The organism is Streptomyces sp. NBC_00005, assembly GCF_045160215.1.
Classification (GTDB): domain Bacteria; phylum Actinomycetota; class Actinomycetes; order Streptomycetales; family Streptomycetaceae; genus Streptomyces.
On record NZ_CP108316.1, the window covers coordinates 844472 to 1072857 of the forward strand.

Annotated in this window: 204 protein-coding genes, 8 pseudogenes and 1 riboswitch (2 of these 213 running past the window's edge); of the genes and pseudogenes, 110 read left to right on the forward strand and 102 right to left on the reverse strand. The window is 70.6% G+C overall.

What is annotated here, in order from left to right; genetic code table 11:
- From OG303_RS04290 to OG303_RS04300, 3 genes are all read left to right on the forward strand, one after another.
- Nucleotides 1-1519, forward strand: the 3' portion of a protein-coding gene (locus OG303_RS04290; protein WP_405864869.1) for a sugar ABC transporter ATP-binding protein. It extends 32 nt beyond the left edge of the window; only the last 1519 of its 1551 coding nucleotides appear in the window; its start codon lies beyond the left edge, outside the window; the stop codon is at nucleotides 1517-1519.
- A complete protein-coding gene (locus tag OG303_RS04295) occupies nucleotides 1516-2631 on the forward strand; it encodes an ABC transporter permease (protein WP_405864871.1) in 1116 nt (371 codons plus the stop codon). The genes OG303_RS04290 and OG303_RS04295 overlap by 4 nt, the downstream gene beginning before the upstream one ends.
- 133 nt (nucleotides 2632-2764) lie before the next feature.
- A complete protein-coding gene (locus tag OG303_RS04300; protein ID WP_405864873.1) occupies nucleotides 2765-3460 on the forward strand; it encodes an alpha/beta fold hydrolase in 696 nt (231 codons plus the stop codon).
- 189 nt (nucleotides 3461-3649) lie between these two features.
- Here the strand turns inward: OG303_RS04300 and OG303_RS04305 are convergent, their stop codons facing one another.
- Nucleotides 3650-5566, reverse strand: coding sequence for a glycoside hydrolase family 97 catalytic domain-containing protein (locus OG303_RS04305; protein WP_405864875.1), 1917 nt, complete (start codon nucleotides 5564-5566; stop codon nucleotides 3650-3652).
- Nucleotides 5567-5782: 216 nt separating this feature from the next.
- Here OG303_RS04305 and OG303_RS04310 point away from each other — a divergent pair, with 216 nt between their 5' ends.
- Nucleotides 5783-6463 carry a polysaccharide lyase family 7 protein gene (locus OG303_RS04310; RefSeq protein WP_405864877.1) on the forward strand — a complete coding sequence of 227 codons (681 nt, stop codon included), beginning with the start codon at nucleotides 5783-5785 and terminating at the stop codon, nucleotides 6461-6463.
- 36 nt (nucleotides 6464-6499) lie between these two features.
- Here OG303_RS04310 and OG303_RS04315 read toward each other — a convergent pair whose 3' ends face one another.
- Nucleotides 6500-7354, reverse strand: a complete 855-nt coding sequence (locus OG303_RS04315) for a lysozyme (protein WP_405864879.1) — start codon at nucleotides 7352-7354, stop codon at nucleotides 6500-6502.
- Nucleotides 7355-7546: 192 nt separating this feature from the next.
- Here OG303_RS04315 and OG303_RS04320 point away from each other — a divergent pair, with 192 nt between their 5' ends.
- On the forward strand, nucleotides 7547-8464 hold the full coding sequence (locus OG303_RS04320; protein ID WP_405864881.1) for a PfkB family carbohydrate kinase: 918 nt from the start codon (nucleotides 7547-7549) through the stop codon (nucleotides 8462-8464).
- Between the two features lie 407 nt (nucleotides 8465-8871).
- Here OG303_RS04320 and OG303_RS04325 read toward each other — a convergent pair whose 3' ends face one another.
- A complete protein-coding gene (locus OG303_RS04325) occupies nucleotides 8872-10158 on the reverse strand; it encodes a glycosyltransferase 87 family protein (RefSeq protein ID WP_405864883.1) in 1287 nt (428 codons plus the stop codon).
- Nucleotides 10159-10697: 539 nt separating this feature from the next.
- Here OG303_RS04325 and OG303_RS04330 point away from each other — a divergent pair.
- Entirely contained in the window at nucleotides 10698-11702 is a 1005-nt protein-coding gene (locus OG303_RS04330; RefSeq protein ID WP_405864885.1) for a sugar ABC transporter substrate-binding protein, read from the forward strand.
- 52 nt (nucleotides 11703-11754) lie between these two features.
- Here OG303_RS04330 and OG303_RS04335 read toward each other — a convergent pair whose 3' ends face one another.
- The gene (locus OG303_RS04335) at nucleotides 11755-12756 is read right to left on the reverse strand and encodes a LacI family DNA-binding transcriptional regulator (RefSeq protein WP_405864887.1); all 1002 of its coding nucleotides are present in this window, start codon (nucleotides 12754-12756) and stop codon (nucleotides 11755-11757) included.
- 204 nt (nucleotides 12757-12960) lie between these two features.
- Between OG303_RS04335 and OG303_RS04340 the strand changes: the two genes are divergently transcribed.
- The 4 genes from OG303_RS04340 to OG303_RS04355 are packed head-to-tail and all read left to right on the forward strand — an operon-like array spanning nucleotide 12961 to nucleotide 17290.
- On the forward strand, nucleotides 12961-13911 hold the full coding sequence (locus OG303_RS04340) for a TIM barrel protein (protein ID WP_405864889.1): 951 nt from the start codon (nucleotides 12961-12963) through the stop codon (nucleotides 13909-13911).
- 10 nt (nucleotides 13912-13921) lie between these two features.
- Nucleotides 13922-15355, forward strand: coding sequence for a sugar porter family MFS transporter (locus tag OG303_RS04345; RefSeq protein ID WP_405864891.1), 1434 nt, complete (start codon nucleotides 13922-13924; stop codon nucleotides 15353-15355).
- A 55-nt stretch (nucleotides 15356-15410) separates the two neighbouring features.
- Nucleotides 15411-16427: a Gfo/Idh/MocA family oxidoreductase gene (locus tag OG303_RS04350; RefSeq protein ID WP_405864893.1), complete on the forward strand. Its 1017-nt coding sequence runs from the start codon at nucleotides 15411-15413 to the stop codon at nucleotides 16425-16427.
- The gene (locus OG303_RS04355) at nucleotides 16424-17290 is read left to right on the forward strand and encodes a sugar phosphate isomerase/epimerase family protein (protein WP_405864895.1); all 867 of its coding nucleotides are present in this window, start codon (nucleotides 16424-16426) and stop codon (nucleotides 17288-17290) included. The genes OG303_RS04350 and OG303_RS04355 overlap by 4 nt, the downstream gene beginning before the upstream one ends.
- Nucleotides 17291-17452: 162 nt before the next feature.
- On the opposite strand, the gene OG303_RS04360 is transcribed toward OG303_RS04355, so the two are convergent.
- The 3 genes from OG303_RS04360 to OG303_RS04370 all read right to left on the reverse strand — a co-directional run bounded on the left by OG303_RS04360 (nucleotide 17453) and on the right by OG303_RS04370 (nucleotide 19885).
- A complete protein-coding gene (locus OG303_RS04360; protein WP_405864897.1) occupies nucleotides 17453-18265 on the reverse strand; it encodes an inositol monophosphatase family protein in 813 nt (270 codons plus the stop codon).
- Nucleotides 18266-18268: 3 nt separating this feature from the next.
- On the reverse strand, nucleotides 18269-18709 hold the full coding sequence (locus OG303_RS04365; protein ID WP_405864899.1) for an OsmC family protein: 441 nt from the start codon (nucleotides 18707-18709) through the stop codon (nucleotides 18269-18271).
- 87 nt (nucleotides 18710-18796) lie between these two features.
- Complete coding sequence (locus OG303_RS04370; RefSeq protein ID WP_405864901.1) at nucleotides 18797-19885, reverse strand: PP2C family protein-serine/threonine phosphatase; 1089 nt, start codon at nucleotides 19883-19885, stop codon at nucleotides 18797-18799.
- A gap of 331 nt (nucleotides 19886-20216) precedes the next feature.
- Between OG303_RS04370 and OG303_RS04375 the strand changes: the two genes are divergently transcribed.
- Nucleotides 20217-20609 (forward strand): ATP-binding protein, encoded by a 393-nt coding sequence (locus tag OG303_RS04375; protein WP_405864902.1) that lies wholly within the window; start codon nucleotides 20217-20219, stop codon nucleotides 20607-20609.
- 90 nt (nucleotides 20610-20699) lie between these two features.
- Here OG303_RS04375 and OG303_RS04380 read toward each other — a convergent pair whose 3' ends face one another.
- Nucleotides 20700-21200, reverse strand: a complete 501-nt coding sequence (locus OG303_RS04380; protein WP_405864904.1) for a cysteine dioxygenase — start codon at nucleotides 21198-21200, stop codon at nucleotides 20700-20702.
- 40 nt (nucleotides 21201-21240) lie between these two features.
- Nucleotides 21241-22131, reverse strand: coding sequence for an amidohydrolase (locus OG303_RS04385; protein WP_405864906.1), 891 nt, complete (start codon nucleotides 22129-22131; stop codon nucleotides 21241-21243).
- Between the two features lie 253 nt (nucleotides 22132-22384).
- Between OG303_RS04385 and OG303_RS04390 the strand changes: the two genes are divergently transcribed.
- Together OG303_RS04390 and OG303_RS04395 are read left to right on the forward strand one after the other, a co-directional pair.
- The gene (locus OG303_RS04390; protein ID WP_405864908.1) at nucleotides 22385-23389 is read left to right on the forward strand and encodes a LacI family DNA-binding transcriptional regulator; all 1005 of its coding nucleotides are present in this window, start codon (nucleotides 22385-22387) and stop codon (nucleotides 23387-23389) included.
- A 54-nt stretch (nucleotides 23390-23443) separates the two neighbouring features.
- Complete coding sequence (locus OG303_RS04395) at nucleotides 23444-24235, forward strand: SGNH/GDSL hydrolase family protein (RefSeq protein WP_405864910.1); 792 nt, start codon at nucleotides 23444-23446, stop codon at nucleotides 24233-24235.
- 100 nt (nucleotides 24236-24335) lie between these two features.
- Here the strand turns inward: OG303_RS04395 and OG303_RS04400 are convergent, their stop codons facing one another.
- Nucleotides 24336-25220: a hypothetical protein gene (locus OG303_RS04400; RefSeq protein ID WP_405877073.1), complete on the reverse strand. Its 885-nt coding sequence runs from the start codon at nucleotides 25218-25220 to the stop codon at nucleotides 24336-24338.
- A 51-nt stretch (nucleotides 25221-25271) separates the two neighbouring features.
- Nucleotides 25272-25697, reverse strand: a pseudogene (locus OG303_RS04405) (cellulose binding domain-containing protein); the annotation flags it as partial.
- A gap of 349 nt (nucleotides 25698-26046) precedes the next feature.
- Here OG303_RS04405 and OG303_RS04410 point away from each other — a divergent pair.
- Nucleotides 26047-26409 carry a hypothetical protein gene (locus tag OG303_RS04410; protein WP_405864912.1) on the forward strand — a complete coding sequence of 121 codons (363 nt, stop codon included), beginning with the start codon at nucleotides 26047-26049 and terminating at the stop codon, nucleotides 26407-26409.
- 139 nt (nucleotides 26410-26548) lie between these two features.
- Here the strand turns inward: OG303_RS04410 and OG303_RS04415 are convergent, their stop codons facing one another.
- The 8 genes from OG303_RS04415 to OG303_RS04450 form a co-directional block, all read right to left on the reverse strand.
- On the reverse strand, nucleotides 26549-27811 hold the full coding sequence (locus OG303_RS04415) for a PP2C family protein-serine/threonine phosphatase (protein ID WP_405864914.1): 1263 nt from the start codon (nucleotides 27809-27811) through the stop codon (nucleotides 26549-26551).
- An 85-nt stretch (nucleotides 27812-27896) separates the two neighbouring features.
- Complete coding sequence (locus OG303_RS04420; protein WP_405864915.1) at nucleotides 27897-28625, reverse strand: alpha/beta fold hydrolase; 729 nt, start codon at nucleotides 28623-28625, stop codon at nucleotides 27897-27899.
- A 34-nt stretch (nucleotides 28626-28659) separates the two neighbouring features.
- Entirely contained in the window at nucleotides 28660-29370 is a 711-nt protein-coding gene (locus OG303_RS04425; RefSeq protein ID WP_405864917.1) for a maleylpyruvate isomerase family mycothiol-dependent enzyme, read from the reverse strand.
- Nucleotides 29367-30200 carry a fumarylacetoacetate hydrolase family protein gene (locus tag OG303_RS04430; protein ID WP_405864919.1) on the reverse strand — a complete coding sequence of 278 codons (834 nt, stop codon included), beginning with the start codon at nucleotides 30198-30200 and terminating at the stop codon, nucleotides 29367-29369. Before OG303_RS04430 ends, OG303_RS04425 begins: the two co-directional genes overlap by 4 nt.
- Nucleotides 30197-31303, reverse strand: a complete 1107-nt coding sequence (locus tag OG303_RS04435) for a cupin domain-containing protein (protein ID WP_405864921.1) — start codon at nucleotides 31301-31303, stop codon at nucleotides 30197-30199. The genes OG303_RS04430 and OG303_RS04435 overlap by 4 nt, the downstream gene beginning before the upstream one ends.
- Nucleotides 31293-32966, reverse strand: a complete 1674-nt coding sequence (locus tag OG303_RS04440; protein WP_405864923.1) for a (2,3-dihydroxybenzoyl)adenylate synthase — start codon at nucleotides 32964-32966, stop codon at nucleotides 31293-31295. Before OG303_RS04440 ends, OG303_RS04435 begins: the two co-directional genes overlap by 11 nt.
- A gap of 11 nt (nucleotides 32967-32977) precedes the next feature.
- On the reverse strand, nucleotides 32978-35020 hold the full coding sequence (locus OG303_RS04445) for an acetate--CoA ligase family protein (RefSeq protein WP_405864925.1): 2043 nt from the start codon (nucleotides 35018-35020) through the stop codon (nucleotides 32978-32980).
- A complete protein-coding gene (locus tag OG303_RS04450; RefSeq protein ID WP_405864927.1) occupies nucleotides 35017-36534 on the reverse strand; it encodes an FAD-dependent monooxygenase in 1518 nt (505 codons plus the stop codon). The genes OG303_RS04445 and OG303_RS04450 overlap by 4 nt, the downstream gene beginning before the upstream one ends.
- Before the next feature lie 183 nt (nucleotides 36535-36717).
- On the opposite strand from OG303_RS04450, the gene OG303_RS04455 reads away from it, so the two are divergent.
- Nucleotides 36718-37527, forward strand: coding sequence for a PaaX family transcriptional regulator C-terminal domain-containing protein (locus OG303_RS04455; protein ID WP_405864929.1), 810 nt, complete (start codon nucleotides 36718-36720; stop codon nucleotides 37525-37527).
- A gap of 4 nt (nucleotides 37528-37531) precedes the next feature.
- On the opposite strand, the gene OG303_RS04460 is transcribed toward OG303_RS04455, so the two are convergent.
- Nucleotides 37532-38314, reverse strand: coding sequence for an IclR family transcriptional regulator (locus tag OG303_RS04460; protein WP_405864931.1), 783 nt, complete (start codon nucleotides 38312-38314; stop codon nucleotides 37532-37534).
- 328 nt (nucleotides 38315-38642) lie between these two features.
- On the opposite strand from OG303_RS04460, the gene OG303_RS04465 reads away from it, so the two are divergent.
- From OG303_RS04465 to OG303_RS04485, 5 genes are read left to right on the forward strand one after another with little or no spacing between them, the layout of a single operon-like run.
- Nucleotides 38643-39629: an amidohydrolase family protein gene (locus OG303_RS04465; RefSeq protein WP_405864933.1), complete on the forward strand. Its 987-nt coding sequence runs from the start codon at nucleotides 38643-38645 to the stop codon at nucleotides 39627-39629.
- 16 nt (nucleotides 39630-39645) lie between these two features.
- The gene (locus OG303_RS04470) at nucleotides 39646-41196 is read left to right on the forward strand and encodes a bifunctional 3-(3-hydroxy-phenyl)propionate/3-hydroxycinnamic acid hydroxylase (protein ID WP_405864935.1); all 1551 of its coding nucleotides are present in this window, start codon (nucleotides 39646-39648) and stop codon (nucleotides 41194-41196) included.
- Nucleotides 41193-42512 (forward strand): MFS transporter, encoded by a 1320-nt coding sequence (locus OG303_RS04475; RefSeq protein ID WP_405864937.1) that lies wholly within the window; start codon nucleotides 41193-41195, stop codon nucleotides 42510-42512. The genes OG303_RS04470 and OG303_RS04475 overlap by 4 nt, the downstream gene beginning before the upstream one ends.
- A complete protein-coding gene (locus OG303_RS04480; protein ID WP_405864939.1) occupies nucleotides 42509-43606 on the forward strand; it encodes a maleylacetate reductase in 1098 nt (365 codons plus the stop codon). The genes OG303_RS04475 and OG303_RS04480 overlap by 4 nt, the downstream gene beginning before the upstream one ends.
- Nucleotides 43599-44456 carry a dioxygenase gene (locus tag OG303_RS04485; protein ID WP_405864941.1) on the forward strand — a complete coding sequence of 286 codons (858 nt, stop codon included), beginning with the start codon at nucleotides 43599-43601 and terminating at the stop codon, nucleotides 44454-44456. Before OG303_RS04480 ends, OG303_RS04485 begins: the two co-directional genes overlap by 8 nt.
- Before the next feature lie 133 nt (nucleotides 44457-44589).
- On the opposite strand, the gene OG303_RS04490 is transcribed toward OG303_RS04485, so the two are convergent.
- The gene (locus tag OG303_RS04490; protein ID WP_405864943.1) at nucleotides 44590-46284 is read right to left on the reverse strand and encodes a hypothetical protein; all 1695 of its coding nucleotides are present in this window, start codon (nucleotides 46282-46284) and stop codon (nucleotides 44590-44592) included.
- 185 nt (nucleotides 46285-46469) lie between these two features.
- On the opposite strand from OG303_RS04490, the gene OG303_RS04495 reads away from it, so the two are divergent.
- The 3 genes from OG303_RS04495 to OG303_RS04505 all read left to right on the forward strand — a co-directional run bounded on the left by OG303_RS04495 (nucleotide 46470) and on the right by OG303_RS04505 (nucleotide 49393).
- Nucleotides 46470-47690 (forward strand): carbohydrate-binding protein, encoded by a 1221-nt coding sequence (locus OG303_RS04495; RefSeq protein WP_405864945.1) that lies wholly within the window; start codon nucleotides 46470-46472, stop codon nucleotides 47688-47690.
- A 248-nt stretch (nucleotides 47691-47938) separates the two neighbouring features.
- Nucleotides 47939-48481, forward strand: a complete 543-nt coding sequence (locus tag OG303_RS04500) for a hypothetical protein (protein ID WP_405864947.1) — start codon at nucleotides 47939-47941, stop codon at nucleotides 48479-48481.
- 135 nt (nucleotides 48482-48616) lie between these two features.
- Nucleotides 48617-49393, forward strand: a complete 777-nt coding sequence (locus tag OG303_RS04505) for a polysaccharide lyase family 7 protein (RefSeq protein WP_405864949.1) — start codon at nucleotides 48617-48619, stop codon at nucleotides 49391-49393.
- Between the two features lie 52 nt (nucleotides 49394-49445).
- Here OG303_RS04505 and OG303_RS04510 read toward each other — a convergent pair whose 3' ends face one another.
- Together OG303_RS04510 and OG303_RS04515 are read right to left on the reverse strand one after the other, a co-directional pair.
- Complete coding sequence (locus OG303_RS04510) at nucleotides 49446-50123, reverse strand: DUF4389 domain-containing protein (protein ID WP_405864951.1); 678 nt, start codon at nucleotides 50121-50123, stop codon at nucleotides 49446-49448.
- A 161-nt stretch (nucleotides 50124-50284) separates the two neighbouring features.
- Complete coding sequence (locus tag OG303_RS04515) at nucleotides 50285-50965, reverse strand: alpha/beta family hydrolase (protein WP_405864953.1); 681 nt, start codon at nucleotides 50963-50965, stop codon at nucleotides 50285-50287.
- 219 nt (nucleotides 50966-51184) lie between these two features.
- Between OG303_RS04515 and OG303_RS04520 the strand changes: the two genes are divergently transcribed.
- A complete protein-coding gene (locus tag OG303_RS04520) occupies nucleotides 51185-51913 on the forward strand; it encodes an FAD binding domain-containing protein (RefSeq protein ID WP_405864955.1) in 729 nt (242 codons plus the stop codon).
- Nucleotides 51914-51957: 44 nt separating this feature from the next.
- Here OG303_RS04520 and OG303_RS04525 read toward each other — a convergent pair whose 3' ends face one another.
- Entirely contained in the window at nucleotides 51958-52893 is a 936-nt protein-coding gene (locus tag OG303_RS04525; RefSeq protein WP_405864957.1) for an alpha/beta fold hydrolase, read from the reverse strand.
- 134 nt (nucleotides 52894-53027) lie between these two features.
- Between OG303_RS04525 and OG303_RS04530 the strand changes: the two genes are divergently transcribed.
- Nucleotides 53028-53639, forward strand: coding sequence for a TetR/AcrR family transcriptional regulator (locus OG303_RS04530; RefSeq protein ID WP_405864959.1), 612 nt, complete (start codon nucleotides 53028-53030; stop codon nucleotides 53637-53639).
- Nucleotides 53640-53732: 93 nt separating this feature from the next.
- On the opposite strand, the gene OG303_RS04535 is transcribed toward OG303_RS04530, so the two are convergent.
- Nucleotides 53733-54656 carry an SDR family NAD(P)-dependent oxidoreductase gene (locus OG303_RS04535; protein ID WP_405864961.1) on the reverse strand — a complete coding sequence of 308 codons (924 nt, stop codon included), beginning with the start codon at nucleotides 54654-54656 and terminating at the stop codon, nucleotides 53733-53735.
- Nucleotides 54657-54805: 149 nt separating this feature from the next.
- Here OG303_RS04535 and OG303_RS04540 point away from each other — a divergent pair, with 149 nt between their 5' ends.
- Nucleotides 54806-55669 carry a helix-turn-helix transcriptional regulator gene (locus OG303_RS04540; RefSeq protein WP_405864963.1) on the forward strand — a complete coding sequence of 288 codons (864 nt, stop codon included), beginning with the start codon at nucleotides 54806-54808 and terminating at the stop codon, nucleotides 55667-55669.
- Between the two features lie 4 nt (nucleotides 55670-55673).
- Here OG303_RS04540 and OG303_RS04545 read toward each other — a convergent pair whose 3' ends face one another.
- Nucleotides 55674-56414, reverse strand: coding sequence for a GntR family transcriptional regulator (locus OG303_RS04545; RefSeq protein WP_405864965.1), 741 nt, complete (start codon nucleotides 56412-56414; stop codon nucleotides 55674-55676).
- A 216-nt stretch (nucleotides 56415-56630) separates the two neighbouring features.
- Here OG303_RS04545 and OG303_RS04550 point away from each other — a divergent pair, with 216 nt between their 5' ends.
- The 6 genes from OG303_RS04550 to OG303_RS04575 all read left to right on the forward strand — a co-directional run bounded on the left by OG303_RS04550 (nucleotide 56631) and on the right by OG303_RS04575 (nucleotide 62675).
- Nucleotides 56631-57776, forward strand: a complete 1146-nt coding sequence (locus OG303_RS04550) for an ABC transporter substrate-binding protein (RefSeq protein WP_405877075.1) — start codon at nucleotides 56631-56633, stop codon at nucleotides 57774-57776.
- Nucleotides 57773-58675 carry an ABC transporter permease gene (locus tag OG303_RS04555; RefSeq protein ID WP_405864967.1) on the forward strand — a complete coding sequence of 301 codons (903 nt, stop codon included), beginning with the start codon at nucleotides 57773-57775 and terminating at the stop codon, nucleotides 58673-58675. The genes OG303_RS04550 and OG303_RS04555 overlap by 4 nt, the downstream gene beginning before the upstream one ends.
- Entirely contained in the window at nucleotides 58660-59478 is an 819-nt protein-coding gene (locus OG303_RS04560; RefSeq protein WP_405864969.1) for an ABC transporter permease, read from the forward strand. Before OG303_RS04555 ends, OG303_RS04560 begins: the two co-directional genes overlap by 16 nt.
- A 3-nt stretch (nucleotides 59479-59481) precedes the next feature.
- Nucleotides 59482-60558, forward strand: coding sequence for an ABC transporter ATP-binding protein (locus tag OG303_RS04565; protein WP_405864971.1), 1077 nt, complete (start codon nucleotides 59482-59484; stop codon nucleotides 60556-60558).
- Nucleotides 60559-60607: 49 nt separating this feature from the next.
- The gene (locus OG303_RS04570) at nucleotides 60608-62080 is read left to right on the forward strand and encodes an HAD-IA family hydrolase (protein WP_405864973.1); all 1473 of its coding nucleotides are present in this window, start codon (nucleotides 60608-60610) and stop codon (nucleotides 62078-62080) included.
- A gap of 181 nt (nucleotides 62081-62261) precedes the next feature.
- Nucleotides 62262-62675, forward strand: a complete 414-nt coding sequence (locus OG303_RS04575) for a DUF1003 domain-containing protein (protein ID WP_405864975.1) — start codon at nucleotides 62262-62264, stop codon at nucleotides 62673-62675.
- A gap of 93 nt (nucleotides 62676-62768) precedes the next feature.
- Here the strand turns inward: OG303_RS04575 and OG303_RS04580 are convergent, their stop codons facing one another.
- The gene (locus OG303_RS04580) at nucleotides 62769-63056 is read right to left on the reverse strand and encodes a hypothetical protein (RefSeq protein WP_405864977.1); all 288 of its coding nucleotides are present in this window, start codon (nucleotides 63054-63056) and stop codon (nucleotides 62769-62771) included.
- A 52-nt stretch (nucleotides 63057-63108) separates the two neighbouring features.
- Nucleotides 63109-63915 carry a SigB/SigF/SigG family RNA polymerase sigma factor gene (locus tag OG303_RS04585; RefSeq protein WP_405864979.1) on the reverse strand — a complete coding sequence of 269 codons (807 nt, stop codon included), beginning with the start codon at nucleotides 63913-63915 and terminating at the stop codon, nucleotides 63109-63111.
- Between the two features lie 347 nt (nucleotides 63916-64262).
- Between OG303_RS04585 and OG303_RS04590 the strand changes: the two genes are divergently transcribed.
- Nucleotides 64263-65642: a diacylglycerol/lipid kinase family protein gene (locus OG303_RS04590; protein WP_405864981.1), complete on the forward strand. Its 1380-nt coding sequence runs from the start codon at nucleotides 64263-64265 to the stop codon at nucleotides 65640-65642.
- Nucleotides 65643-65841: 199 nt separating this feature from the next.
- On the opposite strand, the gene OG303_RS04595 is transcribed toward OG303_RS04590, so the two are convergent.
- The 4 genes from OG303_RS04595 to OG303_RS04610 all read right to left on the reverse strand — a co-directional run bounded on the left by OG303_RS04595 (nucleotide 65842) and on the right by OG303_RS04610 (nucleotide 67358).
- Nucleotides 65842-66201, reverse strand: a complete 360-nt coding sequence (locus OG303_RS04595) for an ANTAR domain-containing protein (protein ID WP_405864983.1) — start codon at nucleotides 66199-66201, stop codon at nucleotides 65842-65844.
- A 40-nt stretch (nucleotides 66202-66241) separates the two neighbouring features.
- Entirely contained in the window at nucleotides 66242-66598 is a 357-nt protein-coding gene (locus tag OG303_RS04600) for a PRC-barrel domain-containing protein (protein WP_405864985.1), read from the reverse strand.
- Nucleotides 66595-66996 (reverse strand): ANTAR domain-containing protein, encoded by a 402-nt coding sequence (locus OG303_RS04605; RefSeq protein WP_405864987.1) that lies wholly within the window; start codon nucleotides 66994-66996, stop codon nucleotides 66595-66597. The genes OG303_RS04600 and OG303_RS04605 overlap by 4 nt, the downstream gene beginning before the upstream one ends.
- Before the next feature lie 83 nt (nucleotides 66997-67079).
- A complete protein-coding gene (locus OG303_RS04610) occupies nucleotides 67080-67358 on the reverse strand; it encodes a hypothetical protein (RefSeq protein WP_405864989.1) in 279 nt (92 codons plus the stop codon).
- Between the two features lie 357 nt (nucleotides 67359-67715).
- Here OG303_RS04610 and OG303_RS04615 point away from each other — a divergent pair, with 357 nt between their 5' ends.
- The 5 genes from OG303_RS04615 to OG303_RS04635 all read left to right on the forward strand — a co-directional run bounded on the left by OG303_RS04615 (nucleotide 67716) and on the right by OG303_RS04635 (nucleotide 69886).
- Nucleotides 67716-67880, forward strand: a complete 165-nt coding sequence (locus tag OG303_RS04615; RefSeq protein ID WP_405864991.1) for a hydrophobic protein — start codon at nucleotides 67716-67718, stop codon at nucleotides 67878-67880.
- 89 nt (nucleotides 67881-67969) lie between these two features.
- Nucleotides 67970-68143, forward strand: a complete 174-nt coding sequence (locus tag OG303_RS04620) for a CsbD family protein (protein ID WP_405864993.1) — start codon at nucleotides 67970-67972, stop codon at nucleotides 68141-68143.
- 130 nt (nucleotides 68144-68273) lie between these two features.
- A complete protein-coding gene (locus OG303_RS04625) occupies nucleotides 68274-68897 on the forward strand; it encodes a hypothetical protein (protein ID WP_405864994.1) in 624 nt (207 codons plus the stop codon).
- Nucleotides 68897-69178 carry a hypothetical protein gene (locus OG303_RS04630; protein ID WP_405864996.1) on the forward strand — a complete coding sequence of 94 codons (282 nt, stop codon included), beginning with the start codon at nucleotides 68897-68899 and terminating at the stop codon, nucleotides 69176-69178. The genes OG303_RS04625 and OG303_RS04630 overlap by 1 nt, the downstream gene beginning before the upstream one ends.
- 252 nt (nucleotides 69179-69430) lie before the next feature.
- Nucleotides 69431-69886 carry a hypothetical protein gene (locus OG303_RS04635; protein WP_405864997.1) on the forward strand — a complete coding sequence of 152 codons (456 nt, stop codon included), beginning with the start codon at nucleotides 69431-69433 and terminating at the stop codon, nucleotides 69884-69886.
- Between the two features lie 44 nt (nucleotides 69887-69930).
- On the opposite strand, the gene OG303_RS04640 is transcribed toward OG303_RS04635, so the two are convergent.
- The 8 genes from OG303_RS04640 to OG303_RS04675 form a co-directional block, all read right to left on the reverse strand.
- Complete coding sequence (locus OG303_RS04640; protein ID WP_405864999.1) at nucleotides 69931-70248, reverse strand: hypothetical protein; 318 nt, start codon at nucleotides 70246-70248, stop codon at nucleotides 69931-69933.
- 47 nt (nucleotides 70249-70295) lie between these two features.
- Complete coding sequence (locus OG303_RS04645; RefSeq protein WP_405865001.1) at nucleotides 70296-71291, reverse strand: MASE1 domain-containing protein; 996 nt, start codon at nucleotides 71289-71291, stop codon at nucleotides 70296-70298.
- A gap of 50 nt (nucleotides 71292-71341) precedes the next feature.
- Nucleotides 71342-72172 (reverse strand): PP2C family protein-serine/threonine phosphatase, encoded by an 831-nt coding sequence (locus tag OG303_RS04650; RefSeq protein WP_405865003.1) that lies wholly within the window; start codon nucleotides 72170-72172, stop codon nucleotides 71342-71344.
- Between the two features lie 161 nt (nucleotides 72173-72333).
- Nucleotides 72334-73974: a phosphoglucomutase (alpha-D-glucose-1,6-bisphosphate-dependent) gene (pgm, locus tag OG303_RS04655; protein WP_405865005.1), complete on the reverse strand. Its 1641-nt coding sequence runs from the start codon at nucleotides 73972-73974 to the stop codon at nucleotides 72334-72336.
- Between the two features lie 279 nt (nucleotides 73975-74253).
- Nucleotides 74254-75444 (reverse strand): serine hydrolase domain-containing protein, encoded by a 1191-nt coding sequence (locus OG303_RS04660; protein ID WP_405865007.1) that lies wholly within the window; start codon nucleotides 75442-75444, stop codon nucleotides 74254-74256.
- 91 nt (nucleotides 75445-75535) lie between these two features.
- Nucleotides 75536-77176 carry a protein kinase domain-containing protein gene (locus OG303_RS04665; protein ID WP_405865009.1) on the reverse strand — a complete coding sequence of 547 codons (1641 nt, stop codon included), beginning with the start codon at nucleotides 77174-77176 and terminating at the stop codon, nucleotides 75536-75538.
- Nucleotides 77177-77229: 53 nt separating this feature from the next.
- Nucleotides 77230-78819 carry a cation acetate symporter gene (locus OG303_RS04670; protein WP_405865011.1) on the reverse strand — a complete coding sequence of 530 codons (1590 nt, stop codon included), beginning with the start codon at nucleotides 78817-78819 and terminating at the stop codon, nucleotides 77230-77232.
- Nucleotides 78813-79196, reverse strand: coding sequence for a DUF485 domain-containing protein (locus OG303_RS04675; RefSeq protein WP_405865013.1), 384 nt, complete (start codon nucleotides 79194-79196; stop codon nucleotides 78813-78815). Before OG303_RS04675 ends, OG303_RS04670 begins: the two co-directional genes overlap by 7 nt.
- A gap of 524 nt (nucleotides 79197-79720) precedes the next feature.
- Between OG303_RS04675 and OG303_RS04680 the strand changes: the two genes are divergently transcribed.
- From OG303_RS04680 to OG303_RS04710, 7 genes are read left to right on the forward strand one after another with little or no spacing between them, the layout of a single operon-like run.
- The gene (locus tag OG303_RS04680) at nucleotides 79721-80599 is read left to right on the forward strand and encodes an FAD binding domain-containing protein (RefSeq protein ID WP_405865015.1); all 879 of its coding nucleotides are present in this window, start codon (nucleotides 79721-79723) and stop codon (nucleotides 80597-80599) included.
- A gap of 2 nt (nucleotides 80600-80601) precedes the next feature.
- Nucleotides 80602-81111, forward strand: a complete 510-nt coding sequence (locus OG303_RS04685; protein ID WP_405877077.1) for a (2Fe-2S)-binding protein — start codon at nucleotides 80602-80604, stop codon at nucleotides 81109-81111.
- The gene (locus OG303_RS04690) at nucleotides 81108-83504 is read left to right on the forward strand and encodes an aerobic carbon-monoxide dehydrogenase large subunit (protein ID WP_405865017.1); all 2397 of its coding nucleotides are present in this window, start codon (nucleotides 81108-81110) and stop codon (nucleotides 83502-83504) included. Before OG303_RS04685 ends, OG303_RS04690 begins: the two co-directional genes overlap by 4 nt.
- A gap of 11 nt (nucleotides 83505-83515) precedes the next feature.
- On the forward strand, nucleotides 83516-84403 hold the full coding sequence (locus OG303_RS04695) for an XdhC family protein (RefSeq protein ID WP_405865019.1): 888 nt from the start codon (nucleotides 83516-83518) through the stop codon (nucleotides 84401-84403).
- 3 nt (nucleotides 84404-84406) lie between these two features.
- Complete coding sequence (locus OG303_RS04700; protein WP_405865021.1) at nucleotides 84407-85294, forward strand: AAA family ATPase; 888 nt, start codon at nucleotides 84407-84409, stop codon at nucleotides 85292-85294.
- Nucleotides 85295-85296: 2 nt separating this feature from the next.
- A complete protein-coding gene (locus tag OG303_RS04705) occupies nucleotides 85297-85950 on the forward strand; it encodes an SRPBCC family protein (RefSeq protein WP_405865023.1) in 654 nt (217 codons plus the stop codon).
- Entirely contained in the window at nucleotides 85947-87167 is a 1221-nt protein-coding gene (locus tag OG303_RS04710; protein ID WP_405865025.1) for a vWA domain-containing protein, read from the forward strand. Before OG303_RS04705 ends, OG303_RS04710 begins: the two co-directional genes overlap by 4 nt.
- A gap of 59 nt (nucleotides 87168-87226) precedes the next feature.
- Here OG303_RS04710 and OG303_RS04715 read toward each other — a convergent pair whose 3' ends face one another.
- The 3 genes from OG303_RS04715 to OG303_RS04725 all read right to left on the reverse strand — a co-directional run bounded on the left by OG303_RS04715 (nucleotide 87227) and on the right by OG303_RS04725 (nucleotide 89355).
- On the reverse strand, nucleotides 87227-87700 hold the full coding sequence (locus tag OG303_RS04715; protein ID WP_405865027.1) for a carboxymuconolactone decarboxylase family protein: 474 nt from the start codon (nucleotides 87698-87700) through the stop codon (nucleotides 87227-87229).
- Nucleotides 87701-87809: 109 nt separating this feature from the next.
- Nucleotides 87810-88766, reverse strand: a complete 957-nt coding sequence (locus tag OG303_RS04720; protein ID WP_405865029.1) for a LysR family transcriptional regulator — start codon at nucleotides 88764-88766, stop codon at nucleotides 87810-87812.
- A 136-nt stretch (nucleotides 88767-88902) separates the two neighbouring features.
- Nucleotides 88903-89355 (reverse strand): flavodoxin family protein, encoded by a 453-nt coding sequence (locus tag OG303_RS04725; protein ID WP_405865031.1) that lies wholly within the window; start codon nucleotides 89353-89355, stop codon nucleotides 88903-88905.
- A 111-nt stretch (nucleotides 89356-89466) separates the two neighbouring features.
- Between OG303_RS04725 and mgrA the strand changes: the two genes are divergently transcribed.
- Nucleotides 89467-90510 carry an L-glyceraldehyde 3-phosphate reductase gene (mgrA, locus tag OG303_RS04730; RefSeq protein ID WP_405865033.1) on the forward strand — a complete coding sequence of 348 codons (1044 nt, stop codon included), beginning with the start codon at nucleotides 89467-89469 and terminating at the stop codon, nucleotides 90508-90510.
- A gap of 9 nt (nucleotides 90511-90519) precedes the next feature.
- On the opposite strand, the gene OG303_RS04735 is transcribed toward mgrA, so the two are convergent.
- On the reverse strand, nucleotides 90520-91401 hold the full coding sequence (locus OG303_RS04735) for a YegS/Rv2252/BmrU family lipid kinase (protein WP_405865035.1): 882 nt from the start codon (nucleotides 91399-91401) through the stop codon (nucleotides 90520-90522).
- A 245-nt stretch (nucleotides 91402-91646) separates the two neighbouring features.
- A complete protein-coding gene (locus OG303_RS04740) occupies nucleotides 91647-93248 on the reverse strand; it encodes an FAD-binding oxidoreductase (protein WP_405877079.1) in 1602 nt (533 codons plus the stop codon).
- 82 nt (nucleotides 93249-93330) lie between these two features.
- Here OG303_RS04740 and OG303_RS04745 point away from each other — a divergent pair, with 82 nt between their 5' ends.
- The 3 genes from OG303_RS04745 (at nucleotide 93331) to OG303_RS04755 (ending at nucleotide 95848) form a co-directional block, all read left to right on the forward strand.
- On the forward strand, nucleotides 93331-93930 hold the full coding sequence (locus OG303_RS04745) for a TetR/AcrR family transcriptional regulator (protein ID WP_405865037.1): 600 nt from the start codon (nucleotides 93331-93333) through the stop codon (nucleotides 93928-93930).
- On the forward strand, nucleotides 93927-95504 hold the full coding sequence (locus tag OG303_RS04750) for a glycerol-3-phosphate dehydrogenase/oxidase (protein WP_405865039.1): 1578 nt from the start codon (nucleotides 93927-93929) through the stop codon (nucleotides 95502-95504). The genes OG303_RS04745 and OG303_RS04750 overlap by 4 nt, the downstream gene beginning before the upstream one ends.
- Before the next feature lie 68 nt (nucleotides 95505-95572).
- Entirely contained in the window at nucleotides 95573-95848 is a 276-nt protein-coding gene (locus OG303_RS04755) for a hypothetical protein (RefSeq protein ID WP_405865041.1), read from the forward strand.
- On the opposite strand, the gene OG303_RS04760 is transcribed toward OG303_RS04755, so the two are convergent.
- Nucleotides 95829-96590, reverse strand: a complete 762-nt coding sequence (locus OG303_RS04760) for a GNAT family N-acetyltransferase (protein WP_405865043.1) — start codon at nucleotides 96588-96590, stop codon at nucleotides 95829-95831. The genes OG303_RS04755 and OG303_RS04760 overlap by 20 nt on opposite strands.
- Before the next feature lie 112 nt (nucleotides 96591-96702).
- A complete protein-coding gene (locus tag OG303_RS04765; protein ID WP_405865045.1) occupies nucleotides 96703-98787 on the reverse strand; it encodes a DUF1996 domain-containing protein in 2085 nt (694 codons plus the stop codon).
- A gap of 178 nt (nucleotides 98788-98965) precedes the next feature.
- On the opposite strand from OG303_RS04765, the gene OG303_RS04770 reads away from it, so the two are divergent.
- On the forward strand, nucleotides 98966-99781 hold the full coding sequence (locus tag OG303_RS04770; RefSeq protein ID WP_405865047.1) for a class I SAM-dependent methyltransferase: 816 nt from the start codon (nucleotides 98966-98968) through the stop codon (nucleotides 99779-99781).
- A 297-nt stretch (nucleotides 99782-100078) separates the two neighbouring features.
- Here the strand turns inward: OG303_RS04770 and OG303_RS04775 are convergent, their stop codons facing one another.
- Entirely contained in the window at nucleotides 100079-100858 is a 780-nt protein-coding gene (locus tag OG303_RS04775; protein ID WP_405865049.1) for a maleylpyruvate isomerase family mycothiol-dependent enzyme, read from the reverse strand.
- A gap of 75 nt (nucleotides 100859-100933) precedes the next feature.
- Here OG303_RS04775 and OG303_RS04780 point away from each other — a divergent pair, with 75 nt between their 5' ends.
- The 4 genes and pseudogenes from OG303_RS04780 to OG303_RS04795 all read left to right on the forward strand — a co-directional run.
- Nucleotides 100934-101635, forward strand: coding sequence for a lipoprotein (locus tag OG303_RS04780; protein ID WP_405865051.1), 702 nt, complete (start codon nucleotides 100934-100936; stop codon nucleotides 101633-101635).
- A gap of 558 nt (nucleotides 101636-102193) precedes the next feature.
- A pseudogene (locus OG303_RS04785) lies at nucleotides 102194-103072 on the forward strand (chitinase); the annotation flags it as partial.
- Between the two features lie 66 nt (nucleotides 103073-103138).
- Complete coding sequence (locus tag OG303_RS04790) at nucleotides 103139-105352, forward strand: RICIN domain-containing protein (protein WP_405865053.1); 2214 nt, start codon at nucleotides 103139-103141, stop codon at nucleotides 105350-105352.
- 20 nt (nucleotides 105353-105372) lie between these two features.
- Nucleotides 105373-106038, forward strand: a pseudogene (locus OG303_RS04795) (ThuA domain-containing protein); the annotation flags it as partial.
- A 16-nt stretch (nucleotides 106039-106054) separates the two neighbouring features.
- Here OG303_RS04795 and OG303_RS04800 read toward each other — a convergent pair.
- Complete coding sequence (locus OG303_RS04800) at nucleotides 106055-107353, reverse strand: RNA-guided endonuclease InsQ/TnpB family protein (protein WP_405865055.1); 1299 nt, start codon at nucleotides 107351-107353, stop codon at nucleotides 106055-106057.
- A 274-nt stretch (nucleotides 107354-107627) separates the two neighbouring features.
- Between OG303_RS04800 and OG303_RS04805 the strand changes: the two are divergent.
- The 3 genes and pseudogenes from OG303_RS04805 to OG303_RS04815 form a co-directional block, all read left to right on the forward strand.
- Nucleotides 107628-107828 (forward strand): annotated as a pseudogene (locus OG303_RS04805) (hypothetical protein); the annotation flags it as partial.
- Nucleotides 107829-108017: 189 nt separating this feature from the next.
- Entirely contained in the window at nucleotides 108018-110435 is a 2418-nt protein-coding gene (locus OG303_RS04810) for a GH92 family glycosyl hydrolase (RefSeq protein WP_405865057.1), read from the forward strand.
- A gap of 94 nt (nucleotides 110436-110529) precedes the next feature.
- Nucleotides 110530-112260, forward strand: a complete 1731-nt coding sequence (locus OG303_RS04815; protein ID WP_405865059.1) for a dolichyl-phosphate-mannose--protein mannosyltransferase — start codon at nucleotides 110530-110532, stop codon at nucleotides 112258-112260.
- A 33-nt stretch (nucleotides 112261-112293) separates the two neighbouring features.
- Here the strand turns inward: OG303_RS04815 and OG303_RS04820 are convergent, their stop codons facing one another.
- The 3 genes from OG303_RS04820 to OG303_RS04830 form a co-directional block, all read right to left on the reverse strand.
- Complete coding sequence (locus tag OG303_RS04820; protein WP_405865061.1) at nucleotides 112294-112926, reverse strand: GNAT family N-acetyltransferase; 633 nt, start codon at nucleotides 112924-112926, stop codon at nucleotides 112294-112296.
- Between the two features lie 83 nt (nucleotides 112927-113009).
- Nucleotides 113010-114437 carry an alkaline phosphatase family protein gene (locus OG303_RS04825; RefSeq protein ID WP_405865063.1) on the reverse strand — a complete coding sequence of 476 codons (1428 nt, stop codon included), beginning with the start codon at nucleotides 114435-114437 and terminating at the stop codon, nucleotides 113010-113012.
- A gap of 321 nt (nucleotides 114438-114758) precedes the next feature.
- Nucleotides 114759-116171 carry a cytochrome P450 gene (locus tag OG303_RS04830; RefSeq protein ID WP_405865065.1) on the reverse strand — a complete coding sequence of 471 codons (1413 nt, stop codon included), beginning with the start codon at nucleotides 116169-116171 and terminating at the stop codon, nucleotides 114759-114761.
- Between the two features lie 202 nt (nucleotides 116172-116373).
- On the opposite strand from OG303_RS04830, the gene OG303_RS04835 reads away from it, so the two are divergent.
- The 3 genes from OG303_RS04835 (at nucleotide 116374) to OG303_RS04845 (ending at nucleotide 122824) form a co-directional block, all read left to right on the forward strand.
- Nucleotides 116374-118917: a SpoIIE family protein phosphatase gene (locus OG303_RS04835; RefSeq protein ID WP_405865067.1), complete on the forward strand. Its 2544-nt coding sequence runs from the start codon at nucleotides 116374-116376 to the stop codon at nucleotides 118915-118917.
- A gap of 101 nt (nucleotides 118918-119018) precedes the next feature.
- Nucleotides 119019-121820 (forward strand): SpoIIE family protein phosphatase, encoded by a 2802-nt coding sequence (locus OG303_RS04840; RefSeq protein ID WP_405865069.1) that lies wholly within the window; start codon nucleotides 119019-119021, stop codon nucleotides 121818-121820.
- A 155-nt stretch (nucleotides 121821-121975) separates the two neighbouring features.
- Nucleotides 121976-122824 carry a chitosanase gene (locus OG303_RS04845; RefSeq protein ID WP_405865071.1) on the forward strand — a complete coding sequence of 283 codons (849 nt, stop codon included), beginning with the start codon at nucleotides 121976-121978 and terminating at the stop codon, nucleotides 122822-122824.
- A 70-nt stretch (nucleotides 122825-122894) separates the two neighbouring features.
- Here OG303_RS04845 and OG303_RS04850 read toward each other — a convergent pair whose 3' ends face one another.
- Nucleotides 122895-123827, reverse strand: a complete 933-nt coding sequence (locus tag OG303_RS04850; protein ID WP_405865073.1) for a CU044_5270 family protein — start codon at nucleotides 123825-123827, stop codon at nucleotides 122895-122897.
- Nucleotides 123820-124464 (reverse strand): RNA polymerase sigma factor, encoded by a 645-nt coding sequence (locus OG303_RS04855; protein ID WP_405865075.1) that lies wholly within the window; start codon nucleotides 124462-124464, stop codon nucleotides 123820-123822. The genes OG303_RS04850 and OG303_RS04855 overlap by 8 nt, the downstream gene beginning before the upstream one ends.
- 204 nt (nucleotides 124465-124668) lie before the next feature.
- Here OG303_RS04855 and OG303_RS04860 point away from each other — a divergent pair, with 204 nt between their 5' ends.
- On the forward strand, nucleotides 124669-126033 hold the full coding sequence (locus OG303_RS04860; protein WP_405865077.1) for an FAD-dependent oxidoreductase: 1365 nt from the start codon (nucleotides 124669-124671) through the stop codon (nucleotides 126031-126033).
- 57 nt (nucleotides 126034-126090) lie between these two features.
- Here OG303_RS04860 and OG303_RS04865 read toward each other — a convergent pair whose 3' ends face one another.
- On the reverse strand, nucleotides 126091-127071 hold the full coding sequence (locus OG303_RS04865) for a D-cysteine desulfhydrase family protein (RefSeq protein ID WP_405865079.1): 981 nt from the start codon (nucleotides 127069-127071) through the stop codon (nucleotides 126091-126093).
- 47 nt (nucleotides 127072-127118) lie between these two features.
- Nucleotides 127119-127682, reverse strand: coding sequence for a CGNR zinc finger domain-containing protein (locus OG303_RS04870; RefSeq protein ID WP_405865081.1), 564 nt, complete (start codon nucleotides 127680-127682; stop codon nucleotides 127119-127121).
- A gap of 132 nt (nucleotides 127683-127814) precedes the next feature.
- Between OG303_RS04870 and OG303_RS04875 the strand changes: the two genes are divergently transcribed.
- Together OG303_RS04875 and OG303_RS04880 are read left to right on the forward strand one after the other, a co-directional pair.
- Nucleotides 127815-128987, forward strand: a complete 1173-nt coding sequence (locus OG303_RS04875) for an FAD-dependent oxidoreductase (protein ID WP_405865083.1) — start codon at nucleotides 127815-127817, stop codon at nucleotides 128985-128987.
- Between the two features lie 213 nt (nucleotides 128988-129200).
- Nucleotides 129201-129695, forward strand: a complete 495-nt coding sequence (locus OG303_RS04880; RefSeq protein WP_405865085.1) for a lamin tail domain-containing protein — start codon at nucleotides 129201-129203, stop codon at nucleotides 129693-129695.
- Here the strand turns inward: OG303_RS04880 and OG303_RS04885 are convergent.
- From OG303_RS04885 to OG303_RS04895, 3 genes are all read right to left on the reverse strand, one after another.
- A complete protein-coding gene (locus tag OG303_RS04885; RefSeq protein WP_405865087.1) occupies nucleotides 129679-129954 on the reverse strand; it encodes a hypothetical protein in 276 nt (91 codons plus the stop codon). The two genes, OG303_RS04880 and OG303_RS04885, sit on opposite strands and share 17 nt — an antisense overlap.
- 105 nt (nucleotides 129955-130059) lie before the next feature.
- Nucleotides 130060-131061 (reverse strand): hypothetical protein, encoded by a 1002-nt coding sequence (locus tag OG303_RS04890; RefSeq protein WP_405865089.1) that lies wholly within the window; start codon nucleotides 131059-131061, stop codon nucleotides 130060-130062.
- Nucleotides 131058-131438, reverse strand: a complete 381-nt coding sequence (locus tag OG303_RS04895; RefSeq protein ID WP_405877081.1) for a PadR family transcriptional regulator — start codon at nucleotides 131436-131438, stop codon at nucleotides 131058-131060. Before OG303_RS04895 ends, OG303_RS04890 begins: the two co-directional genes overlap by 4 nt.
- A 362-nt stretch (nucleotides 131439-131800) precedes the next feature.
- Between OG303_RS04895 and OG303_RS04900 the strand changes: the two genes are divergently transcribed.
- Nucleotides 131801-132994 (forward strand): hypothetical protein, encoded by a 1194-nt coding sequence (locus OG303_RS04900; protein ID WP_405865091.1) that lies wholly within the window; start codon nucleotides 131801-131803, stop codon nucleotides 132992-132994.
- Nucleotides 132995-133416: 422 nt separating this feature from the next.
- Here the strand turns inward: OG303_RS04900 and OG303_RS04905 are convergent, their stop codons facing one another.
- Nucleotides 133417-134445: a hypothetical protein gene (locus OG303_RS04905; RefSeq protein ID WP_405865093.1), complete on the reverse strand. Its 1029-nt coding sequence runs from the start codon at nucleotides 134443-134445 to the stop codon at nucleotides 133417-133419.
- A 265-nt stretch (nucleotides 134446-134710) separates the two neighbouring features.
- On the opposite strand from OG303_RS04905, the gene OG303_RS04910 reads away from it, so the two are divergent.
- The 3 genes from OG303_RS04910 (at nucleotide 134711) to tgmB (ending at nucleotide 136335) form a co-directional block, all read left to right on the forward strand.
- Nucleotides 134711-135001, forward strand: coding sequence for a YkvA family protein (locus OG303_RS04910; protein ID WP_405865095.1), 291 nt, complete (start codon nucleotides 134711-134713; stop codon nucleotides 134999-135001).
- Between the two features lie 132 nt (nucleotides 135002-135133).
- Nucleotides 135134-135325, forward strand: coding sequence for a putative ATP-grasp-modified RiPP (gene tgmA / locus OG303_RS04915; RefSeq protein ID WP_405865097.1), 192 nt, complete (start codon nucleotides 135134-135136; stop codon nucleotides 135323-135325).
- 17 nt (nucleotides 135326-135342) lie between these two features.
- The gene (gene tgmB, locus OG303_RS04920) at nucleotides 135343-136335 is read left to right on the forward strand and encodes an ATP-grasp ribosomal peptide maturase (RefSeq protein ID WP_405865099.1); all 993 of its coding nucleotides are present in this window, start codon (nucleotides 135343-135345) and stop codon (nucleotides 136333-136335) included.
- 9 nt (nucleotides 136336-136344) lie between these two features.
- Here the strand turns inward: tgmB and OG303_RS04925 are convergent, their stop codons facing one another.
- Nucleotides 136345-136560: a hypothetical protein gene (locus OG303_RS04925; protein ID WP_405877083.1), complete on the reverse strand. Its 216-nt coding sequence runs from the start codon at nucleotides 136558-136560 to the stop codon at nucleotides 136345-136347.
- Nucleotides 136561-136706: 146 nt separating this feature from the next.
- On the reverse strand, nucleotides 136707-137162 hold the full coding sequence (locus OG303_RS04930) for a DUF2269 family protein (protein WP_405865101.1): 456 nt from the start codon (nucleotides 137160-137162) through the stop codon (nucleotides 136707-136709).
- A 176-nt stretch (nucleotides 137163-137338) separates the two neighbouring features.
- Between OG303_RS04930 and OG303_RS04935 the strand changes: the two genes are divergently transcribed.
- Nucleotides 137339-138307, forward strand: coding sequence for a GlxA family transcriptional regulator (locus OG303_RS04935; protein WP_405865103.1), 969 nt, complete (start codon nucleotides 137339-137341; stop codon nucleotides 138305-138307).
- A 48-nt stretch (nucleotides 138308-138355) separates the two neighbouring features.
- On the opposite strand, the gene OG303_RS04940 is transcribed toward OG303_RS04935, so the two are convergent.
- A complete protein-coding gene (locus OG303_RS04940; RefSeq protein ID WP_405865105.1) occupies nucleotides 138356-138595 on the reverse strand; it encodes a DUF5133 domain-containing protein in 240 nt (79 codons plus the stop codon).
- A gap of 169 nt (nucleotides 138596-138764) precedes the next feature.
- Here OG303_RS04940 and OG303_RS04945 point away from each other — a divergent pair, with 169 nt between their 5' ends.
- Nucleotides 138765-139100, forward strand: coding sequence for a hypothetical protein (locus tag OG303_RS04945; RefSeq protein WP_405865107.1), 336 nt, complete (start codon nucleotides 138765-138767; stop codon nucleotides 139098-139100).
- Nucleotides 139101-139127: 27 nt separating this feature from the next.
- Here the strand turns inward: OG303_RS04945 and OG303_RS04950 are convergent, their stop codons facing one another.
- On the reverse strand, nucleotides 139128-140897 hold the full coding sequence (locus OG303_RS04950; RefSeq protein ID WP_405865109.1) for an ABC transporter ATP-binding protein: 1770 nt from the start codon (nucleotides 140895-140897) through the stop codon (nucleotides 139128-139130).
- Between the two features lie 44 nt (nucleotides 140898-140941).
- Nucleotides 140942-141799 (reverse strand): aldo/keto reductase, encoded by an 858-nt coding sequence (locus tag OG303_RS04955; protein ID WP_405865111.1) that lies wholly within the window; start codon nucleotides 141797-141799, stop codon nucleotides 140942-140944.
- A 271-nt stretch (nucleotides 141800-142070) separates the two neighbouring features.
- Here OG303_RS04955 and OG303_RS04960 point away from each other — a divergent pair, with 271 nt between their 5' ends.
- On the forward strand, nucleotides 142071-142961 hold the full coding sequence (locus OG303_RS04960) for a Gfo/Idh/MocA family protein (RefSeq protein ID WP_405865113.1): 891 nt from the start codon (nucleotides 142071-142073) through the stop codon (nucleotides 142959-142961).
- A 7-nt stretch (nucleotides 142962-142968) separates the two neighbouring features.
- Here the strand turns inward: OG303_RS04960 and OG303_RS04965 are convergent, their stop codons facing one another.
- The 3 genes from OG303_RS04965 to OG303_RS04975 all read right to left on the reverse strand — a co-directional run bounded on the left by OG303_RS04965 (nucleotide 142969) and on the right by OG303_RS04975 (nucleotide 144893).
- Nucleotides 142969-143595, reverse strand: a complete 627-nt coding sequence (locus tag OG303_RS04965) for an AAA family ATPase (protein WP_405865115.1) — start codon at nucleotides 143593-143595, stop codon at nucleotides 142969-142971.
- Between the two features lie 10 nt (nucleotides 143596-143605).
- Entirely contained in the window at nucleotides 143606-143929 is a 324-nt protein-coding gene (locus tag OG303_RS04970; RefSeq protein ID WP_405877085.1) for a hypothetical protein, read from the reverse strand.
- A gap of 67 nt (nucleotides 143930-143996) precedes the next feature.
- Complete coding sequence (locus OG303_RS04975) at nucleotides 143997-144893, reverse strand: GNAT family N-acetyltransferase (RefSeq protein WP_405865116.1); 897 nt, start codon at nucleotides 144891-144893, stop codon at nucleotides 143997-143999.
- 240 nt (nucleotides 144894-145133) lie between these two features.
- Here OG303_RS04975 and OG303_RS04980 point away from each other — a divergent pair, with 240 nt between their 5' ends.
- Nucleotides 145134-146243 carry a PP2C family protein-serine/threonine phosphatase gene (locus tag OG303_RS04980; RefSeq protein WP_405865118.1) on the forward strand — a complete coding sequence of 370 codons (1110 nt, stop codon included), beginning with the start codon at nucleotides 145134-145136 and terminating at the stop codon, nucleotides 146241-146243.
- On the opposite strand, the gene OG303_RS04985 is transcribed toward OG303_RS04980, so the two are convergent.
- Nucleotides 146215-148476 carry an MMPL family transporter gene (locus OG303_RS04985; RefSeq protein WP_405865120.1) on the reverse strand — a complete coding sequence of 754 codons (2262 nt, stop codon included), beginning with the start codon at nucleotides 148474-148476 and terminating at the stop codon, nucleotides 146215-146217. The genes OG303_RS04980 and OG303_RS04985 overlap by 29 nt on opposite strands.
- 173 nt (nucleotides 148477-148649) lie before the next feature.
- Here OG303_RS04985 and OG303_RS04990 point away from each other — a divergent pair, with 173 nt between their 5' ends.
- Nucleotides 148650-148856: a hypothetical protein gene (locus tag OG303_RS04990; protein WP_405877087.1), complete on the forward strand. Its 207-nt coding sequence runs from the start codon at nucleotides 148650-148652 to the stop codon at nucleotides 148854-148856.
- A 37-nt stretch (nucleotides 148857-148893) separates the two neighbouring features.
- Here the strand turns inward: OG303_RS04990 and OG303_RS04995 are convergent, their stop codons facing one another.
- Entirely contained in the window at nucleotides 148894-150024 is a 1131-nt protein-coding gene (locus OG303_RS04995) for a sulfite oxidase (RefSeq protein WP_405865122.1), read from the reverse strand.
- A gap of 165 nt (nucleotides 150025-150189) precedes the next feature.
- Here OG303_RS04995 and sthA point away from each other — a divergent pair, with 165 nt between their 5' ends.
- The 3 genes from sthA (at nucleotide 150190) to OG303_RS05010 (ending at nucleotide 154569) form a co-directional block, all read left to right on the forward strand.
- Nucleotides 150190-151593, forward strand: a complete 1404-nt coding sequence (gene sthA, locus OG303_RS05000; RefSeq protein WP_405865124.1) for a Si-specific NAD(P)(+) transhydrogenase — start codon at nucleotides 150190-150192, stop codon at nucleotides 151591-151593.
- A 532-nt stretch (nucleotides 151594-152125) separates the two neighbouring features.
- Nucleotides 152126-153598, forward strand: a complete 1473-nt coding sequence (locus tag OG303_RS05005; RefSeq protein ID WP_405865126.1) for an APC family permease — start codon at nucleotides 152126-152128, stop codon at nucleotides 153596-153598.
- Between the two features lie 11 nt (nucleotides 153599-153609).
- Nucleotides 153610-154569, forward strand: a complete 960-nt coding sequence (locus tag OG303_RS05010) for a hypothetical protein (protein WP_405865128.1) — start codon at nucleotides 153610-153612, stop codon at nucleotides 154567-154569.
- Between the two features lie 12 nt (nucleotides 154570-154581).
- Here OG303_RS05010 and OG303_RS05015 read toward each other — a convergent pair whose 3' ends face one another.
- The 4 genes and pseudogenes from OG303_RS05015 to OG303_RS05030 form a co-directional block, all read right to left on the reverse strand.
- The gene (locus OG303_RS05015; protein WP_405865130.1) at nucleotides 154582-155736 is read right to left on the reverse strand and encodes a HoxN/HupN/NixA family nickel/cobalt transporter; all 1155 of its coding nucleotides are present in this window, start codon (nucleotides 155734-155736) and stop codon (nucleotides 154582-154584) included.
- Nucleotides 155737-155879: 143 nt separating this feature from the next.
- On the reverse strand, nucleotides 155880-156734 hold the full coding sequence (gene prcB / locus OG303_RS05020; protein WP_405865132.1) for a proteasome subunit beta: 855 nt from the start codon (nucleotides 156732-156734) through the stop codon (nucleotides 155880-155882).
- A gap of 77 nt (nucleotides 156735-156811) precedes the next feature.
- Nucleotides 156812-157048, reverse strand: a pseudogene (locus OG303_RS05025) (hypothetical protein); the annotation flags it as partial.
- Nucleotides 157049-157138: 90 nt separating this feature from the next.
- Complete coding sequence (locus OG303_RS05030; protein WP_405865134.1) at nucleotides 157139-157534, reverse strand: YybH family protein; 396 nt, start codon at nucleotides 157532-157534, stop codon at nucleotides 157139-157141.
- Nucleotides 157535-157637: 103 nt separating this feature from the next.
- On the opposite strand from OG303_RS05030, the gene OG303_RS05035 reads away from it, so the two are divergent.
- Complete coding sequence (locus OG303_RS05035; protein ID WP_405865136.1) at nucleotides 157638-158303, forward strand: nucleoside/nucleotide kinase family protein; 666 nt, start codon at nucleotides 157638-157640, stop codon at nucleotides 158301-158303.
- Nucleotides 158304-158309: 6 nt separating this feature from the next.
- Here OG303_RS05035 and OG303_RS05040 read toward each other — a convergent pair whose 3' ends face one another.
- The 6 genes from OG303_RS05040 to OG303_RS05065 all read right to left on the reverse strand — a co-directional run bounded on the left by OG303_RS05040 (nucleotide 158310) and on the right by OG303_RS05065 (nucleotide 166602).
- The gene (locus tag OG303_RS05040; protein ID WP_405877089.1) at nucleotides 158310-160142 is read right to left on the reverse strand and encodes a hypothetical protein; all 1833 of its coding nucleotides are present in this window, start codon (nucleotides 160140-160142) and stop codon (nucleotides 158310-158312) included.
- Nucleotides 160143-160214: 72 nt separating this feature from the next.
- A complete protein-coding gene (locus OG303_RS05045; RefSeq protein WP_405865138.1) occupies nucleotides 160215-161933 on the reverse strand; it encodes a hypothetical protein in 1719 nt (572 codons plus the stop codon).
- 2 nt (nucleotides 161934-161935) lie between these two features.
- Nucleotides 161936-162838 carry a carbohydrate ABC transporter permease gene (locus tag OG303_RS05050; protein ID WP_405865140.1) on the reverse strand — a complete coding sequence of 301 codons (903 nt, stop codon included), beginning with the start codon at nucleotides 162836-162838 and terminating at the stop codon, nucleotides 161936-161938.
- Complete coding sequence (locus OG303_RS05055; protein WP_405865142.1) at nucleotides 162835-163746, reverse strand: carbohydrate ABC transporter permease; 912 nt, start codon at nucleotides 163744-163746, stop codon at nucleotides 162835-162837. Before OG303_RS05055 ends, OG303_RS05050 begins: the two co-directional genes overlap by 4 nt.
- A 124-nt stretch (nucleotides 163747-163870) precedes the next feature.
- Nucleotides 163871-165193, reverse strand: a complete 1323-nt coding sequence (locus tag OG303_RS05060; protein ID WP_405865144.1) for an ABC transporter substrate-binding protein — start codon at nucleotides 165191-165193, stop codon at nucleotides 163871-163873.
- A 275-nt stretch (nucleotides 165194-165468) separates the two neighbouring features.
- Nucleotides 165469-166602, reverse strand: coding sequence for an ROK family transcriptional regulator (locus OG303_RS05065; RefSeq protein WP_405865146.1), 1134 nt, complete (start codon nucleotides 166600-166602; stop codon nucleotides 165469-165471).
- A gap of 227 nt (nucleotides 166603-166829) precedes the next feature.
- Here OG303_RS05065 and OG303_RS05070 point away from each other — a divergent pair, with 227 nt between their 5' ends.
- From OG303_RS05070 to OG303_RS05095, 6 genes are all read left to right on the forward strand, one after another.
- On the forward strand, nucleotides 166830-167729 hold the full coding sequence (locus OG303_RS05070) for an N-acetylglucosamine kinase (RefSeq protein WP_405865148.1): 900 nt from the start codon (nucleotides 166830-166832) through the stop codon (nucleotides 167727-167729).
- A gap of 200 nt (nucleotides 167730-167929) precedes the next feature.
- Nucleotides 167930-169864 (forward strand): phosphatase PAP2 family protein, encoded by a 1935-nt coding sequence (locus tag OG303_RS05075; protein WP_405865150.1) that lies wholly within the window; start codon nucleotides 167930-167932, stop codon nucleotides 169862-169864.
- A 92-nt stretch (nucleotides 169865-169956) separates the two neighbouring features.
- Nucleotides 169957-171651, forward strand: coding sequence for a phospholipid carrier-dependent glycosyltransferase (locus tag OG303_RS05080; protein WP_405865152.1), 1695 nt, complete (start codon nucleotides 169957-169959; stop codon nucleotides 171649-171651).
- Between the two features lie 124 nt (nucleotides 171652-171775).
- Complete coding sequence (locus tag OG303_RS05085; protein ID WP_405865154.1) at nucleotides 171776-172699, forward strand: MurR/RpiR family transcriptional regulator; 924 nt, start codon at nucleotides 171776-171778, stop codon at nucleotides 172697-172699.
- Nucleotides 172700-173138: 439 nt separating this feature from the next.
- Entirely contained in the window at nucleotides 173139-173513 is a 375-nt protein-coding gene (locus OG303_RS05090; protein WP_405865156.1) for a hypothetical protein, read from the forward strand.
- Nucleotides 173514-173769: 256 nt separating this feature from the next.
- The gene (locus OG303_RS05095) at nucleotides 173770-176067 is read left to right on the forward strand and encodes a SpoIIE family protein phosphatase (protein WP_405877091.1); all 2298 of its coding nucleotides are present in this window, start codon (nucleotides 173770-173772) and stop codon (nucleotides 176065-176067) included.
- Nucleotides 176068-176130: 63 nt separating this feature from the next.
- On the opposite strand, the gene OG303_RS05100 is transcribed toward OG303_RS05095, so the two are convergent.
- Nucleotides 176131-176331 carry a hypothetical protein gene (locus OG303_RS05100; RefSeq protein ID WP_405865158.1) on the reverse strand — a complete coding sequence of 67 codons (201 nt, stop codon included), beginning with the start codon at nucleotides 176329-176331 and terminating at the stop codon, nucleotides 176131-176133.
- Nucleotides 176332-176369: 38 nt separating this feature from the next.
- The gene (locus tag OG303_RS05105; protein WP_405865160.1) at nucleotides 176370-177032 is read right to left on the reverse strand and encodes a peptidoglycan-binding protein; all 663 of its coding nucleotides are present in this window, start codon (nucleotides 177030-177032) and stop codon (nucleotides 176370-176372) included.
- Between the two features lie 217 nt (nucleotides 177033-177249).
- Here OG303_RS05105 and OG303_RS05110 point away from each other — a divergent pair, with 217 nt between their 5' ends.
- Together OG303_RS05110 and OG303_RS05115 are read left to right on the forward strand one after the other, a co-directional pair.
- Nucleotides 177250-177918: a TetR family transcriptional regulator gene (locus OG303_RS05110; RefSeq protein ID WP_405877093.1), complete on the forward strand. Its 669-nt coding sequence runs from the start codon at nucleotides 177250-177252 to the stop codon at nucleotides 177916-177918.
- A gap of 197 nt (nucleotides 177919-178115) precedes the next feature.
- Nucleotides 178116-178529, forward strand: coding sequence for a Zn-ribbon domain-containing OB-fold protein (locus tag OG303_RS05115; RefSeq protein ID WP_405865162.1), 414 nt, complete (start codon nucleotides 178116-178118; stop codon nucleotides 178527-178529).
- Between the two features lie 6 nt (nucleotides 178530-178535).
- Here the strand turns inward: OG303_RS05115 and OG303_RS05120 are convergent, their stop codons facing one another.
- Entirely contained in the window at nucleotides 178536-179879 is a 1344-nt protein-coding gene (locus OG303_RS05120; protein WP_405865164.1) for a Gfo/Idh/MocA family protein, read from the reverse strand.
- A gap of 187 nt (nucleotides 179880-180066) precedes the next feature.
- On the opposite strand from OG303_RS05120, the gene OG303_RS05125 reads away from it, so the two are divergent.
- A complete protein-coding gene (locus OG303_RS05125; RefSeq protein ID WP_405865166.1) occupies nucleotides 180067-182844 on the forward strand; it encodes an alpha/beta hydrolase family protein in 2778 nt (925 codons plus the stop codon).
- Nucleotides 182845-182907: 63 nt separating this feature from the next.
- Here OG303_RS05125 and OG303_RS05130 read toward each other — a convergent pair whose 3' ends face one another.
- From OG303_RS05130 to OG303_RS05140, 3 genes are read right to left on the reverse strand one after another with little or no spacing between them, the layout of a single operon-like run.
- Entirely contained in the window at nucleotides 182908-183294 is a 387-nt protein-coding gene (locus OG303_RS05130; protein WP_405865168.1) for a PPOX class F420-dependent oxidoreductase, read from the reverse strand.
- A 10-nt stretch (nucleotides 183295-183304) separates the two neighbouring features.
- Nucleotides 183305-184063 (reverse strand): type 1 glutamine amidotransferase domain-containing protein, encoded by a 759-nt coding sequence (locus tag OG303_RS05135; RefSeq protein WP_405865170.1) that lies wholly within the window; start codon nucleotides 184061-184063, stop codon nucleotides 183305-183307.
- Between the two features lie 54 nt (nucleotides 184064-184117).
- On the reverse strand, nucleotides 184118-185296 hold the full coding sequence (locus OG303_RS05140; protein WP_405865172.1) for a MalY/PatB family protein: 1179 nt from the start codon (nucleotides 185294-185296) through the stop codon (nucleotides 184118-184120).
- Between OG303_RS05140 and OG303_RS05145 the strand changes: the two are divergent.
- The 3 genes and pseudogenes from OG303_RS05145 to OG303_RS05155 all read left to right on the forward strand — a co-directional run.
- Nucleotides 185295-185597: pseudogene (locus OG303_RS05145) on the forward strand (hypothetical protein); the annotation flags it as partial. The gene OG303_RS05140 and the pseudogene OG303_RS05145 sit on opposite strands and share 2 nt — an antisense overlap.
- A gap of 136 nt (nucleotides 185598-185733) precedes the next feature.
- Entirely contained in the window at nucleotides 185734-186564 is an 831-nt protein-coding gene (locus OG303_RS05150; protein ID WP_405865174.1) for an SAM-dependent methyltransferase, read from the forward strand.
- A 115-nt stretch (nucleotides 186565-186679) separates the two neighbouring features.
- Complete coding sequence (locus OG303_RS05155) at nucleotides 186680-188062, forward strand: S1 family peptidase (protein ID WP_405865176.1); 1383 nt, start codon at nucleotides 186680-186682, stop codon at nucleotides 188060-188062.
- Nucleotides 188063-188280: 218 nt separating this feature from the next.
- Here the strand turns inward: OG303_RS05155 and OG303_RS05160 are convergent, their stop codons facing one another.
- Nucleotides 188281-188466: a hypothetical protein gene (locus tag OG303_RS05160; protein ID WP_405865178.1), complete on the reverse strand. Its 186-nt coding sequence runs from the start codon at nucleotides 188464-188466 to the stop codon at nucleotides 188281-188283.
- 100 nt (nucleotides 188467-188566) lie between these two features.
- Nucleotides 188567-189727 carry an ROK family protein gene (locus OG303_RS05165; RefSeq protein ID WP_405865180.1) on the reverse strand — a complete coding sequence of 387 codons (1161 nt, stop codon included), beginning with the start codon at nucleotides 189725-189727 and terminating at the stop codon, nucleotides 188567-188569.
- A gap of 169 nt (nucleotides 189728-189896) precedes the next feature.
- Here OG303_RS05165 and OG303_RS05170 point away from each other — a divergent pair, with 169 nt between their 5' ends.
- The 4 genes from OG303_RS05170 to OG303_RS05185 are packed head-to-tail and all read left to right on the forward strand — an operon-like array spanning nucleotide 189897 to nucleotide 194381.
- The gene (locus OG303_RS05170; RefSeq protein WP_405865182.1) at nucleotides 189897-190862 is read left to right on the forward strand and encodes a carbohydrate ABC transporter permease; all 966 of its coding nucleotides are present in this window, start codon (nucleotides 189897-189899) and stop codon (nucleotides 190860-190862) included.
- A gap of 15 nt (nucleotides 190863-190877) precedes the next feature.
- Nucleotides 190878-191804: a carbohydrate ABC transporter permease gene (locus OG303_RS05175; RefSeq protein WP_405865184.1), complete on the forward strand. Its 927-nt coding sequence runs from the start codon at nucleotides 190878-190880 to the stop codon at nucleotides 191802-191804.
- A 10-nt stretch (nucleotides 191805-191814) separates the two neighbouring features.
- Nucleotides 191815-193164: an extracellular solute-binding protein gene (locus tag OG303_RS05180; protein WP_405865185.1), complete on the forward strand. Its 1350-nt coding sequence runs from the start codon at nucleotides 191815-191817 to the stop codon at nucleotides 193162-193164.
- A gap of 14 nt (nucleotides 193165-193178) precedes the next feature.
- Complete coding sequence (locus OG303_RS05185) at nucleotides 193179-194381, forward strand: Gfo/Idh/MocA family protein (protein ID WP_405865187.1); 1203 nt, start codon at nucleotides 193179-193181, stop codon at nucleotides 194379-194381.
- A 31-nt stretch (nucleotides 194382-194412) separates the two neighbouring features.
- Here OG303_RS05185 and OG303_RS05190 read toward each other — a convergent pair whose 3' ends face one another.
- Together OG303_RS05190 and OG303_RS05195 are read right to left on the reverse strand one after the other, a co-directional pair.
- Nucleotides 194413-195111 (reverse strand): L,D-transpeptidase family protein, encoded by a 699-nt coding sequence (locus OG303_RS05190; protein ID WP_405865189.1) that lies wholly within the window; start codon nucleotides 195109-195111, stop codon nucleotides 194413-194415.
- Nucleotides 195112-195292: 181 nt separating this feature from the next.
- On the reverse strand, nucleotides 195293-196090 hold the full coding sequence (locus OG303_RS05195) for an SDR family NAD(P)-dependent oxidoreductase (protein WP_405865191.1): 798 nt from the start codon (nucleotides 196088-196090) through the stop codon (nucleotides 195293-195295).
- Between the two features lie 49 nt (nucleotides 196091-196139).
- Between OG303_RS05195 and OG303_RS05200 the strand changes: the two genes are divergently transcribed.
- Nucleotides 196140-196676 carry a hypothetical protein gene (locus OG303_RS05200; RefSeq protein WP_405865193.1) on the forward strand — a complete coding sequence of 179 codons (537 nt, stop codon included), beginning with the start codon at nucleotides 196140-196142 and terminating at the stop codon, nucleotides 196674-196676.
- Between the two features lie 2 nt (nucleotides 196677-196678).
- Here the strand turns inward: OG303_RS05200 and OG303_RS05205 are convergent, their stop codons facing one another.
- The 5 genes from OG303_RS05205 to OG303_RS05225 form a co-directional block, all read right to left on the reverse strand.
- Nucleotides 196679-197593, reverse strand: coding sequence for an SDR family oxidoreductase (locus OG303_RS05205; RefSeq protein WP_405865195.1), 915 nt, complete (start codon nucleotides 197591-197593; stop codon nucleotides 196679-196681).
- A gap of 111 nt (nucleotides 197594-197704) precedes the next feature.
- The gene (locus OG303_RS05210; RefSeq protein WP_405865197.1) at nucleotides 197705-198079 is read right to left on the reverse strand and encodes a DUF4180 domain-containing protein; all 375 of its coding nucleotides are present in this window, start codon (nucleotides 198077-198079) and stop codon (nucleotides 197705-197707) included.
- Nucleotides 198080-198100: 21 nt separating this feature from the next.
- Entirely contained in the window at nucleotides 198101-198730 is a 630-nt protein-coding gene (locus tag OG303_RS05215; RefSeq protein WP_405865199.1) for an MBL fold metallo-hydrolase, read from the reverse strand.
- On the reverse strand, nucleotides 198730-199818 hold the full coding sequence (locus OG303_RS05220; RefSeq protein ID WP_405865201.1) for an S-(hydroxymethyl)mycothiol dehydrogenase: 1089 nt from the start codon (nucleotides 199816-199818) through the stop codon (nucleotides 198730-198732). Before OG303_RS05220 ends, OG303_RS05215 begins: the two co-directional genes overlap by 1 nt.
- Nucleotides 199819-199907: 89 nt before the next feature.
- Entirely contained in the window at nucleotides 199908-200159 is a 252-nt protein-coding gene (locus tag OG303_RS05225; protein ID WP_405865203.1) for a hypothetical protein, read from the reverse strand.
- 27 nt (nucleotides 200160-200186) lie between these two features.
- Here OG303_RS05225 and OG303_RS05230 point away from each other — a divergent pair, with 27 nt between their 5' ends.
- The gene (locus OG303_RS05230) at nucleotides 200187-200447 is read left to right on the forward strand and encodes a hypothetical protein (RefSeq protein ID WP_405865205.1); all 261 of its coding nucleotides are present in this window, start codon (nucleotides 200187-200189) and stop codon (nucleotides 200445-200447) included.
- A gap of 28 nt (nucleotides 200448-200475) precedes the next feature.
- Entirely contained in the window at nucleotides 200476-202230 is a 1755-nt protein-coding gene (locus tag OG303_RS05235; protein WP_405865207.1) for an ABC transporter ATP-binding protein, read from the forward strand.
- A 9-nt stretch (nucleotides 202231-202239) separates the two neighbouring features.
- Here the strand turns inward: OG303_RS05235 and OG303_RS05240 are convergent, their stop codons facing one another.
- Nucleotides 202240-203085, reverse strand: coding sequence for a (2Fe-2S)-binding protein (locus tag OG303_RS05240; protein ID WP_405865209.1), 846 nt, complete (start codon nucleotides 203083-203085; stop codon nucleotides 202240-202242).
- Between the two features lie 174 nt (nucleotides 203086-203259).
- On the opposite strand from OG303_RS05240, the gene OG303_RS05245 reads away from it, so the two are divergent.
- From OG303_RS05245 to OG303_RS05285, 9 genes are all read left to right on the forward strand, one after another.
- A complete protein-coding gene (locus tag OG303_RS05245; RefSeq protein ID WP_405865211.1) occupies nucleotides 203260-204285 on the forward strand; it encodes a FecCD family ABC transporter permease in 1026 nt (341 codons plus the stop codon).
- A complete protein-coding gene (locus OG303_RS05250; protein WP_405865213.1) occupies nucleotides 204282-205331 on the forward strand; it encodes a FecCD family ABC transporter permease in 1050 nt (349 codons plus the stop codon). Before OG303_RS05245 ends, OG303_RS05250 begins: the two co-directional genes overlap by 4 nt.
- A gap of 41 nt (nucleotides 205332-205372) precedes the next feature.
- Nucleotides 205373-206188, forward strand: coding sequence for an ABC transporter ATP-binding protein (locus tag OG303_RS05255; protein ID WP_405865215.1), 816 nt, complete (start codon nucleotides 205373-205375; stop codon nucleotides 206186-206188).
- Nucleotides 206189-206240: 52 nt separating this feature from the next.
- Nucleotides 206241-207257: an ABC transporter substrate-binding protein gene (locus OG303_RS05260; protein ID WP_405865217.1), complete on the forward strand. Its 1017-nt coding sequence runs from the start codon at nucleotides 206241-206243 to the stop codon at nucleotides 207255-207257.
- Nucleotides 207258-207340: 83 nt separating this feature from the next.
- Entirely contained in the window at nucleotides 207341-208516 is a 1176-nt protein-coding gene (locus OG303_RS05265; protein WP_405865219.1) for an acetyl-CoA carboxylase biotin carboxylase subunit family protein, read from the forward strand.
- Nucleotides 208513-210219: an IucA/IucC family protein gene (locus tag OG303_RS05270; RefSeq protein WP_405865221.1), complete on the forward strand. Its 1707-nt coding sequence runs from the start codon at nucleotides 208513-208515 to the stop codon at nucleotides 210217-210219. The genes OG303_RS05265 and OG303_RS05270 overlap by 4 nt, the downstream gene beginning before the upstream one ends.
- Nucleotides 210216-211430, forward strand: a complete 1215-nt coding sequence (locus OG303_RS05275) for an MFS transporter (RefSeq protein WP_405865223.1) — start codon at nucleotides 210216-210218, stop codon at nucleotides 211428-211430. Before OG303_RS05270 ends, OG303_RS05275 begins: the two co-directional genes overlap by 4 nt.
- On the forward strand, nucleotides 211430-213202 hold the full coding sequence (locus tag OG303_RS05280) for an IucA/IucC family protein (RefSeq protein ID WP_405865225.1): 1773 nt from the start codon (nucleotides 211430-211432) through the stop codon (nucleotides 213200-213202). The genes OG303_RS05275 and OG303_RS05280 overlap by 1 nt, the downstream gene beginning before the upstream one ends.
- Entirely contained in the window at nucleotides 213199-214461 is a 1263-nt protein-coding gene (locus tag OG303_RS05285) for a type III PLP-dependent enzyme (protein ID WP_405865227.1), read from the forward strand. The genes OG303_RS05280 and OG303_RS05285 overlap by 4 nt, the downstream gene beginning before the upstream one ends.
- A 139-nt stretch (nucleotides 214462-214600) precedes the next feature.
- Here OG303_RS05285 and OG303_RS05290 read toward each other — a convergent pair whose 3' ends face one another.
- Nucleotides 214601-214888 (reverse strand): hypothetical protein, encoded by a 288-nt coding sequence (locus OG303_RS05290; RefSeq protein ID WP_405865229.1) that lies wholly within the window; start codon nucleotides 214886-214888, stop codon nucleotides 214601-214603.
- A gap of 171 nt (nucleotides 214889-215059) precedes the next feature.
- On the opposite strand from OG303_RS05290, the gene OG303_RS05295 reads away from it, so the two are divergent.
- Nucleotides 215060-215425, forward strand: a complete 366-nt coding sequence (locus OG303_RS05295) for a nuclear transport factor 2 family protein (RefSeq protein ID WP_405865231.1) — start codon at nucleotides 215060-215062, stop codon at nucleotides 215423-215425.
- Nucleotides 215426-215737: 312 nt separating this feature from the next.
- Nucleotides 215738-215821, forward strand: a riboswitch (ZMP/ZTP riboswitch).
- 23 nt (nucleotides 215822-215844) lie between these two features.
- Nucleotides 215845-216702, forward strand: a complete 858-nt coding sequence (locus OG303_RS05300; protein ID WP_405865233.1) for a bifunctional 5,10-methylenetetrahydrofolate dehydrogenase/5,10-methenyltetrahydrofolate cyclohydrolase — start codon at nucleotides 215845-215847, stop codon at nucleotides 216700-216702.
- Here the strand turns inward: OG303_RS05300 and OG303_RS05305 are convergent.
- Nucleotides 216703-217188: pseudogene (locus OG303_RS05305) on the reverse strand (hypothetical protein); the annotation flags it as partial. It lies immediately after the preceding gene.
- Between OG303_RS05305 and OG303_RS05310 the strand changes: the two are divergent.
- A pseudogene (locus tag OG303_RS05310) lies at nucleotides 217188-217577 on the forward strand (hypothetical protein); the annotation flags it as partial. The pseudogenes OG303_RS05305 and OG303_RS05310 sit on opposite strands and share 1 nt — an antisense overlap.
- 5 nt (nucleotides 217578-217582) lie before the next feature.
- On the opposite strand, the gene OG303_RS05315 reads toward OG303_RS05310, so the two are convergent.
- Complete coding sequence (locus tag OG303_RS05315) at nucleotides 217583-219550, reverse strand: RICIN domain-containing protein (RefSeq protein ID WP_405865235.1); 1968 nt, start codon at nucleotides 219548-219550, stop codon at nucleotides 217583-217585.
- 254 nt (nucleotides 219551-219804) lie between these two features.
- Here OG303_RS05315 and OG303_RS05320 point away from each other — a divergent pair, with 254 nt between their 5' ends.
- Nucleotides 219805-221034, forward strand: a complete 1230-nt coding sequence (locus OG303_RS05320) for a glycosyltransferase (RefSeq protein WP_405877095.1) — start codon at nucleotides 219805-219807, stop codon at nucleotides 221032-221034.
- Nucleotides 221035-221245: 211 nt separating this feature from the next.
- Here OG303_RS05320 and OG303_RS05325 read toward each other — a convergent pair whose 3' ends face one another.
- Nucleotides 221246-221908, reverse strand: a complete 663-nt coding sequence (locus tag OG303_RS05325) for a TetR/AcrR family transcriptional regulator (RefSeq protein ID WP_405865237.1) — start codon at nucleotides 221906-221908, stop codon at nucleotides 221246-221248.
- A 180-nt stretch (nucleotides 221909-222088) separates the two neighbouring features.
- Here OG303_RS05325 and OG303_RS05330 point away from each other — a divergent pair, with 180 nt between their 5' ends.
- Nucleotides 222089-223348: a YncE family protein gene (locus tag OG303_RS05330; protein ID WP_405865239.1), complete on the forward strand. Its 1260-nt coding sequence runs from the start codon at nucleotides 222089-222091 to the stop codon at nucleotides 223346-223348.
- 434 nt (nucleotides 223349-223782) lie between these two features.
- On the opposite strand, the gene OG303_RS05335 is transcribed toward OG303_RS05330, so the two are convergent.
- Nucleotides 223783-225639: an endoglycosylceramidase gene (locus OG303_RS05335; protein ID WP_405865241.1), complete on the reverse strand. Its 1857-nt coding sequence runs from the start codon at nucleotides 225637-225639 to the stop codon at nucleotides 223783-223785.
- 93 nt (nucleotides 225640-225732) lie between these two features.
- Complete coding sequence (locus OG303_RS05340; protein WP_405865243.1) at nucleotides 225733-227880, reverse strand: GTP-binding protein; 2148 nt, start codon at nucleotides 227878-227880, stop codon at nucleotides 225733-225735.
- Between the two features lie 323 nt (nucleotides 227881-228203).
- Here OG303_RS05340 and OG303_RS05345 point away from each other — a divergent pair, with 323 nt between their 5' ends.
- Nucleotides 228204-228386, forward strand: partial view of a (2Fe-2S)-binding protein gene (locus tag OG303_RS05345; RefSeq protein ID WP_405865245.1) — the beginning only. 288 nt of this gene lie beyond the right edge of the window; the window shows 183 of its 471 coding nt (coding positions 1-183); the start codon lies at nucleotides 228204-228206; its stop codon lies off the right edge, out of view.

Consider the following 228386-nt stretch of genomic DNA (forward strand, 5'->3'; position numbering starts at 1 on the left):
GGCCGCGGTGACTGCCCGGCCGGTGCTGAGCATCACCGGCCTGTCCAAGCGGTTCGGCGGTACCCAGGCACTCCAGGACGTCGATCTGGAGATCGCGCCGGGCGAGATCCACGCCCTGGTCGGGCCCAACGGATCCGGAAAGTCGACCCTCATCAAGATTCTCGCCGGCTACCACCAGGCCGACGCGGGAGCCGATGCCCGGCTGGACGGCGAACCCTTCGACCTGGGCACGGACCACGACCGGCTCCGCTTCGTCCATCAAGAGCTGGGCCTGGTCGGCGAGTTGAGCGCGATGGACAATCTGGCGCTCAGTCGCGGCTTCGCCCGCAGCCGGTTCGGCAACATCCGCTGGGGCGAGCAGGAGCGCCGCACAGGGGAACTCGTGCACCGCTTCGGCCTGGACATCGACGTACGCCGCCCGCTCGTCGACGCCACACCCGTACAACGCACGGTGGTGGCGATCGCCGCGGCGCTGCAGGGCTGGGACGGCGACCAGGGCCTGCTGGTGCTCGACGAGCCGACAGCGGTACTGCCCCCGAGCGAGGTGGCCAAGCTGCTGGACATCGTGCGCGAACTGCGCCGTGGCGGGGCGAGCGTGCTGTACGTGTCGCACCGCCTTGACGAGATCTTCCAGATCGCGGACCGGGTGACCGTCATCCGGGGCGGCCGCCGGATCGCCACCCGCCCGGTGCACGGACTCACACCCCAGTCGCTCGCCTCGCTGATGGCCGGTGAGGACACGGGCCCCTGCGGGCGCCCACAGGTCTCGGCTGGGACGTCCTCCTCCGCCGAACCGGCCCTGGAGGCACGGCAGTTGACGGCCGGACCCCTGCGTGACCTCGACTTCACTCTCGCCCGGGGAGAGTTGCTCGGCGTCACCGGGCTCGCCGGATCCGGGCACGACGTGCTGCCGTATGTGGTCACCGGCGCCTGGACCGGTGAGGCGCACGGACGCTTGCGCTGCCCCGCCCGCTCGCAGGAATGGTCCGACGCCTCCCGGGCGGCCCGGCTCGGCATCCCGCTCGTGCCCGCCGACCGGCCCGCCCAAGGGGTCATCGGCGAGTTCAGCGTCGCCGAGAACCTCACACTGCCGCTGCTGTCCCGGCTCCGCACGCGGCGTGTCCTGCGGGGCCGACATGAGGCGGCGCTCGTCGACAACTGGGTGGAGCGGGTCGGGATCCGTACGGCCGGCCGGGACGCCCCGATCACCACGCTCAGCGGAGGCAACCAGCAGAAGGTCGTCATGGCCCGCTGCCTGGCCCTCGAACCCGACGTGCTGGTGCTGTGCGAACCGACGGCCGGCGTCGACATCGCCACCCGGCTCCAGCTCTACGACCTGATCAGGGCACAGGCCGACCAGGGGCTCGGCGTCATCGTCTCCTCCTCGGACGTGGGCGACCTGCTCGCCCTGTGCACCCGCGTCCTCGTCCTGCGCGAGGGCCGGGTCGTGCGGGAGATCGACGGGGCCGCCATCACCGAGCCGTCGCTGGTCCATGCCATGGAAGGAACAGAACAATGAGCACCACCGCCGCCGAACCCGCCGACACGGGTCCGACCCTCGACGAACCGGCAAAGGAGCCACCGGCCCCGCCGACCCGCACCTCACCGGCCCGCCGTGCGCTCACGTCCCTCTCGTTCACCAACATCGGGGCGGTCTACGTATGGATCGCGATCATCGTGGTGTTCTCCTTCTGGGCGCCGGACACCTTTCCCACCTGGTCGACCTTCCAACAGGTGCTCAACAGCAACGCGGTCGCCGGTCTGGTCGCGCTGAGCGTGGTGCCCCCGCTGGCGGCGCGTGTCTTCGACCTGTCGCTCGCCTACACGATGTCGCTGACCGGAGTCATCACCGCCAAGGTGATCGTGTCGACGGACATCGGGGCCGGCGGGGCCATCGCCCTCGCCATGGGCACCGCGTTGGCGATCGGCGTGATCAACGGGATCGTCGTGGTGACGCTGCGCGTGGACTCGTTCATCGCGACTCTGGCGACCGGGTCTCTCATTCAGGCGTTCATCACGATGTTCACCGACGGCACGACGATCACGAGCGTGAAACTCCTGCGCGAACCCTTCTCCGGCATCGCGCAGAAGAGCGCGGGCGGATTCACCATCCCCGTGCTCTATCTCCTGGCGGTGGCGGTCCTGCTGTGGTTCGTGCTGGAGCACACCGCGACCGGGCGCCGGCTGTACGCGACGGGCTTCAACTCGGAGGCGGCACGGCTGCAAGGGGTGCCCACCGACCGCCTCCGTTTCCTCACGCTCGTCACGTCCTCGGCGATCGCCGGTTTCGCGGGCGTCGTCTTCGCCTCGCAGATCGGCTCGGGCTCCCCCGAGGCCGGCACGCCGTATCTGCTCTCGTCGTACGCCGCTGCCTTCGTCGGCGCCACCCAGCTGCGCGCGGGCCGCTTCAACGCATGGGGCACGGTCATCGCGATCCTGCTGCTGGGCACCGGGACGGTGGGCCTGGGTCTCGCGACCTCCGCGCAGTGGGCCCCCAGCCTGTTCACCGGGCTCGTCCTGATCGTCGCCCTGGTCGTGACCGGCGGCAGGCTGGGCCTGCGCACCCGTCTGACCCGGCGCCGCGCCTCCCGTACCACCGGTGCTTCCCACACACCGACAACCGCCGTATGACGGTCACGGCCGGGGTACGACGGCGTGTTCGTCACACCGCCTTTGCCGTGCGGCCCGGCGAAGGACAAGGCCGGCTCCACGTCACCCTGAATGCAGCCAAGATCCCTCAGAGCCGACAACAAAGGGGTTGCCCATGTCGTACGTCCTGATCCACGGCGCCGGCTTCGGCGCGAACTGCTGGGACGAACTGCTCCCCCACCTGAACGCGGAAGCCGTGGCCGTCGACCTTCCGGGCCGCGGGAGGAGAAGTGACGTCGAGCTGGGCACGGTCACACTCTCCGACTGCGCCGACGCAGTCCGCGAAGACGTCGAGGCGAAGGATCTGCAGGACGTGGTGCTGGTCGGCCACTCCTTCGCGGGAGTCACAGTGCCGCGCGTCCTGGACCTCATACCCCAGCGGATCCGTCAGGTCGTCCTCGTGTCGGCCGTCGTACCTCCCCACGGAACCAGGGTGCTCGACCAGATCGATCCCGGCGTACGGGAACTGGTCGAACAGTCCATCGCCGGCGGGGTCTACCACCAGACCCGCGAAGGCGCCGCCGCGCTGCTGTGCAACGACATGGACGGCACGACCGCCACGTCCACTCTGGACCGGCTGACCGACGACGCGGCCGCCCTGCTGAGCGAGACCGTGAACCTCGACGGCTACCGGCGGGACATCCCCCGGACGTACGTGCACCTCACCCAGGACCAGTGCTACGTCGAGGAACTCCAGCAGCGATCCATCGCACAGCTGCGGCCGGACGTCGTCGATCTCGACACCGGCCACATGGCAATGATCAGCGCACCCGGAAGGCTCGCCGCCATCCTCAACGCCGTGCATGGCTGATCACCGGGCGGTGCGGCCCCCACCGGTAGGCGTGACCCGCACCGCCCTTGTGCCCCAAGGGCCACAACTCCCTTGGGGCACCGGCCCGTCGGCCCAGGTCGGTCACCCTTACCCCGGGTCACTCACCCTTACCCCGGGTCACTCACCCTTACCCCGGGTCGGTCACGCTCGCCCCGGAAGGCGGAGCGCTCAGCGGTAGCAGGTGGTGACGCCCGGGTGCCAGGGGCAGGCGATCCCGGCGAAGCCGCCGTTGGCTACGACGTCGACGTCGAACTTGTCGCCGCCGCGCAGCACTTGGTGGTCCTGGACGAGCCCGTCGGCGCCGTCCCGGATCGTCTCCACGAGCCATCGTCCCGAGCCGATGGACAGCGGCACGGTGGCCGTGTGGGCGGCGCCGGCGTACACACCGCCCAGGAACCAGCGGTCTCCGCTGCGGCGGGCGAGCACGGCGTCCTGGCCGGGTCGTCCGGCGAGCAGCCGGGTGTCGTCCCACGCGGCGGGGACCTGGTCGAAGTAGGCCCGGGCGAGCGGTCGGGCGTCGTACGACTCGGGGGTGCCCGCGAACATCTGCAGGCCCGACTCGTAGGCGACGGTGAGACCGACCTCGGCTGCGTCGGAGTTGGGGCGCAGGCCGACGCGTTGGAAGGCACCCGGGGTGAAGTCCATGGAGCCGATGACGTTGCGGGTGAAGGGCAGGGTGGTGAGGTGGGCGGCGGTGTTGGTCCGCTTCTCCTCGCCGCCGACGCCCTCCAGGCTCATGACCTGCGGCCAGGTTCGCTGGATGCCCTTGGGGATCGTGGAGCCGTGGAAGTCGACCATGAGGTGGTGGGCGGCCGTCTCCGGGAGGATGGCGTCGTACCACTGGAGCATGGACTGCGCCTCGGAGTTCATGAAGTCGATCTTGACACCCTTGACCCCCCAGCGCTCCAGAGTGGGCAGCCACTGGGCGCGCTCCTCGGGTGTGTCGAGGTCGCGCTGGTGGATCCAGACGATGATCCCGACGCCCTTGGCCCGTGCGTAGTCGACCAGTTGGGGCATCCAGCTGTCGGTCTGCCAGTTGGGGTCGGTGGTGTCCCACGCGTCGCTCTTGAAGTACCAGCCCGCGTCAACGGCCTCGTAGGGCCAGCCGCGCTCGGCGGCGTAGTCGACGTAGGCCTTCTGCGCCGCGAGGCTCTGGCCGGCCTCCTTGCCGCCCGCGAGCCAAGTCCACAGCACGGTGCCGGGCCGGATCCAGGAGGAGTTGGCGACCTTGGAGCCGGGCGCGAGGTCGTCGGTGAAGGTGGACCGGGTGACCGTGGCGAGGTCGCCGGTGACCATCGCCCGCCAGGGGGTGGCGAGTTGGCCGTCGGTGTGGACCCGGTCGTCGGCGAGCTTGATGCGATAGCTGCCGGTGCCCTGGTCGTGGGCGAGGCGGGCGCCGGAGTACGCGCCGGTGAGGTCGGATTCCGCGAGCAGGGTGTAGCCGCCGTCGGTCGCGAAGAGCGCCTGGTCCGAGTACTCGCCGGTGGGCGCGGTCGCCGCGGTGTACTGGGCGAACGGGCCCTCGTTGTCGACCCGGTAGGTGCTCAGCCACGCGCTCGCGTCCGGTGGCAGATTGAAGGCGGAGGTCTCGCCGAGCACGTCGCCGTAGCCGGCGGGCAGGACGTACCGGTAGGCGACGCCGTCCGCGGAGGCACGGACCACGAGGTCGAGCCGAGCGCCCGCGGGGGTGGCGAACGACATGCGGGATTCGTTCATGTGGACCCGGCGGTCCAGGCGTTTGCCGGACTTGGTCCGGTAACGCTCGTCGACCACCCGGTCCTTGCGGTGCAGGAAGCGCAAGTGCTGAGAGAAGTCGGCCTGTTCGGTGACGATGCCTACGGGCGACGGCTCGATGACCGTACGGCCGCCTCGCGTCACCGACAGGCTCAGCGTGCCGGTGGTGTCGTCCAGGGACACCCGCGCTCGCGGTTCGGGTGCCGCCGCGGCGCGCTCGGGGCCGGACACCGCCCAGATGTGCGGGCGAGAGCCGACGTTCTGGTCGGCCCGCGCGGGCCCGGTCAAGCAGAGTGTGGCCGCCAGCCCGGCGCAGAGCGCGGCGACCGCGGTCCTGATCGGAACCGCCATGAGATCCCTCCGTTGTGCTCCAGGTCTGAAAGATCCTCGATACATCGGGTGTATCGGCGAACCTAGGCACGCCTCGTGTACCTGTCAATGGACCTGACCGGACCCAGACGGAACTCAAGCCTGACCGAAGTCCTTGACTCCTCCGATGTATTGAGGTTCCCTCCGTGCTGCCGGGACTGTCAGTGCAACCGGCTCCACACCAGGAAAGGACACGCCATGAACAGGAGATCCCTCTTACGGGCGGGGGTCGGGATGCTGGCCGGCGGCGCCGCGCTCGCCCTGCCGCCGACTCCCCTCGCCGGCGCGGCTCCGACCGCCGACCCGACCGACGGCTGGACGAAGACCTCGTTCGGCTACAGCTGGCAGAAGCCCTGGAACCTCGACCTCAGTGACCGGCACAGCGACAGCGGCGGCGTCCACCGCATGTGGGTGTACGCCACCGACGAGCCGTTCGAGGAAGGGAGTTCGACCGATCCGCGCACCGAGATGCGCTGGAAGGTCGACTACAAGACCGGCGACCACATGTGGGACGCCGACGTCTACCTCCCGTCCGGCACCGACGGCGCGTCCTTCGTCCAGATCCTGCGCAGCGTCCACCCTTCGGGCACCCCGGCCACCGACATCATGCTCAACGTCTACGACACGGGCGGCGGCACCGTGCGGCGCTACGACGGCACGGTGCTCAGGACGAACGCGTACGACACCTGGTTCAACGTCAAGATCGCCCACGAGGCGAGCAGCGGGACCGGCACCATCAAGGTCTACTTCGACGACTCCCTGGTCCTGACGGTCGCCGACCGGGGCCCCGCCACCCGCTACTTCAAGAACGGCGTGTACAACCACGGTTCGGGCCGCGCCGAGGCCCGCTTCCGCAACATCCTCTACTGGACGCGGTGACCGGACGCGCCCACGCCGCTGTTCGGCCGCGGATCCTCAACCAGTCGCGAACTTCCGCAACTTGTCGAGGTTGTCGTAGAACCTGTCGTGGTCACCCACCATCGGTCCGGACGAGGTGTACTGCCACATCGTGTACGACTTCCAGCCCGCCGGAAGCGGTCCCACGGAGGAGGCGTATCGGGCGACCCACAGGGGGTTGGTGGCGCCGAAGCCGCTGTAGCCGCCCGTGCAAGTGGTCCACCAGGCCGTGGCCGTGTAGATGACGGCGTCGCGGTGGGTGCGGGCCTTGTAGCGGATCAGGAAGTCGCGGATCCAGGTGACCATGGCGCTTGGGGACTTGCCGTAGCAGGCGTCGCCGTAGGGGTTCCATTCGATGTCGAGGACGCCGGGGAGGGTCTTGCCGTCCTTGGACCAGCCGCCGCCGTGGTCGACGAAGTAGTTGGCCTGTGTCGTGCCGCTGGTGGTGTCGGGGGTGGCGAAGTGGTAGGCGCCGCGGATCATGCCGATGTTGTACGAGCCGTTGTACTGCTGGGCGAAGTAGGGGTTCGTGTAGTACGTCCCCTCGGTGGCCTTCGTGTAGGCCCATTTGACGCCGCTGCTCCACAGGGCGGGCCAGGCGACATCGCCCTGGTAGCTGGCGACGTCGACGCCCTCGGCCTGGCTGACCCGCGCGGTCGGGGCCACGGTCTCGGGCGGACCGGCGATTCCGTCGTGGGCCTTGACGCCGATGCCCATGTAGGCGCTGCCGCGCACAGGGACGGGGACTGGCTCGGCCGCCGCGGGCGCGGCCGACAGTCCGGACAGGGTGAGGAGGAGGCCGGCCAGGGCGGCGAGGAGACGCAGGCGCGGGCGGCCATGCTGGGGGGATATGGATCTTCGCACGGAATCCATCTGACCCTCAGAAGTGCCGCACCGCACGTCAGGTACCGCCCAACGTGAAGACACTCCCGCTCAAACTCCAGCCTGTCCGGCGGTCGTCCGGCTGTGCCGGACCCCTGCCCGAGCGGCGCCCGGCTCGTCTCGTTGGCGCCCCCGTCGGTTCGTACACTGGCCGCGTTCCCGGGCAGGAGGAGGTGCTGGTGGGTGGAGCCGGCGACGAAGCGACGTCCTGAAGGGCTGTTCGTCGGCCTGTGCACGCTGGACGTCATCCAGCTCGTGGACCATGCGCCCGCTTCCAACGAGAAACTGACGGCTCATGAACAGGTCGTCGCGGCGGGCGGTCCGGCGGCGAACGCGGCCGCTGCCTTCAGCCACTTGGGCGGTACGGCCAGGCTGCTCACCGCGATCGGCTCCCATCCGCTGGGACTCGGGGTCGCGGCGGACCTCCACCGGCTGGGCGTGGCCGTGTCGGACCTGGCAGCCGACTCGGTGGAGCCGCCCGCCGTGTCGTCCATCGTGGTCACGGCGTCCAGCGGGGAACGTGCCGTCGCCTCGACCAATGCGACGGGCCATCGGCTCGCCCCGCCCGACGATCTTGACGCGTTGGTGGCGGCCTGCGACATCGTCGAGCTCGACGGCCACCACAGGGAACTGGCGCTGGCCACGGCCCGCTCCGCGCGTGCCGCAGGCCGGCCGACGGTCTTCGACGGGGGCAGTTGGAAGGACGGCACGCGGAACCTGCTGCCGTTCGTCGACGTGGCCGTCTGCTCGGCCGACTTCCACCCGCCCGGCGCGAGCACGCCATCGGACACCCTGCGGTTCCTGCGGGAGCACGGGGTCGTCTGGGCGGCGGTCAGCCGGGGAGGGCAGCCCATCGTGTGGGCGGGCCCCGACGGCGGTGGCACGGTGGAGGTGCCGACGACCCGTGTGGCGGACACGCTGGGGGCCGGTGACGTCCTGCACGGAGCCCTCGCTCATCACCTCGCCGTTCAGGGGCATTTGACGTCGGAGGGCTTCGTCGCGGCCCTGCGTGGTGCGGCCGCGGTGGCCTCGCAGGCGTGTGCCTCGTTCGGCACGCGGGCCTGGATGCACGGGGGTGGCGCGGCACCGGGTGCGCCGTGATCTCCACAATCTCCGTGATCTCCGACGGGGGCGGATACGTACTGCATCGGTGAGGTCCTGCCGCGGCCGCGCTGCTCGACGAGGGCGCGCGCGGCTGGGGCACAGGCCCAACCGCGCCCGGGCTCACCTGCCCGGAACAGACCTGGCCGCACCTGGACCCGCCTGCCTGGAGCAGACCTGGCCCGCCCACCTGGCCGTCGTGGAGCCACCGGCGGCCACTGGCCTCGCCTCCGCTCCACGGTCCGGATCCGGGGTCCGGGGTCCGGGCGTACGTTGTCGGGTGTATGCGTGTGGGGTGGCTCTCCCGCCGCCGTAGTCCTGTGGAAAGGAAGCCACCGGTCTCCACCGGCGCCGGCCGTTCGTCTCCGTGAACTGGGCGCCGCGAGGCCCGATCCGGTCCGCCGCCGTCACCCCGCTTGTGCACTGTGATGATCACAACCGCCATGGAGAGAACACTCGTTGGGGCGCATCAGTGCCCGGCGGAACCAGACCGCGAGGACCAGCGGGTAGACGAGGTAGCCGAAGCGCGTCGCCGGGATCAGGCACATGGCCAGCCCAAGTCCGAGGGCCAGCCGGTCCGCTGCGGCAAGCACCGTCCGAGGCGGCCGGACGACGAGCGACACCCCGATCGCCAGGGCGGCGACGGCGAGCGCGGCGATGGCGATGGCGTGCCCACCGGGGACGTAGGTGGCCAGCAGATGGCCGGGCAGGGGACTGCTCGCGGGCGAGCGGACGGCGCCCTGGCCGAGCGGGAAGAGCACCACGTGCTGGATGAAGGCCGCCGGGTTCGCGAAGGCGGCGGGCACCACGGCCAGGACAGCGATCAGCGCCGACACCAGGGCTGCTCGTATCGCGGGCTTACGGCCGGCCGTGACGGCGAGCAGCACCAGGCCGGCCGGCAGCAGCGGCCAGGCCGTCCACTTCAGCGCAGCCGCCGCACCCATGGCGAGGCCGGCCGCCGTACCGGATCCGCCTCGGCCCGCCGTCGCCAGGCCCAGGCACATCAGCCCGATCACCGGCAGGTCGACCCCGCCGACGGCCAGCGGCAGGGCGACCGCAGGAAAGGCGGCGAGCAGCAGCGCGGCGTCCGCCGAGCGCGCGGGGCGCTCCCCCGCCGACGCGGTGCTGCGGGCGGCGGTGACCATGCTCACGAGGAACACGGCGGCGAACCAGAGACGGGCGTCGGCGAGCGGAGTGGCGCCGAGGAGCGCGTGCGGCAGACCGAACAGGGCCATCCCTGGCAGGTACGGGTTGTAGTCGCCGACCTCCGTGGGGTGCGGTGGATACGGGCTGCCGGAGTGCAGCAGCAGGCTGCCGGAGTGTTCGACGACGTGGACCTCCGACTGGGCGGCGCCCACCGCGATCAGCACCAGCAGGGGCAGTACGACCGCTCCGGCGAGGGCTGCGAACGTGGCCGGCCGTTCCCCGGTGCGCGGCGCCCGGCGGGCCAGCCCGGCTGCGGCGCCGTAGCCGAGTGCCGCGCACAGGCCCCAGATCCGGTGCGTGGCGAGCGTCGTGGTCAGGGCCAGCAGCAGGGCGAACACCGCGCAGCCCAGCCAGTAGAGCCAGGTCAGGCCGTGCAGCCGGTCCAGTACGGCCCGGTGTTCCGGCTCGGCCCGGCGCGGCACAGGGGTGGTGCGCGGCGGGGCCGACGCCTGTGGGGCCGTGGTGGCGAGAAGGAACTGGGGTGGCATCAGCGCGCTCCTGGGACGGAAGACCGGATCCCAATCTCGTGCCGGAGCAGGGGCGCCCACCTCGGCCGAACGGCCACCGTTCAAGGGCCCGTAAACGGGTCCGGTCGACCGGAAGGCCGATGTCCGGAACCTTGTTGGAACGTCAGGACAAAGTCATTGACATCGCTTGGGGCCGGTCCCATAGTTACGAGCTACTAGAGCGCGCTAATGACGCGCTCTAGTAGTGCACCAAAAGCCCGAGCAGGGCACCCCGAGCAGTCACACCCAAGCCGTCGCACCCCTGACAGCTTCCATGGAATTCCGCCCCACCCGGGCAAGGCACCCGGTCGCCCGGCCGGCCACCGGCCCGCTTCGCCGGAACGAGCAAGCCTTTACCACCGACGTCATGAGGGACCTCCCCGCCACGGCGCCGCAGCCGGGCCGCCCCGGCCCACCGCAGACATCACGGCATCGGCGACCGCGGCCCCGTCGCCGCACGGCGTCCGACCGCCGTCGCGCCCCTGAAATGACCCCAACGAGCACAGCGAGGTGCAAGGGACATGCACAGAAACCATCGAGCCGTCGCACTGGCCGCCACCGTCCTGGCCGGCGCCCTGTTCGCCGCCGGCTGCTCGAGCAGTTCCGGCGGCAAGAAGTCCGAGGAGGGCGGTGCGGACGCCTCGGCGGGCAAGGCCACCACGCCCCGTATGACGGTGGCCATGGTCACCCACGCCTCCCCCGGCGACACCTTCTGGGATCTCATCCGCAAGGGCGCCCAGGCCGCCGCCGCCAAGGACAACATCAAGCTCGTCTACTCGTCCGACCCCAACGCCGGCAACCAGGCCAACCTGGTCCAGAACGCCATCGACCAGAAGGTCGACGGCATCGCGCTGACCGCCGCCAAACCCGACGCCATGAAGAGCATCGTCGGCAAGGCCAAGGCGGCCGGCATCCCGGTCGTCGGCTTCAACTCCGGTGTCGACGACTGGAAGAAGCTCGGCATGCTCGAGTACTTCGGCCAGGACGAGAACATCGCCGGCCAGGCCTTCGGCCAACGCCTCAACCAACTCGGCGCCAAGCACGCCCTCTGCGTCATCCAGGAGCAGGGTCAGGTCGCCCTCGAAGCCCGCTGCGCCGGCCTGAAGAAGGGCTTCACCGGCAAGACCGACATCCTGTACGTCAACGGCACCGACATGCCCTCGGTGAAGTCGACGATCACCGCCAAGCTCAAGCAGGACACGTCCATCGACCAGGTCGTCACCCTCGGCGCCCCGATCGCCCTGACCGCCGTGCAGTCGCTGTCCGACTCGGGCTCCAAGGCCAAGATCGCCACCTTCGACCTCAACAAAGAACTCGTCTCCGCCGTCCAGAAGGGCACCATCGAGTTCGCCGTCGACCAACAGCCCTACCTGCAGGGCTACTTGGCGGTCGACGCCCTGTGGCTCTACAAGACCAACGGCAACTTCAGCGGCGGCGGCACCGCACCCGTCCTCACCGGCCCCGCCTTCATCACCAAGGACAACGCCGACACCGTCGCCGAGTTCGCCGCCAAGGGAACGCGATAACCGGTCCGCCTCCACCCAAGCGCCCCGGAACCGTACGTCACGTCCACCGCTCTCAGGCGGACGGTTCCGGGGCCGGTCCGCTGGTCCCGCGGACCACCAGCTTCGGGTCCAGCACCGCCTCCCGCGGTTCCAACTCCGGCTTCTCCAGCCGTTCCACGGCGAAGCGCACCGCATGCTCCGCCATGAGCCACGCGTCCTGACGCACGGTGGTCAGCCCCATCGGCATCAGGTGGGAGAGATGACTGTCGTCGTATCCGACGACGGACAGATCGCGCGGCACCTCGAGGCCCGCCCGCGTCAGGACCATCAACAGACCCCACGCACAACGGTCGTTGCCCGCGAGAACCGCGGTCGGCAGGGGCAGGCCCCGGTCGCGCTCCGCCAGGAGCAGATGTCCGGTCTCGATACCGGACTGCTCGGTGTGCTCACCGGGGATCACCCGCACCTCGGCCTCCAGACCGTGGCGGCGCATCGCCGCCCGGTAGGCACGCCGACGGTCCGCCGATCCGGGGCCACGACCACCGTCGATGTGCACGATCCGGCGGTGCCCCAGTTCGACGAGGTGATCCATCGCCTGTCGCACTCCCTTGCCCTCGGCGCTGTGCACGAAGTCCACGCGGGCGCGCGGGACCCTGCGGCTCACCGAGACAGTGACCGCGCGCTGCCCGAGCTCGTCGAGGTAGGCGGCCTCCGCGTCGGAGCCGAGCAGGATCAGCGCCTCGCAGCGGTGGCCGAGCAGCGCCTCGACGGCCTTGGCCTCGCTGCGCCCCTGAGCGGACGCGGAGAGCAGCACGTCGTAGCCGAGACGTTCCGCCTCGGGGTAGATCCCCTCGATGAGGTCCGTGTGGAAGGTCTGGTGCACGGTGAACATCACACCGATCGTGCGGCTGCGGCCGCGGGCCAGCAGCCGGGCCGCGCTGTCGGGGCGGTAGCCGATCTCGTCCGCGACCCGCAGGACCCGCTCCCGGGTCTCCTCGCTCGCCCCCGGCTGGTTGCGGAACACGATCGAGACGAGCGCCCGGGAGACGCCCGCCTTCTCGGCGACGTCCGCCATCGTGGGCCGCTGCTTGCCCGATGCATCCACCTGTGAACCCGCCCTCCGACGTCGCCCCACTTTAACGGGCAGTCGAGAAATCCCCCGGCAACAAGCTATTGACATGACATTTGGACAGGGGTCATCGTACTCGGACTAGAGCGCGCTAGTAGAGCGCACCAGAACATTCTTCCCAACCTCCCTCCTCCTCTCCAAGGAGACGCCATGGCAACGGCGCCATCCCCGCTCCGCACCACCGTGGGCAATCTCTGCCTGGGCTCCGCCCCCGACTCCTGGGGCATCTGGTTCCCCGAGGACGAGCACCAGGTGTCGTACACCCGATTCCTCGACGAACTCGCCCAGGCCGGCTACCAGTGGCTGGAGCTCGGCCCGTACGGCTACCTCCCCACCGACCCGCAGCGCCTCAAGGCGGAGCTCGACGCCCGTGGGCTCCAGGTTTCCGGCGGCACCGCGTTCGGCGCGCTGCACCGTCCGGAGGCCTGGGACGACATGCTCGCCCATGTGCGCCAGGTCGCCACGCTGACGGCCGCCGCGGGCGCCCACCACCTCGTTCTCATCCCGCCCATGTACCGGGACGAGAAGACGGGCGATTTCACCGAGTCACCGGAACTGACCGCCGAGCAGTGGGCAGGGTTCGGACAGGCCGCCGACCGGCTGGGCAGGTTGCTGCTCGACGAGTACGACGTACGGCTCGTCGTCCACCCGCACGCCGACAGCCACATCCAGACGCAGCCCGAGATCGAGCGCCTGCTCAACGAGTCCGACGGCCGGTACACGAACCTCTGCCTGGACACCGGGCACGTGGCGTACGGCGGCGGTGACAGCCTCGGCCTGATCCGCCGCTTCGGCGAGCGCGTCGGCTACGTGCACATCAAGCAGATGGACCCGGAGATCCTCGCCCAAGTGACCGCCGAGGACCTGTCGTTCGGCGAGGCCGTCAAGCGTGGGGTGTGCGTCTCCCCGCCCGCGGGGGTGCCCGACCCGTCCGCGGTGGTGGCCGAACTGGCCGAGCTCGACGCCGAGTTGTTCGTGATCGTCGAGCAGGACCTGTACCCGTGCGCGCCCGAGGTGCCGCTGCCCATCGCGGTCGGCACGCGCGAGCACCTGGCCGGCTGCGGTCTGTCCGGTACCCGACGCCCCAACGACAACCGATAGGAGGCGGCACATGGACGTCAGGAACGACGCGACTCAGGCTTCCGGCCGGCCGACGACGCTCACGAACACCCCGTCCGCGGCGGTGTCGCAACGACTGCGGCTCATCACCGTCATCGCCACCTTCGGCGGACTGCTCTTCGGGTACGACACCGGCGTCATCAACGGTGCCCTGCCCTACATGAGCGACGACCTCGGCCTGACCCCTTTCACCGAGGGCATGGTCACCAGCTCGCTCCTGCTGGGTGCGGCGCTCGGCGCGGTCGCCGGCGGCCGGCTCTCCGACGCGCGCGGCAGGCGCCGTACGATTCTCGTCCTCGCCGTGCTGTTCTTCGTGGGCGCGCTCGGCGCCACGCTGGCCCCCACCACCGCGATCATGATCGTGGCCCGCTTCGTGCTCGGTCTCGCGGTCGGCGGGGCATCGGTGACCGTGCCGGTCTACCTGGCGGAGATCTCGCCCGCCGAACGGCGGGGCGCACTCGTCACCCGTAACGAACTGATGATCGTCAGCGGGCAGTTGCTCGCCTTCACCTCCAACGCGATCATCGCCAACGTGGGGGGCGAGTCCGGCGGTGTCTGGCGCTGGATGCTGGTGATCGCCACACTCCCGGCCGTGGTGCTGTGGTTCGGCATGCTGGTCATGCCGGAGAGCCCGCGCTGGCTGGCCTCGAAGACCCGCTTCGGCGAGGCCCTCGAAGTGCTGAAGCAGGTGCGGTCCCGGGCTCGGGCGGAGGCCGAGCTCGCCGAGGTCACCGCGCTCGCCGTGAAGGAGGAGCGGGAGAGCCTGGGCGGCTGGCAGGACCTGCGGTCGACACCGTGGGTGCGCAAGTTGATGTTCGTGGGCTTCGGCATCGCGATCGTGCAGCAGATCACCGGCGTCAACACGATCATGTACTACGGCACCCAGATCCTCACCGACGCCGGTTTCACCGCCGACAGCGCCCTGACGGCGAACATCGCCAACGGCGTGATCTCGGTTCTCGCCACCTTCGTCGGCATCTGGCTGCTGAGCCGCGTCAACCGCCGCCCGATGCTGATGACCGGTCAGATCGGCACCACGGCCGCCTTGTTGCTGATCGGCGTGTTCTCGCTGGTGCTGCCGTCCGGCGACGGCCGGGCGTTCGCGGTGCTCGCCATGACCGTCACCTTCCTCGCCTTCCAGCAGGGCGCGATCTCGCCGGTGACCTGGCTGATGCTGTCGGAGATCTTCCCGATGCGGATGCGCGGCTTCGGGATGGGCGTCGCGGCCGTGGTGCTGTGGCTGACCAACTTCGTGATCGGTCTCGTCTTCCCGTCCCTCGTGTCCGGGATCGGGGTCTCCAACACGTTCTTCCTGTTCGTGGTGGCCGGCGTCTTCTCGTTCACCTTCGTCAAGCGCTACGTCCCCGAGACCAAGGGCCGCACCCTCGAAACCCTCGAAGCCGAACTCCGGGCGCGCTTCTCCTGACGCCCTCGACGCCCCCTCATCTGCCCCCTGGAACGACCCCCTCGAAGGAAAGACCATGACTGTACGCGTAGGAGTCATCGGCGCCGGCTGGATCGGCCAGGAGCACATCCGACGCCTCACCGACACCATCACCGGCGCCCGCGTCACCGCTGTCACCGACATCGACGCGGCCCGCGCCGAGGAGGCGGCGGCGCCGGTCGGCGCCCGAGTGCTGCCCGACGGCGCGGCCGTGGTCGCGGCGGACGACGTCGACGCGGTGCTCGTGACGTCCTGGGGCCCGACCCATGCCGAGCATGTGCTGAACGCGATCGCCGCCGGGAAACCGGTGTTCTGCGAGAAGCCGCTCGCCACCACCGCCGAGGACTGTCTGAAGATCGTCGAGGCCGAGGTCGCGCACGGCCGCCGCCTGGTCCAGGTCGGTTTCATGCGCCGCTACGACGCCGGTTACCGGCAGATGAAGCAGGTCATCGGCTCCGGCCGCATCGGCGAGCCGCTGATCGTGCACTGCGCCCACCGCAACCCGACGGTCCCCAAGGCGTACACCTCGGCGATGGCCGCCCTGGACACTGCGGTGCACGAGGTGGACGTGCTGCGCTGGCTGCTCGACGATGAGATTGTCTCCACCCAGGTGGTCACCCCGCGCGCCACGGGCAAGCGGTTCGCGCACCTCAAGGACCCGCAGATCATGCTCTTCGAGACCGCGAAGGGCGTCCGTATCGACCTCGAGGTCTTCGTCAACTGCCAGTACGGCTACGACATTCAGTGCGAGGCGGTCGGCGAGGAAGGTCTCGTACGGCTGCCCGACCCCGCCTCGGTCGGTGTGCGCACCGCCGGACGGCACAGCACGGAGGTGCTGACGGACTGGGTGGGCCGCTTCGCGGACGCCTTCGACACCGAGTTCCGTGAGTGGATCGCGGGTCTCGCCGCCGGCGACGAGCCCAACGGCCCTTCGGCGTGGGACGGTTACGCCGCGACCGTCATCACCAGCGCGACCGTCGAGGCCCTGGAGTCGGGCCGGGTCGTCGCCACGGATCTCAAACCCCGCCCCGCTTTCTACGGAGGTGCCGCGTGAAGATCGCCCTCGACCCGTACATGTTCCGTGCCCTGCCGATCGACGACATGGTGCGCACGGTCGCCGAACTCGGCTACGAGTACATCGAGTTGTCGCCGCGTGACGACTTCATGCCGTTCTTCCTGCACCCGCGGGCGGACGACGAACGGGTCGCCGAGCTGAAGAACTCCCTGCGCACGCACGGCGTCCAGCTCTCCTCCGTGCTGCCGCTGTACAAGTGGTCCTCACCCGACGAGTCCGAGCGGCAGGCCGCCGTCCGCTACTGGAAGCGGATGATCGAGATCACTGCCGACCTCGAATGCCCGCTGATGAACTCGGAGTTCAACGGTCGCCCCGAGCGCGCCGCCGAGAGCGAGGCCGCCTTCTGGCGCTCGTTGGAGGAGCTGCTGCCGCTGTTCGAGCGCGAAGGCATCGCCCTCAACCTGGAGGCGCACCCGGACGACTTCTGCGAGGAGAACACCCCGGCGGTCGATCTCGTCCGCGCCATCAACAAGCCGTGGGTCAACTACCTGTACTGCGCACCCCACTCCTTCCACCTCTCCGGCGCAGACCCGACGGCAGACATCGCGGCGATGATGCGCCACGCCGGTGACAAGCTCCAGCACGTGCACATCGCGGACTCCTTCAACCACAAGGGATCCAGCGGCCTGCGCTACATCCTCAACCCTCCCGGCACCGCCGCCCGTATCCACCAGCACCTCGACATCGGCCAGGGCGAGGTCGACTGGGACGCGTTCTTCGGCACGCTGCGCGAACTGAACTTCGACGGCGTCGCCACAGCCTGCGTCTTCGCCTGGGAGGAACGCGCCAAGGATTCCTCGGCCTTCATGCTCGACCGCATCACCAAGGAGCTCACCGCCTGAACGGCCGGCACACCAAGGGGAGATGACACGCGCCACGGCGCCCGGAGGCTGGGCATCCGACTACACCGGCCACATACCGGCCGGAGGACGCCCAGCCTCCCCTCACAGCGTCCACCCCACGAAAAGGGTCGGTCACCGGGGTCTGAGCACCTCCCCCTCCGGCTACCGCTCCGGTTCCGGCCTCACCGTCGTACGCCACAACTCCCGCGCCTCGTCCGCGACCCCGGGGACGGCCAGCAGCAACGGCTCGTCGTACGCCGGGAGTTGCGGCGTCGCCACCGCGCCCGCCTCCGTCGCGATGAGCAGGGCGGGCAGGCCGTCCACCGGGTGGAACTCGCCGATCGCCGCCGCCGAGGCCCGGCCCGCGGCGACCTGGACCAGGGACAGGGCCGTCGAGCCCATGACCCGTACCGTGCAGTGGCGGTCCGCCAGTTCGGCCAACAGGGCGTCCATGCCCGGCCAGTGGGCGTGCGCCGCCCACTCCGTCATGAACACGTGGCCTGTGAGCGTCTCGTGCGCCGCCGCCCGGATGGGGACCCCGTTCAGGTACGCTCCCCCGCCCCGGGCCGCCGTGAACACCTCGCCGCGCCACGGGTCGGCCACCACACCCAGCAACGGACTCCCGTCCGGCTCCGCCAGCCCCAGCGAGAAGGAACACCAGCCAAGGCCGTGCGCGTAGTTGGTGGTTCCGTCCACCGGGTCGATCACCCAGTGCGGCGCACCCGATGTCCCCTCCTGGACGCCGTACTCCTCACCGTCGATCCCCCAGTCCGGGAACTCCCGCCGCAACACGGCCCGTACATGGGTTTCGACCTCCTCGTCCTTGTCCGTGACGATGTCCGCGGGGCTCGCCTTCTCCCGGACCGGACCGGTCGGGCCCACGCCCGTGCCGCTTCCGCCGCGGATCGTCTCGCACGCCCACTCGGCCAGTTCCAGGGCCACCCGCAGAGCACGGTCCAGCTCGTAGTCGCTCACGGCTCAGGCTTCCTCGACCGTGGCGGTGACGGGCGTGCCGATCTCGACCGTGCGGCTGACCGTGCAGAGGCGGTCGTGGGAGGTCTTGACGGCCCGGGGCAGGATCGCCCGGGCCCGATCCGCGCCCTCGCCGCTCGGGAAGGCGACGGAGAAGGTGACCTCGAGATCGGTCATCCGGTTGCCCAGCTCGTCATTGATCTTGTCGCCGGTCACCGCGACGGAGAACCTGGTGGGCTCCGCGTGGCGACTGACGGCGACGTCCACGTCCACGGCCGTGCAGCCTCCGATCGCGGCGAGCAACAACTCGACCGGGGTGAACTCGGCCTCCCTGTCCGGATCGGAACCGGTTCCGAAGCTGATCGTGCCGCCGCGGGCGTTCGTCGCGACGAAGTGTCCGGTGCTGGTGCGCTCGACGGTGACGGAGCGCAGGGAGTCTTCGGTCATGCGGACGACATTAGTGCCGCACAACGAGGGGACCGTGACTGACCCTCTGGCTCCATCACCCTTCGCATCGCGGACCCGAACTGCACCTCACACGGCGTCGACGGATTCCCCCGGCGCATGACGGTGATAGCGCAGCAGGAGCATCGCCGCGTCGTCGTGGGGCGGTCCGGCGGCGTGCCGGACAAGGTCCTCGCGCAGTGTGTCCAGCGCGCCCTGGGCGTCGGCGTCCTTGAGGAGGTACGCCCGCTCGCCGAGTGGATAGAAGTCACCGTGATCGTCGCGTGCCTCGGTCACGCCGTCGGTGTACAGCAGCAGTTGCTCGCCCGGCGCGAAGCCGACGGAGAACGGTTTGGGGCTGCCGCTTCCCTGCACCCCGAGGCCCAGGGGCAGCGCGTATTCCGACGGCTGCGGGAAGTCGGCGGTGCCGTCCTCGTGCACGACCATCGGCGGCGGGTGACCGTAGTTCAGGAAGACCACCTCGTGGTGCTCGCCGACCTCGGCGAGGACCGCGGTGACGAACTTCTCCCCCTCCAGCACCCGGGCCACGCTGCGCTCCAGGCGCTCGCCCAGACCGACCAGGTCGGGTTCGTCGTGCGCCGCCTCCCGGAACGCGCCGAGCACCACGGCGGCCGTCTCGACCGCGGCCAGCCCCTTGCCCTGCACATCGCCGACGATCATCCGCACGCCGTGCGGGGAGGCGACCACCTCGTACAGATCGCCGCCGATACGGGCTTCCGCCACGGCCGAGGTGTACGACACCGCCGCCTGCAAGGGCCCGGCCGTCAGGGGCACCGGCCGCAGCAGCACGCGCTGGGCCACCTCCGCGATCGACCGCACATTGGCAAGCTCGGCCTCACGGCGACCGCGCATCACAGCGGCCGCGAGACCCGCGCCGGTCACCCCGACCACCGACACCATCGCCATGAAGCCCCGGCGTTCCTGGAACAACCCGTCGTACAGGCCGAGTGCCACGCACAGCAGCAGGGCGGCCGCGCCGAACCATGCCGTACGGCGCCATCCTCCGACGAGTCCGGCGAAGGCCGGCCCGAGTGACGCCAGTGGCAGGAAGCCCACTCCGGGCCCGGTGACGATGTCCCCGACCGCGACCACGGCCATCGCCAGGACAGGCAGCCAGGACAGCACCGTGTGACTGTGCTGCGGCCTTTTTGCAGCCATGGCGTGCTCCATCGGCGTCGCGGCATCCGGGAGCCGCCTTCCGCAGGGGCCCCTTCCCCACCTTGGACTCTCCACAGGCTGCCAGGCAATCCGCGCCGCCCGCCCGACCCTTTACCCAATTGAGGCCGAGGGATGATATTTCCCAACCCGTGGACACGCCCAGAGGCAGGCAGGGTTGCCGATCTCGGGCACAGGGCATCACGAGTGGGCAGGACCGGCCGCGCAAGAGATGCAGCGGCCCCGGTGGGCGGAAAGACCGCGGGGATACCGGGTGTCCTAGGAGGGGATGTGATCCGCCATGCGTACGCACAGGCGTACCCATGGGCGTTCCGTGCGAGTGGAGTATCTGCTGCTCGACGAGGCCGCGTCCGCAGGCCGGGCACGAGGGCTCACCTCGAAGTTCCTCGCCCGCTCCCGCCCTCGGACGGCTCGGGTGGAGGCCGAGCAGATCGACGACGTGAAGCTCGTCGTGTCCGAACTGGTCGCCAACGCCACCCAGCACGGCCGCAGCGCGTGCCGCCTGCGGCTGCAGGTGTCGGAGGAGCGGGTGACCGTCGAGGTGTACGACGACAGCCCGATTCCGCCTCGCGTGCGGCCGTTCACCGCCGACGGTGAGAGCGGACGTGGTCTGGCCATGGTGCGCTGCCTGGCCCAGCACTTGGACGTCACCGCGGTCACCGGGGGTGGCAAGCGAGTGCGGGCGGTCATGGCTCTGTCGAGCTAGTGCCGCAACAGGCAACGTTCGCCGCGGCACTGGCCGCGCGGGCGGCAGGGACCTCCGCCCGCCTTCGAACTTCTGCGCCTGCCCCCGCTGTCAGGCGGCCGGGGCGTCCAGCGGCCGCAGTTCGTCCGCGTACGAAACGGAGATCCGGCGCATCAGGCCGTCCGCGGCGATGTCGTACTGGCCCAGACGCCACAGCGGCGGCGAATAGGCGTGGATCGAGACGGCGTCGTCGGTCGCGCCGGTGAGCCGGTGGATGTGTTCCGGGCCGAAGCAGAACGACTCGCCGGCCTCGAAGGTGACGGAGCAGTGGATGCCGCCGATGCGGGGCGTGGACTCGTTGAGTTCGCCCTGGACGACGGTGACGGCGCCCCCGGATGTGTCGTGGTCGTGCCAGCCCGTGTCGTTCTGCCGGGTCCAGCACAGCAGCCAGACGTCGACGTATTCGTCGCGGTACAGGGATGCGTAGTGCCGCTCGTGGTCGGAGAAGGCCACGTGTGCGTGCCAGAGGTCCGGGCGGTCGGCCAGGTCCGTGACAAGTGCCTGGAGTTCGCGCTTGTCGAGGGTCCGCTCCGGCAGGGACTCGTACGTCATATGTGGCTCCTTTCAGGGCTGTGTCCGGCCGGGGCACGGTTCAGGCGCGGCCGTGCAGCAGGCGGGCGGGGTTGGCGGTGCGCAGGGCGTGGACGGCTGCGTCCGCGCCTAGGTCGGGGATGACGGGCGGTGCGTACGGGCGGTCGCTGCCACTGACGACCACGTCGATGCCGACGGCCCGGACGAGTACGTCGACGGTCCGGGTGCCGTAGGAGGAGGTCTCGTAGAACACGTCGAAGTCGATCTCGCCGCGCCCGCCGCCGCGGGCTGCGAGGCGCTCTCCGTGCAGGGGGGCGAGGCCCGCGAGGGCGGCGAAGCAGACGCGCAGGCGCGGGTGGCGGGCGCGGCCGAAGGCGCGGAAGGCGTACCAGGACGCGTGCATCTGCTGCAGATACGGGACCAGGGCCGGCCACCACGGCGGGGCGCCGTCGGCGGGCGGAGCCGGGCCAGGATGGATGAAGAGGGGCTTGTCGTGGCGGGTGAGGACGTCGAGGAGGGGTGCGCAGTGGGCCCAGCCCGCCGCGTCGAGGACGGCGGTGGCGGGGAGTTGGAGACCCACGCAGCCGCGGCCGAGCTCGCGTTCCACGGCCTCGGGATCGCCTGCCGACAGGCAGGCCGAGGCCCAGACCCCGAAGGGAGCCGGGAGCGCAAGGGCGCCGTCATGGAACGCGGCCAGCAGTGGATCGGCCTGGGCGGGCGGCAGGTACTCGATGCCGAGAGGGCTGGAGAGGGACACCAGAGCCAGGTCGAGGCCGTCGTCGGCGGCGAGGCGGGTGCGGGCCGCGATGTCGTGGTCGGCCGGGTCGACGCCGTAGGGCGGCTCGCCGGACAGGTGCAGGGTCCAGCCGTCGAGGTACGGGGGTGTCGTGCGGGAGCGCAGCAGCTCGACGAGGGCGGGCGGCCAGATGTGCTGGTGAACGTCGGTGAGCACGCGGGACGGTCCTCTGGACGGGCAAGGAACTGATCGGTCGGCCGGGGGTGGCCAGACGGTTGTTCAGGCGGTGTTCAAGCGGTTGGTTAAGCGCTTCACTTATGCGGTTAACTTAACCGCTTAACAAGACGATCTGTCAAGCGTGCGGCGGCGACCGCGACTGCGGCCGGGCCCGCCCACGGACAGGCTTTCAGTCACTCCGGCGGCGGGCCACGTGCTCCCGATGCGTATACATCCCGGTAGGCTTCCCGGCATGGCCAGGCCCAACAAGCGCACCACCCTCCGGGAGGTGGCCGAGGCCACGGGCCTCTCCACCGCAGCCGTCTCCTACGCCCTGCGCGGCAAACACGTCTCCAAGGAGACCGAGGAGCGGGTACGCAGGGCCGCAGCCGAACTCGGCTACGAGGCCGATCCCATCGCCCGCGCCCTGGCCAGCGGCCGCACCAGCATGGTCGGCGTCCTCGCGGGCGACCTCCAGGACCTGTGGCAGCAGCAGTTGATGGCGGCCATCGGCCGGGAACTGCTGGCCGGCGACCGCTACGCGCTGATCCTGGACGCGGGCGGCGACCCCGACCGCGAGCTGGTCCTCGCCAAGCAGCTGCGCGACCAGCGGGTCGACGCGCTGCTGGTGTCTCCCGTGAACCCCTCCGCGGAGGGCTGGGCCGCGATCGCGGACGCACTGCCGGTGGTGGCCGTCGGCGACTCGCTGAGCCGGGCCCGCACGGCCGGTTCGGTCATCTTCGACAACCGGGCCGGCATCGACGCCGTACTGGAGTATCTGCACGGACTCGGCCACCGCCGGGTGACCGTGCTGACCCCGACCCGTCCGAGCACACCGGACCGGCCGGCCGACGTCTACGTGGGCGAGGCGGCCGGCCGGCTCGGGTTGAAGGCCGAACTGGTGCCCTGCCCGCAGGAGTTGGGCGAGGCGACGGCGGTGGCGCGCCGCGTTCTGCAGAGCGCGCACTCGCCGACCGCCGTGTTCTGCTTCTCGGACTCGCTGGCGTACGGGGTGTACGCGGCGGCCGCGGAGGACTCCGTGGAGGTGGGCCGGGACGTCTCCGTGGTCGGCTTCGACGACCATCCGGTGTCGCGGGTGCTCACGCCGCCGCTGACCACGGTGGACTGGGGGCTGAGCGAGATCGCGGCGGAGGCCGCACGGCTGACCGTCGCGGCGATCGAGGGGAAGCGGGTACGCAAGAAGCGGGTGTTGTGCGCACCGCGGATGCGTGAACGCGGGTCGACCGTGCGGGCCTGAACTCAGACCGTGCGGGCCTGAACTCAGAATGAACCGAAGATAGACTCACGCGGCATGACCGTCTCGCACCTGTTCCTGCGCTACGTCGCGATCGGTGACAGTCTCACGGAGGGCATCGGCGATCCCGGCCCGACGGGCGGACACCGCGGCTGGGCCGACCGGTTCGCCGAGACCCTCGCGGTAGCCCAACCCGGCCTGACCTACGGCAATCTCGCCGTGCGCGGCAAGACCAGCGGTCAGATCAAGGCGGATCAGCTGGGCCCCGCTCTCGCGTTGCGCCCGGACCTGGTGACGGTGACGGCGGGCATGAACGATGTCGTACGGCCGCGCTTCGACCCCGAGTCGGTCGCCGCGAACATCGAGGAGATGTTCGCCCGCCTGACCGCCTCGGGCGCTCGCGTCGCCACCATGACCTTCCCCGACCTGGGCAAGGTCTCGCCGGTCGCGCGCCGGGTACGGCCGCGGATCCTCGACCTCAACTCCCGTGTGCGCGTCATCGCGGCGCGACACGGCGTCGCCGTCCTGGACGTCTTCCCGCACGCGTTCACGGCCGACCCTCGGCTGTGGAGCAACGACCGGCTGCACGCGAGCCCGATCGGGCACGAGCGGATCGCCGCCGGCATGGCCCACACGCTCGGCCTGCCGGGCTACGAGGATTGGCCCGATCCCCTGCCCGCACAGTCCCCCGTCCCCGCCCTGCGCGCCCGGGCGGCCGATGTGCGCTGGGCCGTGGACCATGTCGGCCCGTGGCTGTGGCGACGGCTGCGTGGTCATGTGCCGGGCGACGGGTTCTCGGCGAAGCGGCCCGTGCCGGGACCCGTGAGGCCACAGCATGCGGCCGGCTGACGGACCGCATCGGGATCTTGGATTTTACGGCCCCTCACCGCACTCGAAGAGCACGGTGAGGGGCCGTGGACAGTCGTCGTCGGCGCCCTGACGAAGCTGTCTAGTAGCCGTAGCGGTTCTTCACATGCCGCCAGAAGTCCCGCAGCATCCACTGGTCGAACGTCGTGATCTCGGTGGCGCTGCCGGCGTTCATGATGAAGCTGGAGACACCGGTCGGCGTCCAGTCGTAGAAGTCGTCCAGGCCGAAGGTGTGGCCCACCTCGTGCAGGTAGACGTGCATGTTCTCCTGGCCGAGGGCTCCCACGAAGTACTCCTCGCCGACACGCTGACCCCAGTCACCGCCGGCTCCGCCCTCGAAACCCTTGGTGAGCCACAGCGACTCGTCGTAGTGCTCAGCCTCCTTGCCGGGGCACTGGGAGTAGTCGCCGTCCTGGTGGAAGAAGCGTCCGCAGTCGGGCGAGCACTGCGGGGCCCCCGAGTCGTCGAGCACACCCGCGTAGACCTTCACGGAGTCGTCGGACCACTGGAGGGTGGAACGGTCCTTGACCGCCCAGCCGACGACGTTGACCTTGACGTCGGTGTACGGCCAGGCCTCGAAGCCCTTGCCGTCGTCCACCATGGCGTGGATCCACTTGTTGAACTGCGTCTGGAGCGCATCCTGGATCTTGTCACGGGTGGTGGAGGTCACCGGGGTGTCGGAGTCCCAGCGCACGCAGTAGTTCAACGTGCCCTTGGTGGCGATGAGTTGGTCCCAGCCGTAGTTCTTGAAGCCGTACAGGTCGGAGTACGTCGTCTCGACGTGGTTCCAGACCTCGTCGAGCGGCTTCGCCAGGTTGGACGGCGGGTTCCACTCGTCGGCGGCCGCCTCGGGTGTTGCGGTGGCGGACGCGGAGGGGCTGGGGGTGGCGCTCGCCGATGCCTTCGCGGTGGCCGTGGGGGTGGCGGTCGGCGTGGGGCTGCGGGACTCGCTGAACGTCGGCGTCACACTGGCGGAGGCGCTGGGGGTCGCCGTGCCGGCGGTTTGGCACTGCTTCCCGTTCAGCTTGAACGACTTGGGTGCCGGGTTGGTTCCCGACCAGGACGCCAGGAAGCCGGTGCTCGCCGAACGGCCCGCAGCCAGCGTGCCGTTCGAGGCAGTGTTGGTGACGGTCACCTTCTTCCCGGACTGCTTCCACTCTCCGTTCCAGCCCCGCGAGACCTTCTGGCCCCCGCCGAAGGTGAAGGCGAGCTTCCAACTGCTCAGCGACGTGCTCCTGTTGTTGGTGACGGTGACCGTGCCCTGGAAGCCGTCTCCCCATTGAGAGGTGACCTTGTAGGACACGCTGCACGCGGAGGACGCGCCGTTCGCCAGCAACGGCACCGCCGCGACACCCCCTGCCACCAGGACGCCCGCGACGGCGACGGGAACAGGCCTGAGAAAGCGTCTGCGCAGGCGGTGGTTGGCGGGAGATCTCGAACTCATGGGTGACTCCTGAGCGATGCAGTGCTGTGAAGGTGCTTCGGGTGTGAATCCGGTGTGGAATCCCCGAAGTTCCCCCTAGTCGCCACCCATCGCGATCAGGTTGCCGCCGGATTCCAACCCTGCCGGTGGGTTCGGATCGGTGAGCCGGGAGCGAAAGCGGCCCTCGGTTCGCGAAGGCGGCCTTCGACTCGGCGAGCCGGCGCCCAGACAGGTGTTGAACAGGCCTGACCGAACGAGGAGATCACCTCAGTCGCGTACCTCTTCGGGAGGGGTCCCAGGAACGGCGGGTTAGAAATGCCGACCGGGAATCCCCCCGTGGAAACAGGAGGTCCAACTGATGAGTTCGGGCATGCGCCGACGAGCCGCGACGGCTGCCGTGACACTGACCATGGCGGGCGCACTGGGCTTCGGCATGATGACGCCGACTGCGTTCGCCGCCGGCAACGGGCCCTGCTACGACGGGCGGTGCAAGATCACCGTGTCAGCGCCCAAGACCATCAAGGTCAGCAGCCGCAAGTTCGGGTTCGGGAAGTTGAAGATCACGCACATCAGCTCCGGGTCCGTGCGGATGTCGACCACCACCACGGGCGGTGGGTACCTGGGCGGCAGCACCAGCCCGGGCGGCACCGTCAAGTTCAACAACCTGAAGATCTGGGTGAAGTCGGTTTCCGGCTCCAAGGCCAAGCTCCAACTGTTCCCGACGTCCCACTGAGCATGTCGCGGACCCCGGCGCGTTCGTCTCGCGCCGGGGTCTGCCGCTTTCCGGACAGGGTCATGGGCCGTGGCCATGGGTCACGAGATCCTGGCGGGCCGGCGAGCTGACGGGCCGGCGAGCTGACGGGCTGATGGGCTCATCGGCGTTCGACGTGGCTGGGGCGTGCGGCCAGGACCGCCACGTCGTCCTCGGCGTGCCTCGCGACCAGGCGGGCGAGGACGGTGTCCAGGACGCTTTCGACCCTGGCCGCGGGCGCGAAGCGGATCCGGGCGAGCCGGTCCAGGGACACATCGATGTCCTCGCCGCGGCGCTCGACGAGGCCGTCGGTGAACATCAGGAGGGTCTGGGCCTCGTCCAGGCGGTAGGTGGTGGCCTCGTAGCCGCCGAACCCGGTGCCCAGGGGCGGCCCGACCGGCACCGGCAGCGATGAGGTCTCGCCCTGTCCGCTGATCACGACGGGCGGCAGATGACCGGCACCGGCCAGCGTCATCTGACCGCGCACGGGATCGACCCGGGCGATCAGGCAGGTGGCCGGTCTTCGGCCCGGTTCGCGCGCGGCCATGTCGTCCAACCGACGCAGGATGCGATGGGGCGGCAGGTCGGCGGCGGCGAGGGAACGCAGGTCGGAGCGGTAGGCGGTCATGTCGACGGCGGCTTCGACACCGTGTCCCATGACGTCACCGACGACCAGCAGGGTGCGTCCGAAGTGCAGCCGAACGGTCTCGCACCAGTCGCCGCCGACCAGGGCGCGCTTGCCGGCCGGCAGGTAGCGGGTGGCCACGTCGAGGTTGGGGTGCGGCCGTCCGGGCTCGGCGCGAAGGGCGCGCTGGAGGTCTCCGGCGGTCCGGCTCACCTCGGCGTGCTCCCGGGCGTGGCGGATGTGCGAGGCGGCCCGTTCCGCCAGGAGAGCGAACAGGTCCGCCTCGGTGTGCGTGAAGTGGCCGCCGTCCCGCGCGCACACCAGGATGCCGTAGCGGTGTTCGCCGGTGGCCAGCGGTACGCAGAGGGCGGGTCGGGCCCGGCCGACCCCGGATTGGGCGACGTGCTGTTCCCCCCTTCCGTCGACCGCCGGGGACGTCATGTCGCGCGCGACGCCCGCGGCCCAGCGGGCGTCCGGCAGGACATCCGGGTCTCCGGCGATGGACTCGTAGCCCGAGACGGTCACTCCGTGGACCCGCATGACCGCTGCCGAGCAGCCGAATCGCCCGGCGACGATGCGAGTGAGCTCCGCGCAGGTCGTGCCCTCGTCGAGCGTCGTGCCGATCCCGGCCATCACCGTCCGCAGCGCCCCCGGCGCCACCCAGGTGCCGCCCGGCAGGCCGTACGAGTCCGCGCGCCGGGCCACGTCCTGCGCTGCGGGACCACGGAGCGACCGGATCAGTCGCGCGACTCCGAACACCTGCAAATCGTGACAAACCTAGGTGCGGCCTGCACCACGCACCGAGCGGCCGTCGAGACCGCCCGGGTCTCTCCGGAAGGCCGCTCTACACGGCGCAGGCCCGGACGAACGCGTCGGCCAGTTCGGCGGGGCGGGTGAAGAGGGCCTCGTGACTGCCGGGTGTCTCGATGAGCAGCGGGTTCTTCAGGCGCTGGGGGAAGCGCTCGGCCCAATGCCACTCGCCGGGGAGGGAAAGGTCGTCGGTCGACAGAACGTACGCGGTGGGGATGTCGAGAGCATAGAAGGCGCTCGTGTCCGGCTTCTCGGTGAAGGTGCCCAGCGGCTGCGGGACGAGCAGGGAGTGAACAATTCGCTGCGTCTCCTCGTCCGCGTCCTGCATGAAAGCCTGCCGGAACACCTCCAGCGGGAACGTCACCGAGTTGTTGCCGGAGGCGGCTGCCACGGCGCGGAACATCTCGCCGTAGTGCGGCGGGCACGCGTCGATCAGCGACTCGCCGTCGTTCGGCACGAACGCGCTCCAGAAGACAAGGCGCTTGAGACGGGACGCGAGGCGGGGCGCGGCGCCCGTCAGGACGTAGCCGCCCCAGCTGTGGCCGACCAGCGTGATGCCGTCCAGGCCGGCGCTTTCGACGTAGTCCACGAGGCTGTTCACGCAGTCGGTGAGGGTTACGTCGCGCGGGTCGTCCTCGGCACCCAGTCCGGCCAGAGTAGGCGTGTACACCTGGTGGCCGGCGGCTCTCAGCTCGCGGGCGACGGGGCGCCAGGACCAGCCGCCGTGGCAGGCGCCGGTGACCAGGACGAAGGTTTCACTCATGTCGATCTCCTTTGATCGCGTGGGAAGAAGTGGCTCACAACCAGCGGGGAAGGCTGGGGAGTTCGCCCGTGACGTGCGGTTCTTCGGTGCCGCTCCGGCCTGTGAGCCAGGCGGCAAGGGCGGCCGGCGGTCCCATGACGGTGCCTCCGGCGGACGGCGTTCCCAGCGCGACAGTGCCGTGGCCCTCCGCCCTCAACTCGGCGCCGATACCCGGGTCGAGGCGGGCCGACATCCATCCGGCCACATCGCGTACGAGGGCCCAGGCGAGGTCGGTTGGCAGTGTGTCCATTCCGACGCCCACCCGCAGGTCGACCAGGTGGATCCAGACCTCGCGGGCGCGCAGCCACGGCACTTCGGACGCCGGGATCTCGCGGCCCTGCCCGCTGACGACGGTGGCTGACCAGGCGTCGTCCGACAGGGCCTCGGCGGCTTTCCAGAAGCGGGCGGCGGACTCCCGTACGTCCGCCTGCTGTTCGGCCATAGGCCGTCCGGCACCCGCCTCGATGTCCGTGACGCGCTGGTCCGGTGAGGTGTACATGGGTGTCGGGATGCCCGTCCGGGCCCAGGTCAGCAGGTTGACGAGGGCGTCGGCGTTGCGGGCGAGGTGGGTGAGCAGATGGCCGCGGGTCCAGCCGGGCAGCGCCGACGGTGCGGTGACCTCGTCCGCCGACAGCGCGTCGACCGCCTGTTGGAGTCGGCACTGTCCGTCCTCGACCCACCCGAGGACCCGTTTCGGGTCTCTCACGCCTTGTCCTCGACGACCGTGTTCACGCACTCCCCGACACCCTCGACCACGGTGCGTACCACCTGCCCGGGCTTCAGGAAGACCTTCGGGTCGCGGGCCGCGCCCACCCCGCCCGGGGTACCGGTGAGGACGAGATCGCCCGGCTCCAGGGTCGTGAACGTGCTCAGGTACGCGGCGATGTCCGCCGGGCTGAACAGCAGATCGGACGTGCGTGAGCGCTGCATGACCTCGCCGTCGACCTCGAGACGGATCTCCAGGTCGGCCGCGTCGTCGATCTCGTCGCCGGTCACCAGCCAGGGTCCGGCCGGCGTGCTGGCCTCCCACGCCTTGCCCTGCAGCCACTGCGGGGTGCGCCACTGCCAGTCCCGCATGGAGATGTCGTTGACGACGGTGTAGCCGGCGATCGCGGCCGCCGCCTCCTCCTTGGTGGCCCGGCGGCGCAGCTGCGAGCCGATGACGAAGCCGAGTTCGGCCTCCCAGTCCAGTTCCTCGGTCTCCCCCGGGTGGACGATGTCGTCGCGGGCGCCGAGCAGAACGTTGGCGAACTTGCCGAAGAGGGCGGGGTAGGAGGGCATCTCGCGGCCCATCTCCGCTATGTGGGTGCGGTAGTTGTGGCCCACGCAGAAGATCTTGGCGGGGGTCGTGACGACCGGGGCGAGGTCGAGGGCCGCCACGTCGTGCGCCGGACCGTCGGCGGCTGCCGCGTACGCGCGCCAGTCGGGGCGGCGCAGCAGGGCGGCGACGTCGCCGACTCCGGTCTCCACGGCACGGTCGCCGTCGAGGCGGACGGCCGCCGTGCCGTCGGCGGTGCGGATGGTGGCGAGCTTCATGAGGGCGTGCTCCCGGTCGTTTCGGTGCGGGCGAGTGTTTCGGTGCGGGCGAGGTTGAGCGCCTCGTAGAGGGGCGCGTCGTTGAAGGTGAACAGGTCGAGCCGGGTGTCGGCGGCGATGGTCAGGGCGCACCAGGAGGGGACGGCGATGAGGTCGCCGTCGGACACCTCGATCTCGCGGTCGTCGAGAGTGACGGTGCCGCTGCCGCGGAAGACCTGCCAGACGGACGAGCCGACCGTGCGGCGGGTCGCGGTGGTGGTGCCCGGGCGCAGGCGATGCATTTCGGTGCGCAGGCTGGCGAGGGCGTCGCGGCCGGTGGCGGGGTTGGTGAAGCGGATCCCGGCGTGGCCGGGCTCCAGGACGCCGGGGTGCCCCTCGTCCTCCAGCTCCAGCTGGGCGGTGAGTGCGTCGTCGGTGTCGGCCCAACGGTAGGCCATGAGTGGGGAGTTGGGGCTGTCGTCGGCCGAGATCGGGCGCAGGCCGGGGTGGCCCCACAGGCGTTCGTTGCGCGCCCGTGAGGGGGTCGAGCGGTCCGAGACCCCGTCCTCGCCGAACTCGAAGAACCCGGCGTCCAGGCGGTGCACGAGCGGGATGTCGAGGCCGTCGAGCCAGACCATCGGCGCGTCGCCGACGTGGTGGTGGCCATGCCAGTGCATCGACGGGGTGAGCAGCAGGTCGCCGGGGCGCATCTCGACCGCGTCGCCGTTGACGACCGTCCACACGCCCTCGCCCTCCAGGATGAACCGGAAGGCGCCCTGGGAGTGGCGGTGCGCGGGGGCGACCTCGCGCGGGCCGAGGTACTGAACTGCCGCCCACAGGTTGGGAGTTGCGTACGGCCGGCCGGGCAGGCCGGGGTTGGCGAGCGCGATCGCGCGGCGCTCGCCACCGCGTCCGACCGGCACGAGGTCGCCGGCCCGGCGGGCGAGCGGGAGGAGGGTGTCCCAGGGCCAGACGTGCGGGACGGCCTCGGGCTGCGGGGTGAGCGGCATGAGGTTGCCGATCTCGGTCCACAGGGGGATGAGGCCGGCCGCCGCGAATCCGTCGTACAGCTTGCGGAGTTCGGGGTCCGTCTCCTCGGGGGCTATGACGGAGTCACTGGTCATCGGGGGTTCCTTCGGCGTCGATGCGGCGCACGATGTCGGCGCGCAGGGCCTTCTTGTCGATCTTTCCGACCTTGGTGGCGGCGAGTTCGGGGACGGTCACCAGCCGGTCCGGGAACTTGAAGCGGGCGATGCCCGCGGCCTCCATGACGTGGTGGATGTCGTCGAGAGCCACGGTGCGGCCCGGTTCCGGCACCACGTAGAGGCAGACGCGCTCGCCGAGTCGGTCGTCGGGCATCGCCACGGCGGCGGCGCGGGCGATACCGGGGGTCTGGTAGGCGAAGTTCTCGATCTCCTCGGCTGAGATGTTCTCCCCGCCCCGGATGATCATGTCCTTGTCGCGGCCCTCGACGACGAGGTTGCCGTCGGGCAGCAGCCGCACGATGTCGCCGGTGCGGTACCAGCCGTCCTCGGTGAACGCTCGGGCGTTCTGCTCCTGGGCGCGGTAGTAGCCGCGCGGGGTGTAGGGGCCGCGGGTGAGCAGTACGCCCGGGATCCCGTCGGGGACCGGGTTGCCCAGTTCGTCGACCACGAGGAGCTCGTCGTCCTCGCACATGGGGCGCCCCTGCGTCGTACAGATGACGTCCTCGGTGTCGTCCAGCCGTGTGTAGTTGAGCAGGCCCTCCGCCATGCCGAACACCTGCTGGAGGGTGCAGCCCAGTTCGGGGCGGACGCGGCGGGCGACGTGGTCGGCGAGGCGGGAGCCGCCGACCTGGAGGACGCGCAGGGAGCTGAGGTCGACGCCTGGGTGTTCCCGGTGGTGGTCCAGCCAGCGCTGGGCGATGGCCGGGACCAGGGCGGTCGCGGTGACGCCCTCGCGCTCGATCAGCGGGAACGCCTTCTCCGGGTTGGGCGAGCCCAGGACCACCCGGCCGCCATTCAGCAGGGCGCCGAGCAGGCCCGGGCAGGCGAGCGGGAAGTTGTGGCCGAGCGGGAGGGCCGCGAAGTAGACCGTGTCGGGGCCGAATTCACAGACCTCGGCGCTGCGGCGGGCGTTGTAGACGTAGTCGTCGTGTGTGCGGGCGATGAGCTTGGGCAGCCCGGTGGTGCCGCCGGAGAGCAGGAAGACGGCGATCGAGCGGCTGTCGGGCCGGTAGGCGTCCACGGCGGCCCGGTCCGCGGCCGTGCCGGGTGCGGCGCACAACTCCCGCAGGTCCACGGCGTCGTCGCCGACCTTGTCGCCAAGGACGAGAACATGTCGGAGAGTTGGCGAGTCCGCGGCGATCTCGAACGCCATCGCCTGGTGGTCATGGCCCTTGAGGTGGTCGGGTACGGCGACGGCGACCGCCTCGCTGTGCTCGACCAGGTAGCCGACCTCGTGTCTGCGGTGTCCGGGCAGCGCCATCACCGGGATGACGCCGAGGCGCAGACAGGCGTGGACCAGGATCACGAACTCGGCGGTGTTGGGCAGCTGCACGACGAGCCGGTCGTCCGGGCGGAGCCCGAGCGCGGCCAGGCGCAGCGCCACGGCGTCCGCCCGCTGGGCGAGTTGACGGTATGTCAGCCGCCGGTCGCCGTCGACGAGCGCGACCGCGTCGGGAGTCGTGTCGCCGACGGAGTGGAGGCGGTCGCCGATGGCCTGGCCTTCCCAGTAACCCTTCGCGGTGTAGCGCTCGGCGTACTCCACGGGCCAGGGGACAGCGCCGTTGCTGCTCGTCCTTGGCATGGTCGTTCTCCTCAGGTGCGGTCGGCCGTGTGCACGATCACGGCGTCCAGGGCGATGAGCCCGTCGGCGGTGAGTCGCAGGGGGTTGATCTCGATCTCGGCGGTGTCCGGACTCGCGGCCAGAGCGACGGCGAGTGCCGAAACGACCCGCCCGAACTCCGCCCGGTCGAGCACCGGCCCGCCGCGCCAGCCGTCGAGCAGAGCCCGGGCGGCCAGGTCGTCGGGCATCGAGGCGGCTTCGGCGGCGGAGAGCGGGGCGAGCCGGATCGCCACGTCGGCGAGAGCCTCGGCGGCCGTGCCCCCCAGCCCGGCGAGGACGACCGGCCCGAACACGGGATCCCGTCGCACACCGAGCACGAGGTCGACACCGGCCGGGGCCATCGCCTCGACCAGGTAGCGGCGTCCGGGGCCGATGGCGTCCAGCGCCGCGTCGAGTTCGTCGGGGGTGCGCACGCCCAGGTGGACTCCGCCGATCTCCGTCTTGTGGAGGATCGCGGCATCGAGCACCTTGACCGCGACGGGCCCGCCCAGCAGGCGCAGGGCGTAGTGGGCGTGGGCGCGGGAGTCGCAGGCGACGCGATCCGGGGTGCGGATACCCAGTGCCGCGAGGTACGTCTTGGCGGCGTCCTCGTCCAGCGGGCCGGACGGCACGGAGGCGGTCGTCGCCCGCAAGGGCGCATCGGTCCGCACCGCCCGCTGCCGCGCATGGGTCACCAGCGCCCGTACGGCGTTGGCGGCCGAAGCCGGTCCGGTCAGCGCCGGAATCCCCGCCTTGTGCAGCCGCGCCCGCTGTTCGGCCACGTCCTCGGGCAGGCCTCCGACGACCACCACGGCCGGGGAGTCCGCGCCGAGGCCGGCGTCCTGCGCGGCCGAGGCGAGGTCGACGCTGTCGGGCTCGGTGAGGGCGTAGACAGCGAGCAGGTCCACGTCCGCGTCCGTGGCCGTGGCGGCGAGGACGCGGGCGAAGGTCTCGGCGGGACGGCCGGTGTCGACCGGGTTGCGCTGGTAGGTCAGCGGGGGCAGCAGTCCGCTCAGGGTGTCCTGTGTCGTCTCGGCCAGTTCCGGCATCCGGATGCCGTCGGTGCCCGCACGGTCCGCGAGCAGCAGCCCCGGACCGGCCTGGGCGGTCACGATGCCGAGTCCCGGGTCCGGATGGGCGCGCAACTGGATACGGGAGAGGGCCGTGAGCGCGTCCACCATCTCCCGTTCGTCGTCGACGACCACCGCACCGGCCTGCCGGAGCGCGGCGCGCGTCGTACGCCAGGAAGTGGCGAGCGCTCCGGTGTGCGACCGGGCGAAGTCGCCGACGTCGCTGCGGCCGACGACCAGGGCCACGACCGGCTTGACTGCGGCCACCAGGCGTACGGCCTCGACCAGCCGTGGCCCGTCCGGCACCGTCTCCACATGCACGGCGACGGCTGTCGTACGGCCGTCCCCCGCGAGGTGTGCCAGGACGTCCGCGGCGGTGACGTCGAGGCCGGCCCCGATGCCGACGCCGAGGCTGATCCCGTTTCCGGCGGCGACCAGGTCGAAGGAGAGCGCGTGGTTGACGCCGCCGCTGGCCGCGACCACCGCGATGTCCCCGGCGGGAAGCTGCCCCGCGGCGGGCACGAAGCTGGCCGTCAGTCCGAGGTGGGGGGCGAAGAAGCCGGAGGTGTTGGGGCCGAGCAGCCTAATCCCCGTCTCCTGGGCCACGCGGAGCAGTGCCTTCGCGTACTCCTCGCCCTCCGGGCCCGCCTCGCCGAAACCGCCGGCGCAGACCAGCGCGGCACGGCAGCCGGCGGCGGCCGCCTCGGCCAGCGCGTCGGCGCAGCCTGCCGCGGGCACGCACAGAACGGCCAGGTCGAGGCGTCCGTCGGTGTGCGCGGCGGCTTCGGCGACCGAGGCGTACACGCCCTCGTCGGGTTCCGGGCGCCGCGAGTTGACGAGGGCACGGGCGCCGGAGAAGGGGGCCAGTGAGCGGGCCATGGCGGCGCCCAGCTTGCCGCTCTGCCGTGAGGCGCCGATCACGACCACGCCCTCGGGCGCGAACATCGGCGTCAGGTCGGTGCTCATGCCTGCTCCTCCGCCACCAGGTCGGCACGCCCGGACAGCAGCAGCGTCTCGGCCCGGTCGTCGTCCATTCCGTCCTCCACGATCAGCGCGGGCACGCCGTGCACCAGCCGGGCCTGCTCGGCGAGCAGCGACCGGGTGAGCGAGGTTCCGCCCCGTACGGCGACCAGGTCCGGGGGCGTGTCGCCGCTCAGAACGTCGGCCAACTCGTCGTAGACATCGGGCAGTTGAGCCTCGCCGTCCGGCGCGGTGAGCCACAGGCACCCTTCGGTGCGCAACGCCGCGAGCTCCTCGGAGGTCAGCCGCCGTCCGCCGAACTCCCGGAAGGGAGTGGCCAGGGGATCGAGCCCCTCGTGCGCCGCCCGCCAGTCCCGTACGACCTGCTCGACGAAGTCCGGGTCGCGGCGCGCGATCCGTTCCTTGCCGATGCTGCGCGAGATGAAGTGGAAGGCGAACTGCGTCGGTTCGAAGGCGTCGTGGTAGCGCCCGAAGTGCTCCCACCAGGACAGGCTCGGCCGGGCGGAGCGCTGGATCTTCGCCACCGAGGGCTGCCGCACGGCCTCGTACGCCCCCAGGGCGCTCGGCAGGTCGTCGCGGTGGGCGAGGAGGCTGTCGGCGAGGGCGACGGCGTCCTCCATGGCCATCTTGGTGCCGGAGCCGACGGAGAAGTGCGCGGTGTGCGCGGAGTCGCCGAGCAGAACGACGTTGCCGCTGTGCCAGCGCTGGGTGCGGCGGGTGCGGAAGTTGCCCCAGCGGGAGTTGTTGACCAGCAGTTCGTGTCCGTCGATCTGCTCGGCGAAGAGCTTCTCCAGATACGCCTTGGTCTTCTCGTCGCTCGGGCCCGGCGGCTGTGCGGTGTCGAACTCGTCGAGCCCGGCCCGTCGCCAGGACTCCTCGTCGGTCTCGACGATGAAGGTGCTGACGCTGTCGCTGATCGGGTAGCCGTGCACGGCGAAGGTCCCGTGCGGGCCGTGCTCGTGCACGAAGGTCAGGCCGTCGAAGAGGTAGTCCGTGCCGAACCAGATGAACTTGGCGGTCGCGACCTCGACCTCCGGCACCAGCACGTCGGCGAGCCGGTCACGGAACCGGGAGTTCGCGCCGTCGGCGGCCACGATCAGGTCGTAGTCGGCCAACTCGGCGGGATCCGCCGGGATTTCGTGGTTGAACCGGAGCTCGACCCCGACCTCCTCGGCCCGCTCGTGCAGCAGCTGGAGCAGGGTCTTGCGGGTGATGGCGGCCATGCCGTTGCCGCCGCAGCGGATCCGCTGCGCCTTCAGCCGCACCTCGATGTCGTCCCAGTGCCGGCCGTGGTCCGCGAGCGCGGTGCGCAGGACGGGATCCGCCTCGTGGATGGCGGCCAGCGTCGCGTCCGAGAACACCACGCCGAAGCCGAAGGTGTCCTCCGCGCGGTTCCGCTCGAAGACCGTCACCTCGACCGACGGATCGGCCTGCTTGATGAGCGCCGCGAAGAACAGCCCACCGGGGCCGCCTCCCACAACAGCGATCCGAGAAACCATGGCTTCCGCCTCCACGTCGAGTACAGGCCCAGACTCAGGCCCGGACGCATCCTGTGTCAATAGATGCACGGGCGTCAATAATTTGTTGCGCTTCATTGAGGCCGCTCACACGGCAGGAACATGAGTTATCTCGGTCGAACAGCTCATCCTCACGACGACCGTCCGTGTGACATAGTCGATTCCGTGAAGCCTCGATCGATCGTCTTCGACCTGTTCGGCGACTACGTCCGCTACCGCGGGGGCGCCGCCCGGCTGCGCACCCTCAGCACACTGATGGGCTGCTTCGGTGTCGGCGAGAGCACGGTGCGGGTGGTCCTCGCGCGGCTGCGCAAGGAGGGCTGGTTCGACGTTCGACGTGAGGGCAGGGAGACGCTCTACGCGCTCAACAAGCGCAGCCTCCAGCTCCTGGACGAGGGCCGCTCACGCATCTTCGACCGTGCCCCGTCCGACTGGGACCGGCACTGGTACATGGTCATCTACTCGGTCCCCGAGTCCGAGCGCGGCACCCGCGACCGCATCCGCAAGGAGCTGGCCTGGCTGGGCTTCGGCCCCCTGGCCCCGTCCACGTACGTCTCCCCGCACGACCGGCTCCAGCAGGTGCGGGAGAAGTTCGCGGACGAGCCGGCCATTCGCCTGGACACCCTGCGCTGCCAGTCCGGAGGGCTGCCCGTCGACCGCGAGATGGCGGCACGCAGCTGGGACCTGGCTGTTCTCAACGAGGACTACCGGGAGCTGCTGCGCACCTATCGAGGCCGGATGCCGTCGTACCGGGCCGGGCACCTCAGCCCCGAGGAGGCGCTGGTCGAGCGCATGCGGCTGACGTACGACTACCGCAAGTTCCCCTTCCGCGACCCGGCCCTGCCGACCGAGCTCCTCCCGGCGGGCTGGGTGGGCCACGAGGCGCACGAGATGTTCCTGGAGGCCCACGAGATCCTCGGCCCGTCGGCCGAGACCCACTTCGACGAGGTGGCCGGCCCGCGCCCCGTCGCATAGGGCACTACGACAGATACCCGAGCTCGTGCGACGCCGCGGCCACGGCGTCGTGCAGTTCGCGGGTGACCTCGGCGAGGTGCTCCGGTGTGCCCAGGCTCTCGGGCAGCACTACGGAGACGGCGAGCGGCAGCGGATCGTTGGCCGCGAAGACGGGCGCGGCGACCGAGATGATGCCCGGGATGACCCCGCTGTGCGTCACGATGTGCCCGTCCTCGCGGACCTTGGCCCGGGTGGCCGCGAGGCGCTCGCTCGTCCACTCCGCCTCCTTGCCGCGGAGCTCTCCGCCCAGTACCTCGTCGGTGAGGCTTTCGGGCAGATGGGCCAGGAACACCTGGCCGACCGACGACGTGAGCAGGGGAAGCGTGGCGCCGACGCGCACCGTCAGGGGCAGCGGGCGGGTGCCGTACGCCCAGCTCACCACGATCGGGCCGCGGTCCCCCCAGACCGCGAGGTTCACGGAGTGGCCGGTGCGGTCGCGCAGCTGCATCGCGTGGCCGCCCGCCACCGCCACCTCGTTGGTGCGGCGCAGCGACTCGGCGCCCAGGCGGCGCATCGCGGCCCCGAAGTCGTAGAGGCCCGAGGCGGGATCCTGCGAGGTCAGGCCGATGCGGCCGAGGCTGACGAGATAGCGGTGCACCTTGCTGGGCTGCATGCCGCTCGCCTGCGCGATCGCCGACAGGCTCAGCGCACCACCGCCGCTCTCCAGCGCCAGCAGGACCCGCATCGCCATCTCGACGGACTGGATGCCCTGACGCTCCCCGTTCTCCTTGGGGTCGGTCGTGGTCACAGCGCAGCACTCCCTTGCAGGTGGACGAAGGTATGCAGCCTATCGGCGCGACGAGCGCCGACCTCTGATCGCAAACATATCTGACATTCACTATTGCAGAACGCGTTACGTTCTGGTGAACTGCGAGAGCGGTGGCAGTCACCTCCCCCGGCTGCCCCGCCCCACCGGCGGTCCGTTTCGCAGCCGCCCGGAGCCGCTCGTTCTTCAGCGCACACACCCGCGCATCTCATCCGCCCCGGCCCATCACACCGAGCCGGGCGCCGCCACACCCCCGCACATGCGACCTCGACCGCAGACGCGTACGAGATCACCCGAGGAGAACTCCGCAATGAAGCTGATCGGCCTCGAAGAGCACTTCGTGACCCCCGACCTGGTGGGCCATGGCGCGTCGACCGCGTCCATCGCCCAGCCCGGCGCCTGGGCCGAAGCCTCCCGCCGCCTCCTCGACCTCACCGAGGAACGCCTCGACGACATGGACGCCGCAGGCCTGGACATGCAGGTGCTGTCGCTCAACTCCCCCGGCCTGCAGGCGGAGAAGGACCCGGCCGCCGCCGTACGCCAGGCGATCACGGTCAACGACTTCCTCACCGGCGTCATCGCCGAGCACCCCGACCGCTTCTCCGGCTTCGCCGCCCTGCCCCTCCAGGATCCCAAGGCCGCGGCCGACGAGCTGGAACGCGCGGTGACCCAACTCGGCCTGCGCGGGGCCCTCGTCAACGCGCACACGCACGGCAGGTACCTCGACGACCCCGCCCTGCGCGTCGTCTGGGAGCGCGCCGAGCACCTCGATGTGCCGCTCTACCTGCACCCGGCCAACGGCGTCGACACCGCACACGTGCTCTCCGGGCACCCCGAACTCGTCGGGCCGATGTGGAGCTGGGGCGTCGACACCGCCACCCACGTCCTGCGTCTGATCTTCGGCGGCGTCTTCGACGACTTCCCGAACGCCAAGCTGCTGCTCGGACACATGGGAGAGGGCCTGCCGTACGTGATGTGGCGCATGGACTCCCGCTGGGACTTCCACGCCCACCACGGCATCGAGCTGAGGCGCGGCCGGCCCTCGGAGTACATCCGGCACAACCTCTACATCACGACCAGCGGCGTCTGCTCCCCCGCCCCGCTGCTCACCGCCCTGCTCTCGATGGGCGCCGACCACATCCTCTTCGGCACGGACTACCCCTTCGAGGACATCGCGACGGCCACGAAGTTCCTGCGGGGCGCCCCGATCAGCGACGCCGACCGGCTCAAGATCGGCCACCAGAACGCCGAGAAGCTGCTCGGTCTCACCTCCGCACCCGCGTTCGCGGGTGTCTGAGCGGGAGGAGACACACGTGTACGACGTAGCCGTCATCGGGTACGGGCCCGTGGGCATGGTCACCGCGGCGCTGCTCGGGCAGGCGGGCCACGACGTGGTCGTCCTGGAGCGCTACCCGACCCTCTACAACCTTCCGCGCGCCGCCATCTTCGACGACGAGACGATGCGGACCTTCGACGGCCTCGGCATCTCCCGCGCTCTGCTGCCCACCCTGCACGTCCAGCGGAACTACGAGTGGCGCAACCGTGCGGGCGAGCTCCTCATCGAGCACGACTTCGCGGCCGTCGGCGGCCAGGGCTGGGCGGAGTGGTACATGATGTACCAGCCCTACCTGGAGGACGCCCTCGACGGCCTGGTCCGCGGTCTCGGGAACGTCGAGATCCGCATGGACGCGCGGGTCACCGACCTGCACAGCACGCACCACGGCGTGGACATCCAGGTCGAGGGCAGCGACACCGCCGTATCCGCCCGGTACGTCGTCGCCTGCGACGGCGGCAACAGCTTCACCCGCGGCCGGCTCGGCATCGGGCAGGAGGACTACGGGTTCTCCGAGCCGTGGATGGTCTGCGACTTCCGTCTGACCGGCCCCTCGGACGTCCCGAAGGCCCGCCAGGTCTGCGACCCCGAGCAGCCGATCTCGATCATCTCGCTGGGCCCCGAACACCACCGGTTCAGCTTCATGCTCGACTCCGAGGAGGACTTCCCCGTCGAGCGGGACCCGGAGCGGGTGTGGGCGCGGGTCGCCGGCTACCTCGACCGCGGCCAGGCCGAGCTGGTCCGCGTCGCCACGTACACCTTCCGCTCGCTCGTCGCGGAACGCTGGCGCACCGGCCGGATCCTGCTCGCCGGGGACGCGGCCCACCAGATGCCGCCCTTCCTCGGGCAGGGCATGTGCTCGGGCATCCGGGACGCCCAGAACTTCGCGTTCAAGCTGGACGCCGTGCTGCGGGGTGCCGACGACGCGCTCCTCGACACCTACCAGAGCGAACGCGAGCCGCATGTGCGGGCCATCATCGCCAAGGGCATCGAGCTCGGCCGCGTCCAGACGATGCGCGACCCGGTGGCCGCCGCCGAGCGCGACGCGCGGTTGATCGCCCAGCGCGAGGCGGACGGGCGGCCCGACAAGATGCGCTTCCCCGGCCTCGGACCGGGCCTGCACGACGGGTCCCCGCAGGCAGGCCATCTGATGCCGCACGGCCGGGTGGAGTCGCAGGGCACCGAGGGACTCTTCGACGAGGTCCTGGGCCACGGATTCGTCCTCCTCGTGGACGGCCGCGAGGGCGCCTCTCTCGACCCCACGACCACCGAGCTCGCCGCCGGACTCGGCGTGGCCGTCCACCACCTCACCGACCGCCGCCTCACCACGGAGGGGCTCACCGATGTCGGCGGCGTCTACGGGCGCTGGTTCGACGAGACCGGCCGCGCAGCCGTTTTGTGGCGGCCCGACTTCTACATCCTCGGCACCGCGGGAGTCCTCTCGGACATCCCGGCACTTCTCACCACACTTGCCACAGCAGTCGAGCCGGTGCAGGCTCCTGCCACAGTCGGAGAAGGGATCCGGCCATGACCACTGAGTCCACGCAGTCCACGCAGTCCGCTCGGACCGCGATACGTCCGCAGGTCAGCAGAATCTCCCCGAGCACGTTCATGCTGCTCGCCGCCTGGGTCGTCGCGTCCCTCGAGGGCTACGACCTCGCCGTGTACGGCGTCACCGTGCCCGCGATCCTCGGCGATCCCTCGCTCGGCATCGACAAGGCGGAGGCCGGCACCATCGGCTCGCTCGTCGGCATCGGGATGCTGATCGGCGCGGCCCTCGCGGGGGCGCTCGTCCACCGCACCGGCCCGCGCAAGCTTCTGCTCGTCGGCACCACCGTGTTCTCGCTCGGGATGGTGGCCTGTACGTTCGCCGGTGGCGTCCCGTCCTTCGGAGCCGGACGCCTCGTGGTCGGCCTCGGCCTCGGCGTCGTACTGCCGACGATCAACGCGTACGTCGCCGACCTCAGCGAGCCCGGCCGCCGCAGCCGCAACGTCGCGCTGATCATGAGCGGTTACGCGGCCGGCGCCCTGCTCTCCCCGCTGCTCGGCACCGCCCTGCTGCCGGACGTCTCGTACCGCTGGCTGTACGTGATCGGCGTGCTCCCCGTGTTCCTGGCCGTACCGCTCGTGCTGCGGCTCCCGGAGAGCCCCTTCCACCTCAGCCGTACGGGCCGGACCGCCGAAGCGCGCGTGGTCGAGGAGCGGCTGGGCCTCGGCGCGTCGGACGCGTCGCCGACATCGGACCCGGGCCGCATGCTCGGCATCGGCTCGCTGCTGACGGGCGGGTTCGCGGTCTCGACGGTGCTCTTCTGGGCCATGTCCTTCTGCGGACTGCTCCTCGTCTTCGGCATCAGCACCTGGCTGCCCAGCATCATGCAGGCCGCGGGCTTCTCCCTCGGCTCGGCGCTGCTGCAGACGGCGGCCATGTGGCTGGGCGTCGGGGTCGGTGCCATCGTCGGCGGCCGGGTCGCGGACGCGCTGGGCGCCAAGCGCGTGGTGGTCGTCGCGTTCCTGGTCGGCACCCTGAGCCTGCTCGCGATGAGCACCCGCCCGCCGACGCCCGTCATGTTCGTGCTCATGTTCATCAGCGGATTCGGGTTCATCGGCTCGCAGATCCTCGGCAACGCGTTCATCGTGACGCGCTACCCGGACGCATTGCGCGGCAACGGCCTCGCGTGGGCCCTGTCGATCGGCCGCTTCGGTGCGATCGTCGGACCGTCCCTGGGCGCGTTCGTCCTCAGCTCGGGTGCCGACATCGAGTGGGCCTTCTACGCCTTCGCCGTACCGGCCCTCGTCGGGGCGATCGCGGCGGGCTCCGTACCTCGCCTGCGAGCGGTGACCGCATGACGCAGGTCGTCTACGAGTCCTGGGGGCAGCGGGTCGTCTTCGGCTCGGGTACCGCCCGCCAGGACGTGGCGGCCGAGGTCACCGGGCTCGGCGCGAGCCGGGTCCTGGTGATCGCGGCCGACGGGGAGCGGGCCCTGGCCGAGGACCTCTGCAAGGACGTCCCCGTCGTGGCGGTCTTCGGTAGCGTCCGTCCGCATGTGCCGGCCGAAATGGCCGAGGCCGTGCGGGCGGCCGCCCGCGAGCACGACGCCGACCTGCTGCTGAGCGTCGGCGGCGGATCGACGACGGGCACCGCCAAAGCGGCGGCGCTCACCACCGGGCTGCCGATCCTCGCCGTCCCCACGACCTACGCCGGCTCCGAGGCGACCCCCGTCTGGGGCCTGACCGAGGACGGCCACAAGCGCACCGGCGTCGACCCGAAGGTGCTCCCCCGGGTCGTCGTGTACGACGCCACGCTGATGCTGTCGCTGCCGACGCGCCTGTCGGTGACATCGGGGCTCAACGCGCTCGCCCACTGCGTCGACGCGTGGTGGGCGCCACGGCGCAATCCGATCAGCTCCGCGCTGGCCGTCGAGGGCGTCCGGTCGCTGGCCTCGGCGCTGCCGCGCATCGTCGCCGACGGCCAGGACGTCGCGGCCCGCCGCGAGATCCTCTTCGGCACCTACCTCGGGGCGGTCGCCTTCGCCGGGGCCGGCTCCGGGCTGCACCACAAGGTGTGCCACGTCCTCGGCGGTGCGTACGACCTCGAACACGCCGCCCTGCACTCGGTGGTCCTGCCCCACGTGGTCGGCCTCAACCTGCCCGCGGCGCCCGGGGCGGCACGCCACCTCGGTGCGGCGCTCGACTCACCGACGGATCCCTTCGGCGCACTGCTCGACCTCTACGCGAGCCTCGAACCCCCGTGTTCACTGCGGGAGTTGGGGCTCGCCGAGGAGGAACTCGACCGAGCCGCCGACCTGGTCGTGGCACAGGTGCCGGACACCAACCCGCGCCGGGTGACCCGCGACGAGATGCGCGAGCTGCTGGGGCGCGCATGGCGCGGTGACACGCCGGTACCAGTCCCCCTTCCCACTGGAGGGCCCACCGATGACTGAACAGGAACTGACCGACAAGGTCGTCGCGAGCTTCGACTCCGCGAAGGACGACCGCTTCCGCGAGGTCATGCAGGCGCTCGTCCGGCACGCCCACGCGTTCGTACGCGAGACGAGGCTCACCGACGACGAATGGGGCGCGGCGATCGGGTTCCTCACCGCGGCCGGTCACATCACCACCGACACCCGCCAGGAGTTCGTCCTCCTCTCGGACGTCCTCGGCATCTCCATGCTCACCGTCGCGGTGAACGAACCGGGCCTCGAAGAGTCGACGGAGTCCACGGTCCTCGGCCCCTTCTTCGTCCAGGACTCACCCGAGATCGAACCCGGCGGCGACATCGCGGGCGGCGCGACCGGCGAACCGTCATGGGTCGCCGGCCGGGTCACGGACACCGAGGGGAAGCCGGTCGCTGGGGCACGTGTCGAGGTGTGGGAGGCCGACGACGACGGGATGTACGACGTCCAGTACGACGACGGTGCCCTGGCCGGCCGCGCGCACCTGTTCACCGATGCCGAGGGCGGCTACCGGTTCTGGGGGCTCACCCCGACGCCGTATCCGATCCCCGACGACGGCCCCGTCGGGCGGCTCCTGCACCACGCCGGCCGCTCCCCGATGCGGGCACCGCACCTCCACTTCAAGGTGACGGCGCCCGGTTTCCACCCGCTGATCACGCACATCTTCGTCGCGGGCGACCCCTTGCTGGCCGGCGACTCGGTGTTCGGCGTGAAGGAGTCGCTCATCCGCCCCTTCGAACGTCACCTGGCAGGCACACCGGCACCGGACGGCCGTCGCCCGAAAGGCAGTTGGACCTCGACGACCTTCGACATCGTCCTGATGAAGGAGAAGGAATAGGACCTGCCGGACGACCAGAGGGGCTCGCCTCCCGCCCCGATCAGCGCCAGGTGCGTGAACGCCTGTGGGAAGTTGCCGAGTTGGGGGGATTACGTCGTCCGAGTGGCACGCGAAGGAGAGCGCTCCACGCCGCTCAGTCCTCCCCCGCACAGCAATCGTCCCGGGTCGCGGAACCCGAAACGGTCTCCAGCCGGCAGTAGCAGGACGCCTCGATCGGTACGTCCGCCGTCGCCGTGGCGATCTTCAGCTGCTGGGCGACGATCCGTGCCTCGCCCTCCTTGCCGAGCCGGACGAGGCACTCGTGGAAGCCGTGCAGGGCCCAGACGTTGGCCGGGTGCTGCTGGGCGCGCGGCAGGGTGTCGTCGAGGCCGAGGTCGGCCCGGTAGACGGCCTCGGCCTCCGCGACCAGGCCCTGTTCGAGGAGCAGTGCGCCGTACGCGTGCCGGGTGGGCTGCATCCACCCCCACGGCTCGTCGTACGGAAGTGAGTCGTCCAGTTCGATCGACCGGCGCAGTGCCGCGAACGCCGCTTCGTGCCGGCCCCTGCGGTAGTCCAGCTCCCCGTCCAGCATGGCCGCGGCGATCGCGAGGATGTCCGCGCAGGTGTTGTTGAACAGCATCCGGGTCTCCGGGACTTGGGCGACCGCGGCGCGGAAGAGTGCGCGCTCGGCGTCGGCCTCGTCCGTGCGGCCCGTGGCGGAGAACGCGACTGAGCGCGCGTAGTGCAGCATCGCCGTGCTCACGCAGTACAGCCGCGGGTCGGCGGGCATCGGAAGGCCGAGGATGTCGCCCCAGCGGCCGAATCGGATGAGCACGTGCACCCGCATGGCGAGGAAACCCTCCAGCCAGTCCGCCATGGGCGGGCTCTGCACACGCAACAGCTCCTCGGGCACGGCCACTTCGAGCCGGTGGACCGTGTCCATCGCGTCCTGGAAGCGACCGAGGAACATCGCGCCGTAGATCTTGAAGTGGAGGTTGTGACAGCGGTACAGGGTGTAGAAGTTCATCGCCCCGGCCCTGGCGTGGAACTTCTCGTCGGCTTCGATCGCCACGGTGTTGTCGGAGACGACACGGCGGTAGTCGCCGCAGAGCACTTCCAGATGGGACGGCATGTGCTGCAGATGTCCCGCGTCCGGCATCAGACCGCGCAGCCGGTCACCGGCCGGCAGGGCGACCTCGGGGGTCGGGGACATCTCCATCAGGTGGATGTACATGTGGAGCAGGCCCGGGTGCCGTGCGCCCGCCTCCGTGGCGATCACCCGCTCGAGCACTGCCCTGGCCTCGGTGGTGCGTGATCCTGCGGCCGGCTCGCCGGTGCGGATGTCCCACAGCTGCCAGGGGGTGAGGTTCATCAGGGCGTCGGCGTACAGGGTGGCCACGTCGAGGTCGTCGGAGGCCAGTCGATGGACGGCTCGCATGCTGTCGGCATACGCGGTGTTCCACACGGAACAGTCCTCGACGGCCGGGGCCCGGTCCTGCGGATAACGGGCGCGCAGTGCGCCGATGAGGGCCTGCTCGACCGCGGTGGCGCCGGCCGCCTTCGCGTGGGCGCGCTCGACGGCCGCGTGCGTGCGCTCCACCGTGCGCGCCAGCTCATGCTCGTCGAAGAACTCCCAGGGCTTGTTGTAGTTGGGGCCCAGTGCGTAGGCCACGCCCCAGTCGGCCATCGCGCAGCCGGGGTCCGCCGCGGCTGCGGACTCGAAACAGCGCACGGCCTCCTCGTGGTTGAAGGCGTAGGTCCAGTTCAGTCCACGGTCGAACCACAGCTGGGCGTCGGAGGACGACGTCGTCACGCGTCGGCCGTGGCTGCCGAGGTCGTAGTAGTTCACACGGGCTCCTCAACGCTGCTGGACCTACTGCCCTGATCATGAAATACCGTACATCCGCCATAACGCACGGCAAAGGAATTGCATGGTCTAGACCAAGAAGCTGTTTGGTCTAGTCCAGACCGTGGACGCGGTCACCGGTACGGCAGGACGCTGGGGCACTCCCCCACCCCCACCGGAGGCACACCGTGAGACGTCTTCGTGCATGTCTGGGCGCAGCCGCCGCCGTCGGACTCGCCGCCGCGGGCACCACAGCCCTCATAGCAGGCAACGCCTCGGGCGCGACCGCCGCGCTCAGCAACCGCTGGTATGCGGCAGCCCCCTATCTGATGCCGCTGGACAACGACCCGCCGGACCCGGGCGCCATCATGGACGCCACGGGCCTCAAGGCCTTCCAGCTCGCCTTCGTCCTCGCCCCCAACGGCGGCGGCTGCTCGCCCACTTGGGGCGGCACCGCCCCCGTCTCCTCGGACACCGCCGTCCAGTCCGTCATCGACACCATCCGCGGCAAGGGCGGCGATGTGTCGGTCTCCATCGGCGGGTACGGGGGCACGAAGCTCGGCCAGGCATGCTCGGACGCGGCGGCCACGGCGGCCGCGTACCAGCAGGTCATCACCAAGTACGGCCTCCACGCGATCGATTTCGACCTCGAGGAGCCGGAGTACGAGAACACCGCGGCGATCAAGAACGAGATCGGCGCCGCGAAGATACTCCAGCAGAACAACCCGGGCCTGTACGTGTCCGTCACGACGGCCGGTACGGCCGACGGCACCGGTTGGTTCGGCAAGCAGATGCTGCTGGAGGCGAAGTCGCAGGGTTTCACCCCGAACAACTTCTCCATCATGCCGTTCGACGGCGGTTTCAACGGCGCGGCCTCGCAGACGAGTGCGCTCACCAACTTCAACGCCATCCTCCAGTCGACGTTCGGTTGGGACCAGGCGACTGCCTACGCCCATGAGGGCTTCTCCGGGATGAACGGGCGCAGCGACACCGGCGAGATGTTCACGCAGGCCGACTTCCAGACCGTGCTGGACTACGCCACCAGCCACAACATGGACCGCTTCACCTTCTGGTCCCTCAACCGGGACCGTCAGTGCAGCCCGGTCGACAACGGCGGGCGCACCTCCGGCACTTGCTCCAGCGTGGCGCAGAACTCCTGGGACTTCGCGAAGTACTCGGTGAAGTTCGCGGGTGCCACACCTCCCTCCTCGACTCCCACGCCGACACCGACGCCCACACCCACGCCGACACCCAACGGGTGCAAGACCGCCTGGAGTTCGAGCGCGGTCTACACCGCCGGTGACGAGGCCTCGTACAACAACCACAACTGGAAGGCCAAGTGGTGGACCCAGAACGAGGCGCCGGCCGCCTCCGACTGGGGTCCCTGGCAGGACGAGGGGGCGTGCTGACCGTTCCTGCCGAGAGCGTGAGTGGCCGGATCCCTTCCCCGCGGTCAGCCTCTCCCGCGCGCACTGGGTATCCCTGCGCGTAGGTCGAGGCTGACTGCGTTGGGGGGGCCGGCACTGTGGCGCGACGATGGTGGACCTCCAGCCCCTTACCGTCACGCCGAACACTGCGCAGGCGCACTGTGGCATCCCTGCGAGCACAGGGGCGCTGCGGTCCCGGTTTTCGCGACGTCCTACCGGCGCTCACCGGAGTGGTTGCAGCGGCGTGCTCCCTGGTCGCCCTGCTCGCCGCGGGATATCGCGCACTCGGGATCGGCGTTCCTCTCGGGGGAGTTGCGCTCCTGGTCTGCCTCGTCGCGATCGGAGTTCGGCGCCGACGCCCGGCGGCCCGCCGCCGTCTTGGGTACTACAGTCCCGGCGAACTGCTCGAACTCGACACGCAGGGACTCGCGTTGGCGGTGGCCCGGATGCTGCGCCGGGACGGCTGGCGGGTACGGCTGCTGCCCGCACCGGACCGGCCGCGTCTGTGCGCCCGGGACCGCAGCGGCCGCCGGCTCGACGTGGCCTTCCGGCCGGTCGCCGAGCCTCTCCCCGACGAGGACCTTCCGCACCCTCACCTGCACGGCAGGAGCAGTGCGCAGCATCTTCAACTGGTCGTGCACCGCGGTACTTTCAGAGACCGTGACATCCGTTGGGCACGTCGTCAGGGCAAGACCTGGCTGCTCGACGGCTCCTCGCTCAGGCGTTGGGGGCAGGGCACTCGCCTGAGCGACCTGCTCACCCACGGCTGGTGACCGCGCCGGAGTCCGACGCCCCCCTTGACGCGAATGGTTCAGACCTTTAGGTTCACGCGACACAAGGGTTCACAAGGACGCCCATCGTTCAACCACATGAACTCTGGAACCCCTCCTGAGCGAAGGACCCCCCACATGACTCGCCCCCACGCCCTCCCCTCCGCCGTCGTCGCGGGCCTCGTCGGCGCGCTGACCGTCCTCAGCGGCGGGAACGCCACCGCCGCCGACCCGCAGGTGGCACCCGGCGGCAACTTCGACCTGTCCGTATGGCAGTTGCAGGAGCCGGTCGGCTCCCCCGGCTCACCGACCACCATCCCCTCCTCCCGGCTCCAGGGAGCGAACGGCTACCAGGACTCGTACTTCTACACGGACACCCGCGACGGTGCGATGACCTTCTGGGCACCCGAGAAGGGCGTCACCACCCCCAACTCCAAGTACGCCCGCTCCGAACTGCGGGAGATGAACCGCAACGGCAGCGCCGCCGACTGGTCCCTGAGCGGCAGTCACCGGCTCGACGCCACCTTGCGCGTGGTGTCCGTGACCTCGAACGTGTGCGTGGGCCAGATCCACCTCGGATCCGGCGGCTCGTCCACCAAGCCCCTGGTGGAGCTGTACTACCGGGCCGGCGGCGACATCGTGCTCGGCACGGAGGACTCACCCGCGGGCGGTCAGACCCTGCACCCCGTGGGGCACGTCTCCGTCGGCAAGACCTGGAGTTACACGATCGCGGTGTCCGGCGGCCGCACCATCGACCTGACCGTCAACGGCAGCACCACGCACTACGCGATACCGTCCTCGTTCTTTCCGTACAAGCAGTACTTCAAGGCCGGTTCCTACAACCAGTCGTCCTCGGACAGCACCACGAAGGGTGCACGCGTCGCGTTCTACGGGCTGACCGTCTCGCACGGATGACCCACGGCGACATGAGCGAAACCCGCCCGGCGCCCGGCACGGCACTCCCGAACTACCGATCGGAACCGCCCGTCGGAGTCATTGCCGGCGGGGAGTCCTGCCCGCCCAGGTCGAGGCGGAACGGCGGGTACTCATCGGTCATCAGCGCCGCATAAGCAGCCACCCTTGCGACCCAGCGGGCCAGGCCCAGCAGGAGGTCGAAGAGGTGCACCGGGTAACGGGCGGTGAACGCCAGGATGACCACAGCGACCAGGGAGAGGAAGGGAACCAGACCGACGCCGCGCCAGCTGTCCCCGTCTCCCCAGCCACCGACGAAGATCCCGACGACGATGTACTGCGGGATCACCAACAGCCACCACTTCACCAGGACAAGGCCGCGGGAGAGTCGCTCGGGGTAGGCGACGTCGAAATGCGCCGGGTAGTCGGGCACTTCGGCGAGAGTGAACGGCGGGTACCGGTCGGTGCCGAGCGCGGTGTGGGCGTAGTAGCTGACACGCCAGTTCCAGCGGATCACGCCGACACTGAAGTCGAAGAGGGATCGGGGATAGCGGCCGGTGAACAGGATGGCGAAGAACGCGACGACGGTCACGAAGACGAACGCAATCCACAAGAAGAACAGCACGATGTAGTGCGGGACGGCGAGGAGCCACTTCACCAGCCACAGCCATCTGGACAGCCGAGGATCGAGAAACGCTTCGATACGCACAGGCGACGCGGTGACAGGAATCATGGGGCCAGCCCCTTTCGAGCGTCCCCGCCCGGCGGCCACCCGTCCGTGCCCCCTGAACAGGCAGGCGCAAGGCGGTCACCTGATCATCACTTCAGGCTCGCACGAGACGGGCAGGGCCGCGACTCGGGTGCGTCCGCCCGCACGGCGCTCTTCCGGCCCGGCTAGAGGCGGATCGCGTCCTTTGCCGCGCAGGCCTCGGCGGCCAGCCCCTCCGTACCCGGATCCGGTTGCAGTATGTGAGCGACGATCTCGGCCGTGGCGCGATGCCACTCGCCTCTGCGGCGGAGCATCGCATGGTCTCCGCCCCTGACCAGGACCATGCCTGCCCGGGCCCCGGCCTCCCGGGCCCTGTGCACGTAGTCCGCCGATTCGGCGGGCGGTGTCACGCGGTCGCGGTCACCGTGCAGGACCACCAGCCTCACACCACCGAGGTGGCCGGCCGAATCCTCCGGCGGACACCACGGCGCGAGCGCCAGCACGCCGCTCACCAGCGGGTGCGAAGCGGCCCGCAAGGCCGCCCTGGCTCCCATCGAGTGCCCTACGAGGACAGTGGGCACTGCTCCCGCCAGCCGCTGAAGTTCGTCGAGCGCCCGCAGGGCGTCATGTGCGGGATCAGCGCTGTTCCAGCCCCGGTGCCGGTAGCGGACCTGCCCGAGCAGGGTGTCCGGAGGTGAGGCAGACGCGGCGGCCCGCAGAACCGGGTGCATACGGAGCGCGGCCAGTTGCCAGGGACGCGCCGTCCGACGGCTGAGCTCGCGGCCGCCGTGCAGAGTCATGATCGCCGCACCCACGCCGTCGGGCGGCGCGTGCCGCACGATCAGCGCGGACTCGTTCCGCTGCACGTCCCCACCGTTCCTCACGAGTGTGGCACCTCTCCAATCCGGAACCCCCATCCTCCCCCGAAGGTCCGAGGCGACGGCAGCGGAGGGGGCGCACGTAGTAGATCAGTGAGCCCTGTACGCGCCTCCACGCGCGTGGGGAAAATGCGCCATGTCGGCTGTCCCTCGACCGGGACACCGTGCACTTCAGCTCCAACTCGTCGAGAAAGCAGGTCGGCTCCTGTGCTGCTACGTCTGCCCGAGTCCGTGTCCGAAGCGCAGGAATGCATCGCCGAGGGAGCGGTGCCCGTCGGCGGGGCGACGCTGGTCTGGGCCGGCTGGCAGAACGACGGATTCCCCGAGCGGGCCATGTCGTTGCGCAACCTGCCGGAGGCCAATGTGATCGCGCCCGGGGCGCTGGGCTCCGCCGTGGTGCTGAACCGGATCGACGAACGCGTGCCCGAGGTCCTCCACCGGGCGGCCGCCACGGTGGGTACCGGAGCCGTACGCCGCACGGCCACCGTGGGCGGCAACCTGGTCGGCAGCACGCTGCGCTGCCTGCTGCCGGCCGCGCTTGTGCTGGACGCTCGGGCGACGGTTCTCGACCGGGAACGGGTCTACGAGACCGATCTCGCCGAAGTCCTGGCCAAACACCACCTCCTGCTCAGCCTCCACTGGCGTGAACCGGTCACCAGCAGCTACCGCAAGCTGCCCGCCGAGGCGGGCGGACCGCCGCCGTTCGTCGTCGCCGCCGCGGTGCACACCGACGACGACGGCCTCAGCCGCCTGTATGTCGCCGTGCGCGACGGCTACGACGTACTCGCCGGCAGCGCTCCCTGTGGCACCGGGACCGAAGAGGCGATCGACGGCCTTCGTGATACGGCCATCGGCACGCTGTACTCCGCGGGTTGGGACGTGGTGCGCCAACACGTCACGGATCTCTTGGCCCGCCCGGACGGGGGCGTTCGTTGAGGCTGTGACCGCGGCGGCTCACTTCGCGGGCGTGCGGCGCGTGCTTACGGTGACCGCGTCAGGAACGCCATCAAGGCGGTCAGCATCTCGTCGGGGGTCTCCTCGGCCGGGTAGTGTCCGCAGCCGGGAATGACCAGGCTCTGCACGTCGTCGGCGGCGAGCCGCATCGTCGCACCGACCCGCTCGCCCAGGTTCTCTCCTCCCCCGATCGCCAGGACGGGCAGATCCAGCCGCCGCGTCCGGCGCCGCTCGTTCTGCGGGATGGTCACGTCGAGCGCACGGTAGAACGCGAAGCTCGACCGCAGGGCGGCCGGGTCCTCGGCGAGGGTGTCGACGTAGTGCCGGACCGCGTGGTCGGGCAGCGGTTTCGCGGCCTTGCTGGCGAACTGCCCGCCGAAGTAGAGGTGTTCACGGCCCCTGACCAGCTGTTCATTGAGCTCGGGGAGCCGATTGAAGGCGAAGTGCCAGAGTTTCTCGTTCGCCTCGGCGGTACCGAGCAGCGGGGTCGACGGGGACAGTCCCGGGATGGCGGCCTCGGCGACCGCGAGACGGTCGACGCGGTCCGGGTGGTCGACCGCCAGGGCGTAGCCGACCCACATGCCCACGTCGTGCCCGGCCACCGAGAACCGCTCGTGCCCGAGTTCGGCCATCAACGCCACCGCGTCGCCGGCGAGCGTGCCGGTGTCGTAACCCTCGAGGGGCTTGTCGGACAGCCCCATGCCCCGTGAATCCATGGCGACGACCCGGAAGTGCCGGGCCAGCCCCGGCATTACGAGGCGCCAGGCGTACCAGGTCTGGGGCCAGCCTGCGAGGAGCAGCAGCGCCGGTCCTTCCCCGCCGGTGACGGCGTGCAGGCGGACATCTCCTGTGTCGACGTAGCGACTTGTGAAAGTGCGGGTGAAGCCGTCCGGGAGGTGCGGCGCACGGGAGACGGAACCCCGGCCTTCGGGGACGGACGGACCGGCTGGAGACGGACTCACCATCATCCTCTTTCCGTGGGAGCGACGGATCACCACGCTAACCATCTTGGATCGATCGGTCAAAAATACTTGGACCGATCGATCCAACAAGCGGGTAGACTCTCGACGGCACCGCGGAACGAGAGGTCAGCGAAATGTCCGGCCGAAAGCAGTTCGATGTCACGACAGCCCTGGACCGGTCCATGCACGTGTTCTGGCAGCACGGATACGCAGGGGCCTCGCTCGACGCCCTCGGCTCTGCCACCGGCCTCGGCCGCGGGTCGCTGTACGGCGCCTTCGGCAACAAGGACGCACTCTTCCGCCAGTGCCTCGACCGCTACGCCTCGATCTACGGCGCGCGGCACGAGGAGGCGCTCGCGGCACACCCCGACGACCCGGTGCGCGCCGTAGGGGCCTTCTTCGACGCCACCTTGGCCCGCATCGCCGATCCCACGGTTCCGGACGGCTGCCTCATCGCCCAGTCCGCCGCCCAGTCACCGACGCTGAAGGAGGCGAACGGCGCACACGTGCGCGCCCTGGTCGACGCCCAGCGCGGACGGGTGCGCGGGGCTCTGGACGGCGCCCCGGCCGACCCTCGCGTGCTCGACGAGCTCGCCCTGTACGTCGTCGCCGTCAACCAGTCGCTCGCCGTACTGAGCCGGGCCGGCACGCCGGAGGAGGAGCTTCGCATCGTGATCCGGCTGGCGTGCAGCACATTGGCGACCAGCCTCGCCCACCCGGCCTCAAAGGCCCCCGCCCACAGCTGACGGCCCAAGACCGAGGGCAAACGGGCGGGGATGGCCTTGCCGGGCTTGCCAGGCGTGCGCAGGTATCGCCGACGGCCTGTCCGAGACCGGCGATCAGGCGGTGTGCGCGGCGGTCAACCTTTCGGCGGCGTCCCAGAGTTCGCGTTCGCGTCGGGGGTCGTAGGACTCCGCGGAGGAGCGGGCCACGTGTGCGCGGTCGACGTAGGAGCCGGTCGGTGCGGTGGTCGTGCCGACGACGAGGTCGGCGAGGTGGCCACCCGCCGCCGTACGGCTGGTGGCGAAGGGAGTGAGGGTCAGCGCCGGCAGGATGCGGCGCATGGCGAACCGGGAGACGGGGTCCGCGTTGCGGGCGAGGTCGGTGCCGGGGACGAAGCCGGGGTTGTAGGCGATGACGTCGATGCCGGTCGGCAGGCGGCGGGCGTACTCGTGGACGAGGTGGATGGCGGCCAGTTTGCTTGTCGAGTAGGCGGTGCGGCCGGCGGTCGTGGTGTGCGGGTCGGGGAAGGCGGCCGGGCGGGCGAGGGTGTCAGGGGTGTTCCAGGCGGGGCCCGGGACCATGCCCAGGTTGTGCCTGAAGTCGCCGAAGTGGGTGTCGCTGACGGTGATCACGATGCGGGCGGGGTGGATGAAGTGGGCCTCCAGGCGGCGGATGAACAGGTGGTTGGCGAGTACGTTGACGGCGAAGGTGGACTCGAAGCCTTCGGGGCTCTCAGTGAGCGCGTTCGTGTACTGGATGCCGGCGTTGCCCACGAAGCCGCGCAGCGGCGGGAGTTGGTCGTTTTCGAGGCGTTCGCGGATCTCGTCGGCCGCCGACCGGACGCTCTGGAGTGAGCAGAGGTCTGCCGTGACGTACGAGACCGTGTGTCCGCCTGTACCGAGTTCGGTGGCGAGCCGGGCGCCGGAGGAGCCGCGGGCCACGACGAGGAGGTGGATGTCCGCTGACTCGCGCAGGATGCGCTCCGCTGCGACACGGCCGATTCCCCGGCCGGCGCCCGTCATCACGATCGTGGACGGCATGAATGGCTCCTTCGCTGGTCGTTCGGTGAGCGCCTCGGGCGGGGCATCACCCACGCTCACCGCTGCTGCGTCCGCCAACCAGTGCCGTCCGTATCGGTAGGACCGGCAGTACCCAGGCTGCTGCCGCCGCGGGCGGCGACAATGGCCGTATGGCTGCCTCCCGATCGGATTTCGGCTCGCTCCTGCATGCCTGGCGCGACCGCCTCTCCCCCGCTGACGCCGGTTACCCCGTGGGGGTCGGCCGGCGGGCGCCGGGGCTGCGTCGTGAGGAGCTTGCTCAGCTCGCCGGTCTCTCCGTCGACTACGTCCTGCGTCTGGAGCAAGGGCGGGCCCGCCATCCCTCGGCCCAGGTCGTCGGTGCCCTCGCACGGGCCCTGCAGCTGTCCCGGGCCGAGCGCGACGAGCTGTACCGGAGCGCCGGGCTGCTGCCGCCGCAGGACCGGACGATCAGCGCACATGTGCCGCCGGGCATCCAACGACTCACCGCACGCCTGGGAGATGTCCCGATCGGGGTGTTCGCCGCCGACTGGAGTCTGGTGTGGTGGAACGCCATGTGGAGCGCCCTGCAAGGCGATCCCACCACCTTGCCCGTCTCCGAACGCAACCTCGCCCGCGCCGTCTTCGGCGACGGGCCCGCGCACGCCGCGGTGCGTCCCTTCCACTCCGAGCGCGGCGGCGAAACCTTCGCCGCATCGATCGTCGCCGACCTCCGGCACGCCGCGTCCCGCTACCCCGCCGACGCCCAACTCGCGCACCTCGTACAGGACTTGCGGGCAGCCTCCCCGGCCTTCGCCCACCTCTGGGCCACCGCGACAGCCGCCCAGCACACCACCGACCGCAAGACCGTCGTGCATCCGGAGGTCGGCGACATCCTCCTCGACTGTGATGTCCTGATCGTCCCGGGCGCGGATCTGCGCGTGGTCACCTACACGGCGGCAGCGGGCACCGGCGACGCGGGCAAGCTGGACCTCCTGCGCGTCACCGGCAGCGAACCCTCCCCCACGCTGTCCTGATGCCTCATTCCGCCGTCTTGCGGGCCAGCGCGTTGTTGTCGATCGAGTTGTGCACGCTGAAGCTCACCGCGTCCGAGCGGTAGCGGTCGTCCGACCACTCCACCGGGCGTCCTTCACGGGTGGTGGTGACGCGGCGGACTCGCAGCAGGGGGCTGGTGCGGCGGATGCCGAGGAGGTCGGCGTCCTGGGCGCCGGCCGCGACCGCGTCGATGATGTGCTCGCCGTAGGCGAAGACCAGGCCTGTGCTGTCGAACAGCAGCTGGGTGACGGACGGGGCGTCCGGGGCGATCGCCTCTACGGCGGGTGAGATCCAGTCGGCGTAGACGGTGCGCTCCAGCAGGACCGGTTCGCCGTCCAGGCCGCGGACCCGCAGGACGTGCAACACCGGTGTTCCTTCGCGGAGTTGGAGGCGGACCGCGTCCTGTGCGGTGGCCGGGTGGTACTCCTGCGCCATGACCTGCCCGCTGGCCTGACGGCCCATGGCGTGGGCCCACTGGGCGAAGCTGCGCAGTTCCGCGAAGCTCTGGCTGCGGCGGCTGGCCAGGACGACGCGGCGGGCGCCCTGGCGGGAGCCGATGAGACCTTCGGCCGTCAGGGCCGCGACGGCCTGGCGGACGGTGCCGCGCGAGACGCCGTAGTGGGCGGCGAGTTCGGTCTCGGAGGGCAGTCTGCCGCCGACCGCGTACTCCTCGCGGTCGATCGCCCGCCGCAGTGCGTCGGCGATCTCCTCGTGTCGCGTCGGCAATGTTTCCCTCCGAGTCGGCAGCTGTGCACAGCGTGACCACCCTAATCGAGACCGGCGGATGACTGCGCTTTCCCCGAACTGTGCAGGGATTGGGAGGTCACAATTTCGCCACTGTTTACGAACGCGTCACCGCAGACAGCATTACTGAGGCCAACTTGTTCAGACAAGTTCTCAGTCTTGTGCGTCCCTGCGCCCCCTTCTGGAGTCACCGTGTCCCTGCCGAGAACAGCCGCCCTGACCGGCTCCCTCGCCGTCGTCGCCGCACTCGCCCTGAGTGCCTGCGGCGCCGCTCCCGACAACGCGTCGACGACCGCCGACGGCAAGAACGCCGCCACCGCCACCTCCGCAGCCGACTTCGGCGGGCTCGACGCCCTGGTGAAGGCCGCCAAGAAGGAAGGCACGCTGCACGCCATCGCGCTGCCCCGCGACTGGGCCAACTACGGCGCCCTGATCGACGGTTTCACCAAGAAGTACGGCATCAAGATCACGGTGGAGAACCCGGACGGCTCCAGCCAGGACGAGATCAACGCGGTGACGTCCCGCAAGGGCCAGAGCCGCACCCCGGACGTCCTCGACCTCGGCAGCTCCTTCGCGCTCAGCGCCGCCCAGCAGGGACTGCTCGCGCCGTACAAGGTGGCCTCGTACAACGACATTCCCAGCGGGCAGAAGGACCCGCAGGCCCGCTGGTACAACGACTACGGCGGCTACATCTCCATCGGCTGCGACGCCAAGCGCGTGAAGACCTGCCCGACGACGTTCGCGGATCTGCTCAAGCCGCAGTACAAGGGCCAGGTCGCGCTCAACGGCAACCCCACCAAGTCGGGTTCGGCCTTCGGCGGTGTGTACGCGGCCGCGCTCGCGAGCGGCGGTTCCTTCGACGACATCCAGCCCGGCCTGGACTTCTTCGCGAAGCTGAAGAAGAACGGCAACTACACGCCCGTCGAGTCGACTCCGGCGACCGTCGAGAAGGGCGAGACGCCGATCAGCATCGACTGGGACTACCTGAACGCCGGTTACGCCGACGAGTTCAAGTCCAAGGGCGTGGACTGGAAGGTGTCGGTGCCGTCGGACGGCAAGTTCTCCCAGTACTACTCCCAGGCCATCAACAAGGACGCCCCGCACCCGGCGGCCGCCCGGCTGTGGCAGGAGTACCTGTACAGCACGGAGGGCCAGAACATCTGGCTCAAGGGATACGCCCGTCCGGCCCTGATGACCGCGATGGAGAAGGCCGGCACGCTCGACAAGACCGCGGCCGCCAAGCTTCCGAAGGTCTCCGGTACGCCGTCCTTCCCGACCGAGGCCCAGCAGAGCAAGGCCAAGACGGTCATCGCGCAGGGCTGGGCGAAGGCCGTCTCCGGATGACGGCCACCCTCACGGGCGTGGACATGGCGCCGCCGGTCACTTCGGTGAAGCGGCGGCGCCGTGCCCCCGGCTGGCTCGCCGTCGTCCCGCTGCTGGTCTTCACCGCGATCGCCTTCGGAGTCCCGGCGATCGCCATGCTGAACGGCGCCTTCACGGTCAAGAACCAGGCCACGGGCGCCACTTCGTACAGCACGGAGAATCTGACCACCTCACTGCACGGCGCGTATCTGACCGCCCTGCTCGGCAGCGTCAAGCTGTCCGCGGTCTCCGCCGGCCTCGGCACCGTCCTCGGGCTGCCGCTCGCGCAGGTCGTCGTGACCTCCCGGTTCCGGGTGCTGCGCGAGGCCGCGCTCACCGCGTCCGGTGTGCTCGCCAACTTCGGCGGCATCCCGCTGGCCTTCGCCTTCGTCGCCACGCTCGGCAACGCCGGTGTACTGACAAGGCACTTGGGCCTCGCGGACAAGGGCTGGGATCTCTACAGCTTCTGGGGCCTGGTCATCGTCTACCTGTACTTCCTGATCCCGCTGATGGTCCTCACCATCACCCCGGCCCTGGAAGGCCTGCGCTCGCAGTGGCACGAGGCCGCGCAGAACAACGGGGCCACCGCCGTGCAGTACTGGCGGCACGTCGCCCTGCCCGTGCTGCTGCCCTCGCTGCTCGGCGGGTTCGTCCTGCTCTTCGGCAGCGCCTTCGCCGCGTACGCCACCGCCGCGGCCATGGTGGGCAGTTCGGTCCCGCTGGTCACCCTGCAGATCGCCGACGCCATCTCCGGCAACGTGCTGGTCGGCCAGGAGAACGTGGCGCTCGCCCTCAGCCTCGACATGGTCCTGGTCGCGGGCCTGGTCATGGCCGTGTACCTGCCCCTGCAACGACGGAGCGCGCGATGGCTCGACGCCTGAACCCGTGGCGGTGGGTCGTCCTCGGCCTCGCCGCCCTGTACTTCCTGGTCCCGCTCGCCGCGTCCGTGGTCTTCACCGTCGACGTGCCGGGCCAGGGCGTCACCTTCGACGCCTACAGCCAGATCGTCTCCACCGACGGCTTCAGCTCCAGCCTGCTCCTCTCGCTGGAACTGGCGGTCGCCACCATCGCCGTGGTCCTCCTGCTGATGGTGCCGGCCATGGTGGCGCTCAGGCTCGGCGCCCCCCGGCTGCGGCCGGTGGTGGAGGTGGTGTGCTCGCTGCCGCTGGTCGTGCCGCCGATCGCGTTCGTCGCCGGGATCGCCACGGTGCTGAAGTGGGGTCCCGACTATCTGTCGCGCACCCCGCTGTTCGAGACGTTCGTGGCCGTCCAGAACCCGAGCTTCCCGGTCGTGCTCGTCCTCGCCTACGTCGTGATGGCGTTGCCGTTCGTGTACCGGGCGCTGGACTCCGGGCTGCGCGCCATGGACGTACGCACCCTCGTCGAGGCCGCCCGCAGCTGCGGGGCCGCCTGGCCGCAGGCGCTGGTGCGGGCCGTGCTGCCCAATCTGCGCGGGGCGCTGCTGAACGCCTCGTTCCTCACGCTCGCGCTGGTGCTCGGCGAGTTCACCGTGGCCCAGTTGCTCGGCTTCCAGCCGTTCGCCGTGTGGATCTACAGCGTCGGCGGCTCCCAGGCCCAGCTGTCCGTCGCCGTGTCCGTGCTCAGCCTGCTCGTCACATGGGCCCTGCTTCTTGTGCTCGCCGGTCTCGGCGGGCGGACCCGTACCTCTTCCTCCCGAGGGTGAACCATGACCGCCACCACGCTTGAGAAGGCCACCGAGGCCAAGGCCGCCACCGTCGAATTCCGTGGCCTGCGCCGGGAGTTCGGGGCAACCGTCGCCCTCGACGGGCTCGACCTGACCGTGCAGCCGGGTGAGTTCCTGGCACTGCTCGGCCCGTCCGGCTGCGGCAAGACCACCGCGCTGCGCATGCTCGCCGGGTTCGAACACCCCGATTCCGGCGAGGTGTTGGTGGACGGCGAGGACGTCACCCAGGTGCCGGCCCACCGCCGTGACGCCGGGATGGTGTTCCAGTCGTACAGTCTCTTCCCGCACCTGAACGCCCTCGACAACGTCGCCTTCGGGCTGCGGATGCGGAAGGTGCGTACGGCCGAACGCCGTTCCCGCGCGGCCGAGTTGCTGGAACTGGTCGGTCTCGCCGACAAGGGCGACCGTTTTCCGCACCAGCTCTCCGGCGGCCAGCAGCAGCGCATCGCGCTCGCCCGCGCCCTCGCCCTGCGTCCACGCGTCCTGCTGCTGGACGAGCCACTGTCCGCCCTCGACGCCAAGGTACGGCTCACGCTGCGCGAGGAGATCCGCCGGCTGCAGCAGGAACTCGGCATCACCACCCTGTTCGTGACGCACGATCAGGAAGAGGCCCTGTCCGTCGCCGACCGGGTCGCCGTGATGCGCGCCGGCCGGCTCGAACAGTGCGCCGAACCGGCCGAGTTGTACGGGCGTCCGGCAACCGCCTTCGTCGCCGAGTTCGTCGGCACGATGAGCCGGATTCCCGGGCGGCTGTCCGGAGAGACGGTCGAGGTCCTCGGGCTCCGGCTGCCCACCGACGGCACCCTCCCCTCGACGGCGGAGGTCGACGTGCTCGTACGACCGGAGGCCGTGCATGTCACCGCCGACGACACCGGCGACGCCCGTGTGATCGCCACCGCGTTCCTCGGCGCGGCCACCCGTATCACCGTGCGGCTCGCCGACGGCACCGAGGTGAAGGCCGACCTGCCCACGCACGAGGCGGCCGCGCTGGGCGCCGGTGCCGCCGTACGGGTGTCGCTGCCCGAGCGGCCGGTGCTGGTCGCCGAACGAGCGGCGTGAGACCCGGACACTCGCTCAGAACAAATCCCCCCACAGAAGAGAAGAGACCGTGACCCAACCCCCGCTCCAGGCCGTCCTGTTCGACATGGACGGCACGCTCGTCGACACCGAGCGCCTGTGGTGGGAGGCGGTGCAGCACGTCGCCACGGGCCTCGGCAGGCCACTGACCGAAGCAGACCAGCCGGAGGTGCTCGGCAGGGCGGTCGAGCACACCGCCGCCTGGCTCGCCCGGATCACCGCGCAGCCGGTCCCGCGGCTGACCGACCGCCTGCACCACGAGTTCACCGACCGCGTCCGCACCGGCATCGTGCCGCGTCCCGGCGCGCTCGACCTCCTCGACGCCCTCGCCCGCGAAGGGGTCCCGACCGCCCTGGTCACCGCCTCCTCCCGCACGGTCACCGACAACGTCCTCACCGTGCTCGGCGCCGACCGCTTCCGGATCTCCGTCACCGCGGACGACACACCGCACACCAAACCCGCCCCCGACCCCTACCTCGCCGCCTGCCACGCCCTCGACGTCGACCCCGCCCGCTGCGTGGCCGTCGAGGACACCCCTACGGGTGTCAGCTCCGCCGAGGCCGCCGGGTGCGCGGTGCTGGCAGTGCCGTCGCTGGCCCCGATCGACGCGGCACCCGGACGGACGGTCGTGGCCAGCCTGGAAGAGGTGACCCCGAACCGGCTGCGGGCCCTGGTCGGCCCCCGGCTGCGCGTCATGAGCTGGAACCTCTGGCTCGGCGGCGCAAAGGTCGACGACCACCGCGCCAAACAGCTCAAGGTCATCCTGGACACCGAGGCCGACGTCGTGGGCCTCCAGGAGACGGCCGGCACGGCGGCGCAGGAACTCGCCGACGCGCTGGGCTGGTACCACCACCAGGCCGGCGAGAACCTGGGCATCATCAGCCGCCACCCCATCACGGCCCGCCTCGGCGACCCCGACGTCGGCTTCTACGGAGCTGCGGGCGCCCGCATCCGCATCGGCCGCGCACAGGAGGTGGACGTGTGGACGGCACACCTCCACTACACGCCGTACGGACCCTACGAAGCGGCCTTCGACGGGCTCGGACCGGCCGAGCTGATCGCCCACGAGGACGTACGGCTGGCCCAGATGCGGGAGACGCTGCGCCGCATCGCCGAGTCGAGCGACAGCGAGGGGCCGGCGATCCTCACCGGGGACTTCAACTCCCCCTCCCATCTGGACCGGCCCGACGTGGCGTGGCCGGTGACCAGGGCGGCCGAGGACGCCGGGCTGCGCGACTCCTACCGCGAGGCCCACCCCGACCCGGTCCGCCAGCCGGGCCACACATGGTCCCCGATCCACACCCGGAACGAGGACGACCCCACACGCCCGGAACCGCAGGACCGCATCGACTACGTCCTCCACAACGGCCACGGCCTCGCAGTCGTCGACTCCCGCACCGTCGTCACCGGCGTCCCGCGCGCCTGGCCCGACGTCGCCGACAACGACTGGCCGTCGGACCACGCGGCGGTCCTCACCACCTTCACCCTCAACCAGCCGAACTGACGCGCGGGCCCGCCCCTCGGTCGCGGGGGCCTCGCCCGCTGTGGCATGGCTCTCCACCCTCTGCTGCGGGCTCTGGCACCTTGACCCCGAGCAGGCGGATCAGGTTGACGCAACCCGAGGAAGCCGCTGTTACCGTCGGCCGAGTTCCGGGGGCACTCCGATCTGCGAGAGGCACGCTGCGATGAGCGAGCAGGACAACCAGGCCATGCACCATCCGGCAGTGGTGGCGCACCATCGGAGCCGTGCCGGGGACGTCCAACTGCGTATCGCCGATGCCATCACCAAGTTCGCCGGGTCGATGCCGTTCGTCTATATCCACGCGGTCGCCTTCGCGTTGTGGATGCTGTTCTTCGAGGCCGGCCCCTGGCCCACACTGACGCTGGTGGTGTCACTGGAGGCGATCTTCCTGTCGGCGTTCGTCATGATCGGCCAGAATCGTCAGGCTGCCTTCCAGCAGATCAAGGCCGATCACGATTTCGTCGAGCAGGAGTTGGAGCTCAAGACCAACACCGAGCTGACCCGTGCGATCCATGCCATGACCACGGAACTCCACAGCCGACTGCTCGAGGACGGCCCGGAACAGCCGCGGCCGTAGATCACGGCTGAGCTCCAGCAGCCGTACCTGTTCGTCGGAGGCGAACGTCTGGCCCGGGAGCGGTCAGTCCCCCGGCGGGAAGCGGAAGGGAGGCTAGGTCCGGTTGACCCGGCCGGCCACCGCGTGACCGATCAGCAGGTAGACGACAGCCGGCAGACCGTAGTTGACCACGGTGCGCCAGTTGTCCGAGTGAATGGTGAACAGGTTGTGCGACCAGCCCGAGAGCCAGTTGGCCGCGTCGTGAACCCAGTCGACCGTACTGTTGGCGGTGTTGGCGTCGAACAGGTAGAGGGCGATCCAAAGGATCAGGATCAGTGCCGCGATGTCCGCGATGATGGAGATGACCGTCCCCGCGGGGCTTCCGCCGTAGCGTCTGGACATGTCCGACGACTAGCCCTGCCGGCAGCGTTGAAACCTCGCCGACCCGGCTGGGTCACCGTTTCACACCGTCGGCCATGACCTCGTCGTGCAGGCGGGCACAGATACGGGTGATCAGGCGCGAGACGTGCATCTGCGAGAGACCGAGCTGCAGGGCGATGCGGCTCTGCGTCATCTCGCAGAAGAACCGCATGTAGAGGATCTGCCGTTCGCGTTCGGGCAGCTCCCGCAGCAGCGGGCGGAGCGCCTCACGGTTGACGACCCGGTCGAAGCCGGGCTCCGTGCCACCGAGCGTGTCGGCTACGGGGTGGCTGTGCTCGGAGCGGCTGGGAACGGTGTCCAGGGGCAGCGCGGTGAAGCTCTCCAACGCCGCCTGTCCGAGCCGTACTTCCGCCTCGGTGAGGCCGGTGTGCGCGGCGATCTCGTGGACGGAGGGTTCGTGGCCGTAGAGCGAAGTGCACTCCTGGCCGGCGAAGCGGACCCGGCCGCGCAACTCCTGTACGCGTCGCGGCACGTGCACGCCCCAGAGGTGGTCCCGGAATTGCCGTTTCACCTCGCCGAGGATCGTCGGGATGGCAAAGCTCGGGAAGGCGGTGCCGAGACTGGGGTCGAAGCGGAACACCGCCTTGACCAGGCCGAGTTGGGCGACCTGTTTGAGGTCTTCGAAGGACTCACCGCGGTGCCGGAAGCGCCGCGCGAGCCGTACGGCCATCGGCATCCAGGCGCACACCACCTCCTGCCGCAGCACGGTCCTCTCCGGGCCGTCCGGCAGGGCGGCGATACGGCGGAACACGGCGTCGGTGTCCGGGGTGTCGTCGTGGGGACGTGCGCTTCGTGGCCTCTGCGTGCGTGCGTACGGCATGGGCGCGTGTCTCCCTCATCGGTGGCGTCGCTCACCGTGGGAGCCGGCAGACCGCAGCGCACTGGGGAGCAGCGACAGCTGCTCCCACGGGCGTGCCTCCGGTCCGAAGCACCTCGGACGGGTTCCCGGGCAGACCGCCTTCAAACAGGCTCTGCGCCACGCAACTGCGGCTGCCCACAGGACACATGGGTAGCGAACGTGGCGCGCCGGAGGCCTGGCACACTCTCCAGCGGTTGACCCCACACCGCGGGCCCGGGATGGCCAACGGGCAGCGCAGCAGGCGCCCTTGACCGATTCGTGTGGGCAGGCGGCCGCGTGGTCGCTATCGCTACGGGTACGCAGTCGGCATGAGACACCTCCGCGCACCCGATGCACGGCTCTTCTCGCGCGTCGCCTCTGCCCACCCCATGCTGCCGTGGCTGGCCGGCGCGGCCGCGATGGGTCTGTCCGGCAACCGTGGCGCACGCCGAGCCGCCCTGCGCGCCACCGGCTCACTGGCCCTGGCCTCCGCCGTCGTCGGCATAGCCGCCAAGTCGGCCTCCCGCCATCGATTTCCGCCTCGGCCCGCCACTCGGGCGTTGCCGTCCGGGCATGCGGCCGCCGTCGCGGCTTTCGCATCGGCCGTCGCGTTGGAGTCGCCGCTGCTGGGCGCCGCGCTCGTCCCGCTTGCCGCCGCAGCCGCCGTCTTTCGCGCCCGCGCCGGCAGGCATTCACCCGGTGATGTCCTCGCCGGCGCCGTCCTCGGGGTCGGTGTCGCGGCGGCGACGTGCCGTTGGTGGCCGCTGCACGTGGACGAGCCCGCGGATGCCGCCCGGCCGAACGTCCCTGTTCCGGCGCTTCCCGCCGGGCAGGGGCTGATCGCGGTCGTCAACAGCGACGCGGGTGGCGACACCCCGGCCGAGGCCGAACTGCGGATTCTCCTGCCGATGGCGGACATACGGCTCTGTGGAAGTAGCGTCGACCTGCACCTGGTGCTCGAGCGAGCCGTCAAGGACGTGCTCGCCCTGGGTGGCGCACTCGGCGTCGTCGGCGGCGACGGGACGGTCAACGCGGCAGCGGTCCGGGCCATCGAGAGCGGACTACCACTGGCCGTGTTCCCCGCCGGCACTCTCAACCACTTCGCCGCCGACCTCGGCTTTGCCACCCTGCAGTCCACCGCCGACGCCGTGGAGGCGGGTTGCGGCGGAGCCGTCGACCTCGGCCGGGTCACTTCCGCGGGCGGTGTCAGCACGTACTTCCTCAACACCTTCAGTATCGGCGTCTACCCCGAACTCTTCCGGGCCCGGGAAGCCCGCGAGGGGCGCCTGGGCAAGTGGCCCGCCCTGTGCATCGGCCTGCTCCGCGTCCTCGCCGACGGCACCCCCAGCCAGATCACCGTCGACGGGCGGCACCGACGGCTGTGGCTGCTCTTCGCCGGCAACAGCCGCTACGACCCGCCCGGCTTCGCGCCCTCCTACCGCCGCAGCCTCAACGACGGACTCCTCGACATCCGCACCGTCGACGGCAGCCACCCCTTCGCCCGCACCCGGCTCGTCTCCGCCTTCCTCACCGGAACCCTCGCCCGCTCCCGCGTCTACCACGCCACCACAGTCACCCGGCTGCGGATCGACGGGATGGGCGAGGACGAGGACTACACCCGCGACGGCGAAGTAGGCCCCGCCACCGACACGCTCCACCTCGACAAAGCGACACGCACGCTCACCGTCTACCTGCCGCCACCGCAGTGACGCCGCCGACGCGGTGGCGCGGTGGCGCACTTCGGGCGTCCTGCCTGCTCAACGGTTTTGGTGCCAGGGAAGGGGCAGGCCGGTGTTTGAGGTCCACCAGGCGGGCTACACAACGGAGGCGTCCGACGGCCGTCCTGGACGAAGGCACCGGAGGGTTGAGCTCACAGCTCCCGGTGCCGCCCGACGCAGGCGCACCGCGTCACCCCCGGTCCGCCGCATGAAGGAGGCGCAGAGCCCGGCGCAGTTCGTGCTGTATCGGTTCCGGGAGCGGCTCGTCCTCCGTGGTGGCGACCAGGGCCGCGGCCACGTCCCGGAGCTTGATGTTGCAGTGCTGCGACACGTCCACCAGCAGGTCCCAGGCCCGATCGCCGGGACACGGCGCCAGGGCCATCACCATGCCGCGCGCCTGGTCGATCACCGCGCGGCTGGTCAGCGCGCGGCCCAACTGCTCGTTCGTCGCGCGTAGTTCGACGACCTCGGCCAGTAGAGCCGTTTCTTCCGCCGAAGCCACGGCCGTCAACAGCCGCTGTTCTTCTCGGGGCAGGGTCACCTGGTGCATGGTGGGTACCTCACAGGGCGGTCATCCTGTCCATAGGTGGTCAGCGGCGCGCCAGTTGCCGTTCGCCGGCCGCACCGGGCTTGTAGGCGAGTCCGTAGTGCTTGAAGATCGCCTCTTCCTGTTCGGCGGGCAGGACGTCGTCGGTGCCGATCGAAGGGGCCTGCTTCACCAGCGTTTTGCCATAGCTGATCTTGAGATAGTCCGGCCCGGCGATCGCGTCCTCGAGGGGGACGAAGACCAGTCGGTGCCGGGTGGGCAGTCCGATCCGTACCGTGGCCATGGCCGGCTCGTCGGTGGTGGTGTCCACATAAACCGCCTCCAGGACACCGATCTTGTGCGACTCGGTGTCGACGACATCGCGGTCGCGCCATTCCCTGACGTCGGCTGCGTGAATCATGGCCTTCCCTTTCCGGACTGCTCACCCGCCGGTGCTGAGTCGCACCCTCGGTCTTCCGCGTAGAGCCGCCGCAGCGCATGCCGCAGCGCGCGCTGCATCAGCCGCGAGAGCGGCTCACCCTCCCAGGCGGCGACCACGGCCACGGCCACGTCCGGAAGCTTGGTGTTGCACTGCCGCGTGATGTCCACCAGCAGGTTCCTGGCCGCCCCACGGCCGCAGGGGGCCAGGACCATCACCATGCCGCAGGCCTGGTCGATCACCGCACGGCCGGCCAGCGCCCGCCGCAGCTGATCGTTCTCGGCGCGCAGCGCCACTACATCCTGACCGGCCGCATTCCCTGCCGAGACCTCAGCCGCCGGATCCCACCCATTCTCCTGGAGCATGGTCGTGCGATGCATGGCAGCTGCCTTTCCACGATGTCCGCGCGTCCGGTGTGGCTGAAGCCGCCCCGGAATCTCTGGACGTCGGGCAACTTCACAGGTCACCCGCGGCGTTCATGGTCCCGGCGGTCCTCGCGCCGCCAGCGCGCCCGGTGCTGACGGCTGTAGCGGCGGTCCCAGCGGTCCTGACGGTCCCGGTGCTCCTGGTGGTCGCGGTAGTTCCCGAGATCCGAACCGTCGCCATGGATCCAGCCTCCCCCGCGGTCGCGGCCGTGCCGGGTGGCGCCGAAGACCAACACGGCCGCGGCCACCCACCAGATGGGGTGAAGGAAACCGAGGCCGAACAAGACCACGATGAGGATGAGAAGCAGAACGAACACGGCGGGCCTCCCCGGAGCGGAGCAAGGCATCACTGCCGGGGGCCGGGGCCTGTTCGAACAGCCTAGCCCGCCCCAGAGGTTGCGGACAGCGACCCACGTCAGCGACTTCCGCCGCAACCGGATGGCCAACCGAGCCGGTCGAAGCACCTCCCGAGGCTCCGCTGACCCCAGCGTCCCCTGCCCCGCTCCAGAACTCCTCAGTGTCGACACTGCGTTGACAGGGGAGGTCGCCGGGCGTTGACTGACAGCACGGCGTAGGGCCATGCCACTCCGGATCACTCGGGCGACGCATTCCACCTTCCCGCTTCGCCCGGACCCCGCGGAACCAGGAAACTCCCGCGATCCGGAGGCCCGGCAATGATCCGATGGATTCTTCTCCTTCTGCTGATCCTGGTGGTGTTCGGGTTCGGCTTCACCATGCAGGCCCTTTGGTGGGTCGCCCTCGTCCTGCTGGTCGTCTGGATCGCGGGCTTCGCCATGCGCGGGCGCGGCCGTGGCAGGAGCCGGTACAGCCGCAGGTAGTCCGAGGCTCGATCCCGCCCGCGGGAACAGCGGCCTGCACGGCGATCACACGCGGGAACCCACTTCAGCAGACAACCAGGAGGCCGACCATGAGCGTCGGACGGACCATCAGGCACAAGACACAGGCATTCAAGGGCCTGGTCACCGAACGCATCGGCCGTACCACCCGCAACAGGCGACTGCAGCGGCACGGCAGGACCGACCAGGTCTCCGGAGACCTGAAGCAGTCCGGAGACAAGGCCAAGGACGCCTTCAGGCCCTGACCACAAACGCCCCGGGCGGTGCCCACTTCGCGTGGACACCGTCCGGCAGGCCCCAACTCTCCATCAGCCGACAGGAAATGACGGCAATGAAGCAGACCAACCTGCGCACCGAGAGCCAAAGAAGGCGGCCATGTTCACCGTCGTGATCATCGCTGTGATCGTCATCGGTCTGGCCACCCTCCTCTACCTCGGACGTGGACAGGTGCGCGGCGGTGGCGGGCGTGGGCTGAAGCGGCGCTTCGGCCCCGAGTACGCCTGCGCCGTCGCCCGCCACAACGGCGACACCAAGGCCGCCGAACAGGAACTCGGCAAGCGCGTGGAACGGCACGGCTCCCTCACGGAGCAGCCGCTGTCACCCGAGGCCCGCGAGCACTACGTGACGCAATGGGCCACTGTCCAGGAGCAGTTCGTCGAATCACCTCAGCAGGCCGTCATCGAGGCGGACGCGCTGCTGGCGCGCCTGGCAGGGGATCGCGGCTTCCCCGACGGCGAGCAGTTCGAGGAGCAGATCGCCGCTCTCTCCGTCCACTACGCCCCCTACGTCCAGGGCTACCGCAGCATGCATAGAGCTGCCCGCGACCAGAGCGGCACCGAAGAGATGCGGGAGGCGATGGTCGAAGCCCGGGGCCTCTTCGAGGCACTGGTCAGCGAACAGCCGGCCGACTCGGACCGGCCCCACCCGTCGTCCACCGATGATCGCGGCCACGCACCGCGGGCACTGCCCCGACGCCACGCGAAGGGAAGTAGCAGGTGATGTCGCTCAACGCCGAACCCACTCACGCACCGCGTGAGCCCGGCACCGGCGCCGACAGCCCTGATCGCAAGCTGGGCCAGGACCTGGTCCCGCAGGTCGAACGGGACAAGTTCACCCTGCGCCTCCGACAGGCCCTGACCGCCTTCGTCGACAGCCCGCGCCAGGCGGTGGAGGAGGCCGACGCGGTCTTCGACGAGGTCGCCACCCAGTTCACCAACACCCTCGCAGAACGGCGCCGTGCCCTGCGCGCACGCTGGCAGGACCAGGACACCGACGCGTAGACCGAGGAACTACGGCTCGCGCTGAGGCAGTACCGGGAGATCACCGAACGGCTGCTGCAGATGTCGGCGCCTGCCAGTCGGTGACACTGTCCTCCCCGCAGAAAGCACAGCCGCCGCAGGAAACCGGTGCGTACCTCAAACCGGTCGGACTGTGGCGGCTGTGCGCTGGGATCAGGCGCGTTAGTCCGTCCGAGTGGTGCATTCCGTCACCCGGTCGTAGCGTCGTTGCAGAGACAGCACCGGGGAGCGGACATGCGCAGACCTGCACTGAGTACGGCGATCACGCTCTGTTTGGCCGCATCGCTCGCAGCGGCCGCCGGAGCGCCCTCCGCCGCGCGGCCGGCCGCGCACGCTGCGCGGCAGCAGGCCCGTGTCCCAGTGATCGTGGACTGCTTCTGGCACCCCAAGGTACGCCCCACCGCCTTCATGCTCGCCTGCGGCGACGGCAACAGCCGCCTGTCCTCGCTTCGGTGGTCCCAGTGGGGCACGAACTCGGCGCGGGCCGAGGGCATCAACGTGGTCAACGACTGCAAGCCCTACTGCGCGGCGGGCAGGTTCCACTCGTATCGAGTCGTCGTTCGCCTCGACCACGCCAAGCCCTGGAAGAAGCGGCCGCAGCTGCAGCACTACAGCCGGATGACCCTTACCTACCCTGACGGCCGGCCGGACAAGTTCCCGCGGACGGTGGCCTATCCCCTGTGGGACTGAACGCGTCTTTCGGCGGCGTGCGGGAGGGAGTTGCCGCGCCGAGGTCAGGACTCGGAGTCGATGCCGGTGATCACGGCGGGCCCCAGTGGCGCCATGGCAGCGCCCAGGCCCGCGTCTCGCAGAGCGGATTCCGCGAGCCGCCGGGCCTCCTGTTCGGCCCCCGAGCCGCTGTCCGCCTCGATGGTGAGGCGGATGGTGAAGGTGTTGTCCTCGTTCACGGTGAGGACGTCGAGGTCCTCCGCGCTGCCCATCTGGGTGCGGTGCGGGTCGGCCGGGCGCAGGGCGCGGGTCAGCTCGGCTCGCGTATCGGCCCCGGTCCCGGAGATGAAGGTGCCGGGCACGGTGATCAGGTAGGTCGTCATGGTGATCCTTCCGTCGGTACGAACGTCGTGTACCCCGCTTCCTGATGTCATCGCCGGTCGTCCGCATCCACGGGCGGCCGGCCCTGTGGGGATTCCCCCGCGGTGAGGTGTTCCAGGACCTCGACCAGTTCCTGGCAGGCCTGTTCCACCGAGCGCCTGGTGTTGAGCTGCTCGGTGATCACCGCGGACAGGAGCAGGGCGGTGAGAGCCGTCGCACCGTTGAAGGCCTGCAGCTTGATCATCACTTCGATCCGGGTCAGTCCTGCGAACGGTCCGGTCTGGTCCGTCGCCGCGATGGTGGCCATGACCGAGGCGAAGAGCGCGCACAGCACGCTGCCCGCGAGCTGAAAGCGCAGGGCGGCCCAGATCAGCAGCGGGTAGATGAGGAACAGCACGCTGACGTCGCTGTGGGTGACGATGGGGACGAGGACGCAGGAGGCGACGGTCAGCCCGACGGCCTCCTTCCATCGGAGCGCGTACGGAATCCGGCGCGCCCCGTACAGCACCAGCAGGACCGGGGTGACGATCAGGACGCCCATCGCGTCGCCGGCCCACCAGGCCGACCACACGAGCCAGAAGCTCTCACCGGCGAGCTTGCCGGTGAGGACGAGGACGCCGGCGCCGACGGTCGCACTGACCAGCGTGGCGGTCAGGGCTCCCAGGAACACCAGGGCGACGCCGTCGCGCAGCCTGGCGAGGTCGGTGCGGAAACCCACCTTGCGCAGCATGTAGTAGGCGCAGACGGGGGCGGCGGTGTTACCCACGAGTGTGCCGATCACGGCGGGCTGGAGCGAGCTGATGGACATGACGACGAGGAGTGCGCCGAGTGCGATGCCGGGCCAGGTGCGCAGGCCGAACAGCACCAGGCAGGCGACGGCGACGCCCGTGGGCGGCCAGATGGGGGTGACCACGGCGTCCTCGACGACGAGCTGCCGCAGCAGCCCCAGCTTCCCGGCGGCGTAGTAGCAGGCGGCGACGGCCAGCGTCTGGAGGGCGAAGACGGCCGGTCGCCGCAGATCCTGGATACCCACCACAGCTGCCATGAGACACCGAGGCCGTCCGGTCGGCGAGGCGAAGGGCGTGGGGCGGGGCCCTACGGCTGAATGTCGGGCCGGTCGTGGCCGACGACCAGGACGGCCGCGTCGTCCTCGTGGCCGACGCGCTCGGCCACCTTCATCACGGCGGCGGCGAGCGCGTCGGACTCCATGCCGGCGACCGCGGCGATGCCCGCGAGCCGTACCACCTGTTCGAGGCCCTCGTCGACGCTCAGCGACGGCCCTTCCACCACACCGTCCGTGAGGAGCACGAACACGCCGCCCGTGGTGAGCCGGTACCGGGTCACCGGGTACTGCATGCCCTCCTCGATGCCGAGGGGCGGTCCGCCCTCGTCCTCGGCGATTCCGGACTTTCCGTCCGCCGTGGCCCAGATGTGCGGGATGTGTCCGGCCCGTGCGCTCTCCAGGACCCCGGTGGCCGGGTCGAGGCGCATGAAGGTGCAGGTGGCGAAGAGGTCGGTGCCGAGGGACAGGAGCAGGTCGTTGGTCCGGGTGAGGAGCTCGCCGGGATCGCTCGTGACGGAGGCGAGTGCGCGCAGGCCGACCCGGACCTGGCCCATGAAGGCGGCCGCCTCGATGTTGTGGCCCTGGACGTCGCCGATGGACAGGCCGATGCGGCCGTCGGGCATCGTGAACGCGTCGTACCAGTCGCCGCCCACGTTCAGCCCGTGGCAGGCCGGTGCGTAGCGGACGGCGAGGTGGAAGCGGCGCGCGGTGGGCAGGTCCCGGGGCAGCATGCCGCGCTGCAGCGCGAGGGCCAGCTCGACGCGGGAGCGCTGCAGCTCCGCGAGTTCGCGGGCCTGGGCGGTCAGCGACCCGAGTCTGGCGAGCAGTTCGTCGCCGTACTCTGTCGGACGCTCGAGGGACATTGATCACTCCGGCGGGGCCGTGGGCCATGGCCCCTTCGGGGCAAAATCCCAGATTATGTGTTTAAGGGGATGATAGCGACATGCGGCCGGCGCGGGCCGTTCCGAGGCTCCGCCGGTTCGCCTCGTCACGGCCCGTCGCCATCGTGCCGGCACCCGTCGTGTCAGCCGCCGAGGGCCGCCATCACCACGTCCTTGGCCTCCTCCTGCACCTGGCGCAGGTGGTCGGGACCGCGGAAGGACTCGGCGTAGATCTTGTACACGTCCTCGGTGCCCGAGGGGCGGGCCGCGAACCAGGCGTTCTCGGTGCTCACCTTGATGCCGCCGATGGCCGCGCCGTTGCCCGGGGCCTCGGTGAGCACCCCGGTGACGGCCTCGCCGGCCAGGGTGTCCGCGGTGACCTGTGCGGGTGAGAGCTTGGCGAGCAGCGCCTTCTCCTCGCGGGTCGCCGGGGCGTCGATGCGGGCGTAGGCGGGCTCGCCGAAGCGGGCGGTGAGGGCGGCGTAGTGCTCCGACGGCGTCTTCCCGGTGACCGCGATGATCTCGGAGGCCAGCAGCGCCAGGATGATGCCGTCCTTGTCCGTGGTCCACACCGAGCCGTCCCGGCGCAGGAAGGACGCCCCGGCCGACTCCTCCCCGCCGAAGCCGATCGAGCCGCCGACCAGCCCGTCCACGAACCACTTGAACCCCACGGGCACCTCGACCAGCCGGCGACCGAGGTCGGCGGCGACCCGGTCGATCATCCCGGACGAGACCAGGGTCTTGCCGATTCCCGCGTCGGCGGGCCATTCCTTGCGGTGGGCGTACAGGTAGGCGATGGCCGCGGCCAGGTAGTGGTTGGGGTTCATGAGGCCCGCGTCCGGCGTGACGATGCCGTGCCGGTCGGCGTCGGCGTCGTTGCCCGTGGCGACCTGGAAGCGGTCGCGCTGTCCGATGAGCGAGGCCATCGCGTAGGGCGACGAGCAGTCCATACGGATCTTGCCGTCCCAGTCGAGCGTCATGAAGCGCCAGGTGGGGTCGGCGAGGGGGTTGACCACGGTCAGGTCGAGCCGGTGCTGTTCGGCGATACGGCCCCAGTAGGCGACCGAGGCCCCGCCCAGCGGGTCGGCGCCGATACGGACGCCGGCGGCGCGGATCGCGTCCAGGTCCAGCACGTTCGGCAGGTCGGCGACGTAGGCCCCGAGGAAGTCGTGGCGTCCGGTGGTGGGTGCGGCGAGCGCGCGGGCGTAGGGAATGCGCCGTACGTCCTTGAGGCCGGCCGCGATGATGTCGTTGGCCCGGTCCTGGATCCAGGAGGTCGCCTCGGAACCCGCGGGCCCGCCGCTGGGCGGGTTGTACTTGAAGCCTCCGTCGGCGGGCGGGTTGTGCGAGGGGGTGACCACCACGCCGTCGGCGAGGCCGGAGGTGCGGCCCCGGTTGTGGGTGAGGATGGCGTGCGAGACCGCGGGCGTGGGCGTGTAGCCATCCGCGCTGTCGATGAGGACGGTCACCTCGTTGGCCGCGAACACCTCGAGGGCGGTGACCCGCGCCGGCTCGGACAGGGCGTGGGTGTCGGCACCGAGGAAGAGCGGGCCGTCGGTGCCCTGGTCGGCGCGGTACTCGCAGATCGCCTGGCTGGTCGCGGCGATGTGGTCCTCATTGAACGCGGTCGCCAGGGACGACCCCCGGTGTCCCGACGTACCGAACGCCACCCGCTGCCCGACGTCGGCCGGGTCCGGGTGCAGCGCATAGTACGCGGTGACCAACCGGGCGACGTCGACGAGATCCTCGGGACCGGCCGGCTGACCCGCTCGCTCGTGCTGCATGTGCCCGCTCCTCCACATCGGTTGACCAAAACGCTTGCCGCCCCATCTTCCCTCGGCATGGCGCCGGCTAGTGCCGTGGGAGGCAATGTTTGCCCGAGAAGGAGCGGCGTCTGGTGCGTGCTGTCGGCGTGCCGGGCGGAAGCCCTCGTACTGGATGTACTTGGGCTTTTGCCCGGTGCGGCGAGTGGGGGCACCTCCCACGCCCTTAAGGCAGTGGGGGAGCGTGCCAGGCGTCGCGACGGGGCGAACATTGCCTGCCACGGCACTAGCGAAAGCGGGTCAGCGTCCGGGGCGTGAAAGCAGCGCGCACACGAAGTTCTCCTGAACGGCGCGCAGCCGGCCCAACAGGTCCGGGTCGATGGGCTCGTTGATCTGGGTGGTGACGGAGAAGGTCAGGGACCGGCGGCCGTCGGGGGTGGCGGCGATCAGCTGGGTGTAGCCGGGGAAGTTGCCGGTGTGCCCCAGCACGACGCCGCACCGGGTCGCGTAACGGAAGAGGGCGAGGCCTACCGAGTTGTGTCCGGGGCCCGCGGGTTCGGAGGCACCGGCGATCCAGCGCCGTTGCTCGCGCACGACGTTCTTGCCGTAGAGCGCGCCGCCCGCGTAGCCGCGGATGAAGCGGGTCATGTCGGTGGGCGTGGAGATGATCCCTCCCGACGCCCAGGAGCCGGAGACGCCGAGGAGCTCGCTGACGTCCTCCGGTGGCGGCGGAGTCACGTCGTAGCCGTGCAGGTAGGGCTCGGGGATCCGGTAACCCTGGGGAAGGCTGGTGTTGCGCAGGTCCAACGGCCGGTAGACGAGGCTGCGCAGCAGTTGCTCGTACGGGGTGCCGGTCGCCGCCTCCGCCATCAGGGCGATGGCGATGTTGTCGGAGTTGGAGTAGCGGTATTCGCTCCCCGGGCGGAAGTTGAGGGGCTGATCGGCGACGAAGTCGAGCAGGCGGCGGGAGTCGAAGTGGTGGTGCGGGTCGGCCGCGACAATGCTCTGGAACTCGGCGTCGTCGGTGAAGTCGGGCAGACCGCTGGTGTGGTTGAGCAGTTGGCGGAGCGTGACCTGGTGCCAGGCGCGGGGCATGCGTGGCAGCCGTTGGCCCAACGTCTCGTTCAGGCGCAGGGCGTGCCGGTCGACGAGGGTCAGTGCCACCGCTCCGCTGAAGGCCTTCGCCGTGCTGGCGATGCGCATGTGGTCGTCGGGGCTCGGGCGACGGCCCGTGGCGAGGTCCGCGACGCCCGCCTTGACGACGCGGGTGTTCCCGTCCCGCCGCAGCACGGCGATGACTCCGGGCGGTCCGCCCGGGGCGTGCACGAGCTGCTCGATCTGCGCCTGCAGGTCGGTGTCGCGCGGGGCGGGCGTGGCGGCGGCACTCATGGGGGCCTGGCTGAGCGCCGTCACGCAGACGGCGACGGCGCAGCTCGCGCGCAGGCGGGAACGGAGCGGCAAGGAGCGGGCCGGGGCGGAGCGAAGGGGCATCAGGTCTCCCGTGCAGGGCCGATGGGGCAGCCAAGCCTTTCCCTGTGCCCGGGGGCGAGCCTCCTGCGGCTGCTGCATCCGGCCCAACGGCTCAGCCTTCGGCCGGCATCACCTTCGTCACCCTGCCCTGGGGGTCGGCCACCAGGTAGCCCGTCGTGTAGTCGTCGCCGAGGTAGATCGCGATGCCGGCCGGGGTGTTGCTGAGCTTGCTCGGTGCCTGCAGGAGCAGATAGCGGCTTGTCGGCTTGGCGACGTTCAGTTTCTTCTCGGCGTAGGCGAGCAACGAGGGCAGCTTGTCCCACCGGTAGTCCTTCAGGCTCACCGGTTCCCTGCCGATCAGGGTGCCCTTGATGATGCCCTTCTCCACTCCGCTGCCGGGGCGGTACGTGTAGTTGTCGTAGCGGGTGCTGCTTCCCGGGACCATCGCCCACACCGACACGTACTCGGGGTAGACCTTGAGGTCGCCGAAGGTGTCCCTTCCCGTCTTGTCCTCGATGGCCTTGAGCGCGGTCCGGATGCCGTTGGGGGTGAGCATGCCGCCGGCCAGTGTTGTCGTCGCGCTGGGCACCGAGGAGGCTGTCGGGTCGGCGGAGGCGGCGCCGCCCTGCTGCGTCTGCCGGGCGGCTCCCGAGTTCTGCGTCTGCCCGCCTGCCCCCTGGGACGCGGACGAGTTGTCGCCGTCGCCGCCGGACAGGGCCAGCCACACGCCTCCGCCCACCAGCACGGCACCGACCGCGACGGAGGCGAGTACCGCCCTCAGCGGACGCCCTTGTCGCCGGGCGTCGGTACGGGGCACGACGGTGTCGGCGGGCTGCGGTGGCTGGCCCTGTCCGGCGGCGTCGGCGCTGTGCGGAGGTGCCAGGGGGTAGGAGGTGGCCGTGGGTTCGTCGCCGGCTTCCGCCGCGGCGGCCAGCATCCGGTCGACGGTCTCCGCGTCCGGACGCGCCTCGGGGTCACGTACCAGCACACGGGCCAGTACGGAGGTCAGCGACCCGGCCCGCACGGGTGGCGGTACGTCCTCGTGGAGTACGGCGGCCAGCGTCGCGAGGGTCGTGCCGCGCCGCAAGGGGTGGCGGCCCTCGACGGCCACGTACAGCATCATCGCCAGCGACCACAGGTCCGCCGAGGGGCCGCCGTCGCCGCCCGTTACGCGTTCCGGGGCCATGAAGTCGGCGGTGCCGATGATCGATCCGGTGGCGGTCAGCGCGGTGGAATCGCGGATCGCGGCGATTCCGAAGTCCGTGAGCACGGGCCGGCCGTCCGTGTGCAGCAGGACGTTGGCGGGTTTCACGTCGCGGTGCTGCACTCCCACGGCGTGTGCCGCGCGCAGGGCGTCGAGTACTCCGCGGCCGGTGCGGGCGGCTTCGGCGGGCTTCATCGGACCGCGGGCCAGCCGGTCGGCGAGCGAGCCGCCCTCGACCAGTTCCATGACGATCCACGGGTAGGTGCCGTCACCGCCGTCGACGATGTGATGGATCGTCACGACGTTCGGGTGCTGGACCCGGGCCAGGGCGCGGGCCTCGCGCAGTACCCGCGCCCGCAGCATCCGTGCCGAGTCCGGGTCGTACTCGGCGAGGTCCGGGTCGGCGGGCCGGACCTCCTTGACGGCCACACTGCGGTGGAGCAGCAGGTCGCGGGCGCGCCACACCGTGCCCATGCCGCCGCCACCGAGCCGGGACTCCAGCTCGAAGCGGCCGTCGACGACCCGTCTGTCGGTGTCCCCCTCGTTCATGGCGAGGAGCTTAAGGGACGCCGGGTGCTCCACCGCACCCCGGTGGCCTGCCCTCAGTCGGCTCCGACCAGCGCGCGGACCTCGAACTCGTCGTAGGTGTCGGGGACTTCGGGCCGGCTCAGGACCGTGCCGAGCCAGCCGAGGAGGAAGCCGGCCGGGATCGAGATGATGCCGGGATTCTGGAGCGGGAACCAGGCGAAGTCGGCATGCGGGTAAAGCGAGTCCGGGGTGGAGGAGACGACGGGTGAGAACACGACGAGGAGTACGGAGCACAGCAGGCCGCCGCAGAGGCTGAGGAGGGCCCCGGTCGCGGTGAAGCGCCGCCAGAACAGGGTGTAGACGAGGGTGGGCAGGAGGGCGGAGGCGGCGATGGCGAAGGCGAGGAAGGCCAGGGTGGCGGTGTTGGCGCCCCAGGACACGAGGGCGAGGAGCATGCCGAGGACGCCGATGACGGCCGCGGCGAGCCGGGCGACGAGGAGTTCCTCGGTCTGCTTGGCCTTGCCCTTGCGGATGACCTCGCCGTAGAGGTCGTGGGCGAGGGAGGAGGCTGCGGCGAGCGTGACGCCGGCGGCCACGGCGAGGAGGGTGACGAAGGCCAGACAGGACAGGAGGGCCGTGAGGAGGCCGCCGCCGAGCGCGTGCGCGAGCAGCAGTACGGCCGCGTCTCCCTTGTGGTCCGTGCGGGCGATCGTCTCCCGGCCGACGACGGCGGTGGCGCCCAGGCCGAGGATGCCCGCCGCCAGGCAGACCAGGCCGACCAGGCCCATCGCCCAGACGACCGAGGTGCGCAGGACGCTGCTGGAGCGCGGGGCGAGCAGCCGCATCATGATGTGCGGCAGTGCGGCCAGGCCGAGCACGATCGCCAGTTGCAGGCTGAAGAAGTCCAGTTTGCTGGTGGTGCTGCCTCCGTAGCGAAGGCCGGGCTCCAAAAAGCGCGTTCCCATACCGCTGTTGTCGGCGGCCGCGGTGAGCAGGGCTTCGATGTTCCAGTGGAAGTGGTGGAGCACCATCACGGCGGTCACGGTGACGCCCGAGATGAGCATCACGGCCTTGACGATCTGGATGAACGTGGCTCCGGGCATGCCGCCGAGTGCGGCGTACACGATGACGATGGTGCCGATGACGACCACGCACAAGGTGCGGGTGGCCGCGCTGGGTTCGCCGGTGAACTGGGTCAACAGGGCGACGCTGCCGACCAGTTGGGCCACCAGGTAGAGGGTGGTGACGGCCAGGGTGCACAGGGACAGGGCGAGTCGTACGGGCCGCTGCCGGGTCGGCATGCGCAGCGCGATGGTGTCGCCGAGGGTGAACTTGCCCGCGTTGCGCAGGGGTTCGGCGATCAGCAGCAGGACCATCATCCAGGCGACCGCGGTGCCGCCGAGGTAGAGGAGTCCGTCGTACCCGGTGAGGGCGACCAGGCCGGTGCTGCCCAGGAGGGTGGCGGCGGAGAGGTAGTCGCCGCACATCGCCAGCCCGTTGCGCAGGGGCGTCATGGTGCGGTTGCCGAGGTAGAACTCGCTGATCTCGTCGCGGTGCGGTGCGGTCAGCAGCACGCTGAACAGGGTGACGACGACCACGGCGAGGAAGAGCAGGAACGTCAGCTGGAGGCTGGACGCGTTCACGACGGCGGCGGTCGTCACCATCGGCGGTACCCCTCGGCGTGACGGGAGGGGGTCCGCCGGGCGGGGCGTCCTGGCCGGTCGGGCTGCTGTCGGTGGGACTGGGTGCGAAATCCGCGGGAGACCGGGTCGGCGTACGTGCGCATGTGCAGGAGATGGCGTCGCGCGATCAGGGCCATCACCACGAATTGTCCCAGTCCGAGGGCCAGGCCGAGCGTGAAGTGACCGCTCAGTGAAGTGTTCATGAGACCGGGGGTGAAACTCGACAGCAGCACGTACAGCAGGAAGCCACCGACGGCGATCGCCGTCATCCGCACTCCGGATCGCCGGTGCGCATGACGCAGCACCTGAAATTCAGAGCTGTCGGATATCTCCTCTTGTCTTGCCTGCTCGACATCCATGCCGGCACACCTTCTCACTTCTTGGTGCCGCACACATGAACCGTCCGGGCAGCCTTCCATGCAGCACAGATACCGAGAAGGAATGCGGGATTCGATCACCGTGCGGACTTTGTGGGGGGTTCGTGAATCCGGAGTGATCGTTTTCCGGATTCCTTCGGACCCGCCATGGGGTGGGGCGGGATCGGAAGCCGGAGTATTGCAGCGCGGCCATTGAACTATCAACCGCACGAATGGGTGATTTTTCGGCGTTGACTCGTTCCCGCACCCACCCCTGCGCACTTGGATGCCGCACAGCACGTGAAAAGCGTGGTGCGCGAGAATAGTCCATACCTTTTTCGCGGAAAGGCTGTCTCAAAAGCAGCGCACGGGGCGGGAGTCGGCTCGAAGCCGCCCTGCATCCGCGGCGGCGACCTAAGTGAACGGTTAACCAACCGTTGACACCCCTGGGTGCCGAGGGCCCAATGGGCCGGACACGGCGCCCGAGGCGCCCGGCGACGCACCGGGCGGGACAGGGGGAAGACGGCATGCAGGTTCCCGCTCCGTTCGAGTACCAGCGGGTGCACAGCGTCGACGAGGCGATCGCGCTCCTGGACCGGCTGGGCGACACGGCGCGGCTGGTGGCCGGCGGTCACAGCCTGATCCCGATGATGAAGCTCAGGCTGGCCAACTTCGAGTACCTCATCGACATCAACGAGCTGCACGACGAGCTGGGTTACATCCGCGTGGAACCCGGCCTGATCCGTATCGGGGCCATGACCCGGCACCGGGAGCTGCTGGAGTCCGACGAACTCGCCGCCGCCTTCCCCGTCTTCCGCGACGCGGAGCGCGTCATCGCCGACCCCGTGGTGCGCAACCGGGGCACCCTCGGGGGCTCGCTGTGCCAGGCCGACCCGTCCGAGGACCTGTCCGCCGTCTGTACGACGCTGAACGCCTCCTGCGTCATCCAGGGACCGGGCGGCCAACGGGTCGTGCCGATGGAGGACTTCCACCAGGGCCCGTACGAAACCGCGGTGGGCGACGCGGAGATGCTGACCGAGGTCCGCTTCCCCGTCCGCCCCGGCGGGTCGAGCGCCTACGAGAAGGTCGAGCGGCGGGCCGGTGACTGGGCCGTCGTCTCGGCAGGTGCCGCTGTCTGGCTCGACGGCGGCCTGGTGTCCGACGCCCGGGTCGGGCTCGCCGCTGTCGGCCCCAACACCGCTGGCATCCCGGGCATCGCCGACGTGATGCGCGGACAACCGCCCGGCGAGGAACTCTACGCACGCGCCGGGGAGATCGCGGCCGGGTCCTGCTCGCCGGTGACCGACCGACGCGGCAGCGCCGAGTACAAGCGCCATCTGGCGCGCGAGTTGACCGTACGGGTGCTGCGCCGGGCGGTCGCCCGGGCCGGCGGACAGGAGGCGTGAGCGTGCAGGTCACCATGACCGTCAACGGCGAAGAGGTCAGCCAGGAGATCGAGGGGAGGCTGCTCCTCGTCCACTTCCTGCGCGACCACCTGCGACTGACCGGAACGCACTGGGGCTGCGACACCAGCAACTGCGGTACGTGCGTGGTGTGGCTGGACGGTGAGCCGGTCAAGTCCTGCACGGTGCTGGCCGCCATGGCCGGCGGGCACGAGGTGCGCACCGTCGAGGGACTGGAGCAGGACGGCGAACTCGACGCCGTGCAGCGGGGGTTCGTCGAGTGCCACGGGCTGCAGTGCGGCTTCTGCACGCCGGGCATGATGATGACCGCGCGGGCCCTGCTGGACCGTAATCCCGACCCGTCCGAGCAGGAGATCCGGGAGGCGATCTCCGGGCAGATCTGCCGCTGCACCGGTTACGCCACCATCGTCCGCTCCGTCCGGTGGGCGGCGGCCGAGGAGGCCGGGACCAGGACCACGTCGTCCGCGGAGATCGCTTCGGGGAGCCCGTCATGACCGCCGTCTCCGAGAACGGCCATCGCACCGCCTTCGTCGACAACGACCAAAAGCCCTGCGGGCACGGGCGGATGCTCCGCAAGGAGGACCCGCGATTCGTGCGCGGCAAGGGCCGCTACGTCGACGACCTGCAACTGCCCGGCATGCTGCACCTGGCGATCCTGCGCTCGCCGCTCGCCCACGCGCGCGTGCTGTCCGTCGACACCACTCTGGCCGAGGCGCACCCGAAGGTCCGCCTGGTGGTGACCGGCGCGATGCTCGCCGAGAAGGGCCTGGCCTGGATGCCGACCCTCTCCAATGACGTACAGGCCGTGCTCGCCACCGACAAGGTCCGCTTCCAGGGCCAGGAGGTCGCCTTCGTCGTCGCCGAGGACCGCTATGCGGCGCGCGACGCACTGGAGTTGATCGACGTCGAGTACGAGCCGCTCGACCCGGTGATCGACGTGCGCACCGCGCTCGCCCCGGACGCGCCCGTCATCCGCGACGACCTCGAGGACAAGCGGGACAACCACTGCTTCGACTGGGAGACCGGCGACGCCGCCGAGACCGACGCCGTCTTCGCCCGCGCCGACGTCGTGGTCAGCGAGGACATCGTCTACCCGCGCGTGCATCCGGCACCCATGGAGACGTGCGGCGCGGTCGCCGACTACGACGCCGTCGACGGCAAGCTCACCCTGTGGTCCACCACCCAGGCCCCGCACGCCCACCGCACCCTGTACGCGATCGTCGCCGGCCTCCCCGAGCACAAGATCCGCGTCGTCTCCCCCGACCTCGGCGGCGGCTTCGGCAACAAGGTCCCGATCTACCCCGGTTACGTGTGCGCGATCGTCGGCTCCCTGCTCACCGGCAAGCCCGTGAAGTGGATGGAGGACCGCTCGGAGAACCTGATCAGCACCGGCTTCGCCCGCGACTACATCATGCGCGGCGAGATCGCGGCCACCCGCGAGGGGAAGATCCTCGCCCTGCGCACCCAAGTCCTCGCCGACCACGGCGCGTTCAACGGAACGGCCGCGCCCGTGAAGTACCCGGCCGGCTTCTTCGGCGTCTTCACCGGCAGCTACGACCTTCAGGCCGCGCACTGCAGCATGACGGCCGTCTACACCAACAAGGCTCCCGGCGGGGTGGCGTACGCCTGCTCGTTCCGCATCACCGAGGCCGTGTACCTGGTGGAGCGGATCGTGGACTGTCTCGCGTTCGAGCTGGGGATGGACCCGGTCGAGCTGCGCAGCAGGAACTTCATCCGGCCCGAGCAGTTCCCGTACCGGACGAAGACCGGCTGGGTGTACGACTCCGGGAACTACGCGCCGACGATGGAGCTGGCCAAGGAACTCGCCGGATACGACGAACTCCGCGCCGAACAGGCCGAGAAGCGGGCCCGCGGCGAACTCATGGGCATCGGGGTGTCGTTCTTCACCGAGGCGGTCGGCGCCGGGCCCCGCAAGGACATGGACATCCTCGGGCTCGGCATGGCCGACGGCTGCGAACTGCGCGTGCATCCCACCGGCAAGGCCGTCGTACGGCTGTCGGTGCAGACGCAGGGACAGGGGCACGAGACGACGTTCGCGCAGATCGTCGCCGAGGAACTCGGCATCCCGCCCCAGGACATCGAGGTGGTGCACGGCGACACCGACCAGACGCCCTTCGGGCTCGGCACCTACGGCAGCCGCTCCACTCCCGTCTCGGGCGCGGCCGCGGCACTGGTCGCCCGCAAGGTACGCGACAAGGCCCGGCTGATCGCCTCCTCGATGCTGGAGGTGTCCGTCGCCGACCTGGAGTGGGAGAAGGGCTCCTTCCGCGTGGCCGGCGACCCCAAGGCCTCGGTCACCATCCAGGACATCGCGATGCGCGCCCACGGCGCCGGCGACCTGCCCGACGGAGTGGAGGGCGGGTTGGAGGCGCAGATCTGCTACAACCCGGAGAACCTCACCTACCCGCACGGCGCCTACATCTGCGTCGTCGACATCGACCCCGGCACCGCGAAGGTCACCGTCCGCCGCTTCGTCGCGGTCGACGACTGCGGCACCCGTATCAACCCGATGATCATCGAGGGTCAGGTGCACGGCGGGCTCACCGACGGCGTCGGCATGGCGCTGATGGAGATGATCGCCTTCGACGAGGACGGCAACTGCCTCAGCGGCTCCCTGATGGACTACCTCATCCCGACCGCCCTCGAAGTCCCCGACTGGGAAACGGGGTTCACGGTCACCCCCTCTCCGCACCATCCCATCGGCGCGAAGGGCGTCGGCGAGTCCGCGACGGTCGGCTCACCGCCCGCGATCGTCAATGCCGTCGTGGACGCGCTCAAGCCCTTCGGTGTCCGGCACGCCGACATGCCGCTCACTCCGTCGCGGGTGTGGGAGGCCATGCAGGGCCGCCCGACACCGCCGATCTGAAGGTGGTCGCCATGACCGGCACGGTGAGCGCGCGGGCGCTCGAACTCGCCGAGCGGCGTGTGCCGTTCGTGCACGCGCGCGTGGTGCGCGCTCAGGCGCCGGCCTCCGCGCATCCCGGGGACGAGGCGATCGTCCACGGCGACGGCACGATCGACGGCTTCGTCGGCGGCCACTGCGCGGAGGGGTCGGTGCGTACGGCCGCGCTCGGCGCCCTGCACGGCGGTACGCCGCTGCTGCTGCGGGTGCTGCCGGCGGGCGAGGACGTGTTCCCGGAGTCACCCGGCGCGCAGGTCGTGGTCAACCCCTGTCTGTCGGGCGGCGCTCTGGAGATCTTCCTGGAACCCGTACTGCCGCCACCGCTCATCGAGGTCGCCGGGAACACACCGATCGCCGAGGCCTTCCTCGCCCTGGCCGAGGTGCTCGGTTACGCCACCGCCCGCTCCCTGCCGGACCGTCCGCCCGCCGAGCACACGGCGGCGGTCATCGTGGCGGGGCAGGGCCACGGCGACGCCGAGGCCGTCCGCGCCGCCCTCGACGCGGGGGTCCCCCACATCGCCCTGGTCGCCAGCCGTCGCCGCGGCGCCGCCCTCCTCGACGAACTCGGCCTGGACGATGCGGAAAGGGCCCGTGTCCACTCCCCCGCCGGCCTGGACATCCGCGCCCGCACCGCGCCCGAGATCGCGCTGTCGATCCTGGCCGAGATCGTGGAAGCCGTACGGTCCGAGGCCGTGCGGCCCGAGCCCGTGACGGCGGCGCGGCCGGCCGAGGCCGTGGACCCGGTGTGCGGGATGACGGTGACCGTCCGGGCCGACACCCCTCATCTGCCCACGGACGACGGCGAGTTGTGGTTCTGCGGCACCGGATGCCGGGACCGCCATGCAGCAGGGCCGGTGGGCTAACGGGTGAGCGAGCTCTTCACGGACGCCGACGACCTGCGCCAACGCCTCGATTCCGTCGGCCACTTGGTCGACGAGGGCACCGCCACCGCCCTCTACCTGGCCACCGTCCTGGACCGGCCGCTCCTGGTGGAGGGCGAACCCGGCGTCGGCAAGACCAGTCTGGCCAAGTCACTCGCCCAGGTGCTGGACACCCCGCTGATCCGGCTGCAGTGCTACGAGGGACTCACACCGGGCGAGGCCTTGTACGAGTGGAACTACCAGCGCCAACTCCTCGCGATCCGGCTCACCGAGGCGCGCGGCGGGCAGCTCGCCGACGCCGACGTGTTCACCGAGGAGTTCCTGCACGACCGGCCCCTGCTGCGGGCGGTACGCCACACCGGGCCGGTGCCGCCCGTTCTGCTGATCGACGAGATCGACCGGGCCGACGACGAGTTCGAGGCGCTGCTCTTCGAGTTCCTCGGCGAACGGTCCATCACCGTACCCGAGTTGGGCACGTTCGCCGCCGTACGGCCACCCGTCGTCCTGCTGACCTCCAACCGCAGTCGCGAACTCCACGACGCGCTGCGTCGTCGCTGCCTCTACCACTGGATCGACTTCCCCTCCCCCGAGCGCGCCGCCCGGATCCTGCGCCGCTCGGTCCCGGCCGCGAACGAGCCGTTGATCGCGTCGGCGACCGAGTTCATCGGCCGGGTGCGCCGGCTGGACCTGGACAAGGCGCCCGGCATGGCGGAGGCGATCGACTGGGTCTCGGCGCTGGCCGCGCTGCGGGTCGCCCGCCTGGCTCGCACCGACGTCGTCAGCACGCTCAGCGCGATCGCCAAGAGCCCGGACGACCGCATCGCCATCACCGAGGCGCTCGAAGAGCTCGGCCATCCCGAACAGACGAGGTAGCCATGAAGATCGACCAGGAGTTCGGTGTCGACGTGCCCGTCGAGCGCGCCTGGCAGGCGCTCACGGATCTGGAGGGGCTCGCCCCGTGCATGCCCGGCGCCGAGCTCACCGGCGTGGACGGGGACACCTATCGGGGGCGGGTGAAGGTGAAAGTCGGGCCTGTCATCAGTCAGTTCACGGGAACGGCGCGCTTCGTGAAGTTGGACGACGCCACCCACATCGCCGTCATCAGTGCGGCCGGGAAGGACACGCGGGGTGCTGGGAACGCCTCCGCGACGATCCACGCCCGGCTGCGCGCCGATGGCGTGGGCACGCTCGTGACGGTCAGCACGGATCTCAACATCAGTGGGAAGCTGGCCCAGTTCGGCAGCGGCATGATCAAGGAGATCTCGGAGAAACTGTTCGCGCAGTTCGTCGAGAACGTGGAGACACAGCTGCTGGCTCCGGAGAAGACACCCGTCCCCGAACCGGACGAGGCGCCGCAGGCTGTCGCCGAGCCTCTTGTCGCCGTACAGCTTCCGCAGGGGGAGGCGACGGCGGCCAAGCCGCTGGACCTGATGCGGTTGGCCGGCAAGTCCGTGTACCGGCGGCTGATCCCGGCCCTTGTCGTGGTCGTGGTGGTCGTCGTCGCCGTGGTTCTCCTGCTGGCCCTGTGACCCGGGCCGGGCAGTTGCTCCCGGCCGTCGACCGGGCCGCCTTCGCCGTCGCGTTCGCCGCCCGGCTCAGGGAGCGGGGCGTGGCGGTGGGGCTCACCGCCACGCAGGACTTCGTACGTGCGCTGGTCGCCGTTCCGCCCGTGTCCCGGACGGCGCTGTACTGGTCGGCCCGTGTCACGCTGGTCCGGCGTCGGCCGGATCTGCCGCGGTTCGACGAGGAGTTCGACGCGGTGTTCGGTGACGCACTGCTCTCCGTCGATCCGCACGCCCGCCGCACCAGCGACCGGCCCGCTCCGCCCGGGGGCAGTGCCCGTGCGGCGGCGGTCGAGCCGTACGACGTGTCCCATGGGGCCGGCGACCGGCGCGGTCTGCCCTGGACGACCCTGGCGCCCGTCGTAGCGCAGGCCGACCACCGTGACGACGTCGCCCTGTCCATGCCGGAACGTCTGCCCAGCGATCTCGCCGGGACTCTGGACACGCCGTTCGAGCAACTCGGCGTCAGGGAGGCGCAGTTGCTGGGCCGGTGGCTGGAGCGGGCGCTGCGGGAGTGGCCCGTGCGCCGCTCACGCCGGTACGCGGTGCGGCCGGGCGGTCCCCGGATCGCGATCCGGGAGACCGCGGCCCGGGCGCGGCGCACCGGTTGGGATCCGGTCCACCTGGTGCGTACGGGGCCGGTGGACCGGCCGCGCCGGGTGGTGGTGCTGTGCGACGTGAGCCGGTCGATGCAGGCGCAGGCGATGGCCTACCTGCATCTGATGCGAGCACTCGCGCTGACCACCCACGCCGAGGTCTTCGCCTTCGCGACCTCGCTGACCCGGCTCACCACGGTCCTCGCCCACCGTTCGCCGCAGGCGGCGCTGGACGAGGCCACGGAGCGGGTCGTCGACCGGTTCGGCGGAACGCGGATCGCGCACAGCCTGTCGACGCTGCTCCGCTCGCACCACGGCGGCACGCTGCGAGGCGCGGTCGTCCTGATCGGTTCGGACGGCTGGGACGGTGATCCGCCGGAGCGGCTGGCCGCCGCCATGGCCCGGCTGCGGCGCCGTGCGCACACGGTGATCTGGCTGAACCCGCGGGCCGGGGCTCCGGGATTCGCCCCCAGTACGTCGACGATGGCCGCGGCGCTTCCGTACGTCGACCTGCTGCTGCCGGCGGACACTTTCGCGGCTCTGCTGCGGGTGCCGGGCGAGGTGGCGCGTCATGCGCGTCGCAGCTGAACGGCCCGGGCGAGGGTGCCCGGGCCATATGTCGTCGCCGGTGGTCAGAGCAGTCCTCGTCAGCCGAACATGCCGGGCTGGTAGTCGCCGGCGGGCTGCTGGACGAGGACGTTGAAGCGGTTGTACATGTTGATGAGGGCGATGACGGACACGAGGGCGGCGAGCTGGTCCTCGTCGTAGTACTTGGCGGCGTTCGCCCAAGCCTCGTCCGTGACACCACCGGCCGCGTCGGCGATGCGGGTGCCCTGCTCCGCCAGCTCCAGGGCGGCGCGCTCGGCGTCGGTGAACACCTTGGCCTCCCGCCAGGCCGCGACCAGGAACAGACGCTGCGGGTCCTCACCCGCGGCCAGGGCGTCCTTGGTGTGCATGTCGGTGCACATGCCGCAGCCGTTGATCTGGCTGGCGCGGAGCTTCACCAGCTCCTGGGTCGCCATCGGAAGCGTCGAGTCCGAGAGTGCCTTGCCTGCCGAGTTGATGTGCCTGAAGATCTTGGCCGCGACCTGGTTGTCGAAGAGGTTCAAGCGAGCATCCATGATGCGCTCCTGTGCCGTTGTCGTTGCTTACACCTCTCTGACGGAGCGGCTCGGCGGGACGTGACATACCCGAATGTGACCTGGGTCTCCCCGGCTCACAGGTGACGGGCTAGCTCCACAAGGTGACGTGGATGGCGGGACGGAAGCGGCCCGCGGTCACGCCCGCGCCCCGCAGCATGGCCTGGGTGGCCCGGGGTGTGGTGACGAAGCGGCGCAGTTCAGCGGCGGCCGACGGCGCCTCGCGGTCGGGGAGGGCGAGCAGGTTCCAGGAGCCGCGGGCCGGCATGTGCGGGCCGTCGAGCCGCCGCAGCTGTCCGTCGGCCAGGTCCTTGACGACGGCGAAGGCCACCGCGAGGGCGATCCCCTTGCCGCGTTTGGCCTCGTCCACGGCGGCGGCGTGGCTCTGGAAGATGCGCTGGTTGTGCTCGGGGACGCTCAGGCGGCGCAACACCGAGGGCACCATGCCGGTGCGGCCGACAGCCGAGGGTCCGAGCAGCCAGGTCTGCTCGCGCAGTTCCGTGGTGCCGGCGCCGCCCGCGGCGAGCGGGTGGTCGGGGCCCACGACCGCGATCACCTGGTAGTTGAGGAAGTGGGTGCAGGTCGTGGCGTCCTCGATGGTGGCGGGCCTAGGTCCGATGGCCACGTCGACCGTGCGGTTGACGAGCAGGGTGCCGAAGCTCTGCGTGTCGTGCACGCTCAGCTCGACGTCCAGGTCGGCGGCGCGCTGCGCGAACAGTTCGATGAGGCCGGGCGCCGCGTGCTCGGCGAACAGGCTCGACGCGGCCACGCGCAGCAGCCGCCGTCCGGATCCGGCCCCCCGTACCTCCAGGATGGTGCGGTCCTGCAGGCCCAGCATCTCCGTCGCGCGGCTGGCGAGCCGGAGCCCGCCCGGGGTGAAGGCGAGCCCGTGGGCGGTCCGGGTGAACAGCTTGTCGCCGAGTTCCTTGCGCAGGTGGGCGATGTGGATCGAGACGGCGGACTCGGTCACGGCGAGATCGGCCGCGGCGGCCTTCACCGAGCCCAGGCGCACGGTCGCTGAGTAGGCCCGCAACTGTGCCGGGGTCAACGAGAACCTCCCCGCTCTCCACGGGTGCCCATCACCTGTGACCTGCACCTCAAATTAGCGCACCAGTTCGTGACGAGCCACCTGTTGCATGGAGTCGGTCGATCTCAACTGACCGCTGGGGCAAGGCAGTCAGGGATCACTCCAGCAGTCCGGCGGCGAGGGTCGCGCCCAGTTCCCAGCAGGCCTCGACGTCGGACTTGGCCGGCTCCCCGGTCACAGTGACGGGCTTGACCGTTCGCCGCCAGCCGAGACCGGTCGTGATCGCCTCGATGCCCCGCACCGCGCCCGTGACGTCGCTCCCGCCGTGCACGTAGTAGCCGAAGGGCCTGCCCTGCGTCGCGTCCAGGCAGGGGTAGTAGATCTGGTCGAAGAAGTGCTTGAGGGCCCCGGACATGTAGCCGATGTTGGCCGGAGTGCCGAGCAGGTACGCGTCGGCGGCCAGCACGTCGGACGCCGTGGCCGCCAGTGCCGCCCGCCGTACGACCTCGACGCCCTCGATCTCGGGCGCGGTCGCACCGGAGACGACGGCCTCCAGCATGGCCTGGCAGTTGGGCGAGGGCGTGTGATGCACGATCAGCAAGGTGGGCACCCCCGCACCCTATTTCAGACCGGATTCGGACCTCATTCAGAAAGGAATCCGCTGAATCCGATGAAAGGGAGTTGTTGGACTTCGCAATCGTGCGCGAGCACAGTGAACCCCATGACCCACCTTGCACATCCCGAGCGCTACGACGGCACCATGCGCTACCGGCGCACCGGACGTTCGGGCCTCGACCTCCCCCTTCTGTCCCTTGGCTACTGGCACAACTTCGGGGACGAGCGGCCGTTCGAGACGCAGCGCGAGATCGCCCTGCGCGCGTTCGACCTCGGGATCACCCATCACGACCTCGCGAACAACTACGGCCCGCCGTACGGCTCCGCGGAGATCAACTTCGGCCGTCTGATGAAGCAGGACCTCGCGCCGCACCGCGACGAACTGGTGATCTCCACGAAGGCCGGCTGGGACATGTGGCCCGGCCCGTACGGCCAGGGCGGCGGATCCCGCAAGTACGTGCTCGCCTCGCTCGACCAGTCGCTCGCGCGCATGGGCCTGGACTACGTCGACATCTTCTACTCCCACCGCCTCGACGCGAGCACTCCGCTCGAGGAGACGATGGGCGCCCTCGACACGGCGGTCCGCCAGGGCAAGGCCCTCTACGTCGGGATCTCCTCGTACGACGCGGAGCGCACCCGCGAGGCCGCCGCGATCCTGCGGGACCTGGGCACCCCGCTCCTCATCCACCAGCCGTCGTACAGCATGCTCAACCGCTGGATCGAGACCGAAGGACTGCTGGACGCCGCCCAGGAGGAGGGCTTCGGGGTCATCGGCTTCACGGCGCTCGCCCAGGGGCTGCTGACCGGCCGCTATCTGGACGGCGTACCCGAGGGCTCGCGGGCCGCGGCGGGCACCTCTTTCGACACGTCGTGGCTGTCGGAGGACATGCTGGTCAGGCTGCGTGCGCTGGGTGACATCGCCGCCCGGCGCGGGCAGACCCTGGCGCAGATGGCGCTCGCCTGGGCGCTGCGGGACGAGCGGGTCACCTCGCTGGTCATCGGCGCCTCGCGCACGGAGCAGCTGGAGCAGAACGTCGCCGCGCTGGAGAACCTCGACTTCAGCGCCGAGGAGCTGGCCGAGATCGACAAGTACGCCACCGACGGCGGCGTCGACCTGTGGCGGGACGCCCGGACCGGGAACCTCGGCTGAACCGGGCGCTCAGCACAGCACGTTCAGCGCTCCGGGCAGGACTCTGACCGTGACGGGCAGGACGGCGTCGACCTCTCCGTCGGCGCCGTAGGGCACGTCGCGGTCGGCGGAGATGCTGATCTCCCGGCCGCGCAGGATGCGCACCTGCGGCCGGTCGACGTGGGCGCCCGTCTTGAGTTCGTTCATCAGGGCGAAGAAGAGCCGCCGGGGCGCCTCGCTGATCATCACCACGTCGAGCAGGCCGTCGTCCACGCGGGCGCCGGGGGCGATGTGGCGCCCGGAGCCGTAGTAGCCGGAGTTGGCGACCACCACCGTGTAGCCGGTGTGGCGGTGTTCCTCGCCGTCGATGGTGACCCGGTAGCGGGCCGGCCGCCAGGTGGTGACGGCCCGCAGACCGCCCGCGTAGTAGGAGGCGGCGCCGCGGAGCAGTTTCGCGCGGTTGGCATGGCGGTTGGCCAGGGCGTCGACGCCTGCGTACACGCTGCCGAGGACGACGGTGCGGTCGTGGACGGCCGACTCGACCTCGATGGTGTCGACCGGGCGCGGTTCGTGATGGAGCAGCACCTCGGCCAACTCCGAGGGTTTGGTGGGGAGTTCGAGGGCTCGGGCGAAGTCGTTGCCGCGACCGGCGGGGACGAGGCCGAGTACGGTGCCGGTGCCGCTGAGGGCGCCGCCGATGCCGCCCGCGATGCCGTCGCCGCCGACGGCGAGCACCACCCGGCCCTGCTGTCCGGCGTTCCGGGCGAGTTCCTGGGCGTGCGCCAGGCTGCGGCTGTACTCGGTCTGCAGCTCGGCGCCCGCCTCCCGCAGCAGCCGGGCCACGGCGAGCAGCGCGGCGGCCGAACCGGCTCCGCCCGCGGTGGGGTTGACGACGGCGGTGAACTGTCGCATCGGTGTGCCTCCGGGGCGGGCGGGTCGGTACTGCCGGGCAGGGGTGTCGGAATCAGTCGTCCAGGGGCCTTCTGATGGATCTCCGTGGAAGAAGGAGCGGCGTTCGGTGCGTGGGCTCGGCGTGCGGCGTGGAGGGTCATGTGGCGGAGCTACCTGGCCCTTCGCGCCGTGCGGTTGGGGGTCCTCCCACGCCCTTGAGGCAGTGGGGGAGTGCGTGCCGGGCGTCGCGACGCCGCGGAGATCCATCAGACGGGCCCTAGGGGCAGGAGGACGCCGGGGTTGAGCAGTCCGGCCGGGTCCAGTCGCCGCTTCACCGCGCGCAGGGCGTCGACGGCCAGGGGGCCGGCCTCGCGGACGTACCAGTCCCGGTGGTCGGTGCCCACGCCGTGGTGGTGGGTGATGGTGCCGCCCGCGGCGAGGATCGCCTCGTTGGCGGCGTGCTTGGCCCGCGTCCAGTGCGCGACCGGGTCGTCGCCCTGTGCCGAGACCACGGTGAAGTACAGCGAGGCGCCGTTCTCGTAGACGTGGGAGATGTGGCACATGACCAGGGGCGGGGTGCCGGCCGCGGTGAGTGTGGTGGTGAGCGCGTCGCGTACGGCCGCGTAGAGCTCGGGGACGCGGGACCAGAAGGTCGCCGTCTCCAGCGTCTCGGCGAAGGCGCCCGCGTCGAGCAGGGCGTCGCGCAGGTAGGGGGCCGAGTAGCGGCCGTGGGCCCAGCGTTCGCCCGGCTCCTCGCCCAAGGGGATTCCGCCGCACTCGCGCAGGACTGCCGCCGCGTGCTCCTGGCGGTACGAGGTGTCCTGCTCCGTGCCTTCGTATCCGGCAATGGCCGTGCATCCGGCGGTAGTTGGGGCGCCGGAGGATCCGATCGCGTCGGGCTGGGCGAGGCCGATCAGGGTCTCGGTCTCGTCGGACAGCCGCAGTACGGTCGGGCGCGGCCCGTCCTGGGCGAGCCGGCGCAGGGCGGCGGCCCCTTCTTCGAAGGAGGGGAAGCGCCAGCCTTCGTAGACACGGGTCTGCGGGACCGGGCGGATGCGGACCGTCACCGACGTGATGACGCCGAACGCCCCTTCCGAGCCGAGGAGGAGTTGGCGCAGGTCGGGTCCGGCCGCCGAGCGTGGGGCTCGGCCCGTGTCGATGGTGCCCTCGGGGGTGGCGAGGGTGAGGCCGAGGACCATCTCGTCGAAGCGGCCGTAGCCGGCGGAGGCCTGGCCGCTGGAGCGGGTGGCGGCGAACCCGCCGATGGTGGCCCACTCGTAGGACTGGGGGAAGTGGCCGAGGGTGAAGCCGTGTTCGGCGAGCAGCGCCTCGGCCTGCGGTGCGCGCAGGCCCGCTTGCAGGGTGGCGGTGCGGGAGACCGGGTCGAGGGCGATCAGGCCGTCCATGCGCCGCAGGTCCAGGGCGACGAAGGCGCCCCGCTGCCCGGGGGCGAGGCCGCCGACCACGGAGGTGCCGCCGCCGAACGGCACGAGGGCCAGGCCGAGTTCGGCGCAGGCGCGCAGCACGGCGAGGACCTCGTCGTGGTCGGCCGGGAGCAGCACGGCCGCCGGGGTGTCGGCGACGTCGCCCTCCCGAATCCGCAGCAGGTCGGGGGTGGACTTGCCGCGTGTGTGCCGGATCCGGGTCTCCGCGTCGGTGCGCACGAACTCCTCGCCGCCCACGGCCGCCACGAGGGCCTGGTGTGCGGCGGGCTCCAACTGCCCTTCCGGAACGGCGATGTCCGCCAGGCCGACCGGCTCGGCGCTGCGCGGCTTCACGCCGAGCAGATCGCGCAACAGCCCGATCACCGTGTCGGGCAGCGGCGTCGCCCTGGCCGGGTCGCCCCAGCCGCTCCACAGCATGTCCATGACTGTCGTCCTCACCGGTCGATTCGAGCGATTCCGTCTCCCGACGACACCCGCGGGGCGCCGAGGCGTTACACTGTGACACATGACGCCTATTCGTCACAACAGCTCGGACAATGACGCGGTGCTCGACGCAGTGCGGGACTGCGTCCTGGCCGTCGGTGTCCGCCGTACGACCCTCACCGACGTGGCCCGCCGCGCGGGCGTCTCCCGGATGACGCTGTACCGGCGCTGGCCCGATGTGCGCACCCTGGTCGGCGACTTGATGACCCGCGAGTGGATCGACGTGGCCACCGGGGCGATGCCCGAGCGCAGACCGGGGACGAACGCGCTGAGCCTGCTCGTGGACGGGCTGGTGGCGGGAGTGGAGTCCTTCCGCGCCCATCCCCTCTTCCGCAAGATCGTCGACGTCGACCCCGAACTGCTGCTCCCGTACGTGCTGGACCGCCGCGGCGCGAGCCAGAACGCCCTCCTGGAGCTGCTGACCGACGGCCTGAAGGAGGGGCACGCGGACGGATCGGTCCGCGTCGGCCACCCCGAACGTCAAGCCCGCTCCGTGCTGCTGATCGTCCAGTCCTTCACCCTGTCCCTGCGGACCATGACCGACGAGGACGACGCCGACCTGTCCTCCCCGGCCTTCCTCACGGAGCTGCGCTCCATCCTGGAGAGGACCCTCACGCCATGAGTCACAGCCCCGCTTCCGGATCGTCCCTGTCCGCCGCCCGGCGCTCGCGCGAACTGGCCGAGACCGTCGGCGGCCCCACGGTGGACGTCCTCGTCGTCGGGCTCGGCGCCACGGGTGCCGGGGCCGCTCTGGACGCGGCGGCGCGCGGTCTGAGCGTCGTCGCCGTCGACGCCCACGACCTGGCCTTCGGCACCTCCCGCTGGAGCAGCAAGCTGATCCACGGCGGGTTGCGCTATCTCGCCTCCGCCCAGTTCGACGTCGCCCACGAGAGTGCGGTCGAGCGAGGTGTGCTGATGGAGCGCACGGCACCCCACCTGGTCCGCGCGCAGCCGTTCGTCCTGCCCCTGACGCCGTTGGTGTCCCGGGGCCAGGCGGCGCTGGCCTGGGCCGGCTTCCGGGCCGGCGACACCCTGCGCCTGACGGCCCGCACGGCCCGGGCCACGCTGCCCGCGCCGCGCCGGCTCTCCGCGATGGAGGCCCGCCATCTGGCCCCCGCCCTGCGCACCGACGGCCTCCGTGGCGGCCTGCTGTCCTGGGACGGGCGGCTCGTCGACGACGCCCGCCTGGTGACCGCCGTCGCCCGCACCGCGGCCGCCCGCGGCGCCCGGATCCTGACCCGGGTCAGGGCGTTGGAGCTCACCGGCTCCGGCGCCCGCGTCCGTGACGAACTCACCGGCGAGGAGGGCGAGATCAGGGCCCGCGCGGTGATCAACGCCTCCGGCGTGTGGGCGGGCGGCCTGGTGGACGGCATCCGTATCCGCCCCTCCCGCGGCACCCATCTGATCCTGCGCTCGGACCGGCTCGGCCCGCTTCCGGCCGGTCTGCACATCCCGATCCCCGGGGAGACCAACCGCTTCGTCCTGGTCCTGCCCCAGGGCGACGGCCGCGTCTACGTCGGCCTCACCGACGAACCCGTGGAGGGCGACATCCCCGATGTGCCCGAGGTACCGGAGACGGACATCGGCTTCCTGCTCGACGTCCTCGGATCCGTCCTGGACGTCCCGGTCAGGCGCGAGGACGTCGTCGGGGCATTCGCGGGACTGCGCCCCCTGCTGGACACCACGTCGGAGGCCCACTCCGGCGCCGCGGCCAGGACCTCCGACATCTCCCGGCGGCACGCGGTGCTCACCTCGTCCGAGGGTGTGATCACCGTGGTCGGCGGCAAGCTCACCACGTACCGGCGCATGGCCGAGGACGCCGTGGACGCCGCCGTCGCCGCCCGCCGTCTCACCGCGGGGCCCTCCCCCACCGCGTCCCTGCCGCTCGTCGGCGCCGCCTCACCGCAGGTGCTCGACACGCTGCCGGCACCCCGCCACCTCGTACGGCGCTACGGCACCGAGGCACCGGCCGTCCTCGCACTCGGCGCACAGGACCCCGGGCTCAACGAGCGGGTGCTGCCGGGACATCCCGTCACCGCCGCCGAACTGCTGTGGGCGGTACGCCACGAGGGCGCCCTCGACGAGGCCGACGTCCTCGACCGCCGTACCCGCATCGGTGTGGTGCCGGCGGACCGCGCCGCGGCACTGGACGCCGTACGGGAACGGCTCGGCGAGGCCTTGGCCCGACAGGGTTGAGGCCCGGCCGGTCCGGCGGCATCGGCTCGGCGCGCGAAATCGGAAATGCCCTAATATGCTCCGTTTGCGTGACACATACCTTCGACGAGCTGGTGGAGAAGCAGCGCGCGGCCGACCAGGCGCACAGCCAGGTCGAGGAGCTGCGGCACTCGTACGGCCCACCGACCCGGCAGGGCGGCTGGACCGGACAGCAGACCGACACGTACGAGACCGCCCTGCGCGCCTGGCGCGACCTGGCCCGTGAGGCCCGGACCTCGGTCTCCGAGTACGCGAGGGAGTCGGGGAAGCCTCGCACCGAGGTCGAGGCCGACGTCGGCCGGACGGTCAGGCAGTCCGAGCCGTAGCGCTCGTCCCGGGCGAGTCCGACGCCGGGGCGAGTTCGATGCTGAGCTGGCAGCCCAGCTCGGCGAAACCCAGTGCGGCCGCCACACGCCGGGAGGCCTGCGGCCGCGCGCGCCATTGCGGCAGCAACCCGGCGGCGAGGGCGTGTGCGACCGTCGCCGAGCCCGTCACCCGGGCCAGCCCTCGCCCTCGTGCTTCCGGTGCGGTCAGTACGCAGACGTGGGCGGTCCGGCCCGGCCAGACCCGGTATCCGGCCGCGGCGACGACCTGCCCACGCTCGCGCACCACCCAGGCGGGGGACGTGATCTCGCTCAGAGCGGCCTCGGCGGCGTCCTCGTGACCGGCCGCCTCTTCGAGACTGCGCAGCTCGGGGTGCGAGGCGGGCAGCCGCTCGACCGTCCAGGCACCGGCTTCCACCGGGCGGAAAACCTCCGGAGACACGTATGACAGCGCCGCCGGGCCGAGGATCCCAGTCACGGGCAGCACCTCCCGGACCAGAGCGTCGTCCACGACGGCCTCCGCCGGCAGCCTCGCCAGTGCGTCGCGCACGGTCACGGCGACGCTCTCACTCGGCACGGTCACGAGCGCCGATCCGCCCAGCGCCACCACGCCGACCCAGCCGACCGGACACAGTCCGGATTCCGGCGAGACCACCACGGTCACACCGCCCGCCGCCGCGAACGACACCGGCACCCGGGCCAGGCCCTGCCACAACTCACGGGCTCCGACCAGCAACGGATCCATCGGCACAGCACCCTCCCTTCGCGCGCGTTCCCGAGAGTAGGCGGGGCCCGCCTCGATCACCGAACGTGGGCGGGCGCCCGGACCGGGAGGTGGGTCCGAGCGCCCTGGGGTTTCAGCGCACGTAACGGCGCCGCGTGCGGGTGAGCAGGAACAGGCCCGCGATCAGCAGGACGGTGCCGGCCGCGGCCGGCCACAAGGTCGTGCCGGTCTCCGCGAGGCCGCCCTGGACCGCCTGCGGCTCCGTCTGGCTCGCGGCGGAGTCGTTCCCGCCCGTGCCCTGGGACTGGGCGGAGTCGTCGCCCGCGTTGGTGTCGTCCTTCCCGGAGCCACCCTGTTCCGCGGCCGCCGCTGCGCTCTTGGAGGCCTTGGACGTGGCGTAGACCCTGGGTTCCGTCGTGCTGGACATCGTGGGCGCGTCGTCCGCCGGCCGGCTGGTCTCCGGCGCGGCGGTCGTGGGCTGCGCCGTCTGGTCGTCGGATCCGCCGCCGGAGTTCCCCTTGCCCGATCCGTCGCCCGAGTTGCCGTTGTCGTCACCGGCCGGCGGCGTCGTGGGGTCCTCGGTCGGCTGCGTGGTCGGCTCCTGGGTGGGCTGGTCGGTCGGGTTGTCGGTCGGCTTCTCGGTCGGCTGCTGGGTCGCTCCACCGTCCGAGCCCGGGTCCTCGTCGGTGCCCGCGCCGCACTCACGGCCGCCGTTGATGCAGGACACGACCTCCTTCATGAGGCCCTCGTCGAAGACGTTGATGAAGTCGCCGTGGTCGGTGACCGGCTTGTGCAGCTGCTCGGGGAAGGAGTCCACCGCGAACAACGGGGTCGTACGGCCGCCGTCCTGAAGACTCGGCGCGTCGACGTCGTAGACGATGCGCTGCACCAGCTGCGGAATGGCCTCGAAACCGTTCGGGCAGGCGCCGGAGGCGTCGGCGAACGCCACATGGGTGCGGTGGTTGGCGCTGTCGATGTTGCGGCCGTCCCAGCAGCTCTGGAACTTGAACGTGCGGACCACGTCACTGCCCTGCGGGCACAGCGGGTACTTGTCCTTCAGCTGCCGGTCCTCGAACCCGGTGCAGCTCCAGGAGGCGTTGGCGTTGGCCGGGCCGTTGACGAAGGCCTTCGCGTCGCCGGTGATGATGCGCAGCAGGCGGGGCATCTCCGTGACCTTGCTCTGCTGGTTGCCGATGAACGTCAGCGTGACCTGCTTGGCCTGGACGATCTCACCGGCGTTGCCCTCGATGCCGCCGCCGGGCTTGTTGGCGTCCTGCTCCTGGGAGCCGTTCTGCAGGCGCAGCACCGGCCAGTAGTACGTGGACTTGTCGCCCTTGTTCTCACAGCTCGTGTCGGCCTTGGCCAGGTCGTCGTCGCTGGCGAAGGCGTTGTTGGACTGGTTGCCGATGTAGTCGTGGAAGTGGTGGGCGCCGTTGGTGACACCCGGAGCCACGATCACGTTGTCGGAGTTGAACAGGCCGTTGGCGTTCACTCCGCAGCTGGTGGTGAAAGTGCCGCTCGAGTCGAAGGACTTGAGGTTCGGGGCCGCGGTGTTGGGCTGGACCGTCTTGATGTCCTGGTAGTCCCCGGCGACGGGGCCGTTGCCTGCCTGACCTCCGTTGCCGGCCTGCTGACCGCCACCGTTCTGCTGGTCGTCGCCGTTCTGTTGGTCGTCGCCGTTCTGTTGGTCGTCTCCCTGCCCCTGCTGGCCGTTCTGGGAGTCGTCGCCCGCGCCCTGCCCGCCGTTCTGGTCGTTCCAGGTGCGCAGCGAGCAGTCCGCCATGGAGTCGAGTCCCTCGGGACGCTCGCCGGCCTGCTCGATGGAGTCGCCGATGCGGCCGAGCGACTCGGACCGCTTCTCCTTCAACGGCTTCATGACCGCGTCGTCGGTGTAGCCGCTGTCCTGGCGTTGCTCGGGCGTCGCCGCCTGCAGCCGCTGGTAGGCCTCCGCTATCTGCTGGTCCAGTGAGGCGAGTTCCTTGTCGACGTCCCCGCGCGCCTGGTCCGGCACCTCGGTCAACTTGCTGCCGACGTCAGGGCAGTCGATCGTGCCGGCCATGGCACTGCGCGTCTGCGCCCCGTCCGTGCCCGAATCGCCTTCCGTCGCAGAGGCGTAGACGTTGGCCGCCACCAGCCCGCCTCCACCCAGCATCAGCGCGATGGCCGCAAAGGTTGCGCGGCGTGGGCCTGTTGGGCGTCTGCGCGTGTTGCGTCCCACGAGAATTCTCCTACGGATCACGGCGGTCGGCGGTCGGGCATACAAATCCCTCGCCACATACGGACGGTGGCTCTGGTGTGTTCAACCGCCCCACAGATTCATACGAACCTCTCAGTAAGCGCATGTCTCCAGGTGCCCAGACGTGGCACAAACTCGGGCAACACGGCACAGTGGGAACGTGGCCGAGCAGGACTTCGACGTGTGGACCGCCGGGAACGCCTACGAGCGGTACATGGGGCGGTGGAGCCGACTGGTCGCCGACGAGTTCCTGACCTGGCTGGCATGCGGGCCGGGCGCTCGCTGGCTGGACATCGGCTGCGGTTCGGGCGCGTTGACCGCGAGCGTGGCCGCCCGCTGCCGGCCCCGGACGCTGCTCGGCGTGGAGCGATCCACCGGGTTCATGGCCGTGGCGCAGGCAGGCGCGTCCGCTCCGGCCCGCTTCGCGAGGGCCGACGCACAGGCCCTGCCGGTGCGCGACGACATGGTGGACGCGGCCGTCAGCGCGCTGGTTCTGAACTTCCTCCCCGAGCCCGGTGCCGCGGTCGCCGAAGCCGCGCGCGTGGTGCCGCCCGGCGGGCTGGTCGCCGCATATGTGTGGGATTACGCCGAAGGCATGGGATTTCTACGGCACTTCTGGGGCGCCGTGGCGACCGTTGACCCGACCTCGGCGGCGGCGCTGGACGAGGGCCGCCGGTTCCTGCTGTGTCGGCCCCCCTCGCTACGGCGACTGTGGGGCGAGGCCGGGCTGACCGAGGTGGAGGTCGCCCCCATCGAGGTCCCGACGCTCTTCGCCGACTTCGCCGACCTGTGGGACCCATTCCTGGCGGGGCAGGGCCCCGCGCCCGGTTACGTGGCCTCGCTCACCCCGGCCGCCCGGGAACGGTTGCGGGAAGCACTGCGCGAGCGGGTACCGGCTCGCCCGGACGGCTCGATCGCGCTGCGGGCGCGCGCCTGGGCGGTGCGCGGCCGCAAGGCCGGAGTCGTCGGCCACTGAGCACGAGCAGCGGTGCCCGTGAAGTCAACGCCACTTCCCGGGGCGGCAGTTGACTGGCGCCGGGAGCGCTCCCCTGGCGCCTGGCGCGGCTCCGTCAGGGATACGGAGTCGATTCCTTCGTCGAACGGAGGCCCCACATGAGCATCGCCGCAGGCTCACTTCTGGCATGTGCACGTCGTACTTGTGTCGTGCTGGCGGTCTGGGCGCCGGCAGCGGCCTCGGCGCTGGGCACCCGACGTTCGTGCACCTCACCCTGTGGGCATCCCATGATCGTCCGTCAACGGGTGCCGTTCGGGGCTACGCCTCCAACCAGAATCCGGTGCGGGTCAACCAGAGGTCGAGAAGTGTCGCGTCGCCGTCGGTCTCGACGGCGGGAGCCGGTCGCCGGTAGAGGAACAGGAGCAGGTCCGTCACCGGTCCCCGCACGGTCGTGGCGGCCTCGGCAGTGCCCGGACTCCAGGTCGGCCGGGCGCCGGTGAGGTCGACGAACCATGCGCCGCTGCCCGGCGCTTGGAAGAGCAGCGTACGACCGGGGCCGAGCAGGCCCGGTGCTCCGGGCCCGGACTCGTACGCCTCGGGGACCGTCGAGAACTCCAGCCATTCCTCCACCGCGTCGACCGCGAGAGCGTCGTCGAGCGAGAACTCCGTGCCGGTCGCCAGCGCCGCGTCGGCCCGGTGGACGACGGTCTCGTGGGTCATCCTCCGGGCCCAGAACAGCGCCGTGGACCGCTCGTGGGCCGGTGTCCACACTCGCACGTCGGGCCCGGCCTCGCGCAGGGCGGCGCCGAGTTCCGCGGCACCTTCGCCGAGCCAGTCGGCCAGTGCGCCGCCGTCCACGTGGGCGTACACGGCCGGGTCGTCGACGGGATCGGCGGGCACCGGTTCGACGGCCCTCGTCCGTACGACCTCCTCCGCCCATCGGTGGTCTCCGCCTACATGCCGCAGCAGCCGGCCGAGGTCCCAGCCCGGGCAGGTGGACACCGGGACGCCTGTGTCCGCCCCTCTGGTCCCGCCTCTGAGGAGGTCGGTCTGGGAGACGATCTCGCGACAGAAGTCGTCGAAGGTCAGCGAAGGCACCCGCTCATCCTGCCACTCGGCCCTCTCCCGGCCCTCGGATAATGTGTCCCGCCTGATCGAGAGGAGACAGCGCACATGCTGGTCGGGGCGGGGAACGCAAGGCTGAGGCTGGCCCAAGTGGCTTTGCTGGCCGGGGTGTTGACGGGCTGCACGCAGGCGTCGGACGAGGGGGCCGGGTCGAGCGCGTCGGCGACGGCGGACTCGTCCGGCAAGGGCACGGAGGTCGCCGAGCGGGGCGGGACGATCGGGGCGTCGGGTTCCGCGTGCGAGCTTCCCGTCACCTTCGACATCGCGAAGGACTGGACGGCGGAGGCCGTCGACGCCGGGGCGGCCAAGGACAAGGCCTCGGGCAGCGGAACCGCCGACCCCGAGGACGAGCTTGGCGAAGAGGTCGCCGACGCCCTCCTGCACCAGGGCCCGGTCACCGCCGCGTGCGAGGTCGACGCCAAGCCCGCGGGCAACATCGGCTTCCTCCGCGTCTGGACCGGCGAACCGGGCGACGACGACGCGCGCACCGTACTGGAGGCCTTCGTGGCGGCCGAGGACGGTACGAGCAAAGCGCAGTACCGCAACGTCAAGGCGGGCGACCTCGACGGCGCCGAGGTGGCGTACCAGTACACGAGCAAGATCCTGGACGAGACCAAGCAGGAGCACGCCCTCGCCGTAACCACCGCGAGCGGACCGGTCGTTCTGCACCTCGAAGGGCTGGACACCGAAGAGCACCGAGCGATGCTGCCCGCCTTCGAGCTGGCGAAGCGGACCCTTCACACCGCATAGCGGCTCAGGGGCGGACGGACTCGCTGTCCGCACCAACAGCAAGACGAACGACGCCCTGTTCAGCTACCAGACGAGCGAGAGCACGAACACGAGCGCAGGTCCGGTGTACACGTCCGAGACCCGGGTGGCGTGCGCCTGACCGACACACAGTGACGGGGCACAGTGACGCGCCACGGCGATGGCGGGACTTCGACGGCGGAGTCCCGCCGTCGCCATTTCTTGAACGGGCGATGCCGACACGTGTCACACCAGAACCTGTCCGGATTCAAGTCGTGCACGCCCCAACTCGCAGCGACTGATACCTGCTTCATCTCTTGACGTGTCTGGTTCAGACCTTTAGGTTCCCGGTCACACAGCTTCACAGGTACGCCCAAGGTTCACCCATCTGAACACCCTTGTGCCGTGCACCCCCCACCGTCCACTGCCGCCGAAAGGCTGTGACCACCCCCCATGAACACACAACCCCCCACCCGTGCCGCCGTGTTGCGCGGCAGCCTCGCCATAGCCCTGCTCGGTCTCTCGGCCGGAGCCCTCACCGCCGCTCCCGCCGGCGCCGCCCCCGCCGCCGCGCCGATGACGGTCGCGCCGTACCTCTACAACGGCTGGGGCAGCCCGCCCAGCCCCACCACGATCAGCAACGCCACCGGCGTCAAATGGTTCACCCTCGCCTTCGTCCTCAGCAACGGGCACTGCAATCCGCAGTGGGACGGCAGCCGGCCGCTCACCGGCGGTGTCGACCAGCGGACCGTCACCACCGTGCGCGGCAACGGCGGTGACGTCATCCCCTCCTTCGGCGGGTACAGCGGCAACAAGCTGGAGAGTTCCTGCTCCAACGCCGGTGAACTGGCGGGCGCGTACCAGAAGGTCATCAACGCCTACGGGCTCAAGGCGATCGACATCGACCTCGAGGCCGACGCCTACAGCAACCCGACCGTGCAGCAGCGCACGGTGGACGCCCTGAAGACCGTGAAGGCCAAGAACCCCGGCCTGAAGCTGTACATCACCATCGGCACGGATCAGAGCGGCCCCGACACCAGCCTGATCAAGCGCGCGGCCTCGTCCGGGCTGTCCGTGGACGCCTGGGCCATCATGCCGTTCGACTTCGGCGGGGCCGGAAAGAACATGGGGACGCTCACCCTGAAGGCCGCCGAGGGCCTGAAGTCCGCGCTCAAGAGCGCCTACGGCTACGGCGACGACCAGGCCTACCGGACCATGGGCATCTCCTCCATGAACGGGATCACGGACCAGAACGAGAAGGTCACCGTCGCCGACTTCCGCACCATCCTCGGCTACGCCCAGCAGCACCACCTGGCCCGGCTCACCTTCTGGTCCGCCAACCGCGACCGGCCCTGCACCAGCGGGGTCGCCGACAGCTGCTCCGGTGTCGGCCAGCAGGCCTGGGACTACACACGCGTCTTCGCCCAGTACACCGGCTGAACTCCCCCGCAGCCGTAGGCACTTCCCACCCCCCACCCGCATGCCCCACCAGCATGGGAGACAGCCGTGCCCGGATCGAAGACAAGACCCGGCAGCCGTATACGGGTGCTGTTGACCGCGTTCGCGCTCGCCGCGACCGGTTCCGGCCTCGCCGTCGTACTGCCGCACACCGCGCAGGGTGCCCAGGCCGCGGCCCTGCCCACCAGTTGGGCCACCGTCGTCAACAAAGGCAGCGGCAAATGCGTCGACGCCCGCGGTGCCGGCGCCGCCGACGGGACCGTCGTGCAGCAGTACGCGTGCAACTCCAGCCAGGCCCAGCAGTGGCGTTTCCAGGACACCTCCGACGGCCGCGTCCAGGTCGGCAACCGCAACGACACGACCAAGGCCTGGGACGTCACCGGCATCTCCACCGCGGACAGCGCACCAGTGCAGCTGTGGACGTACAGCGGCGGCCTCAACCAGCAGTGGCAGGCCGTCGCCGAGGCGGACGGCGCCTACCACTTCGTCAACCGCAACAGCGGCAAGTGCCTCGACGTGCCGTCCGCCTCCACCGCGGACAGCGTCCAGCTCCAGCAGTACGCCTGCAACGGCAGCGCCGCGCAGTCCTTCTACATCAACCCCGTCGAGGCCCAACAACCGCCCGGCACCCCGGACTTGGGCCCGAACGTCACCGTCTTCGACCCCTCGACCCCGGCCGCCACCGTCCAGAGCAGCCTGAACGCCGCCTTCGCACAGCAGGAGACCAACCAGTTCGGCACCGCGCGCAAGGCGTTCCTCTTCAAGCCGGGCACCTACGACGCCGACGCCAACGTCGGCTTCTACACGCAGGTCGCCGGGCTCGGCCTCTCCCCCGACGACGTGAACATCCGGGGCGCGGTGCATGCGGAGGCGGACTGGTTCCAGGGCAACGCCACCCAGAACTTCTGGCGTTCGGCGGAGAACCTCTCGGTCACCCCGACGTCCGGCACGGACCGCTGGGCGGTGTCGCAGGCGGCGCCGTACCGGCGTATCCATCTGCGCGGCAACCTCCAGCTGGACGACGGCGGTTGGTCCAGCGGCGGCTACATGGCCGACACGTTGGTCGACGGGCAGGTCCGCTCGGGCTCGCAGCAACAGTGGCTCACCCGCAACTCCCAGCTCGGCAGCTGGACGGGCTCCAACTGGAACATGGTCTTCGTCGGCAGCCAGGGCGTGCCCGCCACCAGCTTCCCCAACCCGCCGTACACGACGGTGGCGCAGAGTCCGGTCACCCGGGAGAAGCCGTTCCTGTACGTCGACTCCGCCGGTGCCTGGAAGGTGTTCGTGCCCTCCGCACGCACCAACTCCACGGGCACCAGCTGGAGTTCGGGCACGCCCGCGGGCACTTCGCTGCCGCTGTCCGACTTCTTCATCGTCAAGCCGGGCGCGACGGCCGCCCAGATGAACGACGCACTGGCGGCGGGCAAGCACCTGCTGGTCACGCCGGGCGTCTACCACCTCGACCAGACCCTGAAGGTCACCAAGCCCGACACTGTGGTGCTGGGTCTGGGGCTGGCCACCCTCATACCGGACAACGGCGTCACCGCCATGACGGTCGCCGACGTGAACGGCGTCCAGCTCGCCGGGCTGCTCATCGACGCGGGCACCACCAACTCCGCGCAGCTGCTGGAGATGGGCCCGAGCGGATCGTCCGCCGACCACAGCGCCGACCCCAGCTCCCTGCACGACGTGTTCTTCCGGGTCGGCGGCGCGGGCGTCGGCAAGGCCACCACCAGCCTGACCGCGAACAGCGACGACGTCATCGGCGACCACCTGTGGATCTGGCGCGCCGACCACGGCAACGGCGTCGGCTGGACCAGCAACACCGCGGACACCGGGCTCGTGGTCAACGGTGACGACGTCACCATGTACGGCCTGTTCGTCGAGCACTACCAGAAGCACCAGACGATCTGGAACGGCAACGGCGGCCGCACGTACTTCTACCAGAACGAGATGCCCTACGACCCGCCCAACCAGGCGGCCTGGATGAACGGCTCCACCCAGGGCTACGCGGCCTACAAGGTGGCGAACTCCGTCACCAGTCACCAGGTCTACGGCTTCGGCAGCTACTGCTACTTCAACGCCAACCCGAGCGTGACGGCCGAGCACGCCATCGAGGCCCCGAACAATCCGAACGTCCGCTTCACCGACATGGTGACCGTCTCCCTCGGCGGCACGGGCACCATCCGCCACGTCGTCAACGACCGCGGCGGACCGTCCAACTCGTCCACCAACGTGGCCAACCTCGTCAACTACCCCTGATCCAGAGAGGAGTTCATACGATGCATGCCATCAGAGCCGGCGCCGTACGCATCCTCGTGCTGCTGGCGATCCTGCTGACGGGGCTGTCCGTTCCAAGGGCCGAGGCGGCCGCCCAGCCGTTCAAGGTGCTCGCCCTCTACAACGGCACCTGGGACGCCGCGCACATCAGCTTCGTCCACGAGGCCAACGACTGGTTCCCGAAGCAGGCCGCCCAGAACGGCTTCACCTACACGGCGAGCAACAACTGGGACCTGCTCGCGAACGGCGGGGTGAAGGGCTACCAAGTCGTCCTGTTCCTCGACGACTTGCCGCAGACCGCAGCCCAACGCACCGGATTCGAGAGCTATATGCGGGGTGGCGGGGCCTGGATGGGCTTCCATGTCTCCGCCTTCACCACCGACGCCAACAGCTGGTCCTGGTACCACAACCAGTTCCTCGGCAGCGGCAACTTCAAGTCCAACACCTGGGGGCCGACGACCGCGGTCCTGCGGGTCGAGGACCGCACCCACGCGTCGACGAAGAACCTGCCGGCGACCTTCACCTCGTCCGTCAGCGAGTGGTACAGCTGGTCGAACGATCTGCGGAAAAACCCCGACATCAAGATCCTCGCCTCGGTCGACCCGAGCAGCTTCCCGCTCGGCACCGACCCCGACCAGACCTGGTACAGCGGCTATTACCCGATCCTTTGACATCCTCCCCCTCTTAAAACAGGGGGATTCCAACCCAGTTGGGTTGAGGTTCACGGGCGCTCGAACGGCCGGTGGCCGTTGTCACCCCTCCGGCACCGGCGGTACACCGGGGGCGGGGAATCCCGCCCTGTCCTGCCGCGACGTTGATGCTTGCGTTGGTGTCCGCGTTGCAGGTGAAGCCGCAGGATACGCACTCGAACTCAGCTTGGCTCTTGCGTGAGTTCTTCTCGATCCATCCGCAGGCACTGCACCGCAGGGAGGTGTAGGGGGCGGGAACGTCTTCGACCCGGCCAGGGGCCTTGTGCTCGGTGCGCCGGCGCAGCAGGCCCCAGCCTTGGGCGAGGATGGCCCGGTTCAGCCCCGCCTTCTGGGCCACGTTCTTGCCGGGCTGCTCGACAGTTCCCCTCGCCGAGCGGGTCATGTTCTTGATGTTCAGCTTCTCGAACCGGATCATGCCGTAACTGCGGGCGAGTGTGGTGCTGGTCTTCTCGCACCAGTCCTTGCGCCGGTTCGCCTCCCTGGCCTTGAGTCTCGCGGCCTTCGCGTACTCGGCTGCCTTGTGCGGGCTGTTCTTCTTCGCCCGTGCTGCGCGCCGCTCGTGCTTGCGGATCTGCGCCCGCTCCTTGACGGTGAGCTGCGGGCAGTTCAGCGTGCGGCCGTCCGACAGGGCCGCGGTGATCGTCACGCCCCGGTCGATGCCGATGACCTCGCCCGTGGGGGGCGCGGCTATCGGCCCCGGGATGACGGCGAAGGCAATGTGCCACTGGCCGCCTCGGAAGGCGACCCGGAACGTCTTGGCGTCGGGCAGCTTGGCGCCCCTGCCCCTGATGCTGAGGCGGAACCGCACCCAGCCGCAGCCGGGCACCTTGACCTGCGCCCACCGCCGGTTGAGCTTCTGCACAGCCACAGACCGGCCCATGACCTGCTTGCCCTTGGCATTCAGCTTCGGCGAACCGTCCTCGTTGTCCTCGGGTACACGGCCGGTGCCGATGACGCGGAAGCCCTCGTGCCGGAACTTCTTGCGCCAGGTCGGCTCGCCGAACCCGGAGGTGAAGCGGGCGTTCTTGGCCTTGGCGAAGTCCTTGAGCGCCTGCTGCTGCACGTCCGCGTTCCCGGCGCCCAGCCACTCATTCGCGCGCCGGGCCTCGGTGAGGTGGCGGCACTGCTCCGCGAACCCCGGCGCGGAGTTGCGCCACCTGCGCCAGTGTGAGTGCTGCTCGACGGCGAGGTTCCAGATGTACCGGGCGTGCGCGCAGTGCGTGAGCATCTGCTCTGCCTGCGCGGGCGTCGGGTACATCCGGAAACGTGCCATGCCGCGAACCTAGCCCACGCGTTCCCCGCCCGCGCACATCATCGATCAACATCACCCGTCCGAGTGATCGCTCTCGGCCGCTCCCCTCGCCCGGCCACCGGCCACCGGTCCCTCAACTCCGAGTAGCCACACCTGTTTGAGGCCAGTCTCAGCGCCGTCCCCTCCCGAGACGCCGAATCGCCCTGACGGCGATTCGACTTCCCCTGCCCCGCTATGCGGGATCGGGCATTCACCCCGGCCCTGAAGGACCAGGCACCCTGCCCGTAAAGAAGGGTGGACGAACACCAAGTACAGGATGCTGTACGCGAACTTCGGCCACAACGCGATGGACTACGCCACCAACACCACCCTGTCGTCGACGTTCGCGAGCCAGACGCAGAACCGCTTCCTGCTCGACGGACTGAAGTGGCTGGGAGGCGCGGCGAGCGTCCAACGGACCGTGCACCGCAGTGCCCACCTGACCGCGCACTCCTGAGCCGGTGCGCGAAGGGCCCCGACCGCCGCGCGGGTGCGGTCGGGGCCCTGCACCGCGCCACACCGTCAACCCCGCCTTCACCACAACGACCCGACCGACTCTCCCCTTTCACCTGACGGTCTCCTAGCCTTACGCGCGGCCCGGAAGCCTTCCGTGCCCTCGTCCCGTCATCGAAAGGCGACCTCACGCATGCGCCTCCAACGGCTGCGCGCAGCAAGACGTTTCGGTGCACGATCCGCGGCTGTCCTCCTCACCACGGCCGTGGCCCTGAGCGTTCCCTTCCCGTCCGCGGGGGCCGATGCCTCCGGCGAGCGCCTGTCCTCGCTCGTCGACCCCCTGATCGGCTCCTCGAACGGCGGCAACACCTATCCGGGCGCCACTCTCCCGTACGGGATGATCGCCTGGTCGCCCACCAGCACGACCGGCGACCAGACGAGCACGGGAGCGGCCAACGGCTACGAGTACGGTGCCACCCGCATCCGCGGCCTGAGTCTGACCCATGTCAACGGCGCCGGCTGCAACCCCGGCGCGGCAGGTGACGTACCGATCATGCCGTTCGTCGGCGACGTGACGTCGTCGCCGTCCGCGGACACCAAGGACGCGGCCTACGCGGCGAACTTCTCGCACGCCGACGAGAAGGCGACGCCGGGCCGCTACACCCTCGGACTCGCCTCCGGCGCCAAGGCCGACCTCGCCGTCAGCAAGCGGGCGGGCGTCGGCGACTTCACGTTCCCGAGCGACCGCCCGGCCAACCTGCTCTTCCGCGTCTCCAACTCCCTCAACGGCAGCGAGGACGCACACGTCGACATCGACGCCGCGCACCGCAAGGTGACCGGCTGGGTGCTCACCGGCGCCTTCTGCGGCCGCCGCGCCAACGGCGGTGTCAACAACCGCAAGAGCTACTACAAGCTGTACTTCAGCGCGTCCTTCGACCGCGCCTTCTCCTCGGCCGGCACCTGGAAGGACGGCACCGTCTCCCCCGGTTCGACGTCCGCCTCCGGCGGCGAGGGCTACGCGACGGGCGCGGACCGGGCCGGGCGCGGCTCCGGCGGCTGGGTCGGCTTCGACACCAGCTCTGACAACGATGTCCACATGCGGATCGGCATCTCCTACGTCAGCCAGAAGGGCGCCGAGACAAATCTTCGCGAGGAGATCCCTGCGCACGCGAGCGTCGGGCAGGTCGCCGAGGCGGGAGCACGGGCCTGGGACCGTGAGTTGGACGTCGTACGCGTGCGGGGCGGCAGCACCGCACGCCGCCAGACCTTCTACACGGCGCTGTACCACGCCCTCATGCAGCCCAACCTGATCAGCGACACCGACGGCCGCTACTGGGGCATGGACCAGGCCGTCCACCGCCTGGCCCGCGGACAGCGCGCGCAGTACAGCAACTTCTCCGGCTGGGACCAGTACCGGGCCCAGATCCAACTGCTCGCGCTCCTCAAGCCCACCGTCGCGGGCGACTTCGCCCAGTCCCTGTACAACTTCGCGCGGGAGAACGGCGGAGTGTGGGACCGCTGGGTGCACATCAGCGGAGCCACCCACGTCATGACCGGCGACCCGTCGGCGGCGACGCTGGCCACCTTCTACGCCATGGGCGTCCGCAACTTCGACTACAAGGACGCCTTCGACTCCCTGGTCCACCAGGCCACCGTCCCGGACCCCGCCGGCCTGTCCGACGCCGGCTGCCCCGGCCAGTGCGTCGGCCAACGGCCCAACCTGGCCGAGTACTTGAGCTCCCACTACGCCGCCCAGGACGTGTGCCACTGCTGGGGCGGGGCCGCCGAGACCCTGGAGGACGCCGTCGCCGACTCCGCCCTGGCCCAGTGGGCGAAACTGCTGGGCCGGGACACGGAGGCCACGACGTTCGCCGAGCGGGGCGCCTACTGGCGCAACGTCTTCAACCCCGGCACCGGATACATCCAGGCCCGCAAGCTCGACGGGTCGTGGGTGACCCCGTTCAGCCCGGGCAGCGACCTCGGCTTCGCCCAGGGCACCAGCGCGACGTACACCTGGATGATCCCGCAGGACGTCCAGGGCCTCGCCGACGCGATGGGCGGCCGTGAGGCGGCGGCCACCCGCCTCGACGGCTTCTTCCACAAGGCGGACGGCTCCTGGTCGGTGCGGGGCGGCGACCCGCTGCGCTACGACCCGACCAACGAGCCCGGCATCCACGCCCCTTGGCTCTACAACGCGCTGGGACAGCCCTGGAAGACCCAGGCGACCGTGCGGCAGATCGTCGACACCGTGTACGGCACCGGCCCCTCGGGCCTGCCCGGCAACGACGACCTGGGCACCATGTCCGCCTGGTACGTCTTCTCCGCGCTCGGCCTCTACCCGCAGACACCGGGCACCGCCAAGCTGCTGCTCGGGGCCCCGGTCTTCCCGACCGCGGTGATCGACCGACCCGGCCGCGGGGACATCGTGATCACCGCGCCGGACGCGGACGACACGCACATGTACGTCGACGCCGTACGCCTCGACGGGCGGGCCCTGCGACAGTCGTGGACCGGGCCGGGTCTGACGCTCTCCGGCGGCAGGCTCGACTTCCGGCTCGCGCAGCAGCCGAACACCCAGTGGGCCACGGACGCCGACACTCTGCCCGAATAGTCCGCCTGCTGCGGCGCGACCCCTGTGATCGGGGTCGCGCCGCACACTCCGGGCGCCGCACACGAGCCGTACGTGCGTTCCCTACGATGAACCGGTGACGAGTGACACCCCCACATGGGCCGACGTCGACGAGGACGTCCGAACGACCGCGAAGCCCCAGCCCGCGCCCTGGGCACAACGGCTGCGCCGGTTCGGGTACACGGCCGGCCCCCTGACCGACACCCGAGCCCGCCTCGTACCGCCCTTCCCCGCACCGGGTACGCGGATCTGGGAGCTGATGGGCCTCGGTCCTCGACTCGCCCAGCGCCTGGCCAGATCCATGGGCTGGCTGGGACCGGTTCTCGTCGCCGCGCTCGCGGGCGCGATCCGGTTCTGGCGGCTCGACCGGCCGCGGGACCTCGTCTTCGACGAGACGTACTACGCCAAGGACGCCTGGTCGATGCTCAAGTTCGGCTACGAGGGCACCTGGCCGGACCGCAAGATCGCCGACCCGCAGATCCTGGCGCATCCCCAGGTGATCCCGCTCTCCGACACCGGCAGCTTCGTCGCGCATCCGCCGATGGGCAAGTGGGTGATCGCCCTCGGGGAGCAGATGTTCGGCCTGGACCCGTTCGGCTGGCGGTTCATGACGGCGGCGCTCGGCACCCTGTCGGTGCTCATGCTGTGCCGAATAGGGCGCCGTCTGTTCCGTTCGACGCTGCTCGGCTGCCTCGCCGGCGCGCTGCTGGCGGTGGACGGCCTCCACTTCGTGATGAGCCGTAACGCCCTGCTCGACCTCGTGGTCATGTTCTTCGCGCTGGCGGCGTTCGGCTGCCTGCTCATCGACCGGGACAGGGCGCGGGCCCGGCTGGCAGCCGCCCTGCCCGTCGACGAAAGCGGCTTCGCACGACCCGACGAGCACACCGGCGAACACGTCGGCACGGGCCTGCGTCCGTGGCGGCTCGCGGCCGGCGTCCTGCTGGGGCTGGCCGCCGCGAGCAAGTGGAACGGCCTCTATTTCCTCGTCTTCTTCACGGCCCTGACCCTCCTGTGGGACGTCGGCGCCCGCCGCGTGGCCGGGGCATACCGCCCGTACCAGGCCGTGCTGCGCAAGGACCTCGGCTGGTCGGTACTCTCCCTGGTCCCCGTCGCAGTGCTCACGTACCTGGCGACCTGGACCGGATGGTTCGCGTCCGACAAGGGCTACGACCGGCACTGGGCGGACGGCCGCGGCGGCACCTGGTCGTGGATTCCCGCTCCCCTGCGCAGCCTGTGGCACTACGAACACGCCGTCTACCAGTTCAACATCGACCTCCACTCGCCGCATCGCTACATGTCCAACCCGTGGAGCTGGCTGGTCCAGGGGCGCCCCGTGGCGTTCTACTACCAGTCGCCGAAGTCCGGGCAGCAGGGCTGTCACACCTCCGCCAACTGCTCGCAGGAGATCCTGGGACTGGGCACGCCCCTGCTGTGGTGGGCGGCCTGCTTCGCGCTCGGCTACCTCCTGTTCCGGTGGGCGCTGCGCCGCGACTGGCGCGCGGGCGCCGTCCTGTGCGCGGTGGCCGCCGGATACCTCCCCTGGTTCAACTACCAGGACCGCACGATCTTCTCCTTCTACGCCGTCGCGTTCGTGCCGTACCTGTGCCTGGCCGTGGCCATGATGGTGGGCGCCCTGCTGGGGCCGTCCGGGGCGAGCGAGCGGCGGCGGCTGATCGGCACGGTGAGCGCGGGTGTGCTGGTGCTGCTCATCGCGTGGAACTTCATCTACTTCTTCCCGCTGTACACGGGCCAGACCATCCCGTACGCCGACTGGCACGCGCGGATGTGGCTGGACACCTGGATATGAGGCCGGGGTGGCCGGAGTTCACGCGCCCGGCCGTCACAGGGTCTCCAACTCCCCTGTCGTGCGCCCGAGATAGGTGACGGGACCGGGGTCCGGCGCCTCGATCCCGTGGAAGCCCAGGCGGTCGTAGAAGGCTCTGGCCGGGGTGTTGGCCGTGACCATCGAGAGGTGTACGGCGGCGACGCCCTGGTCGTGCAGGGCCCGCAGGAAGGTCCGCATCAGCGCACGGCCATGGCCGCGGCCCTGCCATGCGGGGAGCAGGTCGATGTGCAGGTGGGCCGGGTACGCGGCGACCTCGGGGACGATCATCCGCTCGGGGTGGTGCAGCAACGGGATCATCTCCTCGTCCGGGGTGCCCGGCGGCCCGGCGGGCTCCGGGTAGCGGTCCGCGACGAGGGGCAGCCACTTCGTACGGAAGGCCTCGACGAAGCGGGGGGTGTCCGCGGCGCCGAGGATGTAGCCGACCGCCCTGCCCTGGCCGTCGTCCAGGACGAAGGCCAGCTCCGGTTCGAGGTGGACGTAGGGAGCCGCGAAGATCGCCGGGAAGATTCCGGGATCCGCGTAGACGGGCCGGCTGTCCTGGCCGTTGTGCGCGGTGCGGATGCAGATGTCGTCGAGCGCTTCGCTGTCGTCCAAGCGGTAGGGGCGGATGGCGGGGATCGAGGTCATCGCAGCATCCTGACCGTTTGGGAGCGCTCCCTCAAGGCCGTGCGGGAGCCCGGGAGGATCCGGCCGGGCTCTCGCAGCGTGTGTCACACGTGCGGGCGGCGGCCCCTCTCCTGGTGCGGGAAGGACTGGTCGGCCCCGGGAAGCGTCGGCTTCGGCAGGGTCGCCACCTCCTCCTTCGCCTTCTCCAGCTGCTCCGCCGTGTCGTCGGGCAGCCGGGGCGAGCGCGGGCGGGCGTCACGGAAGCGGAAGGCCGTCGTGAAGTCGCCGAAGGTCTCGCGTCGCCAGTCGCTGACGTTCGGCTCCTCGACCCCGGTGAACCGCTCCAGGAACTGCAGCGCGGAAGTGTGGTCGAAGGCCTCCGAAGCCACCCAACCGCCCACGGTCCAGGGCGAGATGATGATGGCGGGCACGCGGAAGCCACCGCCGATCGGCAGACCCTGGATGTACTCGTCCTTCGTGCCCGCGGGCGCGGTCGGCGGCGCCACGTGGTCGAACAGGCCGTCGTTCTCGTCGTAGTTGAGGATGAAGGCGGTCTTGCGCCACACCTTCGGGTTCGAGGCGATCGCCTCGATCTTCGACGCCACGTAGTCGGCACCCGCGGCCGGGAGGTAGTCCGGGTGCTCCGACTGGTAGCTCGTGGGGCAGATCCACGACACCGTCGGGAGACGGTCGTTGCGGGCGTCGTCCTCGAAGGTGCCGTGGGGCTGCGGGCGTACGCCGCGCTCGTACAGGTCGGAACCGGGCTGGGCGTTCTTGAAGGACGCGAACTGCTCCAGCATGTTGGTGCCGTAGTCGTCCTCCTCCTGGTACACCTTCCAGCTGATACCGGCCGCCTGGAGGCGTTCTGCGTACGTCGTCCAGCGGTACGGCGTCGGCGCCACGTTGCTGATGATCGGGCCGCCCTGCGTGCCGCCCGGATCGATCGAACCGGTCATCCACATCAGGCGGTTGGGCCAGGTGGGGCCGAACACCGAGCAGAAGTAGTTGTCGCAGATGGTGAAGGTCTCGGCGAGCGCGAACTGGAACGGTATGTCCTCGCGCGTGTAGTAGCCCATGACGTACGGCCCGTTGGCGCCGTCAGCCGCACGGTGGGCCGGCAGCCACTGGTCCATCTTTCCGCCGTTCCAGGCCTGGTGCTGCACGGACCAGGCGTGGCTGGTGGAGGGGATCGCCTGGGCGCTCGACTTGTGGGTGTCGAGGTGGAAGGGCAGCAGATAGCCCTTCGGGTTCACGGCGTCCGGCTGGTAGAAGACCGATCGCCCGTTGTCGAGCCTGAGCGCGTGCTGGTCACCGAAGCCGCGGACACCCGAGAGGGTGCCGAAGTAGTGGTCGAACGACCGGTTCTCCTGCATCAGCATGACGACGTGCTCGATGTCGCGCAGCGAGCCGTTCTTCGGCGGCTCGGCCGCGACGGCCTTCTGGACGCTCGGCGGGAGGAGGGAGAGGGCCGCGGCGCCGCCCAGCGCACCCGCGGCCGAACCCAGGAGTCTACGGCGTGTCAACTCGGCCATGATTGCCCCTTCTTGAGAGCAGAAAGCTCTCTGGAGTGACGGCCGGCCCGCGAGGAAACACGGACCGCCGATCACTCTCCGCCCGGCGCTACAGGGCTTTCAGGGGGTGGGTGGTGAACATGTGGCCAACGTGCGGGAAGGGGTTGGCCAAGCCATGACCGAGGAGGGTGGGGCGTTGCGCGGGCGTTGCCCCGCGTTGGGAAACGGATGGCCGTTACATGAATGAGGGCCTCAACCCGCCCATGCGCGGACGGTGTTGCAGGCGAGGCGCCTCTCGCTCTGCTCGGGCCCGGCAGCTGGGTGCCGCCTGGCCGGTGCGGCTCAGCCGGCGGTGGTCCGGTGGAACTCCATGGCCAGCTTGTCCGGTTTGACGGTGACGACGGCCTGGGCGCGCGGCGGCCGGGAGGTCATCTCGAACCGGGGCCAGGTCTGCAGGACGGTCGCGAGGATGATTTCGAGCTCGACCCACGCGAAGTTCTCGCCGATGCACTTGCGGCGGCCGTCGCCGAAGGCGAGGAACGAACCGCGGGTCGCCGCCACACGGTCCTCTTCCCAGCGGTCGGGGTCGAAGGTGTCCGGGTCGGGGAAATAGGAGGAGTCGTGCTGGTGCAGATAGGGACTCCACACGACGTCGGCGCCCTCGGGTATGAGGTGTCCGCCGAGGACGATGTCGCGGGCGGCGGTCCGCGTCACCATCCAGGACACCCCGTATTTCCTGATGGCCTCCTGCAGAACCCGTCGGGTGTACGGGAGTTGGTCGAGGTCGTCGTAGCGCAGCGGCCGGTCCTCGCACACCGAGGCCAGTTCCTCGCGAAGACGTCGTTCGACGGCGGGATTGCCGGCGATCTCGTACAGCGTCCAGGCGAGTGTGGTGCCGGTGGTCTCGATCGCGCCGGCCAGGAGGGTGATCGCCTCGTCCTGGAGTTGCCGGCGGCCGAGTTGGTCTTCCACACCGAGCAGGGTCTCGAACAGGCCCTTCTGCTGCCGGCGCGCCTCGGACGCATGCGGGCACGCCTCGGCGCCGGACGCACTGCCCGCCGAAGCGGATCCGCTTGCGGTGACGTCGATGTGATGGTCGATGGCCTGGTCGATGAGGGCGCGCAGGCGGGCGACACGGTCGGCGTGGGCGCGGTTGGCGGGCAGCGGCAGCCGCGTGATCCAGGGCGGAAGAATGACCTGCCGAATCGTTCCTTTCATGATTTCTGGCATGAGGGCGGTGAACTCGCCCTCCAGGTGTGCGGGCAGGTCCGCGCCGAACACGGCGACGAGGAACGTAGCGAGGGTGATCTCGTTCATGTCGGCAAACACGTCGCGCGACTCGGCCTCGGGCCAGGCTCCGACCATCGTCCGCACCTGATCGATCATGGCATTGCCGCGCTCGGCGATATGCGCCTTGCCGAACATGGGCTGCATCAGACGGCGGTTGCGCAGATGAGTGTCCTCGTCGGCGACGGTCGCGACTCCGTCACCGAGGAAGACCCGCAGCGCGTCGTAGTACCTGCCGCCCTTGGTGAAGTGGGCGGCGTCGGTCACCAGGACACGTCGGGTCAGTGCGGGGTCCGTGACCACGTAGGCGGGCGTGGGACCGATGCGGATGCGCACCACACTGCCGTAGTCGCGCAGCGAGGTGAAGAACGGCAGCGGGTCGCGGGCGAGGCGGAGACCGTGCCCGATCAGTGGCAGTCCGCCGGGGGCTGTGGGGGTGGGGATGGGTGCCGTGGTGGGGGCGCTCATCGCGCGATCACTCCTCGTGGGGGCGGGGGCAAACGCCCGAATGCATGCCCATGACAGCTACACCCGATGCACCGGAACGGTGATCTTTACGTCACATTCCCGGTCTGTCCGATGTCTCCATCCACCCAGGTGCGCCGCGGGCCCGCAGTGGCGCATTCTTGTCTGTGTCGCCCGCTGGACGGCGCACGGACGAGGTAGGCCGATGACTCGGAGCGCTCAGGACGCACACCGGACGCCCGGACAGCTGGCTGCGCTGCTGATCGACGCCTCGACGGAGGCGATCCGCGCGGCCGGCGGTCACTCGGGTGGCATCTACCTGCGCTCCGGCACGCCCGGGCTGCTGCGGCTGGCGGTCCTCTCGGGGCTGCCGGGCCCACTGTTCAGACCCTGGTGGCGCATGCATGTGGACCGCCCGTTCCCGGTGGCCGACGCCTATCGGCTCGGCGTCCAGGTGGTCCTGCCGAACGCCACGGAGACGATGCGCCGCTATCCGCAGTTCGCGGCCGGGCTGCCGTTCCCGTTCGGGTCGCTGTACGTGCCGGTCGTGAGCGGGGCGACGACCTTCGGTGTGCTGACCGTGCTGCGTCCGTCCGCGGCGGACGCGACCGAACTGCTCCACCACCGCGACCGCATGGTGCGGCTGGCGGAGGACCTGGGCACGGCCCTGCGGCGCCTGGAGGACGGCGGCAGGTCGTCGGTCGCCTGGGACGCCGAACCCATGTGTGTACGGCCGCCGGGCGCTCACCCGCCCGCGGGGCGCGCCGGGGGCTTCGCCTGGGATCCGGTGACGGACGTCGTGACGGCGGACGAGCGGCTGCCCGCTCTGCTGGGGGTGCCGGCCGACGAGTTCGCCACGTCGGTGGACGCGCTCGCGGACGCCGTGGCTCCGGCCGAGACGCAGCGGGTCCTGGCCGCGCTGCGCGAGACGGCCGCGGGCAGACCGCCGCCCCTGCCGCTGTACGTGCGCTCCGAGGACGGCGCGCTGCGGCTGGTGGAGCTGTGGAGCCCGTATGCCGCCCCCGCTCCTCCGGGCACACCGTCCGGCGCGCATCCCGTCCGGGGTTTCGTCGTCGATCCCGGTCCCGGCGCGGCGGCCGACGCCGCGGCCGACCTGCTGCCCGAGGGCGTGCTCTGTCTGGACCGGCTGGGGCTGATCCTCTACGCCAACCCGCGCGCCGGACAGCTGCTGCGCCGCACGCGGGCGCAGCTGCTCAGCCGTCCGTTGTGGGAGGGCGTGCCCTGGCTGAGCCAGCCCGCCTTCGAGGACCATCTGCGCAGCGCCCTGCTGTCCCCGGACCCGGTGCGCTTCCACGTGGGGCGGCCCGGCACGGACAGCGGGGAGGGCGACGAGAAATCGTACGAGAGCGCCTGGCTGGATGTGTGCGTCTATCCGGGCCCGGACGTGCTGACGTGCACGTTCCGCCCGGCGAACCGTGTGGCGGAAGGCACCGTGGACCTCGCACCGGAACCGGAGCCCGCGACGCCCTCCTCGCCCGGTGGCCCGTCGATGGCTCCGCTGTACCGCCCCATCGTCCTCGCCATCGCGCTGACGGAGGCGGTCACCGCACGCCAGGTGGCGGCCGTGGTCATGAAGGAACTGCTGCCCGCGTTCGGCGGCCGCCGCCTCGCCATCTACCTGCTGCAGGACCGCCACCTGTATCTGGCCTGGGAGAGCGGCTTCCCCAAGGGGTTCCTCGCGCCCTTCGAGGGCGTGGGCCTGGACGCGCGGCTGCCCGGCGTGGAGACGCTGACCAGTGGCCGGCCGCTGTTCTTCGACTCGATGGAGCAGATGGCGGCGGCCTACCCCGGTATCGCGCTGGACGCGGACGAGGGAGCCCGTGCCTTCCTGCCGCTCATCGCCTCCGGGCGTCCGGTCGGCTCCTGCATCCTGGGCTTCGACCGTTCCCGCAGCTTCAGCACCGAGGAACGCACGGTGCTCACCGCGCTCGCCGGGCTGATCGCCCACGCCATGGAGAAGGCACAGCGCTACGAGAGCGAGGCGGCGCTCGCGCGGGGGCTGCAGCAGGCCCTGCTCCCCCGCCGGCTGTCGGCCCACCCGCAGGTGGAGACCACCGGTCGCTACCTGCCCGGCACCCAGGGCATGGAGGTGGGCGGCGACTGGTACGACGTCGTCGAGGCGGGGGACGGTCTGGCCCTGGTCATCGGCGACGTACAGGGGCACGGCGTGCAGGCGGCGGCCACCATGGGCCAACTGCGCAGCGCCGTGCGGGCGTTCGCGCTCGGCGACCATCCGCCCGACGAGGTGATGAGCGGTACGAACCATCTGCTGATCGACCTCGATCCCGGCCAGTTCGCGAGCTGCTGCTACGTCCGGCTGGATCCGGCCTCGGGCCTGGCCCGGGCGGCCCGTGCCGGGCACCCGCCGCCACTGCTGCGCCACCCGGACGGCCACACCGAGGTGCTGGACCTGCCCGGCGGCGTGGTGCTCGGGGTGGATCCGCACGCCCACTACCCGGTCTCGGAGCTACGGATCGAGCCGGGCGCCGTCCTCGCGCTGTACACGGACGGCCTCGTCGAACGGCCCGGCGTCGACATCGACGAGGGCATCACGGCCCTGCGGGTGGCCCTGGCGAGGGTCGGCGCGCCTGCCGCCCGGCCGGGCAGCCGCCCGCTGTCCGGGGTCGCCGACCGCCTCACCGCGGCGGCCCGGCACTTGGCAGACCGCCCCGACGACATCGCCCTGCTCCTCGCCACCCGCCGTGCGGCGCCCGGGAACCAGCACTGAAGTCCCGCTGCCTGTGCCGCCGGCACACGGACAAGGGTCCTATCTGTCACCCTCTGTGACGCCTCTCGCCTCATGCGGCCCGGCAGTGTAGACATGGGCACATGGTCCGACTTCCGGACCGCTCCGGGACCCGGTCGCACCGCCGTCCCGGCGGTCCCCGTGCCCGGCGCGCGCCCGATCGCGCCCACGGAGCGCACGGGCGGCGGACGACACGGACGCCGGGCAGCGCGCCCACCCACCGGGACGGGCACCCAGGCGATACGGAACCGGGGCGCATCGCGGCCTTGCGGTCGGCGCTGACCGGGCGCATCGCCGGGCAGGTGTTCGTCCTTCAGGTCGTGATCGTGCTGCTGCTGGTGGTCGCCGCGGTGGTCGCGCTGTATCTGCAGGTCCGGCACGACAGCACGCACGAGGCACGCAACCGGTCGGTCGCCGTCGCCCAGGCGTTCGCCAACGCGCCGGGCACCCGCGAGGCCCTCAGCAGTCCCGACCCCACGGCCGTCCTGCAGCCGCGGGCGGAGGCCGCCCGCAAGGCGACCGGCGTCGACTTCATCGTCGTCATGAACACCGACGGCATCCGCTACACCCACCCCAAGCCGGACCGCATCGGCAAGAAGTTCGTGGGGACGATCGCGCCCGCGCTGGCCGGGCAGACGGTCGTCGAGGAGGTCAACGGCACGATCGGGCGGCTGGTGCAGGCGGTCGTGCCGGTCAAGGCGCCGGACGGCAAGGTCGTGGGCCTGGTGTCGGCGGGCATCACGACGAAGAACGTGGGCGGCGCCGCCAACCGGCAGCTGCCGCTCGTCCTGCTCGCCGCGGCCGTCGGACTCGCCCTGGCCACGGCGGGCACCGCACTGGTGAGCAGACGGCTGCTGCGCCAGACGCACGGCCTGGGTCCGGACGAGATGACCCGGATGTACGAGCACCACGACGCGGTGTTGCACGCCGTCCGCGAGGGCGTGCTCATCGTCAGCGGTGAGGGCCGGCTGCTGCTCGCCAACGACGAGGCGCACCGGCTGCTCAACCTGCCCGAGGACGCCGAAGGCCGGCACGTCCTCGACCTCGGTCTCGCTCCCGACACCGCCGACCTGCTGGCCTCCGGACGCGTCGCCACGGACGAGGTGCACCTCGTCAAGGACCGTCTCCTCGCGGTGAACCAGCGGCCCACGGACGTCCAGGGCGGCCCCCCGGGCAGTGTCGCCACGCTCCGCGACTCCACCGAGCTGCGCGCCCTGTCCGGCCGGGCCGAGACGGCACGGGAGCGCCTCAACATGCTGTACGACGCCGGGGTGGGCATCGGCACCAGCCTGGACGTCACCCGCACCGCGGAGGAGCTGGCCGAGCTCGCCGTGCCCAGGTTCGCCGACTTCGCGACGGTCGACCTGTTCGACGCGGTGCTCGACGGGGGTCAGCCCGAGGCGGCGACGTCCTTGCGCCGTACCGCGTCGAGCGGGATCCGCGAGGACGCCCCGCTCTACAAGGTGGGCCGGCAGATCAGGTTCGTCGACTCCTCGCCGCAGGCCCGCAGCCTGCGCTCCGGGCAGGCCGTGGTGGAGCCGGACCTCGGCACGGCCCCCGGCTGGCACGCGCAGGACCTGGAGCGCACCGCGCAGGTCGTGGAGTACGGCATCCACTCGTTGATCACCGCGCCGCTGCGCACCGGATCCCTGGTCCTGGGCGTGGTCAGCTTCTGGCGCTCCCAGAAGCCCGAGCCCTTCGACACGGAGGAGCTCGCCCTCGCCGAGGAACTGGTGGCCCGCGCCGCGGTCTCCATCGACAACGCCCGCCGCTACACGCGCGAGCACAGCATGGCCGTGACCCTGCAGCGCAGCCTCCTGCCCCGCAACCTGCCGGAGCAGTCCGCCCTGGACATCGCCTACCGCTATCTGCCCGCGCAGGCCGGGGTCGGCGGCGACTGGTTCGACGTACTGCCGCTGTCGGGTGCCCGGGTCGCCCTCGTCGTCGGCGACGTCGTGGGGCACGGGCTGCACGCCGCGGCCACCATGGGACGGCTGCGTACGGCAGTGCACAACTTCTCCGCCCTCGACCTGCCGCCCGACGAACTGATCGCCCTGCTGGACGAGTTGGTCGGCCGTATCGACCAGGACGAGGCGGCGGAGGGCGGCAACGCCCCGGTCACCGGCGCCACTTGTCTGTACGCGATCTACGACCCCGTGTCCCGGAAGTGCACCATCGCCCGGGCCGGCCACCCGCCCCCGGCCCTCATCCGCCCCGACGGCTCCGTCGAGTTCCCCGAGGTGCCGGCCGGTCCCCCGCTCGGCCTCGGCGGTCTGCCGTTCGAGACGGCCGACCTCCCGCTGGAGGAGGGCAGCCGTCTCGTCCTCTACACGGACGGGCTCGTGGAGGACCGGGAGCGGGACATCGACGAGGGGCTCGAACTCCTGCGGGGCGCGCTGGAACGCGCCGGTGAGTCGCCGGAGGACACCTGCCGGGTCGTGCTCGAATCGCAGCTGGCGGCCAAGCCGAGCGACGACGTCGCCCTGATCGTCGCCCGCACCCGGGCGCTCGCCGCCGACCGGATCGCCGACTGGCAGGTGCCGAACGACCCGGCGGCGGTCGCGGAGGTACGTGCCGCCGTCACCCGTCGGCTCGCCGAATGGGGGCTGGACGAGCTGACGTTCGCCACGGAGCTCATCCTGAGCGAGCTGGTCACCAACGCGATCCGCTACGGCGCCGACCCCATCCACGTCCGCGTGCTGTTCGACCGCACGCTGATCTGCGAGGTCTTCGACAGCAGCAGCACGTCGCCGCACCTGCGCTACGCCGCGATGACGGACGAGGGTGGCCGCGGCCTGTTCCTGGTGGCCCAGCTCGCCGACCGCTGGGGTACCCGCTACACACCGGAGGGCAAGGTCATCTGGGCGGAACAGCCGCTGCCCTGACCTGACTCACCCCCTTTTGGTCCATACCTTCTTCGTACGTCCCTACGAACTTCTTCCGCGCCCGGTGTGCTCCGTCGGCGTCCTCTGATAGGAAACCTTCCTATCAGTGTCACGCACGGCCAACTCCCCACCCCCCACCACGACTTGGAGCCCCCGTGAGGCACCCCTCCAGCGATTCCGCACGCCCCGCCCACACCTCGCGCCGCACGGTCCTGACCCTGCTCGGCGCATCCCTGGTCGCAGCACCCCTGCTGCGGCCCTCGCACGCGTCGGCCTCCCCCGCCTCCGCGAGCTGCGTGGGCCTCGACGACCCGGCGAAGAAGGAGATCGCCATGAAGCTGGTGTCGAGCGCGGAGAACTCCTCGCTCGACTGGAAGGCGCAGTACAAGTACATCGAGGACATCGGCGACGGCCGCGGCTACACCGCCGGAATCATCGGCTTCTGCTCCGGCACCGGCGACATGCTCGACCTCGTCCAGCTCTACGCCGACCGCAAGCCCGGCAACGTACTCGCCAAGTACCTCCCGGCGCTGCGCGCGGTGAACGGCACCGACTCACACGACGGGCTGGACCCGAACTTCCCCAAGGACTGGCGCAAGGCGGCCCAGGACTCCGCGTTCCAGCAGGCGCAGAACGACGAGCGCGACCGCGTGTACTTCAACCCGGCCGTGACACAGGGCAAGACCGACGGGCTGGGCACACTGGGCCAGTTCACCTACTACGACGCCATCGTCATGCACGGCGACGGCGACGACCCGACCAGCTTCCGCAACATACGCAAGCGCGCCCTGAACAAGGCGAAGCCGCCGGCGCAGGGCGGCGACGAGGTGACGTATCTCAACGCCTTCCTCGACGCCCGGGTGTGGGCGATGAAGCAGGAGGAGGCCCACAGCGACACCACCCGGGTCGACACGGAACAGCGGGTGTTCCTGCACAACGGCAACCTGTGCCTGAACACGCCGCTCAACTGGAAGGTGTACGGGGACAGTTACCACATCGGCTGACCGGATCCCCGGGCTGCCGTACCGCCCCGCGCGGCACGGCAGCCCAGGGGCGGCCCGACGGCCCGGAGCCCTAGGGGAGTTGGCCGATGCGGTCCACGACGCCCTTCTCTTCCAGGCTTCGCGTCTCGTGATACCAGCCGACCTGCTGCCACTCACCGTCGATCTTCTTCGCACTGCTCCCCTTCAGCCGCAGGCCCAAGTAGGCATACGTCTTGGGATCGAAGACGAAGGTGAAGGTGCTCTTCGGGTACGAGACGGCGATACCGCGACGGCCGAGACCGTCCACCTCGTGATAGTCGAGCCTGATGTCCGGAATCTTCGCGACGGCCTCGAAGGTGGCGGCCTCCAGTCCCGGCGGCATGACCCTGGGCCCCATCATCAGCATGCAGGCGTTCATGAACGCCATGTCGTCGGCATCCGGGGTGCTCTTCTGTTCCATCCTCAACCACTTGAGAAGCTTGTCCGGGTCCGTCGGCCACTTCGCGAGCTTGGCGTACTCGGTCGGTGGCCACATCACCTCGTGCTTGCCGAGCGGGGGATCGTTGTGGATCTTGCCGTACTCCTCACGCCTGGAGCGTTTGGAGCCGTCCACGGACAGCCAGCTCTCGTCCGTCCAGGTCTTGACCTTCCCACCCTTCACATACGTCCGGACGATGTAGATCTTGCTGTACAGGTACTGGTCGTTGCGCGGAATCGGCATCCCGGCACCGTCGGCCCGGGACCTGTCCGCGGCCTTGTGCAGCAGCTGCGCCGCGCTCAGGGCGGTCATCCGCGGGGTGCTCGCGCCCCCGTCGCGCCGTGCGGCGACGACGATGCCTCCCGCGACCGCCGCCGTGGCCGTCCCGGCGACCGCGACCCTGAGCATCAACCGCCGGGACAGCGCGCCGGGTTGGCGTTCCCGGACGATGGCGCGCTGCAGGCGGACGCGGGCGGCGGAGCGGGCGTCGTCGGTGAGCGGGGGCACGTCGGCCTCCAGCTCTCGTACCGCGGTGAGGTCATCCACGATCGGTCTCCTCGGTCTCCTCGTGAAGGGCTGTGGGATCCGAACCACCCAGTGCTCCGCGCAACTTGGTCCGCGCCCGGTGCAGCCGTGAGCGCACGGTTCCCACCGGCACGCCCAGGGCCTCGGCGGCCTCCGCGTAGTCGAGATCGCCCCAGGCGATCAGCAGCAGCACGTCCCGATGGCGGGCGGGCAACCCCGCGAGGGCGCCCGCCAGTTGGGCACGGGAGTTCTCGGCGCTCACCCTGGCGGCCACCCGGTCCGCGAGGGGCTCGCCCTCGGCCGGGGAGGCGCCGGCGACTCGCGCGAGGGCCTTGAGCCGGCGGGCCTCCGCGCGCCGGTGCTGGCCGACGAGGTTGGTGACGATCCCGTACAGCCACGGGCGCGCCTGCGGCCGGGTCAGGTCGTAGCGGCGTCGCTGCTGGAAGGCGACCACGAAGGTCTCGGCCATCAGGTCGTCGGCGACCTCGGCACCCAGCCGCCTGGCCGCGTACCGGTGGATGTCGTCGGCATAGCGGTCGAAGAGGACCGCGAAGGCGTCGGGGTCGTCCCAGGACCGCTCGATGACCGACGCGTCGGAGTCGGCCTCGTCACACGGACCGGGGGCCGGGTGGGCTCCGACGCTCGGCAGGGCGGTCACCGGTCGCCTTTCAGGTTCATGGGTTTCCTTCGAGGTCGCGGGCATGGTCGACTGCTGTTGGCCGATGCCCGCGTTCGAGTTCCCGTTCCCAGCTCATAAATTTGACTTATGAGTCCATAGATCGGACCCGCGTACCGACTTAGGCTTGCCTTAGTTTAGGCTTCCCGTTCGAGTCGCCTGTCCTCGCTCGAAGGGAACCTGATCATGCCGCGCCCCCTGCGGGTAGCCATCGTCGGAGCCGGCCCCGCCGGGATCTACGCCGCCGACGCCCTGCTCAAGTCCGGGGTGGCCGCCGAGCCCGGCGTGTCCATCGACCTCTTCGAGCGGATGCCCGCGCCGTTCGGCCTGATCCGTTACGGCGTCGCCCCCGACCACCCGCGCATCAAGGGCATCATCACGGCCCTGCACCAGGTGCTCGACAAGCCGCAGATCCGTCTCTTCGGCAACGTCGACTACCCGACCGACATCAGCCTGGACGACCTGCGCGCGTTCTACGACGCCGTGGTCTTCTCCACGGGTGCGACCGCCGACCGGGCGCTGTCCATACCGGGCATCGAGCTCGACGGCTCCTACGGCGCGGCCGACTTCGTGTCCTGGTACGACGGCCACCCGGACGTGCCGCGCACCTGGCCGCTGGAAGCGGAGAAGGTCGCCGTGCTCGGCGTCGGCAACGTCGCCCTGGACGTGGCCCGCATCCTCGCCAAGACGGGAGACGAGCTGCTGCCGACGGAGATCCCGCCGAACGTCCACGAGGGTCTGAAGGCGAACAAGGCGCTGGAGGTCCACGTGTTCGGCCGCCGTGGCCCGGCGCAGGCGAAGTTCTCCCCGATGGAACTGCGGGAGCTGGACCACTCCCCCAACATCGAGGTCATCGTCGACCCCGAGGACATCGACTACGACGAGGGCTCGATCGAGACCCGGCGCGGCAACAAGCAGGCCGACATGGTCGCCAAGACCCTGGAGAACTGGGCGATCCGCGACGTCGGCAACCGGCCGCACAAGCTGTTCCTGCACTTCTTCGAGTCGCCGTCCGAGATCCTCGGCGAGGACGGCAAGGTCGTCGGTCTGCGCACCGAGCGCACCGCTCTGGACGGCACCGGCAACGTCAAGGGCACCGGCGAGTTCAAGGACTGGGACGTCACCGCGATCTACCGCGCGGTCGGCTACCTGTCCGACAAACTCCCCAAGCTGCCCTGGGACCTCGACTCGGGCACGGTCCCGGACGAGGGCGGCCGGGTCATCCAGGAGTCCGGCGAGCACCTGCAGTCGACGTACGTCACCGGCTGGATCCGGCGCGGTCCGGTGGGCCTCATCGGCCACACCAAGGGCGATGCCAACGAGACGGTGTCCAACCTGCTGGACGACCACGCGAACGGCCGTCTGTCCACTCCCGCCTCGCCGGAGCCGGAGGCCGTGGACGCGTTCCTCGCCGAGCGGAACGTCCGCTTCACCACCTGGGAGGGCTGGTACAGGCTGGACGCGGCGGAGAAGGCGCTGGGCGAGCCGCAGGGCCGCGCGCGCGTGAAGATCGTCGAGCGTGAGGACATGCTCGGGGCGAGCGGCGCCTGACGTGGATCGATGCCGGTCGTGCCACGCAGCCTCAGCCGCGTGGCACGACCGGCATGGTCATGCGGGCTTGTAGGACGGCAACGCGCTGACGGAGCGGCGCACCGTCTCGGCATGGCCGAACAGTCCCGGAAGGCCGCCGGTGTGCAGAAACACCGTGCGTCGGCCGGGGCGGATGTCGCCCTCGCGGACGGCGGCGACGAGCCCGGCCATGGCACGCCCGGTGTAGACGGGGTCCAGGACGATCCCTTCGGTCGTCGCAGCCGTCCTCATCGCTTCCAGGACGGGTTCGTACAGGAGGCCGTATCCCGCTCCGACCTGGTCGGTACGCACCCGCAGGGAGCCCGGGTCGATCGTGCGGTGGGTGAGCGCGCCCGCGAGACCGGCCACGGTGGCGGCCGGTTCCGGCACCGCGCCGACATGGATGCCCAGCACCCGCTGCTCGCCGAGGGCGCCAACCAGGCCGGCCATGGTGCCGCCGGAGCCGAGAGCGACCACCACGTGTTCCACGTCCGGCAGTTGGGTCCGCAGCTCGTCACCGCATTCGGCGTACCCGCGCGCTCCGAGCGGGCTCGATCCTCCGAAGGGGATCAGGAAGGGGCGTGCTCCGTCGCGACGCAACTGCACGCAGACGTCTTCTGCGACGACGCCCAGGGTGCTCGGATCGCCGTCTCCCGCCCAGTGGACCCGAGCCGCGAAGAGGCTGTCCAGAACGAGGTTGCCGGAGCCGTTCGCCGCGCTGTCGGGTGTGCCGGGGAAGACGAGCACCACGTCCAGGCCGAGGCGTGCACCGGCGGCCGCGGTGAGCCGTGCGTGGTTGCTCTGCGCGGCGCCGGTGGTGACCAGTGTGTCCGCGCCGGCCGCGAGGGCGGCGCCGACGGTCCACTCCAGCTTGCGGACCTTGTTGCCACCGCCCCCGAGGCCGATGAGGTCGTCCCGCTTGATCCACAGGTCGCCTTCGTGCAGGCCCAGTGCCGCGGCGAGGCGGGGCACGGGCTCCAGCGGTGTGGGCCAGGTCGACAGGGGGATCTTGTCCGTCATGACACCTCAAGACCGGTCGGAGTTACCGTTTCGACTGGTGACCGTAGTCAGTGGGAGGCGGACCCCTCCGCCTGCTTCCTGCGCGCACGGTAGGCGGCCGCCTTGAGCCGGTTGCCGCAGGACTCCATGCCGCACCACTGCCGGCGCATGCCGCGCGAGCGGTCGATGTAGAGGCGGGTGCACTCGGGGTTGCCGCACTCCTTCATCAGCGGCACGTCGGGCCCGCTCAGCAGCTCGACGGCGTGCCGCGCCACCGTGGACAGCGCCTGCTGCGGTGTCGCGTCGGACCATCGCCCCGTCGGGGTGAGCTGGGGGGTCACGGGAGGCTTGCGGGCCGCGTTGTTCATCACCGCGAGCGCGGTCTTGTCGTAGGCGTCCCCGGCCACGCGCGCGGTGACCAGCTCGTAGACCGCCTCCCGGACGGCGATGGCCTCCTCGACCTCCGATTCCCCGCTGGGCGTGACCGCGTCGACGATGCCGGACTCCAGGTACCAGGCGTCCAGCCGGTCCGGCGCGGCGAACATCTCGAACCGCACCGACCGGCGTGCGCGAAGCGTCGCGGCGAAGTCGAGGGCGGGATTTCCACACACGAAGACATGATCCAGGTTCACATCACCATTTTGACAGGTGACGTGCAGGTCCGGCAAGAATCGTCACCCGCCACGGAACCCGTGCCGCCGCTCAGGCGTTTCCTCCTGTGTACGGACATCGTGGGGGCCGTACCGATCCGAGCGGGGTGGGGCGTGGCACGAGTACTTGTCATCGGTGGCGGAATCGCCGGCACGGCGACGGCTCTGGCCCTGCGCAAAGCGGGTTTCGACGTCAGCGTGTACGAGGCGCATCCCGACTCGGCCGAGGACCTCGGCGCGTTCCTCACCCTCGCGAGCAACGGCATGCGGGCGCTCGCCCAGATCGACGCCTCCCCCGCGGTCACGGCGCTCGGCTTTCCGCTGACCTCGATGCGCGTCCTGGACGACACGGGCGCAGAGCTGGCACAGGTACCCCTCGGCGAGGCCGCCGACCCGCTCCTCCAGTACCGCTGCCTGCGCCGCGGCGACCTCAACGCCGCCCTGCAGGCGGAGGCCGCACACCGGGGCATCGTCATCCGCCACGGCGCCCGACTCGCCTCCGTCCAGGAGGGCACCGACAGCGTCACCGCACACTTCACCGACGGCAGCACCGCCACCGGCGACCTGCTGCTGGGCGCCGACGGCCTGAGTTCCACGGTCCGGCAACTGACCGCCCCCGACACCCAGCCGCTCTACGCCGGCCAGCGCGTCTTCTACGGCTACACGGACGCCGCACCCCGGCCGGAACCCCACACGGGCATCACCATGGTGCGCGGCAGCACGGCCGCCTTCGGCTATGCCGTATCGCCCGACGGGGAGACGTACTGGTTCGCGCGCGTGGCCGGCGATCCCCTGCCGGCCGACGAGATCGAGCACGGCTCACCCGCCGGGTGGCGCGAACTGCTGGTGCCGTTGCTGCGCAAGGACGCCACGCCCGCCGCGGACATCGTCGCGGCCACCGGCGACGACGTCATGGTCACCAACTCCACCGAGATTCCCACCGGGACACCCTGGCGCTCCGGACGGACCCTGCTCATCGGCGATGCGGCCCACGCCGCCTCCCCCGCGACCGGGCAGGGCGCGTCGATGGCGCTGGAGGACGCCGTCGTGCTCGCGAAGTGCCTGCGCGACGCGCCGGACACCGAGGCCGCGCTCTCCCTCTACGAGGAGCTGCGCCGCCCACGCGTGGAGCACAACATCACCGTCAGCGGCAACATCTCCCGCGGCACCCCCTCGCCGCCCGCCAACAGGGGCACGGCCGCGCCCCGGCCCGGGGACGACGAGCTCGCCCGGCTTCTCGAGTGGGACGGCGACGTCTGGACCGAACGGACGGATCAGCAGGGGTAGTCGGCCGCCGGCGAGCTCTCAGCGGTCAACCGGGAAGCCGGCCCCGCGCGAGGCCGGCCCGCGGGGCCCTCACACGCCCTGGACCAGCGGCGACGCCACCCATGGCGGCAACTGCGGGCACGGCGCGGCCATTTCGGCGAATTCGCCCCCCAAATCGCCCTGGTTGTATACGCTCCAGATCCTTCACGGAAAATCCACACAGGGGGGATTTACATGCGTATACGCGTCATCGCCGCCACCGCCACCGCCGCGGGCACACTCGCCGTGCTGGCCGCCGTCCCGGCCCATGCCACCGAGTACTCGTCGGCGCTGAAGATCAAGGGCGTCCAGTACGACGCGCCCGGCAGAGACTCCAACAGCTGCACCACCGGGAACACGAAGAACGAGTACCTGACGATCAAGAACTACTCGTCCGGCACGACCGTGAACCTCAAGGGTTACGTGGTCAAGGACAAGACCGGCAACAAGTTCACCTTCACCAAGAACCACTACCTCCAGCCCGGCGACTACGTGAAGCTCCGTGGCGGCCGCGGCACGGACTCCGACGCCAACAACGTCGTCTACCGCAACAACTGCAACTTCATCTGGAACAACGACAAGGACACGATCTACCTGTACAAGCCGTCCGGCGCCCACGCGGACACACACGCATACACCAAGAGCGCCAACGACAAGGACGGCAACGGGTACATCACGTACCACGGGTGACGGCAGCGGCGCGGGGGAGCAGGACGCGCCCGATGCCGCGCTCGCGCGCCTCGACCGGCACGAACTCCGGGTCGTCGAGCCGCCCTTGGAGGGCGGAAGGGCCCTCGTCGGTCAGGGTCAGCACCCGGCGGTTGCGCCCGCTCTCCTGCCGCACCTGGGACAGCAGGCCGACTTGGAGGAGGCGGTCGCACCGCGCGTACACCTGCGCGTGCGGCACCGACCAGAACGGGGCCACCGTGCGGGCCGCCTCCACCTTCACGTCGTACGGACTCGCCTCGCCCAGTTGTCGATGATGCCGAGCACGAGGTACGAGGACGTGGTCAGCCGGGCGTCAGACATGGGGCGGCCGTATCGCCCGGGGGTGTCAGCGCGCGGCGAGGTCGCGCCTGGCCACGACGGCCAGCACCACGGTCAGCAGCGTGAGCGCGGCCGCCTGTCCGAGAGCGCCGCCGATGAACGAGGCGGGGACGGGAACGCCGAGCCACGGATACAGCGCGGCGACCCGCACCGCCAGGAGCAACAGGCCGAGCGCGGCCAGGGCGACGGCGCCGCAGGCCGCGCTCTGGTCCGTACGGCGATCTCGCATCAGTAGCCAGCCGAGCGCTCCGACGACGAAGCAGGTGGCCGGCGCCCAGACCGCGTCGGGCATGGCGGGCAGCACGACGACAGACGCACCCATGACCACGCTGCAGGCGGCGAAGACGAGGCCGGGTGAGCCGACCGGCAGCGTCGCCTCGGGGGCGTCACGGTGGTAGGCGGCGCACAGGGCGAGCGCCGGCAACCACGCGAAGAGCGCGGTGGCGGTCGCGAACCACGGTTCCGGCGGGACCAGTTCACTCACGAGCGGACCGACGAACGGCCACAGCGTGGGCAGCGCGGCGAGCAGCACGGACGCCCGGGCGAGGCGCCGGCGGTCGCGCAGGAGGGCGAAGAAACCGACCGTCCACAGCAGCGGAAGCGTCCACTCGGCGATCTCGACGCCGCCGATCAGCGGCCCGTGGCCGGTGAATCCCGACAGGAACATGTCCCAGTCGCTCGCTCCGTGGGTCGACGCCCAGGTCAGGCCCAGGACCCGGTCGACGACCGCGGCGGCCGCCTGCAGGAGCACCGCGAACAGGGCGAAGTGGCGGACGGCCGACCCGAGCAGGGCGTACGGCCGTGGCGCGCCCGTGGCGGCCAACCTGCTGCGCAGGGCGAGGGCGGCGACGCTCGCCACCTCGCCCAGCCTGGGCCTGCTCTGGTCCTGGGTGTCCCGGTCGACGTCCCACAGGTACACCTCGACCATCTCCTCCTCCCGGGCCCGCCGGTAGTAGGCGGGGAGCAGGCGCAGCACGGTGCGGTAGCGCGTCTCGAGCAACGTCGTCATGCCATGCCTCCTGCGAGTCCGGGACCTGCGGACGGGTTGGTGACCGGGTTCGCGGCCGCTCCGGGAGCCTTGCGTCCCTCGGCGATCCGCTCCTTGGCGGCGCTGGCGCCTGCCGCCATGCGCTCCGCCTCCGCGTCGAGGGCCTGCATTCCGTCGTCGGTGAGGCGGTAGTAGCGCCGCAGCCGGCCCTCGTGCACCTCCTCGCGGTCCAGGACGATCAGCTCGTCCGTGGTGAGCCTGTCCAGCACGCCGTACAAGGTGCCGACGCGCAACTGCACGGCGCCGTCGGACAGTTCCTCGACCTCCCGCAGAATCCCGTAGCCGTGCCGGGGTTGGTCGGCCAGGGCGGTGAGGACGAAGAACGCCGCCTGAGTCATGTTCTTCGATGCCATGCGCCCATGATATCTCGTCTGCCGATATATAGCGCGTTGCCGAGTCACGTGGCGTGGCGTGATGTGCCCGGAATCCCGCTCGCAGCGGTCCGGGGCGGAAGACGACCGGCCGACGAAGCGGGGCACGAACAGGACCCGCCCCAAAGCGGATGGTGGGCGGGCCCTGTTCGCGGGCGCCATTGTGGCGGGCCCGGCGTGCGGGCGGACACGCGTGAACTGCCTGTCCTCGGGTGGATTGCGCGCACCCCGAGTGCGCCGGGCACTTCCCGTGTGACCCCCGGGTGATCCGGGCCGACCCGCGGCGACGATACTGGTGTACGCACGTGCCCCCGCCTTCAGATGGACTCATGCGCACTTCCCCCGCCGTCCACCCGACCCCTACTCCCACGCTGTGGCTGGCCCGCGGCCGCCACACCGGGCCCGATGCCGAAGACGTCGTACGCCGCACCCTGCGACGACTCAAGGCGGACGGGACCATCGACGACCATCTCGAGGTGACTGACGCCGAGGCCGCATCGAGCGCCACGGAGTTCGCCTTCGAGGCGCGCTGGACGGTCGCCACGTCGGTGACCGTACGGGCCCGGCTGACGCTCGCACGCAACGCGGAGCACGGCCGAGAGTGGGTGCTGGCGGCGGAGGCGGAACGCCCGTGGGACCGGCAGTGGCCGTCTCCCGCCACCATGTTCTGGCCCGACGAGCCGGCCGCCGGCTGGGACCACGAGCCCGTCACGGGGCTGCGTTTCCTGGAGGTCAACCACCTCCCGACGGACGACAAGGACATCCGGCGCCTGCTCAGGAACTCCGTGCGCGGCGGCTGGAACCTCAACCTCGTGGTGCACGAGGCGATGACGCCCGACGAGCACGGCCGTCTGCCGCTCGGCCCGCTGCTGCCGCCGAGCCTGCGCCATCGCGTGGTGGAGCACCGCGCCGCGCCGGACCAGCTGCGCATCGTGAACCGGGCTCTGCGTGAGTTCGGTGTGCAGGTCCCGCGCGGCGGTGCCGTCCTGCTTCCCACGACGCCGGCGCCGGACGGCTTCGACGCGGACGACTTCTCCGTACGCACCGTCTTCCTCGACGGCTCACGGCCGGCGGAACTCGTCGACGCCCTGGCCCGCTTCGCCGCGCTGCCGCATCCGCTGCCGGACGGCGCCGAGGAGGTCGTCACCGCGCTGCGGGACGACTGGCAGCTGATGACCCTCGAAGAGGAACTCGCCCGCGAACGCGGGCTCGTGGCCATGTACGCCGAGGCGCTCGAGGCCATGACGAAGTCCCGGGACCTGTACCGCGAGGCCGCCGAGCGCGCCCACGAGGCGCTCGCCGTCTTCCGCGAGAACGGCACCGAGGCCCCTGCCCGGCCGCACCTGCCCGCCGCGCCCGAGCGCGCCCCGCTCCACTCGCAACAGAGCTCCCCGTTCCAGCAGCTGACACGAAGGCTGGAGCGGCTCAAGGACAGCGCCAAGGCGCTACGGCCCACGTCCGCTCCGGACAACGGCCGGGAGGCGGACGGCACAGGCGACCGATCGGACTCGTCCGGCGGCTAGTGCCGCGACAGGCAATGTTCGCCCCGTCGCGACGCCTGGCACGCTCCCCCTCTGCCTTAAGGGCGTGGGAGGTGCCCCCACTCGCCGCACCGGGCGAAAGCCCAAGTACGTCCGGTCCATCGACGGGGTCTTCCGCCCGGCACGCCGATAGCACGCACCAGACGCCGCTCCTTCTCGGGCAAACACTGCCTGCCACGGCACTGGTGACCCGCGGTCAGAAGGTGGGGGACGCCACGCCCGACGACCTCACCGGGTCCGGTCCGGCGTCGCACGCCGGCCTGGCGGAACGGTGGCAGCAATCAGCAAGGCCGGCCACGACGCCACCGGCGGCCGCTTCCGCGAGCCGCCGCTGACGCCGGGCCGGCTGCCTGCTGCCCGGACTGGAGTCCGGCAACCGCCTTACGACGGTGCGGTCCGCCAAGTCACTCCGAGCGGCTCGCCGTGGCGAGGGGGCGTGGCGCCGCACTCACGGTCGGCGGATGCGAGGCGACGCTCAGAACCAGGGCCGTCAGAGCCGCCAGGGCCGCACCTACGGCTGTCAGGCCCGCGACCCAGCTCGGCGCGAGCGTGAGGTCGAGTGCCCGGGACAGCCACTCCGAGTGGAACCTGCCCTGGTACAGCTGGGCTGCGGCAAGGACCGCCGGCACCACGACCGCGACCGCGAGGGTGGGTGGGGTCGGCCGCAGCGTCACCAGTACCGCCAGCATCGCGCACAGGGCCGACACCGAGACGCCGGTGACGTAGAGGGCGAGGGGCTCGCCGTCCTCGTACAACGGGAACCACAGCATCGCGCACAGGAAGAGTGCTCCTGCCACGAGCAGACCCGGCCACGACAGGCGCTCGGCGGGGCGGTCCGGCGTGTGGACGAGCCGGTGCGGCATGGCGCCGAAATCGTGCGAGGGCGGAGCCAGGGGAACGGGCGGCGGGAAGGCACCCGGGCCCCACTCCGTCTCGCCGTGCGGCTGCCCCGAGGAATCCACTTCCGGCAGGGCGGCGAGGGCGTCACGTTCCTCGCTCAGCCGCCCGATGAGTTCCACGAGGTCCTCGACGGGCCGCGCCAGGGCGGCCGCTCGTGCCGCCTCCTCGCCGAAGTGGCTCTCCATCGACGTCCGGTGCAGGAGCGCCATCAGCCGCGTCACTTCCTCCACCGGGCGGTTCTCGGCGGCCGCGCGGATTGCTTCGTCCGCGCTGGCGGCGTCGCGCGGTGGGCGGGTCAGCAGAGTGACCAGACGGGTGACGTCCTCCACGGAGCGGTCGGTGCCGACCGCGCGCAGTGCGTCGACGGTGGCCTGGGCGTACTGCGGGGACTCCTCAAGCATGGTGATCAGGCTGGCGACTTCCTCCAGGGGCCGGTCGGCGACCGCGGCATGCACCAGGGCGCTGACCGGGTCGTCGTGCGCGGCGGTTATGGAGGGCTCGTTGGATTGGGGTGATGAAGAGCGGATGCTCATGCTCTCCTCCATGGCAGAGATGAAACGGTTCGCCAGCTTTCGCGTCCTTCGACACGATGTCCGGCGCGGTATGACGCGGTTCACGACGTTACGGTGCAGTGCCATTACTAGGTGCTGCTGCCACCCGGTGCCACTCGGGTGAGCCACGGGGATGAGCCCGCGCCCTGCCGCACTCCTCACGGGCGACCCGGGTACGTACGAACGCCGGATGAGGGAATCCGAAGAGAAGGGCGCGCCGTTCGGCACGCCGGACGGAGGAGAACGCGTGAAACCGACCACAACGGTGATCGTCGTCGTCGTTGCCCTCGCGGCACTCGCCCTCGCTGTGGCCATCACCCTGTTCGTGCGCCTGGTGCGGGCGCGGCGCGATCTCAGGCGCGCCGGGCTGCCGACCGGCCCACGCTGGGTCTTCTGGGGCGCCGTCCTGTACTTCCTGCTGCCGGCCGACCTGCTGCCCGACCCCGTCTATCTGGACGACATCGGCGTCCTTCTCCTCGCTCTGCGCACGATGCGCGGCCCTCTTAACGGGCCGAACCATCATGAATCTTCTCTTTGATTACGCAGAGTAAGGAAACCAATCACCCGTTCGAATCGTATAAGTGACTGGAAGGGCAAGGCAGTCGGCCCACCAGGCGGCGCCCCAGGGCGAGGAGCGCTTGGTCGGCGCAGCACTGACGAGGGAGACACGATGCAACCGTTCGCGCTCAACTACGCACGTCCGGCGGTGGAGTTGGAGTCCACGACTCCGTACGTCTACGACTCCGGGCTGCAGTTGAACGTGCTCGTGGACGGCCGGGTCGCCGCCGGTGACCTCGCCCTGCTCAGAGAGTTGGGGACCACGACGTCCACCGCGGGCTCCAAGACACACTTCGACGACTGAACGCGGAAGCGTCGACTATGACCGTGCTGATCCTGACCTCTGAAGAGGACGTGACGGCCGACATGGTGGTCGTACACCTGAACGCGTCCGGGGTCCCGGTGGTCCGGCTCGACCCCGCCGACCTCCCCGGCGGTGTCGCGCTGTCCGGCGAGTTCGTGCACGGCGCCTTCCGCGGCCACCTCCAGTCGGCGGGCCGTCTGGTGAGCATCGCCGGGCTGCGGTCGGTCTGGGTGCGCAGGCCGGGAGACGCGGGGACGCGGGCGGCCGAACCGTCCGCGTGGCTGACCGAGGAGTCCTCCCAGGCGCTCTACGGGCTGCTCCGCGGCTCGGACGCCCGCTGGATGAACCACCCCGACTCCGCCCGCCGTGCCCGGCACAAGCCCTGGCAGCTCCGGCTCGCCCAGCGCTGTGGACTGCCCGTCCCGGCCACGCTGATCACGACGTTCCCGCAGGCGGCCCGCGAGTTCGCCGACCGCTATCCGGATCTGGTGGTCAAGCCGGTGTCCGGGGCGCACCCGCAGGATCCTCCCCGGGCGGTGCCGACCAGCCGGGTCGCGCCGGACACGGACTTCTCCGCCGTCGCGTTCGGGCCCACGCTGCTGCAGCGGCGCGTCGGGAAGCGGGCCGACATCCGCCTGACCGCGGTGGGCGAACGGCTGCTGGCGGCCCGCAAGGCGACCCCCGACGACGCGGATCCCGAGGACCCCGGCTCGGTGGACGTACGCTTCGCCTCGCCGGACATACCGTGGCGCGCGACCGACGTTCCGCCGCGCATCGCCGAGGCCGTCCGCTCGTATCTTCGCGATGCCGAACTGGCTTACGGCGCCTTCGACTTCGCCGAGGACGCCGATGGGATGTGGTGGTTCCTGGAGTGCAACCAGTCCGGGCAGTTCGGCTTCGTCGAGGTGGAGACGGGTCTGCCGATCGCCCGGAGCGTCGCGAAGTGGCTCGCCGATCCCGGCCCGGAGCCACATACACGCGTCAACGGATCAAACACCACGGTGTGTTGAAGGCGGAGGTCAGTGGGGCAGCGTGCCGGGCAGGAGCGCGGTGCGCTGCCACCCCGCGCCCGCGGAGGCCGGGCGCTCGGGGGACGGTACGGAGCCGAAGGACTGCAGCGGTCGCATGACGTACTCCAGTTCCCGGATCACGCGCTCCGCCTCCCGGCGAGCCTGAGTGGGGACGTCGCCGCGCTCGGCGACGAGTCGGTCGTAGATCGGGGAATCCTGGAACACCAACGCGCCTTTCGTGTGGTGGCCCATGCGCATGGGCACAGCTGTCGAGTGTATGCGCCCCGACAGACCGGAGGGTGAATTCCCCAGGAGCGCTTGACGTCGGCACAGCGGTGTGAATGGCCTGAACGCGCGGGCATTCCCTGCGGTCAGGCCCCTGTGGTCGAGCCCGGCCGCACGATCATCAGGACCGTGACGGTGGCCCACAACAGGTTGAAAATGCCCGTGAACATGGCGAGTTGGACGGTACTCGCCCGTTCGACGGGCTGCTGCGCCTCAAGTCGGCCGAGCAGTTCCTCCTGGCGGGGCAGGACGAAGGCGATCAGGAGGCCGGCGGCCACGGCGGTCAGGGTGATGGACGCGATCAGCCATCCGCTGCCCAGGACGCCCATGGCGGCCGCGGTGGCGAACCCGAAGGCGGGGACCGCGAGGCCGATGCCCGAGTAGACCCGGCAGATGCGGTGCAGCAGCCGGATCGTGCCCACCGCCGCCGCGTCGGAGTCGGCACGTCGCAGCGTCGGCGGCACCATGCTCGCGGCGACCGTGACGGGGCCGACGGCCACGATGGCGGCCAGGACGTGGAGGATGAGCAGGACCTTCGTCATCGGGAGCCTTTCCGGGGTGCGATCAGCCGTGCGCGGCTCAGGCTAGGGATCTTCGAGGTGATCGCACAGAGGCGGAAATGACAGATGGCAACGGATTCTCGCCAGCCGGTCCGTCAGTCACTTCCGGCTCTGCTCCAGGTCATCGGCATGGCGGGAATCCGCCTATCGTGGGGTTCATGCACTCGGTGGCGATCCTGGTTCTCGATCATGTGGTGCCGTTCGACATGGCGGCCCCGATGGAGGTGTTCGGCCGCACACGGCTGCCCGACGGGCGCCGCCCGTACCGGGTGCGGCTGTGTGCCGAATCGCCGGCCGTTCGCGCAGACGGTTTCGAGCTGCGGGTCACCCATGGACTCGAGGCGCTGGCGGACGCCGACACCATCGTCGTGCCGGGCTGCTCGGAGCACACCGAAGGGCCCTCCCCTCGCGCCTTGTCGGCTCTGCGGGAGGCGGCCGGGGCCGGCACCCGGATCGCCTCGGTGTGCGCGGGCGCCTTCGTACTGGCCGAGGCCGGACTGCTGGACGGCCTGCGCGCCACGACGCACTGGGTGGTCGCCGACGAACTGGCGCGCCGCTATCCGGCCGTCAAGGTGGAGCCCGACGTGCTGTACGTCGACAACGGACAGATCCTCACCTCGGCCGGCGCCGCCGCCGCGCTGGACATGTGCCTGCACATGATCCGCGGCGACCTGGGGTCGGCCGTCGCGGCGGATGCGGCCCGGCTCTCGGTGATGCCTCTCGAACGGGAGGGCGGGCAGGCCCAGTTCATCGTGCACGAGCAGCCGCCGGTGCCGCGCGGCTCGACCCTCGAACCGGTCCTGGAGTGGATCGAGGACAACCTGGCCGGCGAGATCACCCTGGGCACGCTGGCGGGACGCTCGGGGATGAGCGAGCGCACCTTCAGCCGCCGGTTCCGCGAACAGACGGGGACGACGCCGCTGCAGTGGCTGCTGCGGGCACGTGTCCGGCGGGCCCAGTACCTGCTGGAGAACAGCGACCGTCCGATCGAACGGATCGCGCAGCAGGCGGGGTTCGGGTCACCGACGGCGTTCCGTGAGCGGTTCCGCCGGGTGGTCGGCACCACTCCGCAGGCGTACCGCGCCGCGTTCCACGGAAAGACACACGTCCCGGCGGCACACCCCTGAGTGCCTCCTGGGCCTGTGCCTGCGCCAGTGCCTGAATCCGTCGCCGTGTCAGACGGCCAGCGACAGACCGCCGTCCTCGCTCGCCGTCCTTCGTGAGGCGATCAGCAGGGCATCGGCCTTCGCGATTGCGTCCTCGACGCTCGTGGCTCCCATCGTGGCGCACAGCATGCGGCTGACATCCACCAACTCCCGTGCCGCCTGTGGCTTCTCACGCTCGGCCTGCGCGATGCGCAGCGACGCGTATCTGGTGAGCAACGTTCTGACGACCTTCGGGTCCGGAACGAGCACGAAGCGCCCCTCTCTTTTGTTTCGCCTCGTATTCCCGGGCAGGGCCGGACCATTCGCATCTTCCGCGCCCCGGGCCTCAATTGACGCAAAACCGCCGCTCGACCCGATTCCCTGCGCGCCGCGAGGCGTTGAACAGAGGGTAACCCTCCCAGCACGAACGGTGAAGCCCATGAACCGCTCCGGCCGCCTTCTCTGCGCCCTCTACATCACCACCAGCGGCGGACTCGCCTGGACCACGGTCCTCGAATTCCACTACGGCCCCCGGTGGGCCGCCTTCCTGTTCGCCGCGGCCAGTCTGGTCCCGGTCATCGCCGTCGTCCGCGAGACCCTGATCGGCGAACTGCGCAGCCCCGCGGCCGGACCGCGCCGTCCCGCGCGGCCGGCCGCCGACGAGATCGTCCACGGCGAGCTGTACGCCGCGTGCTGCGAACGCTGGTGGACGAGCCTCGGCAGCGACCACGACGCGACCTGCCCGCACCGGATGCGACGCAGCAGCGCCGCCTGATGAGCGGGCGGCCGCGGACGGGACCCGTCAGGCGACCTGTCCGCCGTGCAGTTCCGTGTACGCACCGCCGCCGCGCAGGAGTTCCTCGTGCGTCCCGGTCTCCAGGATGCCGCCGTCGCCCATCACCACGATCCGGTCGGCGCCCCGCACGGTGGACAGCCGGTGCGCCACGACGAACGTGGTCCGCCCGCGCAGCAGCCGCGTCAGCGCCTGCTGGACCAGGGCCTCCGAGCGGGTGTCCAGGGCCGAGGTCGCCTCGTCCAGGATGAGGACCTTGGGGTCCCGGATCAGGGCCCGGGCGATGGCGAGGCGTTGGCGCTGTCCGCCGGACAGCCGGGCTCCGCGGTCGCCGACCACGGTGTCGACGCCCTGCGGCAGCCGATCCACGAACTCCAGCGCGTTGGCGTCGCGCAGCGCCGCGCGCACCGTCTCCTCGTCGGCCTCGTCCATGCCGTAGGCGACGTTCTCGCGGATCGTGCCGTCGAAGAGAATCGACTCCTGCGGCACCACCGAGACGAAGCGCCGGTACGTGCGCAGGTCGAGGGTGTTCATGTCGGTGCCGTCGAGCAGCAGTCGGCCCGAGGTCGGGCGGATGAAGCCGATGACGAGGTTGAGGACCGTGGACTTGCCCGCGCCGGACGCGCCGACCAGGGCGACGGTCTCGCCCGGGGTGACGGAGAGCGTGAAGTCGCCTACGGCGGGCCGACCGCCGTCCTCGTACGCGTGGCCGACGTTCTGGAAGGTGACGGCGCCGCGCAGCGAGGTGAGCTCGGACTTGCCCTCGTTGTCCTCGAGTTCGGGCGCCTGCAGCACCTCGCCGACCGAACGGACCGACTCCAGGCCCTTGGTGATGACCGGGGCCAGACCGGCCAGCGTGGTCGTCGAGTTGGTGAGGGTGCTCAGGAACGCGCTGAGCATGACGACGTCGCCGGCGGTGACGCCCCAGACGCCGTAGTACGAGACCAGCGCGGCGCCGGCGAGGACGAGCACGCCGACCACGTTGAGGACGACCCAGGCCAGTGATCCGAACCGGCCGTTGACGAGGTCGAGGCGCATGCCGGAGGTCAGCAGCCGGCTCAGGGTGCCGTCCATGCGGCGCAGTGCCTTGCCCTCCAGGCCGTGGGCGCGGGTGACCGGGATGAGGCGGGTCATCTCCGTCACGCGGGACGACAGGGTCTCGACCTCGTGGCGGAAGTGCTCGTTGTGGGTGCGCAGCCGGGCCCGCAGGCGGGCGACGACGAGTGCGGCGGCGGGCACGACGACCAGGAAGACGGGCACGAACTCCGGTGTGCGTACGGCGATGATGACCAGTCCGCCGAGGAGCACGGTGATCGCGCCGAGCCCGGTCTCGGCGGTCTGCTGCACCATCTGCTCGACCGTCTCCACGTCGCGGACCACCTTGGCCTGCAGGACGCCGGCGCTGACGCGCGAGTGGTAGCCGATGGACAGCTGCTGCATGCGGGTGCACAGCGAGGAGCGCAGGGTGGTGCCCATGCGGCGCACGCTGCCGTACAGGAGGCGCACGTAGAGCAGGTGCAGGGGGTAGTTGACCAGCAGGATGAGCAGGATGATCCCGGTGCTCAGCCAGAGCCTGGCGATCGGCTGGTGCTGGACGACGGTGTCGATGATGGTCGCGGTGATCAGTGGCAGCAGCCAGACCGGGCTGTGCTTGACGGTGAACACGCCGACCGCCGCGATCAGGTGGCGGCGGTCGGCGCGGAACAGGTAGCCGAGGGTGCGGATCGGGTGTTCGTCGCGGTAGCGGTGGTCGAGGGGTCTTTCCGACGATGACGCCATCGGCGGGGGTCCTCCGTAGTGACCGTAGGTGACCGTGTGCCGTGTCAGACAGCGTCGAGCTGCGCGAGTTCCTCGGAGGTGAGGTCGAGGTCGACCGCGGCGAGGGAGTCGAGAATCGTCTCCGGGCGGCTGGCGCCCGGGATGGGCACCACGACCGGCGACTTGGCGAGCATCCACGCCAGGCACACGCGCTGCGGGCTCACCCCGTGGGCCTCGGCGATCCGCGCGAACGGCGCGTAGGCGGAGCCCAGTTCACGGGCCCGGGAGATGCCGCCGAGCGGGCTCCAGGGCAGGAAGGCGATGCCGAGTTCGTCGCACAGCACGAGCTCCGCCTCGCTGGAGCGGAACGCCGGGGAGAACTGGTTCTGCACGGAGACCAGCCGGCCGCCGAGGATCTCGTTGGCCTGCCTGATCCGGTCGGGGTTCGCGTTGGAGATGCCCGCCATACGGATCTTGCCCTCGTCCAGGAGGTCCCGGATCGCGCCGACGGACTCGGCGTACGGCACCTTCGGGTCGGGGCGGTGGAACTGGTAGAGCCCGATGGCCTCCACGCCGAGCCGGCGCAGGGACGCCTCGCAGGCCTCCTTGAGGTAGCGGGGGCTGCCGTCGAGGGTCCAGCTGCCGTCCCCGGGGCGCAGATGACCGCCCTTGGTGGCGACCAGGACGTCCCCGCCGCGGTCGTGGGAGGCGAGGGCCTTGGCGATCAGGGTCTCGTTGTGGCCGACCTCGTGGGCGTCCCGGTGGTAGGCGTCCGCGGTGTCGATCAGCGTCACACCGGCGTCGAGGGCGGCGTGGATCGTGGCGAGGGAGCGCGCCTCGTCCGGTCGTCCCTCGATCGACATGGGCATACCGCCCAGCCCGATCGCGCTGACTTCGACGTCCCCGATGCGGCGGATCTGCATGTGGTCGTGACCTCTTTCGGCTGTCGCGCGGGACCGAATGCCGTTCGGCCCGCCGGACATGGAGAGCGGCGAAGCCGAAACGCCTTCCAGCCTGACCCGCGCTCGGGCCGCAGGTCCAATAGAGGAAAGAGAACGCATTCAGCAGCCGGGCCACTGAATCGGGGAGCGCGGTGCGCTGCCGCCGACCGGGTTGCGCGGTCGGCAGGTGGGTGTGCGACGCTCACTGGCGATCAGCCGCCACGACGGGCGGCGCAGTGGAGAGGCGGCGGCAATGCGCATTGGACTGCTGGGAACCGGCCCCTGGGCGGGAATGGCCCACGCCCCCGCCCTGAGCGAGCACGCCGGACTGGACTTCGTCGGGGTGTGGGGCCGCCGTTCGGAGGCCGCCAAGGAACTCGCCGACAAGCACGGCACGCGTGCCTACGACGACGTCGACGCGCTGCTCGCCGATGTGGACGCGGTCGCGGTGGCCCTGCCGCCGGCCGTCCAGGCGGACCTCGCCATACGCGCGGCGAGGGCGGGGTGTCATCTGCTGCTGGACAAGCCGCTGGCGACGACGGTCGAGCAGGGGCGGGCCGTGGTCGATGCGGTGCGGGAGGCCGGTGTCGCCTCGGTCGTCTTCTTCACCAGCCGCTTCGTCACCGAGACGGAGGCGTGGATCACCGAACAGGCAAGCGCCGGGGGCTGGTTCACGGGGCGGGCGGAGTGGCTCGGAGCGCTGTTCGGCAGTGACAGCGACAGCCCGTTCGCCGACTCGCCGTGGCGGCAGGAGAAGGGCGCGCTGTGGGACGTGGGGCCGCATGCGCTGTCGGTGCTGCTGCCGGTCCTCGGGGACGCCCGGCGGGTGGCGGCCGCGGCGTCCGGCCCCGGCGACACCGTCCATCTGATCCTCGACCATGTCAGTGGCGCGTCGAGCACGCTAACCCTCACCCTGTCGGCGCCGTCCGCGGCGGCGGGGGCCACCGCCGAGCTGCGGGGCGAGTCGGGAGTGGCGCTGCTTCCGGCGAGCTCCGAGGGAGCGGTCACCGCCCTGGGGCACGCCGCCGACGCGCTGCTCGCGGCCGCCCGCACCGGGGAGCCGCACCCCTGCGACGCTGCCTTCGGACTGCGGGTCACGGAGATACTCGTCGAGGCCGAGACGCTGTTGGACGCGGCCGGCTGACGCGGCGTCACGGTCCGGCCGCCCCGCTCTGTCTCACCACGGCGGCGAGCACCGCGTCCACCAGCACGCCGACGCTCCGGTCGGCACCCGCATCGATGCGGTCCAGACCCAGCTCGTCGAGGGCCTCGACCATGAGGCCCTGAAAGCGCTCCGAACGGGCGAGGAACCGGTCCATCAGGGCCTGTTCCTCGCCCGTCGCCTGCTCGTAGTGGCCGGCGGCATGCACTCGGGCGCGCAGTACAGCCGCGTCGGCCGTCAACCACACGGCGGCCGTGCGGGCGACGTCCAGCCCGGCAAGGCGGACCGGCCAGAGCGCCGAGCCTTCGAGGACGAGACCGGTGTCGGCACCGCCTTCGGCTGCGTGGGTCGCGATCAGGTCGTGGATGCGGGGCCACAACCGCTCGTAGTGGCCGAGAACGGACGTGATCAGTTCGTCCACGGTGAGCGTCGCGTAGTGCTCGGCGACATGGGCGGGCACCTCCCGCTCCGGTGTCCTCCAGGGCCGCCCGGGGTGGCGGGCCAGCCCGTCGGTCGACAGGCAGGCGAACCCGAGCTTCTCCGCCACCAGTTGGGCGACCGTCGACTTTCCCACGTTCGACGTCCCGCCGATCAGCACCACCCGCACATCGCGCACGCCGACGACCCTACTGTTCCTCGAACGGCTCGTCGCTCCAGCGGAACCAGGCCCGGTCGCCCTGAATGTGCAGCAGGAACTCGGGGACCGGGCCCTGTGGCGAGGAGAGGGACACACGCCGTCTGATCTCGTCGTACGCCTCTTCCCACATCGCCCAGTCGTCGTCCCGCTCGGACAGGGCGAGTTCGCGGTCGAACAGTGCCTGCACGGCGGCGTACGCCTCGCCGGGGGTGAAGCGGCCCGACAGCCACGGAAAGTCGGCGTCGTCGATCAGGATCTCCCCGACCGGCTCGACGCCACTGCACACCCGCCAGACCTCGCCCTCGAACCCCACCCGCGCCTCCCCCGCCATGCGTTGATCAGGACGCTGACCAGCATGCCGGCCGGCACTGACAACGGGTCTATTCGCGCCGTACGGGAGTGAAGTTGATGCGTTCCCTTACGACGGGATACCCGGCCTTCGTGAAGTTCGCGGCCATCGGGAAGTTGCCCTGGTCCGTCCCCGCGGAGACGAACTCGGCGCCCCGCTCGACCAGGAAGTGCGTGCACTCCGCCAACAGGTCGTAGGCGTAGCCGTGTCCGCGGTGTTCGGGCAGGACGCCGATGAAACCGACGCACGGGCCCGAGGGGTTGTGCACCGGGATGTGCATGCCCACCGGTTCGCCCTGTGGTGTGTACGCGATCTGCCACCACTCCCGCGGTGACGGGCACCAGCGGAAGAAGTCCAGCTCCTCCTGGGCGGCCCGGTCGAGGCCGCCGTCCTCGACGGCCCTGAGCGAATGCGCGTCGAGCGTGACGGAGTGGATGCGGCGCAGCGCGTCGAAGAACACCGCGTCGTCCGGCTCGGCGCGGAAGACGAGCCGCCCAGGCCGTTCGGGCAGGCCGCACGCCGGTGTCCAGCGGTACAGGAAACGCTCGACGAGGAGTTCGTAGCCGGCCGCTCGCGCGGCGGTGAAGCGGGCCTCGGCGGCGGCGTGCAGGCGCGGGTCCTCGCGCCGGCCGGGGGGCAGGTTCAGTTCGAGTTCGACCTGCCAGGGGGCGGTGCGCAGGAGTTCGGCCCCCGCCTCCTCCTCTCCTTCGGCCACGTCGAACCAGTTGACGTTGAGGGGTTCGGTGTCGTCGGGGCCGCCCCACCAGGCGGCGCGCGCGACGACCTCGCCGTCGCGCAGGGCGACCCGCTTCCAGTCGGGACGGTGGTGGGTCAGCCGGTGCGCCGCGCGGGCGTCCAGCGGGTCCGGCAGGGTGTCGAAGAGATGGGCGTCGCTCTCGTCGAGCGCGCGGATGACCGGATCGGTCATGGATTCCTCCGGGAGACGTCTGGTGAGGAGCGCTCCCGGATCAGGTCGGATCAGACACGCCGGGACAGGCAAGAGGGAGCGCTGGAATGTGTGGACTGCATGGCACTCGCCTCCTTCCGTCGGTCTCGGGGCGTGACGTCACACCCTAGGCGGCCTGTCATGAGCGCGTCCACCGGTTTCCCGGGTCGGACGGCTTCGGTCCGGCGTGCGGGAGGCCCCCCGTCGTAGGAGCGTGGTGGTGTGGGAAAGGTGCCTGATCTGCCACCGCGCCGGGACCACGACCGGCGGGGCTGGCTGCGGGGCGCGCCGCCGCCGCGCTGGGTGCGACTGCTCCCCCTCGGCCTGATCGTGGGCGTGGGTGTGGCCACCCTGACCAGCGACGAACCCCTCGACATCGGTTTCCTGCTGGGCGCCATCCCACCGCTGGCCGTCCTGTCCTACGGGCCCCTGGCCACCGCGGTCCTCGGCGCTCTCGTGATCGCCGTGCTCAACATCCCGGCCTTCCAGCTCGACCGCCCCGGCAACACCGACCTGCTGACCATGTGCTTCGTCTCCGTGCTGAGCGTGTTCGTCTCCTACGTGCGCAGCCACCGCGACGCCCAGCTCGACCTGGAGCGCACGGTCGCCGAGGCCGCGCAGCGCGCCGTCGTCCCGCCGCTGCCCGAACGGGTCGGCCCGGTCCGCTGCGTCGGCCTGTACCGGGCCGCGCAGCGCGGAACGCTGGTGGGCGGCGACTTCTTCGACGTGCGCGAGGGACCGCACGGGGTGCGGGCGGTGATGGGCGACGTCCAGGGGCACGGCCTGGCGGCGGTCGCCACGGTCGCGTCCCTGCTGGGGGCCTTCCGCGAAGCGGCACTGGACCAGCCGGACCTGGAGTCGATCGCCGCCCGGCTCGACCGCAGACTGGTGGTGGACTCGGCATCGTCCCGGTACGCCGAGCTGTTCGCGACCGCCGTACTGCTGGAGTTCTCCCGTGACGCCCGTTCGGTGCGGATGGTGTCCTGCGGGCATCCGGCACCTTTGCTGCTGCGCGACGGGCGGGCCGCCGAGATCGAGCTCGTCGCGTGGACGCCGCTCGGTCTCGGTCTGTCCGACGGCGGCTCGCCCACCGGACTGACGCTGCCGCTGGAGCCCGGCCACAGCCTGTTCCTGGCGTCGGACGGAGTGAGCGAGGCGCGGGACGTCTCCGGCACCTTCTATCCGCTGACCGACCGCCTGGCCACGCTGGCCGACGACGACCCGGCCGTCCTCGCCGACCGGGTCTGGGCGGATCTCGTACGGTACTGCCCCGCCGTCGACGACGACGTCACGATGCTCGTCCTCACGCCCGCGTCACCGGACGCCCGCTGACGTCCTGCTGGGCGCTCTCCTCCTGGTCGCCCTCGGCGTCGATGTGCGGCATGATCCGGTCGAGCCAGTGGGGCGTCCACCAGGCGTGCGACCCCAGGAGCGTCATCACGGCCGGAACCATGAGCAGCCGTACGACGCTCGCATCGATCAGCACGCTCACGGCGAGGCCCAGTCCGAGCATCTTGACCACGATGTTGTCGCTGACGATGAAGGCCGCGAAGACGCTCATCATGATCAGTGCCGCGCAGGTGATGACCCGCGCGGTGATCTCCAGGGCATGGGCGACCGAGGCCTTGGCGTCCCCGGTGCGCAGCCACGCCTCATGGACGCGGGAGAGCAGGAAGATCTCGTAGTCCATGCTCAGGCCGAAGATGATCGCGAACATCATCATCGGCACATAGCTCTCGATGGGCACCTTGCCGGAGACGCCCAGCGCAGGGCCGCCCCAGCCCCATTGGAAAACGGCCACCACGACGCCGTACGAGGCCGCGATCGACAGGACGTTGAGGACGGCCGCCTTGACCGCGACCAGCAGGCCGCGGAAGACCGCGAGGATGATCAGGAAGGCCAGGGCGACCACTACGGCGATGATCAGCGGCAGCCGGCTCGCCACGATGTCACGGAAGTCGACCTGGGCCGCGGTCGTTCCGGTGACGTATCCCTTGGCGGACGTTCCGGAGACCGCGTCGGGGAGGGTGGTGTCGATCAGTCGGTTCGTCAGGTCCGTGGTGACGGCGTCCTGCGGGGCCTGCTGCGAGTAGACCGTGCTGATCAGCACGTCCCCGTCCTGGGTGGGCGTCAGCTGGGTGACCGTGGCGGCGCCGGCCACGGCGTTCAGGGTCTTCTGCGCCTGGTCGGAGAGGGAGGAGCGCTGCGACGAGGACACCGAGGTCTGGTCGATGACGACGGTGAGCGGGCCGTTGGAACCCGGGCCGAACGCGTCGGTCATGCGGTCGTACGCCCGCCGGTCGGTGAAGGAGGTGGGGTCGGCGCCGTCGCCGATGTGGCCCAGCTGGATGGAGAACACCGGGATGGCGAGGACGACGACGGTCGCGACACCGGCGGCCAGGAACTGCCAGGGCCGCCGCTCGACGCGCTGTGCGTAGCGGTGCCAGGTGCCCGTGGGTTCGGTGCCGGGGGCGGCGTTGGTCTCGGCGACCGGACGGCGTACGTGGTAGCGGTCGATGCGTTTGCCGATGAGTCCGAGCAGGGCCGGGACCAGGGTCAGCGCGCCGATGACCGCCGAGACGACCGTCGTGGCGGCGGCCAGCCCGAGTTTGCCGATGAAACTCACTCCGGACGCGTACAGCCCGGCGAGGGCGATGATCACGGTGCAGCCGGAGACCAGCACGGCCCGTCCGCTGGTGGCGGTGGCGTGGCCGGCCGAGTGCACCGGGTCGGCACCGTCCATGAGGTTCTGCCGGTGACGGGTCATCAGGAACAGGGCGTAGTCGATGCCCACGCCGAGGCCGATCATCGTGGCCAGGGTCGGCGAGACGGTGGCGAAGGTGAACGCCGCGGCGAGCAGCCCGAGGCAGGCGAGTCCGCCGATCGCGCTGATCAGCGCGGTGAGCAGGGGGATGCCGGCGGCGATCACGCTGCCGAAGCCGACCAGCAGGACGACGATCGCGACGCCGAAGCCGATCAGCTCGCTCACCCGGTCGTCGGGGGCGGGCCGGGCCAGCTCACCGAGCGGGCCGCCGTACTCGACCTCCGCGCCCGCCGAGCGCAGCGGCTGTACGGCCGTGTCCACGCCGTTGAGGTAGTTGTCGCCCAGGGTCGAGGGCTGGACGTCGAAGCGGACGGTGATGTAGGCCGTCTTCCCGTCGGACGAGATCGGCCCGACCTTGGAGGCGGAGGAGGAGAGCGGGTTCTGGGCCGCCAGAACGTGCGGCAGTTTCTGCAGGTCGCCGATCGTGGTGGACATCTGCGAGCTCAGTCCGGTCAGGGACTTCTGGTCGTCGTGCAGGACGATCTGGCTGCTGTAGCCGCCCGCCGCCGGATCGTGCTTCTTCAGTACGTCCAGGCCCTCCTGGGACTGCACGCCGGGCAGCGAGAAGTTGTCGGAGTATTCCCCGCCGAAGGAACGGTTCAGGGTCTGCAGCGCCACCAGGGCCACCAGCCAGGCCACGATGACGATCACGAAGTGCCGGGCGCACCATGCGCCCAGTCGCCGCAGTACCCCTCCGGTGGCGGCCCCCGTTCCCCCTGCGTTGGTACGGGTCGGTGACATGGCCCTGGCCTTTCCTGCCGGCCCGAGACGCTCGTTCGCCTTTCATTAGACGCCCGCGCGATCACTCCGGCATCTCGGGCCTGTTGCCCTCTTCCGTTCTCTTCCGGATGCAGGCCGCGCTCGGGCGTTGAATGGTGATAGCAGAAGCGTTTCGGACCCGAGGAGCAGAGATGATCGCGACATCACAGCCCGACGCGTCCGGGTCGTCCGAGGACCGCGTCACCCCGGACGACCTGCTCCACACCAGTACCGGCACCGAAGTGTCGCCGGAGGACATCGTCCTCGTGACCGGCAGGGACATCACCCCGCGCAACCTCGAATGGGCAAAGCGCAAGCTGGAGGCGGAGGGCCCCGCCGCCCTCGAGAAGCTGCTGCCGTAACCGTCGCCGTACACCCGCCTGGAGACCCGGCGCCGGATCAGTCCGCCTCGCCGGGCTCCAGGCACAGCACCGGCACCCGCTGGACCAGGTTGTTGACGAAGCCACCGCGGTTCCAGTGCTGTTGAAGCGGCTGGGTGTGTCCTTCGGCGTCGGTGGCCCGCGCGCTCAGCACGTGCTCGCCGGGGGTCGCCGTCCAGCCGAACTCCCAGCGGCGCCACGCCCACCGCCGCCCGCCCTCGGGCTCCAACTCGGCCTCGTGCCAGGTGAGACCCGCGTCCGTGCTCACCTCGGCCCGGGTGAGGGGCGCCCGCCCGGACCAGGCGCGCCCCTCCAATGTCACCGGGCCCGGTCGCACCACGCGGGAGCGCGACATGAAGTCCGGGAATCCGGGCGGGAGCAGCAGGGCGCGTGGCTCGATCCGGGTGACCGGCTCGCCCTCGTCGGCGGAGTCCTGCCGCAGCCGATAGGCCACGGTCTGCTGGAATCCCGTGAACGGTACGTCGGTGACGGAGACCTCGCGCAGCCACTTCACGTGCGCCATCCCGTACCAGCCGGGCACGACCAGGCGCAACGGACGGCCGTGCTGCGGCGGCAGCTGAGCGCCGTTCATCGCGTACGCCACCAGCACTTCGGGCTCGGTGCCCGTGGCCACGTCCACCGGCAGGGACCGCTGGTAGTCCTGTTCGACGCCGCGTTCCACGCCGTGGTCGGCGCCGGTGAAGACCACGTCGACGGCGTCGGACTCCACTCCGGCCTCGGCGAGCAGCAGCCGCAGCGGCACGCCCGTCCACTCGGCGGTGCCGACCGCCTCGACGAGCCAGGGCTGGCTGACCGGGCGGGGCGTCAGAAAGGCCCGGCCGTTGCCCGCGCACTCCAGGGTCACGCGGGTGGTGACCTGGGGGTATGCCCGCAGATCGGCCAGGTCCAGCTGCAGCGGACGGCGGACCCGGCCCCCGATCGTCAGCACCCAGGGCGTCTCGTCGGGGACGTAGGGGATGTCGTAGTGCGTCAGTACGTAGTGCAGGCCCGGCGGGGTGACGTCGTAGTGCAGCGCCTCCAGCGGCAGACCGTGGTTGCGGGTGGCCAGCGCCAGTTCGTCCCGGCCGATGCCCTCGTCGGGGGCGGCCAGCCGGGCGGGTGCGCTCGCGTCACCGAGTCGATGGCCCATAGGCGCATTATCGCCCCGGAAGTCCGGAACGAGCAGCCGGAAGGAGAACATGTTCGGCCGCGGGACTCAACTGCCCGTTGATCAACGGGCGTTCCGATCGATCAGGGGGCGGCCGTTGCCCGTTCACCCTTTCGAAGAGGGCCTTCGGGCTGACAGACTCCGGAGGTGCCCGACTTCGACATGCTTGTCATTGGATCCGGCCCGGGTGGCCAGAAGGCCGCCATCGCCGCGGCCAAGCTCGGCCGCCGGGTCGCCGTCGTCGACCGCCCCGACATGGTCGGCGGGGTCTCCATCCACACCGGCACCATCCCCTCCAAGACCCTGCGCGAGGCGGTGCTGTACCTGACCGGTCTCACCCAGCGCGATCTGTACGGGCAGAGCTACCGGCTGAAGGAGGACATCACCGTCACCGACCTGACCTCGCGCACCGAGCACGTGGTCAGCCGCGAGGTCGACGTCATCCGCAGCCAGCTCTCCCGCAACCACGTCTCCCTGTTCGCCGGCACCGGCAGTTTCGTCGACCCGCACACCATCGCGCTGCGCGAGGTCACCGGTCACGAACGGCTGCTCAGCGCGGAGAACATCGTCATCGCCACCGGCACCCGCCCGGCACGGCCCGACACCGTCGAGTTCGACGGGCGCACGATCATGGACTCCGACAACGTCCTCAACGTCGAACGCGTCCCGCGCTCCATGGTCATCGTCGGCGCCGGTGTGATCGGCATGGAGTACGCCTCCATGTTCGCCGCGCTCGGCAGCAAGGTGACGGTCGTCGAGAAGCGCGCCGGGATGCTCGACATGTGCGACGTGGAGGTCATCGAGTCGCTCAAGTACCACCTGCGGGATCTCGCGGTCACGTTCCGGTTCGGCGAGACCGTCGCCGCGGTGGAGCGCCATCCGCGCGGCACGCTCACCCTCCTGGAGAGCGGCAAGAAGATACCGGCCGACGCCGTCATGTACTCGGCGGGCCGACAGGGCCTGACCGACGAACTCGACCTCGGGAAAGCCGGGTTGTCCGCGGACAAGCGGGGCCGGATCACGGTCGACGAGCACTACCGCACGACGGTGCCGCACATCTACGCCGTCGGCGACGTGATCGGCTTCCCCGCGCTGGCCGCGACGTCGATGGAACAGGGGCGGGCCGCCGCCTACCACGCCTGCGGTGAGCCGGTCGGCCAGATGCACAACCTGCAGCCCATCGGCATCTACACCATCCCCGAGATCAGCTTCGTGGGGCGGACCGAGGACCAACTCACCGAGGAATGCGTGCCGTTCGAGGTCGGCATCTCCCGCTACCGGGAACTGGCCCGCGGCCAGATCATCGGTGACTCGCACGGCATGCTGAAGCTGCTGGTCTCCCCCGAGGACCGCACGCTGCTCGGCGTGCACTGCTTCGGCACCGGCGCCACCGAACTCATCCACATCGGCCAGTCGGTGATGGGCTGCGGCGGAACCGTCGACTACCTCGTCGACGCGGTGTTCAACTACCCGACGCTGGCGGAGTCCTACAAGGTCGCCGCTCTGGACGCGACCAACAAGCTCCGGCAGATCGACCGGATCGGGGACTGAATCGGGGCCGAGAAGCGGGTCGTGCCTCACGGCAACTCGCTCTCGTTCTCGACCACATGGACGGCGGCGTCCTCGGCGGCCGTCGTACGTGCCCGGTGACTCCGAGCGGCGCGGCGGCCGCCCGCTCCTTGTTGGTTCCGGTGGGCCCGTGGACGTCGTCGGCCATGGGTTCGGGGCGCATCCGTTCGGCGCCCATGGCTGCTTCCTGCGCGCGCTGCGGCAGACCGTTTCCGTACCGCGTCCCGATCCGCGTTTCCCGTTGCGCGCCGCGCAACCACAGAGGTCCCGGGCGGCCCAGGAGGTTGCGCCCTGCGCCACCTTGAAAGGTCAAGGAGTGGGGCTATCATCACTCGCACACACGCTGTGACTGCCCGGCAACGCATCGGCCGTGCGGGTTCCACCACGCCTTTCGCCACCCCTGATCCGAGGCCAACCCTCTCCGGTCCGGGGTGGGTTCGTCACCCCCCACCTCCCCTACGTCGTCGGGGCCAGGTCGCCCTCATGTCGTGCAAGACGGAAAGCAGCGCAACCTATGAGCAACATCAGGGGCAGAGGGCTCCAGGCCAATGCCCTCGGCACGTTCGACACCGTGGTGATGGCCGTGGCGGGCAGTGCCCCGGCGTACTCGATCGCCGCCACCACGGCCGTACTCGTCGGCGCGGTGGGGCTGGCCAGTCCGGCCGCACTGCTGTACTGCGCGATACCCATGCTGGGCATCGCGCTGGCGTTCAGCTACCTCAGCCGCATCGACGTGAACGCGGGCGCCAGTTACTCCTGGGTGGGACGCACGCTCCATCCGTTCCTCGGCTTCATCAGCGGCTGGGCGCTGGTGATCTCGGCGACCATCTTCATGGTGGCCGGTTCGCTGCCGGCCGGCTCGATGACCCTCGCCCTGTTCGACGAGGGACTTGCCGACAACACCGCGCTGTCCACGGTGGTCGGCGCGGCCTGGTTCATCACCATGCTGCTCGTCGTGCTGGGCGGCGCCCGTCTCACCGTCCGCGCGCAGCTCATCATGTCCGGCATCGAACTCACGATCCTCGCGCTGTTCGCCGTACTCGCCCTGTTCCACACGGGCAACGCCCGAGCCTTCGACTGGTCCTGGCTCGGCTTCAGCCACTTCCACGGGATGGCCGGCTTCGCCTCGGGCGCACTCGTAGCCGCCTTCTACTACTGGGGCTGGGACGTCACCAGCAACCTGAGCGAGGAGACCCGCAACAGCCGTCGTACGACGGGACTCGCGGGCCTGATCGGGGTGGGCATCGTCTTCCTGACGTTCGAGGCGTTCACCATCGCGGTGAACGTCATCCTGTCCTCGAAGCAGATCGCGGAGAACGACGCGAACGTGCTGGGCGTGCTCGGTGAGGAGATCCTGCCGGGCTGGGGCGGCAAGCTGCTGATCGTGGCGGTGATGCTGTCGACCATCGCCACCCTGGAGACCACACTCATCCAGGTCACCCGCTCCCTGTTCGCGATGGGCCGCGACCGCACGATGCCCACCGCCCTCGGCCGGGTGCACCGCACCTGGAACACCCCGTGGGTCGCGATCACCGTGGTCGGCGGGGTGTCGCTCGCGATGTTCATCGCCTCCAACGCCCTCGGTACGGTGGGGGAGATCGTCTCCGACGCCATCTCGGCGATCGGCCTGCAGATCGCCGTGTACTACGGCCTTGCGGGCCTCGCGGTGGTCGTGGCGTACCGCAAGATGCTGCTGAAGTCGCCGGCCAACTTCCTGCTCGGCGGGCTGTGGCCGCTGTTCGGCGCCCTGTTCATGTTCTGGATCTTCTTCGAGTCGCTGGGCGAGCTCGACACCGCGGCGATCGCGATCGGCATCGGCGGGCTCGCCGTCGGCCTGATCCCGATGTTCTGGTACTGGAGGCAGGGCAGCGACTACTACCGGCCCGCCCGGCTGGACGCGTCCCACACCGTGGAGGCGGACTACGTCCCCGACGGCCATACGCCCGAGGACTCCCGTGCCTACGAAGGTCTCTCCACCGACTTCTGAGGGAGACCCCGATGGCGCGCGACCGTTTCGCTCCCGACTTCGACCCCGACTGCGGGGACAGAGCCCTCACCGACACCTGCCACGACATCGTCATCGGCCGCTGGCAGGGCCCGAGGGACCTGCTGCGCACCACCGGCCCCAATTGGCTCGCCCGCGGTCACCGGGTCCGGCTGCTCGCGCAGGCCTGCGTGGGCAGTTCGACTTCGGAATCGTGGCTGGCCGCCGAGCCCCGCAGCGCCGACGCACTGGTGCTGCGGGCGGCCACGGAGACGGCCCGGGCGTTCAACCTGGCCATCGCCGCGGGCCGGGGCGTGCCGATCGACCAGCACCGCATCGACACCGCGGTGACGGCGTGCCTCCAGGCGGCGGAGGCCTACCTGGACGACCCGACGCCGTGGATCTCCCTGATCTCCGTGGCGCGGCTGTATCCCGCAGGGGTGCGGCGGCAGGAACTGGCGCGCTGGTGGGACGAGTTGCACCAGCGCGACCCGTACAGCGTGGAGGGCCACCTGCAGGTCCTGCACTACTACTCCGCGCGCTGGCACGGCACCCACGGCCTGATGTACGACTTCGCCCGCGACGCGGCCGGCGTGGCACCCCCGGGCTGTGCACTGCCGGTACTGGTGCAGTACGCGCGTGTGGAGGAGTACCGCTTCGCCCTCGACGCGGGCCACAGCGGGCAGTCCGCGGTGGGTCTCGGGCAGCACTGGAATCACGACGGGGCCGTCAGCGACGTGCGCCGCACCTGGCAGCGCTGGATCATGGGCCGCACGGAGGGCGCCCTCGTCCCCGGTGAGCTGCGCGACCTCAACTACCTGGCGCACGCCGCCTGCAACTCGGGCGACAAGGACATCGCCGGCGCCCTGCTGCGGATGCTGGGCCCACGGGCCACGCGAACTCCCTGGTCGTACACGGGAGATCCCGAGCAGCAGTTCGCCAAGTGGCGCAAGGAGCTGAAGCTGCGCGGCTGACGGACGGCGGGCCTAGGGCCCTTCCGCCGGCCGGGGCAGGCCCGCCGTCCACTTTTCCTCGATCCGGCCGAGCTTCCACACCAGCAGGGCGACTGCCCAGGTGGCGAAGAACAGGCCGACGATGAGGTAGCCGATGACGTTGAGGTCGAGGCCGGAGACCCAGTCCCAGAACGGGCCGTGCAGGCCGGCCTTGTCGGCGATCAGGCCCAGCAGTTCGACGGTGCCGATGATGAGCGCGACGGCGACCGACAGGCCGGTGATGGTGAGGTTGTAGTAGACCTTGCGGACCGGCTTGGAGAACGCCCAGCCGTAGGCGAAGTTCATGAACGAGCCGTCGATGGTGTCCAGGAGCGACATCCCGGCGGCGAACAGGACCGGCAGGCACAGGATCGCGTACCAGGGCAGGCCGGAGGCGGCGCCCGAGCCGGCCAGGACGAGGAGCGCGATCTCGGTGGCGGTGTCGAAGCCGAGGCCGAAGAGCAGGCCCAGCGGGTACATCTGCCAGGACTTGGTGATCGACTTCATCAGGCGGCCGAGCAGGCGGTTCATGAAGCCGCGGTGGTTGAGGTGTTCCTCGAGCGCGGCCTCGTCGAAGTGGCCGGAGCGCATCTGCCGGAAGACCTTCCAGATCCCCGCCATGATCACCAGGTTGATGATCGCGATGAGGTAGAGGAAGGTCCCGGAGACGGTCGTGCCGATCCAGCCGGTGATGTCGTGCAGCGACGAGTCGTCGTTCGAGACCGGTCCGGCCAGGGCCTTGACGCCCAGGGAGAGCAGGAGGGTGAGCGCGAAGACGATCGAGGAGTGGCCCAGGGAGAACCAGAAGCCCACCGACAGCGGCCGCTGCCCCTCGCCCATCAGCTTCCGGGTGGTGTTGTCGATGGCCGCGATGTGGTCGGCGTCGAAGGCGTGCCGCATGCCCAGCGTGTAGGCGGTCACGCCGATGCCGATGCCGAAGGACTTGGTGCCCAGGCTGTAGTGCTCGGGGGCGACGATCACCACCAGCGTGAACCAGCCGATGACGTGCAGGGCCAGGATGAACGCGGCCATCCCGCCGAGGCTCGCCCACTCCTTGCGGGTCATCGACGTACGGATCCGGTGCCAGGCGGGACGCTTCGCGGCAGCCGCGGCGGGCAGGGTCGGAGCGGATTCGGGGGCGGCCGTCATCGAGGAGGAACTTTCTTTCGGGTGAGCGGCGGCTGCGATCGACAGCCTGGTGCCATCCTCCCGTACTTGCACATCATGTGCAGTAAAGGCCGCGACAGCTCTTCACCATGGAAGCGGAAAGCCCGGCGAGGAGAGAGACGCCGTCACGGGGCGGCGTTCGGCCCGTCCGGGCGGCTGCGGCGCTGCTCGACCATCTCGCGGCTCAGCTCCTCCGTGTCCGGCTCGGACAGCCGCTCGAAGCCCTCCTCGGTGATGACCGACACGATGGGGAAGATGCGGCGGTTGATGTCCGGGCCGCCGGTCGCGGAGTCGTCGTCGGCCGCGTCGTACAGCGCCTGGAGCGCGGCCAGGGCCGCCTCTCGCCGGTCCATGCCCTTGCGGAACAGCTTCTTCAACGCGCCCCGGGCATACGGCGATCCGGAGCCCTCGGCGTGGAAGTCCGTCTTCTCGTACAGACCGCCGGCGACGTCGAAGCTGAAGATGCGGCCCTTCTCGCCGTCCGGGGCCGAGTCGTCGTAGCCGGTGAGGAGCGGTACGACGGCGAGGCCCTGCATGGCCTGGCCGAGGTTCTGGCGGATCATGCCGGCCAGGCGCCGCGCCTTTGCGTTGAGGGTCATGGGGATGCCCTCGATCTTCTCGAAGTGGGTCAGCTCGACCTGGTACAGCTTCACCATGTCCAGGGCGAGTCCGACGGTGCCGGCGAAGGCCACGGCGGTGTAGTCGTCCGCCGGGTGCACCTTCTCCAGGTCGCGCTGCGCGATGAGGTTGCCCATCGTGGCGCGGCGGTCGCCGGCGATCATCACGCCGTCCCGGTAGGCGAGGGCCAGCACGGTGGTGCCGTGCGGGAACCGGCCCGGTTCGGCCCGGACGCCGGCCGGGAAGGGCGGGCGCGTGGGCAGCAGTTCGGGGCGGTGCGCCGTCAGGAACTCGGTGAAGGAAGCGGTTCCCGGAGTGAAGAACTCCTCCCCCAGTCGGCCACCCGTGTCACTCGCTGCCATGCCACTCCCCTCTTCGTCGGCCCGACATCCGACTCCTACCTGAAGCGGGCCGCCGGGAAACGCACCCGCCCGGTCAGGATGTCGCGGGAGGCCAGGAAGGTGCGGACGCCGTCCGCACGCGGTCGTCCGTCGACGTACTCGTCGTAGTCGGCGACGGCGTTGAACGGCCGGAAGCGCTCTCCTTCGCGTTCGCGCAGGAACGCGTCGAACGTCTCCTTCCAGGCGGCCGCGTGCACCACCGCGGTCTTGGTCACGACCCCGTCGAGGTCGAAGAGACAGGCAGAGATCGAATCGGGAAGACCGAGCTGCGTCATACAGGACACGGTTCCCCCTGCAGCCGCTTCCAGCCGGTGGCGCGGGCCACACTGCGAGCAACACGGTACGGAGTCGGGTCGGTGGGGTGGTCAGTCGTGCGGGAACGAGTGGTGTTCGTGCGCGACCAGCCAGCGGTCCCGTTCCTTGCGCAGGCCGAGCGTCAACCGCAGGCGGAGAGTGGGGCGTTCGGCGAGCTCCTCCGGTGTTCCGCAGCGCAGCAGCGCGTGCGCGTAGGCGACGTCGGTGCCGGCGGTGACGTGGAGGGACTCGATGTCGAAGCAGGCGCCCTGTCCCTGCCACTCGAAGAACGGCGGCCAGGTCGCGCGGTAGGCGGCGAGGCCGTGGATGCCCTCGTGCGGGGGCGGGACGTCGTACATCACGATGTCCTCGGTGTGGCCGGCGAGGACGCCGTCGAGGTCGCCGCGGTGGACGGCTTCGGCCCACTTCTCGATCAGTGTGCGGATCTGCGCTGCGTCGTCGGGCACGGCACCGCTCCCTTCCTCACCAGGGACGTGTCCCCTGTACTGAGACGACTCCCCGCGCTCCCACGATTCATCGCGCCGCCGCCCGGGTGACAGACTCTGCTCCGTGCCGCTGACTTTCGACGATCTCCTCACCCGTGCCCGCGCCCTCACCCACCACGGGGGGCGCGCGATCCTCGGTGTCACGGGCAGCCCCGGCGCGGGCAAGACGACACTCGCCGAGCTTCTGGTGCGCGAGCTGAACGGCACCGGGGACCCCTGGGTCGCGCACGTCCCCATGGACGGCTTCCACCTCGCCGACATCGAGCTCGAACGGCTCGGCCGCCGGGACCGCAAGGGGTCACCGGACACGTTCGACGCGGCCGGGTACGCGGCGCTGCTCCGGCGCCTGCGCGAGGACGACGACGGCGATGTGGTGTACGCGCCGGGGTTCGAGCGGGTGCTGGAGCAGCCGATCGCGGGGGCCGTGCCGGTGCCGCCGACGGCCCGTCTGGTCGTCACGGAGGGCAACTACCTGCTGCTCGACACGGGCTCGTGGACCCGCGTCCGCGCCCAGCTGGACGAGGTGTGGTTCTGCGAACTCGACGAGCAGGAACGGATCCGCCGACTGGTCGCGCGCCACGAGGAGTTCGGCAAGGACCACGACACCGCCGTGGCCTGGGTGCTGGGCTCGGACCAGCACAACGCCGAGCTGGTGGACTCCACCCGGGACCGGGCGGACCTGGTGGTCCCGATGACCGAACTGTCTCTCCGGTCGATGATCGACGACTGACCGCGCTCACCGCGCGTGCAGCGTCAGCTCCGGTTCTCCGTGGGCGTCGCCCGCCGCGTCACCGATCACGGCGGTGAACGCCTCGGTGCGGACCGTCAGGCGCGTTCCGTCCCGCTCGACCGTGGGCTTGAACGGGCCGTCCGAGCCGTAGCGTACGGCGAAGAGGTGCAGGTCCTCCGGGGCGTCCGGGGCCGGCTCGGCCTCCAGTGCGGTGGAGGAGACCAGGTGGCGCCAGCCCTCGTCGGGGTTGCCGTAGCCGCGGGGGTCGGCGGCCAGCGCGAAGGCCGCCTGCTGCTGGGTGGCCTCGGAGCGGGCGTCGAAGTGGTCGGGGCCCTCCGACTGCGGGTGCGTCAGCCGCAGTTCACCGGCCGAGACCATCTGGGCTTCCGCGGTCCTGCGCACCCGGTCGCCGTCGTCGCCGGCGTACGGCAGACCCGCCAGCAGGTACGGCGTTCCGGGGAGGCGCTCCACGGCGACCGTCGTCCACAAGCCGGTGCCGTCGGTGACGTAGAGGGACTGCACGTGGCGCAGGACGTGGTCGCGGCCGACCACCGGTTTGGTGACCAGCTTGGCCGCCAGGCCGTCGGTGCGGATGTCGCGCACGCGGACCTGGCCCATGGGGCGGCAGAACAGGAAGCCGTCGGTCACCGGGCCGAAGCCGTGCTGCCGGTTCACGGCCGCCGGCAGGTAGTACGTACCCGAGGCCTCGACGACTGAGGGAGTCATACGGTCGTCGAAGGCCACCGAGACGGTTCCCGCCCGGAGTTGGTGCCGCACGGGCGCGGTCGACGGTGTGCGGTGCCAGCGGGTGGGGTCCTGGATCTGCCAGACCAGCATCCAGGCGAAGTGGCCGTCGACCCCGCCGTCGGGCTTGACCGCGTGCCGCCCCCAGCGGCTGTCGCTCCGGTAGCGGCCCAGGTCGGAGCTGATGCGGCGGCTGAAGTAGCGCAGGCCGAGGACCGATTCGAAGCCGGAGTGCTGCTCGCTGTAGCGGGGACCGCCGTTGTCGAAGCCGCCGCCGGTGAGGCGGGCGTCGAGGTAGCGGGCGAGCGCGTCGCCGTCCTCGGCGAAGATCTCCTCGCCGCTGACGCGGTGGGCCTGGGCGAGGAAGGACAGGGAGATCGGGCCGTAGTTGTTGTCGTAGGCGCCGCCGTGTTCGGGAGGCAGCAGGGCGCCCCGGTCGCGTACCCGGTGGGCGCGGATCTCGTCGGCGTACAGGCCGATCGCCCGGGAGCGGACCGACTCGCCCTCCTGCGGCGGGAGATGACGCGCGAGCATCAGGCCGCAGACCACACCGCCGATGGCCTGGTTGCCGGCCTCCTGCGGATTGAAGAAGGTCGCCTCGGTGAGCCAGCGCCAGTAGCCCCGCGCCACTTCGAGCAGCTGCGCGCGCTGTTCGGCGTCGACCAGGCCGTCCGGCGCGTCGAGGATGTTGACCGCCTGGAGCAGCGCCCACACCGTGCTCGGCCAGTCGCCGATGGGGTGGGCGCCCGCCTCCAGGACGTAACGGGCGTATGGGAAGCCCGAGTTGGGGATCTTCAGGTTCGGGTAGCCGGGGTTGTCCTCGACATAGACCCGCTCGCGCAGGTGGAAGCCGAGGCTTCGGTGCACCGCTTCCGGCAACCGCGGATCCTTGGTGCGCTGCAGCGCGAGCACCAGCAGGGACGTGATCCCGAGCGAGGTGTCGCCGATGTCGTCGACGCAGTCGGGGTGTTCGAGGTTGCCCTCCGGCGTCATCCGCCGCAGGGCCTGCTCGACGACATCGGCGAGGACGGCGTCGTACGCCTCGGGGCTGTCGGGCAGGTCGTGCAGGGGGCCGCGCTGGTGCGTGAGGTGCACGGGCGGGGGCGGGAGGTGCACGGGGATCAGCCCTTCATGACTGAGATGGTCATGGTGCGTGGGTCGTCGGGGTCACACGGCAGGTGCGGGCCGGCGGGCACGCAGTGCGACGGTCAGTGTGTGCGGGCCGCTTCCACCGATGTAGACGCGGTTCCCGGTCGTCGCATCGGTGCCGCCCACCACGGTGTAGTCCTGCCCCGGGTCGTACCGCAGTACGTCGCTCCGGTCCGGCCCGGCAAGCGGTTCGCCTGCCTCGACGTCGGCCTCGACCCGGATCTCGTCGTCACCGACCCGGTAGGTCATCGGCCCGGCCGTCAGGCTCCAGCGTCCGTCGCCGATCGGTACGGCGCCCTCTGGCACGCCACCCGGCCGGAAGGTCAGTTCGAGGGCCCAGGGCACCCGTGGTCCGCTGATGTCGATCCGCAGGTCGGCACCGTCCTCCCTCAGATCCACCTCGACGCGGGTCGTGTGGGAGACCTCGTCCCGAGGCCGGTCCGGGAAGGCCATCGAGGCCGAGAAGCGTCCGTCGTCCACCAGCCGGTAGACGCCGTCGTCCCGCCTTTCGTCCTTCGGGAGCGGCTGGTAGTAGGCGGCCGTGAGGGTTTCGGTCAGCCGGTACCGGTTGTCGGCGAGCTGTTCCATGTCGGCGGCACGGAACGGGCCCAGGTCGAAGAACCCCCGCGAGAGACGGCCCGCGTCGAGGACCGCGTCACCGGCGAACAGGCGCAGGAAGGTGGGGTTGCAGGCGAGGCCCGAGCGGATGCGCCGGTGCTCGGGCACGTCGGAGCCGCCGTACACCACCGTGTGCGCGGTGGTCGAGGCGCGTGCAGCGAGGCGTGCGGTGGTGATGTACCGGTCGCGCGGAAGTGTCTCCGCGGCCGGGGCCGGCAGGGCGCGGCACAGGTCCGGGGTGAGGAGGGTCTCGGCGAGCAGGTCGGGGTCGTCGATGCCGTCGGCGGCCGCCAGCCCTGCCACCCGGGCGAAGTCGCTCCGGCCGGTGCGGATCGCGAGCAGCCGGTAGTGCGGCAGGTAGGGCGTCAGCGGGAACGGGCCGTTCTGGTCCTGCCGTCGCGAGTGGACGGTCTCCACCGTGCCGTCCGGCCTGATGAGGTCCAGGGTCGTGGCGAGATTGCGTTCGACGGCGTACAGCAGGTCGGCGCGGCCGAGGACCTCGGCCAGCAGGAGCAGCGACGGGTTGGACACATGGGCCGCGTAGTTGGCGCTCCGTTCCGAGTACAGGCCCTCCGCGTCGATGTCGACGCCCTCGGAGAGCCACTCCTCGATGCGGTCGAGCAGCCGGTCGTCGGGAAACGACCGGTGCAGCCGGGCCAGCGCCGCGCACAGCTCCCAGCGGTGGTTCGGGGTGTGCACCCCACCGGTCAGGAGACTGCCGGTGGCGGCGCCGGCGATCTCGGCGAGCGCGGCCGTGACGTCACTCAGTTCCGGCCCCGCGCCGGCGGCGAGGACGTGCGCGTCGCACACGTCGTTGACGGTGAACGCGGAGTCCGGGGGTGACTGCACGTTGTCGCCGCCGGCGAAGAGGCCGGTGGTGGTCTGCGCGGCCCGCAGGGCGCGGAGGTGGGTCATCGTGGCGGCGACGGCCTGCCTGCTGCCGTGCAGTGCCGAGTCCGTGGAACGGTACGCCGCGACCAGGGTCTTCACCCGGCGTGCCAGAGCGCGGTGGGTCACACCGGCGGGTTCCTCGTCGGGGCCGGCCGCCAGCGGGGCGGCCAGCCGGTCGGCGGCGCCGGCCACCGCGCGGACGAACTCGTGGTCGAGCGGGGTGGGCAAGGTCAGTCCTTCAGTCCGGCATTGATGTCGGCGCTCATGACGTAACGCTGGAACACCAGGAAGACGAGAATCAGCGGGATCATGGAGATGACCGATCCCCCGAGCAGCACCGACCAGTTGATGTTCTGCGCCCCGACGAGGCTCTGGATGCCGATCTGCACGGTGAACTTGTCGGGGTCGTTGAGCATCAGCAGCGGCCAGATGTAGTCGTTCCACCGCCACTGGAACGACAGGATGGCGAGCGTCAGCATGATGGGCCGGGAGATCGGCACCATGATCCGCAGGAAGATCGACAGTTCGCGGGCGCCGTCGATGCGGGCGGCCTCGATGAGCTCGTCGGGGACCGTCAGGAAGAACTGGCGGAACATGAAGCATCCGGTCGCGGTGAGCACGGCCGGGAGGATGATGCCGCCGAACGAGTTGTAGAGGCCGAGGTCGCGGACCACCAGGAACTCCGGGGCGAGCATGACCTCGGACGGCAGCATCGTGGTGGCCAGGATGCAGAGGAAGAAGACCTTGAGCCACTTGTTGTCGTACTTGGCCAGCGCGTACCCGGTGCAGCAGCTGGCTCCCACCGTGAGGATCGTAGTGATCACGCACACGATGGTCGTGTTGATGAAGTACTGGGAGAAATTGGCGCTGTCCCAAGCTGCCTCATAGCCCGACAGGGTGGGGTTGTGCGGAAGCACCGTCAGCGGAAGGGAGAACAGGTCTCCCGCCGGCTTGAAGGAGCTGAGGACGAACCACAGCACCGGCAGCCCGTAGAGGGCCGCCAGGATCCACAGCAGTGTCGTCGCGGGTACCGCGCTCCGGAGCCCACCGCTGCCCCCGCTGCGGGGCCGCCTCTTGGAACGGGCCCGTACGGAATCGGCTTTGATCGGACGCGGCGTGTCTGTGGTTGTCATCGGTTCTCCACCCGCCGGTTGACGATCAGCTGGATGATCGCGACGGCCATCAGGATGAGCATGAGCACGAACGACGCGGCGCTCGCGTAGCCGATCTGGCCCGTTTTGAAGCCGGTCTGGTAGATGTACTGGACAAGCAGGTTGTTCGACGTTCCCGGTCCGCCGTTGTTGAGGGCGAGGAAGAGCGGGTATTCCTTCATCGCGTTGATCGTGTTGAGCAGGATGACGATGAAGGAGGTGGGCGCGATGCTCGGCAGTGTGATGCTGATGAACTGGCGCCAGGGGCCCGCGCCGTCGAGCGAGGCCGCCTCGTAGTAGGAGGTGGGCACGTTCTTGATCGCCGCGATGAACAACAGCATCGAGAAGGCCGTTCCCCACCAGGCGCCCGCCATCACCACCACGCCCAGCGACAGGTCCGCGTTCGACTGCCACGGGATCGCGTTCCCGCCGAGCTTCTCGATGACGTAGTTGATCAGTCCGAAGTTCTCACCGAACAGCCACCGCCACAGGACACCCACGACGATGGGCGAGATGAGCCACGGGATGAAGAAGATGACACGGGCGACCGATGCGCCCTTGGCCTGCTTGCTCACCACCAGGTTGGCGACGAGCAGCGAGAGCACGAAGTTCAGCGGAACGACGAGCACGGCGTACAGCAGCGTCCGGCCCAGCGCGTCGTAGAAGATCGAGTCGCCGAACAGGTTCTGGTAGTTGTCCAGTCCGACGAACTGGAACGCCCCCACACCCGTGTAGTTCGTGAAGGAGTAGACGAGCCCGATCACCGCCGGCCAGACGAAGAACAGCGAGAAGAGCACGACATTGGCCGCGATGAGGACGAGCGGCGCAACGGTGTACTTACTGCGTCTCCTGGGCGGGCTCGCGGTCACGTCCGAGGCGCGTTTTGTCATCTTCCTGACTCCGTGCTGGTGGATTGGATTGCTGTGGGCTCACGCCATGAGCCCGGCATCACGTGGGCGCCCGAGGCCGGGCGGCGGTGTCTTGATCCCGCCGCCCGGGCCTGCCGGCCTACGCTCAGCCGCCGACCTGCTGGTTGTAGCCGTCCACGATGTTCTGCAGGGCCTTGTCGGCCGACTGCTGGCCGTTGATCGCCTTGCCGAGCTCCGTCTTGGTCGGGTCCTCGGTGAGGCTCTTGCCCTTCAGCACCCAGTTCGTCTGCGCGCCGTTGAAGTAACCGGAGATCGGGGCGTAGAGCGGGATCTCCTCGTTGTACAGCTTGAACGCCGCCTGGGCCGCCTCGGACTTGAAGGGGTACGTCGGGTTCAGACCGCTCTCGACGGGCAGGAACCCGGACGCCTCACAGAGCGTCTTGTAGTGGGCCGGCTCGTACAGCCAGGACAGGAACTTCTTCGCGGCGGCGGATCCGGCGGAGTTGTTGTTGAAGCCCACCGTCATGCCGCCGCTGTTGACGTCACTGGCCTGGACCGGCTCGGCGGGAGTCGGGACGCTCGCCCAGTCGAACTTCTTGATGCTGTCCGCGAAGGCGGGAACCTGCCACACGCCGGACCAGTAGGCGACCACGTCGCCGCTCTGGAACATGGCGGACGGGTCGGCGCCGCTGGTCCACACCGACTTCGGCATGGTCTTGTCGTCGTTCAGTCCGACGAAGTACTTCACGGCCTTCTTGGTCGCCGCGTCCACCGAGAACTTGCCGGAGGAGTCCGCGTGGACGTACTTCCCGCCGAGCTCGTAGACCATGGCGCGCAGCCGCGACGGCGACTGGTCGAAGGTCAGGGAGTACTTGGCGCCGGTCTTCTCCCGGACCTTGTTGGCCGCCTTGATGAACTCGGTCCAGGTCCAGGTCTTCTGGGGCGAGGTCGGGACGGAGACGCCGGCCTTCTTGAACAGCGTCTTGTTGATGAACAGGCCGGACGCGGTGACGTCCGAAGGGATGGACAGCACCTTCCCGGACGAGTCCTTGGCCAGGAAGTTGGCGTTGATCTTGTTGCTCTTGTTGTTGGCGATGGAGCTGAGGTCGATCAGCTTGTTCGACCAGATCGGGTCCAGCGCCGGCACGGCCGCCACGTCGGGCAGAGAGTTCGCCTGCGCGGCGTTGTGCAGCTTCGTCGTGTAGCCGTCGTAGGGGATGTTGACGAGCTTGACCTTGACGCCGGCTTCCTTCTTGTACTGGGCCACCAGCTTCTTCCAGCCCGCGTCCTGCCCCGGAACCGTGGAAATCCAGAACGTCAGCGACTTGGAGGTTCCGCCCGAGCCGGACCCCGACCCGCAGGCGGAGAGCAGAAGGGCACCTGCCGTGGCAACGGCAGCGAGGGGAACCACCCGGCGTATACCGCCGCGGCCGATTCGGCGCGAGCGCCGCACACCCACACTGGTCATCTTCGATCCCTTTTCGTCGTAGCGGAAGAAGCACGGCGCCAGCCGAGGGCGGCACGGGTGCATTTTGCAGGAAATTTCGCTTTCCGGGGGCACGGCCTCGCCCGGCCGTATCGCCTTGACGGGTGGTATCCCCGGCCATGAGGGCCGTCGTCGCACAAGCACGCCCTCGTGCGGCTGCCGTACTTCGCGTACGGGCGGGAGGCTCACTCCGAGTCGGCGTCCCGGCCGACTTAGAAAGCGCTTGTCCGGACATTGGCAGATCGAGTCGGAAGCCGTCAATCCTTCACCCCCGCGGCCTCGGTCACGGTTTGGACTCCTCGGGAGACCGCGAGCCGGGATGCGCCCACGACCGTGCCGAGATCGCCGACGGTGCTGCTGACGACTTCGGTGGGCCAGCTCAGCCGGGCGAGCTCGGCCCGCACACCGGGCAGTACCTGCGGGTCAGCGCCGGTGCTGCCGCCCAGGACGATCAGTCCCGGGTCCAGTACGGCGGTCACGGCGGCGGCGAGGCGGCCGACGTCCGTGGCGTGCCGGTCCGTGACGGCGCGGGCCGTCGCCCGGCCCTGTCCGGCGAGAGCGAAGAGCTGGTCGGCGGTGCGGGGGCACGGCCCGTCATCGTCCCGCCAGGCCTCGGCGGCCCGCCGCAGGAGCGAGCGTGCGCCGATGTACTCCTCCAGTGCCTCCTGGCGCGGCTCGCGGCCGTCGTCCCAGGGGTAGGGCAGCCGGGCCAGCTCACCGGCGGCGCCGTTGGCTCCGCGCAGCACCTGCCCGCCGACCACGATGCCGAGGCCGATGCCCACGCCGATCCGCAGATAGCCGAAGGTGCGCCGGCCGCGTGCGGCGCCCTCGTGCAGCTCGGCGAGCGCGGCGCAGTTGACGTTGTTCTCGAGATGGACCGGCACACCGGGCGGCAGCGCGACGGCCATGGCGTCGAAGACGGGCCCCGCCTTGGCCGTCGCGGGGCGCATGCCGGCGCCCTCCTTCTCCCGGGCGGTGACATCACCGACGGCGACGACGACGGTACGCAGCGGGGCGCCGGCCGGCAGCGCCACGAGCGCCTCGCGCACCACGTCGGCGGCCTGCTCCCGGGTCCCGGTGGCCTGGGCGAGCAGCGTGCCGTCCAGGGCGCAGCCGCGCACCCTGGTGAACGCGGGGCCGAGGTCGACGGCGAGCACGGCCCCGGCGGCCGGTCCGAGACCGTATACGGCGGCGGAACGGCCCGTGCCGCCGGAGGCGGTGCCGGAGTGGGCAGCGAGGCGGGCGCTCTCCAGCTCCGCGACGGCGGAGGACACGGTCGGCTTGGACAGGCCCGCCAGGCTTGCGAGCTGTGGGCGGGTCGCGCTGCCCGCCTCGGCGAGCACGGCGAAGACCGCGCTTGCGCTCTCGGTCAGGCGGGGGGCTTCCGCCACGTCGTGTATCACAGTTCTCCCACGGGTCACGGGCCGCTCAGTGGTCGAGTGCGCGATGCCTCTTGACGCACTGTACTTCGTTAGTTAACTTCCTAACGAACTTCACGGTACTCGCCTGCCGTGTCCGTCAGAAGCCCGTCCCGGGGCTTCCCTAGTTCCCCAACTCCCCTTCTCCCAGACACGGTTCGCCCGCCGTCGCAGCCCAGCGCAACGACGAAAGAGGTTCCGTGCAGGACTTCACGCCTCTCGTGGCCGGCATCGACGTGGGTGGCACCAAGACGCATCTGCGTGCCTACATCGGCACGGAGTCCGTCGCCGACCACGTACGGACGAGCAGTGGCTGGCGGCCGCACGACCCCGTGGCCGCCGCCGGCTGGCTGGCCGCGCTGGTCGCCGACGCACTGCCGGCGGGCGCACGCCCGTCAGCCGTCGCCGTGGGCGGTCACGCCTGCGAGACTCCGCGCCAGTGCGCCCAGATCCGTACCGCTCTCCAACTGCACTTCGACGCGCCCGCGCTGGTCGTGGGCGACGCCGAACTGCTTGTGCCCGCAGCGGGCCTGGACAAGGGGGTCGGCCTGGTCGCCGGCACCGGATCCGTCGCGGTGGGCCGACGCGCCGACGGCAGCCCGGTCCAGGTCGGCGGCTGGGGCGCGGTACTCGGCGACGAGGGCGGCGCGGCAGGCCTCGTCCGCGAGGCGGCCCGGGCCGCATGGGCGGCACACGACCGCGGGGAAGAGCCCGACGCACTGGCCCGGGGTCTCCTCGCGTCCTTCGACGTCTCCGAAGTACCTGCGCTCGGCGCCGCGTTGGAGAGCGCCAAGGACATCTCCGCGGACTGGGGCCGGCACGCGCCGGTCGTGTTCGCGGCCGCCGAGGCGGGCTCGCCGCTCGCGCGTGCCGTGATCACCGACGCCGGCCGTTCGCTGGCCACGCTCGTGGAGCGGCTAGCCGCGCGCGGCGTCGCCGTGGACGACGTGGTGATCGCGGGCAGCACCGTCCTCGCCCAGCCCTCCCTGTACGACGCGTTCGCGTCCTCACTCGCCGCCTCCGTGCCCGGAGCACGTCCGCAGCCGCTGCGCGCGGCGCCGGTGGAGGGTGCGGTGGCACTGGCCCGTTCGATCCTGTGAACCGGTCGGCCCGCGTTCACGCACACGACACGCCACGGTCGCCGGTCCCTCCCCGACGGGACAGGACCTGGCCGTAGATCTTCGCTCAAAGCTTCACGGGACGCACCGGAATCGCACACCTCATGCGCCCCACGGAACACCGCTGATCGCACGATCTCCTTCCCGGCCGCACGGCCGAACAACTCGAGAGAGGCACTCGCATGCCGTCACCAGCCGGGCACCGCTCCCCCTCGTCGAACGGTCGGCTCGCCGTCGGCAGACGGGGATTCCTCAAGACCTCCCTGGGCGCGTCGGCCGGTGTGCTGGCCGCGCCCACTTTCGTCTCGTGGCTGGGGGCCGCCGACGCGAAGGCCGCCACGGGCGCCGCCGCGTTCGTCGACGACTACAAGACCAACACCACGGCCAACCTCACGCCCGAGACCAACGCGGTCGTCCGGGTCCTGGGCGGCTTCGCCCAGGTGTGGAAGACGGGCGGCGCCTGGAACACCGGCACGCCGCTGCAGCCCGAGCTGCTGCGCGCCAACATGCAGTACTGCATAAAGATCACCGGCGCGCGCACGGAGGCGCAGGCGAAGGAGGCGTTCCTCTACGACCGCCAGCACCAGAGCTACGCGATGATCGCGGGCCTGGGTCCGCTGGCCGACCTGTACAAGTCGGGTGCCAAGGCGGTCACGTCGATCACCGGCGCGCCGGACGGCACGCCCGCCACCACCATCAACGACGCGGTGCCCGCCGACGCTCCCGCCGGCTCGGCGCTCGGCGCCGGCTCGCACGACTCCGCGCTCGGCAAGGTGGCCGAACTGGTCGACACGGTGCGCGGCCCCTACGCCTCGGGCAACCCGTCCAAGTACGCCTTCCAGTACCCGCGTCCGTGGCGCATGAACGAGGACAGCGAGGTCGTCGACACAGGAAAGACGGACGCGCTCGGCTACCCGGTGTACGACTCGAAGGTCGTCGTCGCGCCCCAGCTGCTGCGGCAGCGCGGCACGGCCGCCACGGACGACGGCGGCTTTCCCAGCGGTCACACCAACGCCTTCCACCTGGCTGGCCTGGCGTTCGCGTACGCCGTGCCCGAGCGGTTCCAGGAGCTGGTGACGCGCGCCTTCGAGCTCAGCCACACCCGGATCATGGCGGGCATGCACTCCACGGTCGACGTACTCGGCGGCCGCATCATGGCCACGGCCCTCACGGCCGCCACCCTGGCCGACCCGGCGAACGCCGCCCTCAAGGCCGCGGCCCGTGCCCAGGCACTCGCCTACTTCGAGGCGCAGACCGGCACCACGGCCGACACCCTCTACACCTACGCCCACTCGGCCGGCGCCGGCACCGACCCGTACGCGAACCGGGACGCCAACGCGCGCGCGGTCGAGCCCCGCCTGACCTATGTGCTGACCCGCCACGGCCGCAGCGAGCCGCTGACCGTGCCGAAGGGCGCCGAGGTGCTGCTGGAGACGCGGCTGCCGTACCTGGACGCGGCCCAGCGGCGCGAGGTCCTGCGCACGACCGCGCTGCCCTCCGGCTATGTGCTCCTCGACGGCTTCGAGCAGTGGGGCCGGCTCAACCTGTTCGCCGCGGCGGACGGTTACGGCGCCTTCGACTCCGACGTGACCGTCACGCTCGACGCGACCGCCGGCGGCTTCGGCGCGGCCGACAGCTGGCGCAACGACATCGACGGCGACGGCGGCCTGACCAAGAAGGGCACCGGCACGCTCACTCTGGCCGGCCACAACAAGTACACCGGCTCCACCGTGGTGAAGGACGGCACGCTGGTCGCCGCCTCCTCGCACGCGCTGGGCCACGGCGACGTGCGGGTCTCGGGCGGAACGCTGCGAGTGCAGCAGCCCGTGCAGGTGCACGGCGTGTACGCGCAGGAGTCCTCCGCGCTGGAGCTGACCCTCCGCTCGGGCAAGGAGCCCGTCCTGGAAGTGACGCGACGGGTGCTGCTGGGCATGGGCAGCGTGCTGTCGCTGCAGCTCGACGCGGACAGGCCGCCGGCCGCGGGCAGCACGGTGCGTGTCCTGTCGGCTCCGCAACTGCGCGGCCGGTTCGACCGCGTCGAGGTGAACTCCGAACGGCTGCGGGCCGTACCCGTCTATACGACGGAAGGTCTGTCGGTACGACTCCTGAAGCGGTGACGCCCGGGGGCGGGAGCTGATGCGAAAGTAGGGCCCATGAGACGGGTCCGGATCGCTCCCGCCCCTGCGCGGTCGGTGTCACCGCGGGGCGGATGATGACGCACGAACAGCCCTCGGTCTTCGACCCCGGGACCCGCGGCGGCGAGGAGCACCCCCCGCCGCTGGTGACGGCCGCCCCGCCGTCCCGCCGTCCCGGCCGGCGATGGCTGCTGCCGCTCCTCGTGGTCGTGCTGCTCGCGCAGATGGCCGCCGCGATGGTCACCACCGCCGTGCAGCAGACGCCCACCATCGACGAGCCCGTGTACGTCGGCACGGCCGCCGACTATCTGCATGAGCACCGCGTGCGTCTCAACCCCGAGCACCCACCGCTCGGCAAGCTGGTCATCGAGGCCGGGGTGGCCATCGCCGATCCGCACATCGACACGTCGTTCCAGGGCGACCAGGGCCGGTTCGGTCGTCATCTGCTGTACGAGTCCGGCAACGACCCGTGGCAGCTGATGTTCTGGGCCCGCCTCCCGATGATCGTGCTGACACTGCTCTTCGGCCTGGTCGTCTTCTCCTTCGCCCGTGAACTCGCGGGCCGCGCGGCCGGGTTGGCGGCCCTCGCGCTGTACGCCTTCTCCCCCGACGTCATCGCCCAGGGCTCGCTGGCCACGCTCGACGTGCCCGCGGCCGGTTTCGTGCTGACGTCGGCGTGGCTGCTGTGGCGGGCCCGCCGACGGCCCCGGCTCTACGTCCCCCTGGCCGGGGCGGCGCTGGGGGCCGGGCTGGCGACGAAGATGAGCGTCCTGCCGGTGGTTCCGGTGCTGCTGGGCCTCGCCGCGTGGTCGGTGTGGCACGCGGGTTCCGGGGACCGTCGCAGGGCTCTGGCGCGAGCGGCCGTCGGGGCGGCGGTCGTGGCGGTGGCCGCCGTCGCCGTCGTATGGGCCTCGTATCTGGTGGTCGATCCGCGGCTGCGCTGGTCGCCCGAGCAGCATGTGCCCGCGGTGCACGGGCTGAAGGGTCTGCTCGTCCGGCTGATGCCGTTCCCGGAGGCCTACCGGGACGGCATGCGCGTCCAGTTCGGCTTCGAGAACTACCCGTGGCAGGGCTTCCTGTTCGGCCACCTCTACACCGGATCCCGCTGGTACTACCTGCCGGCCGCCCTGCTGGTGAAGACACCGCTCGGCATGCTCGCCCTGTGGGCCGCCGGTGCCGTGGTGCTCGTGGCTGTGCGGCGGCTGCGGCCCGCGGCGCCCTACGTGCTCGTGCCCGCCGCCGTGCTGCTGGCCGCCGCCATGACCGGGTCACGGGACTTCGGGACGCGGTACGCGATCTTCATGCCGATGTTCCTGGCGGTGGCCGCGGGCTGCGTCCTCGCGACCCGACGGCGGTGGGCGCCCCTCGTGACGGGAGCCCTGGTGCTGTTCATCGCGGTCAGCTCGCTGCTGACGTACCCCTACTATCTGCCGTACTCCAACGAGGCCTTCGGCGGTCCGGCCAAGACCCATCTGCGGTTGCACGACTCGAACGTGGACTGGGGCCAGGACCTGGGCCGGCTCGCCGACCGGCTGCGCGAGCGGTATCGGGGCGAGCGGATCTGGCTGGTGTACAAGGGCAGCGGCGTGCCCTCGTACTACGGCATCGACGCCCCCGATCCGCGCAAGGTGCCCGCGCGTGACGTGCACGGACTGCTGGTCGTGTCGGACTCGTCCGTGGCCAAGGCGCAGGGACGGCTGGCCCAGCTGATCGACAGCAGTCGTCCGGTCGACGAAGTCGGTCATTCGATCACCATCTACCGCCGGTGACGCGAGCCCGGGACGGACTGTCCGGGCATTCGTCCGCCGGGCTCCCGAAGCCCTAGTACAAGCCCTGGTCACGACGGTGTGTGGGCTATGTTGAAGCACTGTGGGAGACAAAGGAGGCGCACCGGTGCCATCGCCGCAGCAGGCACGCGCACAGGCATCCGCGATCACCTCGGGCAAGACCGCTCCGGAAGTCGAGGCCGCCCCGGCATCCCAGCTCAGGACGCTCTTCGACCGGCCCCGGCTCTCCCCCGGCCAGCGGCGCATCGCCCAGTACCTGATCGAGCACATCACCGAGGCGGCGTTCCTCTCGATCACCGACCTCGCCGAGCGCGTCGGCGTGAGCCAGCCCTCGGTGACGCGTTTCGCCGCGGCGGTCGGCTTCAGCGGCTACCCCGCGCTGCGCGAGAAGCTCCAGTCGATCGCCCTCGGCACCCTGGCCGGCGGACCGGCAGCGACCGAGGAGAACGGAAGCAACGAACTGCAGGCGGCGGTCGACGCGGAGATCGAGAACCTGGAGAACCTGCGCCGCGACTTCGCCGACCCCGACGGGCTGATCGACATCGGCCGCAAGCTGTCGACGTCAACTCCCCTGACCATCCTCGGGCTGCGCATCTCGGGCTCGCTCGCCGAGTACTTCGCGTACGCCGCGCGCCGTATCCATCCCGACGTGCGGCTGGTGACGCGGGGCGGCAGCGTCGCCTACGACGCGCTGTTGCAGTCGCGCGAGGCGGGCGGCACCTGGGTGCTGGCGTTCTCGATGCCCCGGCACGCCCAGGAGACCCTCACGGCCCTGCGGGTCGCGCGCAGCGCCGGGCTGCGGATCGCCCTGGTCACCGACCTGGCGCTCGGTGCGGTCGCCGCCGAGGCGGACGCCGTCTTCGCCACCGGCACCGGCTCGCGCCTGGTCTTCGACTCCTACGCGGCGCCCGGCGTGATCGCCTCCGCGCTGCTGCAGGCCATGACCGATGCGGACCCCGAGCGCACGCAGGCCCGGCTGGAGGAGTACGAGCAGATCTCCGACCAGCACCAGTTCTTCCTGCGCGACTGACCTCTCCGCGCCCTCGAAACACACCTCCCCGTCCGGCCGTTCGGCATTACAGCGGCATTACAAAGGGACCTTTCGTAACATACTTCGCATGAATGTTTTCATGCTTCTTGCAAACCGGACGGCATATATAAATACTTCTCACGGATCGCGCACCGGCTCACTCCGGGACACGTTCCGTACCCCCGTCCCCACCCCGCACACGCCCGGAGAAAGCCGACGGTCCGCCCATGCGCCTACACCTTCCGCCGCGCCGGCACCGTCTGTACTCCCGGGCCCCTGCACGGACACCCAGAGCCGCCGTCTCCTACCCGCGTCGGCGCCCAGGGTGTTCGGTCGGGCCTCGCCTCTGCGAGTGCCCTTGGCGGCCCCGGTCATCCCCTAGACCGGGGCCGCTCGCCCTCGTCGGACCACCCCACACGACGCCGCACACCCGGAAGCGATGATCATGCAACTGACGACCACGCGCATCAGCCCGGACTGGCCGTGCCAGGTCAAGACTCCCGGCTCCTACGACTGGGAGCGCTCGGCCGCCAAGTGGCTGCGCGAGCTGGTCCCGGCGCGCTACGCCAGCTACCCGGCCCTGATCCGCCACCCCGTGCTGCTGGCCCGCCACGCGCAGATCCAGGTCCAGCACGAGATCCGGGTCGCGCGCACGGCGCTGCAAACGGCGCGCGCCGACCTGCCCGCGCTGGGCCTGCCCGAGTCGGTCATCGAGCACACGATCAAGCTGTACGCGGCGGAGGTGCTGCAGCTCCAGCACATCGCCCGCAGCGTCCGGGCGGTCACCCAGGCCCTGATCGACGGCGGGCGCTGACGGCAACCCCGGCGCCCGAGAAATGACCCGTGCCTCGAGTTGACGGACGACCGCGCACGCGCGCCCCCGGGCTGTCCAGCACAGCGGCCCCGATCTTCCCTTTTCGAGTGAAGCCGGGGCAGGCAAGCGGACGATCGAAAAGCTCCCTGTGTGCCATGCTCGACCCGTGACGAGCGAGCCCGCAGTGCCGGCGGAGTCCCGCGCCGCGCCGGACACCGTTGCGCTGGCCAAGGTGGTCGCCAGGCAGCGTGCCGAAATGGACGGGCTGCGCGACCTGGCCGCGAAGTCGGCCGTCCTGGAGCAGGCGAAGGGCGTCGTGATGGCCCTGACCAGCTGCTCTCCGGACGCCGCGGACGAGGAGCTGCAACGGCGCGCCGAGGCCGGGAACCGCTCGCTGCTGGAGGAGTGCTGGATCACCCTCGGCAGCCTGGTACCGCCACCAGCGCGTACCGCTCCCGAACCGGAGCCCGCCCTCTCCCCCGAGTCCGCCGCCGCGCCTTCACACACCTCGGACGCCACCGACGACGGCACCGCGACTCTCGGCCCTCTCGGCAGGCAAATCGTCCGCGTCGCCACACCACAGGATCTCGCCCGGTGTCTGCTGGAACATCTCGCGCACGAGGTGGACGCCGACGCGGTCATGATCTACGCCCGGCTGCCCGCCGGAGGACTCGAACTGGTCGGGCACGCCGGCATCGACGACACCCTGGCCGCGCAGTGGCACAAGGTTCCGCCGCTGAACGGGGTCGCCCCGCACGACGCGCTGCGGGCCGGGGAACCACGCTGGCTGGAGGACGTCGAGGCGTACCGGACGCAGTATCTGGTGATCGGGGAGCCGCCCGACCGCTGGTCGTCCCGCGCCTGGCTGCCGGTGCCCTCCGGCGACTCCCCCGACGTGTGCATCGGGGTCCTGCGCTCCCGCGTCGGGCCGTTCAGCGCGAGCACCCGGCAGCACCTGCAGACGGTGGCCCGGCTCTGCGCCGGGCGGCTGCGCGCGTTCGACACCCGCTCGCAGGACGCAGCCGACGCCTCCGCGGCCGCCGTACAGGCCGTGTTCGACGCACTGCCGGGCGCGGCGATGCTGCTCGCGCCGTTGCCCGCCGTCCCGGGAGGGATCGAGGACTACCGCATCGACGCCGCGACCACGCAGACCGTCGACGTCGTCGGCCGCGCCGGGCGCGAACTGGTCGGCCGACGGTTCCAGGAGTGCTGTCCGACCCTGGCCGGCGAGCCCCTGCGGGAGGGCCTGCGGCGCACGCTCACCACCGGGAAGCCGTACGAGAGCGAGCCGTTCGCGCACCAGGAGGCCGTGGCCGGAGTCGCCGAGCTGTCCACGTACTCGGTGCGGGCGGCGCCGCTGGGCGAGGGGCTGATCGTCACCTGGACGCGGCACGACTCCTCGGACCGGCAGGAGCAGCGCCTCGCGGACGTGCAGCGGCTGGGCAGCCTCGGCTGGGCGAGCTGGAACCTAGTCACCCACGAGGTCACCTGGTCGTCCCAGGTGTTCGCCCTCTTCGACCGGGACCCCGCGCGCGGGCCGGTCGGCCTCACCGAACTCCCCGATCTCGCGCTGCCGGAGGACGCGCCCGCGCTGGCCCGCGCCATCGGGCAACTCCTGGGTGAGGGGCGGACGTTCGACGTCCCGTTCCGCATCAGGGCGGCGAGCGGGCTACGGCATCTGCGGGCCGTCGCCGAGGCGGTGCCGGACGCCGACGGAACGCCCGTCGAGGTGCACGGCGTCGTGCAGGACCTCACCGCGCAGCGCAGCGCGGAGCTCGCTCTGGTGGAGAGCGAGCGGGCCATCCTCACCCAGCACGACGTGCTGCGCGCCGAGCGGACTCTGGCCGGCCGATTGCAGCACGCCCTGCTCCCGCTGCCGACCCGACCCGTGCGGCTGGCCGGGCTGCGCGTCGAAGTCGCCTATCTGCCCGCCCAGTCGGGCATCCACGTCGGCGGCGACTGGTTCAGCGCCATCGAACTGCCCGACGGGGACGCCCTGTTCGTGGTCGGCGACGTGGCCGGACACGGCATCGACGCGGTCGCCACGATGGCCCAGCTCCGCTTCACCGCCAAGGGCATGGTCATCACGGGGTCTTCGCTGACCGGTGCGCTCGCCCGGCTCAACACGCTGCTGCTGCACTCCCGCGACTCGCACGGCACCGCGACCCTGGTCCTCGCCCGCTACAGCCCCGCCGAGCGCCGCCTGGTGTGGGCTCAGGCCGGTCACCCGCCGCCCCTGCTGCTGCGGGGCGGCCAGGTGCGCTTTCTCGACCGGCCCCGCGGAATGCTGCTCGGGGCGAGTGCGGCGCCGGCCTTCGCGGAGACGGAGTGCCGTCTCGCGCCGGGCGACCGCGTCATCCTCTACACGGACGGCCTGGTCGAGCGGCCCGCCGAGGGCCTCGACCGGGGCCTGAAGCGGCTCTCGGAGGCCGTCATGAACCACCACACCGACGAGCCCGGCTCCCTGGGGCCGCTGCTCACCTCGATGCTGGAGCGCGAGCGGCGGGACGACGTCTGCGTGCTCGACATCAGGGTTCCGATGGAAGCGGAGTAGAGGGAGCGGAGAGCGGGCGGCGTGGGCCGGTGGCGTGGGCCGGTGGCCGTGACCGTCCGCCGTTCACTCGTCGTCGCGATGCCGCCAGTACCAGACCGTGCCCACGACCAGGGCCAGCAGGCAGAGGACGGGCAGGACCAGGCCCGGGATGCGGGAGCCGTTCATGGGCATGGCTTTCGGGTCGGCCGGGCGGGACGCCACGTTCGGCGGCCCCGGGCCCATGGTGACGCGTGGCAGTCCGCCGTACAACGGGACTTTTCCCATCCGGTGCCCGGTGTTCGAGCGCCGGCGCCCCCGCCGTCTCAGCCGGTACCGGACGCCGTCCGGGACTCCAGCGCGGTCCGGGTGTCGTTGCCGTAGACGCCGGTCTCGTCGCCCCTGATGCCGTACCAGAGCTGGAAGCGGGCCACCGCCTCCTTCAGGGTGGCGTCGTAGGTACCGCCGGTGGAGCCGTCCTTGTAGACGTCGGGGATACGGAGCAGGCGCTGCTGCAGGTCGGTCACGGCGGGGCCGCTGTCGCCCTCGCGGAGGGTGCCGGCGCCGTCGGGGTCCGAGGCCGCGGAGGCGGTCGCGGCCGGCTGCTCGGCGGTCGCCGTGGGGCGGGGCGCCTGTGCGGCGGCGTCGTTGCTCTTGCCGGGCAGCAGGAGGGCGCAGCCAAAGCCGACGAGGGCGGCCGCGCTGACGCCGATCATGACGGCGACCCGGCGCTGTCCGGGCCCGAACCCGAACCGGCCGCCTCCGCGCCGCGAGTTGGCGTCGTCGGTCCGCACAGGCGGGAGTTCCTGCGTCTCGCCCTCGTCCCAGGACCGCGGGTCCGGCACGGCCACGGTCTCGAGATCGTCGCGGCCCTGCTCCATTTCCCTGAACAGCTCCGCCAGGGCGTCGGTGCGGCGCGGACGCAGGACGCGGATGGGCTCCAGAGGCGGTCCGTCGTGCGATGACCCGGATGCGGGCGGTGTGGGCACAGTGCTCTCCTTCCGTCCCCTGGCAGGGGCCTCCGCCATCCCCGAGGAGAGATACGCGGCCGCGGCCCCGGCGGTTCAGCGCGCGGCGCATGAGCCTCCTCGGGCGTAGGGGCGAGTGCACTGAGTTCCCTGTTCCCGCTGCACCGAGTGCCATCGATGCCGTCCCGATGCTACGTTCCCCTCCATGAAGACGGACGCTGCGGCCGTGAAGCCACCGATGCGGGACGCCCTGGTGGCGGCGGCGTTCCAGCTGTTCCTGGAGCGCGGTTACGAGCAGACGACGGTCGACGACATCGTGGCGCTCGCCGGCGTCGGACGGCGGTCGTTCTTCCGCTACTTCCCCTCCAAGGAGGACGTGGTCTTCCCCGACCACGAGCGCTGCCTGGCCGACATGACGGCCTTCCTCGGCGACAGCGGCGACGAGGACGAGCCCGTGCGCCGGGTCTGTGACGCGGCCCGGCTCGTCCTGCGGATGTACGCCGAGAACCCGACCTTCTCCGTGCAGCGCTACCGCCTCACCAAGAAGGTGCCGGGGCTGCGGGCGTACGAGCTGTCCGTGGTGTGGCGCTACGAGCGCGCCCTCGCGGAGTACCTGCGCGCGCGTTTCGCCGGCCTGCGCGACGGGACCCTGCGGGCCGACGTGATCGCGGCCGCCGTGGTGGCGGCGCACAACAACGCGCTGCGGTCCTGGCTGCGTTCGGACGGACAGGGCGACTCCGAGGCCGCGGTGGACCACGCGCTGGGGTACGTCCAGGCCGCCTTCGGTACACCTCCCGCGCACCGCGGCGGCGAGGAGCCCGAGGACGTGGTGGTCGTCGTCTCCCGGCGTGACGCGCCCCTGTGGCGGGTCGTCCAGGAGATCGAGTCCACCTTCGGGCGGAGCTGACCCGCACGCCGGGGCTCCGGCCGCCCGTCTCGGCCCCCGGGAACATGATCCCAAATTGAGGGTACGCAGTGCCTTTACGCTTGGCACTGAGTGCCATACATTGGGGGCGTGCACGGTGGCACGGCGAGCCGCGCACGTGCGTGCACGGTCGACCCGCGCACGTGGGATTCCGGCCCGAGCGCAGGGAGTTGACCAGCGTGTACCACCTCTCAGGAAACGTTGCCCGTCAGGCAGTCGGCTCCGCCGCAGGCTTGCTCGAACCCACGACGCTCGCTTCGGACACCATCCTGTTCCAGCGCTGCACGTGGTGCGCCACCGCCATGTACCAGCGGCTGCTGTGTCCGGTCTGCCAGGGCGGCGACCTGCGGACGGAGCGCAGCGAGGGCACGGGCACGGTCCGCCACGCGACGATCGTCCACCGCAACACCCCCGCCGCGCGCAACGTGTCGCTCGTCGAGATGGCCGAGGGGTTCGTCGTGCGCGGCCGGGTCATGGGCCCGCTGATCGGCATCCACAGCGGTGACCGCGTCCGGCTGTCGACGGCCAAGGACCCGGTCCGTGGCGAGCCGGTCTTCCAGATGGTCGACGAGCCCTACCGCGCCTGGTCCTGACGCTCCTCAGCGCTCCCACACCCCGGGGACCAGGTCCCGCACGGTCACGGGCCGTCCCGTCTCGAAGCACCGGTTGGCGGCCAGGCCCACGGCGAGGGCGAGGGCGCCGTCGCGTTGGGTGGCCGTGGGACGGGCCGCCGCGCCCGGATCCGACGCACCGGAGTCCGTGGGTCCGAACAGCGCGTCGAGCATGCGGGGGTCTCCCCCGCCGTGGGCCTCGTGAGCGGCGTCGAGCGGGATGTCGACCGGGGGCCGCCACAGCGGGCGCAGGGTGAGCCGTGCGCCGCCCGCGTGCTCGGCGGCCGTGTCTCCGTGCAGGGCGCCGCTGTCCGAGGCGGCCTGGGGCCGGGACCGCGCCCAGCGGCTCTCCTCGACCTCCAGCTCCAGACGGCCGGCGCTGCCGTTGAACATGACCCGGTAGCCCTCCCACGGGGAGTAGGCGGTGAGGTGGTAGGTCATCGTCGCCCCGCGCGCGTAGCGCACGAGGACCGCCATGTCGTCCTCGATGGTGACCGGGCAGCCGAAGACGTTGCGGTCGCGGAGGTATCCGTCGTCCGGCTCGGCGTCCAGATACAGGGCGCGCAGGGTGTCGTTGTCGGCCAGGTGCAGCGCGAAGGGGTCGTCGGCGGCCGGGGCGGCTCCGTGGGCGCGGTCGTAGTCCCGGCGCAGTCCGTGGCGCTCGCCCGCCTCGGGGCCGTAGAAACCGAGCCGTCCGTAGCCGAAGACCTCCTGCGGCTCGTCGGCGAGCCACCAGTTGACCAGGTCGAAGTGGTGGCTCGACTTGTGCACCATCAGGCCGCCGCTGTTGCGTTTCTCGCGGTGCCAGCGGCGGAAGTAGTCGGCGCCGTGCCGCACGTCGAGGACCCACTCGAAGTGGACGGACAGGATCTCGCCGATCACACCGTCGGCGAGCAGGGCGCGCACCTTCTCGTGCACCGGGTTGAAGCGGTAGTTGAAGGCCACGGTGAGGGAGTTGCCGGTCGCCTTCACCGTGTCGAGGATGCGCGCACACCGGTCCGCGTCGACGGTCATCGGCTTCTCGGTGACGACGCGGCAGCCCGCCTGCAGCGCGGGGACGATGTAGCGGTCGTGTGCGGCGTCGACGGTGGTGACGACGACCTCGTCGATGCCCTCCTTGGCGAGCATGTCGGTGAAGCGGTCCGGTTCCCACTCGGTGGCGGCGGGTTCGCCGGCGGCGGCCAGCGCCCGGTTGTGGAAGGCCATCCGTGTCGGGCTCGGGTCGCACAGGGCGGCCACGCGGTGGGCGGGGCGTGCGGCCAGGCCCCGGGTGAAGGTCTGGGCACGATGGCCGGTGCCGACGATGGCTGCGCGCAACGGAGTTCGGCTCATTGAGGGGTCCTGTCCCCCGGGCCCGGCACCCATGCCTCGACGCCCCCGTTGGCCTGATCGCATGGCCGGGCACCGGCCGAATCTCCGGACACAGGCAACCCACAGACTCCCCTGGCCGTCCTCCGAGACGCGAGAGGCCCCCGCTGACCAACGGGGCGCCTGTGCTCGGGACTTGAGGAGGGGAACCTTGATCCGTGCCCGGCGAATATGGGTGACCGCTGCGGCGGTGCTCGCGGTGGCGGGGGGATCGCCAGGGCTGGCACAGGCGGCACCGCCGTCGGAGACCAGACCGTCAACCACCGTTACCGACAAGGACGGTGGCCTGCCACCCGGCTGGAGAATCGCCGGTCAGGGTGCCGATCGGCAGCTGGTATGGCGTTCGACCGCTCCGCTGCCGATGGGAGACGCGCGTGTCGAGTTCTACTCCGCGGGCCGAATGCTGGGCGTCTCCCAACCGGACAGGGACGGCCGTACGTTCCGCCTGGACCTCCGGCGAGTCGGGGCGAGTACCGGACTGACGAACCTTCACGTACGGGCCGGAGGACGGGAGTTGGATGCCGCCGGCCGTACCGAGACCCCGGGCGGGCGGCGCTCCGCGGCGGTTGCGCCGCCCGCCCGGCTCCCGGCGAACTCCGTCGACCCCGGCAAGCCGGGCCAGTACCGCACGACCACCGGCGAGTACGACCTCGACCCGGTGAAGCTGCCCGACTTCCCCCAGCCGGTCGAGATGCGCGCCGTGGTGGTCGCGCCGAAGGGCGCCACCGGCCACCGGCCGCTCGCCCTGTTCCTGCACGGCCGCCACTCCACCTGCTACGCCGGTGAGGAGGTGACCGGCGACTGGCCCTGCCCGCAGGGTACGAAGCCGATCCCGAGCTACCGGGGCTACCTGCGCGACCAGCAACTCCTGGCGTCGCAGGGCTATATGACGGTGTCGATCTCGGCCAACGGCATCAACGGCCAGGACGGCGACGTCGAGGACGGCGGCGCGCAGGCCCGCTCCTCGCTGGTGCGGCAGCACCTGGCCCGCTGGGCCGACTGGGCCGCCCACCCGGACTCGGCGCCCGCAGTCGTACGCGACGCCCCGAAGGCCGACCTCTCCCGCGTCCTGCTCGTCGGCCACTCTCGCGGCGGCGAGGGCGTGAACCGCGCGGCCATGGACAGCCTCTATCCGCCGCCCGCCGCGCAGGACGGCTATCACGGCCCGGTGCGCTGGCACATCCGCGGCACCGTCCTGATCGGACCGACGATCTTCGGCCAGAACCCGGTCGCGGACGTGCCGTCGACGACGATCCTGCCGGGCTGCGACGGCGACGTCTCCGACCTCCAGGGCGAGGTGTACGTCGACGGCACCCGCTCGGTCAGCAACGGCAAGGCGCTGCACAGTGCCGTGTACGTGGTCGGCGCCGACCACAACTTCTTCAACTCGGAGTGGACGCCCGGGCAGTCCGAGGCTCCCTCGGACGACGACTTCTACGACGACCCCGACCACCCGGACGCGGTGTGCTCGCCGGGCACCGCGACCCGGCTGACCGCGGACCAGCAGCACCGGGCGGGCAGCACGTACATCGCCGCCGCGGCCCGGCTGTTCGTCGCCGGGGACGACCGGGTGCGGCCGCTGCTCGACGGTTCGGGCCGGCGGGCGCCCTCGGCCGATCCCGCGCGCGTGCTCACCCACGCCGTCGGCGCGAACCGCACCGGCGGCTTCCTGCCGGACACCGAGGTCACGGTGACCGGCGGACGGCTCTGCTCCGCCGTGGACCCGGACGACCACGTGGCATGCCTCGCACGCGAAGTGCGCGGAGCCTCCCCGCACTTCGCGTCGTGGCAGACGGATCGCGAGGCCGGCCGGCGCGCCGTCGCCCTCAACTGGTCGGCGGCCGGATCGCCGACGCGGCTGCGTCCCGCGACGCCGGTCGGGCTCGCCGGTGCCAAGGACCTGGCCCTCCGGGTGATCGTGCCGCCGAACTCCACCGGCACCCGCCTCGACGTGTCCCTCACCGACACCCACGGCAAGCGCGCCACCCTCGGCCGCGTCCGCGTCGACGGACTGCCCGGCACGGAACAGACCGCCTCCTACTGGGCGCGCGAGGTCCGTGTCCCCCTGACCGCGGCCACTCGGGCGGGACTCGACCTCAAGCACGTCAAGTCCCTTGAGATGACGCCGCGTTCGGCCAGGGGGAAGGCATGGCTGATGGACGCCTGGGGCTGGCGCCCCGGCACCCCGGCGGTGCGGGAGGCCACGCTGCCGCGCGTCGACATGGGGCGCACGACCGTCAAGGAGGGCGACTCGGGCGTCCGTACGTACCAGGTTCCGGTGCGGGTGTCCGGACAGGGCAGCGGCCAGGTGCGGGTGTACGTCGTCGATCCGTTCACCGGCACACCGAAGGAGCGCCTGGTGACGGTGCGTCCCGGCGGCCATGACATCGACGTGGCGATCCAGGTGAAGGGCAACACACGCTTCTCCTACGACATCGAGAACAGTGTGCTGGTCAAGGCCGTGCACGGGGCAGTCATCGGCTCGTACCGGGGCGGCGTCACCGTGCAGAACGACGACCCGATGCCCACGGTCTCCGTGACGCCGGTCGCGGACCGGGTGACCGAGGGGCAGCCGCTGAAGTGGAAGGTGTCGCTGTCGCAGGCCGCCGACGCGGACCTCGGGCCGACGTTCGTCGTCATGCCGGTCACCGGCGGTCCGGAGCTGTCCACCAAGGACGTGGACCCGGAGTGGCTCGACTCCACCGCGGGCGAGAGCCCGGATCCGGAGCGCCCTCTCTCCCGGATCACGTACCTGTCCCTGTATGCGGACGTGCCCGCCGGTGAGCTGAGCGCGGAGGTGACGCTGCCCACGATCAAGGACCAGGTGGCCGAGCCCGCCGAGTCGGTGCGGTTCCAGCTGATCGACGACAACGGGGACCCGCAGCCCGGCGGGCCGGTGCTGAGCGGCACGGTGCTGGACGCCTCGTAGGCCAGGCGCCGTCTGTACGGCCGTGCGGCTCCCCTCCGGGAGGGCCGCGCGGCCGTACGCGCTTCAGGGCTCGAGCGTCACGCGGATGCCGACGGTCCCCTTCAGGCCCCGGCGCAGTCGGCTGCCGAGCAGGGTGAGGCGGCCGGTGATCCCGTACTTGCGGACGATCAGTTCGCGATAGCGGGCGACGGTGGCCTCGTCGACGATCTCGGCGGTGGCCGGGATCTGGGCTCCGGTCGGGTTGCCGCGCAGGTCGCAGGGGCCGGCGAGGATGTCGCCGCGGGCCCGGATCCGCTTGACCTTCCAGGAGTCGGCGACCGTCCACACACCGAGCGTGTCGCCGTCACGCACCACCCACACCGGGGTGGCGACCGGGGTGCCGTTCTTGCGGTAGCTGGTGATCAGCAGGTAGTTGCCCGTGCCCAGCCGCTCCAGCGACGTGTCGTCCATACAGGGAAGTCTAGGCTCGGGCCGACGCACCGAGGAGTTCGACGTAGCGGCGGGCGAAGAGGTAGGCGTCCCCCGGCCAGCGTGCCGAGAGATAGGTGCCGTCCTGGACGACGAAGGCGTGCGTGTCGTCGCTCGCCGTGCCGCGCTGTGTGAGCACCCGGGGGCCGCGCTCGAACTGGGCGGCCGGATCGGCGAGGGCGGAGCGGACCTCGTCCTCCACATAGGCCGGGTAGGTGCGGTAGTAGCGGCCGAGGCGCCAGGCGGTGCTCAGGTAGGCGGTGCGTTCCATGTACTTGGGCAGGCAGGTCGTCCGGCGGTCCGCCAGGATGCCGCGCCCCGTGTCGGGGTCCTGGGTCCGGGCCAGGACCAGCACTCCGTGGCAGATCGCGCCGACCGGCCGGCCCAGCGCCCAGAACCAGGCGACCTGCTGTTGCAGCTGCTGGGAGCCGAGGTACTGCCGCATGCCGGGCGCGTGTCCGCCCGGCAGCAGCAGTCCGTCGTACGCCGTCACGTCCACGTCGGCCCAGGCGGCGGTGGCGGTGAACTCCGGGGCAGCGGTGAGCTGTTCGTAGAACCGTCTGGGCTCGTCCTCGGCGCCGAGCTGCCCGAAGAGCACGCCGGTCAGCAGGCGCGGGTCCGCCGCGGGCCGGGTGCCGGCGCTCTCGGTGGCGAAGACGACCTCGTGCCCGGCGTCGGTGAGCACCCGCCAGGGCACGGCGACCTCGGTGACGTCGAAGTCGTGGTCGGGGAGCGGCATCAGCACACGCATGGGGTCATCATGCAGTGCTGAAACGTGTCCATGACACCCGACCCGCGACGCGGCTCAGCCGACCGCCGCCGCCATCCGCCGCACGCCCTCCGTGATGACCTCGGGTGAGGTCGCCAGGTTCAGGCGTACGTGGCCCGTCCCGCCGGTCCCGAAGGGGATCCCGGAGTTCAGGGCCACCCTCCCCCGCTCGAGGAAGACGTCCGCCGGATCGTCACCGAGTCCCAGCGCACGGCAGTCGAGCCAGGCCAGAAAGGTGGCCTCGCCCGGGCGGTGGGCGAGGGCCGGGAGGTGCGCGGCGAGCAGGTCGGCGAGCAGACGCCGGTTGTCGTCGAGGCCGGCGAGCAGGGCGTCCAGCCAGGCGGTGCCCTCGCTCAGGGCGGCCGTGTGGGCGATGACACCGAGGTGGCTCGGGCCGTGGCTGACTTCCTCGGGCAGCCGGGCGAGGTCGGCGGCGGCCGCGGGGCCCGCGACGGCGAGCGCGGCCTTGATGCCCGCCAGGTTCCACGCCTTCGACGCGGACATGAGCGACAGTCCGTTCTCCGCGCCGGGGACGCTCAGGTACGGCACGAAGTCCACGCCCGCGGCGGTCAGCGGGGCGTGGATCTCGTCGGCGACCACGCGCACGCCGTACCGGTCGGCGAGGGCGGCGACGGCGGTCAGTTCGCCGGTGGTGTGCACGGTGCCGGTGGGGTTGTGCGGGCTGCACAGCAGGTAGGCGGCCCGGCGTCCACCCGCCACCGCCTCCTGGAAGGCCTCCTCCAGCGCGCCGAGGTCGATGCGCCGGTCCGCGCCGAGCGGGGCCTCGACGACCTGCCGGTCCATGTGCCCGATGAACTGGAAGAACGGCGGGTACACGGGCGGGTTCACGACCACCGGGTCTCCGTGTCCGGTGACGAGTCTGAGCATCTCGACGACGCCGAGCATGACGTCCGGCACGATCGCCGTGCGCTCCACGGCGAGCCCGTCCCACCCCCACCGCTTGTCGGCGAACGCGGCGAGCGCCTCCGCGTAGGCGGTGCCGGCCGGATAGCCGGTGTCGCCGAGGGCGAGCGCGTCGGTGAGCGCGCGGACGACGGGTTCGGCGAGGGGTACGTCCATCTCGGCCACCCACAGGGGCAGCACGTCGGCCGGGTAGGTGCGCCATTTCATGCTCGTACGACATCGGAGTCGGTCGAGGGAGAGTGCGCGCAGCGGATTCGGTTCACCGGACGTGCCGTGCGGGATCCTGGTCATGGGGCACAAGATAGGGGGCTCCGGTGTGACCTGGAACGAGCTGGAAGTCGGCTGCGACGAGTCGGGATCGGACGGCGAGAATCTCGTCGCCGGGAACACCGCCGTGTTCGCGCACGCGAGTGTGGGGCTGCCCGTCGATACCGCGGGCGCGTACGTGAAGGAGATCCGTGACCGGATTCGCTCGCCCGCTCAGGAGTACAAGGCGTTCCAGCTGCTGCGGGAGAAACACCGGCCGGTTCTGGAATGGCTGCTCTCGCCCGAGGGACCGGTGTACGGAGCCGCTCATATGCATCTGACGGAGGGCGACGAGGCCGGCTGGGCGCTCCTCGTGGGAGAAAACACCCTTCCCGCACCCTCGGCAAACATCAACTCCTCCGTCTAGATTGCCGGTTGACGCCCCCCACGTCTCACTACCAGGCACTCCAGGAGCAGAGCCCGTGACGGAGAACCCGGCAGCCACCGAAGACCTGGCCGCGTCACTGCGCAGACGCATCGACACACTGCGCCCGCACTCGGCCCGGGTCTGGAACTACTGGCTCGGCGGCGGCGACTACTACGAGGTCGACCGCGTGGCCGGCGACCGGATCCGCGAACTCCATCCGGCGATCAGCGAGTACGCCCGCGCCGACCGCCTCTTCCTGGGACGGGCCGTGCGTCACCTCGTGGCCGAGGCGGGCATCCGGCAGTTCCTCGACATAGGCACCGGCCTGCCCACCGCCGACAACACGCACGAGGTCGCCCAGCGGCTGGCCCCGGACGCGCGGATCGTCTACGTCGACAACGACCCGCTCGTGCTGGCGCACGCCCGCGCCCTGCTCATCAGTTCGCCCGAGGGCCGCACGGACCATCTGGACGACGACCTGCGCAACGTCGAGTCGATCCTGGAACGGGCCGCCGACACGCTCGACCTCACGCAGCCCGTGGCCCTGATGCTGCTCGGGGTGGTGATCTTCCTCGGCGAGGACGAGGACCCGTACGGCATCGTGCGGCGGCTGATGGACGCGCTGCCGTCCGGCAGCCATCTCGTCCTGTCCCACACGATCACGAGCCCGGCGTCGCACGAGGTGGACGGGGCGGTCCGGTTCTGGAACGAGCACGGCACACCGGCGCTGACTCAGCGCACCCCCGAGGCCGTGGCCCGGTTCTTCGACGGCCTGGAGCTCCTGGAACCGGGCGTGGTCTCGTGCTCGCACTGGCGGCCCGAGCAGGCGAACGCGGGCCGGCCGCAGGAAGTGGCCCTGTACGGCGGGGTGGGTCGCAAGCGGTGAGAAGATCGCCCGCTCGGTGAACGCGATCGGCCTCTGACACGTATGGAGTGAGGGTGCTCAACGACCGGAGGGCCCCGCGGCGTTGACGCCGCGCGTTCGGGTTCGGGAGCCATGCATGAGGCACGCACGACGACGGATCGTCCGGCGAGTGACGCGGCTGGCGGCCGTCGGCGGACTCCTCCTGGGAGGAGCGATGGTGACGCAGGCCGCCATGGCGAGCGAGACTCCCGGTACCTCCGCCCTCCCCCTCAGCGCTTCGGACACCTCGGACAACCCCGGTGCCGCGCTCGTGTCCGAGCTCGGCACCGCCCGTACGGCGGGCACCTGGATCGGCGCGGACGGGCGTCCGGTCGTCGCGGTGACCGACGACGAGGCGGCGGCCGCGGTCAAGCGCGCGGGTGTCCAGGCGAAGATGGTCGGCCACAGCATGAACGAGCTCAAGGCGGCGACGTCGACGCTGCGTTCGGCACCCCGGGTGGCGGGCACGGCGTGGGTCATGGACTACCAGACCAATCAGGTGGTGGTGCAGGCCGACAGCACCGTCTCGGCCACCGACTGGTCGAGCATGACCAAGGTCGCCGGCGGCATCGGCAGTTACGTCCGTATGGAGCGCACCCAGGGCACCTTCACGACCCGGCTCAACGGGGCGTCGCCGATCCTGTCGACCGGCGGGCGCTGCTCGGCCGGTTTCAACGTGACCGACGGGAAGAGCGACTTCATCCTCACCGCCGGGCACTGCGGGCCGACCGGATCCATCTGGTTCGCGGACGACCGGGGCAACCAGCAGCTGGGCAGGACGGTTCAGCAGAACTTCCCCGGCAGCGACTTCTCCCTGGTCCAGTACGCGAACGGCACAGCGGGCGCCGGTGCCGACATCGTGGCCATCGGCAAGGGCAACGGCGTGCGCATCACCGGTGTCGGCGATCCGGCCGTCGGGGAGCGGGTGTTCCGCAGCGGCAGCACCAGCGGACTGCACGACGGCGAGGTCAAGGGGCTCGACGCCACGGTCAACTACCCGGAGGGCACGGTCACCGGCCTCATCGAGACGAACGTGTGCGCCGAACCCGGGGACAGCGGTGGCCCGTTGTTCTCCGAGGGCATCGCGCTGGGCGTGACCTCGGGCGGCAGCGGCGACTGCACCTCGGGCGGTACGACGTTCTTCCAGCCGGTGACGAAGGCGATGCAGGCGCTCGGCGTCCAGATGATCGTGTCGAAGCAGGCGGCCGCGGGGCAGAGCGCCTCGCCGACGCCCGCCCCGTCCGCCTCGGCCACGCACAGCGCGATCGCACCCGGCGCGGCCTCGCCCGGCTCCTCGGCTCCCGTGTCGGGCATCGTGGACGGCTCGACGCTGCTGGCCAAGCTCGCGAATCCCAAGAACATCGGCCCCGGGATGCTGGTCATCGGGGGCAGCCTGCTGGCGCTGGTCGCCACCCGCTACATCCGCGCCGAGAAGGACCGCAAGGAGTACCGGCGCTACTACTCGGCAACCTGGAACTGACGGACCGGGCCGACCGCCGGCCGCCCGCGCCGATACGTCAGCGGAGCGTGGAGGTCGGCCTCGGCCGGATCGAAGAAGGCGGCGGCACCGCGGCGAGGAGCGGCCCGCCGGCGAGGTCGACGATGCCGTAGCAGACTGCCGAGGCCAATACGAGGAGGGGGCCCATCCGGTCCGGGCCCCGGTTCGGGACTCCGATGCGGGGCGGGCTCAGGTGTTGCTCAGGCCGCCCGCGCCGGCTGGGTGCCCGCGGCGGCCCACTCCAGGACGAGGCGCTGGTACTCCTCGCGCTGCTCGACGCTCAGTGTCCCGCCCGACCGGCGCCACAGGGCCCGGATCTCCTCGTTGACCTCGGCAGCCGATCGCTCGGAGGAGGTTTCAACAGTGGTGGACATGATGTGAAGCATAAGGCTCCGCAGGTGAAGGCGATGTGAGTAACCTGGAATCAATCGGACATAACGGACCGTGTTACTGATCACGTCCATCTGTCAAGGCCCACCCACGAGTTCACACTTCCGCGGCCCCCAGCACGAGGACCTGGATCGCCAGGACGGCGGCGCCACGGGCCCAGTCGTGAAAGTCGGACACCTTGGTCTCCAGGGGGACCGGGGCCGCCATCGGATGCCGTTGGGCGGTGATCGTCTCCCGTACCGTGTCGCCCGCCACATCCATCAGCCCGACGCCCTCGCCGGCGAGCAGGATCTTCTGCGGTATCGCGAAGTTGGCGATCTGGGCGACGAGGGTGCCCAGAGCGCGCGCCGCCTCGTCGACGATGCGGGCGGGCATGGGTTCACCGGCGGCGGCGAGGGCGAGGATCTCCTCGTACGTCCGGTCGCGGCCGGTGGCGGCGCGGACCTGGTAACGGATGCTGGAGATGGTCAGCAGCGAGACGGCGCTGCCGCGTTCACCGTCGGGGGTGAGCGGCCCGTTGGGGTTGATGATCCAGTGACGGCCGAATCCGCGGTCCTCCTCGGCACAGGGCACCCGCTTGCCGCCCAGGACCAGCCCGTAGCCGATACCGGCGCCGATGGTGAGGACGATGAAGCGGTCCAGGCCGCGGCCCGCCCCGAACCAGGTCTCGGCCTCGACGAGGGCGGCGACGTCGTTCTCGACGACGACGGGCAGCCCGGTGCGCTCCTCGACGAGCCCGGCCAGCGGGACGTCCCGCCATTGCAGGAAGGGTGACTCCCCCACCACGGCACGGTCCTCGACGAGACCGCCCACACCGATGCCGATGCCGGCGAGGCGCGGGTGGGCGCGGGCCAGCTCGGCCGCCATCTCCGCGAGCAGGTCGGCGACTTCGGCCGGTTCGTGGGTGGTGAGCGGGCGGTCGTGGCGGGCGACGATGTCGCTCCTGAGCGTGGTGACGACGCCGTAGACCATGTCCTCGGTGATCTTGAAGCCGATGAAGAAGCGGGACTCGGCGACGACGGCCAGCGGCTGCGAGGGGCGGCCCTGGCGCACCTCCGCCGGGGTTCCGGACTCGGCCGCCTCGATCAGCAGGCCCGACTCGATCAGCGGCTTGGTCAGCCGGGTGAGGCTGCCCGCGGAGAGGTCGAGCCGCCGGGCGAGCTCGGTGCGCGACAGCGGGCCGTGGACGAGCACCTCGATCGCCACCGAGCGCTCACCGGGGCTCAGCGGAAGCCAGCTGGCGGCAACTGTGGTCATGAAGGTCAGACTCCCACATGATTTCTTTCGCCATAAAAGCAACCAGGTCAGGTTGGCACACACAAGCCTCCCACAAAGAGATGTCGACCGGCCCCTTGACGGCAGGATTCTTTCGCGCCAAAAGTAAGTGAACCCGAGGACGAAACGGCGCAGACAAGGGAGTCTCCCGATGACCATCGCCTCCAGCAGTCCCCCGTCGCGTCTGCCGCTGAGCGGCGCGGAGGGGGCCAGGAGCAGGCAGCGGACGAGGCAGGCCAAGGCCCGTGAGAACGGGGGCGACGGGCGGCTGGCCGCGGTGTTCATCGCGCCGGCGCTGATCGGCTTCACGGTCTTCCTGCTCTGGCCGACGCTGCGCGGCATCTACCTGAGCTTCACCCGCTTCAACCTGCTCACTCCGGCCGAGTGGGTGGGCCTGGACAACTACGTGCGGATGGTCCACGACCCCATCTTCTGGGACTCGTTGAAGGTCACCGTCGAGTACGTGATGATCAACATCGGGGTCCAGACGGTGGCGGCGCTCGCGATCGCCGTCCTGCTGCAGCGGCTGACGCAGTCGGCGGTGCTGCGCGGGATCGTCCTGACGCCGTACCTGATGTCGAACGTCGTCGCGGGCCTCGTCTGGCTCTGGATCCTGGACAACCAGCTGGGGATCGGCAACCAGATCATCAGCGGCCTGGGCTTCGACCGCATCCCGTTCCTGGCCGACGAGACCTGGGCGATCCCGACGATCGCGCTGATCAACGTGTGGCGGCACGTCGGCTACACCGCGCTGCTGCTGTTCGCCGGTCTGCAGGCCATCCCGAACGACATGTACGAGGCGGCGCGGGTCGACGGGGCGAGCGAGTGGCGGATGTTCTGGCGCATCACGATGCCGCTGCTGCGGCCGGTCCTCGCGGTCGTGCTGATCATGACGGTGATCGGTTCGTTCCAGGTGTTCGACACGGTCGCCGTGACGACCGCGGGCGGACCGGCGAACGCCACCAACGTGCTCCAGTACTACATCTACGGCTCGGCGTTCGCCCGCTTCCAGTTCGGCTACGCGTCCGCGATGTCCGTGGCCCTGCTGGTGGTCCTGAGCGCGATCACCATCCTCCAGTACCGGCTCACCCGGGCCGGCCAGACCGACCTCGGCTGACCGGAAGGAGTCGACATGGCTGCTGTGACCGCTCCAACGACACAGACGGGCGTACGGCCCGTCGGGCGACGCCTGACCCCCGGCCGGATCGTGGCCTGGGCCGTGATGGCCGCGATCATGCTCATCACCCTGCTGCCGTTCTACTGGATCCTGCGCACCGCGCTGTCCTCGAACGCCGGCCTGAACGCCCACCCGACCGATCCGCTGCCGGTCGACCTGACCGGCACCGGCTTCGCCCGGGCGCTGGGCCTGGAGTCCACCAAGGAGGCGATCGCGCAGGGAGGCGCGGGCGGCGGGCTGAAGTTCTGGCGCTATCTGCTCAACTCGGTGGTCGTCTCGACGCTGATCACCGTCTGCCAGATCTTCTTCTCCGCCATGGCCGCCTACGCCTTCGCGCGGCTGCGCTGGCGCGGCCGGGACAAGGTGTTCGGCCTCTTCCTCGCCGGGCTGATGGTGCCGACCATCTTCACCCTGCTGCCGAACTTCGTCCTCATCAAGCAACTCGGCCTGGTGGACACGCTGTTGGGCATCGCCCTGCCAACGATGTTCATGACGCCGTTCGCGATCTTCTTCCTGCGGCAGTTCTTCATGAACGTGCCGCGGGAGGTGGAGGAGGCGGCCCTCCTCGACGGTGCGGGAAAGGTGCGGATCTTCTTCCGGGTGCTGCTGCCGATGGCGTCCACGCCGATCCTGACGCTGGCCGTGCTGACGTACATCACGTCCTGGAACGACTACTTCTGGCCGCTGATGGTGTCGTACAGCGACAGCTCCCGGGTGCTGACGGTCGCTCTCGCCATCTTCCGGGCGCAGACCCCGTCGTCCGGCGTCGACTGGTCGGGCCTGATGGCGGCGACCCTCATCGCGGCTCTGCCGATGCTGCTGCTCTTCGGGTTCTTCGCGCGCCGCATCGTCAGCTCCATCAGCTTCACCGGGATCAAGTGAGGGAGCGGACATGCGGATTCGTATGCGTACGGTCGTGGCGGTGACCGGGGCTCTCGCGCTGTCCCTGGTGAGCGGCTGCGCGAAGGGCGGCGGCACCGGCTCTTCGGCGAACACGGTGTCGTACTGGCTGTGGGACGCCAACCAGCAACCGGCCTACCAGGCCTGTGCGAAGGACTTCGAGAAAGAGAACCCGGGGCTCAAGGTCAAGATCACCCAACTGGGCTGGGACGACTACTGGACCAAGCTCACCGCGAGCTTCATCGCCGGTACCCAGCCGGACGTGTTCACCGACCACATCCAGAAGTTCGGCCAGTTCGCCGACCTGAAGGTGCTCGAGCCGCTCGACGACCTCGGTATTGACGCGTCGGACTACCAACCCGGCCTGGCCGCCAACTGGATGGGCCAGGACGGCCATCGCTACGGCGCTCCGAAGGACTGGGACACGGTCGCCCTCTTCTACAACACCAAGCTGGCAACGGCCGCCGGACTCACGGCAGATCAGCTCGACGACCTGTCGTGGAACCCGAAGGACGGCGGCACCTTCGAGAAGGCCGTCGCACACCTCACCGTCGACCGGAACGGCAAGCGGGGTGACGAGCCCGGCTTCGACAAGAAGCACGTCAAGGTCTACGGCCTCGCCACCAACGGTGGCGGTGACGGCGACGGCCAGACGCAGTGGAGCAACTTCGCCGCCTCCGCGGGCTGGACCTACACCGACAAGAAGCGGTGGGGCACGAAGTACCAGTACGACAGCGAGAAGTTCCAGTCGGTGATCAAGTGGTACTTCGGGCTGTCGAAGAAGGGGTTCATGGCCCCCTTCACCGACTACAACTCCCAGTCCAACCAGGCCAACACGCAGGTCGCCGCGGGCAAGGCGGCGTCCGCCCTCGACGGGGCGTGGATGATCTCGACGTACGCCGGATTCAAGGGCATGAAGATCGCCACCGCTCTCACCCCCGAGGGCCCCACCGGCAGGCGCGCCACCATGATGAACGGTCTCGCCGACTCCATCACCAAGAACGCCCACAACATGGCCGGGGCGAAGAAGTGGGTGAAGTACCTGTCGTCGGACGAGTGCCAGAAGACGGTGGGGAGTTACGGCATCGTCTTCCCCGCCACGCCCGACGGCACTGAGGCCGCGGTGGCGGCGTACAAGAAGAAGGGCATCGACGTCACGGCCTTCACCGAGCCGGTCGCCGACAAGAAGGACTTCACGACCTTCTCCTATCCGATCACCAACTACGCGGCCGATGTGTACGCACTCATGCACCCGCAGATGCAGGACATCTACGGCAACGGCAAGTCCGTGCGCAGCCTCGACCAGACCAACAGCCAGATCAACCTGATTCTCGACCAGTGAAGGACACGCCTTACATGTCGTTCTCGATCGGCATCGTCGGTGCCGGCCAGTTCTCCGGCCAGTTCGCCACTCTTTTCCAGGCCCACCCCGGGGTCAGCGACGTCTACGTCACCGATCTCCTGCCCGAACGGGCGGAACAACTCGCCGCCGCCCAGGGGTTGGCGGGCACCTTCCCCTCGTACGAGGCCATGCTGGAGTCCCCGGCCGTGGACGCCGTCGCGATCTTCACCCAGCGCTGGACGCACGGCCCGCTGGTGCTGCAGGGCCTGGGCGCCGGCAAGCACGTGTACTCCGCGGTTCCCATGGCGATCGCCACGGAGGAGATCGCGGCGATCATCGACGCGGTCAAGGCGACCGGGCTGACGTACATGATGGGTGAGACCAGCCAGTACAACCCGGCGACCGTGCACGCCCGCAACCAGATCGCCGAGGGCGCGTTCGGGCGGATCTTCTACGCGGAGGGCGACTACGTCCACGACATGGACCTGGGGTTCTACGAGGCGTACCAGTACAGCGGCGGCGAGAACTGGAAGCAGACCGCCAGCTATCCCCCGCTGCTCTACCCCACGCACTCGGTGGGTGGCGTCCTCGGCGCCTGGCAGACGCACGCGGTGAGCGTGTCGGCGATCGGTGTGGTCGACGACCGGGGCGACGGCGTCTTCGACAAGGACGTCAGCCAGTTCGGCAACGACCTCTCGAACGCGACCGCGCTGTTCGAGGTGGCGGGCGGCGGTTCGTTCCGCACGAACGAGTTCCGGCGGGTCGGCTATCCCTCGCACATCCGGGAGTCGCGTTTCCGCTTCTTCGGCACCGACGCGAGCATGGAGCAGCTCGCGACGGTGGCGTTGTGGCAGGACAAGAAGGGGGTGAAGGACATCAGCGAACTACTGGAACCCAAGCCCACCATGTCTCCTGACGATCCGTCACTCCAGCACATCGCGCCGGACCTGCGGGCCGCGTTCACCTCGGGTTCGGCGCCGGTGCACGACCGGGCGCGGCTGCCGCGGGCGTTCGACAACCTGCACAACGGGCATGAGGGCAGCCACCACTTCCTGGTCGACGACTTCGTGACCGCCGTGAACACACGGTCGCTGCCGTCGGTGAACGCGTGGGTGGCCGCCCGCTACACCCTGCCGGGCATCGTCGCGCACGATTCGGCACGGCAGGGCGGGGTCAGGCTGGAGATCCCGGACTTCGGGGACGCGCCCGCGTTGTGACGCCCGGCGAGCCGGGTGCCCGCGCTGTGCGTCAGGTGCCCGGCTTGCGGCCGTAGACGAAGACGTCGTCGCCCGTCTTCAGCAGCGACCAGTACTTCTTGGCCGTGGTGGGGGTCATGTTGACGCAGCCGTGCGAGCCCGGCGGGTTCCACATGCTGAGGCCCACCGAATGGAAGGCCTGGCCGCCGTCGAAGAACTGGCTGTAGGGCATCGACACGTGGTAGATGCTCGAGACGTGGTCGATGTCCCGCCAGTAGATCTTCTTCAGGCCGGTGCGGGTCTCATAGCCGTCACGGCCGGTACGGACCGGGACGGGGCCGTAGACGAGCTTGTTGCCGTCCTGGATCCAGCTGAGCTGGAGGGTGAGGTTCACGCAGGCGATGCGGCCCTTGTTGACCGGGCACTTGCCGTCCTTGTTGGGGTTTGTCCCGACGGCCTTCTGCTTGTTCATGAGATCCATCACGCCCCAGGTGACGGAACCCGCGTAGCCGATGTTCGGGGTGATGCCGTGCTTGGTCTGGAAGGCCTTGATGGCCTTGCAGTCGATGGTGGACTGCCTGCCGTCGACGGTCAGGCCGAGGAACTTCTCCACCTGCTTCTGGTAGGGCCCGGTACTCGTGGTGCAGCTCGTGGCCGCCTGTGCGGGCGCGGTGCCCAGTGCGAGTGCGAGCGGTGCCACCAGTCCGGTGATCCCGAGTACGACGGCTCCCCGTCTGCGTATGTCCCCCATGGCCGGCCTTGCCTTTCTTGCGGTCGGGTCGTCCGATCTGCGATCTCTTGCCAGCTAGACCGGCGTCCGGCGCGATCGGTTGCAAGGCTTTCTCACGATGCGACGAAACGGTGACATTCGCAGTGCCGCAGGTCACAGCGTGATGATTGCCCCAGGGACCACCGCCGCCCCCTGGGGTCTCTCAGGCATCCCTGTTCTGCCGCGTCGCGGTGAGGAACCCCGTGTTGACCGCGGTGACGCCGCCGTCGACCGTGAGCGAGGTGCCGGTGACCCAGGCCGCGTCACGGGAGGCGAGGAAGGCGACGGCGGCGGCGATGTCGGCCGGCTCGCCGACCCGGCCGAGAGGGTAGAGCGCGCGCATGGCCTCGAGCTCGTCGTCACGGCCCTCCCACGCCGAGGTGCGCACCGTGCCCGGCACCACGAGGTTCACGCGGACGCCTCGTGCGGCGACGTGCGCGGCCATGGTGCGGGTGAGGGAGACCAGGCCGGCCTTGGCGGCGCTGTAGGCGTGGTTGCCGAAGTCCTGCAGGGCGTTGACGGAGCCGATGTTGACGACGGCGCCGCGGCCGGAGGCGGCCAGGTGCGGGAGGGCGGCGCGGCAGCAGCGGTACGTTCCAGTCAGGGTGATGTCGAGGTCGCGGGCCCACGCGTCGTCCGGACCGTCCTCGAAGAGCGGGGTGTCGGGGGTGCAGTTGGCCGCGCAGTTGACGAGGACGTCCAGCGAGCCGAAGGCGTGGACGGCGTGCGCGACGGCCGCCTCCACGGATGCCAGGTCACCCACGTCGCACGCCAACGCCTCGGCGGCGAGGCCCTGTTCGCGCAGCGCGGTCGCGGTCTTCTCCGCCTCGGGCGGATCGACGTCGGTCACCAGCACCCGCGCCCCCTCCTCGGCCAGCCGCCGGGCGACAGCGGCGCCGATGCCGCGGGCGGCGCCGGTGACCACAACCCCGTACCCCTCGAAGCGCTTCGTGTCAGCCATGGGCCGAACCTACTCCCCGGACGATCTTCGCGGCAGATAGCGTGCGCCCATGTCGGCGTTCATACAGCAACTCCCCGCGCTCATCGGTGTCGTGATCGGCGCGCTCGGTTCCTATCTGGCGGTCGTACGGGGGGACCGGGTGCGGTTCAGGCGGGAGCGGGCGGCGCGGTGGGAGGAGCGGCGGCTGGCCGTGTACACCGACTACGCGCGGGTCCTGAAGAAGACGGTCACGCTCTCCTACCGGGTGGCGTCCCACCTCGGCAACGACCCGCATCCGCACCCCCTTTCGCCCGAGGAGGCGACCCCGCTGCTCGCCGAGGCCGCTTCCGCACGGGATCCGGCCGGCGAGACGCTGCTCCTGCTGGGCAGCGCGGAGGTGGTGGAGAAGGCGCGGATCTGGGTCACCACGGTGTTGGGGATGGAGCAGTTCCTGCGCGAGGGCACGCACGATCCGGAGGCGTGGCAGGACCTGCTGGAGCGGCAGAGGGCCGGGCGCCAGGGCTACTACGCGGCCGTACGCGACGATCTGGCGCTGCCGCCCGGCCACTCGGCCCACTGGGTGCTGCCGCCGGTGAACTCCGCCTGATCTCAGCGGTATCCGTCCGTGTCGGCCGGCTTCCCCGCGTCCTGCACCTCGACGAGATAGCGCCAGGCGTCCGGGCGGCTGCCGTCGAGGTCCGTGAAGCCGTACTCCTGGGCGAGTGAGCCGCTGGAGAGGGAGTCCCCGTTCCATCGGGCCACGTCGGGATCGGCCGCGAGGGCGGCGACGGCGCGGCCCACGTAGCGCGGGGTCTCGGAGATGGCGAAGTGGGGGACGCGTTCGAGGGCGTCGCGCCAGTTGTCCTCCCGTACGCCGAAATGGCCGAGCATGATCTCCGAGCGCAGCCAGCCCGGGGTGAGCGCCACGGCGGTCGCGCCGCGCGGTCCGAGTTCGTGGCCCAGGGCGAAGGCCATGCGCAGCACGGACGCCTTGGCGAGGTCGTAGAAGAAGGAGACGCGGTAGTTGTCGCGGTTGTACTCGGCGGTTCCGTCGGTGACCTCGACGACCAGGCCTCCGGGGTGGCGCAGGAGCAGGGGCAGGGCGTGGTGGCTGGTGATCGCGTGGGTCTCGACGGCGAGCCTCAGCAGCCTGAGTCCCTTGTCGAGGTCGTGCTCCCAGACGGGGCTCTCCCATTCGAAGAGGTTCTCGCCGCCCCAGATGTCGTTGACGAGGACGTCGAGGCGGCCCTGTTCGTCCGCGATGCGGTCCACGAGAGTGCGGACCTGTGCGGGGTCGAGGTGGTCGGTGGGTACGGCGATGCCCTGGCCGCCCGCCCCGGTGACGAGGTCGGCGGTGTCCTCGATGGTCTCGGGGCGGTCGTACTCGGAGCGCTGCGTGCGGGTGGTGCGTCCGGTGACGTAGACCGTGGCGCCGGCCGCGCCGAGTTCCACCGCGATCCCGCGGCCCGCGCCACGCGTCGCCCCAGCGACGAGCGCCACCTTGCCCTTCAGCGGTGCGGACATGTCCGGCCTCCCGTTTCCCTACGACTGTGGTCACTGCCGAGTGCTGTCGCTGTCGAGGGTGCCGGGGAAGCCGGACATCTTCTGTCGCCTTTTACGGTGAGCCTTGGGCGGTCACCCGGCCGGCCGCAGCTTCGCGTCGAGGGCGTCGTCGTCCGCCAGGAACCAGATGTGGCCGCCCTGATTCGTCTCGTGGACGAAGTCGCGCAGGGCCGAGCTGTCGGCGAGGTGCCGTGAGAGGTCGCCCACGACGACGAGGCGCACCCGGTAGTTCACGAACTTCTGCATGACCGCACCCGCGACTCCCGACCGCAGCCGGAAGAACTCGTCCGCCACCCGGTCGACGGGCACCGCGACCAGCTCCGCCTCCCGTCCCATCGCGTCGCCGATGAGATCGAGCGCGGCTCGTTCACCGTCGAGGGGCGGGCCGTCGGGGGCGCAGCGCAGGACACGTACGCCATGGAGGTCTTCGAGGGTTCCGGAGGTCATGGAACGTGATCCTAGGAGCGCTCAATGGCCACGAGCGATCCATTTCTCCAAGTGCGGGGCCTCGGCGCCGATGGTGGTCGAATCGCCGTGGCCCGTAAGGACTTTGGTGTCGGGCGGGAGGGTGAGCAGGCGCTCGCGGATCGAGTCGATGATCGTCGGGAAGTGGGAGTAGGAGCGGCCGGTCGCGCCGGGGCCGCCCTGGAAGAGGGTGTCGCCGGTGAAGACCGTGGCCAGTGCGGGGTCGTAGAGGCAGACGGCGCCCGGCGCGTGCCCGGGAGTGTGCAGCACGGTGAGGTCGGCGCCCGCGGCCTCGATGACCTGGCCGTCGACCAGGTGGGCGTCGGGGTCCCGGTCGGGGTGGGTCTGCTTCCACAGCGGCAGGTCGTCGGGGTGCAGCCAGATGGTGGCGCCGGTGCGGTCGGCGAGGGCGGGTGCGGCGTCGATGTGGTCGTTGTGGGCGTGGGTGCACACGATGGCCGTCAGGCGGCGGTCGCCGACGGCTTCGGCGATGGCGTCGGCGTCGTGGGCCGCGTCGATGACGATGACCTCGTGGTCGTCGCCGACGATCCACACGTTGTTGTCCACCTCCCAGGTGCCGCCGTCCAGGCTGAAGGTGCCGGAGGTGACGAGGTGTTCGATGCGTGCGGCCATCACAGCATCACCACCGAGCGCAGTACGTCGCCGTGGTGCATCCGCTCGAACGCCTTCTCCACGTCGGTGAGTTGGATGGTCTCGGTGACGAACGCCCCGAGGTCCAGGCGGCCTTGGAGGTGCAGGTCGATGAGCATGGGGAAGTCGCGGGAGGGCAGGCAGTCGCCGTACCAGGAGGACTTCAGCGCGCCGCCGCGTCCGAAGACGTCCAGCAGCGGCAGTTCCAGCTTCATCTCCGGGGTCGGCACGCCGACCAGGACGACGGTGCCGGCCAGGTCGCGGGCGTAGAAGGCCTGCTTGTAGGTTTCCGGGCGGCCGACCGCCTCGATGACCACGTCGGCGCCGAAGCCGCCGGTCAGTTCGCGGATCGCCTCCACCGGGTCGTTCTCGCGCGAGTTGACGGTGTGGGTGGCGCCCATCGAGCGGGCGGTCTCCAGCTTGCGGTCGTCGATGTCCACGGCGATGATCTTCGCCGCGCCGGCCAGGTTCGCCCCGGCGACGGCCGCATCGCCGACGCCACCGCAGCCGATGACCGCGACCGTGTCGCCCCGGCCGACGTTGCCGGTGTTGATGGCCGCGCCGATGCCGGCCATCACCCCGCAGCCCAGCAGCCCGGCGACCTGCGGGGCCACGCTCGGGTCGACCTTCGTGCACTGCCCCGCGGCGACCAGCGTCTTGTCCGCGAACGCCCCGATGCCCAGCGCCGGGGAGAGTTCCTGCCCGGTCGAGGCGAGGGTCATCTTCTGCCCGGCGTTGTGGGTGTTGAAGCAGTACCAGGGGCGTCCACGCAGACAGGCCCGGCAGTTCCCGCACACCGCACGCCAGTTGAGGATCACGAAGTCACCGGGCGCGACGTCGGTGACGCCCTCGCCCACCGCCTCCACCACGCCCGCGGCCTCATGACCGAGCAGGAAGGGGAAGTCGTCGCTGATGCCGCCTTGCTTGTAGTGCAGGTCGGTGTGACAGACCCCGCAGGCCTGGATCTTCACCACGGCCTCGCCTGGCCCGGGATCGGGCACGACGATCGTCTCCACCCGCACCGGCTCGCCCTTGCCCGGTGCGATCACGCCGCGTACTTCCTGCGCCATGGTGTTGAACCCTTTCGTCGGCAGATGTCCCTCCCTCCGACCCTACGGGTAACTGATCAGTAACGGTGACGGCGGTCCGGCGCCGCCGCTCACCGCAAGAACTCCCGCACGACCCGGGCGACGACCTGCTCGTCGAGCCCGTCCGCCCCGCCGAGGGTGAGCAGCCGATGCGGCACGTGCACCAGGGTCTCGGCGACCTGCCGGGCCGAGGTGCCGGGCAGGCCGGGCTCGATCAGCACCACGTCCGCGTGGTCCGCCGCGAGGACGGCCGTGCGCAGGCCGATCTCGTCGAAGGGCGCGATCGTGACGCCGTACAGGACGGTCAGGTCCAGGTCCGCCACGTCCCGCGGATCCCGCTCGGGTCCGCCGTGACCGCCGCGCCCGTCGCGCCCGTCGCGCCCGTCGGCGCCGAGGCGACCGAAGCGGAGTTCTGGGTGTGGGAGGTAGGTGACCCGGTGCGCTGCGCGGACGCGGTCGACCGGCTGCACCGCGACGGAACCACGACCTGGCTCGAACTGGGGCCGTCGGACGTACTGGTGCGGATGGTCCGGGAGTGCCTGCCCGGGGCGTTCACGCTGTCGACCGCCCTCGACCGGCCACTCCTCGGGGCGGCGGCCGACGTAGCCTGAATGCTCCGCACGACTGCCGAGGAGCGCCGTGAGCATCGCAGACACCGAGACCCACCCGCCTGCCTGGCGGCTGCTCCTCGCCTACGTACGACCGCATCGGTGGGCCCTGCTGACCGGCGCGCTGCTGTCGCTGGTCACCGGGGCCACCGGGCTGCTGCTGCCGCTGGTGGCCAAGGGGTTGATCGACGACCTCTCGCACGACCGGACCATCACCGGCGCGTTGCTGGCCATGTCGGGACTGGTGGTCACCAACGCCGCGGTGGGCGCGCTCGGTTCGTACGTGCTGCGGCGCACCGCGGAGTCCGTGGTGCTCGGCGCGCGGCGCGCCCTGTCGTCGTATCTGCTCAGGCTGCGGATCCCGGCGGTGGACCGCAGCGAACCCGGCGACCTGATGGCCCGCATCACCTCGGACACCACCCTGCTGCGCGAGGTGACCACCGACTCGCTGGTCGGCCTGGGCACGGGCGGGCTCACGCTCGTCGCGACGGTGGTGATGATGGGTCTGGTGGATCCGGTGCTGCTCGGGGTCACCCTCGTCGTGATCCTGTGCGCGGGCACGGTCCTCGGGGTGATCGTGCCGCGCATCAACCGGGCCAGCCGGCAGGCGCAGGACGCGGTCGGCGTGATGGGCGCCTCGCTGGAGCGGATCCTCGGCGCGCTGCGCACGGTGAAGGCGTCCGGCGCCGAGCACCGGGAGGAGCAGACGCTGCACGAGGCCGCGGAGGAGTCGTGGCGGCAGAGCGTACGGGCCGCCAAGTGGTCGGCCGCGGCGGGCAATACGGCCGGTCTCGCGATGCAGATCGCGTTCATCACGGTGCTCGCGGTGGGCGGGGCGCGGGTGGCGACCGGCGCCATCCAGGTCGGCACACTGGTCGCGTTCCTGCTGTACGTCTTCTATCTCATGTCCCCGATCCAGCAGGTGGTCGGCGCGATCACCCAGTACCAGACGGGTGCAGCCGCCCTCGCCCGCATCCAGGAGGCGCTGAGTCTGCCGTCCGAGCCGGCGGACCTGCCCGCCCCGTTGCCGTCCGCCGGCGCTGAACCGGCCCAACTCACCTTCGACGACGTCCGCTTCCGGTACGCCGACGACCTGCCGTACGTCCACCACGGGGTGACGTTCGCCGTGCCGGCCCGCGGGATGACGGCGTTCGTCGGCCCGTCCGGCGCGGGCAAGACCACGGTCTTCTCCCTCATCGAGCGGTTCTACGACCCCGAGTCCGGCACCATCACCCTCGACGGACGCGGCCTGCACGACTGGGAGTTGTCCCAACTCCGGTCGGCGATCGGGTACGTGGAGCAGGACGCCCCGGTGCTGTCGGGGTCGCTGCGGGACAATCTGCTGCTGGGCAACCCGGACGCGGACGACGACGCCCTCACGCGCGTGCTCAAGACGACCCGCCTGGACGGCCTCGTCGCTCGGCTGCCGAAGGCTCTCGACACGCTGGTGGGACACCGCGGCACCAAACTGTCCGGCGGCGAGCGGCAGCGGGTCGCGATCGCCCGCGCACTGCTGCGCCGGCCACGGCTGCTGCTGCTCGACGAGGCCACCTCGCAGCTCGACGCGGTCAACGAGGCGGCGCTGCGGGACACCGTCGCCGATGTCGCCCGTACGACGACGGTCCTCGTGGTCGCCCACCGGCTGTCCACGGTGACGATGGCCGACCGGATCGTGGTCATGGACGCGGGCCGGGTCCGTGCGGTGGGGACCCATCGCGAACTGGTCGCCGGCGACCCGCTGTACGCCGAGCTGGCCGCCACGCAGTTCCTGGCGACGGCCGGCTGACCCCGGCCCTCAGCCCTCCAGTCGGCGCAGTCGCTCCGCGTCGCCGGTGCGGGGGCAGGTCCCGCAGGCCTCGGCGGGCCGGATCGCATAGAACATGCAGCATCCGGCACGCGTGCGCGTGGCGTGCCGTCGGCCGTCGTCGCCCACCAGGTACCGGAAGTCGGCGCCGGCCGGGTACGGGGGCACGCCGATCGGCAGCACTTCGGTGGCGGCACTCACGGCGTCTGCCTCCTGACCCAGCATCCGCCCGAGATACCAGATGCCGGACACTAGATCGTCGGCGACCATCCCCCACAGGGAGCGCGCCCCGCGGCGTGCGGTGGGGCCGATCGCGGCCAGCAGCGGGCGCATGTGATCGGCCACCGCCATGCGCAACGCGGCCCGCAGCTGCTCCTCATGAGGGAGCGTCAGCACCCCCGGAAGCGCAGCGACCCGGTCGCCGGACAGGCAGGCGAGCTCGGTGCCGGGTGAGAGCGCGTACGTACCGGTGTCGAGATCCAGCCGCAGGTCCTCGGGGCGGATCCGGGGCACGCGCCGTTCGAGGTACCAGGTGCCGCCCATCAGCACACCGAGGGTCCAGGCGTAGTCGTGCAGGGCGCGCGAGGCGGCGACGTCACGGCGCACGGCGATCTCGTAGCGGGCCTGGATGCGGGCCGCCTCGGCGTCGACGAAGGCGTCGAGCGCGGCCGGATCCGACCCCAACTCGGCCGCGGTGACACCGGTTTGAGCCGTCTCGTCACCCGGCTCCACGACCCGCACGGTCAGCGCTTCGCACACGTCGGCCAGTCTCTGGTAGACACCGCCGAGGGCATGCGTGACGGCACCGGCGGACGGGGTCTTCAGAGCCACGGACATGGGCGCTCCAGCACAGGAAGTTCAAAGACAGCCAGACAGGCAAGGCTTACCTTACTTCACGCCTGGTGAGATTGATCTGCAGGCCCTCCGCGGTCCGCGATCACGAAACCCCCTGTCAAAGTCGTTCCACAGCCATTTGAAAACTAAAGGAAGGCTAGCCTAAGCTCACGGCTTGTGACCGCGACCGAACGGGCCGCACCCACCGGTGTGCCCTTCCCTGCCCTCAGACAGCTCCCCCTGTTCCTCGCCGGACTGGGCGCCCTCGCGCTCTGCACCGCCCTGAGCCTCGCCCTCGGCGCCCGGTCGGTGCCCCTGTCCACGGTGTCCGACGCGCTGTTCGGCCACAGCCATGGCCGGGACGCGCTGGTGGTGACCGGACTGCGGCTGCCGCGTACCGTCATCGGCCTCGCGGTCGGGGCCGCGCTCGGGGTCGCCGGGGCCGTGGCCCAGGGCATCACCCGCAACCCGCTCGCCTCGCCGACCACCCTCGGCATCAACGCGGGCGCCGGTTTCGCGGTGGTCGTCGCGATCTTCGCGCTGAAGCTCAACGACCCTGCGCAGTATGTGTGGTTCGCGCTCGCCGGTGCGGCGTCCGCCGCCGTGTTCGCGCAGGCGCTGGCCCGCCGCGCCGGGGACATCGATCCCCTGCGGCTCGCGCTCGGCGGCACCGTGCTCCAACTCGTGCTGCTGTCCTGGACGTCGGCGGTGATGCTGATGAACCAGCGCACCCTCGACGAGGCCCGCTTCTGGCTGGCCGGATCCCTCTCCGGCCGCCCGCTCGACGTGCTGTGGCCGGTGCTGCCGACCCTGCTGCTCGGGCTGGTGGTCGCCCTGGCCGTCTCCCCCGCGCTCAACGCCCTTGCCCTGGGCGACGATTCGGCCCAGGCCCTCGGAGTGCCGGTGGCCCGGATCCGGCTGGCCGGCGGCATCGCGGTGGTCCTGCTCGCCGGTTCGGCGGTCGCCGTGGCCGGACCGATCGCCTTCATCGGCCTCGCCGCGCCCCATCTCGTACGTCCCCTGCTCGGCGCGGACCACCGGCTGCTGGTGCCCGGCTGCCTGATCGCCGGACCGCTGCTGCTGCTCACGGCCGACATCCTCGGCCGGATGGTGATCCGCCCCTCGGAACTGGAGGTCGGCATCGTGACGGCGTTCCTGGGCGCGCCCCTGCTGGCGCTGCTGGCCCGGAAGGTGGCCCGATGACCGGCACGGTCGTGTCCGTCCGTACGACGTCCTCGTCCCGTGTCCGGGTGCGGCGCCGTGTCCTGGTGTTCGCCGCGTCCGGTCTCCTCGCACTGTTCGTGCTGCTCACCGTGTCCCTGACGACGGGTGAGATGCGGATGCCCGCGGCCACGGCGCTACGTGCGCTGATCGGGCTCGGGGATCCGGGGGACGTGCTGGTGGTGCAGCAGTTCCGGGCGCCCAGGTCCGTGGCGGCGATCGTCGCCGGTGCCGGCCTCGGCGCGGCGGGCTGTGTGCTGCAACGGCTGTTCCGCAATCCCCTGGCATCTCCGGATGTCATGGGCGTGACAGGCGGGGCCTCGCTGGGCGCGGTCGCGCTGATCGCCGCCGGGGCCTCGCAGACGCTGATCCCGGTCGGGGCGCTGGGCGGCGGTCTGCTCGCGGCGCTGCTCCTTGGCGTGTTCGCCTGGCGGTCGGGGCTCGCCGTCACCCGGCTCGTGCTCACCGGGCTCGCCGTGCAGGCAGGACTGGCCGCCGCCGTGAACCTGATGATCGTGCGTTTCCCGGCCGAACTCGCCGGGTCGGCGCTGCAGTGGACCACGGGGTCGGTGTACGGGCGGACGTGGCCGGAGGTGTGGGGGGCCGCCGGAGCCATGGCCCTGATGCTCGCCGTCGCCCTCGTCCTGCACCGCCGGCTGGCCGTGCTGGACCTCGGGGACGACTCGGCGGGCGCCCTCGGCCTCAACTCGTCCACGGCGCGTCTCCAACTCCTGTTCGTCGCGGTCGCATTGGCGTCGCTCGCCGCCGCGGTCGCCGGTCCGGTGACCTTCGTGGCGCTCGCCGTGCCGCACATCGTGCGCTTCGTCACCGGCCCGCCGACGGCCGCGTCCCTCGGGCTCGCCGGACTCACGGGAGCGGTGCTGCTGCTCGCCTCCGACCTCGTCGTGCAGCACCTGCTGCCGATCGAGGGGCTGCCGGTGGGTGCGGTCACCGCCACGCTGGGCGCGCCCTGGCTGCTGGTGCTGATGTTCCGGCAGAGCTCGCCCGTCCGCAGGAGCCACGCATGACCGGAGTCCGCAGTACCGAAGAAGCGCGTCAGGAGCCGCACATGACCACCGGCAACCAGCTCTCCACGCGGGGCCTCGACCTGCGCTACGGCGAACGGCTCGTCGTCGGCGGACTCGACCTGACGCTGCCGGGAGGCGCCGTCACCGCGATCGTCGGGCCCAACGCCTGTGGAAAGTCGACCCTGTTGCGTGGACTGAGCCGGCTGCTCGCCCCGTCGGCCGGCAGCGTCACGTTGGACGGCGCGGACATCCACCGCATGTCCGCGCGGACGCTCGCCCGCCGGATGGGACTGCTGCCCCAGCAGCCCGTCACGCCCGAGGCGATCACCGTCGAGGCTCTCGTACGCCTGGGCCGGTATCCGCACCAGCGGCTGCTGAGCCCCTGGTCGGCCGCCGACCAGCAGGCGGTGGACGAGGCCCTGGAGCGCACCGGTACGGCGGTCCTGCGTGACCAGCCCGTCGACCAGTTGTCCGGCGGTCAGCGCCAACGCGCCTGGATCGCCCTGGCGTTGGCCCAGGACACCGAGCTGCTGCTGCTGGACGAACCGACCACCTTCCTCGACCTGCGGCACCAGCTCGACGTCCTCGACCTGGTCGCCGCCCTGCACGCCGAGGCGGGCCGCACCGTGGTGATGGTGCTGCACGACCTCGGACAGGCCGCCCGTTACGCGGACCACATGGTGGTCCTCAAGGACGGCCGCCTCGCCGCCGCCGGCGCCCCGGCCGACGTCCTCGACGCGGACCTGGTCAGGTCCGTGTTCGACGTGGACTGCCGGGTGATCCCCGACCCGGAGACCGGCACCCCGCTGGTCGTCCCGAAGAGCAGCGGCGCACGACAACCGGCCGCGTCCGCCTGACCCGTCACACCACCACCAGTCACAACTCCCCTACCAGAAAGACCAACCCCCCATGTTCAAGCGCTCTCCCCTGCGCGGAATCGGCCGGCTCCTCGCCGTGCTGCTCTCCGTCGTGCTCGGTACGGCCGTGCTGGCCGCCTGCGGCAGTGAGAAGTCCGACGCCGACACCACGAAGGCCTCGGGCTCGACGTCGGCCGGCTTCCCGCGCACCCTCAAGACCGTGATGGGCAACGTCAAGATCCCCTCGAAGCCGAAGCGCGTCGTCGTGCTCGACACCGGTGAACTGGACGACGTCACCCTGCTCGGCATCGACCCGGTCGGCGCGGTCGCCCCGCACTTCAAGACCGAGGGCGGCTTCCCGACGTATCTGAAGGGCGAGTTGAACGGCACGGCCGACGTCGGCCCGCTCCTGGAGCCCAACCTGGAGAAGATCGCCTCACTCAAGCCCGATCTGATCCTGTCGTCGAAGGTCCGGCACGAGAAGGTCTACGACAAGCTCAGCGCCATCGCCCCGACCGTGTTCACGGAGACCACCGGCGGTGTCTGGAAGGAGAACCTGAAGGTCCACGCCGAGGCGCTGGGTCTGGAGAAGGAGGCCGCGGCGAAGCTCAAGGTTTACGAGACGCAGGCCAAGGCGCTGGGTGAGGCCATCAAGAAGAAGGACGGCGGCACCATGCCGACGGCGTCCGTGGTCCGCTTCATCGCCGGTCCGACCCGCCTCTACCAGTCCAACTCCTACAGCGGTGTCGTCCTCAACGACATCGGCTTCAAGCGGCCCAAGTCCCAGGTGTCGAACGACCCCGACGTCACCATGAAGGACGTCAGCCCGGAGGAGATCGACCAGGCCGACGCCGACCTGATCTTCGTCACCTCCGCCGACGTCGACGACAAGACCCAGAAGAAGCAGGTCACGTCCAACCCGGTGTGGAAGTCCCTCGCGGCCGTCAAGGACGGCAAGGTCCACGAGGTCCCGGACGAGACGTGGATGTCCGGCATCGGTGTCCAGGCCGCGGAGCAGATGCTCAAGGACGTGGCGAAGGCCACCGGCGTGGAGCTCCCGAAGAAGTAACTCCCGCTCTTTCGGGGTGGGCCGCACCACGAGCGCGGCCCGCCCCCAACCCCCCACCGATCAGCGGAAGTTGTTCCAAAGCCATGCGCCTGTACCTGCTTGCCCTCAATCCGACCGACTCCGTCAGTGAGGGCTTCCTGCCCGCCGCCGCCCGGCTGGGCCTGGACGTCACCGTCCTCACCGACCGGCCCGAGGCCCACCGTCGCACCCACCCGGACATCGAGGTCCTGGAGTGCGACGTCCGCGACCACCGGGCGGTGATCACCCGGATCTCGACGCACCACCGCCCCGACGCCGTCTTCACCAACAGCGACCACCTCCAGGCCCAGGCCGCCCTGGCCGCCGCCTACTTCGACCTCCCCGCCAAGGACTGGCGGGCCGCGCTGCGCACCAAGGACAAGGCGGAGATGCGGCGCCGGCTCGCCACCGCCGGCGTGGACACCGTGTGGTCCGCCGAGCTCACGGAGCCGGTCGCGCCAAAGGACGCGCCGTACCCATGCGTCCTCAAGCCGCGCGAGGGCGTGGCCAGCGAGGACGTCGTCCTCGTCGACGGCCCCGACGAACTCGTGACCCACGCGAAGGAGATCCTCGATCGGCGTCCGGGTGCCGTCCTGGTCGTCGAGGAGTACCTCCCGGGCGAGCTGTACACCCTGGAGACCCTCGGCGACGGGCATGTCCGCCACGTGCTGGGCGGCTTCCACACCGAGCTGTCGCCCCCGCCGTACTTCATCGAGGAAAGCCTCACCTTCGTCCCGGCCCACCCCGAGCCGGTCGTCGCCCAGGTCCTCGCCCAACTGGACGCGCTGGGCGTCGGGTTCGGCGCCTGTCACACCGAGTTCGTGGTGCACGCGGGACGGGCCAGGATCATCGAGGTCAACTACCGTGCCATCGGCGACCAGTGCGACCTGCTGCTGGCCCGGCTGCTGGAGATACCGCTCTTCGAGCTCGTGCTCCGCGCCCACCTGGGCCAGCGTCTCCGCGACGACCTGGGAGCCCGTCGCGACGGCGCCGCGCGCCTGGAGTACCCGTGCGCCGACCGGGCCGGAACCCTGACCGAGGCTCCCTCCGCCGCGGAACCGACCGTCGACGGCGTGCATCTGACGTACCGTCCCCTGCGATCCGTGGGCGAACGGCACGAGTTGTACCGCACTAACCGCGACTACCTCGGCGTCCTGCGGGCCGTCGGCACCGACCAGCGGACGGTGGACCGGGTGTCGGCCGACTTCCTGACCGCCCAGCGCTGGGAGATCCAGTCGTGATCGCGCCGACCGTGCCGGACACCTGCGAGGCGGAGCTGCTCACCCGCGTGCTCAGCGCCCTCCTGCGCGAGAACGTGGTCGGCCTGCGCACCCGCAGCACGCTCGCGCACCGGCCGGACGGCGACTGGCTGCGGCTGCCGACCACCGTTGAGGACGCCCTGCTGCTGCCCGTCACCGAGGACGGCTACCAGTGCGAGTACCGGGCCCGACTGCCCCAACTGGTGCGCGAGTCGGACGGCTTGGAGCTGACCTCGTACGCCGCCGTGCTCGGCGCGCTGCGCGAGCTCGCCGAGCCCGTGGACCGCGACGGCTTCGACGCGTTCGCGGAGGAGTGCCGGCAGACGCTGGCCACGATGCGGCTGCACGCCCGCACGCGGGAGGACGTCGGCAGGCGGCTCACCGACCTCTACGGCGACGATCCGGCCCGGTGGACGGGTCTGGCGTACGACACGCTCGCCGCCCGCTTCGACCATCCCGTCTACCCGACCGCACGCGGCCGCTCGGGCCTCACCGAGCAGCAACTGCGGGCCTACGCACCGGAGTTCCATCCCAGTTTCGCCCTGCGCTGGCTCGCCGTGCCGCGCGACGCGCTGACCGTGACCGGCCCGCTCCCCGAGGTGTGGCCCACGCCCGGGCGGCTCGGTCTGCCCGAGGTGGAGCACACCCATGTGGCGTTGCCCGTCCACCCGTTGACCGTGGGTGCGCCGCTCGACGAGGCCCTGCGGAGCACGGGCCTCGCGGGCCAGGCGTTGCTCGCCGAGCAAGCTCACCTCGACGTCGTGCCGACGCTCTCGATGCGCACGGTGGCGGTGGCCGCGGACCCGTCCCTGCACCTCAAACTCCCCCTGGCCACCGCCACGTTGGGCCTGCGCAACAAGCGCTCCATCAAGTCCGGCACCCTCGTCGACGGCGCGGCGGGACAGCGGCTGCTGGAGGCGGTGATCGCGCGCGAGCCGCGTTTCCGGGACACGATCCTGCACGCCGACGAGACCACGTACGCGCACGCCGGGCACGAGCTGCTGGCCGTCCTGTGCCGCCGCTTCCCGGCCGGTCTCGAGGACTCCGTCGTCGTACCGCTGGCCGCGCTCCTCGCCGAGGCGCCCGACGACCGGCCGGTCCTCGACCACCTGGCCGACCGCTTCTACGGCGGCGACCCGCTCGCCCTGCTGGATGCCTGCCTGACGCTGCTGTTCGACTGGCAGACCACGCTGTTCGGCTACGGCATCGCCCTGGAGTCGCACCAGCAGAACGTCTCGCTCGTGCTGGGGCCAGGCGGCGTGCGGCTGCTGTTCAAGGACAACGACGGGCCCCGCATCAACGCCTCACGGCTGTCGGCCGTACTGCCCGGGCCGTGGGGGTTCGACGACCCACGGACGTTCACCGACGGGGACGGGCCGGTCGCCGACGTGTTCGCCACCATCACGGTCCATCTGTGCGCGGGGGCCTACGCGTTCGGGCTCTCCCGGCAGCGGGACGCGGTGTTGGGTCTCGTACGCGAGAGGCTCGCACAGGCCTTTGACCGGCTCGGCGGTGACGCGGGAGCGGTCCTGCGGTCACGTGTCCTCGACGCGCCGCGGTTGCCGGTCAAGGCCATGGTGACGGCCGGCACGCTGCTGTCCAAGGAGCGTTCGGGCGCCGCGGACATCAACAAGCACTACACCACCGGCCCCAACTACCTGCTGGCCGCCGGGGGCACGGCATGAGCGCGGAGACCTTGCGGCTGCCGGGGTCCGCGTTCAGCCGCGGGCATGTGCAGGCGGTGGCGGGCTGCTACTTCGTGGCGTCGTTCGCGGCGCTCGGTCTGCCGCCGTATCTCACCGAGATCCTGCCGGAGTTGGGTGACCGCGGGGCCCGCTGGGCGGGGGTGCTGTACGTCGTCCCGACCGTGTTCGGCGCGCTGGGCGCCCCACTGTGGGGGCGGCTCGCCGACCGCTACGGCCGTAAACGGCTGCTGCTGCGCGCGCAGTTGGGGCTGGCCGTGGCATTCCTGCTCGCGGGCTGGGCGGACTCCCTGGCCACCTTCACGGTCGCGCTCGTCCTGCAGGGCATCCTGGGCGGCACCTTCGCCGCGTCCAACGGGTACCTGGGCGCCGCCCTGGAGGGTCCCGCTCTGTCCAAGGCGCTCACCCTGATGCAGGGCAGCGCGCGTGCCGCCCTGGTCGTGGCACCGATCGTGGTCGGCTCACTGTCCGGCTGGCTGTCACCGCACCGCCAGTACGCCCTGCTCGCCGTACTGCCGCTCACAGCCGCTCTATTGCTGGCAGCGCTGCCCGAACCGGAGTCTGTCGCACAGGAGTTGGAGACCGTCCCCGCGACGAACGCCGTGGACGAGACGCCGGTGATCTCTCTCAAGGCCCTGTACGCCTTGGAGTTCGCCTTCGTCTTCTCCACCGTCATCTCCTTCCCCTATCTGATCGCCCTCGTCGACGACCGTCTCCCGGGCACGTCGCCGACCCTCTCCGGCGTGCTGTTCGCCCTCCCCCACCTGTGCTACCTGGTGTCGGCGCTGGCCGTGCACTCCGCCTTCCGGGGCCGCCCCCGGACCGGGATCGCGCTCGGCTTCACCTGCATCGCGCTCGGTCTCGCCGGGCACGGGGTCGCCGGTTCGCTGGCTGAACTGATCGCCGTACGGCTGCTGCTGGGCGTGGGCCTCACCCTCGGCCTGGTCTGCCTGTCGGTGCTGGCCGCCGACTGCGCCAAGGGCCGCTCGCCGGGCGGGATGTTCGGCTCGCTGGAGTTCTTCTCCAAGGCCGGCGCGGTCGCCGCCGGCGTGGCCGCTGCGGTGGGCAGCGCCCGCTTCGGCCCGGCCGCGCCCGTGCTGACCGGCAGCGCGGCCGCCGCCGTCACCGTCGCCGCCACCCTCCTGACCTCGAAGGTCCCCCCAATGAACCACCGCACCCGCAGGAGCCGCTGATGCCCTCGCTGACCCGCCCCCAGACGTCGTCCGGGGGGACCCCCATCTCGCTTCGCTCGCCCGGGAGCACCGCCTCACCCGCCGAACTCCCCTCCGCCGACGACGCGGTGGCCCACACGCTGCTCAACTGCCTGCTGCGCGAGGTGTCGGGACCCGAGCGCCAGTCGGTCGTCGCTGACGGCCACCTCCTCCTGCGGCTGCCCCGCCGTGGGGTGCTGCTGCGCGTCGCGCTGCGCCGTACGTCGCTGCTCGGCGCCCACCGGTTCACCGGTCCCGTGAGCGAACAGAGCGACGGGGGCTGGTCGGAGGTGAGCTGGCGGCGCCTGGCCGAGTACACGCACGACGAACTGTCGCTGCGCACCGGCGTGCTCAACGAGGAGTTCCTGGAGCAGATCGCCTCCAGCCACGGCGCCATCTCCACCGCCCTGGGCGCTCCACGCCCCGTCCGCCTCCCGGACGACCGGCTCTCCGCCTACCTGGCCTCCGAGCAGTCGCTGCTGTTCGGGCACCGTTTCCACCCCACGCCCAAGGCCCGCACCGGCGACCCGCGCGCCTGGTCCGCGTACGCGCCGGAGGTCGGTGCCGCCTTCCGGCTGCGGCACCTCGCCGTCCGCTCCCACCTGATCGCCGAGGAGTCCGCGGACCCCTCGGCGAGCATCCTGCTGGACGGGCTGCGCACGGACGTACCGCAGGGCTACCGGCTGCTGCCCGCCCACCCCTGGCAGTACGAGACGCTCCACGCGCACCCGGTACTACGGGCCGCCCTCGACCGCGGCGACATCCTCGACCTCGGCCCGGGCGGACGCTCCTTCGCCGCCACCGCGTCGGTGCGGACCCTGTACGACGGGGAGACCTTCCTCAAGTTCAGCCTGAACGTCCGGATCACCAACTGCCTGCGCAAGAACAGCAGTTACGAGCTGTCCGGCGCCGTCGCGCTGACCCGCGCCCTGGCCCCGGCACTCGCGGACCTGGCCGAGCGCTTCCCCGGCAGCGCCGTGCTCCGCGAGCCGGCGTACCGCACGCTCGCCCTGCCCGGCCCGGACGGCACTCCCGACCGCGAGCTGTTCGAGGGCTTCGGCGTCATCGTCCGCGAGGGCCTGCCGCGCCGCCTCGCGCCGGGCACGGTTCCGCTGCTCGCGGCGGCCGTCGCCGACGAGTACCCGACCGGTGCCGCCCACATCTCCCGCCTCCTCGGCGGAGCGGACGTGCGGACGACCCTCGCCTGGTGGTCGGCCTATCTCGACCTGCTGCTCCCTCCCGTCCTGGCCGCCTACTTCGACCACGGCCTGGTCCTGGAACCCCACCTCCAGAACGTCCTGGTCTGCGTCGGCGCCGACGGGATGCCCGCCCAGGTCCTCTTCCGCGATCTGGAGGGCACCAAGCTGGTCCCCGAGCACCACGCCGACACGCTGGCCGCGCTCCCGCCCGAGGTCGCGGGCCCGATGACGTACGACGCGCAGCGCGGCTGGGACCGGGTCGTGTACTGCCTGCTCGTCAACCACGTCGCCGAGCTGCTCGCCGCCCTCGCCGACCTGCACCCGCAGACGGAGGCCGCCCTGTGGGCCCGGGTGCGCGCCACGCTCCAGGCGTACTCCGACCGCGACGGCTGCCCGCCCCGCCTCGCCGCCCTGCTCGCCGGGGTGCCCCTGCCCGCCAAGGCCAACCTGCTGACCCGCTGGGAACGTAAGGCCGACCGGGAGGCCGGCTACGTCCGGCTGCCGTCCCCGCTCGCCGAGGACATCCTGCGCGACACCACGGGGAGCACCCGATGACCGACCCGACCCCGGCGGTCCGCGACCGCGTCCTGTCCCTGTCGTCGGCCGAACTCCCCGCATACGTCTACGACTTGGCGGCCCTGCGCACGCATGCCGCCGCCGTCCGGGCGGCCCTTCCCGAGCGGGTCGAGGTGTACTACGCCGCCAAGGCCAACCCTGAGCCGGAGATCCTCGGCGCGCTCGGACCGTACGTGGACGGCTACGAGGTGTCCTCGGGCGGTGAACTCGCCCATGTGGCCAAGGCGGTGCCGGGACGGGCCCTCGCGTTCAGCGGGCCCGGCAAGACTCCGGACGAGGTGCGGGCCGCGCTGGAGCTGGGAGTCGACCGCTTCCACGTGGAGAGCGAGTACGAGCTGCGCATGCTGGCCGAGTTGGCGCGGGCCTTCGCGTCGCCGCAGCGGCGGGTCGCGGTGCTGCCCCGGGTCAACCTGCCGGTGGCGGACGGGTCGTTGGCGGGGAGTTCCCTGGCGATGGGAGGTCGTCCGACACCGTTCGGCCTGGATCCGGAGCAGGCGGTGCGGGTTGTCCGGGCCCTCTCCGACGGCACGTATCCGCATCTCGAACTGCGGGGCATCCACGCGCACTTGGCCAGTGGACTGGAGGCGGCGGAGCAGCTGGCGGTGGCCGAGTCCGTCGTGGCGTGGGCCATGGGCCTCGGTGTTCCGCTCGCCGAGGTGAACGTCGGCGGCGGCATGACCGTCGACTACACCGAACCGGACAACCGCTTCGACTGGACCGCGTACGGCCACGGGCTCACCCGCCTGACCGAGGCACACCCCGGACTCACCCTGCGCATCGAGCCGGGGCGGGCGTTGACGGCGTACTGCGGGTGGTACGCCACCGAGGTGCTGGACGTGAAGCGCAGCCACGGCGAGGAGTTCGCCGTCGTCCGGGGCGGGACCCATCATCTGCGGACCCCGGCCACGAAGGGGCACGACCAGCCCTGCACCGTATGGAAAACGGAGGACTGGCCGCACCCATGGCCGCGCTCGGCCGCCGAGGGCGAGCGAAGCGAGATGGGGGTCCCCCTGGACGAAGTCCGGGGGAGGGTCACCCTGGCCGGGCAGCTGTGCACCCCGAAGGACGTCCTGGCCCGCCGGGTGCCCGTGCCCGGGCTCAGGGCCGGCGACCGAGTGGTGTTCTCGCTGGCGGGTGCCTACGCGTGGAACATCTCCCACCACGACTTCCTGATGCACCCCGGCCCCGGCTTCCACTTCCTCGACGCCGAGTCCGGGACCTCGGCGTTCGCCATGTGAAAGCCGGTCCACCACAGGCGGAGACTCTCTGAGCAGGGCCTCTGTGAGCAGAGGCTCTGTGAGCAGCTTGTGGCAAAGTCGAAGGCCGCCCGGTGTTCCGGGCGGCCTTCGACGGGATGTGCGATGCGGCGTCGGCCTGCTACAGGGCCCCTCGCAGGCCGGACGCGGGGCCGGCCATGTCGGCGACCTTGTCCAGCTGGGGGAGGTTGTTGAGGCGGTTCAGCTGCTCGGAGGGCCGCGGAACCTCGGCCCTGCGCTCCGCCGGGATGCCGGTCGCGGCCAGCGAGTCGAGCGTGCTGATCGGGTTGAGCTGAGATCCGTCCTGGTTCTGGATGGACGAGTCGGACGCGCTCGCCATCGGGGCGGCGAGGGCGGTGATACCCGCGGCGAGACCAACGGCGGCAACGATACGTCGTGTTGAGATCATGCTTCCCACAACGTCACCGGCCCTCCGGCGGACACGGGCACCCGGCGCCACTCACCCATCAGGGGCAGCGCTCCGGCTGCGCTTGCCGAGCCTGCCGCGGCGGAGGAGTCTCGGATGAGAGGCCCTTCGCGGCCCGCTCCTCATCGGGTCGCTGCCCTCGAGGAGGTCATCATGGGCACCGCGGCAACCCCTGCCTTCAGCGCCGACACACTGCGCCGGAGCGTCGAAGGACACACGGCGGCAGATCTTCTGTCGCTCTACGCGGACGACGCGCAAGTGCGCATCGTCGACCGCAACACACAACCCAGCGAGCCGAGGATCCTGCGCGGTCGCGACGAGATCGGCGCGCTGTTCACCGACATCTACAGCCGCGACATGACGCACAAGGTCGACCAGTGCATCATCCAGGGCGATCATGCCGCCTACAGCCAGTCCTGCCAGTACTCGGACGGGACGCGCGTCGTGACCGAGTCGATGATCACGCTGCGCGACGGCAAGATCACCGAAGAGCTCCTGATCCAGGCATGGGACGAGTAGGAGGAGCAGGAGGCAGAGTCGCGAGGGTCCAGGTCAGTTCCCGGTTGACCTGGACCTTCTCGGCCCGTGCCACGCTGGGTCGGGTACGGCAGGCCCGGCCCCGGCGGCCACGGCCGGCTTCCGCGGCAGGTCGGCTGGCGTCCGTCGCCCTGCTGCGGTCAGTACTGAGAGCGGCGCGGTCCCACCGGCTTCCTCCGTCACTGCGTGCTGCTCGAAGGCGGCACACACCGCATCGGTGAGCCGCACCGGCACTCGCCGCGGCCCGTCGGAGTCCGAGCGCTTCCTGACCGTCGTAGCGCATCGGTTAATCTGACGGCGGGCCGTGACTGGCGCTGAGGTGGAGTACCACCGGGGAGCGGCCACGCAGAGTCGATGCCGTGCGCCTGGGCGATCCGGTCACACCAGCCCAGGAGTGGATCATGTCTCAGGCCCGGCTCATGGACGGCACCTCGCTCGCCCGGCGCATCGTCGAGGACACCGCCAAGCGGGCGGCCGACGTCACCGACCGCACCGGAAAGGCGCCCTGTCTGGCGACGGTGCTGGTCGGCGAGGACCCCGCCTCCGTCACCTACGTCCGTATGAAGCAGAACCGCTGCCGCAAGGCCGGCATCGAGTCGCGCCACGTGGCGCTGCCCGCCACCACGACCACAGAGGAACTCGTCGGCACACTCCGCGACCTGTCCGAGGACCCCGGTGTGCACGGCATCCTGCTGCAGCACCCGATGGGTGAACACATCGACGAGCGGGCCGCGTTCGAGGCGATCGCGCCCGAGAAGGACGTCGACGGCGTCACCTTCGCGTCCTTCGCGACGATGAGCTTCGGCCTGCCGGGCTTCGTGTCGTGCACGCCCGGCGGGATCATGCGGCTGCTCGACGCGTACGACGTCGACCCGTCCGGCAAGCGGGCCGTCGTCGTGGGCCGCAGCGCCATCCTCGGCAAGCCCGTCGGCATGCTGCTGCTCGCCCGCGACGCGACGGTGACGTACTGCCACTCCCGTACCCGGGACCTGTCCTCGGTGGTCCGGGAGGCGGACATCGTGGTCGCCGCCGTGGGGCGGCCGCGGCTGATCCGGGGCGAGGACATCAAGCCCGGCGCCGTCGTGATCGACGCCGGCTACAACCTCGGCAACGTCGGTGACGTCGACTTCGACTCCGCCGTGGAGCGGGCCGGTCTCATCACCCCGGTGCCGGGCGGTGTCGGTCCGATGACGATCGCCACGCTGCTGGAGCAGACCGTTGAAGCCGCGGACGCCGCCGCCCGGCAGCTCGGGGTGTGATCAGCGCATCCAGGCGCTGTACGACTCGACGTCGCCGGCCTTGACGCCGTACTCGGGCTCGGCCTTGGTGAGGACGGTCTCCAGGCCGAGGACGGCACCGGTGGTGGGGGCCATGTTCAGCATCCGCCGGTAGCCGGACCCCTCGTACACTTACGCCTGGCCGCGCCGCCCGAGCCGGTCGGTCACCTGTCCGACCGGCCGCAGCCCCTCGGCGTCCGCCAGGAGCCGGGCGAGCGTCGCGGACTCGCGGGCGCCGAAGGTCCAGTGGTCGAGCAACACCTCGACGGCGTAGAGGAGTTCGCGGGTGGTCAGCTTGGTGTGGGTGTACGTGGCCTCCTGCAGGTACGCCTGCAGTCGCGCCGCCTGGTGCGGTGGCGCAGACTCCGGCGGCGCGTCGCTCCAACTCGGCGGACAGGTCTGCCTGCTGACGACATGGCCGTCCTCGACCAGGTGCGGATCGCCGCCCTCGTCGCAAAGGACCGGCCTGGACGCTGTTCATCGGCTTCCACGGCACCTTACTGGTCCAGCACTGGCTGGGCGTGAACGGAATGCAGCGCCGGATTCAGGACTATCTGGCGGTGGAAGGGCTGACGACCCTCAACACGGTGTCGACGATCTTCTCGTTCCTCCTCGGAATGTCGTTCCTGCCCTTCTTCTGCAACGTCTGGAAGACCGCGAAATACGGCGAGAAGGTCGAGGTCGACGACCCGTGGGGCTACGGACGCTCCCTGGAGTGGGCGACCTCCTGTCCGCCCCCGCGACACAATTTCGTCGCGCTCCCCCGCATCCGCAGCGAGTCACCGGCGTTCGACCTACCGCAACGCGTCTGCCGGCCCGCCCTGATGCTCCCGGACGGGCCGAACAGGCACCGCTGATTCAGCTAGTTCAGCGTCCACTTCTGGTTGTCGCCCGATCCGCAGGACCACAGCACCATGGAAGTGCCGTTGGCGGTTCCGTTGTTGTAGGCGTCCAGGCAGAGGCCCGCGTTGACATTGGTGATGGTGCCGTCGCTGTTGACGTTCCACTTCTGGTTGTTCTGGCCGTTGCAGTCCCAGATGACGACCTGGGTGCCGTTGGTCGTGCCGAGGTTGTAGGCGTCCAGGCACTTGTTGCCGTACAGCACGAGTTCCTTGCGGGAGGTGTACGTCCAGGCCTGGTTCTGGCCGCCGTTGCAGTCCCACAGCTCGGCCTGGGTGCCGTTGGTGATGGTGTTGTTGTAGATGTCGAGGCAGCGGCCGGACTGCTTGCCGACGACCTGGGAGCCGTTGGTCCCGGGCTGGGGTCTGACCGTGATCGAGTCGAGGGTCGGGGCGCCCGAGAAGGTCAGCGAGTTGGTGGAACCCTTGGACAGGCCTACCTGGACGGAGATCGTGCCCGGGCTGGAGCCGGTCGGCGGGAAGGAAACCGCCGTGGTGCCCTGGCCGTTGACCTTGAGGGTGCCGGTGCGGGCAGCGGACGTGTTGTTCGTGTACGACACGTCGACGACCTTGACGCCGGTGCTGCCGGCGACCACACCGCTGAAGCTGGACGTGCCGGTGTACGTGCTGCTCGACGCCTCCGTCCCCCCGGTGACCGTCAGCATGACCGAGCCGCCCGCCGGAACACTGGTGGTGTAACTCGTGCCGTAGCTACCGACGTTGGCACGCGCCCACAGGTCACGCACGGTCGCGGACGCGTTGGTCAGGCCGAGGTCGGACCAGCGGACGGTGATGTTCTGGGCGGAGGAGGTGCGGTTGAGGAGGGCGACGGCACGGTTTCCGGTGCCGGCGAGCACCTTGCCGTACACCTGCAGTCCGGTGGTGTCCTCGGCGACCTTGACGCCCTGGAGGCCGCGTGGGTCCTGGTCAACGGCGACGACCTCGGGGTTCTTGAGGATGTTCGCGGTCTCGGAGGTCATGGTGCTCAGGTCGTTGCCCGCGAGGAGCGGTGCGCCGGAGATGGCCCACAGGTTCATGTGGGTGCGGTTCTGGGCGGCGGTGAAGCCGTCCATGCCGACCATCAGCATGTCCGGGTCGTTGTAGTAGCCGGTGTGCTGGGCCGTGGGATGCAGGGTCTGGTCGAAGTTGGACAGCAGGTTCGTCATCGACGGCGAGTTGCCGTAGTAGATGATGTCCGTGCTGGTGCGCCACATCGGGGCCTGGCCCGGTGCCCAGTTCCAGGGGTTCTGCTTGCCCCAGTTGCAGATCGACAGGGTGAGCGGGCGGCCGGTGGCGGCCGTCGCCTTGGTGACCGCGTCGCTGATCGACTGGTACGTCGACGCCGCGTCGAGTCCTTCGGCGTCGCCGCCGCACCAGTCGACCTTGACGAAGTCGAAGCCCCACTTGGAGAACTGCAGCATGTCCTGGTCGTAGTGACCCTCGCTGCCGCTGCCCGGCGCGGCGGGTCGGCCGGTCGGGTAGTAGTAGCCGCAGCCGTCCTTGCCGGCGTCGGTGTAGATGCCGGCCTTGAGGCCCTTGCTGTGGATGTAGTCGGCGATGGCGCTCATGCCGCCGGGCCACTCACTGGTGTCGACAGTGATGTTGCCGCCACTGTCACGGGTGCCCTGCCACCAGCCCTCGTCGATGTTGATGTACTTGTATCCGGCCGCCGGCAGCCCCGCCGCGACGAACGCGTCGACCTGCTTCTTGATGACGTTGTAGTCGATCTTGGCGGCGAAGCTGTTCCAGGAGGCCCAGCCCATCGGGGCGGTGGGCACGGCTATCTGACGGGTCGTCGCCGCCTGCGCCGGTCCGGGCGTCGCGAAGAGCAGTGCGGCGGCCGCGGTCAGGGAGAGGGCGAGGAGGCGTACGGCGGCGGCTCTGCAGCGGCGTACGAGACCTCTGCGGGTCGAGCGCGGAGGGGGGTACATGCGGCTCCTTCGGCGGGGGGAACCCCAAAGGGGGGCAAGGTGTTCGGCGACGCGTTCAGTCAGCGCATTCGACCCACATTTTTTCGATATATCGAACGAGGATCGACAAACCGAACGTGCCGCGCGCTGAAAGTAGAGCCACCAGGAGAGGGAAGTCAACGGATGTGACAGGCGTGAAGTGGCCGTTGTCGGCGGGTAGTTCTCGCTGAGCGGCATGCCGCGGCGCCATACTGGCCGTCGTGCGCGTAGCGATCATGACGGCGGGATCCCGGGGCGACGTCGCCCCGTACACCGGACTCGGACACGGGCTCTCCCGTGCCGGACACGAGGTCACCCTGGTCACCCACGCCCGCTTCGAGCCGCTCGTGACGGGGTACGGGGTCCGCTTCCATCCGCTGCCGGTGGATCCGCTGGCCGAGTTGGAGTCCTCGCGCGGGCGCGGGCTGCACCGCAGTACGACCGGCGTGGGGAAGCTGGTGCGGGTGGTCGCGCTGGCGCGGGCGCTGGCGGGGCAGATGACCGACGACCTCGTGGCGGCCGCCCGGTCGAGCGACCTGCTGCTGCTGTCCGGCTCGGTGGGCCCCCTCGGGCACACCATCGCGGAGGGGCTGTCGCTGCCGTACCTGGACGTTCCGCTCCAACCGCTTGCCCCCACAAGGGAGTTCGGGCCGCCGATGCTGGGAGTTCGCTCTCTGGGCACCGTGGGCAACAGGATCGCCGGGCACGGGGTGAGCGTGGCCGTGGAGCAGGTCTTCGCGGGGGCGCTGCCCGCGGTGCGGGAGCGGCTGGGGCTGCCCCGCACAAGTGCCGTCGCGGCATGGCGGGCCCGGGAGCGGCAGGGGCGGCCCGTGCTCCACGGATTCAGCCCCCTGGTCGTGCCGCGACCGGACGACTGGCGACCGGGCCTCTCCGTGACCGGATACTGGTGGCCGTACGACGCGGACACTCAACTCCCGCCACCCCTGCGGGACTTCCTCGACGCGGGACCACCGCCTGTGTACGTCGGCCTGGGCAGCGCGACCGTGCCCGACCCCGACCGCCTCAGCATCGTCATCGTGCGCGCCCTGCGCCGGGCCGGGCTGCGCGGTGTGATCCAGCGCGGCTGGGCCGGCCTCGACGCCTCCGGCGACGACATGCTGACCATCGACGACGTGCCGCACTCCGTGCTCTTCCCCCGCACGGCCGCCGTGGTCCACCACGCGGGCGCGGGCACGACAGCGGCCGGTCTGCGCGCCGGAGTACCGGCCGTACCAGTGCCGATCCAGTTCGACGAGGGCTTCTGGTCCGCCCGCCTGGTCGCCCTGGGCGTCGCCCCACGCGCCCTGCCCCTGCGCCGCCTGTCCACCGACACGCTGGCCACGGCACTGATGCGGGCCACCCGTGATCCCGCGTTCGGGCGGCGCGCGGCGACACTCGGGGCACGGATCCGGGGCGAGGACGGGGTGGCTCCGGTGCTGGCAGCGGTGAACGGGCTGGGCGTCTAGGAGACGGAAGGCCCGCTCGGCGGGACAGCCGACGAACGACACGTCGGCCTGGCGGGTTCTCGACGCCGAGCGCACAGCCGGATTCGGGGGCGCACGCCTACCGGGGCACGCCCCCTACGGCATGACACCCTGTAAACGGCCCGCAGCTACTGGCTGCCGGCCGTGGGCATCTCCACCTACCACGGCCCACTCCCCCGATGCGGCGCGCCCATCAGCCGGTCGGCGCGGCCCACCCCAGTGGTCGCAGAATCGCCAGCAGTTGCTGGACCAGTTCGTCCACCACCTCGTCGAGTGTCGCGTTCACCCAGCCGGCGCTCCAGTCGTGGAGCAGTCCGTTGACGCTGCCGATGAAGGCCGTCGCGGCGATGCGGTAGTCGCGGGAGGCCGCCTCTCCGCGGGCGGCGGCCGCATCCGCCTCGGCGCAGATGAGGTCCAGCCAGCGGGAGCGGCGGGCGAGGCGCTGTTCCTCCAGGCGCGGGCTGACGCCGATGATCTCGACGAAGGTGATCCTGATCCGGCGTGGATCGCTGGTGACGTTCGCGGCGTAGGCCCGGAAGATCGCGGTCACCCGCTCGGCGAGCGGACTGCCCTCCGCCTCGGCGAACGCGGCCAGGACGGCCTCCTCGGCCCAGTCGTTGACCTGGAGGTGCAGGGCGGCCAGCACGTCCTCGAGGGTGCGGAACTCCTCGTAGAACTGCCGCGTGGACAGGCCCGCGGCCTCGCTCAGCGCCGCGACCGTGGTGGCCCGGTAGCCCGGGTCGGCGCCGAACAACTCGAGCGCGGCGTCCAGGAATCTCCTGTGCCGCTCGGCCTGCCGCTGAGCGGCGGTCTTGCCGCCATACCTCCCGGTCGGCGCCCTGAGCCTGCCCGCCACTGAGCCTCCCTGGTCCACTGATCCGCCAATTTTGTCGTGCACGCAGCCTTGTGGAGAAGGGCGCCCCCTCCTTACTTTCCAGTAAGTAAGACTCTGAACGCACCCGTTTTCAGATTCGGCCGAGTCGATTCCGTTTGGCATGCCCGCGCCATATTCCAGCCAACAGAGGAGAGAGCACTCATGCCTGCCTTCAGATCCAGGCACCTTTGCTCCGTAGCCGCCGCCCTGATCCTGACCGTCTCCGCCCCCGCGACCTCCGCCCTCGCCGCCACGGACTCCTCCTCCGCCACCGCCCTGCGCGAGGTGATGTTCGTCGGCAACAACTGGGACGGCACCGCGGACGTCATCAGGTCCAGCGGCGACTTCGCGAAGATCGGCCGGATCAACGTCATCCCCGACAAGGACGCGCGGATCGCGGAGATCAACGCGGACCCGATCAAGTGGATCTACTTCATGGCGATCCGCAACGGTGTCGGTGAGGGACACGACCAGTTCGTCGACGACATGTACTCCACACCCGACGGCAAGTCGGTCGTCGTCTCCCGGCCGAGCTTCGCCGACGTCGTGTCCATCGACCTGACCACCGGAGCCATCAACTGGCGCTTCCCCGTGTCAGGTTACCGCTCCGACCACATGGCGGTCTCCCCCGACGGCACCCGGGTGGCCGTCTCGGCCTCCACCGCGAACACCGTGCACGTGCTGGACATCAACACCGGCAAGCAACTCGGCTCGTTCGCGACGGGCGACAAGCCGCACGAGAACATCTTCACCAAGGACGGCAAGTACATCTGGAACATGGCCATCGGGGACGTCAACACCTCCCTCGACGACCCGTCCTGGGACTGGACGAAGGGCGACCGGCACATCACCGTCGTGGACGCGACGACGTACAAGCAGGTCAAGATCATCGACATGCGGGACCGGCTCGACGCGATCGGCCTGACGGACTTCTCGGACGCGGTCCGCCCGGCCGTCTTCTCTCCGGACGAGTCCAGGCTCTACTTCCAGGTCTCCTTCTTCAACGGCTTCCTGGAGTACGACGTCGCCGCCGACAAGATCACCCGGGTGAAGACGCTGCCGAAGAATCCGGCCACCAGCGAGGACCGCACCACCTGGGTCAACGACTCGCGCCACCACGGCATTTCGATGAACCCGGACGGCACCAAGCTCTGCGTCGCCGGGACGATGGACGACTATGCGACGGTCGTCGACCGCGCCACCCTCCAGGAGGGCTCGCTGATCTCCGCCTCCAAGCCCTACTGGGCCACGGTCAGCGGCGACGGCAAGGACTGCATAGTCTCCGAGAGCGGCGCCGACCAGGTCACGGCCATCGACTTCGCGACCGGGCAGAAGGTCGCGTCCGTCGCCGTCGGTGACCATCCACAGCGGGTGCGGCTCGGCCATGTGGCGGCCGACTGGTCCGGTCCGTCCACGAACTGATCACCCCGTGAACGGCGCCGGACTACGAGGTCCGGCGCCGTCACCTTCGCACCCGGCATCGGGCGTTGCGGGCAGGGCGTCCTACGTGGCGTGCTCCGAGATGCGGACGGCCGGGCGGCGGCCGATCACGAGAGGCGTTGTCAGGAGGTTGGACGCGTCCGAGTCACCGCAGGCCCCCACTGTCCGCACGTCGAAGACGATGCCGGTCGCGCTGCCGACCCGGGGCTACGGCGTGGCCCGGGCGACCAGCGCGAACACCTTGCTCCTGTCCGACCTCGCACTCACCGGCTGTGTCTACGCCTACGGCCGTATGCGGGATGCCGGTCACACGGCCGTCGCCGAGCCTCGGACGGACGGCACCGAGAAGATCCCCGGTCGGGGCCTGTCCGGCGGACGGGCCCCAGGTCCGCCCGAGTCACCTCGTCAGACCTTCGTCAGAAGTGTGCGGCCGCCCAGGTCGCCAGCTCGGACCTCGCGGCGCTCAGCAGGCTCGCCGCGGGCGAGGTCGCCCCGTTGGTGATCATGGCGTAGTGCAGGACGCCCGAGTCCGAGTCGGTCAGCAGCAGCCGGCGGCTGCCCGTTCCGCCCGGCTCCGCGGCCACGGCGACCGGTGTCGACATGGTGTAGGACGGCGGGGCGTAGGCCGTGCCCAGGTCGGAGACCACTGTGGTCGTCGCGGTCGGGAAGGATGCGGGCAGGTGCAGTTCGGTGGGTGCCGAGCCGGACCCCGACTTCCACACCAGCAGCCCGTACTGGCCGGAGCCGACCAGTTGGGACACGTTCGGCAGGGAGCTCGGAACCGGGTTCCAGGTGAGGGTCGTCGAGCCGTCGCGCGAGCGGTCCTCGTAGGTGAAGGCGACCGCCTGGCCGGCGGTGGCACTCGGGTAGACGCGGTCGAGGAGCCGGGCGTCCTGCCGGAGCGTCACCGCTCCTGAGTCGCTGAGGCTGACGGCCGAGAGGTCCTCGTCGTTCCAGGCGTCGCCGGAGGTGAGGACCTTGTCCGGGTTGTCGTTCATCAGCTCGTGGTGGCGTCCGTTGTAGATGTCCCACTGCCACTGGTTGCCGGAGAGCACCGGACCGGACGAGGCCGGATTCGACCACCAACTGCTGCCCGGCAGACGGGAGTCGAGCGCCTGGTACATCGCCTTGAGGACCGTCGGCGCCTTGCCCGACACCGATCCGGACAGCGGATGACCGAACTCGCTGACCACCGCGGTCGTCCCCGCGGACGACGCACGGTCGCGGATCGTCCCGAAGTCCGTCGAGTACTGCCCGTCGGACGCGTTGCCCCACATCAGGATCCCGGAGATGGCCTTCTGGTCGTAGAAGTGGGTGTTGAAGACGTAGCGGGAGCCGAGCGTGCCCGCGTCCAGCAGGCCGCCCTCCTGCTTCTGGGAGTCGATGTTCGCGTTCCAGAACAGGTTCGGCTCGACGAAGGCGGGCTTGCTCTGCCATCCCGCCGCGTCCATCCGCGCGCGGAACTTCACATAGAACGGCCACAGCAGGTCCCGCTCCCAGGTACGGGAAGTCTGCCCGGAGTCGTAGGTGCCGGCGTACGGCTCGTTGTACGGGTCGAAGCCGACGACGCCCGCGAACTCCTCGGTGGTCAGGTGCTGTTGGATGTACGTCATCGTCTGCTGAGCGGTGGCCAGGAAGGCGTCCTGCACGCCGTAGCTGTTGTGCCAGAAGTCGTGCTGGGCGGCCGTCACCGCACCGTTCTGGGTGATGTTCTGCCCCCAGAACAAGCAGATCCCGCACGACTCCTGCGGGTAACTCCCCAGCTCCACGGCCCACTTGGGGGCACCGTCGCCCGTGTACCAGCTGCCTGAGTTGAAGAGGTAGCGGGAGTAGAGGTCCTGGTGGAAGTCGGGGTAGACGCGGATGCCGGCGTCGAGGAAGGCGCGCATCTGGTCGGTGGCGGCGGCCAGGTAGGCGGTGTCGACCTGACCCTGCGCGGGTTCGGCATGGGCCCAGGAAAGTAGGAAGCGGACCGAGTTGCCGCCGCCCAGGGCGCGCAGCGCGGTCGCGGACTTCTTCGCGTCGGCGACCGAGGCGAAGGGCAGGCCGCCGTTCTCCTCCAGCTTGGTCTCGCCGGAGACGTTGTAGCCGCGCAGTACGACCTCGCGGCCGTTGCCGTCGACGAAGTGGCCGTTTTGCACCGTGAGCGCCGTGCCGTCGAAGGGGAGCGAGTCGAGGACGGTGGCAGCGGTGGCGGGTGAGGAACCCGCCACCGTCAGGAATCCACAGAGGACAACCAGAACAACGAGCAGACGTGCCCGGATATTCGGCATGTCCACTACAGTCGGGTGATTTCCGGACACCGTCAATACTTCTGACTCTTGAGTAAGTTTCAGGATTTCCGGGTCCGTTCTCTCTCGGGCGCCTCAACTCCCCACTCGGCGCGTCGCGTTCAACAGGTACTCCTTCCGGTTGAGGGGGTTGTGGTCGGTGCGCGGACGTTCGGGAACCGTTCCGTAAGTGATCGGTGCGTAGTGGTCGAAGGCGCTCTCCAACTCGCCTTCACCGCGCGTGAGTCCGGGCAGCCGCTGCTCCAGTCCGTGCACGCGGCCGGCCGGCACCGCGCCCTCGAGGACGCATGCGGTGCCCCGCGTCTCGGTCGTCCGGGGTACGGCCCGCAGCGCGGCCAGCACCGGCAGCAGGGCGCCCAGGGTGTCTGCCGGAGCCTCGATCCGGAAGCGGTGCATCGGCTCGTACACCTGGGTGCGCGCCCGGCGCAGCGCCTCGATCAGGACCAGCGGGGTCACACCGCGGAAGTCGGCGCCCGTGCTCGACATGCTCTTGTCGAAGCCCTGGTGGGCGTGGCTCTGGCGGGGCGAGTAGCCGGAGTGGGTCATGGTGACCGTGCAGTCGGTGACCTGCCACCCGTGCAGACCCTGACCGAGGGTCTCGCGCACAGAGTCCTCGACGGCCTTGAAGAAGGCGTACGGCATGGCGCCGAGCTCCACCTCCAGGCGGAAGTCCACACCGGAACCGGTCGGCGCGGGATCGACGCGCAGGCCGACAGTGGCGAGGAAGGGGTTCGCGTCCTTCTTGTTGAACTCGACCGCCGCACCGGACCCGGCGGGCCGCTCGATGCAGATCGTCGTGGTCTCCCGGAAGTCGACGTCGAGCCCGAACTCGTCGGCGAGCGTGGCCTGGACGACCTCCTTCTGCACCTCGCCGTAGAGCGACACGGCGGTCTCCTGGCGCACCTCGTCGTACCGCAGGTCGATCAGCGGGTCCTGCTCCGCGAGTTGGGTGAGGGCGAGGTGCAGCTTTCGCCTGTCCGCACCCGGGCCGGGCACGACGACGGTCTCCAGGGTCGGCGGGGCGAAGACGTGCTCGTACGCCTTGCGGGGTTCGCCGATCGCGTCCCCGATCCTGATGTCGGTCAGGCCCCACAGCCGGGCGATCCGACCGGCGGGGACCGCGTCACCCTGCACGTCGGTGCCGTGGTCGAAGACCCTGATCGCGGTGACCCTGCCCTCCCGGCGGGCCTCACCGAAGGGGATGCGGTCACGGGTGCGCAGGGTGCCGGAGAACACCCGCGCGTACGCCACCTTCTCCCCCGCCGGGCCCCGCTCGACCTTGAAGACGGTGCCCGAGAGCGGGCCGGCGGGGTCACCGGCGGCGGGCGGCAGGAAGTCCTTGATGCCGGAGATCAGGGCGTCCACGCCTGCGCCGGTGATGGCTGAGCCGAAGTAGACGGGGTGGGTGTGGGAGTGGCGGGTTTGGGCGGTGAGGGCGGTGTGGAGGGTGGCATGTGAAACACCACTGGACTCGGTGGCATGTGACATACCACTGGAGCCGGTGCCATGTGACATACCACTGAGCCCGGTGCCGTCCGACATGCCGCTGAGCCCACTGAGCCCGGTGCCATGTGACATAGCACCGCCACCCTCACCAGTGTCATGTGACATACCACCCTCAGTGCTATGTGACATAGCACTGCCCTCCACATAAGCCGCCAGCAGCTCGTCATCAAACTCCGCCAGCACATCAACAGCCGACGCGCCCACCCCCGGCACAAACCGCGCCCCAGCCGTCCCCAGCCCGCCCACCGTCCCCATCGGCACGATCGCCGGCGTGAGCCGCTCTGCGATCGCGCGCAGTACACCGTCGTAGCGGGCGCCGCGGCGGTCGATCTTGTTGACGAACAGGAGGGTCGGGATGCGCAGCCGTTGCAGGGTCCGCATCAGGACCCGCGTCTGCGCCTGGACGCCCTCGACGGCCGAGACGACCAGGACGGCGCCGTCGAGCACTCCGAGCACCCGCTCCACCTCGGCGATGAAGTCCGGGTGGCCGGGGGTGTCGATGAGGTTGACCGTCACGTCGTCGATCGCGAACGAGACGACTGCGGACTTGATGGTGATGCCGCGCCGGCGCTCCAGCGCGAGGGTGTCGGTGCGGGTGTTCCCGTCGTCGACACGGCCGATCTCGTCGATCACACCGACCGAGTGCAGCAGCCGCTCGGTCAGGCTGGTCTTACCTGCGTCGACGTGGGCGAGGATGCCAAGGTTGAGCAAGTGCACGAAGCGTCATGTCCTTAGAAGAGTGGGTCGTTCCTTCCCGGGTGGACATGAGCGGTGTGCGCATTGCTGCTCCTTCATTCCTCGACGACTGCATCCCCTGCAGTGCAGCAGAGCCGACCCCACGGCAGCAATGGATTAACGCTCAACAGACTCCGCCGCAGCACTCGCCGCCTCCGGCGCACGGTCATAGAGTGACGTACATCACCCCGGACGTTGTTTCCCCTTGTTCCCCCGGCTTCCGCTTTGTTCCCCCGGCTCCCGCTCTCTTCCGTTTCCTTCGTTTCCTTCCGCTCCCTTCCACACGTTCGGTCTCTGGAGGGCACATGACCCACATCTCGGTGAAGGTGGACGGCACGACGTACGAGGACGACGTGGAACCCCGTCTCCTCCTGGTCCACTACCTGCGCGACCGCCTCGGCCTGACCGGCACCCCGATCGGCTGTGACACCTCGAACTGCGGGGCCTGCACGATCGAGCTGGACGGCGCGAGCGTCAAGAGCTGCTCC

Coding starts and splice junctions, on each gene's coding strand:
- OG303_RS04575 (WP_405864975.1), top strand. CDS start 62,262: ATGAGCGAGCAGGACAACCAGGCCATGCACCATCCGGCAGTGGTGGCG.
- OG303_RS04555 (WP_405864967.1), top strand. CDS start 57,773: ATGACGGCCACCCTCACGGGCGTGGACATGGCGCCGCCGGTCACTTCG.
- OG303_RS04300 (WP_405864873.1), top strand. CDS start 2,765: ATGTCGTACGTCCTGATCCACGGCGCCGGCTTCGGCGCGAACTGCTGG.
- OG303_RS04810 (WP_405865057.1), top strand. CDS start 108,018: ATGCGCCTCCAACGGCTGCGCGCAGCAAGACGTTTCGGTGCACGATCC.
- OG303_RS05100 (WP_405865158.1), bottom strand. CDS start 176,331: ATGGGAAAAGTCCCGTTGTACGGCGGACTGCCACGCGTCACCATGGGC.
- OG303_RS04295 (WP_405864871.1), top strand. CDS start 1,516: ATGAGCACCACCGCCGCCGAACCCGCCGACACGGGTCCGACCCTCGAC.
- OG303_RS04505 (WP_405864949.1), top strand. CDS start 48,617: ATGACTCGCCCCCACGCCCTCCCCTCCGCCGTCGTCGCGGGCCTCGTC.
- mgrA (WP_405865033.1), top strand. CDS start 89,467: ATGACCCACCTTGCACATCCCGAGCGCTACGACGGCACCATGCGCTAC.
- OG303_RS04365 (WP_405864899.1), bottom strand. CDS start 18,709: ATGACCGAAGACTCCCTGCGCTCCGTCACCGTCGAGCGCACCAGCACC.
- OG303_RS05240 (WP_405865209.1), bottom strand. CDS start 203,085: ATGTCCGTGGCTCTGAAGACCCCGTCCGCCGGTGCCGTCACGCATGCC.
- tgmB (WP_405865099.1), top strand. CDS start 135,343: ATGACCGTGCTGATCCTGACCTCTGAAGAGGACGTGACGGCCGACATG.
- OG303_RS04960 (WP_405865113.1), top strand. CDS start 142,071: ATGCGCATTGGACTGCTGGGAACCGGCCCCTGGGCGGGAATGGCCCAC.
- OG303_RS04350 (WP_405864893.1), top strand. CDS start 15,411: ATGACTGTACGCGTAGGAGTCATCGGCGCCGGCTGGATCGGCCAGGAG.
- OG303_RS05175 (WP_405865184.1), top strand. CDS start 190,878: ATGGCTGCTGTGACCGCTCCAACGACACAGACGGGCGTACGGCCCGTC.
- OG303_RS04865 (WP_405865079.1), bottom strand. CDS start 127,071: ATGACGGACAAGATCCCCCTGTCGACCTGGCCCACACCGCTGGAGCCC.
- OG303_RS04935 (WP_405865103.1), top strand. CDS start 137,339: ATGCACTCGGTGGCGATCCTGGTTCTCGATCATGTGGTGCCGTTCGAC.
- OG303_RS05155 (WP_405865176.1), top strand. CDS start 186,680: ATGAGGCACGCACGACGACGGATCGTCCGGCGAGTGACGCGGCTGGCG.
- OG303_RS04440 (WP_405864923.1), bottom strand. CDS start 32,966: ATGCCAAGGACGAGCAGCAACGGCGCTGTCCCCTGGCCCGTGGAGTAC.
- OG303_RS05215 (WP_405865199.1), bottom strand. CDS start 198,730: ATGGCCGCACGCATCGAACACCTCGTCACCTCCGGCACCTTCAGCCTG.
- OG303_RS04485 (WP_405864941.1), top strand. CDS start 43,599: ATGACTGAACAGGAACTGACCGACAAGGTCGTCGCGAGCTTCGACTCC.
- OG303_RS04680 (WP_405865015.1), top strand. CDS start 79,721: ATGCAGGTTCCCGCTCCGTTCGAGTACCAGCGGGTGCACAGCGTCGAC.
- OG303_RS04880 (WP_405865085.1), top strand. CDS start 129,201: ATGCGTATACGCGTCATCGCCGCCACCGCCACCGCCGCGGGCACACTC.
- OG303_RS04740 (WP_405877079.1), bottom strand. CDS start 93,248: ATGGACATGCTGTGGAGCGGCTGGGGCGACCCGGCCAGGGCGACGCCG.
- OG303_RS04380 (WP_405864904.1), bottom strand. CDS start 21,200: ATGACGTACGAGTCCCTGCCGGAGCGGACCCTCGACAAGCGCGAACTC.
- OG303_RS04600 (WP_405864985.1), bottom strand. CDS start 66,598: ATGATTCACGCAGCCGACGTCAGGGAATGGCGCGACCGCGATGTCGTC.
- OG303_RS04860 (WP_405865077.1), top strand. CDS start 124,669: ATGCCGCGCCCCCTGCGGGTAGCCATCGTCGGAGCCGGCCCCGCCGGG.
- OG303_RS05195 (WP_405865191.1), bottom strand. CDS start 196,090: ATGGCTGACACGAAGCGCTTCGAGGGGTACGGGGTTGTGGTCACCGGC.
- OG303_RS05285 (WP_405865227.1), top strand. CDS start 213,199: ATGACCGACCCGACCCCGGCGGTCCGCGACCGCGTCCTGTCCCTGTCG.
- OG303_RS04650 (WP_405865003.1), bottom strand. CDS start 72,172: ATGTCCCTCGAGCGTCCGACAGAGTACGGCGACGAACTGCTCGCCAGA.
- OG303_RS04430 (WP_405864919.1), bottom strand. CDS start 30,200: ATGAAGCTCGCCACCATCCGCACCGCCGACGGCACGGCGGCCGTCCGC.
- pgm (WP_405865005.1), bottom strand. CDS start 73,974: ATGCAGCACGAGCGAGCGGGTCAGCCGGCCGGTCCCGAGGATCTCGTC.
- OG303_RS05290 (WP_405865229.1), bottom strand. CDS start 214,888: ATGATCTCAACACGACGTATCGTTGCCGCCGTTGGTCTCGCCGCGGGT.
- OG303_RS05335 (WP_405865241.1), bottom strand. CDS start 225,639: ATGCCGAATATCCGGGCACGTCTGCTCGTTGTTCTGGTTGTCCTCTGT.
- OG303_RS04435 (WP_405864921.1), bottom strand. CDS start 31,303: ATGACCAGTGACTCCGTCATAGCCCCCGAGGAGACGGACCCCGAACTC.
- OG303_RS04560 (WP_405864969.1), top strand. CDS start 58,660: ATGGCTCGACGCCTGAACCCGTGGCGGTGGGTCGTCCTCGGCCTCGCC.
- OG303_RS05190 (WP_405865189.1), bottom strand. CDS start 195,111: ATGGGGGACATACGCAGACGGGGAGCCGTCGTACTCGGGATCACCGGA.
- OG303_RS04945 (WP_405865107.1), top strand. CDS start 138,765: ATGAACCGCTCCGGCCGCCTTCTCTGCGCCCTCTACATCACCACCAGC.
- OG303_RS04340 (WP_405864889.1), top strand. CDS start 12,961: ATGGCAACGGCGCCATCCCCGCTCCGCACCACCGTGGGCAATCTCTGC.
- OG303_RS05320 (WP_405877095.1), top strand. CDS start 219,805: ATGACGGCGGGATCCCGGGGCGACGTCGCCCCGTACACCGGACTCGGA.
- OG303_RS04480 (WP_405864939.1), top strand. CDS start 42,509: ATGACGCAGGTCGTCTACGAGTCCTGGGGGCAGCGGGTCGTCTTCGGC.
- OG303_RS05135 (WP_405865170.1), bottom strand. CDS start 184,063: ATGCGTGTGCTGATGCCGCTCCCCGACCACGACTTCGACGTCACCGAG.
- OG303_RS05250 (WP_405865213.1), top strand. CDS start 204,282: ATGACCGGCACGGTCGTGTCCGTCCGTACGACGTCCTCGTCCCGTGTC.
- OG303_RS05075 (WP_405865150.1), top strand. CDS start 167,930: ATGCCGTCACCAGCCGGGCACCGCTCCCCCTCGTCGAACGGTCGGCTC.
- OG303_RS05120 (WP_405865164.1), bottom strand. CDS start 179,879: ATGAGCCGAACTCCGTTGCGCGCAGCCATCGTCGGCACCGGCCATCGT.
- OG303_RS05170 (WP_405865182.1), top strand. CDS start 189,897: ATGACCATCGCCTCCAGCAGTCCCCCGTCGCGTCTGCCGCTGAGCGGC.
- OG303_RS04345 (WP_405864891.1), top strand. CDS start 13,922: ATGGACGTCAGGAACGACGCGACTCAGGCTTCCGGCCGGCCGACGACG.
- OG303_RS04635 (WP_405864997.1), top strand. CDS start 69,431: ATGCGCAGACCTGCACTGAGTACGGCGATCACGCTCTGTTTGGCCGCA.
- OG303_RS04565 (WP_405864971.1), top strand. CDS start 59,482: ATGACCGCCACCACGCTTGAGAAGGCCACCGAGGCCAAGGCCGCCACC.
- OG303_RS05180 (WP_405865185.1), top strand. CDS start 191,815: ATGCGGATTCGTATGCGTACGGTCGTGGCGGTGACCGGGGCTCTCGCG.
- OG303_RS04975 (WP_405865116.1), bottom strand. CDS start 144,893: ATGACCGATCCGGTCATCCGCGCGCTCGACGAGAGCGACGCCCATCTC.
- OG303_RS04410 (WP_405864912.1), top strand. CDS start 26,047: ATGCGCCGACGAGCCGCGACGGCTGCCGTGACACTGACCATGGCGGGC.
- OG303_RS04660 (WP_405865007.1), bottom strand. CDS start 75,444: ATGCCCCTTCGCTCCGCCCCGGCCCGCTCCTTGCCGCTCCGTTCCCGC.
- OG303_RS04315 (WP_405864879.1), bottom strand. CDS start 7,354: ATGGATTCCGTGCGAAGATCCATATCCCCCCAGCATGGCCGCCCGCGC.
- OG303_RS05275 (WP_405865223.1), top strand. CDS start 210,216: ATGAGCGCGGAGACCTTGCGGCTGCCGGGGTCCGCGTTCAGCCGCGGG.
- OG303_RS05010 (WP_405865128.1), top strand. CDS start 153,610: ATGGCGCGCGACCGTTTCGCTCCCGACTTCGACCCCGACTGCGGGGAC.
- OG303_RS05055 (WP_405865142.1), bottom strand. CDS start 163,746: ATGACAAAACGCGCCTCGGACGTGACCGCGAGCCCGCCCAGGAGACGC.
- OG303_RS04695 (WP_405865019.1), top strand. CDS start 83,516: ATGACCGGCACGGTGAGCGCGCGGGCGCTCGAACTCGCCGAGCGGCGT.
- OG303_RS04830 (WP_405865065.1), bottom strand. CDS start 116,171: ATGAGCGCCCCCACCACGGCACCCATCCCCACCCCCACAGCCCCCGGC.
- OG303_RS04530 (WP_405864959.1), top strand. CDS start 53,028: ATGTCCGGCCGAAAGCAGTTCGATGTCACGACAGCCCTGGACCGGTCC.
- OG303_RS04475 (WP_405864937.1), top strand. CDS start 41,193: ATGACCACTGAGTCCACGCAGTCCACGCAGTCCGCTCGGACCGCGATA.
- OG303_RS05205 (WP_405865195.1), bottom strand. CDS start 197,593: ATGTCCGCACCGCTGAAGGGCAAGGTGGCGCTCGTCGCTGGGGCGACG.
- OG303_RS04645 (WP_405865001.1), bottom strand. CDS start 71,291: ATGGCAGCTGTGGTGGGTATCCAGGATCTGCGGCGACCGGCCGTCTTC.
- OG303_RS04510 (WP_405864951.1), bottom strand. CDS start 50,123: ATGATTCCTGTCACCGCGTCGCCTGTGCGTATCGAAGCGTTTCTCGAT.
- tgmA (WP_405865097.1), top strand. CDS start 135,134: ATGCAACCGTTCGCGCTCAACTACGCACGTCCGGCGGTGGAGTTGGAG.
- OG303_RS04580 (WP_405864977.1), bottom strand. CDS start 63,056: ATGTCCAGACGCTACGGCGGAAGCCCCGCGGGGACGGTCATCTCCATC.
- OG303_RS04665 (WP_405865009.1), bottom strand. CDS start 77,176: ATGAACGAGGGGGACACCGACAGACGGGTCGTCGACGGCCGCTTCGAG.
- OG303_RS04615 (WP_405864991.1), top strand. CDS start 67,716: ATGATCCGATGGATTCTTCTCCTTCTGCTGATCCTGGTGGTGTTCGGG.
- OG303_RS04835 (WP_405865067.1), top strand. CDS start 116,374: ATGACTCGGAGCGCTCAGGACGCACACCGGACGCCCGGACAGCTGGCT.
- OG303_RS05295 (WP_405865231.1), top strand. CDS start 215,060: ATGGGCACCGCGGCAACCCCTGCCTTCAGCGCCGACACACTGCGCCGG.
- OG303_RS04305 (WP_405864875.1), bottom strand. CDS start 5,566: ATGGCGGTTCCGATCAGGACCGCGGTCGCCGCGCTCTGCGCCGGGCTG.
- OG303_RS05140 (WP_405865172.1), bottom strand. CDS start 185,296: ATGACCAGGATCCCGCACGGCACGTCCGGTGAACCGAATCCGCTGCGC.
- OG303_RS05005 (WP_405865126.1), top strand. CDS start 152,126: ATGAGCAACATCAGGGGCAGAGGGCTCCAGGCCAATGCCCTCGGCACG.
- OG303_RS04800 (WP_405865055.1), bottom strand. CDS start 107,353: ATGGCACGTTTCCGGATGTACCCGACGCCCGCGCAGGCAGAGCAGATG.
- OG303_RS05080 (WP_405865152.1), top strand. CDS start 169,957: ATGATGACGCACGAACAGCCCTCGGTCTTCGACCCCGGGACCCGCGGC.
- OG303_RS05220 (WP_405865201.1), bottom strand. CDS start 199,818: ATGGCGCAGGAAGTACGCGGCGTGATCGCACCGGGCAAGGGCGAGCCG.
- OG303_RS04310 (WP_405864877.1), top strand. CDS start 5,783: ATGAACAGGAGATCCCTCTTACGGGCGGGGGTCGGGATGCTGGCCGGC.
- OG303_RS04540 (WP_405864963.1), top strand. CDS start 54,806: ATGGCTGCCTCCCGATCGGATTTCGGCTCGCTCCTGCATGCCTGGCGC.
- OG303_RS04390 (WP_405864908.1), top strand. CDS start 22,385: ATGGCCAGGCCCAACAAGCGCACCACCCTCCGGGAGGTGGCCGAGGCC.
- OG303_RS05200 (WP_405865193.1), top strand. CDS start 196,140: ATGTCGGCGTTCATACAGCAACTCCCCGCGCTCATCGGTGTCGTGATC.
- OG303_RS04420 (WP_405864915.1), bottom strand. CDS start 28,625: ATGAGTGAAACCTTCGTCCTGGTCACCGGCGCCTGCCACGGCGGCTGG.
- OG303_RS05060 (WP_405865144.1), bottom strand. CDS start 165,193: ATGACCAGTGTGGGTGTGCGGCGCTCGCGCCGAATCGGCCGCGGCGGT.
- OG303_RS04325 (WP_405864883.1), bottom strand. CDS start 10,158: ATGCCACCCCAGTTCCTTCTCGCCACCACGGCCCCACAGGCGTCGGCC.
- OG303_RS04955 (WP_405865111.1), bottom strand. CDS start 141,799: ATGCAGATCCGCCGCATCGGGGACGTCGAAGTCAGCGCGATCGGGCTG.
- OG303_RS04715 (WP_405865027.1), bottom strand. CDS start 87,700: ATGGATGCTCGCTTGAACCTCTTCGACAACCAGGTCGCGGCCAAGATC.
- OG303_RS05280 (WP_405865225.1), top strand. CDS start 211,430: ATGCCCTCGCTGACCCGCCCCCAGACGTCGTCCGGGGGGACCCCCATC.
- OG303_RS04820 (WP_405865061.1), bottom strand. CDS start 112,926: ATGACCTCGATCCCCGCCATCCGCCCCTACCGCTTGGACGACAGCGAA.
- OG303_RS04370 (WP_405864901.1), bottom strand. CDS start 19,885: ATGGCTGCAAAAAGGCCGCAGCACAGTCACACGGTGCTGTCCTGGCTG.
- OG303_RS04335 (WP_405864887.1), bottom strand. CDS start 12,756: ATGGCGGACGTCGCCGAGAAGGCGGGCGTCTCCCGGGCGCTCGTCTCG.
- OG303_RS04595 (WP_405864983.1), bottom strand. CDS start 66,201: ATGCACCAGGTGACCCTGCCCCGAGAAGAACAGCGGCTGTTGACGGCC.
- OG303_RS04705 (WP_405865023.1), top strand. CDS start 85,297: ATGAAGATCGACCAGGAGTTCGGTGTCGACGTGCCCGTCGAGCGCGCC.
- OG303_RS04620 (WP_405864993.1), top strand. CDS start 67,970: ATGAGCGTCGGACGGACCATCAGGCACAAGACACAGGCATTCAAGGGC.
- OG303_RS04995 (WP_405865122.1), bottom strand. CDS start 150,024: ATGGGCCATCGACTCGGTGACGCGAGCGCACCCGCCCGGCTGGCCGCC.
- OG303_RS04625 (WP_405864994.1), top strand. CDS start 68,274: ATGTTCACCGTCGTGATCATCGCTGTGATCGTCATCGGTCTGGCCACC.
- OG303_RS04735 (WP_405865035.1), bottom strand. CDS start 91,401: ATGCGACAGTTCACCGCCGTCGTCAACCCCACCGCGGGCGGAGCCGGT.
- OG303_RS05165 (WP_405865180.1), bottom strand. CDS start 189,727: ATGACCACAGTTGCCGCCAGCTGGCTTCCGCTGAGCCCCGGTGAGCGC.
- OG303_RS04640 (WP_405864999.1), bottom strand. CDS start 70,248: ATGACGACCTACCTGATCACCGTGCCCGGCACCTTCATCTCCGGGACC.
- OG303_RS05315 (WP_405865235.1), bottom strand. CDS start 219,550: ATGTACCCCCCTCCGCGCTCGACCCGCAGAGGTCTCGTACGCCGCTGC.
- OG303_RS05095 (WP_405877091.1), top strand. CDS start 173,770: ATGGACGGGCTGCGCGACCTGGCCGCGAAGTCGGCCGTCCTGGAGCAG.
- OG303_RS04930 (WP_405865101.1), bottom strand. CDS start 137,162: ATGACGAAGGTCCTGCTCATCCTCCACGTCCTGGCCGCCATCGTGGCC.
- OG303_RS04825 (WP_405865063.1), bottom strand. CDS start 114,437: ATGGCCGAGTTGACACGCCGTAGACTCCTGGGTTCGGCCGCGGGTGCG.
- OG303_RS05090 (WP_405865156.1), top strand. CDS start 173,139: ATGATCATGCAACTGACGACCACGCGCATCAGCCCGGACTGGCCGTGC.
- OG303_RS04675 (WP_405865013.1), bottom strand. CDS start 79,196: ATGGATGTCGAGCAGGCAAGACAAGAGGAGATATCCGACAGCTCTGAA.
- OG303_RS04585 (WP_405864979.1), bottom strand. CDS start 63,915: ATGCCGTACGCACGCACGCAGAGGCCACGAAGCGCACGTCCCCACGAC.
- OG303_RS04840 (WP_405865069.1), top strand. CDS start 119,019: ATGGTCCGACTTCCGGACCGCTCCGGGACCCGGTCGCACCGCCGTCCC.
- OG303_RS04670 (WP_405865011.1), bottom strand. CDS start 78,819: ATGGTGACGACCGCCGCCGTCGTGAACGCGTCCAGCCTCCAGCTGACG.
- OG303_RS04760 (WP_405865043.1), bottom strand. CDS start 96,590: ATGGATCCGTTGCTGGTCGGAGCCCGTGAGTTGTGGCAGGGCCTGGCC.
- OG303_RS05050 (WP_405865140.1), bottom strand. CDS start 162,838: ATGACAACCACAGACACGCCGCGTCCGATCAAAGCCGATTCCGTACGG.
- OG303_RS04985 (WP_405865120.1), bottom strand. CDS start 148,476: ATGTCACCGACCCGTACCAACGCAGGGGGAACGGGGGCCGCCACCGGA.
- OG303_RS05255 (WP_405865215.1), top strand. CDS start 205,373: ATGACCACCGGCAACCAGCTCTCCACGCGGGGCCTCGACCTGCGCTAC.
- OG303_RS05185 (WP_405865187.1), top strand. CDS start 193,179: ATGTCGTTCTCGATCGGCATCGTCGGTGCCGGCCAGTTCTCCGGCCAG.
- OG303_RS04605 (WP_405864987.1), bottom strand. CDS start 66,996: ATGCATCGCACGACCATGCTCCAGGAGAATGGGTGGGATCCGGCGGCT.
- OG303_RS05015 (WP_405865130.1), bottom strand. CDS start 155,736: ATGACGGCCGCCCCCGAATCCGCTCCGACCCTGCCCGCCGCGGCTGCC.
- OG303_RS04750 (WP_405865039.1), top strand. CDS start 93,927: ATGAGTCACAGCCCCGCTTCCGGATCGTCCCTGTCCGCCGCCCGGCGC.
- OG303_RS05330 (WP_405865239.1), top strand. CDS start 222,089: ATGCCTGCCTTCAGATCCAGGCACCTTTGCTCCGTAGCCGCCGCCCTG.
- OG303_RS04590 (WP_405864981.1), top strand. CDS start 64,263: ATGAGACACCTCCGCGCACCCGATGCACGGCTCTTCTCGCGCGTCGCC.
- OG303_RS05130 (WP_405865168.1), bottom strand. CDS start 183,294: ATGGACGACACGTCGCTGGAGCGGCTGGGCACGGGCAACTACCTGCTG.
- OG303_RS04535 (WP_405864961.1), bottom strand. CDS start 54,656: ATGCCGTCCACGATCGTGATGACGGGCGCCGGCCGGGGAATCGGCCGT.
- OG303_RS05210 (WP_405865197.1), bottom strand. CDS start 198,079: ATGACCTCCGGAACCCTCGAAGACCTCCATGGCGTACGTGTCCTGCGC.
- OG303_RS04690 (WP_405865017.1), top strand. CDS start 81,108: ATGACCGCCGTCTCCGAGAACGGCCATCGCACCGCCTTCGTCGACAAC.
- OG303_RS05260 (WP_405865217.1), top strand. CDS start 206,241: ATGTTCAAGCGCTCTCCCCTGCGCGGAATCGGCCGGCTCCTCGCCGTG.
- OG303_RS04745 (WP_405865037.1), top strand. CDS start 93,331: ATGACGCCTATTCGTCACAACAGCTCGGACAATGACGCGGTGCTCGAC.
- OG303_RS04445 (WP_405864925.1), bottom strand. CDS start 35,020: ATGAGCACCGACCTGACGCCGATGTTCGCGCCCGAGGGCGTGGTCGTG.
- OG303_RS04780 (WP_405865051.1), top strand. CDS start 100,934: ATGCTGGTCGGGGCGGGGAACGCAAGGCTGAGGCTGGCCCAAGTGGCT.
- OG303_RS04900 (WP_405865091.1), top strand. CDS start 131,801: ATGCGCACTTCCCCCGCCGTCCACCCGACCCCTACTCCCACGCTGTGG.
- OG303_RS04950 (WP_405865109.1), bottom strand. CDS start 140,897: ATGGCGTCATCGTCGGAAAGACCCCTCGACCACCGCTACCGCGACGAA.
- OG303_RS04450 (WP_405864927.1), bottom strand. CDS start 36,534: ATGGTTTCTCGGATCGCTGTTGTGGGAGGCGGCCCCGGTGGGCTGTTC.
- OG303_RS04890 (WP_405865089.1), bottom strand. CDS start 131,061: ATGACGACGTTGCTCGAGACGCGCTACCGCACCGTGCTGCGCCTGCTC.
- OG303_RS04330 (WP_405864885.1), top strand. CDS start 10,698: ATGCACAGAAACCATCGAGCCGTCGCACTGGCCGCCACCGTCCTGGCC.
- prcB (WP_405865132.1), bottom strand. CDS start 156,734: ATGGCAGCGAGTGACACGGGTGGCCGACTGGGGGAGGAGTTCTTCACT.
- OG303_RS04905 (WP_405865093.1), bottom strand. CDS start 134,445: ATGAGCATCCGCTCTTCATCACCCCAATCCAACGAGCCCTCCATAACC.
- OG303_RS04630 (WP_405864996.1), top strand. CDS start 68,897: ATGTCGCTCAACGCCGAACCCACTCACGCACCGCGTGAGCCCGGCACC.
- OG303_RS04465 (WP_405864933.1), top strand. CDS start 38,643: ATGAAGCTGATCGGCCTCGAAGAGCACTTCGTGACCCCCGACCTGGTG.
- OG303_RS04895 (WP_405877081.1), bottom strand. CDS start 131,438: ATGACTCAGGCGGCGTTCTTCGTCCTCACCGCCCTGGCCGACCAACCC.
- OG303_RS05110 (WP_405877093.1), top strand. CDS start 177,250: ATGCGGGACGCCCTGGTGGCGGCGGCGTTCCAGCTGTTCCTGGAGCGC.
- OG303_RS05265 (WP_405865219.1), top strand. CDS start 207,341: ATGCGCCTGTACCTGCTTGCCCTCAATCCGACCGACTCCGTCAGTGAG.
- OG303_RS05160 (WP_405865178.1), bottom strand. CDS start 188,466: ATGCTTCACATCATGTCCACCACTGTTGAAACCTCCTCCGAGCGATCG.
- OG303_RS04395 (WP_405864910.1), top strand. CDS start 23,444: ATGACCGTCTCGCACCTGTTCCTGCGCTACGTCGCGATCGGTGACAGT.
- OG303_RS05300 (WP_405865233.1), top strand. CDS start 215,845: ATGTCTCAGGCCCGGCTCATGGACGGCACCTCGCTCGCCCGGCGCATC.